This is a genomic window from Ruegeria sp. SCP10 (genome assembly GCF_040329495.1).
GTDB lineage: Bacteria > Pseudomonadota > Alphaproteobacteria > Rhodobacterales > Rhodobacteraceae > Ruegeria.
Genome location: NZ_JBDZYF010000001.1, coordinates 902,098 through 1,128,619 on the forward strand (window position 1 = coordinate 902,098; position 226,522 = coordinate 1,128,619).

Sequence of the window (226,522 nt, forward strand, 5' to 3'; positions counted from 1 at the left end):
TACCATTGTCCCACAGGATAATGGGCAGAGGCAGACCCAGCTCCACCGCAACGCCCAGTTCCTGCATCGTATAGTGGAACCCGTAGTCTCCGGCGATCACGGCTGTTGGTTTGCCTCGTCGCCCGATCGCCCCGCCGATCCCGGCGGGTAGAGCATAACCCAACGTGCCAAAGCCTGTGGGGTGGTGCCAATGGTGGGGATAGGCCATATCCCAGACTTCTTTCGCGACATAGGCGAACTGCGTCATGTCGGAATAGATCATCGTATCGGCAGGCATCGCGGCGCGCAGGGCGTCGATAACAGGCACGATGCCCGGCCGTTCGGCATCCACCTCTGCCCGCCAGCGGGCACGCGCTTCGGCAACCTCCTCCGCGGTCCAGCCCGTGGCAGGTTTGGCATCTTCGGTGACCGCCCATAGCACCCGTGCGAAACTTGCACTATCCGCCTGAATTTTGACGGCAGCCCGGTGATGATCCGAAAGCACCTCGGGGTCCAGATCAACGCGGATCAGGGTGGCTTTGTGCCCCAGTTCGCGCCGCCACAGATCGACCTCTCCCAGCTCTGCGCCAACCGCGACTACCAGATCAGCTGAAGCGATGACATCGGCGCTGCCGGGTCGGGGCAGCATCGCCCCGAAATCCAGCGGATAGTTCACCCCGGCCATCCCGCGTCCGGCATAGGTGGTGAAACAGGCCGCGCCCAACTGTGTCAGGATTTGCCGCCATTCGTTCGACCGGCAACCGCCCCCCAGAATGAACAACGGTCGTTTGGCAAGGTTCAGCAGAGAGACAACCGGCGCCACATCGGGCGGCTGTGCCTTGGTGCGCAACGCTGACTGGTTCGGAAACGGGGCTGGATCGGCATCTGCTTCCAACTTGGTAATCGGCACCTGAATATGCTTGGGCCGGGGGCGATTGAGCTCGAACTCCTCAAATGCGCGTTCCACCAACCCATAGGCTGCTAGCGCGGTATTGGCCTGTGCGGACCAGTCTGCGACAGTTCCCGCTGCAGCTTGCTGATCCTTCATCTGATGCAGTTGGCCGCGATACTCCTGCGTTTCGTCCAGACAGGATGAGAGAACCAGCATCGGCACTGAGTCGCTGTAGGCCTGCCCCATGGGCGTCATGATGTTGCATAGCCCCGGCCCCGTGATCACATAAGCCACACCCGGTGTACCGGTCGCACGGGCATATCCATCCGCCATGAACCCCGCCCCTTGTTCGTGCCGCGCCAGAATATGGGTTATCCCCGCCTCTTCGATACCGCGGTACAGTTCCTGATTGTGCACACCTGGAATGCCAAAGATCACATCGACGCCTCGATCCCTGAGCATATGCGAAAGTTGCGCGCCAAGGGGTCTTTTCATCAGCTTCTCCAGAATTGAACGGTAAAGATTGCATAGACGGCCAACAGCTCCAGCCGTCCCACGAGCATGCCGATGATCAACAACCACTTCGCCGTATCGTTCAGCCCGGAAAAGTTGCCTGCCGGCCCGATCTGATCACCTAGCCCCGGGCCAACATTGGCCAGTGCGGTGGCGGCCCCTGAAACCGAGGTGATGAAATCCAACCCAGTCAACGCAAGCGCCCAAGACAATACGCCCATAGACAGCACAAAGAACATGAAAAAGCTCATGACCGAGGTCAGAACATCCCGGCTGACAGGGCGGCCGTCATACAAGGGTACAAACACACCATGTGGTGATCGAATGCGCCGGATTTGCGTTTTGATCGACGCAAACAGCAGTTGATAGCGGAACACTTTGATCGAACAGGCGGTCGAGCCCGCGCAACCGCCAATCAGGCCGATCAAGAAAAACAACATGATCGCAAAGCTACCCCAGCTCATATAGTCGACACTGGCATAACCGGTGCCTGAAATGATCGAGGTGATGTTGAACAGGGATTCTCGGAAGGCCTGTTCCCAATGGTGTGGAAACACAGATGTCAGGAACACCGACATGACGACGACCAGAACCAATATCGTGGCTATGAATGCTCTGATTTGACTGTCACGCCACAGTGAAAACGTGTGCCCGTTGGCAAGTTGCACGTAGCGCACAAAAGGCAGTGCCGCCAAAATCATGAAAACCGATGCGGCATATTCCGACGGCCCTGTAAACGTCCCGAATGAGGCATCATAGTTCGAAAACCCGCCTGTCGAGATAGTCGTAAAAGCGTGCACCAGCGCATCGAAAAAACCCATGCCCAGTGCTGCGTAGACCAACATGCAGACAACCGTCAGGAATACGTAGATCAAGGATATCTGACCCGCAATCTCTTGCGCGCGTGGCAGGATTTTCCCCATGGTTTCAAACCCTTCCGAACGGAAAATCTGCATCCCGCCCACGCGTAGCTCGGGCAGGAACACCATGGCGACAACAATGATACCAATGCCGCCCAGCCACTGCAAAATGCCACGCCAAAGCAACAAACCTTGAGGCATATCATCCAGACCCGAAATGACGGTTGAACCAGTGGTGGTCAGCCCTGACATCGCCTCGAAATACGCATCGACAAAACGCAGTTCAGTTTCACCAAACAGAAACGGGATCGCCCCAAAGACCGGCAAGGCAACCCAGACGCCCGTGGTCAGCAAAAAGGTCTGCCGAATGGTCAGGCCCTCGCCCACCCCGTTCGAGCAGCTGATGGCCAGAACCGAACCTGCCAGCATGGTGATGATGGCGCTTTCCAGAAAGACATGCCATTCGCCGCGTCCTTCGATCAGGTCGGCAACCATAGGCGGCAGCATGGTCGCCCCAAGAATGGCGACCAGCAAGCCAATCACATATCCGACCGGGCGAAGATCCATCATGAGGCGCAGCGTTGGCGCGCCGACCCGACCGTGTCAAGCAGATGATCCGCGATTATTCGTCGGAACTCTGGGTTGCCTTGGGCATTGCAGGCGGTTTTGACGGCGCGCGTGTACGGCGGGCTTGAGGTTTCGGTGCTTCGGCCGCCTGCGCTGCTTTCACCGCAGTCGCCTGCCGCGGCTTGGACGCGGCTTTAGGGGCAGCTGCCGTTTTTGCAGGTGTTGCAGTGGCGTTTGCGACCGTGGGCTTAGGAGTAACCGGTTTTGAAGCCCGCGCTTTCGGCGCTGGTTTCGCCGCGACGGGTTTGGCAACGGCGGGCTTTGGCGGTGCAGCCTTTGTTACGGGCGCTGCAGGTTTGGGGACTGCAGCTTCAGCTTTGACAGGCGCTTTGGCTACGGCTGTAGGCATTGCCACCGGCTCGGATTTGACCACTGGCGTGGGCTTTGCTTCAGGTGCAGGTTTAGCTGCTGTGCGCGGTTTGGCCTTGAACTTCGCTGTTGTTGCTGCCGCTTTGGGCTTTGCTGTAGCAGTCGCCTTAGGCTTTGATGCAGCGGTTTTTTTTGCCGGGGTGGCTTTGGCGCGTTTTGCGACAGGTTTCTTGGGTGCAGGCGTTTTGGTTACGGGGGTCGACCCCAGTGCCGTCGTCTGCACTGCCTGAACCTGAGCCAATGGAAATTCCATTGCCGAGCGGGCAACGATTTGCATGATCTTGATTTGGCTCACCATGGCGTAACCAGCCACGCGAAATGCCGCTGCCTGAAACTCCAGCGGTTGGGTAATTGGATTCATTACATGTCTCTCCTGTAACAGCGAAGCAGTTTAAAATCTGAGGATGAGTGTCCCTGTCCGCCCAGATCATCTGGGCAGAGCTTTGGGTATTGCAGTCCAAGGCGTAGCACGTCTCGGTGTCCTTCCGGGGCAGCACGCAGGTCAAAGCCCGTCATGCGGCAGCTGCATTCCCTAACATTCTTACACTACAATATCGCGCAAGTGCAGCATTCTTGCTGCAATGCGGCGATAGAGCGCTGATACGGGTTCTTTGTGATGAAAATCCAGGCGCTTAGGCGCTGTCGTTACCCGACGTGGAAAAGGGTTGTGAACAATCTTGGGTCCAGACTGACCGACTCGAAGGTGGGCCCCTCGGTCAAAACCGAAACCGCGTCATGGCTGTGCAGACTTTCCTGATGGCTTGCGATCACACGGAAATCTCCGACATGATGGTCGGCCAACAGTTCGGCACAGAACAGCCGTGCCGCATCTTCAACAAAAATCGGATTGGCCGCGTTCAATTCGGCAAAGGCCTGTTCATCTTCACGTTTCACCATGACCTGCGTTTCTGTCGGCACGGCGCGGCGGCACAGTTCGATCAGGTCTTCGAACCACAGACAATCTGCATCGCAATCCACCACAACGGAAATCCGCGCGACCGAACGCTGAGAGTGCGGCGTTGCAAGCTGTCCCCGCTGCGACCGCGCATGCTCGCTCAGCTCCAGCGAACAGGGGCAAGTTGAAGAATAGACATAGTCCAGATGCATGATCTTTTGGCGCACGCCATTCTGTTCGACCAATTCCAGCGCAATATCGTAATACTGATAGCCTTCCAGCCCCGACCGCAGGCTTTCGACCTTCGCCGGATAGGAAAACCGCATCTGGATGCGGGCATCGAAACTGTCAAGATCGGTCAGATAATCGCTCAGCGCGGCCTCGATCACCTCGAAGCTGAACGTCCTTTCCGCATGTTTGTAGAAAGACCGCATGATCCGGGACATGTTGATGCCCTTCTTCTCGGCCTCAAGGCTTACGGTGCCTGTGATCGAGGTCTCAAGCGTCAGGTCATCGCCGCCCTTGCGATGAAATCGGATTGGCAGGCGGAAATTGGAAATCCCGACATGCTGGATCTGCTGCTTTGCACCACGGATCAAACTAGAGGGACCGTTTTGCAGATCGGGTAGCGAGGCGCGATAGGCGGCATCCACCGCAAATTCTTCGGGATATTCCCGCGCAAGCGCCGGATAGTTCTGTGCATTGAACCCTGGAATCAGCCGTGCCACGGCAGGATCAAGCTGCGAAATCTCAAGAGCTGACGCAGTCTCGGCCCATTTGCGCAGCAGCTTCAGGGCGGCGGCGGCCTCGTCACGGTCCGGAGTATCAATATCGCGCGGATGAACGTTCATTGGCTAAGGGTCCTCGATTGGTCATCCTTGATATAGATGACTGCAGTTCGTTTGCCAGTGTAGCGTTTTACGGACGCGATACCATTCCGGATTGAAATGAAATGAAAAATACCGGCGTTTTTAGGCCGATACCGACGGCGAGCACGGGATACGCCGCGTTTTTCCATGAAATTGGGGGCATTTTCGCCCCCAATCTACTCAGGTTTGTGACGCCTTCAAAGCGTTGCGGATATCCGTCAACAGGTCATCTGCGTCCTCAAGCCCCACCGAAAACCGGATCAAACCGGGGGTGATGCCCAGCTCATCCTTCTGCTCATCACTCAGGCGCTGATGTGTGGTCGTTGCCGGATGGGTGGCAATGGATTTCGCATCGCCCAGATTGTTCGAGATGACCGGAATCGCCATGGCATTGAGAAACTTGAACGCAGCGTCCTTGCCCCCTTTGATGTCCAGCGACAGAACGGTGCCGCCTTTTCCGCCCAGTTGCGACTGTACCAGAGCGTTTTGCGCGTGGGTTTTTAGCCCTGGATAAAGCGTCCGCTCCAAAGCAGGATGTCCTTCCAACGCTTCGGCGATGTGCTGGGCTGTGGCCGCTTGCGCGTTCACGCGCAACGCCATGGTTTCCAGACCTTTCAGCATGACCCAAGCATTGAATGGGCTCAACGCACCACCGGTGTGTTTCAGATAGGGTTCGACCGCGCCTCGAATAAAGTCCCGGGTGCCGATGATGACACCGCCCAAGGCGCGTCCCTGCCCGTCGATATGTTTGGTGGCCGAGTAGACGACCACATCCGCGCCCTGTTCAATCGCACGCGAAAATACGGGGGTGGAGAACACATTATCCACCACGACCAAGGCACCTGCCGCATGTGCCAGCTTGGCGACCGCCTCGATATCGATTACCTCAAGTGTCGGATTCGACATGGATTCGAAGAACACCGCCTTGGTGTCTGGCCGAATTGCTGCCTCCCACTGCTCTAGATCTGTGCCATCCACAAAAGTCACCTCAACCCCGAACCGGGTCAGGATGTTTTCAACGATATACAGACAGGACCCAAACAGCGCTTTGGCCGAAACGATATGGTCCCCGGCTTTCAGCATCGAGGTCAGCGCACCATTGACAGCAGCCATACCTGACGCGGTGGCAAAGGCATCCTCGGCCCCTTCCAGCGCGGCGATGCGCTGTTCGAACATGGACACAGTCGGGTTGCCGTAACGGGCATAGATAAACTCATCGGGGCCGCATTCCAGAAACCGGGCCTCGGCCTGCTCGGCACTGTCGTAGACAAAGCCCTGGGTCAGGAAGATCGCCTCGCTCACCTCATTATACTGACTGCGACGAATGCCGCCGTGGACGGCCTGAGTGCGTTTGTTCCAGCTCTCGCTCATGTCATTCCTTTCGGCCTCGACCCCCGAGGCGCATCAAAAAAACCCCAGACGCGGTCAAGCGAAAGGGGCCTTTCATCCTGACCTTTTAGCGGTGTTGTTTAGCGTGGCCCGCAATCCGGTAACAAATCGCCACGTGGTCTTGTTGCCCATACGCCGCAGTTGCGAATTCGTCAAGCCCGACACCTGCAACGTCACGGTTCTGTAATCGTTCATTCATGGAAGCGTCATAGCGTTATGACAAAGCGGCACCACAACATCTTGTGTGAGGCAGAGCATATGCCAATAGTCAGGATCAATGCTGTCAACGGACGTGCCGAATTGCACGGTAGTTCCCGCCCCTTGATCGGGGCACTGCAAGAGGTCCGGCAATCCGACGGACCGGTCATTATCATGACCCACGGGTATAAGTACCGGCCGGATGATGCCAATGCTTGCCCACACCGACATATTCTGTCGCTGCATCCCAAGGCGATGCCTTGGTACCGCCCCAGCTGGCCACAACATCTTGGCTTTGGCAGCGGATTTGAAGACGAAGGTCTGGCCATCGCTTTTGGCTGGGACGCGCGCGGCCCGCTCTGGTCGGCGCAGCGCCGCGCTGTTGAAGCAGGCAAGGTCCTGGCAGAGGTCATTCGTCACGTCCATCACTTGAATCCTCAGCGTCCGATCCATTTTATCGGCCACTCGATGGGTACCGAACTGGCGCTTGAGGCGCTTCATCACATTCCAACGGGCGCGCTCAGCCGGATCGTTTCCCTCACCGGGGCCGCCTATCAATCCCGCACAGCCGCGGCCCTGACAACGCCCGCCGGGCGCGCGGCTGAGTTCATCAACATCATCAGCCGCGAGAACGATCTATTTGACTTTCTTTATGAATCCTTCATCCAGCCGCCCTGTCGTGGGGATCTCAGTATTGGCGCGGGCCTGACGGCGCCAAACGCTGTTACATTGCAGATCGATTGCCCGGCTACGGTGGATCACCTTTCGGCGCTGATCTTCCCGCTCGCCGCGCCCGAGCGGCGCATCTGTCATTGGTCCAGTTACACACGCCCCGGCGTGCTACGCGTCTATAATGCCCTGCTGCGCGACACCGAGCGCTTGTGCCTAAATACGCTTAAGCGCGGTATCCCCGAAACACCGCACAAGCGTTGGTCACGGCTTTTTGCACTACCCCGTCCGCAGGCCCTCTTGCCGTTTGCTCAGAAAGCATCATGATCCCCTCAGCTTGAGGAGATATTATGATCGATCTGTATTTCTGGCCCACGCCAAATGGCTGGAAGGTATCCATCGCCTTGGAAGAGATGGAACTGCCTTACACCACTCATCTGATCAATATTGGCAAGGGCGATCAGTTTGATCCTGACTTTCTGAAGATTTCGCCCAACAATCGGATGCCTGCCATCGTTGACCCCGACGGCCCGGATGACGCACCCGTTTCCGTGTTCGAAAGCGGCGCGATCTTGATGTATCTGGCGCGCAAGACCGGGCGTTTCTATGGCGAATCCGAACGTGACCGTATCGCCATCGAAGAGTGGCTGATGTGGCAGATGGGCGGTGTAGGCCCGATGGCCGGACAAGCGCATCACTTCCTGAAATATGCCCCTCAGATGGACCCACCCCAAGACCTGCCCCATGCCAAGGATCGCTATCGCGCTGAGGTTGGGCGCCTTTACGGCGTGCTCGATCGAAGACTGGCCGAAAACGAATACGTCGCGGGCGATTTCTACTCAATCGCCGATATGGCGATCTGGGGTTGGGCCAGCCTTTGGGAGGGTCAGCAACAAGTCCTGGAAGACAAACCGCATTTCGCTAGATGGCTCGACACAGTCAGCGCCCGCCCTGCTGTACAAGCCGGGCGCGCCCTTCACGCAGAACTCAGAGGGGATCACCGGGACAAGACAGCACAAAGTGTTTTATTCAAGCGGTAGCAGCAACTAGGCTGTAGTTCTGATCAAACGGCCTCTTAGTTACCGAAATGGATTGCGCATGCGCCTTTTCGCACGAAACAAAACAGTTTGGGCGCTCTGCGTCCTTGGTGCCGCTTTGGCTGGCGCGGGCTATTTTTGGGTAAAGCCCATGCAAACCCGCGCTAACAACGAACTGTCTCTGGAATACATGACCTGGCCCGAAGTCCACGCCGCCCTAAACGCAGGCTACACGACCGTCATTATTCCAACCGGCGGGACCGAACAGAATGGCCCCCATGCGGCGCTTGGAAAACACAACTTCGTTGTCGCACATACCAGCCGGCAAATTGCCCAAGACCTTGGCAAAACCCTTGTCGCTCCGGTCATCAAATACGTCCCAGAAGGTGAGGTTAAGCCAAACCCGACGGGTCACATGCAATGGCCGGGAACGATATCTGTACCTGAACCTGTTTTCGAAGAGTTACTTGTCGCGACGATCCGCAGCTTGGCCACACACGGGTTCAATGAGATCCTGCTGATTGGAGACAGCGGAGGGAACCAGGCAGCGCAAGACCAGGCCGCTGCTTCGATGACCCTTGAGCTTGCGCCTGCCGGGGTCACGGTGCGGCATGTTTCTGACTACTACGCAGACAATGGCCAGGTCACTTACCTGCAAAACCAAGGCTTCAGTGCCGAACAAATCGGAAATCATGCCGCCCTGCGAGACACGTCAGAGCTTTTGTACGTCGAACCAGATGCGGCAGGTCGCACGGAAACACCGGTGCCTGCAGGCTGGAACACGGGCTTTGACGGGCGACCTGATCTTGCGACCCCGGAAATCGGCAAAGCGATGATCCAGCTCAAGATCGACGCCGCACTAGCCCAGATACGCCGTTTCAGGGAAGAAGAAACAGATTAAACCCGGTTATACCCTTTTGCAGATCAACGGCTACTGGCCGGAATATGTTCAGTTTTCTGTGCACAACCATGCAAATCGCTTCACAAGACATTCAACCCGATGTTGCCCATACGGACATCTCTAAAACCGCAAATAAATAGTGAATATCGATAGAGAAAGCCCAGACGCGGCGCGATGCGTCGCAATTGCCACTGGAAACGCTTAGCTCCCTTCACTAATGAAGAATTCGACACTTGCAGAAGGAAGACGCACGCAATGGCAAAGATCACCTATGTCGAGCATGGCGGTACCGAACACACAGTCGAGGTCGCCAACGGACTGACGGTCATGGAAGGGGCCCGTGACAACAATATCCCAGGCATCGAGGCCGATTGCGGCGGTGCGTGTGCCTGCTCAACCTGCCATGTCTACATCCACCCTGACTGGGTCGAGAAAATCCCCGCCAAGGATGATATGGAAGAAGACATGCTGGACTTCGCTTACGAGCCCGACCCGGCCCGTTCGCGCCTAACCTGCCAGATCAAGGTGACGGATGCACTGGATGGTCTGGTTGTACAAATGCCCGAAAAGCAGATCTGATGCCAACCAAAGCGCCGCGCCCGCCCGCTCGCCTCTGGCACTTTCGGGCCCGCGGCGCTCTGTCAGTGTGTTGCATGTGGCTTGCCGGAGCAAGCTTTGTAACCGCAGACAGAATAACCTCAGCCCAGTTTATAGAATCAACCACGCGCTATGGGCATGGTGTCTTGGGTGACAACATCGAATACGGCGCGCTAGAATTAAGCGTCAAAGGTGAAGATGGCACCAAGGTCACGACCATCACCCTGCCAGAAGATCGCGTTTTCGAAGACTTGGCGCCCAGGCTTTGGGACGTCGATTCCGATGGCGATGTCGAAGCTGTCGTCGTTGAGTCTCAAGACCAGCGCGGTGCTCAACTCGCAATCTACGATGCAACCGGAACAAAAATTGCCGCCACCCCGCATATCGGCACCCGCTTCCGTTGGCTCGCCCCAATCGGAGCTGCTGATCTGGATGGCGACGACCATGTCGAGATTGCCTATATCGACCGCCCTCACCTGGCAAAAACCCTGCGTATCTGGCGCTTCAAGGATGGTAAGCTGGCCGAGATCGCCGCAATCCCAGGCCTGACCAATCACAAGATCGGTGAGGATTTCATCTCGGGCGGCCTGCGCCTCTGCAACGGCCAGCCGGAGCTTATCGTTGTCAACGCCGATTGGTCCCGGATCATCAGCGTCACTTACTTAAACGACTGGACCAAAACCGATCTCGGCCCATTCAGCGGCCCTGATAGCCTGTCTCAAGCCCTAAACTGCTGATCCATCTTCATCTGGCCAAAAATATCCCGGGGAGCGCGAGGGGCTGGCCCCTCGCCCAGAAAACTGAGACGGGCGCAGCCCGGCAATCAGATCACAACGCCCGCCAGCCAATATCGCGGCGGTAGAACCCCTCCGGCCAGTCCACCCCATCCACCATCGCATAAGCCCGATCCCGCGCTTTGTGCAGCGTGTCCCCGCGGGCTGTGACGTTCAGCACCCGACCACCAAAAGCCTGCACCTGCCCCTCAACCGCTTTGGTACCTGCATGAAACACCATATTGCTGCTGTCTTCGGGCAGGTCATCCAAACCTTTGATGACCGTCCCTTTCTCATACGCCCCGGGATAGCCTTGCGCAGCCATGACCACGGTCATCGCATGGTCCTCAGCCCAATTCACCCGGGTCTCCTCCAGCCGCCCCTCGGCCGCTGCATGCATCAAATCCATAGCTTGCGCGCCCAGACGCATCATCAGCACCTGACATTCGGGGTCGCCGAACCGCACATTGTATTCCACCAAACGCGGCTGCCCATCCTTGATCATCAAACCGGCATAGAGCACCCCCTGAAACGGCATCCCGCGTCGCTTCATCTCGGCCATGGTCGGGCGGATGATTTCATCCATCGCACGGGCTTCGACCTCAGCGCTCAGAACCGGAGCGGGTGAATAGGCGCCCATGCCACCGGTGTTCAGCCCGGTATCGCCTTCGCCCACACGCTTGTGATCCTGTGCTGTGCCGATGGACAAGATGTTCTCTCCATCACACAGCACGAAGAGAGAAGCTTCCTCACCCTCCATGAATTCCTCGATCACAACTTCGGCCCCTGCACCCCCAAAGGCACCTCCGAACATGTCATCGATCGCCTCTAACGCTGTTTGCACGTCCATCGCAACGATCACGCCTTTGCCTGCAGCCAGACCGTCGGCCTTGACCACGATGGGTGCACCCTGCTCGCGGATATAGGCCTTGGCCGGTTCCACCTCGGTAAACCTAGCATAGGCCGCTGTCGGTGCTGCGGCTGCGTCACAAATCTCTTTGGTAAAGCTTTTTGAGGCCTCAAGTTGCGCCGCTGCGGCCGAGGGGCCAAAGACCAGCACGCCAGCCTCTCGCAACCGATCAGCAACGCCTGCAGCCAATGGCGCTTCGGGTCCGACGATGACAAAATCAATCGCGTTTTCCTCGGCGAAGCTGACCACTGCGCCACCATCCTCGATATCCAGCGCAGCACAATCGGCGATCTGAGCGATCCCGGCATTTCCCGGCGCAACGATCAAGCGGTCACATTTGGGATTCTGCATCACCGCCCAGGCCAGGCTGTGCTCGCGCCCGCCGCTGCCGAGAATAAGGATGTTCATGAAAGCTCTCCGATCTGCTTGGCCTTGCCTGCGCGGCGTTCTAAGCTGGGTGGGCATTTGACACAAGGCGCTGAAATGTCCGACCTGCTCGACGAGCCCATTCCTGGCCAAAACACTCCCGAATATTCGGTTTCCGAGCTCTCGGGAGAGGTAAAACGCACGCTCGAAGGGTCATTTGGGCGAATCCGCGTCCGCGGTGAGGTCGGGCGCGTGTTCAGAGCGCGCTCTGGGCATCTGTACTACGACATCAAGGATGATCGGAACGTGCTGGCCTGCACCACGTGGAAAGGTCAGATCTCAGGCTTGTCGGTTGTGCCCGAAGAAGGGCTGGAGGTTGTCGTGACCGGACGCCTGACGGCTTTTGGTGCGCAGTCCAAATACAACATGAACGTGGATGAGGTCGCCGTCGCGGGCCAAGGGGCTTTGATGGCGCTGCTGGAAAAACGCAAGAAGCAGCTCGAATCCGAGGGTCTGTTCGCGCCCGAGCGCAAAAAGCCCTTGCCCTATCTGCCGGAGATCATCGGTGTTGTGACCTCACCCTCTGGCGCGGTGATCCGTGATATCCTGCACCGACTGAGGGATCGCTTTCCCCGCAAGGTTCTGATCTGGCCGGTTGCGGTGCAGGGCACCAACTGCGCACCCGAAGTGACCCGCGCCATCGAAGGGTTCAACGCGCTCACACCCGGCGGTGCTTTGCCCCGCCCCGATTTGATTATCGTAGCGCGCGGTGGCGGGTCGATCGAAGATCTGTGGGGGTTCAATGAGGAAAGCGTGGCACGTGCCACTGCCGCCTCGAACATCCCGTTGATCTCGGCTGTGGGTCACGAAACGGATACAACGCTGATCGATTTTGTCTCGGACCGCCGGGCACCCACGCCGACTGCTGCCGCTGAGCTGGCTGTCCCTGTCCGGATGGAGCTGCTGGCTTGGACCAACGAGCAAGGCGCACGCCTGTCCCGTGCGGCCAGCGATGCGGTCCAGCGCCGCCGCCAGCGCTTGCGCGATGTGGCCCGCGCCCTACCGCGCCCGGATAGTTTGTTGAACACTCCCCGGCAGCGGCTTGATCTGATTGCAGAACGACTGACACCCGCTTTGACCCGGAGTGTACAAAACCGACGCCTGCAACTGGTTGAGATGTCGGCCCATCTGCGCCCCTCAACCTTGCGCGGCGTTGTCGGATCTCGGCAGGAAAGCCTGCGCAACCTGTCGTCGCGCCTATCCGTGCGTACGATCCAACGCGAAATCGAACAACAACGCCAAGCGATCAGCAGACTGGCAGAGCGGCTGAACGCGGTCCAGAGCGCTCGGCTGGATCGCTTGCGTCAACAGCTAGATGCCACTGACCGCCTACGCGAAACGCTTAGCTACAAAGCCACGCTGGAACGCGGCTATGCCGTTGTGCGGGCTGAGGGCGACGTGATCACCACCAAGTCACAAGCCGCCAAGCACCCTGTTCTGGAAATCGAGTTTGCCGACGGTCGCCTGACGACCGGAGGTTCTAGCAAGTCGCCCCCCAAAAAGGCTAAGACAGATGCTCCCGATCAGGGTTCTCTCTTCTAAACCATGCTGACGATCTGGGGCCGCAAAACATCATCGAATGTGCAAGCCCTGATGTGGTGTGTCGAAGAGTTGGGGCTGGAGTATATCCGCCATGATGTCGGCCATCACTTTGGCGGTTTGGACACGCAAGCCTTCGGCAAGCTGAACCCAAACCGCACCATCCCCGTCCTGCAGGATGGCGCTAACGCACCCTTATGGGAAACAGGGGCCATTTTACGCTATCTCGCCGATCGCTACGCACCCGACACGTTTTGGCCCAAAGACCCGCTTCAGCGCGCCGACGTGGACAAATGGGCCGAATGGGCGAAGATCAATGTTGCAATGGCCTTTACGGTCCCAGTGTTCTGGCAGGTAGTTCGAACCGCACCTGCCAATAGAGACAAGGTTAAGATCAGGAATGCCATTGAACATCTTGAAACAAAATTGGAAATTGCAGATCGATACTTAACGAAAGACACGTTTCTAACCGGATCCAACTTGACCCTGGCCGACATCCAGTTCGGCCACATCCTGTACCGATACTACGATATCGAGATTTCGCGCGCGCAGTTTCCAAATCTCAAACGCTACTATACTCAACTCACAGAAAGACCTGCATTCCGGCAACATGTTATGATCAGCTACGAAGACCTACGGGTGAGCTGAGATCAAACCCCAACCTCTGGCCCAAGGCAGATCATCTCTTCACCCAAATCTTCGGCCTCATATAGCTGCGTCGCCTGTGGGTCGCCTTCGAACTGGGCAACCAAGCCGCCGCCTAGCCGCGTGAAAACCCAGCATTGCGGATCTGACCTGTCTTCATAGACAAAACATATCTGATCTTCGCGCTGATACCACACACCTTCCTTGCAGTTGCCATCAAGGAATGACCAGATCACGCGACGATTGGGCAAATAGCGTTCTACCCCGTAAACCTCGCCGCTATAGCCGTAAAACAGGGTTTTTCCGCGCGTATAGTCATCAAATTCCGCCCCAGACAGCGCCGATTGCGCCCCCGCAGGATGGGCCGAAAACACAAGAAGAATCGCAAAGAACCTCAACATAGCGCCATAGTGTCAGATACACGCGATCAAAGCTATTCGCACTGCGCGTTCACATGCCTCCACGTCACCTGTTGTGCCAATTGCAGATTTCGAACGACAGTAAAGCCACGAGAGTGGGAGGAAACCAGAGTGAACAGTCTGATTTGGATCGCAGCCGCATGCGCCCTGACCTATCTGCCCCTGTCGCCACGCCCGGCCAGCACAGCACGCACTGCGCTCAAAACCGCCTCTGTCGCCCTACTGGCCCTGTTCGCGGCTCTCAGTGGCTCCGCGAGTCTGTTGATCCTTGCCTTGGCCCTATGTGCTATGGGGGACGCGCTACTTTCTCGCGAGTCCGAGACCAGCTTCATGGCGGGTATCGGCGCATTTGCGGCAGGCCACCTTGCCTATATCGCCCTGTTTCTGTCTCATCCAACCAGCAACGTGGCGCTCATCTTCGATCACCCCGGATACGTCTGGTCCCTCATCTTGCTGGGAATTGTCGCCGCCACCCTCCTGGCACCTCGTGCCGGAGACCTCAAGGTGGCGGTTCTGGCCTACATCCCGATCATCCTCGGCATGGGCATCACGGTTCTCGCTCTGCCCGATACAGGCGCCCTTCGTTGGGCCATGCCCGCTGCGATGGCCTTCATCGCCTCTGATCTGATCCTTGCAACTGAAAAGTTCCTACTACCTGCAAATCACCCGGCTCTGAGGATCACCCCCTATCTGATCTGGCCGCTCTATTGGGGCGCACAAGCCGGGTTCCTGATCGCCTTCACCTGACCCTTTGCAACTGCCGTAAATCCGCATTAGGTGGAAGGATCACCTGCGGAGACCAAAATGGCGTTTTTTTCAAAGCTCAAGGACAAGCTGTTCAAATCCTCCTCGCGCCTCGAAGAGGGGTTGGATGCGATTGTCGAGGATGGCGGCGAGGAATCCGCGCCCGACCCGGTGATCCCGCAGCCCGATCCCGAACCGCAACCCGTTCCAGAGGTACCCAGCCCGGCCCCCATCCCTGTGCGATCCGAGCCTCCTGCTCCTACACCCACAGACCCCACGCCTGAACCAACACCGCCAGAGGTCCCTGAGTCGAAAGGCCTGCTAGGCCGATTGTTCAGCCGCGGCGATGCCCAAACCGTTGTCCGCCGCACGTTGGACGATGACATGCTGGAACAGCTCGAAGAGCTGCTGATCGCCTCTGACATGGGCGTCGATACAGCCTTGCGCGTCACCGCCAACATGGCCGAGGGTCGCTTTGGCCGCAAACTCTCGGCCCTCGAAATCAAGCAGTTGCTGGCGCAAGAAGTCGCCCGCGTCATGGAGCCTGTGGCGCGCCCATTACCGATTTATCCCAAACGCCCGCAGGTGGTTCTGGTCGTCGGCGTCAACGGCTCAGGAAAAACCACAACCATCGGCAAACTTGCCAGCCAGTTCAAATCGGCAGGCAAGCAAGTTGTCATCGCCGCCGGCGACACCTTCCGCGCCGCCGCTGTTGAACAGCTCCAGGTCTGGGGCGAGCGCGCCGGTGTCCCGGTGCTAACCGCGCCAGAAGGCTCGGACCCCGCAAGCCTCGCCTTCGATGCCCTGACCAAAGCCCAGGAAGATGGTGCCGACCTGCTGATGATCGACACTGCAGGCCGCCTGCAAAACCGCGCCGACCTGATGGAGGAATTGGCCAAAATCGTCCGCGTCATTCGCAAGGTCGACGACACCGCCCCGCACAACACCCTGCTCGTGCTCGATGCCACCACGGGTCAGAACGCGCTCAGTCAGGTGGAAACCTTCCGCAATCTGGCCGATGTCTCGGGCCTTGTGATGACCAAACTAGACGGCACAGCCAAGGGCGGCGTTCTGGTGGCGCTTGCGGACAAGTTCGGCCTGCCGATCCACGCCATCGGCGTCGGTGAACAAATCGATGACCTCGCCCCCTTCGACCCCGAAGAATTCGCCGCCGCCTTGACCGGCCTGGATCAAAGATGATCCAAATCTTCATCTGGCCATAAATATCCTCCGGGGTCTGGGGGCAGACAGCCCCCAGCCTCTCCCCCCACCAAAAAGATCTGATACTTGAGCGACTGGCTGATCTCACTTGAAGGCACCGAAGCGGGCCACCAGCTTGCCCTTGGGCTGGCGCTCATGGCCGCTTTTTTGCACGCGGTCTTCGGGGCCCTTCAGAAGGGCCGCCATGACCCGTGGCTGTCTCGCGGGGCCATCGATGCCTGCTATTGCCTGATGGCCGCCCCTTTTGCATTCTTCATCGTACCCTGGCCAGAACCCTATATGTGGCCGATCTTTGCGGTCGTCTGGCTGATTCACATCGCCTACAAGACGCTGCAGGCGATGGCCTATACCAAAGGATCTTATACGGTCGTTTACCCCGTTGTGCGAGGCACCGGACCGCTGTTCACCGTGATCGGCGCCTATCTGTTGTTCGGCGAGACTTTCAGCGGCACTCAATGGTTTGGCGTCGCGGTTCTGCTGGCCGGGATATTCGGCCTCGCGCTCTACAACCTGCGCTTCCTTGAAACCAATCGTGAAACGCTCGGCATTGCGCTGGTGCTGGCCGTTACAACCGGGCTGTTTGTGGCACTCTATACGACCTATGACGCCTACGGCATACGCGCTACCGCCGACCCGTTCACCTTTCTGGCGTGGTTCTTCATGATCGATGGAGCTGCGATGCCGATCTACGCCTTCCTCAGATGGCGCGCCATGATCAACCGTCCTGCCATTGGCCCCCTTATGCTGCGTGGGCTTGCAGGCGGCATCATCGCGCCCATGTCCTTCGGGGCGATCATGTTGGCCACACGGCTCGACAAGGTGGGCGAAGCCGCCGTTCTGCGCGAGACCTCAACAGTCTTTGCGGCCCTGATCGGCTGGCTGGTTCTGAAAGAAACCGTTGGCCCCAGACGCATTGCCTTGATGGCATTGATTGCATTGGGCGCCGTAATCGTTGAAATGGGCGGGTAAGCAGCAGGAAGATACGATGACAGGCAAAAAAGACATCAACCCGTTTCTGAAGCAGGTACTCGAACTTGGCCCTCCGCTGGCCTTTTTTTTCATTTACCTCCGCCTGCGCGATGACAGCTTCCTGATCGGCGGCACAGAATATTCCGGCTTTATCGTCGCGACGATCATCTTTGTGCCCCTGATGCTGGCCGCCATGGGCATCCTATGGTTTCTGACCGGTAAACTCAGCAGATTGCAGATTTTTACCGCCTTCATGGTCATCTTCTTTGGCGGTCTGACCGCTTGGTTCAATGATGAGCGGTTCTTCAAGATGAAAACAACGCTGGTTTATGGCGTCTTCTCGACCATCCTGGGGATCGGCCTGCTGCAGAGGAAATCCTATCTGGCCTATGTGCTGGATGAAATGCTGCCCATGAAACACGAAGGCTGGATGATCCTGACCCGCAGGCTCTGTGCCTGTTTTGCGGTTCTGGCCATCGCCAATGAACTCGTCTGGCGTACCATGTCCACGGATTTGTGGGTGAAGATCGAAACCTTTGCCTTTCCGATTGCCTTGATGGCGTTTTTGATGCTGCAATTCAGCCTGCTACAAAACTATATGGAAGACCCGGATCAGCAATGAGCGCCAGCGCTGCGTTGATGCACCACCATCACACCGCGCGAGTGATCCGCTCGCTGCAAAAAAACTTGGCTTAAGCCCGAAGCTATGAAAGGTTAAAGCACCACTCATCACCTAAATCCGGAGTTCACCGCCCGTATGACGGCCTTTCCTTCTAGTGGCTTTCTATCCGAAGCCTCTGACGAGCTTCGAGAGATGCTCTCTGATCTTGCCTCTGAACTGACCCTTGAGCAGGGCGAAACCCTGTTTGAACAGGGTGATGAGGGCGACGCGCTCTACGCGATACTCTCAGGCACGCTCGAAGTGTCGTTTTTGGCCATGAGCGGGCGAAAGCTGACCCTAACCCTAATGCGCCCCGGCGAAGTGTTTGGCGAGATTGCCTTGTTTGACAGTGGCCCCCGCACAGCCACGGTCACCGCAGCCGAACCGTCGCGTGTTCTGCGCGTGCGCCGCCGTGATGCGATGGGCCAAATCCGCCAACATCCCGATCTTGCCGTTGATATGGTCCGTTTGGCAGGTTTACGCATGCGCTGGATGGACTCGCAGTTGAACGAGCAAGTCTTTTTGCCCATGCCAATCCGCCTGGCCCGTAAACTGCTTCATCTGTCCAATCTGCAAGACGACCCAACGGCACGAATCACGCTATCGCAAAGCGAATTGGCCGAATTTGTCGGCGCCACGCGCGAGGCGGTGTCTAAAACCATCTCAACCTGGAAGCGCGACAACGTGGTCGAAGCCTCTCGCGGAGGTTTGCTGATTCAGGATTTCGAAGCCCTGCGTGAACTGGCCGAATCCGATCTGATCTGACGATTTCGCAGTTTGATGTGATCTGGTTCACAGAAGAATAGGCCGAACCTGACCTAAGGTGAGCTTGTTACCGTAGGAGGTCAGAGAATCATCCCCGATATCTGTCCACTGATCTCTCCCTGTATCTGAGCCATATGTCGTCCCGACATATGGCTCATTTTCTTTGTGATCTCAGACCTTGCCCGCGCGTATCAGTACCTGCGATGCACGTGTTTGCCACGGACGACCATTCGGTTCTTTTGCTTTTCCCGCAGGAAGACAAACAGACCCGACCCTAGGATCAGGAGTATTCCAAAAACAACCGGCAAACCCGGTAGCTCGCCCCAGATCACCCAGCCCCAAAAGATCGCCAGCGGCAGGCCCACATATTCGAAAGGGGCCACGGTGGCCGCGTCCGCGATGCGATAAGCCTGCCCAAGGCAATACCCGATAAGAGCTGCGTTCAACCCCAAACCTGCGAACAACCAGAGGTCATGACCTTCGGGCCAGACCCAGGCGCGGAATAGGAACTGTAGGCTTTCATTCTCGACCCCCTCGGTAAATCGTCCATCTCCGGCGACGAGCCAGAAGACAATGCTGACAACAATAAAGGCAGATTGAATATAGACCGCCATGGCAGACGCCTTGGATTTGGCGCCCAGATATCGCGTCATGACGTTGTTCAGCGCATAGGTGAATGCGGCGGCAATGGGCAGGACATAAACCCACAGGCTGATCGCGCGCTCTGCCCCGCTTTCCCAGGGACGTGTCATGATGATCACGCCGGCAAACCCGACCAGTACCGCGCCAATGCGCATCGGTCCGACCTTTTCGCCCAGGATCGGGATACTGAGCAAGGTGATCATCAAAGGGGCCACGAAAAACACAGCCGTTGCCTCAGCCAGAGGCATAACAGCAAGCGCGGTGAAGAAGGTCAGGTTCGCGATCACCAGGAACGTCGCTCGAAGAACATGCAGGCCTGGCTGATCGGTTTTCAGGATATTCCATCCCCCCTCCAACTGAACCAGCGCGAGACTAAAGCCGATCCCAATCAGAGAACGTGTGAATACCATTTGGTGCAAGGGATACCCGCCCGACAGAAACTTGATCAACATATCGTTGAGGGAAATCCCCAGCATGCCGATCAGGATAAAGACGATAGCCAATGTAGGATTTTGTAAAATCTTGTTTTCCGACACAATATGCCCTTTCGTCCGGCCCCTAACACGGGTTTCGGATCAGGTCCGCTCTGTTTGCGACATGATGTTAGACATTGATTCCAACCCCGGTTCAGAGAGCCTGACCACCGCCTAGCAGGCAAAAAAGAGGCCCCGGATCGGAGCCTCTTAGATCATTGCTTGGAAGATCCAAACTGGTGTTATTCTTCCAGGCTGAGCGCAACAAACCGTGGGTCACCGCCACGACGCACCAGCAACAGCAGAGACTTGCGTCCGGCCACCTGGGCCTCTTCCATCCGGTCTTCCAAGTCTTCGATTGTGGCAACCTTCTGCTGGCCCGCTTCGGTGATCAAATCACCAGCCCGCAGCCCCTTGGCATAGGCTTCCGATGCCTGATCCACATCCGAAACCACCAGCCCTTCGGCATCTGCGTCCAGGCCCAGTTCTTCGCGCAGTGTGTCGTTGAGCGGTGAAATAGTCAGACCCAGAATATCCGTGTTTTCATCAGCAGGCGTGTCTTCGGCTTCTTCTTCGCCATTCTCAGCGCGCTCCGCATCTTCGCGGCGGCCCAGCGTGACCAAGACGGTCTGGGTGCTGCCATCGCGGCTGACCACGACGCGGACGGCTTTACCGACCGTTGTTTCACCTACCTGACGGACAAGGCCGCGCGTATCCGCGACATCGACGCCGTCAAAGCTGAGGATGACGTCACCCGCCAGCAGGCCAGCCTCTTTCGCGGGACCTTCAGGCACATCGCTAATCAGCGCACCACCGGGTTTTTCAAGGCCCATGGCTTCGGCCATGTCTTCGGTCACATCCTGAATACGGACGCCCAGCCAACCACGGCGGGTTTCCCCGAACTCACGCAGCTGATCGACAACTTTGACTACTACGTTCGAAGCCATCGAAAAGCCGATACCGATCGACCCACCATTGGGCGAAAGAATCGCGGTATTCACACCGATCACCTGGCCATCCATGTTGAACAGCGGACCGCCTGAGTTGCCCCGGTTGATCGCCGCATCGGTCTGGATGTAGTCATCATAGGATCCGCTCAGCGCTCGATTGCGCGCAGATACGATCCCGGCCGAGACCGAGAATCCCTGGCCCAGCGGATTGCCCATGGCAATCACCCAATCCCCAACCCGCGCAATATCGCTGTCACCGAATTGGACGTATTTCAGCGGGCCAGAAGCTTCGACCTTGAGCAGAGCAATGTCGGTCTTTTCGTCGGTGCCAATCACTTTGGCGGGCAGCTCTTTCTTGGGCTGACCATCGCCAGGGAAGAATTCGACAAGGATTTCGTCCGCTTCGGCAATGACGTGATTGTTAGTGACGATGAACCCATCTTCCGAGATCACAAACCCCGAGCCCAGCGCATTGCTGCGGCGCGGGACGTTTTCGCCATTGTCGCCGCGATCCTGGAACTCACGAAAGAAATCCTCGAACGGGGACCCTTCGGGAACAATGCCCTGCGGGCCGGTTTGACCTTCGATCAGGGTCGATGTGGTGATGTTCACCACAGCCGGGCTGATCTGCTCTGCCAGCGGTGCCAGGCTTTCGCCACGCGCATATGCCGCCACTGTCTGCGCAGCGATCAGAACCATTCCCGCAAATGCCAGCCACATCAGCCGCATGAAACCAAACCCTTCGTCCTGTCGGACGGACATACTGCGTGCTTGTGCCTGCACTTGGGAACTCCTTGTCGTCACTATCTGTAGACCGCCCTTAGGCCGCCCTCTTGGCAACCAATGTAGTCGGTTTGCTGCAACCCGCAACTCAGGATCGCGGGGAAATCACCAGCGCGTGAAGCCCTGACATCAAAAACCCAACTGATAGGCACCCCAAATCAGGACAAGCCCACTGACCACACAGAGCAATCCGGATAACCGTCGCGCCTGTTCTGGAAGGGACCGGAGTGCCTCTAGCATCCGTTCAATAAGCGAAGGGGCCAGCGCATAGGCCAGCCCCTCGACAATCAGTACCAGCCCGAGGGCCAGAAGGATCATACCCATTACTGGGTCGCCTGCCCTGTGGGCGATTTCAGGTAGTTGAAGAACTCGGAATCCGGGCTCAGCACCATCGAGCTGTTACCGCCGCCCAGCGCCCGTTCATAGGCCGAAAGCGAGCGGTAGAATTCAAAGAATTCCGGGTCTTTGCCAAAGGCTTCGGCGAAGATCGCGTTGCGCTCGGCGTCAGCCTCACCGCGAATGATCTCGGCCTCGCGGTTGGCATCTGAAACCAGTTCGACGACGGTTCGGTCGGCCTGCGCACGGACACGCTGCGCCGCTTCGTTACCACGGGCACGTTCGTCGGTTGCTTCGCGCTCCCGTTCGGCCTTCATCCGGTCGAATGTGGCCTCAAGGTTGGCCTGCGGCAGGTCGGTTGCTTTCAAGCGCACGTCGATCACGTTGACGCCCAGCGCCCGCGCCTCGGCAATGGCGCTGTTTCTAATACGCAGCATCAGGGCCGCCCGGTCCGAGCTCAGGATATCGCGCGAGGAGACCGAACCCAGAACTTCGCGCGTTTCGGCGCGCAGGATGCGATCCAGACGATCCTCGGCAACCGGGACGCCACCAACACCAACGGCTTGCCGGAACTGTTCCAGATCGGAAATCCGGTAACGGGCGAACGCATCAACAACCAGACGACGGTCGTCCAGAGGGGTGACCTCAAGCGGCTGTACATCAATCGAAAGGATACGGTCATCATAGCGGACAACCTCCTGTATCAGCGGGATTTTAAACGCCAGACCGGGCTCTTCTTTTACAGCGACAACCCGACCAAACTGCAGAACCAGCGCGCGTTCGCGTTCATCCACAATGAAGATCGAGGACAGGCCGACAACAGCCAGAATAGCAATGACGATCAGAATGATAGGTGATTTACGCATCAGTTGCTCTCCGCTGTGTTGCTACGGCGCAGTTCGTTCAGCGGCAGATACGGCACGACGCCCTGCCCTTGACCGGATGAGTTTTCGTCCAGGATGATCTTGTCGACATCACCCAGAACCTGCTCCATCCGCTCCAGATACAGGCGTTTGCGCGTCACGTCCGGCGCTTTGGTATATTCTTCCAGAACCGCGCTGAAACGGCTGGCTTCACCCTGCGCGCTGTTGATCTGCTGGGCGCGATAGGCTTCGGCTTCTTCCAGAACCTGCGCGGCTTCACCACGAGCTTCCGCCAGAACTCGGTTAGCATAAGCGTCGGCGACGTTTTGCAGCCGGTCACGCTCCTGCGCAGCGGCCTGAACGTCGCGGAACGCGGCGATCACGTCCTGCGGCGGGTCAGCCTTGTCAAAGTTCACACGGATGATGTTCACACCCGAATCGTAGCTGTCCATGGTGGACTGGATCAGTTCCTGCAAACGCTCGGCAATCACACCACGATCCCTGTTCAGGATCGGTGCCAGCTCGCTTTGTGCAATGATTTCGCGCATAGCTGATTCCGAGACCGCGCGGATTGTCTGACGCGGGTCACGGAGGTTGAACAGGAATTTGGCCGGGTCATTGATATTCCAAACGACCTGATAGTCGATATCGACCACGTTTTCATCGCCGGTCAGCATCAGACCATCATCACTGCCACGAGCACCGCCCATATCTTCGGTCTGTTCGCGAGTGACCGGGATGACCTCAGCGGTCACGACGGGCCATGGCGCGAAGTTCAAACCCGGGTTCCCAACAGCGGAAAACTCACCCAGAAACAGTTCTACAGACTGTTCTTCGGGTTTCACGGTATAAAAACTGGCAGCCGCCCAAAGGCCAATGGCAACCAAAGCGCCAATCGCCACAGTTCCTTTGGTAAACAACGGACCACCGCCGCCACCGCCTGAACCGTTTGCGCCGCGACCACCGCCGCCACGACCGCCCATCAGAACGCGCAGCTGTTCCTGGCCTTTCTTCATCAGCTCATCGATCTCGGGGATCTGCGGGCCGTCGCCTTCGGGAGGCTTACGCCCGTCCCCGTTGTTACCCCGATTTCCTCCACCACCTGAGGAGCCTCCGCCCCCCCAGGGGCCACCGCTGTTGCCCGCCATATTTTTCGATTCCTTCGTTTAGGCCCGTGTGATCACGGGGTCCCTTGTAACTTGTGTGCGCCCGGTTGCAAATCAAGCCGTGCGTACAGGTTGCCGCATTGTCACCAATTCCTCGGCCATCACCGGATGAACCGCAACCGTGCGGTCAAAATCTTCCTTGGTGGCGCCCATTTTCACGGCGATCCCGGCTAGCTGAATCATCTCACCCGCGCCGGGGGCCACGATATGACAGCCCAGCACCTTGCGCGACGCCTGGCTGACGATCAACTTCATCAGAACCCGCTGCGTGCCACCAGCGAACGCCTTCTGCATGGGTTTGAACGAGGTCGCATAAACCTCAATTGGTTCCTGAGCCGACGCTTCCTCCTCGCTTAGACCGACCGTTCCGAATTCAGGCTGCGTAAAGATCGCAGTGGGAATAAGGTCGTGATCCACCGGTGTCGGGTTACCCCTAAACACGGTTTCGACAAAGGCCATGCCCTCGCGGATGGCAACCGGGGTCAGGTTCATGCGGTCGGTCACGTCGCCAATCGCGTAGATCGAGGGAACACCGGTCTGGCTGTATTCATCCACGATGATCTCACCTTTGCGGCCGCGCTCGACACCTACGGCTTCCAGCCCCAGATTGTCCGCATTCGGCGCACGACCGGTGGCGTACATCACGACGTCAAACTGATCCTCAGTGCCATCCGTAGCCTTGACGCGGATTTTGTCGCCTTCTTTCGTCATCTCCAGCACATTCGTGCCCAGACGCACGTCGATGCCGTTCTGGCGCATTTCTTCGCAGATCAGGCCACGCGCTTCTTCGTCGAACCCGCGCAGAATTTGCGCCCCGCGATAGAACTGCGTGGTCTTGATCCCCAAACCATTCATGATCCCGGCGAACTCGCTGGCAATGTAGCCGCCACCGACGATCAGGATGCTTTCGGGCAGTTTCGGCAGATGGAAAATCTCGTTCGACGTGATCGCCAGATCCGAGCCCGGAAAATCAGGCACCACCGGGCGACCGCCCGTTGCAATCAGAATGTGCTTGGCGGTTTTGCGCGTTCCATCCGCCAGCTCAACCGTATGCGCGTCAACCACATGCGCGCGCTGATCAAAGCTTTCGACGCCGTTGTTCTTGAGAATGTTGCGGTAGATGCCTTCCAGGCGATCCAGTTCGGTAACCAGCTTGCCATGGAAGGTGTTCCATTCGAAGGCACCCGGCTGAATATCCCAGCCATAAGCCTGCGCATCCCCGACCATGCCCGAATATTCGCTGGCAAAGACCATCAGCTTTTTCGGTACACAGCCCCGGATCACGCAGGTTCCGCCATAGCGATCCTCTTCGGCCAGCGCCACCTTTGCCCCGGTTTCTCCTGCTGCCACGCGCGCCGCGCGCACCCCGCCAGAGCCGCCTCCGATGACAAACAGATCATAGTCAAAGCTCATGCCGGGTTCCTTCGTTCAGTCTTCAAAAAGTCTTTGGATATCTGGGCGCAAAAAGTCGACTGCCAACCCCTTGCCGCGCAAATCTCGGTTTTTTTGATTCATCGGGCCAAGTTTCGTAAGGGTTCGGATCAATCCGCCAGATCCGAAAACAGGTTCTCGCGCGCGCCACTCAACAACTGATCCATCTCGATCGTGCCTGCGTTGATGTCCCGCAGCTCAACCCGGCCATCTCCATGGCCAACGACGACCTTATCGCAGATATCGATAAACAGACCATTCTCGACAACACCGGGGACCTGATTGAGCACCAGCGCCATCTGGCGAGCATTGCCGATCCGCTGCAGGTGCAAATCCAGGACATGGTTGCCCTCATCGGTCACATAGGGGGCCTCTCCATTCATGCGCAGCGCACAGTTGGTGCCCAGCACATCCATCGTATCCAGAACCTCTTCGATCAGGGTGCGCGTGGTCTGCCAGCCAAATGGGATCACTTCGACCGGCAGGGGAAACGCACCGAGGGTTTCGACCTCTTTGCCTGCATCGGCAATCACCACCATTTGATCGCTGGCCGTTGCCACGATCTTTTCCTGAAGATGCGCCCCACCACCGCCTTTGATCAGGTTCAGATCACCGTCGAACTCATCTGCGCCATCAATCGTCAGATCCAGCCACCCGGCCTGATCCAACGAGACAACTTCGATCCCAACCTCACGTGCCAGTTGCGCCGTGCGGGTCGAGGTCGGAACACCCTTGATCCGCAAACCCTCCTGCGCCACCCGCTCGCCCAATCGACGCACCAGCCAGGCGGCGGTTGAACCGGTTCCCAATCCAACGCGCATTCCATCTTCGACCATTTCAGCGGCGCGCCTTGCCGCGACATATTTTGCGGTATCGATTGGCGACATCTCTGTGGTCATCGGCAGCTTTCCCGGAATGGTTTTTCTGAGTTATACGGAATGCAAAACGCAACGGCGAGACCCAATTCATGCAAGACCGCTATGAAAGTCGCTTAGACTACGCGTTTCCCATCGGATACGTCGCAATCATGCCTTCCCAATTTGACCTCGCATCATAAGTACGCGCCATGACACAGCCCTATCGCCTGCACTACGCCCCCGACAACGCCTCACTGGTGATCCGGTTGGTGTTGGAAGAGATGGGCTTGCCCTATGAAACCGTGCTGGTCGATCGCAGCCAGAACGAACAGGACAGCGCCGCCTATCGTGCGCTGAACCCAAACGGGTTGATACCGGTTCTGGAAACGCCGCAAGGGGCTATTTTCGAAACCGCCGCCATTCTGCTGTGGCTTGCCGATACCCACGCCCACCTTGCCCCAGCCGCCGATCATCCGGATCGCGCGGCATTTCTGAAATGGTTGTTTTTTGCGTCGAACACATTGCACGCTGATCTGCGCATTCTGTTCTATGCTGAGAAATACATCGACCCATCGCAGGCCGATGCCCTGCGTGCCGGGATGCGGCCTCGCTTGCGGATACATCTGCAAAAGCTGGATGCCGTCGCAAAAGAAGCCCCCGATTGGCTGAACGCAGATAAACCCTCGGTCCTGACATATTACGTGGGATGCATGATGCGCTGGCTGGCGCTTTATCCTACACAAGCGGATCGCAGCTGGTATCAACTGGCAGATACGCCCTATTTGCAGAGGATACTGATGCAGTTGGAATCGCGCCCTGCAACCCGCACCGCCATCGCCGCCGAAGGGCTTGGGGCTAATCCGTTTACCTCACCCACCTATGCCACTCCTCCAGAAGGCTCAGCTGTCTGACATGTTCCTCTCGGTTTTTGATATGTTCAAGGTGGGCATTGGCCCGTCTTCTTCGCACACGATGGGCCCGATGGTGGCTGCGGCGCGCTTTCTGGACATGATGCGCGCATCGCCATTTGAATTCTCCGGCCTGCGCGGGTCACTGCACGGGTCGCTGGCGTTTACCGGAGTTGGCCACGCCACGGACCGCGCCACCATTCTGGGTCTCGCAGGATTTGTGCCCGAGACCTACGACAATGAAAAAGCAGAAGCTGCGCTCACTTCAATTTCCGAAACCCATACGGTTTCGCCTGACGGCCTGCCGCCCCTGGCGTTCGACCCCAAGGCTGATCTGGTCTTTGACTATGACCACACCCTGCCCGGCCACGCCAATGGGATGATCCTGATGGCCACCGATGCGCAAGGCGACGTGATCTTGCGGCAGGTGTTTTACTCCATCGGCGGTGGCTTTGTTCTGACCGAAGAAGAATTGGCGGATGGCAAAGCCACGGACGAAGGTGCCCCGTCTGTTCCCTTCCCGTTTAAGTCCGCTGCAGAAATGCTGGAGATGTCAAAAACCAGCGGGAAATCCATCGCACAGATGAAGCGTGACAACGAGGTTGCACGCGGCTGCGCGGACAGTTTCGCCAAAGGGGCGGCCCGGCTATGGCAGGTCATGAACGATTGTATCGAACGCGGCCTGAAAACGGATGGCATATTGCCCGGAGGCCTGAAGGTGCGCAGACGTGCGAAGGGCATCTATGACGCTTTGATCGCTGAACGGGGCATGAACCTGACCGCACCGCACACGATAAATGACTGGATGAGCGTCTACGCCATGGCCGTCAACGAGGAGAACGCTGCTGGCGGCCAGGTTGTCACCTCGCCCACCAACGGCGCAGCGGGCGTATTACCTGCGGTCATACGCTACTATCTTGACCATGTGCCGGGCGCGTCGGAAGGCCAAATCGAGGATTTCCTTCTGACTGCCGCTGCGATCGGTGGATTGGTCAAGTTCAACGCCTCGATCTCGGGCGCAGAAGCGGGCTGTCAGGCCGAGGTCGGCAGCGCCTCCGCCATGGCCGCCGCCGGGCTATGCGCAGTGATGGGTGGCACACCCGAACAGGTAGAAAACGCGGCCGAGATCGCGTTGGAACATCATCTGGGCATGACCTGTGATCCCGTAGCAGGCCTCGTGCAGGTGCCGTGTATCGAACGGAACGGGTTGGGGGCAATCAAAGCGGTTTCGGCCGCCTCTCTGGCGCTACGCGGTGATGGGCAGCATTTTGTTCCGCTGGACTCGGTGATCGAAACGATGCGCCAGACCGGCCAGGACATGCACGAGAAGTATAAGGAAACATCGCTTGGCGGTCTGGCGGTCAACGTGCCAAACTGCTGAAGGACCATCGGAGATAGACCCATGCGCGGACATTGCCTGTGCGGCAAAATTAGCTACCACGTCGATCCTCCGGTTCTCTCCTGCGTCACTTGCCATTGCGACAGCTGCCGCCGTCAATGCGCCGCTCCGATGACCACCTATTTCGAGGTCCGTGACGGGCAATGGCGCTGGACCGGTGAAGAGCCCAAACGCTTCAACTCTTCTCCCGGGGTCGAGCGCAGCTTTTGCGCCCATTGCGGAACCCCAATCTCGTTTCGGTCAAACAAGATGTCAGACGTGCTGCATCTATATGTTGCAACCCTGGACAACCCCGAGGCATTGCAGCCGACCCTGCATGTCGCGCATGAGGAAAAGCTGAGCTGGCTCAAGCTTGGTGATGATCTCCCCACCTGCATCGAACCGGACTACACAAAAGTTCAACCTCTGCCCGACGCCTGAGAACAGCGCTTTTCACCGTGATCCGAAACGGTTAGCGTCGCGCCCATGACACAGGATCGTCCCGTTTTCGGCATTGTTCTGATGCTTGGTTTCTGCGTACTCGCACCGCTTGGCGATTCAATCGCCAAGCTGCTGGGCGAATCTACCCCGCTAGGGCTGCTGGTACTGGTCCGCTTTGCGATTCAAGCAGTGATCCTGATCCCGCTAGTGGCCGCAACGGGCCGACCCTGGCGCATGCGGGGGCGCGTTCTGCGTCTGACCGTGATCCGCACCGGTCTTCATATCATCGGTATCACAGCGATGTTCAGCGCGCTGCAATTCCTGCCACTGGCAGATGCGGTCGCCATTGCATTCGTGATGCCCTTTATCATGTTGCTGCTTGGAAAGTATGTGTTGAATGAAGAGGTCGGCCACCGGCGCCTGATCGCATGTGTTGTCGGATTTGCCGGCACTTTGCTGGTGATCCAGCCCAGTTTTGCCGAAGTAGGATTGCCTGCCCTGCTACCACTGATCGTTGCCGTGGTTTTTGCGCTGTTCATGCTGGTCACCAGACAGATCGCCAAGGAAACCGATCCGGTATCCTTGCAGGCGGTATCCGGAGTGATGGCCACGATCTTTCTGCTCCCTCTCATTCTGTGGGGAACCCAATCCGGAATCTGGGAGCTGTCTTTGATCATGCCTACCGGCAACGCGCACTGGCTTTTGCTGGCCATCGGTATTTTAGGAACCGTTGCCCATCTGTTGATGACATGGTCGCTGCGCTATGCGCCATCAGCGACGCTGGCCCCAATGCAATATTTGGAGATCCCGGTGGCAACCCTGTTTGGATGGCTGATCTTTCACGATCTGCCCAACGGGATCGCAGCGCTTGGCATCCTGATCACCATGGCCGCCGGGCTATATGTCATTCTGCGAGAGAGGGCCACCGCCCGGTCTGTCCCGACAGAAACGCCTGCATGACCTGATCCAATGCGTCGCGCGGCACCATGACCAGCAGCCCCGGCCCATCCAGATGTAGCTGAACCTGTGACACTGCCCTGTTCGAGGTTCCGACTTGTCCATCCGGTTCGAAAACCAATTTGTCGATGGACCATTCGAGCCCCTGACTTCGCCCCGTCACACGCCGCAGCGGAAACAAAGAGACGATATCGCCCGGTGCCAGGTCCAGAACAATCGATGGTGGTGCGTGAAACACCACCTCGTGCGCGCCCAACAAGATGCAGACAGAGTTGAGGCGCGTGACCAGAGTATTGAGCACCGCCAGTTGATGATCTAGTCGACCGCCCAGAAAACCAGCTCCAACGACAAGCGGGGCATCGATACTGCGCAGGGCCTTGTCAAAATCCGTGCTGTCTTGTTCATCGATCTGAAACAAACGGTCCTCAGCTATGCGACTGCGCGTCGCCGCATCCAATGAATCGAAGTCACCGATCACCGCCTCGGGAACAACACCCGAATCAACAAGAATCGATGCACCGCCATCCGCCGCAACCACTGAATTGACACGATTCAGCACCAAATTCAGGTCGGAAACCCCAATTGTCCCCCCTCCGACTAGGCCAATTGGGCCGTTTGAACGCACAATTGGCTTATTTTTTCTCAGATTGGTCATTTTTTCTGGGTTTGGACACATTGAGACCACAAATTGATAGGTTCATGTAGAGTTGTAGGCCAATGTGTGCGCTCGATTCTGAGTAAGTTGGCTTTGTTAGTTTGTAGAGGACGTGTGTCTGATGGTACAGAATAAGAAGGTGTTAACTGTTTCTTATGGGGCCTTTTCCTGCACATTAGAAGGGTTCGACAACTCGTTTGAAACACTCAAAGCCATTGCAGACTACTTCCGCGAAATCGCAGCAGATGATCGGTACTTCGGTTCTGAACCCCCTCGACTGGATGCTGAAATGCTGTCGCGCATTGCCCAGGGCGACAACGCCCAACACGTAGAGGCCCGGCAAGACGAATCCGGTCTGCTGCTGCGTGCGACAAAAACCGCGCCGGACACCGCGCCCGAGACTGCCACAAAGGATGCAGCCATGTCCTCGCACCGCCCGCCATCCCCTACGACCGTTGCCGCCCCCTCTTCGGTTGAACCTCCCGCGACTAACGCCGAGCCGCTGGCGGCTGACAGCATCTCAGCCAAACTGCAGCGTATTCGCGCGGTGGTCACGCATTCGAACACGGCTCCGATCACCGACGCGGAAGACGAGGATACATCGTTGCTTGGCGCAAACCCGGCCCCTATTGATGCGGTCGCCGCAGCGTTTGAAGCAGGCGCACTGAGCCAGGACGATATTGAGCCAGCTCGCGAAGCAGAGCAGCCAATAGCGAATGAAGACACTGTATCCGAGGCTTCCGAGCTTCTCGAAGATGAGGCGGCTGTGTATGTGCAGCCTGCCAGCAACTTAGCTTCGGAAACCGAAGAACCTGCCGAAGGTGACACAATCACTGATGATATCATGAACATCATGGGCGATCAGAATGCACCCGCACCAGCAGAAGACGCCATTGCCCAAGGTGTTCTGACCGCCGAGGATGAGAAAAACCTTCTGGATAATATCTCTAGCTTCGAGGCCGGGATGGCTGGCGGCACTGATGAAAAGCCTAACGATGAAAGCACCTTGGATCAGGACGTTCTTCGCCTGATGGAAAAAGCCGACCAGCAGATGGGTGACCCATCGGCCAGCGGTACGCGCGAAACCTATTCGCATCTGCGCAATGCTGTTGCGGCTGCCGAGGTTGATGGCAAGACCGACACTGCCTCGGCGGATCAGCCCTATCGCGGTGATCTGGCATCGGCTGTCAGCCCTCGCCGTCCTGAAATTCAGGTCACCAGCATGCGCCCCGAATCCGATGCGGCGGCGCCTTTGAAGCTTGTTGCTGAACAGCGCGTCGATCAGAGCGACGCGATTTCAGGCCCGATTGCCCCTCGCCGGGTCAAAACTGATCAAGAGGATAGCGCGGCAGAGGAAAGCGGGTTCGCCCAGTTCGCACAGGAACAAGGCGCACAGTCCTTGCTGGACCTGCTCGAAGCTGCGGCATCTTATCTGTCCTTCATCGAGGGTCAGGAACAGTTCTCGCGCCCACAACTGATGAACAAGGTCCGTTCGTTGAAACAGGATGAGTTCAATCGCGAAGAAAGCCTGCGCTCTTTCGGTCAGCTGCTGCGCGATGGTAAAATCCAGAAAGCCGGTGGCGGTCGGTTTGCCGCCTCGAACCTGATCGGGTTCCGCCCCGACAATGAACGCGCGGCAGGCTGATCAACCAACCATAGAAGCAAAGGGCCGAGACATGTCTCGGCCCTTTTTGTTTAGTCATCTTGCGTGTCTTCTTTGCCGACCCCTCGGAAGACAAATTTGAAGGGCAAGGCCCAGACGATGCCAAGGACGATGTAGACCAGCAGCTCGACCAGAATAGAGGGGCGATCCAGCCAGTTCACAACGGTCACCACCGCCACGATGTAAAGAGGCAACCCCACCAGTAGAATCACCAGAGACCAGCGGCGTCGGGCCGTGTAGCTGAGCCCGGTCTTTTTGTCGTCGCCCATCAATCTGCAAACGGGTCGGTCACCAGAATGGTGTCATCCCGCTCCGGGCTTGTGGACAGAAGGGCCACAGGGCATTCGATCAGTTCTTCAACGCGACGCACATATTTGATCGCATTGGCGGGCAAATCCGCCCAGCTGCGCGCACCTTCGGTGGATTCGCTCCATCCCGGCACTTCTTCGTAGATCGGTTTGCAGCGGGCCTGCTGATCGGCCGCAGTTGGCAGATAGTCCAGATGCTCACCGTCCAACTCATAGCCGGTGCAGATCTTCAGCGTCTCGAATCCGTCAAGAACATCCAGTTTGGTCAGCGAGATACCATTGACACCACTGGTGGCGCAGGTCTGACGTACCAAACAGGCGTCGAACCAACCGCAACGGCGCTTGCGGCCCGTGGTCGTTCCGAATTCATGGCCACGTTCACCCAAGCGTTGCCCATCCGCGTCTTCGAGCTCGGTCGGGAACGGGCCTTCGCCAACACGGGTGGTGTAGGCTTTGACAATCCCAAGCACAAAATCAATCGAGCCCGGCCCGATGCCCACACCCGTGGCCGCCTGCCCTGCGATCACATTCGATGAGGTCACAAACGGATAAGTCCCGAAATCAATATCCAACAACGCGCCTTGGGCGCCTTCGAACAGGATGCGCTTACCCGCTTTGCGCTTTTCGTTCAGAACTTTCCAGACCGGCGCTGCAAACGGCAGAATCTCCTGCGCGATCTCTTTCAGTTGCGAAATCAGCGCATCACGGTCGACGGGTTCGATGCCCAAGCCTTTGCGCAGCGGATCATGATGCTGCAACGCGCGATCTACGCGAGCCTCAAGCGTAGCTTCATCCGCTAGATCTGCAACGCGTACAGAACGCCGCCCGACCTTGTCTTCATACGCCGGGCCGATGCCGCGACCGGTGGTCCCGATCTTGGTGCCTTTGCTCGCCGCTTCTTCGCGCGCGCGGTCCAATTCACCGTGGATCGGCAGAATCAGAGGCGTATTCTCGGCGATCATCAGCGTTTCAGGCGTGATCTCAACGCCTTGCGCTCGGATTGTCCCGATTTCCTTGAGCAGGTGCCAGGGGTCCAGAACAACGCCATTGCCAATGACGCTCAGCTTACCGCCACGCACGACACCCGAAGGCAGAGCATGCAGTTTGTAGACCTCACCATCAATGACCAGAGTATGCCCGGCATTGTGCCCGCCCTGAAAACGCGCGATGACGTCCGCCCGTTCGCTGAGCCAATCGACAATCTTGCCTTTTCCTTCGTCACCCCACTGGGCGCCGACAACAACCACGTTGGCCATATCCGGTCCTTTTCGTGCTGAGTAATCAAACTCGGCTCGTATAGCTGGGCTCTGGCGGCAGGGAAACGGGTATTTCGCCGCAGACGGAAATCGCGCTGCCGCGCGATGCCTCCGGCGGGGATATTTTTAGCCAGATGAAGAGCCGATCCCCTGCTTCATCTGGCCAGAAATATCCCGGGGAGTCGCCCGGAACGGGCGATGGGGACAGCGCCCCCTTTTTAAAGTTGCCGCAAATGCACCGGCTGCCCATGGGGTGTGGTCAGATAGGCCCGTTCCCACTCTTGCTGAAGGGTTTGCACTACATCTGGCGTGGCCGCGCCGCGTTCTGCCAGCAGAGCTTCGAGTGTTTCAAGCCAGGCGTGAAAATAGTCATCTCCACCATCCAATTCGCGGCTCAGACCGTTGCGTTTCAGTGTATCCGAGAAGCGCCTGGCCCATTCGGGCCAGTCGAACCACCCGGTTTCGTTCAACGCCACGGTCACCGCAAAGACCTGTGCGTGCCACGGTTCGGCAAAGACCGGTTCAGGAGCAGTGACGTCCAGGCATGTGCTCATGCGGGCTCCAGATAGCTTTGCCAGAGGTCCAGCACCACGTCATCCCCAGGGTGTTCCGGATTCGCCCACAGTTCTGATGCGGGAAACAGAACGGCATAGAGCGGTTCTGGTGCCTCACCCAATCCATGGGCGTTGGAATCGGGCAGGACATGGGCCCCGTGCAGGCGTAGGATTCGCCCTCGTGCTCCTGATGCATAGGTAGGCAGACGGGTATGGCCACCCTCGAACAGACGATTGGCAGATGGGTGCGCTGTCGCCACCTGCTGACCCGGCTTAAAGCGCGCGGCAACGTTTGAGGGCCGATCTGCTGGCCCGCCTTTTGCTAGTGCAGCGGCGACAGCCTCGGCCCTGAGCGTCTTGTCCGCGAGCGGATGCGGCGCATCATCTCCGGCGCTCCGCAGATCATCCAGGCTCAGCACGCCTTGTTCAACCAACAGATCGGCCAGGCCGGATATCCATTTCTCATAGTAAGAAAACCGCGCGTAGTCCTTGGGCGAAAGCCGCTCACGCGCGTGGCGCGAGATATCTATGTTCCATTGCCCCAGAAACCCTGCCGCCAAAGTGACCGCCAGCGCCCGCGCGTGCCAATCTTCGGCAAATACCGGCGTGTCTTCACCGTCAGGCTGTACAGGGCCGTCGCCGAAGCGCCCGCCCATATCGTGAACGCGGGTCATGATGGCACCTTGGGCAACCCTGTGCCGATCATGCTGTCGCGTGTGACCAGCGCCGCCAGTTCCTGTTCGTCCAAACCATCCGAACCCTCGGGCTGCATGGGCAGCACGAGATAGCGAATCTCGGCGGTTGAATCCCAGACCCGCACTGCGGTGTCTTCAGGTAAGGCAACACCGAACTCAGCTAACACTTTGCGCGGTTCGCGAACAGCGCGGGCGCGATAGGCGTCGGATTTGTACCAACCCGGCGGAATGCCAAGCAGCGGCCATGGATAACAACTGCACAATGTGCACACGACCATGTTGTGCCGCTCGTGCGTATTTTCGACCACGACAATATGTTCGCCCTGCCGCCCGTAGTAACCGAGATCCGCAACGACCGACGTTGCATCCGCAAGAAGTGCTGTCTTGAATGCCGGGTCGCTCCAGGCTTTCGCCACAACATGCGCACCGTTCTGGGGCCCGATTTTATTCTGATATGTATCAATGATCTCATCCAGCGCGGCCGGATCTATCAGCCCCTTACGGGTCAGAATCGTTTCCAGCGCTTTAACGCGCAAAGCAGGTTCAGGCGGAAGCAAGGCATGCGGGTGGTCGGGATCGTCATGAGGCATAGGCCGCAGCCTGCGTCACGTATTGGCGTTCTGTCCAGTCCCTTTGCCGTGATATGGGACATCACGCGGGGTGATACGAACTCCTGACTTGCCCCCGCTGACAAACTTGCATAAGTACCACGCGATACACGCCACGCTGTTCGGGACCACCATGGAAAACGTCGTTCTCATCATCCATCTTCTTCTGGCTTTGGGCCTGATCGCCGTTGTGCTGATGCAGCGGTCCGAAGGCGGTGGCCTCGGGATGGGCGGCGGCGGTGGTGGCGCTATGACCGGGCGTGCAGCGGCGACAGCTCTGGGTAAACTAACTTGGATTTTGGCGGCCTGCTTTATCGTGACCTCGATCACGCTGACGATTCTGGCGGCGCAGAAGTCTTCGGGCAGCTCGGTGATTGACCGTTTGGGTGTTCCGGCACCGGCCGCGACCGAAGAAAGCACACCGGCGGTTCCGTCGGCGGACGACCTGCTGCCTCCGGCGCAGGGCGACAACGCACCGCTGATCCCGCAAGCCGACTGATACACAAAACCTAGAAATCTGAAAGAGAACTGCAACAGCATCTTGCGGTTCTCTTGCGCTATGGGCGCGAATCCTTTATATGTGAAGTCCCGTGATGCAGCGGTTTTTTCAAGCCGCCGGGCAGCTGATAATGACGTCTCACGGGAGCAGCCGAAAAACATGGCGCGATTTATTTTCATCACTGGTGGTGTGGTTTCATCCTTGGGCAAAGGGCTGGCTTCGGCGGCTTTGGGTGCTTTGTTGCAGGCTCGGGGATATTCGGTGCGTCTGCGGAAGCTTGACCCCTATCTGAACGTCGATCCGGGCACGATGTCGCCCTTTGAACATGGCGAAGTGTTTGTCACAGATGACGGGGCCGAAACCGATCTGGACCTCGGTCATTACGAACGCTTCACCGGTGTGGCTGCCCGCAAGACCGACTCGGTCAGCTCGGGGCGGATCTATTCCAACGTGCTGGAGAAAGAGCGCCGCGGCGATTACCTTGGCAAGACCATTCAGGTGATCCCCCACGTCACCAACGAGATTAAGGATTTCATCGCGATTGGCGAGGATGAGGTTGATTTCATGCTGTGTGAAATCGGCGGCACCGTAGGTGACATCGAAGGCCTGCCGTTCTTTGAAGCCATCCGTCAGTTCAGCCAGGATAAGCCGCGCGGCCAGTGTATTTTCATGCACCTTACATTGCTGCCCTATATCAAAGCGTCGGGTGAGTTGAAAACCAAACCAACCCAGCACTCGGTGAAAGAGCTGCGCTCAATCGGTCTGGCCCCCGACATTCTGGTTTGCCGATCCGAGGGGCCGATCCCGACCAAGGAACGCGAGAAACTGGCGCTGTTCTGTAACGTCCGCCCCGACAGCGTGATAGCGGCTCAGGACCTGTCCACAATCTACGACGCCCCGCTGGCGTATCACCGCGAAGGTCTGGATCAGGCAGTTCTGGACGCTTTCCAGATCAGCCCCGCCCCAAAACCGGACTTGGCAAAGTGGGAAGACGTCAGCGACCGCATCCACAACGCCGAAGGCGAAGTGAAGGTCGCCATCGTGGGCAAATACACCCAGTTGGAAGATGCCTATAAGTCGATTGCCGAGGCGCTGACCCATGGCGGCATGGCCAACCGGGTCAAGGTTAAGGTCGAGTGGGTGGACGCCGAGATTTTCGACACCGAAGACGCAGCCCCCCATCTGGAAGGCTTCCACGCGATCCTCGTGCCCGGCGGGTTTGGCGAGCGTGGCACTGAAGGCAAGATCAAGGCGGCGCAATATGCGCGCGAGCATAAAGTACCTTATCTGGGTATCTGCCTCGGCATGCAGATGGCGGTGATCGAAGCCGCGCGGAATGCAGCAGGCATCAAAGAGGCCGGTTCCGAAGAATTTGACCATGAGGCTGGCAAAAAGCGTTTTGAGCCGGTGGTTTATCACCTGAAAGAATGGGTTCAGGGCAACCACAAGGTGGAGCGCAAAGTCGGCGACGACAAAGGCGGCACCATGCGTTTGGGTGCCTACAATGCGGTTCTGGCCGAAGGCTCGAAAGTGGCCGAGGTTTACGGCGGCACTCAGATCGAGGAGCGCCATCGCCACCGCTATGAGGTGGACATCAAATATCGCAAACAGCTTGAAGGCGCGGGGCTGAACTTCTCGGGCATGTCGCCGGATGGGCGCCTGCCGGAGATCGTTGAGTGGTCGGATCACCCGTGGTTCATCGGGGTTCAGTATCACCCTGAACTAAAGTCCAAACCCTTCGATCCACATCCGCTGTTTCGAGACTTTGTGCGCGCGGCCAAGGACACCTCGCGTCTGGTCTGAGGCGGTCGCTGCAAAGTGATGTACCAACACAATTAAGCGCTTAGCTATTGCCCGGCATGGGGTTAACTGTTGAACAAGCTTCGACAGGAGAACCCCATGACCACCCAATCGCAACGCGCCGAAACCTTTACCAGCCTGCACCAAAAGGGTGATCCCGTCATCCTGTTCAACATCTGGGACGCTGGCAGTGCCGGTGCGGTGCGCGACGCCGGAGCGCAGGCGATAGCTACCGGCAGTGCTCCGGTCGCTATGGCGCGGGGCTATTCCGATGGGCAGGATTTCCCTATGGAAGCCGCCTTGGACAATGTCAGACGCATCGTCAAAGCGGTTGATCTACCCGTGACGCTGGATTTCGAATCTGGCTATGCTGTTGATCCGGAATCGATTTCCGACAACGTTGTCCGCGCGCTGGACTGCGGCGTGGTCGGATTCAACTTCGAGGATCAGATCATTGGCGGAGATGGTCTTTACCCTATTGCGGATCAAACCTCTCGGGTCGAAGCGGTGCGCAAAGCCTGCGACAGGGCTGGTATTCCGGCCTATATCAACGCCCGCACCGATATATTCCTGAAAGCCACGGCTGACACTCATGACGCAGCCATGCTTGACGATGCGATTGCACGTGCCGCCGCGTATCAATCCGCAGGGGCAAGCGGCTTCTTTGCCCCCGGCCTGAAGGATGAGGCGATGATCGGTCAACTTTGCGAAGCAACCGACCTGCCCGTCAACATCATCGCCCTGCCCGGCACGCCGGACACCCCGCGCCTTGCAGAGCTTGGGGTCGCGCGGGTCAGCTATGGGCCCGTGCCCTACCGGCAGATGATTGCGTGGCTCACAGAACAGGCGCGCGCAGCAATCAACTACAGCTGATACCCTGGCGGATCGGGATTGCTATTTTCGTCAATTCTAAGCACCTTGCCCAGGAAACTGGGTAGGAGGCTGTGATGAGCAAAGGCTATTGGGTGGCCCATGTCGATGTGGACGACATGGAGAGGTACAAAGACTATATCGCAGCCAATGGTGAGGCATTCGCCGCCTTTGGTGCTCGCTTTCTGGTGCGCGGTGGCACGCGAGAGCTTAAGGAAGGCGCCGCGCGTGCCCGCACAGTGGTAATCGAATTTCCCAGCTACGAAGACGCGCTGGCCTGCTATGAAAGTGAGGGCTATCAATACGCCAAAAGCCTGCGTGATCCGGTATCGAACGGCGATCTTGTAATCATTCAGGGCTATGACGGGTAGTCGTAGCTTGGCGCGCCACAAAATATGGGATAATCTGCCCTTATGTTGAAGAAGTTCTTTCAGGCGTTTCGACCGCCACAGACCGAGCATTTGCCCGATCCTGACGCTGAACTGGCGTTGGGAGCTTTGATGGTCCGCGTGGCTCAGGCGGACCGGGACTATAAGCTGGAAGAAATCAGCCTAATCGACCGGATACTGGCACGCCTGTACGAACATAATGCTATTGAGGCCGCCAAAGTGCGCGCCACCTGCGAGAAACTACATGCCGCCGCACCAGAAACGGATACGTTTGGCAAGCTGATCCGAGAAACCACCGATCTTCAGGAACGACTTGCCGCGCTGGACGCGTTGTGGGAGGTCGTGCTGGCCGATGGCGACTCGGATGAGGGTGAGATCAAGATCGTCGAGGAGGCCCGCGCCGCGATGGGCCTCAGCTTCAATGACAGCAAGGCAGCACGCGAACGGGTGCAAAGCCGCTTGGAAGCCAGCTAACCCGCGTCTATATCTGTGTCATGTTTAGTGATTTTCTGTCCCGGCTGACACAGCCCGCTCCCGATCCGCTTCCCGATGATGACGCGCGCCTGGCGCTGACCGCCTTGCTGGTGCGCATCGCCCGGTCCGACAATGACTATGCCGATTCCGAGATGGCGCGTATCGATAAGATATCGACCCAACGCTATGGTCTGTCTCCGTTCGAAGCAGCCGGACTGCGCGCACGTGCTGAAGATCTCGAGGCCGAGGCCCCCGATACCGTCCGCTTTACGCGCGCCATTAAAGAGGCCGTTGCCTACGAGGATCGGCTGGCCGTCGTACAAGCCATGTGGTCGGTCGCCTTGGCTGATGGGCAGCGGACAGGCGAAGAAGATTCCCTGCTGCGCCTTGTGGTTAGCTTGCTGGGCGTTAGCGATGTGGATTCGGCGCTCGCCCGGCAAAAGGCTGCACAATCGTGACAGCGATGCTGGGCATGTATGATATGCCCGCCCTGCAGGCCGCCAATGATCGCTTCTGGTCACTGATCCGCACCCATCTTGGATTTGGCCCGGCGCAACTGGATCGGCATCGAGATGTTTGGGAGATCTGGCAAGACCCTGATCTGGTATTCGCCCAGACCTGCGGCATGCCCTACCGCACCCGCCTTCATGGCCACGTTCGACTGGTCGGAACACCAGACTATCGATTACCGGGGTGTCCGGCTGGTCACTATTGCTCGGTCTTTGTGGCGCGATGCGACGATCCACGCGAGCTTGCCGACCTAGCAATGGGACGGTTCGCCTATAACGAGGCGCTGTCGCAATCTGGTTGGGCTGCGCCGATCACACATCTGGACAATTTGGGTTTGAAACCCACCGATCTTATCCAAACCGGCGGGCACGCCCTGTCCGCCCAGGCCGTTGCCGACCACGACGCAGATATTGCCGCTTTGGATGCACTGACATGGGCGATTTTGAAGGAGCATACGGGTCTGGGCCGCTACCTGCGCGACGTTGCCCGCACATCGCCAACCCCCGCGCTGCCCTACATCACTTCGCAAACCCAGGACCCGGATCAGATTGCAGATGCCGTTCATGCGGCCATCGCCGCTCTTTCTGAAGAAGACAAGCGCCTCCTTCACATCCGTGGGTTGATCAATATTCCTGCCGAAGAATATCTGGCCGTTCCTACCCCTCCTCCACCTGGAGCCTGATTGCACAGTCTCTACTCATTTTGACAATAACCTCTGGTCAATTCGGCAGATTCGAGCCCTGAATCTGTGATTTGCGCATTGCATTGTGCCGGATTTTCCGTCCTATTAGCGCATCAATACCAGCAACAACGGGATCCTTCGTGTCAGACCCATCAGCCGTCATCGAGATCAAGAACCTTCACAAAAGCTTCGGCAATCTCGAGGTGCTCAAGGGTGTCGACATCACCGCAAGGCGCGGGGATGTGGTGTCGCTCATCGGGTCATCCGGATCGGGCAAATCAACCCTGCTGCGTTGCTGCAACCTATTGGAAGACAGCCAGCAGGGCGAGATCCTATTCAAAGGCGAACCCGTGCAATGGGCTGGCAAGGGCCATGCCCGCCACCCCGCAGATCCCAAGCAGGTTCTGCGCATTCGGACCAACCTGTCTATGGTGTTCCAGCAATTCAACCTTTGGGCACATATGACCATCTTGCAGAATGTCATGGAAGCTCCGGTCACTGTATTGGGCCGCGACAAGGCCGAAGTGGAAGACAGCGCCCGCAGGTATCTTGATAAGGTTGGCATTGGCGACAAATGCGACGTCTACCCCGCGCAACTGTCTGGTGGTCAGCAACAGCGCGCCGCCATAGCGCGTGGATTGTGCATGGAACCCGAGGCATTGCTGTTTGACGAACCGACCTCGGCCCTGGATCCCGAACTGGAACAGGAAGTGATCAAAGTGATCAAGGACCTGGCCGCAGAAGGCCGGACCATGATCATTGTAACCCATGACATGCAGATGGCCGCCGATATCTCAAGCCATGTCGTATTCCTGCATCAAGGCCTGATCGAAGAAGAGGGCACGCCCGAAGACATCTTTACCGCCCCTGAGTCCGAACGACTTCGGGGTTTCCTGTCCGCCACCAAAGCGGCATAATTTCAAAGAACAGAACCAAACTGGGGAGTAACCAATGAAAAACTTGATTCTGACCACTGCAGCGCTGGCTTTGACCGCCGGCATGGCCATGGCCGATACCGTGCGCATGGGCACCGAGGGCGCCTACCCTCCGTATAATTTCATCAACGATGCCGGTGAGATCGACGGGTTCGAGCGGGACGTAGGCGACGAGCTGTGCAAACGTGCCGGGCTGGAATGCGAATGGGTTAAGAACGACTGGGATTCGATCATCCCGAACCTGGTATCGGGTAACTACGACACCATCATCGCGGGCATGTCGATCACCGACGAACGTGATGAAGTCATCGACTTTACACAGGACTATTATCCACCAACCGCGTCGGCTTATGTCGCGACCTCTGACGCAGCCGATGTGACCGGCGGTGTCGTTGCTGCGCAAACCGCCACCATTCAGGCAGGCCACGTCGCCGAAACCGGCGCGACTCTGGTTGAATTCGCGACCCCGGAAGAAACCATCGCAGCCGTCCGCAACGGCGAAGCCGATGCTGTTCTGGCCGACCGCGACTATCTGGTGCCGCTGGTCGAAGAATCGGGCGGTGAGCTGGTCTTTGTCGGCGATCCGGTTCCGCTGGGCGGTGGCGTCGGCATGGGCCTGCGTGAAAGCGATGGCGAGTTGCGCGGCAAGTTCGACGAAGCCATCACGTCGATGAAAGCTGACGGCACGCTTAACGAGATGCTGATCAAGTGGTTCGGTGAAGGCACCGCCACATACGGCGCTGACGGTTCGGTCGTCACCAACTGATACTGACCTGTCCCGGCCCGGCGTCCTTGCGCCGGGCCCTTTCCGGCCTTGCCGGACCAGACGTTCGAAAGACGCCTTATGTTCTCCTACTGCGCTGATCCTGACACGCTGGGCACGTTCCGCTGGTTCTCGTGCTATCTGACCAATGGCGTCCACTGGTCGTTCTACCTATCTTTCATCAAGGTTCTGGCCCTGCTGGCCGTGACCGCGCCCGTCGCGCTCGGCTTTGGCTTTGCAGGCGCGATGGCCGCACGGTCGCACTTTCCGCCCCTTAGTTGGCTAGGCAAGGCTTATATCGCGATTGTACGCGGCGTGCCCGACATTGCCTTTTTCCTGTTCTTCGTCATCGCTCTGGATCAGGGGTTTGAATGGATCCGCCACAAGATCCTCTGCCCCGACTGGACAGATCCGATCCGTCAGGGCAACGATTTTCTGGTGTGTCAGGCCGCCAAGCTGCCGCTTGGGACCTCGCCAGAATGGGTGCACGAGACCTACGGCTTTTTCCTTGCAGTGATCACATTCTCTATCGTGTTTGGCGCTTTCGCTGCCAATGTCCTGTTCGGCGGAATGCGCGCCGTGCCACATGCCCAGCTGGAAACGGCCGAGGCCTATGGCATGACCCGTAGCCAGACCTTTTGGCGCATCCTTGTGCCGCAAATGTGGGTTTACGCCCTGCCTGGCCTGTCAAACCTCTGGATGGTTCTGATCAAGGCCACGCCACTGCTGTTCCTGCTGGGTGTTGAAGACATCGTCTATTGGGCCCGCGAACTTGGCGGCACCAAGACATCGCGCTTCACCGACTACCCTCATGGCGACTGGCGCATGTGGTACTTTCTGGCCCTGCTGGTCTTTTACCTCGGCATGACCCGTGTGTCTGAGATCGGGCTGGAGAAACTGATGCGCCGCTTGTCGCACGGTCAGGCCACTTCGGGCGGAGAGCTTCTGCGCAAGGAGACCACGGCATGAGCTGCTTGCAAACCATTCAGGATTACGGCCTGCGGTCTCTGGGCTATGGCGAACGGCTTCTGCCCAAAACTGATTTTACCCTGTGCGAGCATTTCACGCTGATCGGCTCGGGCATGATCTGGAATATCTATTTCGGCATTATGGCAATGGTCACGGGTTTCTTTCTGGCCACCGCATTGGCGGTTGGAAAAGCATCGCCCAACAAATGGCTGCGCAAACCGTCCGAGTGGTTCATCTTTTTGTTCCGGGGCTCGCCGCTCTTCATCCAATTCTTCTTCGCGTATTTCTTCTTCCTGTCGCTCAAGAAACCCTATCCGATGTTCGACGCGTTCACCTCGGCCTGGCTGGGGGCGCTGATCGTATTGTTCCTGAACACCTCCGCCTATTCGGGTGAGATCTTCTATGGAGCGCTGCGCTCGATCCCCAAGGGCGATCTTGAGGCTGCCGATGCCTATGGCATGTCCGGCTGGGCGCGGTTCCGCCGCATCGTCTGGCCGACCATGTTGCGGTTGGCCTGGCCCGCCTACACAAACGAAGCGATCTTTGTGTTCCAGTCCACAACACTGGTCTTTTTCTCGGCCTTCCCGGCCTGGCAGCAACGCGGAGACGCCTTGTACTATGCCAGCTATTTTGCCGATAAAACCTTCAACCCGTTTGTGCCCTACCCGATTTTGGCCTTTTATTTCATCCTGTTGACCCTTGTTATCGTGTGGGTCTTTGGACAGATGAACAAGCGCCTGAATCGCCATTTGCCCGCCGCAAGACAAAGCAAGATGAAATTCAGACTGAACCTTGCCCGCTGATCCCGCGCGCGACGTTCAGCAGATCAAACAGGTTTCATCACGCCACAATTGCGCACCTATTCGCTTGCTATGTTGGGGATTTGGTACCGCCTCCCTGGCTTGAACAGGGGACCTCTGGATCCACAATCCAGCGCTCTAACCAACTGAGCTAAGGCGGCACTCGTGAAGGGCGATGTACCGAACGCGTCCGGGGATTGCAAGAGGATTAAAGCTGAATTTTCCAGCTTTGTTCGACAAGATCGACCCCAAAAGAATGCACCGGTTTGCTGCCCGTAAGCTGCCATCCATTGGCCCGATACAACGCACAAGCCGCGCGGTGGCTTTCATGGGTCCATAGCTGCATTTGCTGGTATCCGGCCTGCCTGGCAAAGCCCATACAGGTCTCCAGAAGCCGCTTGCCCAACCCTAGCCCGCGTGCCTCGGGCACCAGCAGGAACAGCCGCAGTTTCGCAGTCTGTGCGTCCAGCCTGACACAGAAGATACTGCCCAGCCTTTCACCTGCGCGCTCAGCGATCCAGCCGCATTCGCAGGATGGATCATGATCTGCAATGAACTCTCGAAGGATGCCTGCCACCAACGGAGCAAAACTGTCGTCGAACCCTTCATCACGTGCATAAAGCGTGCCGTGCCGTTCGACCAGCCAGGGCGCATCATCGGCCTGAAACGATCTGAGAACTACTTCTTTCATACCCTATCTGACCGCAAAGGCGGCTTGATTCTCAACCCTTTGCGCGCTAGCACAAACGCTCAGTCCCGGAGGCGAGTATGGGTATCAATACCGAACGCGACATTCAGGCCAACCTGCAGATCGGTCCAACCGATCACGGTATGGTGCGTCTGTTCATCGAGGCTGATGGCCTCGAAGTCCCTATGGATTTCGACCCGGAAGAAGCCGAAGAAATCGCCGAAGAAATTCGCGCCGCAGCACAAGCCGCCCGCGCCGTCGGTGACTGAGCCCTTTTTAAAGTCGCGGATCACGCAGCATGTGCAGACGCCGTGCCGCATCGGTTGCAAATTTCTGGATCATCTTCTTACGCCGCGCCGGGGCCAGTTTGTCCTCGGGCGCCATTCGAATGATCTCGGCATCGTAGGCGTCGGCAATGATCAGACCGGTTTCCTGCGGCAGTAACTCGGTCGGGAAATCGGTATCGACAGCCCAAAAGAATCGATCACACCACTCCAGATACCCCTGCCACTTCGCGTCTGACTGATAATCGGCGCGGCTGGACTTGCACTCGATCACCCAGAGCTCACCTTTGGGGCCAAGTCCCATAACATCAACCCGCAAGCCACGGGCTGGCACAAATTCCTCAACAGAAACAAACCCATGCGCCGTAAGGTGCCGCGCGACGCCGCGTGCGAGTTTCTGTCCGGGTTGCAAATCCAAGGTCATGAGAAAAATGTGAACAATCAGTGAACAAATGTAAAGCACAGATCCGGGCTTGACATGATACCTTTTGGTATTCAATTAATACGATACCGAAAGGTACCATTTATGAGGCTACCATGGAGAACTTAACTCAAAACGCGTTTCGTGCGCTGGCCGATCCAACCCGTCGAGACATTGTCAAATTGCTAGCGTCTGAAGACATGACAATCGGTCAGCTGACCGACCGGTTCGACATGACCCGGGCCGCCGTCAAGAAGCACCTGACGGTCCTGTCCGATGGCGGGCTGATCACAGTGGAAGCCCGCGGCCGGGAACGCATCAACCGAATAGAACCACTGGGCATGGCGCCTGTGCTGGACTGGTTCAGATATTTTGACCAGTTCTGGGATGATCGCCTTAGCTCTCTTAAAGAAGCAATTGAAAGGAAAGACAAATGAGTAATGCTGTGTTGCAAAAAACCATTTTCCTGCGGGCCGAGCCAGACACGGTCTGGGCCTACCTGACCGAGCCCAAGCGGCTTGCCGAATGGTTTCACAAACCCGAACGAAAACTGGCCAAAGGCCAGAAGCTGGAGATGTTCGGAACCACCAGCGGCGATTTGCTGATCTGGGGTGAAGTCCGGGAAGCGCGCGCGCCAGAATATCTGGAATACACGTTCACCGTCAAACCGATGGGCGACGCTGTCAGCGTAGTCAAATGGACCCTGACACCCGTTGCGGGCGGCACACGGCTGAGCCTGCTACATGAAGGCCTGCCCCAAACCGCCGAGGCCTTTGGCCTGATCCTGGCGCTGGACAATGGCTGGGACGAGCATTTCGGAAAGATGCGCGCTGCCCTGCACGAACCGGTCGACGCCTGATCTGTCCACAAACCCCTTGTACGAACCCGCCCGACGCCCTAACTAAGCGCTTGGCGGGTTCTGCCCTTCTTGTGACTGGTAGCATTCTGGTGGCCTTAAGCAATTCCGAGGGGGCTGGCTCTGTTCAGGTCCTGGCCTGATTACCTGGCGCCCACCTGTACATACAGGTCCTCGGGAATCAAACCGCACGGTTGACTGGTGGTCCCGCCGCATCCTCAAGTTGGTTCAGAGGACCACCAACCTCGGTCTCGGTGCGCCTGGATGTCATGCAGATCAAATAAGTCCGCCTGATAATCCAACTCTTCCAAACGCACTGCTGGCGCAGTGGACAAGCCTTCCAGTTGAACCTAAGCGCCCTTTCCCTGGCTCCTAGGAACATTCATGCAAACTGGTTCAAAGCTATCCTTCGATGAGAGAAAACAATTCGATTGGATCAGCAAGGCCACGAACTTCGTGAGCCCCACACGGCAAAAACAGATCAGGCGACGCGCTAGCAATCGCTGATGTTACCAGCACTCCATGGCCGATGGATTTGGTTAGACCTTCTATGCGACTGGCGACGTTCACTGCGCCCCCGAGAACCGTAAAATCAAGTCTTCCAGGACTGCCGATATTGCCATAGCTGACTTGCCCAACATTGATCCCGATCCCTACATCCAAAGACGGCTTTTGCGCCTCATCACGCCGACGGTTGAGGGTCGTCAAACCGGCCAATACACTTTGCGCGGCACGCGCAGCCTGTCGGCACCGGTCGGCGTGATCAGCCTTAGCTGCTATGGTGAAGATCGACAGAATTCCGTCACCCATAAACTTGAGAACATCGCCGCCGTTCTCTTCTACAGATTGCACAACCAGATCAAAGTAACCGCTCAGCGCGTCAAAGACATCTGCCTCGGGTGCGGCTTCTGAAAGGGCCGTGAAACCTCGCAAATCAGAAAACATGACGACTGCATCAACTGTCGTACGTTCGCCCCGCTTGATCCGCCCATTCCAAACCGCATCAGAGGGCCCATCACCAAGATAAGTTCGTAGCAGCCCCTTGGCTGACTTGCGCATTGTGACAGGTTCCAAAGCAGACGACAGAGCAGGCAGTGCTGCCTCAATCAATTCCAGATGTCGCGATGAAAAACCGTCGGGGTCCCGCGTAACAAATGTACAGCCGTGCAAAGATCCATCGCCATAATACATCAAGGTGGCATAGTAGTCTGTGCCACCCAACTCAGCGAATTCAAGATACGATGAATGCTCAGTCTGTGGATCAAGTTGTCGCAGGCTTTTGTGAAGCGGTTTTCTGTGCTCCAGAATGTACTCAAATGAGCTGCCAACATACCCTTCTGTCAACATCGTTTCATGAGTCACGTCGTAGCTGTCGGTCCCGTCAGGCGTCCAAACGACCCCCCATGCAATGAGTAACGGATTGGCGAAACGCTGACCGATATTGACTCGCCAGAGCGGAACGCCTTCCTCAATCAAAGATGAGCAGAAATGAGAGACCACTTTCACGGGGTCGCCAGAGCGGCGTCCTTCGGTAATCATCCAGTCGGTTAGTTGTGCTACTGAAGCCATGACATCAAACTAGTCGCTTGAACAAGATGATCAAAGTTCCTTCCTTTTCGCAGGTTATTCAAAGCGCGATATTGAAGGAGTATGTTCAAACCAAAGCCCAGATACGCCATTCTGAATATCCGCGATAGGCTAAGATCAACCGCATACAAACGTGACAGCGGTTGCATCTGCTTTGAAGCAGCAACAGTCAATTTCGGTGCAACGATCTCGCGATATACCAAAAAGCCAATGAGACGCTCGGGGTGGTACAGCCCGGCATCAAAATTAGCGTGAAACACGCGCCTCTTGCTTGATCGCAACTGGTTTCAAGTCTTGTAAAACCGGTGTGCCCCCGCGCGGACCTTTGGGTTTTTCGGCCATGCTCATGATCTTGTAGCCAAACTGGACCCCGGCAAAGACGATCCCGTTCATGAACCAGATCATCAGCAACGCGATCAGGCCGACATCCGAGCCGATCATCAGGCTGCGCAGATTGGCCACGTTGAAGACCAGCAACACCCCGACAAACACCGCCGAGACTACAAATCCCCAAACAACCTGCGTGATATAGAGACGGATCAATTTAGGCATGGCAGACCTCCTTGCGCTATGGACGTGAGTCTAGCGCCTGTGAGGCTGCGGTAAAGGCGTCAGAACGCCTCGGGCTGGGCCTCGCGCGCCATGTGATCCAACACGGCGTTGACGAATTTGGGCTCTTTGCCTTCCGGGAAAAAAGCGCGCGCCACGTCCACGAATTCGGTGATGACCACTTTGGGCGGCGTGTCGCTTTGGGTCAGCTCGGCCCCGGCGGCACGGAACAGCGCCCGCAAGGTCGGGTCAATCCGCGCAATCGGCCATTTCGCAACCAAGGCACGGTCCGTCATCTGATCAATTGGCGCTTGATAGTTCACCGCATTGTCGACCAGCGACCGGAAGACGCTGATATCGCCGTCCAGCATTTCCTCGCCTTCATAGACGGCACCAAACCGGTGATCCAGAAACTCATTCACGACAGCTTCGGTCGTCTGTCCTGACTGCTCCATCTGGAACAGCGCCTGCACGGCATAAAGCCGGGCGGCGGATTTCATCAGGCGTTTCTGGTTGGCCGGTTTCGGCGCGTCTGTCTGGGTCATGCTGTCGTGGGTCCGTTGCTATCGCCCGCCACAAGGATGGACTCGGACGGCGGCTTGAAACCCACGCCCTTTTTGGAAGAGCCCCACTTACGGCTGAGTGCGATCAGATGCAAGGCCGCAGCCGCCGCGCCGCCGCCTTTATTCATCTTTTCGGGATTGGCCCGCACCTCGGCTTGCTCGTTGTTCTCGACCGTCAGGATACCGTTGCCGATCAGCAGGCCCTGAAGACCCATCAACTGAATGGCGCGACTGGAGTCGTTGCAGACGGTTTCATAATGCGTGGTCTCGCCTCGAATGACGCAACCCAGCGCAACATAGCCATCGAAATTGCACTGGCGATCAGCCATAGCGATGGCCGTGGGTATTTCCAGCGCACCGGGAACCTCGACAACCTCGCAGGTTCCGCCAGCCGCTTCGATTTCGGCCTTAGCACCTGCAATCAGGTTGTCGGCGATAGCGCGATAGAACGGGGCCGCCACGATCAGCAGTTTCACCGGTTTATCGAATGTGGGTGTCGGCAGAACGCCATGTTCGTCTTGAGCAGCCATGATCAGTCTTCCTTCAGGATCGAGCGGGTACCGACGATGGACAAGCCAAACGCGTCGAGCCCCAGATATACGGTTTCAGGTGAATCTGTCAGAAGAACCAATTCCTGAACGCCCAGTTTGGATAGGATCTGAGAACCGAGACCCGTTTGCTTGATGGTGCGTGGACCTTCATCCTCAACCGCATAGAGCGAATTGCGCGGCTGGCGGAACAGGCAGACGACGCCCCGACCCTCTTCCGCAATCTTCTCCATCGCGCGTGGCAATTCGCGCGAAGATTTGGGGCCGAGGCCCAGAATATCCGGTGCTTCGTGCAGGGCGTGAGTGCGGGTCAGAACCGGCTCTGGCGTGGTGATGTCACCCTTGATCATGACGACATGCTCGATGCCGTGCAGCTGATCGGTGAACAGGCGCATTTCCCATTCGCCACCATATTCCGAAGTGACGGTCTCGCGTGAGGTTTCGACCACGAGGTTATCGTTGCGCGAGCGGTACGCAATCAGGTCGCTGATCGTACCGATCTTCATGTCGTGCTCTTGCGCGAATTCGACCAGATCCGGCAGACGCGCCATGGTTCCATCGGCCTTCATGATCTCACAGATTACACCCGATGGGTTCAACCCCGCCAGACGCGAGATATCCACTGCAGCCTCGGTATGGCCCGCGCGCACCAGCACCCCGCCGCGCTTGGCCCGCAGCGGGAAGATGTGGCCGGGGGTGGCAATATGGGCCATCGTATTCTGTTCGTTGATCGCGGTGGCCACGGTCAGCGCCCTGTCTGCGGCAGAGATACCCGTCGAAACCCCCTCGCGCGCTTCAATCGATACAGTGAACGCCGTTTCGTGACGCGATGAATTGTTGACCGCCATCATCGGCAAGCCCAGATTGTCGATCCGTTCCGCCGTCATTGGCAGACAGATCAGCCCGCGCCCATGGGTGGCCATGAAGTTGATCGCTTCGGCATCGGCGAATTCAGCGGCAATCACCAGATCGCCTTCGTTTTCGCGATCCTCGTGATCGACCAGAATATACATCCGGCCTTTGCGCGCCTCTTCGATGATCTCTTCAATCGGGCTGATCGCGTCGCGCAGCTGGGCCTCGACCGGGCCCGGGGTTTCAAAGCTCATGGGGCAGCCTTTCACAAGAGCATTTCTGCAACGCGGGATAGACCACACCGCGCCCAAAGGCCAGAGCGCAAACGGCGTGCGCGGGTCAGGACGCGACGTATATTTGCCTCAGGACATCTCGGCCAGGCGCGCGACATAGCGGGCCAGCGTGTCGATCTCAAGGTTGACCTGATCCCCAACGGTGACATCACCCCAGGTGGTCACTTCTTTGGTATGGGGGATAAAGTTGATGCCGAAATCGCACCCTTCGACATCGTTCACCGTCAAGGATGTGCCGTTCAGCGCAACCGATCCTTTGGGGGCGATGAAACGCGCCAATGCCTTGGGCACGCGCAGAGTCACACGCGTGCTGTCGCCCTCGTCCTTAACAGCCACAACCTCGGCCACGCCATCCACATGGCCCGAGACGATATGCCCGCCCAATTCGTCGCCAACCTTCAGGGCGCGTTCCAGATTGACACGTTTGCCGGGTGTCCAACTGTCCAGATTGGTCTTCGAAACCGTCTCGGCACTGACCTGAACGTCATACCAGTTATCGCCCAGCGCAATCACTGTCAGGCAGACACCGTCGCTGGCAATCGAAGCACCGATATCAATGCCATCGGTCTCATAGGCTGTCTGAATGCGCGCCCGCAGATCGCCTTGCTGCTCTAACTCAGTAACGGTGCCGATATCCGTGACGATCCCCGTAAACATTCTGTTAACCCTCGATCCCTAACCTGATCCTGACTTCTCTGGCTGAGGTACGACCTTCACCGCGCGTGGGCAAGGACCGGCAGCTAAATTAAGGCATAAATGAGTAAAAAACTGAGACAATCAGGCATAGTTTCGCCCAGAAGATTGGATAAGATGACGAGGATGACCCACTCTGCCACCCCATCAAGCGATCGCGTCTTTCTGTTCCTACAGGGGCCACATGGCCCATTCTTCAGCGCGCTGGGGCGTATGCTGCAAGAGGCCGGCGCGCAGGTCTGGCGGGTCGGGTTCAATGCCGGGGATCGGGCGTTCTGGTCTGACACATCCACCTATATTCCGTTTCGCGACAAGCCAGAACTTTGGCCTGAAACGCTGATCGATCTGATCATCCGCAAGGACGTAACCGATATCGTTCTGTACGGTGACACACGCCCGGTTCATGCCCGCGCCGTTGAAATCGCGCGATCCCGTGGCATAACGATCCATGTCTTCGAGGAAGGGTATCTGCGGCCCTGGTGGGTGACTTATGAGCGTTGGGGGACCAACGGAAACTCTCAACTGATGTCACTGGATGTCACAGATATGCATCAGGCGCTCGAGCAGTCTGATACGGCATCTCCGCCTCCGCCCTCGCATTGGGGGGATATGCGCCAGCACATCTTTTATGGCGCGCTATACCATTGGTTCGTTCTGTTCATGAACCGCCGCTACCGCAACTTCCGCCCGCATCGCGATCTTTCGGTCGCGAAGGAATTCAAACTGTATTTCAAGCGCTTAGCCCTGATGCCGTTTCACCGACTCCAGCGCGGCTGGTCCACTTTGCGGGTACGCCGCGGCGCGTTCCCATACCATTTGGTACTGCTTCAACTGGGTCACGACAGCTCGGTCCAATCGCATTCCGACTACAATAGTATGAGCGCGTTTCTGGAACAGATGGTCGAAGGTTTCGCCAAAGGCGCGCCGGGCCATCACCGGTTGGTGATCAAGGAACACCCGCTGGAAAACCACCGCGAACCGCTGCGCCGTAGGGTCCGCGATCTGTGCCGCAAGTACGGGATCGAGGGTCGCGTTCATTATGTCCCCGGTGGCAAACTGGCCAAACTGCTGGATGAGGCGAACTCGGCTGTCACCATCAATTCAACCGCAGGTCAGCAGGTACTGTGGCGGGGCATTCCGCTGCGGATTTTCGGCAGATCAGTGTACGATAAGCCCGAATTTGTCTCTCAGCAGCCGATTGACGAGTTTTTTACCGACCCCGAAATGCCGGATGCAAAAGCCTATCGCATCTACCGTCAGTTCCTTCTTGAAACCAGCCAAGTTCCCGGAGGATTTTATTCGCGACGGGGTCGCCGACAATTGCTGCGACGCGCGGCAGATATGGTCCTGCGTGCCCATGATCCCTATCAGGCGGTGTTGAAAAACAACGAGGCACGCACGCCACAGTTGCGACTTGTCGAATGAAATAAGGCATCCTCTTCTGGATGTTGCTGCCCAATCGGGGTAGTTTGCCCCCAACAAAAAAGAAGTTTGAGGATCAGAGGCAGTGCAGCGCTTTCCTACCCGAGCACGACGGGGAGTTACCCTTTTGGCTCTTTGCGGCCTGATTGCCGCATGCCAGCTTCCCAAATCCGGACCGAATAAATCAGAGATTTTGGCCGGATCGGTCGAAAATGGTGGCAACGCCTTTGTGGTCGAAGTCGATGACCGCGTCACCAAGGCCACGTCCAGCATCCCGCAATTTGGGTTTTCCTCATCCTTCCGCAGCGCATCGAGTGTTGCGGCAGATACCGTACGCCCCGGTGACGTTCTGGGCCTGACGGTTTGGGAAAACGTGGATGATGGCTTGCTGTCGGGCGAAACCGGCGCCGCCACCGCCTTGGAAGAAGTGCAGGTCGACAGTGATGGGTTCATTTTCGTCCCTTATGCCGGGCGCTTACGCGCGGCGGGCAATACGCCTGAACAATTGCGTGTGCTGATCACAAACGAGCTGAAAGAACAGACCCCTGATCCACAAGTCGAAGTGCGGCGCGTTGCCGGTGACGGTTCGACGGTGTCGCTGACTGGCACGATCGGCGCGCCCGGTATTTACCCGATCGAACGTCCGACCCGCACCTTGCTGGGTATGTTGTCCCAGGCGGGGGGAGTAGCCGTAGGATCGGACATCGCACTGGTGACCCTGATCCGAGGAGACCTGAAAGGCACTGTATGGTACGAAGACCTGTTCAAAAATCCCAATCTGGATGTCGCCCTGCGCGGTGGTGACCGCATCCTGGTTGAGGCTGACAGCCGCTCTTACATCGCGCTGGGTGCGACGGGTGGGCAATCGCGGATTGCGTTTGACAGTCAGGATCTATCGGCGCTGGAAGCGCTGGCGCAGGTGGGTGGTTTGCAAGGTCTCTCCTCGGACCCGACAGGGATTTTCATCCTTCGGAAAGAAGGTCAGGACATCGCCCGCAACGTAACAGGTCGTGCGGAATTGCAAGGGGATCAGCGCATGATCTACCTGCTGAATCTAACCGCACCCAACGGTTTGTTCATCGCCCGTGACTTTGTCATCCGCGATGATGACACGATCTACGTGACCGAAGCCCCCTATGCACAGTGGAGCAAGTCGATCTCGCTTATCGCGGGTGGCCTGACACCGGTCGCAAACGTCGCTACACTGACCGGAAACTAACCCGTGTACCCAGAAACGGACACCGCAGCCGGGGCAAATCGCACCCGGCTGTTTGTGTATAATGGGGGGTTTCTGACCAACCGTCGCATACGGCGCATCCTGTCGCTTGCCGACTATGACATTCGCCTGGGCCTGCCCAAACAGGGCGATACCGTTGGGGTCTGGGGCAACAGCCCAACCGCCCATCGCGGCCTGAGCATGGCCGAAAAATACGGCACCCCGATCCTGAGGGTCGAAGACGCGTTTCTACGCTCTCTCCATCCCGGGCGCGCGGGCGAGGCACCTTTGGGGTTACTACTGGATCAAACCGGCCTGCATTTCGACCCGTCCGCCCCATCGGACCTTGAAACGCTGCTGACGACACATCCGCTGGACGATACGGCGCTGCTAAACCGCGCACGCGGTGCAATTGCGCGGATAAAGGACCTGCATCTCAGCAAGTACTCGGCTTTTGACACTGACATCACACCGCCTGATCCCGGATATGTTCTGGTCGTTGACCAAACGCAGGGTGATGCCGCCGTTACGGCGAGCGGAGGCGACTATGCCCGGTTCCGCGAAATGCTTGTGATCGCGCAGGAGGAGAACCCGGGCGCGCGCATCCTGATCAAGGCCCATCCTGAGACCCAAGCGGGCCATCGTCCGGGATACTTCAGCGATCAGGACCTCTCCGATCGTGTCTCGTTCTTGCACGATGCGCTCAGCCCGTGGCCCGTGTTGGATGGTGCGGTTGGGGTTTACACGCTGTCCTCGCAACTCGGGTTCGAGGCAATCCTGGCCGGTCACAAACCCCGAGTTTTCGGGCAGCCCTTTTATGCCGGCTGGGGTTTGACCCAAGATGAGGTGCCGATCCCGCGCCGATCCCGGAACCTAACGCGCGCGCAACTATTTGCAGCGGCCATGCTGCTGTATCCCAAGTGGTACGACCTTTATCGGGATAGGTTGTGCGAGTTGGAAACTGTTCTGGACACGCTGGAGGCCACGACCCGCGCCTGGCGTCAGGATCGGTTTGGCTGGACAGCTTCGGGCATGCGGCTTTGGAAGCGCAAGCATTTGCAGCAGATGTTCGGCAGACATCGCAAGCTTCAATTCAAAACCACTATGCCCACCGCCCCTGATCGACCGCATATGGTCTGGGCCAGTCAATCGCGAGATGCCGAAGGGGTCATTCGTGTCGAAGACGGTTTTCTGCGTTCACGCGGGTTGGGCGCAGAGCTGATCCCCCCCCTGTCGCTGGTGACCGATGATCTGGGAATTTACTATGACCCCACGCGTCCGAGCCGTTTGGAAGAACTGATTGCCCAACGCGAGACATTACGCCCGGATCAGGAGCTGCGAGCAGAGCATTTGGTGGCGCAGTTGCTCTCGGGTGGTCTCAGCAAATACAACATCGGACAACCTGTTCCGACTTTGCCCGAGGGGTATCGCATTCTGGTGCCTGGACAGGTGGAGGATGACGCCTCAATCCTATTGGGCACCAGCAACATTCGCACCAATCTTGAACTGCTGCGCGCCGCGAGGGAGGCGCACCCGGACGCCATCTTAATCTACAAACCCCACCCGGACGTTCAGGCGGGGCTGCGAGAGGGAAGGATCGAGGCTGAAGGTCTGGCCGATCTGGTTCTGGGCGATTGCGATCCGGCCTCGCTGCTGCCACATGTGCAAGAGGTCTGGACCATGACCTCGCTGCTGGGGTTCGAGGCCCTGCTGCGTGGGGTCAAGGTCACGACCTTGGGTGCACCGTTTTATGCCGGATGGGGTCTGACCCATGATTTGGGCACAGTTCCTGCGCGTCGCGGTGCACGGTCAACGTTGATGGGTTTGGTCCACGCCACACTCATCGACTATCCGCGCTATATGGACCCGCTGACGGGTGAACCCTGCCCTGTCGAAGTCGCGGTTGAGCGTCTGGCAAACGGAGTTCCGGGAAAAACAGGCCCGCTGAACCGCATGCTTTCAAAGCTGCAGGGTGTTTTTGCCACGCATGCGCGCTTGTGGCGCTGAGTCACTGTGTGGATCGTCGCCAGCGGTGCAGGATATCCGGACCAATCGTGCGCGTTTCGATCAGTTCAAACCGTGGCGCGGCCTCAAGTGTCTCAAGACCCAATCGGCCGACCGCAGCAAGCCCTTCGGCGCCAATGCTTAGACCTGCGGTGAAACCGACCAGTTCATCCACCATATCCGCCTCAAGCAGTGACGCGGCAAGGGCCGCACCGCCCTCGCAGAACACCCGCGTTAGACCGGCCTGACCCAATTGCTGTAACATATCTGTGGCATCGATATGGTGATCCCGCAGCGCGCAAGGGATCAGCCGGGCGCCCAGTCCTTCCCACGTGCGAGCGCGATCCGGATCGGGGCTTGGACCATGGCATATCCAGACGGGAATATCCTTAGCCGTGCGTGCCAATTGCCCCATCAGGGGTAAATCCAGATGGCGCGATACGACAATCCGTGCAGGCTTATGTAAGACGCCCAAATCCCGCACGGTCAGCGAGGGGTCATCCGCACGCGCCGTCCCTGCGCCAACCATCACCGCATCATGGCGCGCGCGCATCGCGTGTACAGCGCGGCGGGCGGTTGAGCCAGTGATCCACTGGCTATGGCCGGTTTGCGTTGCAATCCGCCCATCAAAGCTGCTGGCCAGTTTCAGGGTAACAAAGGGACGGCTTTGTTCCGTTTTCAGAAAAAAACCGGCCAAATCCTGCGCGGCCTGATCGGCCAAAACACCTATATCGACCTCGATCCCGGCCTCACGCATCATCGCGAAACCTTGCCCTGACACGCGCGGATCGCTGTCCTCAAGCGCGGCCACGACGCGCGACACCCCGGCCTCGATCAAAGCAGTCGCGCAAGGAGGGGTTTTGCCATAATGGGCGCAGGGTTCCAGCGTCACATAGGCCGTGGCGCCCTTGGCCGCCGCCCCCGCCTGTGCCAATGCAACAGGTTCGGCGTGGGGGCGCCCACCCGGTTGGGTCCAGCCCCGCCCGACAATGCGCCCTTCGCGCACGATAACGCACCCGACAGCCGGGTTGGGCCAGCATGACCCCTGGCCGCGCTGCCCCAGTGACAAGGCCAGCGCCATAAATCGCTTATCTGTTTCGCTCACTCGTCCGTCGGAGGTTGCGGCGGGCGCAACTCGTGGACAAACTCCTCGAAATCATCGGCCGCCTGGAAATTCTTGTACACGCTTGCAAAGCGAACATAGGCAACGGTGTCGATCCGCGCCAGAGCTTCCATGACGATCTCGCCGATTTTGTTGGACGGAATATCGGTGTCGCCCATGCTTTCCAGCCGGCGTACGATGCCCGAGATCATCTGATCTATCCGTTCGGGATCAACGGGCCGTTTCTGCATCGAGATCCGGATCGAACGCTCCAGCTTGTCGCGGTCGAAATCTTCGCGCTTTCCGTTGGTCTTGATCACAACCAGATCGCGCAGTTGCACGCGTTCGTAGGTGGTAAACCGGCCCCCGCAGGCCGGGCAAAACCGGCGTCGGCGGATCGCAACGTGATCCTCTGCCGGGCGTGAATCTTTCACCTGAGTGTCGATATTTCCGCAAAACGGGCAGCGCATCCGCCGTCTCCTCGTCCCTTGTTCGGCCTCTTTTGTAAGCACTTCGGCTTACTTATCCACAACTATAGGGCAGCCGCTAGGATTTGGGTAGTCGGAATTTTCAACCCCTAGATAAAGGGTTACCCAAGATGCGCTGCGACCAAGCGACGATGCGGTGCAGAGCGGTGTTCGAACAAGTAAATCCCCTGCCATGTCCCAAGACACATGCGACCCTCTGAGACCGGGATCGACAATGAGACGGGCATAAGTGCGGATTTGATATGCGCGGGCATGTCATCTGGCCCTTCATAAGTATGGCGCAGATAGGACATCGCCGGATGATCCGATGGTGGCACCAGCCTTTCGAAAAAAGCTTTCAGATCGGTCTGAACCTCGGGGTCAGCGTTTTCCTGTATCAGCAGCGAACATGAAGTATGGCGCACGAACAGTGTCAGAACGCCATCCTTCAAAGATGGGCCAAGCCAGCGATGCACATCATTGGTGAATTCATAAAGCCCTGATCCTTGGGTTTGGATCTTGAATTCAGTCTGCATCTCTTCTGGTTCCCGCCTTACTATCTAAAGAACGGGCGGATATCGCATTTCGCATTTGCCCCTTGGACGGACATGCTGGAACCTGCTGCAAAGCTTGATAAGACAAAACTGGGTTGTACTGGGGTCTCTGACGGCTCTTTGATCGTAAACTGAACGGCTGTCTTGCGCCCTGTCGTTACGCTGGGACCATACCCGCGCAGAACATAGATGCGGTCTTGCCAGCCCAAGCCAAGCTTTCGGCGTGCAAAATCTGCCGCTGCGCACCAATAACCATCTGTGAATTGTTGAGCGCGCGGTATGACTTCGAAATCGGTGCTGTTGATCGGCTCGGTCCGATACCCGTTCGGCGCCGCACTTGTCTCTGCCGCCAAGCCAAGGGTTGCAGCCACCGACAGTGCACATAAAATCGTCTGTTTCATCGTTTTATCTTTTCGTTGTTGCCTATGGGCTTAAGATAGGCCTCGGCGGGCCAATAGCTGCTGGGTTCACGATCAATTTAGTCGATTTCATCTGCGTCGTGAACAGGCGTCAGCCAGCCGTGATAGTGGATTAGCAGCCCAAGAAACGGGGCCTCAGCGGACACATCAAAGACGTACCTTCCCCGATCATCCTGCATCTCGAACGTCGACGAGCGCGGCAAAAGAATGGTCGGTACGGTTAGCCTCAACAAAGTCAAACGTTGGATGTCGATCTGCAACTTGCCCTCTACAATCAAGGGTTTCAGCCAGATGGACACAAGGCCGAACCTCTCTCGCACGCACCCCGTCTTAGGGTCGTAGCACAGGCGAGAGCGCGTGACATGGCCCGCAAAATCGCGAATCCAAAGCCAATATTGGCCATCATGTACCACCGTCACCCGAACCGGTACGTCATGCCCGGCCCGAGGAAACCCGGCAAGGTTCAGCAAAATGCCCACTAAACGCCCCTGTCCCCGCTGGACATCGCAGCGCCCCTCATAAACGCCCGGGTCGCTGTGCAAGATCTCCACTGCTTGTGGCAGGTCTGATTGCGGCGGCAACGCCTGCAGAAACGGGTCCATTCGCGTCAGAACCCCTGCGCCGCAAAACGCGACCGAACCTCTGCATCCGGGATCATGCAGATGTCTGCCCGTCCAAAGATGGCATAGCGATTGCGCGCGATGGCGTGATAGAGCGGGTCTTTGACGAAGCGCGGCAAGTAACGGCAGAGCGACAGGGCGCGCCAAGGCCCCGATAGCTGCGCCATCGCCGCGGCAAACGCATCCAGGCGCTGATGCACCTTTTGGTTCACGATCACCAGATTGGTCTCGAAATCCTGTGTCGGCAGAGCAAGCTGTCGGTACAGCCTTTGCCCCAAGGGTGATTGCGCCGTCGCAAACTGAAACACCTCCGCCCGGTCATGCCGCAGCATGAACCGAAAGAAACTGGAACACAAAACGCATTCCCCATCGAAAACGATCAGGTTTCCAACATCCCATTCATTTGAAATTTCAGACCCTTGCATAGGATGGTTACTCTCAGTCGAACCGCGCAAGGTAACGGTGTCATGCATCTTGGTGGTGAGCAATGCGACATGAAAGAAAACCGGACGTTTCCGCCCGGACGCAACTGCCGGATAAAGAAAAAAGGCGCCGTATGCTCGGCGCCTTTGACTTTATTGATCCAGGAATGATCGCAGTTTTCGCGACCGGCTGGGATGTTTCAGTTTTCGCAGCGCCTTCGCCTCGATCTGACGGATACGTTCGCGCGTAACGCTGAACTGCTGACCCACCTCTTCCAGAGTGTGGTCTGTGTTCATCCCGATGCCAAAGCGCATCCGCAGAACGCGCTCTTCACGCGGAGTGAGCGAGGCCAGAACCCGAGTAGTCGTTTCCTTGAGGTTTTCCTGAATGGCGCTGTCCAGTGGCAGCACGGCATTCTTGTCCTCGATGAAATCGCCCAGCTGGCTGTCTTCCTCGTCGCCAATTGGCGTTTCAAGGCTGATCGGTTCCTTGGCGATTTTCATCACCTTGCGCACTTTCTCAAGCGGCATTTGCAGCTTCTCGGCCAGCTCTTCCGGCGTCGGCTCGCGGCCGATTTCGTGCAGCATTTGTCGGCCGGTCCGGACCAGCTTGTTGATCGTTTCGATCATGTGAACCGGAATACGGATGGTCCGCGCCTGGTCCGCGATCGAGCGTGTGATCGCCTGACGAATCCACCAGGTCGCATAGGTCGAGAACTTATAGCCCCGGCGGTATTCGAACTTGTCCACCGCCTTCATCAGGCCGATGTTACCTTCCTGAATAAGATCAAGGAATTGCAGGCCGCGGTTCGTGTACTTTTTGGCAATCGAGATGACCAAACGCAGGTTGGCTTCGACCATTTCCTTCTTGGCCTGCCGCGCCTCTTTCTCGCCTTTTTGAACCTGCTGCACGATGCGGCGGAATTCAGAGATATCCAGACCAACATATTGACCGACCTGAGCCATGTCGTTGCGCAGTTCTTCAACCTTGTCAGTCGAGCGTTCGATGAACATCTGCCAACCCCGACCCGGCTTTTCGGCCATATCGGTCAGCCAATTCGGATCCAGTTCACGCCCACGATAGGCGTCGATGAACTCACGACGGTTGATCCGGGCCTGGTCGGCCAGTTTCACCATAGAACTGTCCAGCGACATGACGCGGCGGTTGATGCCATACAACTGGTCGATCAGCGCTTCGATCCGGTTGTTGTGCAGGTGAAGACCGTTCACCAGCTCAACAATCTCGGCGCGCAGCTTTTGATAGGTCTCTTCGTCCTTCGCACTGAACGTGCCATCTTCGTTCAGAGTGGCCGAAATCCGGCTATCCTGCATCTCACTCAGCTGAGCGAAATCGGTAGAAATCCGCTCTAATGTGGTCAGAACCTGATCCTTCAGCGCGGCTTCCATCGCGGCCAGCGACATGTTGGCCTGATCGTCTTCGTCATCGTCATCATCACTGGCGATTGGGTTGCCGTCCGCGTCCAGCTCCGGGCCCGTATCTTCTTTTGGCTTGGCAGACTGTACCGCAGAGGTGTCAACGACGGGTTCCTCAACGTCGCCGTCCTCGTCCATCTGGTTGCCAAAGGTGGTTTCCAGATCGATAACATCGCGCAACAAAATGTCTTCAGACAGAAGTTCGTCATGCCAGATTGTGATCGCCTGGAAGGTCAGAGGGCTTTCGCACAGACCCGCGATCATGGTGTTCCGACCGGCCTCGATCCGCTTGGCGATGGCAATCTCGCCCTCGCGGCTCAGCAACTCGACGCTGCCCATCTCGCGCAAGTACATGCGCACGGGGTCGTCGGTACGGTCCAGCTTTTCGGTGGCAGCACCGGCCAGCGCGACCTCACGGTTGCTTTCCGTGGTGGTCAGTTCGGTCGAGCCTTTGTTCTCTTCTTCTTCGGCTTCTTCATCTTCGATGATGTTGATGCCCATCTCGGACAGCATCGACATCACGTCTTCGATCTGTTCCGAGCTGACCTGATCAGGCGGCAGAACCTGATTGAGCTGGTCGTAGGTGATATAACCTTTCTCGCGGGCCTCGGCGATCATCTTCTTGACCTGGGCCTGGCTCATGTCCAGCGAGATTTCCTGTTCCTGCTCGTCGGATTTGCGGTCTTCGTTCGTATCCTTGGCGGCCATTCAATGCTCCTGCAGGGATGGGTGATTCGTTTGAACCGAATCATTAGCGCGTGAAAGTGATTCGGCCACCCGTTTACCCGTTTTTCTTTTCCAGTGCTTTATGAAAACATCACTTTATCGACGTTTCCGCTCGAATTTGATCCCGGACATGATTGTTTCAAACGCGTCTTTCTCGTCACGATTGATTCGCGCGCCATTGTCGGCGATGTCGAAAAGGGCTTTGTCCTCGTTTTGGCTGCGGCTTGCGCGGTTACGCTCTTCGGCGGCCTGACCCACCCGATACGTCAATGACTCGTCAGCCAAGTCGGACATCTCCTCGGTCGCTTCAGCAATCTCAGCATCCAACCCCCGGAGCGCTTTGATCTTTGCGAGTTCTTCGGCCAGCGTCATCTGGGCCTTTTCAACGTCGCCTGGTTTGAACACACAGGGGATCACAGCGACATGGCGAAGGCCCAGAAGGTTTTCAAGGGGCTCAGGCCCCAAAGTTTCGACGATGTGGTCTTTCAGGTTGTCCGGGTCGTTGATTGCATGGCGCAGAATGACCTGGCGCAGCGCCGCGTGATCCGGGTCATGGCACTCCATGTCTTCCAGCTGCGTTTCAAACTGAACCACGACCTGTGGATTTAGAACAGCGATCGCTAGTATCGCCGCTTCGCGCAGGTGGATATCGGCATTGTCTGAGGACGCAAGGAACGACGATCTTGCACCCGCTGAAGCAGGCTGTTTCGGCGGTTGCCATTTGCCGCGCGGTTGCCAGGTCCGGCTTTGCGTCTGACGCTGCGGGCGGAACAGTTGCCAACGCAGGTCCTTGATTTCCTGCCCGTAGTGAGAGCGGATCGATGGATCGCGGATCAGTTTGATCTTGTCACGCAGCACCTTGTCCAATGCGGCCTTGCGCTCCGGGCTGTCAAAGACCTTCCCTTCTGTCTCACGCTGCCACAGCAGCTTGACCGTCGGAATGGCGCAATCCAGCACCTTTTGCACGGCGCTGGCCCCTTCGGCGCGCAACAGATCGTCTGGGTCTTTGCCCTCGGGCATCAGCGCAAAGCGCAGGGATTTCCCGGCCTCCAGCAAAGGAAGGGCCAAATCAATTGCCCGCATCGCGGCACGCAGGCCCGCCGTATCCCCATCCAACGCGATGATCGGTTCGTCGGAAATGCGCCAGAGAAGCTGCAATTGATGTTCGGTTATCGCGGTTCCCAGCGGAGCCACAGACGCGCCGAACCCGGCCTCAGCCAGCGCAATCACATCCATGTAGCCTTCGGCCACAATCAAAGATTGCCCCTTGCCCGCCGCTTGCCGCGCAGGGCCGTGGTTGTAGAGGCTGCGGCCTTTGTCGAACAACGCAGTCTCGGGCGAATTCAGATACTTCGCGTTGTCATTCGGGTCCATCGCCCGCCCGCCAAAAGCGATACACCGCCCTCGCGGGTCGCGGATCGGATACATGATGCGGTTTCGGAATGTATCATAGGGCTTTTTGCCCTTGTTCGACGGCTTGGCGAGCCCAGAGTCCAGGATCAAGTCCTCGGCTACGTTCTTTCCCCGCAGGTGATCCCACAGCGCTTGCCAGCCGTCAGGAGCGAACCCAATCTCCCACCGGTCCAACGCCTGTGCATCCAGCCCGCGACCGGACAAGTAATCGCGTGCCGCGCCACCTGCTCCGGTCTTCAGCTGTAAACGGAAGAACTGCACCGCCTGCTCCATCACCTCGGCCAGTTCTGCGCGGCGATCCTGCTTTTCCTGCGCTTTTGGATCGCGCTCGGGCATGGGCATCCCGGCCTCTTGCGCCAGTATTTCAACCGCTTCGATAAAGGATACGTTTTCAGTTTCCCTTACAAAGGTGATGGCGTCACCTTTGGCATGGCAACCAAAGCAGTAGTAGTACCCTTTCTGATCATCCACATGGAATGAGGCGGTTTTTTCATGATGGAACGGGCATGGCGCCCACATATCCCCTTTGCCCTGATTGGACTTGCGCTGATCCCACATGACCTTGCGCCCGACGACCTGAGACAGGCTGAGCCGGGTGCGCAATTCATCCAGAAATCCGGGGGGCAAAGACATCTATCAAACCTGCCAGAAATGAAAACGCGCGCCAAGGGGATGGCGCGCTTTTCCACAGCGAAATGATCCGGCTGTGGATTATTGCTGCAGACAGAGCTCCAGCCAGGCCGCACCAAGGTCTTTTTTGCGAACATCGCGCATCTTCTGTTCATACACCCACGGCGTAATCAATGGGACGGCTGCATTGTAGTTTTCGGGCCAAGTGGGGCTGCTATCGGCGACCGCTTGTGGTACGTCTCGCTCTTTCACCCGATCAATCCGCGCTTGCTGGATCGCGGCCACTACGTCCGCCTGATACTGGCAGCTTTGTTCCTTGGTTTCTGCCGCAGCCAGAGGTGTGGCAAGAACGGCGGCAGCGATGGCGATACGCAACATTGGGGTCTCCGGGGAATCGTTGAATTGGACGCAGCTTAACCGGCCTTCATCGGACCTGCCATTGCCCATTTCGGGCAGACAGGAATGGATGGGGCGAAACACCCGCCCCATCCAAATCGTATCAGAGACCCTTGGCCCTATAGCTGCTAGCCACGCGGTCAATCGCAACGATATAGGCGGCAGTTCGCAGATCCTCGACATCATCGCGGCTATGCCAGACTTCACGCATCGACTGGTAGGCAATCCGCATGGTGTCATCCAGGCCAGACCGGACCAGCTCCAGTTCATCCGCCCCTTTGAGATATTTGGTTTTGAAGTCCGGAGACATCGTCCAGGCGTCACCAAGATAGCGGTCCAGCCGCTCCAGCTCGCTGACGATCAGCTCATGCCGCGCTTCTTCCTGACGGCGTTGCATCCGACCAAAGCGAATATGGCTGAGGTTCTTGACCCACTCAAAATACGACACTGTCACACCACCGGCATTGGCATACATATCCGGAATGATCACCGTGCCCTTCTTGCGCAGGATCTCATCTGCACCAGCGGTCACGGGGCCATTCGCGGCCTCAATGATCAGCGGGGCCTTGATACGTTCAGCATTCTCAAGATTGATCACGCCTTCCAAAGCCGCCGGAACGAGGATGTCACATTCCGCTTCCAGTACGTCACCACCCTCGGCCGAGTGCGTCGCATCAGGATAGTCTTTCACACCGCCGTGCTTGATGATCCACTGGCGCACCGCTTCGACATCAATGCCGTCGGGATTGTAGAGCGCGCCATCCCATTCGATGATACCCACAATGGTCGAGCCGTCTTCTTCGCTCAGGAATTTAGCGGCGTGATAACCCACATTGCCCAGCCCCTGTACCACAACGCGCTTGCCGTCCAGCTTACCGGACAGGCCCGCCTTGGCTACGTCTTCGGGATGACGGAAGAATTCACGCAACGCATATTGGATACCGCGCCCAGTGGCTTCGACACGCCCGGCGATCCCGCCAGCGTTCAAGGGCTTGCCTGTCACACAGGCCCGCGCATTGATATCGGTCGTGTTCATCCGCGCATATTGGTCGGCCATCCACGCCATCTCACGCTCGCCTGTGCCCATGTCGGGTGCGGGTACGTTCTGAGAGGGGTTGATCAGGTCACGCTTGGCCAGTTCATAGGCGAAACGACGGGTGATTTGTTCCAGCTCATGCTCTTCGTATTTTCTCGGATCGATGCAAAGCCCACCTTTCGAACCACCAAACGGCGTTTCGACCAGCGCGCATTTATACGTCATCAGCGCCGCCAGCGCTTCGACCTCGTCCTGGTTCACCGCCAAAGCATAGCGAATACCGCCTTTCACTGGCTCCATATGCTCGGAATGAACCGAGCGATAGCCTGTGAAGGTATGGATGTCGCCCCGTAGGCGCACACCAAAGCGAACTGTGTAGGTGGCGTTACAGACCCGTATCTTCTCTTCCAGCCCCGGGGGCAAATCCATCAGGGACGCCGCCCTGTTGAACATCAGATCAACACTTTCACGAAAGCTGGGTTCTTTGATACCGGTCATAAAATCCTCCATACCGGGAACTGACAAACGTCATGACGTTTTGTCGCACCACTTGCAGCGGGCTGCAATCTTCAAGTGCACCTTTTTTCATCACTTTATGAACGCAGGATTACCGAGCCCGCCCCTGAGTCGGCCGGTTAAGACTTTTGGCCAAATTGTCCACATGGACGAAACAAAGCCTCACGACACCCCAAAACTGAGGCCGATTTTCATTCAATAATAGCATCATAGTGACGAAGGTGCCCAAATCTCGCCACGTTCCACGTCTAAAAATTTAAAGTTGGGAACGACTGGAATCAGTGTGCCTGACCGGTAGAGGAACGCGGTATGAAGATATTTAAAGCGAAGTCGATTCTGGGAAAATCAAAGCGAGCGGACGCGTGTCGTTTGCCGTCGCACAGTTTCGTCCGATCCGAAGATGGCACGATGACCATCTTTACCTTGGGCCTAATTATGGTCGTTTTTGCGGTCGGTGGTTTCGCGGTGGATATCCAGCGCTTTGATCATGAACGTGCACGACTACAATATTCCCTAGACCGTGCGGTGCTTGCGGCCACCGATCTTCGGCAGGATCTTTGTCCGACCGTCGTTATCAAAGACTATCTCGAGAAAGAGAACCTGGGCCAATATCTGATCGAGGACGAAATTATTATTGAACCTGCCAATCTGTGTGGTTCGAGTGCCGTGACCATCGAAGGTTTCCGCCGTGTGCAGGCGCGTGCGGAAATGGACGTGGCGATGCACTTCATGCAGTGGTGGGATGTAGACTACATCACGACCTCTGTATTCAGCGCGGCTGAAGAAGCCCTGGGCAATGTCGAAATCTCGATGGTTCTTGACGTTTCGGGCTCGATGAACAGCAACAGCCGACTGACGACCCTAAAGCTTGCCGCGCAGGAATTCGTGCAGGAAATGGTCGACAAATCCGAAGACGGCAAAATGTCGATCTCGATCGTCCCTTATGCGACCCAGGTTGCCCTGCCCGACTCGATGATGGACTATATCAGCACGTCTGGTGTGAACCCGCACGCGAACTGCATCAACTTTACCAGCAGCCAGTTCCAGGACGGCGAATTTGATCTGAACCTTGTCTATGATCGCACGCTGCACTTCACACCATGGTACACCTATGATCAGCGTTCAAAAGAGGGCGAAGTGCTGGTGTATAACGAAATCTGTGAGACCGATGAGAACCGTCAAGCAATGGTTTTCCAGAAAGACGCCGATCTTCTGAAAAACAAAATCGCGTCGTTCGAGGCGGCGGGCAACACATCGATTGACCTGGGCGTCAAGTGGGGCATGGCCTTGCTTGATGACAGTATGCAGCCCGTGATCGCCCAGATGGCAGCCGCGGGTGACGTACCAGCCGAGTTCGCCACGCGTCCAGACAACCCGCGCAGCGGCGACACGCTAAAAGTCATGATCCTGATGACAGATGGTGCGAACACAACTCAATATCTGACTAACTATCCTTATCGCGATGGGAAATCAGGCGTCTGGTGGAACGAAGGCCTTAAGGACTATGTATCCTACGCTGAGCTCGACGAAAACGATGAGATTACGATCGAGTTTGGCACCAACTATATCTGGCGCAATGTAGACATGATTGAATGGGATGAAGTGAAACGCTTCTACTGGGCCAGAGATCGGCTGCAACCCAGCGGTTATGGCAATACCATTGTTAACAATGCTACCCTTGAATATGAAAATGTAGATAGCGTGGAGGCGGCCGAGGCAGTTAATCCGGAAGGTAGCTACGTGCGTGGATTCATCCAATATCGCTGCCTTTCGATCTCCTCTTCCGGCGATTGCGTTAACTTTGACCGGGATACAAAGCAGGTCAAAACCTATCACGATCTGGATGTAGAGCCTTCGAAGCACCTAACTTGGCCTGATCTCTGGGAGCAGACCTCACGCCGTAAACTACGTGAGTATTTCCGCAACTATTATGGCTATAGCTGGGGAACCAATTTTTACAATGATGCTGTCTCTTCCAATGGCCGCAGTATTAAAGACCCGCGCGTAAGATCGATGTGCGACTATGCAAAAGATCAAATGGGTGTCGTGATCTTTACGATCTCTTTGGAGGCGCCATCCGCAGGCCGCGCTATCATGCAACACTGCAAAACAGCTGATGCGACTTACTACGAAGCTAACCCAGATGATCTGCCTGATGTCTTTGCTTCGATCACAGCCAGCATCCGGAATCTAAGGCTAACCCAATGATTAGGCGTCTGACCCAAAAACTGCGCCAGTTTCGCCGCAATGAAGATGGCATGGCCACGATCGAGTTCGTATTCTGGTTCCCCATCTTCATGATCACAACCTATTCAGGCGTCGAAATCGGCATCGTGGCTTACAACCACGCAAACCTCGAACGCGCCTTGGATGAAACCATCCAGGATGTGCGCATGAACCGCATCGAGGTTTATGACCAAACCCCTGGCGCGCAGTGGACACATACTCTGTTGAAGCAAATCGTTTGTGATAAGGCCGGAGCCATCCCGAAATGCTTTGACAATCTGGCCATCGAAATGACCTCGATCGATCCCTTCGCAGCTAACACGGTTCTAAACGGGAGCTTTCAACAGCCCTATTGCGTTGACACCCCCGAAGACATTCGTGGCGGCGACGATGATGAGCCGTTTTTTGATCTAGGTACGTCAGACAAGTTGATGATCATTCGAGCTTGCGCCGAAATCGATCCGCTGTTTTTCGGGACTACTTTAGGTCGCTTGACCCGATTTGATCCTATTGATGATCAGTATGAACTGCACGTAGCAACGGTGTTTGTCCATGAACCGTTTTAACATATCCCTGCCCCGTACCACCATCAACTGGCTTGGTCGCTTTTGGCGTAAGGAAGACGGTGTGGTCAGCATCGAAGCTGTCATGGTCTTCCCACTTCTGTTCTGGTCGATGTGGACCTCCTACACATACTTCGACAGCTACAGGCAAAGCGCCATAAATCTTAAGGCCGCTTACGCGGTTGCGGATATTATTTCTCGTGAACACACGTCGATGTCGAAGCAATACATCACAAATATGTACGAGCTTCAAAAATTCCTTATCTCGGACCGTTCAGCGGTGTCGATGCGGATCTCCCTGGTCAAGTATGAGGCGGATAATGATCGTCATGTTGTAGAATGGACCTGCCCGCGCGGAGAGAGCTTTGAGAAACTGGACAATGCAACACTGTTTACCGAATACAAGGACAGAATTCCCGTGATGGCTGACGGAGCGGTGATGATCCTTGTTGAAACAAAAGACTGGTACACGCGCCCGTTCAAGATCGGCTATGGGGATCATTCCTTTGCGATCAACAAGTTCATGTTCACACAGCCGCGCGGGCTCACCAATCTTAAGGTGGTCAATCCCGACGACTGCTAAGCCTCATCCCTTTCAAGTAACAGGGCCGAAAGTATCTCTGACATGAACTTGGCCTCAGAGGCGGCGGTCATGCCACCTACGCCAACGCGGCGTCCGAGGCGCCACCAAAGTCCCGGCGCCCAGCTGTTCGAGGTTTTTGCCCGCGTACGCACCAGAAACCCGTTCGAGGGTTTGAATGCGAACACGCCCCGGTCGACAGCCTCAATCTCATCGACAAGCGCAATCAGACGCCCTGCCCCGGTGCGCAGTTCTGTGCGCGTCAGCTCGATCCGGTCTTGGGTCGCCTGCCAGACACTAAAGGCCAGCCATAGCGCCGCCCCACCGACAACAATCAAGAACACCTGCCAGACCAGCTCGGGCGGCGTGGACAGCGCGACATACAGAACCAAAACGCCAACCGTGCCAAGCATAAGAACCCCGATCCAACGTCTTGGCGCTGAGGCCTCAATTGTGGCCAGTACTTCGTCCTGCATTCTTGTCTCCTGTCAGCCTGGGCCTTCGTTTATCTGCTTTCTTCGCTGAACAACAGGGGCTGAAACCTCTGAACAAATTTGCACAAAGCCGGTGAATCCATGCGAATTGACCGCAACCAAGCGGAGGTTACATGCTGGGCAAAGGAATAGGAGGCACCCATGTCCCTGAGACCCACATTGGAAACCCGCAAAGCCATGCCAACAATGGAGGGCGCTGGCGTCAAACTGCACCGCGCGTTCGGCTTTCAGGACCCGTCCGAGCTGGATCCGTTTCTGTTGTTTGATGACTTCCGCAACGAACGCCCACAGGATTACCAAGCCGGATTTCCCTGGCATCCTCACCGCGGGATCGAAACCATCACCTATGTGCTGGCCGGAACGGTCGAACATTCGGACTCGTTGGGCAATAGCGGCACGCTAGGCGCAGGCGATGTGCAGTGGATGACCGCCGGGTCCGGTATTCTGCATCAGGAGATGCCACACGGAAACAGCACAGGCCAGATGCACGGTTTCCAGCTTTGGGGGAACCTGCCCTCGGCCCAGAAAATGACCGCGCCGCGCTATCAGGACGTGCAAAGCAGGGATATCCCCGAGATCATTGACGATGACGGCACAATTGTACGCGTGATCGTGGGAGATTTCTGGGGCAAAACCGGGCCGGTGGATGGCATCGCGGCGGACCCTCAGTATCTGGACATCCAGATACCGGCCGGCGTCAAGAAGACCTTTCGCATCGACACCTATCGCCGCGCTTTTGCCTATGTGTTTCACGGACAAGCTGCCTTTGCCGATGCCTCACAGCCAACTGGCGTGTTGCTAGAGAAAGAGGTCGCCGGGGAAGAGGTGAACATCCGCGACATGTCCGGGGATCGTACGCTGGTGCGCTTTGGCACAGGAGACGAAGTCACAGTTCAGGCCGGGCCCGAGGGTGTGCGTTTTCTGCTGATCTCAGGCGCGCCTATTGATGAGCCAGTCGCCTGGCATGGGCCCATTGTGATGAACACGCGGGCCGAGCTGGAACAGGCGTTCAAGGAGCTGCGAAACGGAACTTTCATTCGTCCGGCGCATTGATCAATGGGGCGGCCTGATCTCCGTCAGGCCGTCACTGCACGGCGCACCATGTCCCAATAGGCCTGCTCGACCTCATCAAGCGACAAGCGCCCACCAGCGCGATACCACGTCATCACGCCGTTTAGCATCGCGATAACAGCGAGTGTGGCGATCTTGGTATCCGCAATGGCAAAACGCCCGGACCGCTGCCCATCACGCAGGATCTTTTCCACCGCGTTCTCATAGCTTCGGCGCAAATCCTCAATCTCTGCAAAATTCTCAGGGGTCAGGTTGCGCAACTCCATATAGGCAATAAAGACCTCATCCGGGCGCTCCAGGTGGAAACGGATGTGGAAGCCGACAAAGCCGCGCAATGCCTCTTGCGGATCAGAGGATGAATTCAACGCGGCATAGGCCTGTAACAGGTCCTGCATATGCTCGCGCATCAAACGAAACAGCAGGCTCTGCTTATCCGGCGTATAGTTATACAGCGCCCCGGCCTGCACGCCGACCTCTTTGGCGATCTGGCGCATCGACACCGCCGCATAGCCGTGGCGGGCAAAAAGCCTGAGCGCCGCGCTGCGAATACGCGGGCCTGTGATGTCGGAGTGAGAACCCTGGGTACGTGCCATGAGATATACCGTATCTGAACAAATGTTCAGATAGAAGCCCGCTTGAACCAATGCGTTAAAACGTGCATCACAGGATCACACTGTGACCGCGCGAGAGCCCATGCCAACCAAAGCCCTGCCCCTGCTGATCCTGACGCTGACCCTGACGGGCTGCGCGGATATTCCTGAGTTGGACGGCTCTGAGTCGCGTTCGGTGCAAAAGGCCGCTTATCCGCCCCTGATCCCACTGCAGGACTCGCTTGGTACGCCAATTGATCCGGCCAGCGAAGCCAACGAGGTCGAGGAAGACCTAAACGCACGCGCCGAAGCGCTCAGGAAAAAGGCCGAGGCGCTTCAAAACGCGCCAACCAACTGATACCCGAGGCCGTGGTGCCGCCGTGACGGATTGCACCCTCGGCCCGAACCCGCTAAGGCAGCGCTGACCGGATGAACGTCCGGTTTCAGAATAGATCGAGCGGAAAGGAACCCACGGAATGACACAGGCGCTGCGGCTTGGAATTGCGGGTTTGGGAACAGTTGGTGTGGGTGTCGTCAAGATCATCCGCCGCCATGCCGATCTGCTTGAGGCACGCACGGGACGTCGGATCGAAATCGTGGCTGTGGCCGCACGCGACCCGAACAAAGACCGTGGTGTGAACCTGTCCGACTATGCATGGGAGACCGATCCGGTCGCCTTGGCCCAGCGCGATGATATTGATGTCTATGTCGAGCTGATGGGCGGCGAAAACGGTCCGGCAAAAGCGTCGGTCGAGGCCGCTTTGGCCAGCGGCAAAGACGTCGCCACCGCAAACAAAGCCCTGCTGGCCATTCATGGTCAGGCGCTTGCCGAACAGGCCGAAGCTGCGGGCCGAGTGATCCGTTTTGAAGCGGCTGTTGCAGGTGGAATTCCCGTCATCAAATCCCTGACCGAGGGGCTGGCGGGCAATGAGATCACCCGCGTTATGGGCGTCATGAACGGCACCTGCAACTATATCCTGACTCGGATGCAGTCTCAGCGGCAGGGCTATAACACGCTGTTCGATGAATGTGCCGAACTGGGATATCTTGAGGCCGATCCGAACCTGGATGTGGGCGGCATCGATGCGGCGCATAAACTGGCGCTGCTGTCGTCAATTGCGTTTGGCACCAAACCGAATTTCGACGGGATCGAGATTGAAGGTATTCAACAGATCAGCCTGGATGACATAGATCAGGCGCATGACATGGGCTTTCGCATCAAACTGCTGGGGGTGGCGCAACGCACCGCGCGCGGTCTTGAACAGCGGATGCAGCCCTGCCTGGTCCCCAGCGACTCGCCGCTAGGGCAGCTGGAAGGCGGTACCAATATGGTTGTAATCGAAGGCGACGCAGTGGATCAGGTTGTCCTGCGCGGCCCCGGTGCCGGCGAAGGCCCAACCGCCAGCGCGGTGATGGGCGATGTCTGCGATCTGGCACGCGGCCTTCAGATTTCGACCTTTGGCCGACCCGCAAGCTCGCTTGAGGCCGCAACCCCGGCCGTCACCGGCCTGCCCGCGCCCTATTATCTGCGTCTGGCCCTGCTGGACAAACCCGGTGCGCTGGCCAAGATTGCCGCCATTCTGGGCGATGCGGGCGTCTCGATCGACCGGATGCGCCAGTATGGGCACAGTGAAAGCACCGCACCGGTTCTGATCGTAACGCATAAGACAACGCGGGCGACATTGGACGTGGCCCTGGATGGGTTCCGGGCAACCGATGTTGTTGCGGACGAGCCCGTCGCGCTGCGGATCGAACAGGTCTGACCCCTTGCAGCCTGCGCCTTGTGCAGGCTATGCCAGACGTAACGTCATTGCCGACCAAAGGAATACATCGCATGAACGCTGCCAAAACCGATTTTAACGACCGCCTGCTGTCATTGGGGCTTGCGCGTGTCGCAGAACAGGCAGCGCTTGCCTCGGCCTCGCTGGTGGGGCGCGGAGACGAGAAAGCCGCAGATCAGGCCGCCGTCAATGCGATGCGTGAACAGCTGAACTTGCTGGATATCGCAGGTGTCGTCGTTATTGGCGAAGGTGAGCGTGATGAGGCTCCGATGCTGTATATCGGTGAAGAAGTTGGCACCGGAAATGGCCCCGGCGTTGATATCGCACTGGACCCGCTGGAAGGCACCACTCTGACCGCCAAGGACATGCCCAACGCGCTAACCGTCATCGCCATGGGCCCGCGCGGGTCGATGCTGCACGCACCCGACGTCTATATGGACAAGCTGGCCGTGGGTCCTGGCTATGACGAAGGCGTAGTCTCGCTGGACATGTCCCCGCGTGAGCGCGTGGAAGCCCTAGCCAAAGCCAAAAACTGTGAGCCCGCAGACATCACTGTCTGTATTCTGGAACGTCCGCGCCACGAGGCGATGATTGCCGAGGTCCGTGAAACCGGCGCTTCGATCCGCCTGATCACCGATGGCGATGTGGCCGGCGTGATGCATTGCGCCGAAAGCGAGACCACAGGGATCGACATGTATATGGGTCAAGGTGGCGCGCCCGAAGGTGTATTGGCCGCGGCCGCACTGAAATGTATGGGCGGTCAGATCTTTGGTCGTTTGTTGTTCCGCAACGACGACGAACGCGGTCGCGCCGCAAAGGCAGGCATCGCTGACCTAGACCGCATCTACACCCGCGACGAGATGGTGACAGCGGATGTGATCTTTGCAGCGACTGGCGTGACCGGCGGATCGCTTCTGCCGCGTATCAAGCGCGAGCCAGGCTGGCTTGAGACAACAACCTTGCTGATGCGATCCAAAACCGGATCAGTGCGCCGCATGTCATACCGCACACCGATGTGGTCGCACGCCGACGCCTAAGCGGCTTGCGCCGCCACCTTCGGCAAGAGTATTTGTAAAGAGATTAAGAGGCCGGATCCATGTGGGTCCGGCCTTGGCATATGAGGGGCAGGATGAGCTTTCTAGCCGTTGAGAAGTCATTGACAGGTCGGCGATGGGTGGGCCCCTCGCCCGAGGTTGAGCGCGCGACTGAAATGCTGGTGCAGCAGGCCGACTTGCCGCGCGCAGTCTGCCAGGTTCTGGCACGACGCGGCGTGCCTCCGATGGAAGCAGCAGGGTTTCTGGAACCAAAGCTGAAGGAGCTGTTGCCTGACCCGCGCAGCCTGAAAGACATGGAAGTCGCGGCGACGCGCTTTCTCACTGCGGTGTGCGAAAGGCAGCGTATCGCGGTTTTCGCAGATTATGACGTAGACGGTGGCAGTTCAGCGGCTTTGCTTTTGGTCTGGCTGCGTCAGATGGGGTTGCAAGCGACGCTTTATGTGCCGGACCGGATCGACGAAGGATACGGACCGAATGTGCCTGCCATGCGGGAGCTGGCGGCAGCACATGACCTGATCATCTGTGTCGACTGCGGCACCCTCAGCCACGAACCCATTGCAGCAGCCAAGGGTGCGGATGTGATCGTGCTGGATCACCATCTGGGCGCGGAAACGCTGCCGGATTGCGTCGCCGTCGTGAACCCGAACCGGCAGGATGAAAGCGGTGATCTGGGCTATCTCTGTGCGGCTGGGGTAGTCTTTTTGATGCTGGTCGAGGCCGGGCGGCAAATGCGCAAAGCAGGCGCCACCGGGCCGGATCTGGTCTCTCTGCTCGATCTGGTCGCGCTGGCCACGGTGGCCGATGTCGCCCCGCTGATCGAAGCCAATCGCGCGCTGGTACGGCAGGGGCTGAAGGTGATGGCCGGTCGGCAACGGCCTGGCCTAGTGGCCTTATCCGATGTGGCCCGGATGGATTCGGCCCCGAACAGTTATCATCTTGGGTTTCTGCTGGGCCCTCGGGTCAATGCCGGGGGGCGCATCGGTCAGGCCGATCTGGGTGCGCGGCTGCTCAGCACCGACTCGACGTCCGAGGCCGAAGCACTAGCCCAACGGTTGGACGCGCTAAACACAGAGCGGCGCGACATCGAAAACGCCGTGCGCGCGGCCGCTTTGCAACAGGCTGAGGATCGGGGTCTGGATGTACCCCTCGTCTGGGCGGCTGGCGAAGACTGGCATCCCGGCGTGGTCGGCATTGTCGCCTCGCGCCTGAAAGAAGCGGCGAACCGGCCAGCTATAGTGATCGGATTTGACGGTGATGAAGGCAAGGGTTCGGGCCGGTCAGTCTCGGGCGTTGATCTGGGGGCTTCCATCCAGCGTCTAGCAACCGAAGGGCTATTGATCAAAGGTGGTGGGCACAAGATGGCCGCAGGTCTAACCGTGATGCGGGATCAGTTGGAGCCTGCAATGGCGCGCCTGTCGGAGTTGCTGGAAAAGCAAGGTGCGGGGCAAGGTGGACCGGCGGACGTGCGGTTGGACGGAGCGCTTATGCCCGGCGCGGCAACAGTGGAATTAATCGAACAGATTGAAAAGGCAGGCCCTTTTGGGGCCAGCGCCCCTGCCCCACGTTATGCTCTGCCCGATCTGCAGGTGCGGTTTGCCAAGCGCGTAGGCGAGACGCATCTGAAACTGTCTCTGTCTGATGGAATGGGCGGCGGGCTGGATGCCATTGCCTTTGGCGCCTTCGACGGGCCGCTTGGGGAACGGCTGTCAAATCATGGCGGTGCACGGTTTCACTTTGCTGGTCGGCTTGAGGTGAACACTTGGGGCGGACGGCAAAATGTACAGCTTCGGCTTGAGGACGCAGCCGAAGCCAACTGATAAGGATTTTGTCTGCCCTTTCAGCCGTTCAAAAACTTTCACATCCCTGCATTTTTCGGCTTGCGGGGGTCGGGGTGAAACCGTAAAAGGCCCTCCACAAGCCAGCGTGGCCCGTTCGTCTATCGGTTAGGACGCCAGGTTTTCAACCTGGAAAGAGGGGTTCGATTCCCCTACGGGCTACCAACTTGAATTTTTACCTATTTCCCAATGGGTTAGCAGTGGCTAACCTAGGGATTTCGTAGGTTAGCCAGCGTGGCCCGTTCGTCTATCGGTTAGGACGCCAGGTTTTCAACCTGGAAAGAGGGGTTCGATTCCCCTACGGGCTACCATTTTTTTATTTAGTATCAATAGCTTAACATAAGAACTTTCCTGAGCGCGATTTCAGAATAATTATGCCTTGATGGTGCAGCCTAGAGGAAATACCGTCCTACTTGTCAGCCGTGTATCTGGTTCAAAAGACCTGTATTCACGCAGGGAACCCTCGGTGTTAGCTTATCAGGCCTCCACCGAGGGTTCTTCAAATTTCCATGGAACTAGTCTTTCGTTCAGTTCATCAAGCTGAACAACTTGGTGGAAGATCACCGCAGTTGTCACTGCATCAATGCCAACGTTTGAACTTCAAACCTCTGCATAAGAGGTTAGCCAAACAATTGTATTCCCCAAGGCACCACTAGGTGCAATAAGGGCACGGTTAGCCAACATAAGTAGTTGTTTTTGCTGACAATCCGTATGTTCCCTACGGGCTACCACTTGGTGAAACTTCTTTGACCTAGGTTCAGCATCTTGCCACGCAGGCTAACCCGCCGAAGCAACCTGTAGCTTGATCCCCCATTTCGCGATCTGGTCAGCAAATGCCTGCTTCGGAGCGCTGTCCGTGACCAACATATGAACCATCCGTGGGTCTGGCCCAACATAAGGCGCGGACGCATCGAATTTGTGCTGATCCGCTGCCATCACAACGTGATCGGTATGATTGGCAACTGTGAACGCTAAATCAGCCTCAGCCGCGCTTTGGTACAAAAACCCTTTGCTGTCCGAGATCGCATCGGTGCTGAGGACCGCCAAATCGAATGCGTAACGCTGCACCTGCTTGTGCGCGACATGCCCGAACGTGCCGCGTTCATCGCTTTGCATCTCACCGCCTAACAGATGCGCCCGGTTGCCGTTGACCCCAACCAATGTAAGCGCCACGACGATTGAATTGGTGACGATGGTTAGGTTTTGGGCCTGGCGCAATTCTTCCGCGACAAAAGCGGTCGTTGATCCGACATCCAGGAAGACGGTCATTTGATTCTCGACCATGGTCGCAACATGCCGAGCAATCGCGCGTTTTTCATCGGCGTGCTGCGAAATACGACGAAAGAAACCCGGATCGCCCTGCGCACCTGCCAAAAACACGCCGCCATGGACCCGCTCGACAGTACCAGCCTTTGACAGGGCTTTGATCGTACGGCGCACGGTCTCTTCCGAGACGTCCAGCATTGTGGCCAGTTCAGTGTTTCGGGCGGTGCCACCAAGACGCTTCAACGCCTCAAGCAATTCAAGTTCCCGATGGGTGTTGAGTGCGTGTTTTTTCACATTCCGCTCCGAAGAATCGAACTGGCGCACAAACTACAAATCAGGGTTGGTAAATCCAGCATTTTGGCTTTTTTGATCATTCTAGGCTCAAGCCTTGGTTGTTTTGGCAACAGCAGGATCAACGAGGGTCGTGGTTGATAGCGTGCACCAATCCTGCTGAGTAGTATCGTATGATTGCGTCTCCATTGCCAGCTCATCGGAAACCAGATGCAAAGTATTTTGATTTATAATCAATTATTTATCGACGTCTCTCAACCACCCCAATCCCATAATTCTTCACATCTCGGAATGCCCGAAGGACAATTACTAAAAATTTAGTTTGACACATACGCAAGAAATCGCTGATGCTTCCCCTCATCCGGTTTGCGCCGGACGCAACCAAAATCTTTGGGAGGAGACAGATGCGGAGACATCTACTTTCCGCAGTGGCGGCGGCTGCCGTCATTGCGGGGCACGGTTCTGCTTGGGCCGACGAAGCCGCAGCACAACGTTGGATTGACGACGAATTCCAGCCATCGACCTTGTCGAAAGACGAGCAGATGGCCGAGATGCAGTGGTTCATCGAAGCTGCACAACCCTATGCGGGCATGGAGATTAACGTCCTGTCCGAAGGCATCCCCACCCACTCGTATGAATCCGAGGTTCTGACCAAGGCGTTCGAGGAAATCACCGGAATCAAGGTCAACCACCAGATCCTGGGTGAAGGTGAAGTGGTGCAGGCCGTTCAGACCCAGATGCAAACGGGTCGGAACCTGTATGACGGCTATGTCAACGACAGTGACCTGATTGGCACCCACTCGCGCCTGCAGCTGGCCTACCCGCTGACAGACATGATGGGCGGTGGCTGGGCGGCGACAACCTCGCCGACGCTGGATCTGGATGACTTCATGGGCATTCAGTTCACCACCGGTCCGGACGGCAAGCTATATCAGCTGCCCGACCAGCAGTTCGCGAACCTCTACTGGTTCCGCAAGGACTGGTTCGATGACGAAGCCAACAAGGCCGCGTTCAAAGAGAAATACGGCTATGATCTGGGTGTTCCGGTCAACTGGTCCGCTTACGAGGACATCGCCGAGTTCTTTACGAATGACGTCAAGGAAGTCGATGGTGTGACAATCTATGGTCATATGGATTACGGCAAGCGTGCGCCTGACTTGGGTTGGCGTATGACCGACGCCTGGCTGTCGATGGCCGGTGCTGGTGACGTGGGTGAGCCGAATGGTGTACCCGTTGATGAATGGGGCATCCGCATGGAAGCGGGCACCTGTAACCCTGTTGGGGCCTCCGTCTCGCGCGGTGGCGCGGCCAACGGTCCGGCTGCGGTCTATGCGATCCGCAAGTGGGATGAATGGCTGCGGGCCTACGCGCCTCCGGGTGCGGCGTCTTATGACTTCTACCAGTCGCTGCCGGCACTTAGCCAAGGCAACGTGGCCCAGCAGATATTCTGGTACACCGCCTTTACCGCCGACATGGTGAAGCCGAAGTCCGAAGGCAATAACACTGTCGACGACGAAGGCACGCCGCTATGGCGCATGGCGCCCAGCCCGCACGGCCCCTATTGGGAAGAAGGCCAGAAGGTTGGTTATCAGGACGTGGGTTCCTGGACCTTCCTGAAGTCGACCCCCGAGGATCGTGCTCAGGCAGCTTGGCTCTATGCCCAGTTCGTGACCTCCAAGACTGTCGATGTGAAGAAGTCCCATGTGGGTCTGACTTTCATCCGCGACAGCTCGGTCAATCACGAGTCGTTCACTGAACGTGCACCCAAGCTGGGTGGTCTGGTCGAGTTCTATCGCTCGCCTGACCGTGTGGCATGGTCGCCGACCGGCATCAACGTTCCGGACTATCCGAAGCTGGCCCAAATCTGGTGGCAGCAGATCGGTGACGTGAACTCGGGCGCCTTCACCCCGCAAGAGGCGATGGATCGTCTGGCCGAAGAGATGGACATCACCATGTCCCGGATGCAGGCTGCAGATGAGGCCGCCAACGTCTATGGCGGTTGTGGTCCACGCCTGAACGAACCGCAGGATGCGGCCTTCTGGCTGGAAAAGCCGGGCTCGCCCAAGGCCAAGCTTGAGAACGAAAAGCCGCAAGGCCAGACCGTCAACTATGACGAACTGGTTCAGCGCTGGCAGTCTCAGTAAGCTCGAAAGAACTGGGGGTGCCGTTTTCGGCACCTCCTTCCCAAGACCAGTGCGTGCACTGAAGGACCGGAATCCACGGACATGATCGAACTACAAGACGCCACCAAACGGGTTGGCAACACCATCCATATCAAGCCCACGACCCTGACGTTGCGCACCGGCCATTTCAATGTGCTTTTGGGGGCGACCGGATCGGGCAAGACCTCTCTGATCAAGATGATGGCCGGGTTGGACCCGATTGCCTCGGGCAAGGTCCTCATGGATGGGCAGGACGTCACTAAGCTGAACACACAAAAACGGCAGATCAGCTTGGTTCACCAGTTCTTCGTGAACTACCCGCACATGACCGTTTTTGACAACATCGCCTCGCCTTTGCGCGTGGCTGGCATGGCGAAATCCGAAATCGAAGGCCGCGTGGAAGAGGCTGCTGACCTCTTGCAACTGCGCCCGATGCTGCACCGCCGCCCGCATGAGCTGTCGGGTGGCCAACAACAACGGACCGCCCTGGCGCGTGCGATTGCGAAAGAGAGCCGGGCTGTGTTCCTGGATGAACCACTGGCAAATCTGGACTACAAGCTGCGTGAGGAATTGCGTGAACAGCTTCCTGACCTGTTTGCAGGACGCGGTGCCGTTGTCGTCTACGCGACCTCGGAACCCGAAGAAGCCCTGCTTTTGGGCGGTTACACGGCTTTGATGGAAGACGGTCGCGTCACGCAATTCGGTCCGACCGCAGACATCTATCGCAATCCCGAAAACATCGCGGCCGCCCGCGTTTTCTCGGACCCGCCGATCAATGTTGCCCGCATCACCGTATCAGGTGCGCAGGCGCAATTGGCAGGCGGCGGAGGCTGGAAGGTCTCGGACATGGCCGACGGAGACTACATGGTCGCCGTGCGCCCACATCGTGTGACACCGTTCCGCACATCGGATGCTGATGTGGAACTGACGGGCCGAGTGATCGTGACAGAACTGTCGGGTTCCGACTCCAGCGCGCATTTCCGGCATGGATCGGATGACTGGGTGTCCTTGGCAGCAGGGGTGCACCCCTATGAGGTCGGCGAAGATCACAGTTTCTACATGAACCCGGCCCATTGCCGGTATTTCGGCCAAGACGGCCAAAGGGTGGCCTGACATGGCACAGATCAAGCTTTCCAACCTGCGACACAGCTATATGCCATCGCCGAAAGGCCCCGAGGATTATGCGCTGAAAGAGATTGACGTGACCTGGCGTGATGGCGGTGCCTATGCTCTGCTTGGGCCGTCGGGCTGCGGCAAGTCCACCTTGCTAAACATCATCTCGGGTCTGCTGACCCCGTCTGAGGGACAGATTCTGTTTGATGGTCAGGATGTTACAGCCCTACCACCAGATCAGCGCAACATCGCGCAGGTGTTCCAGTTCCCGGTGATCTACGACACGATGACCGTGGGCGAAAACCTGGCCTTTCCGCTGAAAAACCGGGGCGTGGACGCAGCGACGATCAAACGCCGCGTCGATGAGATAGCCGAGATGTTGGACGTCACGGATATGCTGGGCACTCGTGCCGCCGGATTGAGCCCGGATAATAAGCAGAAGATTTCGATGGGCCGCGGTCTGGTCCGCGATCACGTCAACGCGGTGATGTTTGACGAGCCGCTGACCGTGATCGACCCGCATCTGAAATGGAAACTGCGGTCGAAACTAAAAGAACTGCACCAGCGCGTAAAGGCCACGATGATCTATGTGACCCACGACCAGACCGAAGCGCTGACCTTTGCCGATGAGGTCGTAGTGATGCAGGAAGGCGAAGTGGTTCAGATCGGTACCCCGGTTGAGCTGTTCGAACGCCCTCAGCACACTTTTGTCGGTCATTTCATCGGTTCCCCCGGCATGAACGTCCTCCCCTGCGAGGCCAAAGGCGACCGCGCCCTGTTCGAAGGCCACGAGGTCATGCTGGAAGGCCCAACCCACGGAGACGGTGGCCGAACTGATCTGGGCATCCGCCCGGAATATGTGGGCTTCGGCGACACCGGTATTCCTGCGCAGGTCACCAAAGTGTCCGATATCGGCCGCCACTACGTGGTCAGCGCCATGGTCGGCGACACCGCCCTTAAAGCCGTGACCGAACATAATGCACCCAATCCGGGCTCACAGGTCTTCCTGCAATTCAAACCAGAACAATCCCGCGTTTACCGCGACGGCTGGATCGCAACCGAGGAGCGCAGCTGATGAGAACGGAAAACCAAAAAGCTTGGTTCTTTGTCCTGCCGGTGCTGGCACTGGTCGCGTTCAACGCGCTGGTGCCGATGATGACGGTGGTCAACTACTCGGTGCAGGAAACCTTCGGCAACAACCAGTTTTTCTGGGAAGGTCTGGGCTGGTTCGAGCAAATCCTGCGCTCGGACCGTTTCCAAGCGGCCCTTGGTCGGCAGTTCCTCTTTACCTTCCTGATCCTGCTGATCGAGGTGCCCTTGGGCATCATCGTCGCTCTGTCGATGCCGCGCAAAGGGTTCTGGGTGCCGGTCTGCCTGGTTCTGATGGCCCTGCCGATGCTCATCCCTTGGAACGTGGTGGGCTCAATGTGGAACATCTTCACCCTGCCCAAGATCGGCCTGCTGGGATACTTCCTGAATGACGTGCTGGGCATCAACTATGACATGACCCAGCAGCCACTTTCGGCATGGATCACGGTCGTTGTGATGGATGTTTGGCACTGGACCTCGCTGGTCGTGTTGCTGTGCTATGCGGGCCTCGTATCTATCCCGGACGCTTACTATCAAGCGGCCAAGATCGACGGGGCCAGCCCTTGGTCGGTGTTCCGTTACATCCAACTGCCAAAGATGAAAACGGTTCTGACCATCGCGGTGCTGCTGCGGTTCATGGACAGTTTCAACATCTATACCGAGCCTTTCGTTCTAACAGGCGGTGGCCCCGGCAACTCAACCACTTTGCTGTCGATCGACCTTGTGAAGATCGCCCTGGGACAGTTCGATCTCGGCCCCGCAGCCGCGATGAGTCTGATCTACTTCGCTATCACGCTGCTGGTCAGCTGGGTCTTCTACACACTGATGACAAAGGATGACGCGCAATGAAGAAGCGGTCCCTGATCCCGATCCTCTATATCGCGTTTCTGATGCTGCCGATCTATTGGCTTGTGGCGATGTCCTTCAAAACCACGAACGAGATCCTGTCGGGCTTTTCCCTGTTTCCCCAGACCTTTACGCTGGAAAACTACATCACCATCTTCACCGATCCGACATGGTACTGGGGCTACATCAACTCGATCATCTACGTGACGATCAACACGGTGTTGTCGGTCTGTGTGGCCCTGCCCGCGGCCTACGCCTTCTCGCGCTATCGGTTCCTGGGCGACAAGCAGTTGTTCTTCTGGCTGCTGACCAACCGAATGGCCCCGGCGGCAGTCTTTGCGCTGCCCTTCTTCCAGCTTTATTCGTCGATCCACCTGTTCGACACTTATCTGGCAGTGGCGCTGGCGCATACGCTGTTCAACGTGCCACTGGCGGTGTGGATTTTGGAGGGGTTCATGCGCGGCATCCCCAAGGAGCTGGACGAGACGGCCTATGTCGACGGCTATTCCTTCCCGCGCTTCTTCGTGACGATCTTTTTGCCGAACATCAAAGCGGGCGTGGGCGTCGCAGCCTTCTTCTGCTTCATGTTCTCGTGGGTGGAAATGCTGCTCGCCAAAACCCTGACTGCGGTCGAGGCAAAACCCATCGCTGCCGTGATGACCCGCACCGCCTCCAGCGCGGGGTATGAGTTGGGTCTGTTGGCAGCCGCCGGAACCCTGACCATCATCCCCGGTGCCATCGTCATCTGGTTTGTCCGCAACTACATCGCGCGTGGTTTCGCGATGGGACGTGTGTGAGGTTCGATATGCGCAAACTTCTTCTTGCCCTCCCCTTCCTCCCAACTATCGCCGTCGCCCAGCAAGCTGGCTGGGGCAGCGTCGGCCAGCAAGAGGAAAAAGGCTTCTCTTGGACCGACCCTCTGTGGCCCGATTTCTGGATGGCGTGGACGCCAGCGACTTTGGCCCTGTTCGTCGGCATCTTTTCGGCCATCGCGCTGATCGGCCTGCTCGAAGGGTTCAAGTACCGCGACGGGATCGAACGGCGTGGCGTGTTGGGCCTGACAACCACGCTGGGCGATAGGCTGTTTATCACGCTATTAGGTTCGGCCTATATCTTCCTTGCCTGGCTCGGGCTGGTTGGTCAGCCCGTCTGGACCCCGCTTTTCCTCTCCATCGGCTGGGGCATCTTCGTCTTCTGGAAAGTTTAAGCTTTGCGAAACAGCGAAAGGATGCTTGTCTGACAGGCAGACCAAACATGACGACACCGAGATCAATGCGTAAGAAAAAGACGACAAACCTGCTGACCGAAGTTGAACTGGAGTTCATGAACGAGCTCTGGGCGCTTGGGCAAGGTTCGGTGCGTGATGTTTTAGGTCGCCTGCCCCCAGAACGGAATCTGGCCTATACATCAGGCGCCACGATCCTGCGCATTCTTGACGAAAAGGGATTTGTCGAAAGTCGCAAGGATGGCAAGACGCTGATCTATCGGCCACTTCTGGACAAGGACAGGTATCAGGCACGCTCACTTCAGAACCTGTCGCGGACGTTGTTTGACAACACGCCCGCCTCTCTGGTCGCCCGCTTGGTGGACGATGAAGGTCTGAGCGAAACCGATCTGGAGGAGATTCGAGCACTGGTAGAGAGGAGACTGCAACATGACCGCGGTTAAACCGGTACTCGACGCTTATCTAGAAATGAATATCGTTTTGGGCCTGTCCGCTGTGATCTGGGTGATCGCACGCGCTGCTTTGGCCCGCACATCGCTGCGCGGCGGCTATATCGCTCAGCTGCGCGCGTTCAAGGTGTTGTGTCTCTGCGTTCTGGCCAGCCCGCTGCTGGCGCTTGGTGTGTCCGCCATGGCCAGCCTCATCTGGCCGGATCGGGCTGTAGCACTTGGTGATATTGCAGTAGCTGCCTATCTGCGTGGCGAGATTGCAATGCCCGCCACCCAATTTGAAGCGTTGCTGAACACCCGCGAGCGTTGGTTGGATCAGGTCCTGTCCGGTCAATCGACCGCCATCACCATTATGTTGTCCGTATTGGCCTGTGTAGCAGTTGTGCTGGCGCTGCGTGTCACGCGTGACGCGCTTGCCATTCGCGCCACGGTCGGGACCAGCTTTCTCTGGCGGCAGTCAAACAAGGTTGATATCCGCCTGTCTGATCGTATCACCGTTCCGTTCGCTGTGCGCGGCCTGCGCCGTCGTCACGTGGTGCTTCCCAGCCATCTACTGGATACCCCCCGCGAGCTACGCTTTGCGTTGGCACACGAATTTCAGCACATCCGCGCGGGAGATGTAGAGTGGGAGCTTGGGTTCGAACTGCTGCGTCCGCTTCTGTTCTGGAACCCGGCCTATCTGGTCCTGAAATACCAGTTTGATCGCCTGCGCGAGCTGGCCTGTGATCAGTCCGTGGTCGCACGCAAACGGATCGACTCGCGCGAATACACCACCTGTTTGCTGGACTATTGCGCCCGCACCGTGTCAGTCGGCCACCCACGTGTCCTGAACGTTGCGCTGGTCAGCGGCGGCAAAGCCAAACATGTGTTACGTCAGAGGGTTCTGGCCCTGACCGAAGCGCCGCAGATCGTGCCCCCCCTGCCCGTGTTCTTTCTGGGTCTGACGCTGATCTTTGCCAGCCTGCTGGCCGTCGGCTCTGCCTCTGTTCAGCAAAGACACGACTGGAGCCATGATCGGCTGATGCTGTCGACCGTTGTGAACCTTGAGCGGCTCGAAGCGCGCAATCAGGGGAACTGAGGCAGCTACCAACCCCGCCGACCAAACAGCGAATGGATGCGGTTTTGATCCGCGAAGGGCTCAGCCGTTTGTGTCCGCTGCAGGCCGGACACCACGCGCATGACCAGACCCCAGCTGATCACAGCGAAAATGACACCACCGAATGCTTGGCCCAGCAGAACACCAGATGCCCCGGCAAGGCTTGACCCGATCGTCGCGAATATCCAGGTGCCTACCGTGTGGCGACCCCAGTTGATCCAGGTTGAATAGACCGGATGCCCCAGATTGTTGAAACTGGCGTTTGCGACAAAGATGACACCGTTGAAAAACGACGCCAGCGCCAATGGTCCGCAGAACAGGTAAATCAGGGTGCGGGTTTCGCCTTGGGCTGCAAATAGATCTGCGATCGGCGCGCGCAGCAAGAACAGGATCGCAGCCATACCAAGAACATAAATTGCAGTGAATTTGATGCCCGCCAGATAAGCTGTGCGAACACGGTCGAATTTCTCGGCCCCGTAATTTTGTCCGATAATGGGACCAATGGCGCCCGACAGCGCAAAAATCACCGAAAACGCCACGGGTAACAAACGCCCGATCACTGCCATACCGGCGACAGCGTCTGTTCCGTATTGGGCAATCTCGCGCACGACGATGGCGTTGCCGATGGGTGTGGCCACATTGGTCAACACCGCCGGGATCGCAATGGCCCGAACAGGCCGGATATCCTGTACCACTTGTCTCATTGAGGGGCGCGCAAAGGCCTGATGCACGCGCAAGGCAGGCCACAGGGCGGCGGCCAGCATACAAACGCGCGCGATCACGGATGCAATCGCCGCTCCATCGAGCCCGAGCCCGACCCCGAAAATCAGGATCGGGTCAAGAACCGCGTTCACCACGCCACCATAGATGGTCGCCATCATGGACCGGCGCGCATCCCCATGAGCCCGCAGAACCGCCATGGATGCCATCGCAATCGACATCACCCACATCGTAGGCAAAATGATCGAGACATAGCGGGTTGCCAGCCTTAGAACCTCCCCTTCGGCTCCAAGCAAAGATAGCAAAAAGCTGATGTTTAACAGCACTAAAGTGGAGACTATTAATCCCAAGATCAGACCAATCACAGCCACACTGGATGCATAGTTGCGGGCTTGTTCAGGCTGGCCAGCGCCAAGCTCTCTCGCGACAAGAGCGCCTGCTGAAATCGACAGCCCGATATTGATCGCGTTGGTAAAAAACAGCAGCGTACCGGCATACCCCACCGCCGCAGCCAAGGCGTCATTTCCCAGCATTGAAATGAAGACCATGTCGACGAAATCAACGGCGAAAATGGCCATCAATCCGATACTGGTGGTGAGCGACATGCGCGTCACGTGGCGCATCAGACTACCGTTCAGAAATATCGCCTCACGTACAGAAGTCTCGGCCAAGGTCCCGTCCTGTTATTGCGGTTTTGTAATCGTGTTCCGAAACACCCGCGATGTGAAACACATATTCCAATCCGAACCCTCTGTGTAAGGTTTTTACGCCAGCGTGTGGCGCGCGAGTGATTTCCACCCAGTCCATCCCACCCATTGGTCCAGGATCGCAGCCGTCGATCTCAATTTGTTTACAATTTGTTATGGGATTTCTGACTGGCCCACACAGTTTTTTAGGAGTGCCGCCTATTATTCGCCTTAAACAAGCTGTAAGCGTGGCGCTGCTTGGTCGCTTTTGGATGTCATCCCGCAACATCTTAGAGAGCCAAACAATGACAAAGTTTTACCCAGTGGATGAGTTTCAGGTTTAGTCATGGCGAACTATTCATATATCGGCTACGCGCCGGGTGTCATTTCAGTAAATTTTTTCGGCCAGGATACTATCACCTTATCCGCAAGCTATGACCCGGCGACGGATCGCAGGGTCTTTGATGTCGAGGACGCGGCAGGTGGCACCATTTTGAACGGGGGCAACCCGCTGCCTGACACGGGAACCGTGTTTAACGGCGACAGGTTCAGCAACGAAAACGGGGATGACGCGACGCAAACAGGCGTTGTTACCAATCTGGACGGGTCGACCACCTTTGCCAGCGGCGACATCTATCTCGAGGAATCCTATATCCTGACCGTGCCCGGTGGCGGCAACATCACGGTCTATGCCGTTGAAGTCGAGGGCACCCTGGTCGGATACATCACGTCTGAGCCACTGGACCCGGGCGTGACCTACAACATTCAGGTCGTCAATGTCACGCCAACAAACGCGCCTGATACGACCGATCCAACCTCAATTATCGATGTGCCCTGTTTTGCCGCTGGCACTCTGATTGCAACGCCGTCGGGGCTGAAACCGATCGACTCCCTAAGTGCTGGTGATTTGGTTTGCACGGCTGATCACGGGGATCAGATCATTCGCTGGATTGGGTCAACTCAACTGGATCGGGCAGCGCTGGCGGCTAAACCCAAGCTCAAACCGATACGGATTGAGGCTGGTGCTTTGGGCCGAGGGTTGCCATGCCGAGACCTCTTGGTGTCGCCTCAACACAGAATGCTGGTGCGTTCGCCCATTGCCACCCGGATGTTCGATGCCACAGAGGTTCTGGTGCCCGCTCATATGCTGACCGACCTGCCGGGTATCAACCGTGAAGACAACGCTCAGTCGGTAACTTACTACCACATGCTATTTGACCGCCATGAGGTTGTGTTTGCTGAAGGAGCTCCTTCAGAAAGCCTGTTTACGGGCCCACAGGCCATGGACAGCTTACCCCAAGCCGCACGCGCCGAGATTCTTGAGTTATTCCCCGACCTTAGGCTACCCGGGTATGTGGCACGATCCGCGCGACACATTCCATCCAAAGGTCGTAAAGTTCGCAATATGGTGCAGCGACACCTTAAGAATGACCGCCCTTTGATCTAAGGCTGACCGGCGTTCTGACCTGCCGCTTGTGCGATCTGAGCGGCACCGATCTGGGCCATGGCAATGCTCATCTCATCGCTGAGAACCTGCCACAGCTGGTGCAGCCCCTCTTCGCCCCCCGCTGCAATGGCGAATTGCAGGATCCGGCCGAAGAAAGTGAAGTTCGCGCCTGTGAGAAGGGCTTTCAAAGCATCCTCGCCGGAACGTAGGCCGCTATCATAGAACAGCGGAAATGTTTCTCCGACTGCGGCGCGGATTTCGGGCAGGATGGAAAATGGGGCCGGTGCGCTTTCAAGTTGCCGGGCGCCGTGGCTGGAGACCTGAATGGCATCCACCCCGACAGCCTTGAGCGCAACCGCGTCGTCGACATCCAATACACCTTTGACCACCAGATGCCCCGACCACCGATCCCGAAGGCTTGCCAGCGTGTCCCAATCTGCTTTGGCGCGGCTTTCGGTTCGGTCAAACTCGTACCCGTCCATCAGGAAATTGGCCATTTGCGGCTTACCGTGCACCAGGGTCGACAAGGACCAGCGCGGATGCAGCGCGAAGTCCAGAAACTGACGGGGACCCAACCGGAACGGCATGCGGAACCCGTGCCGCAATTCGCGTGGTCTGCGCCCAACCTCGGGGACATCGACAGTCAGAACAAGGGTGTCGTATCCCGCAGCCTTGGCCCGATCCACAAGCTTAGTGGTTCCTGATCCATCCCCGCTGAAATACAGCTGAAACCAGGCATTGCCCTCGGACACCTCCAGCATCTTTTCCATCGCGGTGGAGGCCACAGTCGATACGCCCAACGGTACCGAATAGCGCGCAGACAGACGCGCCAGCATCAGATCAGCCCCCGGGCCTGACAGGTTGCACATTCCCATGGGCGCAATGCCAAATGGACGTTGTGCGGATTTGCCAAAGACAGAGCTTGCCAATGAGCGCTCACTCACATCCCGCAGTATACGCGGACGCAGGGTCATCGCATCCAGGGCGGCTCGATTGCGCGTGGCCCCGACCTCAGCCCCCGCAGCACCATCGATATAGTCGAACACCATCCAAGGCAAACGCCGCCGCGCAAGGCGGCGGGCGTCTTCGGCTGAATGAATGTCGCTTGCGGCCATCAGGCCTCGACAGCTTTCATAAAGCGGTCACGGATCACCACCGGGTCCATCGTGATAACCGGCATCTTGGCGTTGCCGCTTTCACATTTGCTGACGATAATGGTCATCTGTTTGCTATCCAGCGCCTCTTGCAGCACGCGACCCGTATCCTCGGCGGCACATTCGACTACCCGCTCACACCCCGCAGCCTGCGCCATTTTCGTCAGAGAGGTTTTCTGACCCGCATAGGTTGGCTGGTCCCCGGTTGAGCCGTAGGAGCCGTTGTCGACGATCAGCAAGATATAGTTATCCGCCACGTTGTTGGCGATGGTCGGAAGCGTACCCAGATTGGTCAGGATCGAGCCATCCCCATCAATCACGATCACCGGTTTAGGCTGCACCAAAGCCAGACCCAGACCAATGGATGAAGCCAAACCCATAGTGCCCAGCATGTAGAAATTCGTCGGCTGGTCATCGATGGCGTGCAGTTCCTGGCTGGGAATGCCAATGTTGCAGACCACAAGTTGGTCGCGCAGGATCGGGGCGATTTCTTTCAGAATCTCAGAACGGATCATTGGTCGCCATAGCCTCCCCAAAAGTTCGCATCGGTCAGAATGGCAACCGGTTTGTTGCACATGAATGTGTATTTCAGGATCATATCGAGTTCTTCGACATCAGATTGATTGTGGAAGTGGTAGGTCGGGATGTTCATCTGTGCCAACAACGCCTTGGTATGCACAGCCATTTCGACCTGACAGGCCACCGGTTCACGCAATTCCCCACGATACGAGATCAGCATGGGCAGCGGCATCCGGTAATATTGGATCAGCGTCGCCAGCGTGTTGATCGTCACACCAATGGCCGTGTTCTGCATGATAATGGCAGGGCGTTTCCCGCCCATCCAGGCACCTGCGCACAGGCCCATGCCTTCGTCTTCCTTGTTTGACGGGATATGGAATATGCCCTCGCGCTGGTCGATTTCTTCTATCACTCCGGCCAGTTGCTTGCAGGGGACGGTCGTCACGAACGAGATGTCGTTCGCCACCAGATCGTCAGTGATCTTCTTGTCTATGTTCATGGTCCAGCTTTTGGTCCTGTTTAGGGCGCGGTATGCGCGATTGATGATATTTAGGTTCTGCGATGCACATGCACTGCACAGTGCGCGTGGCGAACGACGCGCGAGGCAGTCGATCCCAGAAAATAGTCGCTCAGGTCCGGCTTGTGCGAGCCGATCACGATGCAATCGATACCGTTGCTGTCGGCATAGTCGATGATGGTGCGTGCCGTGTGTCCTTTGACAATCTCGGCAGTCACACCATCTAGCCCTTCGACCTTTTCCAGCAACTGTCGGCGGGCACGCTCGAACCCTTCGGCGACCAGTGTTTTGTCCAGATAGGCGCTGACCGAGCCCTGAGGCATCTCATAGACATGCAAGGCAACGATCTCGGCCCCATCTTCGGACAGGGCGTGGGCAACCTCCAGCGTGTGCTGCGAGATGCCGTGATCCAGCGCCATCGGAACAAGAACTTTCTTATACATATCAATCTCCTTTTCAGCCCGGTCTATTCCCACGGGTCCAGGATAATCTTTGGCGCGGTAACCACGCCAGAGCGCAGGTCGCGAAACGCCTGCGCCCCTTCGGACAGAGGGCGCGCTTCGGTCCAGTCCAGGGCACCCAAACGCCCATCGAATATGGCCTGGGCCGTTTGGCGGAAATCTTCGGCGGTGTAGGTATACGTGCCGATAAAGGTTATTTCCTGCAAGGTCATGCGACGGATATCCAGCCCGCCTGTATCCTCACCCAAGCCGACATGCGCAATCACCCCACCGGGTTCTGCACAGGCCGACGCCGTCGCGCGCGTCGCTGCATAACCGACCGCATCAATCACAATCGGATAGGGTCCCGCGGCTTCATCTAGGACGCGAAATCCTAACCCTTGCAAGAATGTGCGTCGTCCAGAGTTTGGCTCGACCAGCGTCACATCCTCAATGCCCATCGCTCTCAATGCCAATGCCGCAGCCAGACCAATGGCACCGCCGCCCAAAACCAATGCGCGTTTTTCGCTGGTCGGATGGAACGCTTCAATGGCCAGTCGAACGGTGTGCCAGCTGACGGCCAAGGGTTCGGCCAAGGCGGCTTTGTCCAATGGCACACCATCTGGCACTTCAACCAGATTGCGGTCGGGCATCGACACATATTGCGCAAAGGCCCCTTCGCGTGGAGGCATCGAGATGATCTGGCGGTGCGGGCAAAGGTTTTCCCGGCCCGAGGTGCAAGCCGGACACAGCCCGCAGGACACCAGCGGGTTGATCGTCACGCGCGTACCATCACGCGGGCCGCCGATTATCACACCTGCCGCCTCGTGGCCGAGGATCAGCGGTGCCGGACGCCGGGCATCATGCCCCAGATAGGCATGCATATCCGAGCCGCAGATGCCAACCGCCTGGACACGGATCAGATGCTCGTCCCTGCCGGGTACAGCGTCGGGCATATCCCGATACGCAACCTCTTCGACCCCCTCATACACAAGCGCTTTCATTTCGCGGTGAATCCCCCATCGACCATGAGGACCTGCCCAGTGACATAATCCGAGGCTTTCGAGCACAAAAACAGGATCGGCCCGTCCATATCTTCCATCCGGCCGTTGCGTTGAATACAGGTCTGCGCGGCGTTTCGGGCGGCACGATCCGGGTCGTCAAACACAGCCTGCGTCAGCTCAGTCGGGAAGAACCCCGGACCAATGGCGTTGGCGGTTATGCCGTGGGGCGACCATGCCTCGGCCATCGCGCGGGTCAATTGCCCAATCCCGGCTTTGGTCGCGCCATAGGCGATGCCGCCCGGAAAGGCGCGTGTGGTTTGCAGCGAGGCAAAATTCACAATCCGGCCCCAGCCTTTTTCCTTCATCGCGGGCACCATTGCCTGACTCAGGAAGAACGGCGCGCTCAGGTTCAGGGCCAATGTCGCATCCCACCCCTGCCCCGTCACGTCGTCCGCCGCCTCGCGCGTGTTCACCCCAGCAGCGTGAACGATGATGTCAGGCGGGCCAAAATGAGAAGAGACCTCTGACACCAGCGCTCCCACATTCTCACGATCCGCAACATCCCCTGCCACAGCGGCCGCATTTGCACCGATGTCATCGCACAGTTGCGACAAAGCATCGGCCCGGCGTGCAACGCCAACGACTCTGGCCCCAGCCTGCGCCAAGACCAAAGCCACCCGTCGCCCAAGCCCCGAGCTTGCGCCGGTGACGCAGGCTACGCGCCCTGTCAGATCAAAGAGCGCGCGTGGGTCATCCATCTGCGGTCAGGTCGAATTGCTCATCCGGAAAATACTTGGCAAGCCGGACATCTGCGGCGCGCGCATGACCCTCCATCCCTTCCAGACGCGAAATGCGGGCGGTAGCGACTGCGATGGGCTTAGACCCTTCACGCGTTGCCCGCTGCCATGTCACGATTTTCATGTATTTATGAACACTCAGGCCACCGGTATAGCTGGCCGCGCCAGAGGTGGGCAGAACGTGGTTCGTGCCGGTGGCTTTGTCACCATAGGACACCGTGGTTTCCTCGCCCAGAAACAGCGAGCCATAGCAGGTCAGCCGGTTCAGCCACCAATCCAAATCCTCAGCCTGAACGGTCAGGTGTTCAGGCGCATAGTCGTCGGAACAGGCGGCCATTTCTTCACGATCCGCACAGACGATCACCTCGGCATAGTCGCGCCACGCAGCCGTAGCGTTTTCGCGGTTAAGTTCGGGCAGGTCCTCAATCAGCGCGGGCACAAGCTCCATCACTTTTTCTGCCAACTCCCGATCATCGGTCACCAGCCAGACAGGCGAGTTATACCCGTGCTCCGCCTGACTGACCAAATCAGTCGCAACCACATGCGCATCTGCGCTGCCATCGGCCAGGATCAAGCTGTCCGTAGGTCCCGCGATCATGTCGATACCGACCTTGCCGTAGAGAATACGCTTTGCCTCGGCCACGAACTGGTTGCCAGGCCCGACAAGGATATTCGCGCGTGGCAATCCGAACAGGCCATAGGTCATGGCGGCCACGCCTTGTACACCACCCATCGCCAAGATGCTGTCCGCCCCGCAGATATGCGCGGCGTAGACGATCGCAGGTGCGACGCCCTCACCCGGACGGGGAGGAGAGCATGCTGTGATATGGCGACACCCTGCTACTTTGGCTGTGGTTACCGTCATAATCGCACTGGCGATATGGCTGTAGCGTCCGCCAGGCACATAGCACCCTGCCGCATCGACAGGGATCGCCTTTTGCCCCGCGACAACGCCGGGCACAATCTCGGTCTGCACATCCGACACGGTGGCTTTTTGCGTTTCGGCAAAGCGGCGCACGTTGTCATGGGCAAATCGGATATCGGCCTTCAGTTTCTCGGGCACCAAGGCGATGGCCGCGTCGATCTCGTCCTGAGTCATCAGGACATTGCCTTCGAACTTGTCGAATTTAGCGGCATATTCCAGCGCTTTGGCGTCACCCCCCGACTCGATATCGGACAGGATGGTTTTGACCGTATCGTGCACCTCGGACGCATGAGATTGCGCCGTCAGGGTTGCCTTTTTCAGATAGTCACGCGGCATATTCAGCAAATCCTATTGGTAGATTTCAGGGAGCAATGTGGTTGAAACTGCGGGTACATACGCGATCAACAGAACCACAATCAGCATGGTCAAGACAAAGGGAACGGCGCGGGCTGCGATTTTTAGGATTGATTCTCCGGTTATCCCGGAAACAACAAACAGGTTCAGGCCCAGCGGCGGGGTGATGAAGCCCACGCCCAGGGCTGTGATCATCATGATGCAGAACTGAATCTCGTTCATGCCGATATTGTCGGCCAAAGGTTTCAGGATCGGTGCAAGGATCACGATGTTCGGCGTTGTTTCCATCACACAGCCTGCCGCGATCAGGATTCCGATCATCAGCAAGATCAGCAAGTACGGGTCATCGGTCAGATTGGTAACAGATGTCACAAATCCCTGCGGCACACCCATGATCGCCAGCGCCTCGGCCAATGGGGCCGAAAAGGCGATGATCGGCAGAATCACCCCGTTGACCTTGGCCGAGCTGACCAGCATTGACGGGAAATCGGCCAGTGTCAGCGTGCGCAGGATGAAGCCCATGATGATGGTAACGACAACGGCGGTCGCACCGGCTTCGGTGGGGGTCAGACGGCCCGAGAAGATGCCGTAGAAGATGATGCCCGGCACGATGAAGGCGTACCAGCCGGATTTCAGCGCCTTGCCCAGATTGGCCAGCCACTCACCCATGGTCATCATACCGCCGCCCTCATAGGCATAAAGGCGGTTCATGATGATGTTGGTGATCAGGATCGAGACCAGAATGGCCAGACCGGGGATCAGCGCGGCCAGGAACAGGGTCGAGGCAGATATACCCAGCACAAGCCCGATGATGATGTAGGCAATCGAGGGCGGGATCAGGATGCCGGTACAGGCCCCCGCCGCAACCAATGCACAGGCATAGGGGCGCGGATAGCCGCTCTCGACCAGACGGTTGATCGTCATGCGCCCAACTGCGGCAGCACCCGCCGCGTCGGACCCGGAAATGGCCGCGAACATGCCGCAAACAAGCACGGTGGCCGAGCCAAAGCCACCCTTGGCGAAACAGGTCAGCGCTTCGGCCACATCCAGGAATTTTCGGGACAATCCAGTGCGAACCAGTACGTCACCCGTCAGGATGAACAAGGGCACAGCAGTCAGGGCAAAAGCATCAATGCCGGTGAACAGGCTTTCGCCCACAAGGCTCAACGGCAGGTCGCCGGACATGACAAGCATCAGGATCGCTGCTGACCCGATCGCCGCCCAGACGGGCACGGCCATGGCGATCAGACCCACGAACAGGATCACGGGCAGATAAAAATCCCAGCCCAATTCGACCGTTTGATTGAGGGTATTCCAAAGCATCTCAGATCTCCTCAGTCAAACAGCTTGTCGCCTTCGAAGACGGGCGTGCCGTCGCGAAGGGATTTCAGGTCGCGCATCAGGGATTGGATTAGGCGCCAGATCATCAGCGCAAATCCGGTTGGCACCGCCATCAGAAACCAGACTTTCGATATCCGCAGCCCATCGGTGACCGAGCCGAACTTGGCCGAGACATGCACCGCCTCGTAAGACCAGTAGAGCGCGATGATCGCCACAACGAACATCACCAGATCGCCGAAGATATACAGCAGAGCCTTGGGGCGCGGCCTGAGGTAATGCATGATCACATCAATACGGATATGCGCGCGTTCCTTCACTGCGGCGGCGGCTCCGATCCATGCGAGGTAAATAAAGGAATACCGTACGATCTCTTCGCCCCAGATCGAGGAATAGGCGAAAATCTCGCGTCGCAGCACCTCGATTGCCATGGTGATGACCAGCATCACGTAAAACACCAGCAGCAGCCAGCGCTCGGCATCCCGGTCTATTTTCTGAAGTACAGTCATGTCCGGTTCCAATTCTTGGCAGCACTTCAGAATGCGGTCACGATAACCGCTTCAACATGCTGCTTATTGTGGAGTAAACGGGTACGCCACTGCGCACCCGCCTAGATCGCTTTAGGCGTCGTGGACGTAGTATTTGCCCTGCGTACCGGCTGCTTCGACCAGTTTCTCGAAGTTATCCATCGATCCGGCCAGCTCGGTCTTGAACGGATCCCAGTCAGCGTTCTGATAGCCGCCTGCGTCCTGCCATTCAGCCAGTTGATCGTCGCTGAGCGAGTGGAACTGGACGCCCGCCTTGTTCAGCTCGGCCATGGCATAGGCGCGCGCTGAAGGAACCTTGGACAGGTTCTGGTGGCTGGTCATTTCCGAGCCCCACATGATGCCTTCCTGCACATCGGCGGGCATCGAGTTGAACCATTCCAGGTTACAGGAATAGACCTGACTGTCCGGAACTGCCTGCGTAAAGGTCACATGGCTCAGGATGTCCTTGAAGCCGAACACAAACAGCGCACCCACCGACGGGTCAAGCGCATCGGCAACGCCCTGCTTGATGGCCGAGGGGGTCTCGCCCCAGGCAACAGGCGTCGGGTTGGCACCGACCATACGGTAATACTGCTGCAGCATTTTCGAGCCCGGTACGCGGAACTTGATCCCGCTCATATCGCCCGGCGTGATGACGGCATCGCCGCCTTGACGCACTGCCACCACGCGGGGATCGATCACGACATAGAACAGCGCCTTGAAGCCTGCGGCCTCGACCTTGGGATGCACCTCATTCTTCCAAGTGTCAGAATGTACCAGATTGGTGAAACGCTGGTTCGACCCGCATAGATATGGCATGTTGATCAGGTCGACGGTCGAGGCAAAGGGCGCAAAGTTCGACAGCGAATGCTGCGCGGCCTGAATGGTTCCGCCCTGCACTTTCTGTACAAGTGAGCCACCCGCACCCAACTGACCGCCCGGCGCTAGTTTCACATACACCTTGCCGTTGGTTGCGTTCTGGATGTTTTCTTTCAGGTCCAACTGCATGATCGGGTAGCTACGTGACGCTCCCAGCACATAGGCGGTTGCGACGGTCATCACATGATCGGCCGCCTTTTCACGCTCGCTTTCTTCCTTGGCGGTTTGTGCTGCGGCCTCGGATGACCAAAGTACACCACCAGCGCCCGCGACTAGGGCGGCTGTGAATGCGCCACTGGCGCTCAGTTTCAGGAAATTGCGGCGCTCCGCGGACGCCAGTTCGTTTTTGTCGTTGTGCATTAAGTGCCCTCCCAAGCAGAAAATTCAGCCGCCGTTTTCGGTATCGCGGTCGGCCTCTTTTTTCAAAATTGCGACAACGAACAGGATCGACGCCGCGAACAGGACCAACATTTCTCCGACATCTCCGAAAACTGCAGCATTTGCGAAGGCCCCCAAGGCAACGTTCGCAAAATAGATGGCGAACACGACGATCGAGGCTGCAAGAAACATTTCCGGGACTCCCTATAGAATCGGTCCATCTTCATTTGTAAGCGCTTACATCATAAATGCAAGCGCTTACATTGATGCTTCCCCCAGACCCACGAACAGGATAAAGTTCAAAGAAATCGAAGCATGAGTTTGAAAATGCCAAAACCCTGGTCAGCACCTACCCTGGATGACGTCGCCAAAAAGGCAGGTGTGTCTACGGCGACAGTGTCCCGGTGTTTGAATGACCCGAAGCGCGTGGTCGAGGCGACGCGCACCCGGGTGATGGCTGCGGTTTCAGAACTGGGGTACACTCCCAATTTTGCGGCGCGGGTCATGGCCGCGAAGCGATCCTTCACCATCGGCGCGATCATCCCAACGATGGAAAACGCCATCTTTGCCAGAGGGTTACAGGCCTTTCAGGAAGAGATTCACAACCAGGGCTATACCCTACTGGTGTCCAGCTCAGCCTATCAACCCGAGGCCGAAGAAGAACAGATCCGCACCCTGGTCGCACGTGGAGCAGACGGGCTGTTGTTGATCGGTCATGACCGCGATCCGCGTATCTTTGATTATCTGGATCGGCAGAAAATCCCGGTTGTTGTGGCCTGGTCTTTTGCCCCAAATCAAAGTGCTCCGTCGGTCGGGTTTGACAACCGCCAGGCGATGCAGGCGCTGGCCGAACAGGTGATGAAACTTGGGCATACGCGCCTTGCGGCGATATCTGCGCTGACGCAAGGTAATGACCGCGCGCGGTTCCGGATCGAGGGGATAAGGGACGCAATGCGGGCAAATGGCCTGCCAGAGACATCGCTAAACGTAATCGAAACGACCTACGAGATCGAGAATGGAGCGGCCGCTTTCGAGCAGCTGATGTCCCTGCCCCAGCGCCCGACCGCCGTTCTTTGCGGCAACGACGTTTTGGCCGTCGGCGCGGTACGTCAGGCGGAAAAGATGGGCATCTCGATCCCGGATGAAGTCTCGATCACCGGGTTCGATGACATCGAATTGGCGCGGATCATACGCCCCTCGCTGACAACCGTGCATGTACCCCATCGTGAAATGGGCCGCAAAGCCGCCGTCGAGCTGATTGATATGATCGAAACAGGTTCAACCGGCCAGTCGCTGCGGTTGGAAACCAATGTGATCAACCGCGAGTCCTTGGGTCCTGTCGCCTGACTATTTACCCATGATCGACTTGCGGCGTGCCTGCATGCGCTCATTCGCCTCAACCGTGCCGTCATGGAACGAGCCGAACCACTTGTCCCACGGCATCTCGAGCGAGCCATAGTTACATTCAAAATACCGGTGGTGCATTTGGTGGTGGAACGTGCCCAAGGCCAGCCTGTTCTTGTCTTTGATCACCAACCCCTGAAAGCCCGTATGCGTCGTCACCGCCGTCAGCGTGTAGTATTGCAGGTGAAAGATGATGTGCAGCGGGTGCGCTCCGACCACAAAGTGGATCAGGACCGAACCAAGGTAGATCGCATGTTCCGCCGGATGCATCGACAGTCCGGACCACGGCCCCACATTGATGTTCCTGTGGTGGACCGCATGAATGTGTTTGTACAGAAACGGGAGGTGGATCAGCCTGTGAATCCAATAGAAATAGAAGCTTTCCCAAAGCGGTATCAGCAGGAAGATCGCCACAAACCAGATCGGATTCGCACCCCATGTCACCAAAGGGGCGTAGCCATTTGCCAGCGACCAAAACATCAACACTTCGTAAGCCGACCAGAAAAACACTCCTGACCCTAACGTCCAGAACATGTTGTCGCGCACCTGCCCGCCGAGGGTAAATTGCTTGCCCTTCAGCATCAAAGGCCGAGGATCATATTTTAGCCGGTCCCCCTGCGCCGAATACTTGTAGAACCACAAATGCAGCAGCCCCGCGATGCAAAAGATGAGAACCAGATTTCGAATATAAATCTGCGCGATCCACCCGACCTCTAGCTGCGCCGCCTCCTCTAAGCTGGGACTGAGCCACAGGTAGCAGGCACAGGAGATTGCAAGGATGATGAGCTTCTCAGAGATCAGCAGCCAGGATTCCCAAACCCAGCGCAGCATAGAAAGCGGTCTGAGTGGCCACCTGAAAAAGGGAGAAACCTGTATTGGAGCCTCTGGGATATGGTTCCAGCCTTTTAACTTCGGTTCAGACATCTTCGCGATCCCGCTGCGTACGCGTGTCAGTCTGGCACGAACCGAGCGGTGGACAAAGGGATTGTTCTGTTCTGCGCCTGCTCTTGCTACGCGGATTCGAGCGGCAAAACGCGAAAGTCCTGTTCGATCCAGCGATATCTGGTGCAGATCGGGTCACAATAGTTTTGCTTGATCAGTTTACTCAGCACGCGGTGTATCAGCATCGACGTTGAGGACGGATAGACTTCGGTCGTGAACAAAGACACGGTGCGCGCAAAGTTTCTGCCAGGAAAGGGCTGCACGTTGATGTTGTCGTGAAACCGGCGCGCACGTCGAAAGCTGGCGGCGGTGGTCACCGCCCATCCACTGCCTTCGGCGACCAGCCCGGCGATGGACTGGTTGCACTCTAGCTCGAACCGATTGGGCAGATTGATTTTGCTGCGCGTCAGCTGAATTTCGATCTGCTTTCCGATCGTGTAGTCGCGGGAATACCGCAAGAACGGCAAATCAGCATCCGGTTTCAGAACGTCTTCTACCGTGCCGGAATAGGTCTTGGGCAGGATGACCAGGAACGGGTCGCGCAGCAGCGGGTATTCGATCAGCCCCTCTGTGCGGCCCGGGGGGCGTGTGGCAACACCGGCATCCAACTTATGCTCCTGCAACTTAACAATGATTTCATGGCTCGGACGGGTGAAATGCCGAAAGTTACACCGGGGAAGCGTCTGCGCCAGATAGCGGAACAGTTCCGGCGCGACCTGGTTGTCAAAATCATCAACGAGGGCCAATCGCAGAGATGTGGCGTGCAACCAGTTCCCAGACCGGATTTCCGCCTCACCCCGTTTCAGCACGGTTAGCCCCTCACGCACATATCGTGCGAACACCTCGCCTGCAGGGGTCAGGCCCATCGGGCGGCGCCCGTGATCAACCAGATCAATACCCAGCGCGGTTTCCAGACTGCGCAGATGGTTCGAAACGGTACTGATCGACAACCCCGTTTCAGACGCTGTTTGCTGGATGGATCCGGACTTGGCGATCAACTGGAACACCTCTAGCCAGCGCAAACTTAGCGATTTCGACATCCGCGCGTCTCCTCCCGTCTCTCTGTTTCGGAAAAACCGAAACAGAGAATCGCAGAGACAGCAATGCGGAAGTTGAATTTGAGGCCAAGAAGGCGGCTTAAATAGCCAAATTGCGCAGTTTAGTGCCTAGCTCTGCATTCGCTCAAACTGTGAGTCATAGGGTGATGGCGCGATGATCATTGCCTCAACTCGCGTTCCACACATGTCGATTTCATGTTTGGTGCCGATGTCGGCGCAATCGGGCTCGACAAAGGCGTAGGCCAGGTTCAACCCTGTCCGATGCCCCCATTCGCCCGACGTCACCGTCCCGACCACACGCCCCTCTTGCATCACGGAGGCCCCGCCATGTGCTGGCGCTTGGTCGGTTTGCACAGAAAGCGTCACGAGGCATTTGGACGGCCCTTTCTCGCGCCGTTCCACCAAGGCCTCTCGCCCGATAAAATCACCTTTCTGAGGTTTCACAAACCGGGCCAAACCGGTCTCATAAGGATCGAATTCGGTGATCAGATCGGCTTTCCAATGCAGAAAGCCTTTCTCCATTCGCATCGACTCGACCGCGCGCGCGCCAAACAGGCGCATATCAAACACGCACCCAGCCTGGCGCAAAGCTAAGTATGCGGCATAGAGCGATGAATTGGGTACATGGATTTCATAGGCAAGCTCGCCCGAAAAACTCAAGTTCATCACCGTCGCAGGTGCAATACCGACAAAACACTCCCGCACGCTGAGCCATGGAAACGCGTCTGCGGACCAATCACCACGGGCACATCCGGCCAAGACTGCGCGAGCATTGGGGCCTGCCAAAACAAGGATCGTCTGGTCGTTGGTTAGGCTTCTGAGACACACATCCTCGTCCGCGCGCAGATGCTGGTCGAGCCAATCCATGTCATGATATTCGCTGGCCGCCGCCGAGCCGTACCAGACCCGCGCAGGGCCGCGATCACTGGCGGGCAAGTTCGCAACCGTCGCCTCAGCTTTGATCATTCCGTGATGGTTCAGCAAGTATCCCAGCCCCACCCGGCCTTCGCGTTTCGTCACCGTGCCGCAGAACACGCGGTCCAGAAAGGCATGGCGGTCCGATCCGGTGATCTCGATCCGGTTGAACCCATTCACCTCCGCCAACCCGACATTGGTTTGCACGTTCTGGACTTCGGATGCGACGATGTCGAAGCTTTCGTCAAAGTCGAAACCGAGGGTCGGTTCGAACTCGGGATGGGGTTTGATATAGTCGACGCGTTCCCACCCATTCACCACAGTGAATTCCGCCCCTTCGGCAGCCAAAACCGGGGTTAAAGGCGTGGTTTTGGCCGGACGTCCCGCAGGGCGATGTTCGTGTGGAAAATGAAATCGGAATTCGTTCTGATAATCCTCAATGGCTTTCAGCGCCGTAAGCTCTACGTTGGCATGACCGGTGAAGCGCCGCGGGTCGAGACACCAGGTGTCATAACAGGCCTCGCCATGCACGATCTGTTGAGCCAACAGCCAGCCGTGCCCGCCCCCTTCGCCCAGGCCAGCGCGTAGGCCGATAATACAAAATGCGTTGCGCTTGCCGGGTATCGGCCCAACCAAAGGCGCGCCGTCGATCGTGTAGGTGATCGGACCATTGACGACGGTGTGTATACCAACCTCCATCAAGGCGGGCATCCGCGCAAAGGCCCCTTCCAGAACGTCCGTTACGCGGTCCAGATCATCTGGGCACAAGGCGTTGACGAAATTTGGATCAATCCCGTCCATGCCCCAGGTTTTGCAATCTTGTTCGTAGAACCCAACCAGCAAGCCGTTCTTTTCCTGACGGCAATAGTAGTCGCTGATCGGGCATCTGAGCAGCGGCATCCGATGGCCTGCGTCACGAATGGCTGCGATCTCTTCTGTCAGAAAGTACTGATGCTCCATCGATGCGACCGGGTGCTGAACCCCCATCATCGCGCCGACTTCATTCACGCGATAGCCGCAGGCATTCACGACGATGTCGCAGTCGATATCGCCATGTTCGGTCTGCACGGTCCAGGTGTCATCACTGTGCTGGACCAGCCCTGTCACCGGTGTATTGCGATAGACCTCGGCCCCTGCCTTGCGGGCACGCCGCGCCAGAGCCTGACACAGTTGCGCCGGATCAATATCGCCATCCAGCGGATCCCACAGCCCTCCGACCAGATTGTCGGTCGAAATCAAAGGATGCCTGCGGGCGCATTCCTCAGCGTCGATCACCTCGAAATGCACATCCATCCCCCGCGCCATCGACGTGAAATGGCGATAGCCTTGCATCTGCGCTTCGGTATTGGCCAGCCGAATGCCCCCATCGGCGTGGTGGTAGTTGATCGGATAATCCGGATCGTCGGCCAATTCCTTGTACAAACGGATCGAGTGGGATTTTAGCCCAACCATCGTCTGATTCATGCCGAAATTCGTCACTTGTGCGGCGGAATGCCATGTGGTGCCCGATGTCAGCTCATTCCGTTCAACCAGAACCACATCGCTCCAGCCTTCTTGCGTCAGATGGTACAAGGTGGAACATCCGGCGATCCCCCCTCCGATCACAACGACCTTTGTGCGTGACTTCATCGCGCGCTCCCTCCTGCGTCTTTCAGATGGTGGCGACAAACCCGGCCCGTCAGCAACGCGGGTTTTGCGAGTTTGAAAAAATCGAAACTGCAGTTTTAGATTTCAAAAGGCTGATTTCTGGTTTTGCGGGTAGCCATCTCTGAGTTTTACGGTGATCCCAGATAAGACGGAGGAGCGCCCTGCGCATGGCATCGGACGGAAACAGAAGAAGCGGCCGCAAGGCCCGCCATGCGCAACGGGCCGCCAAACCCGAGGTTGATCCCTGTGCACCGGGACAGGTCGGCGGGTTCTACAAACCGCTGACCGAAGCTGAGGTTTCCCGAATCTACGATACCGCGCTTCGCCTGTTGGAAACGCTCGGTATGGGTGAAGTTCCGGATCGGCTGCGCAGGAATCTACTAGCGGCGGGCGCGTTGGAGGCTGAACAAGACCGCGTTTTGCTTCCGCGCGGCATGGTCGAAAACGCAATCAGCACAGCCGCCAAAACCTTCACCCTGCACGGCCGAGACGCGGCGCGATCCATCGAAGTGGGTGGCGATCGGGTGTTTTTCGGAACCGGAGGCGCCGCGGTTCAGACACTGGATCTTGAGAGCGGCGTGTACCGCCCCTCAACCCTCGCCGATCTGCATGATTTCACGCGGCTGCAGGACACGCTGGCCAACGTCAGTTGGTTCACCCGCTGTTGCGTCGCGACAGACGTACCCGATGTTTTGGATCTGGACGTAAACACCGCCTATGCGCTTGTCAAAAACACCACGAAACCTGTCGCGACCTCGTTCACTCTGGCAGAACATGTGGCCCCGATTGTCTCGCTCTTGGACATTGCCGCGGGTGGCCCCGGCGCGTTTTCCGAACGTCCGTTCCTGAAGGCGCATATCAGCCCGGTAATATCCCCGTTGCGATACGGCGAAGATGCGGTGGACGTTGTCTATGAATGCGTCCGTCACAAGATCCCGATGTCCTGCATCACAGCCGCGCAGGCCGGGGCGACGGCACCGGCGACACTGGCCGGGTTTCTAGCGCAATCGCTGGCTGAGACACTGGCCAGTCTGGTGATGGTCAACACGATCCAACCCGGCTTTCCGATGGTGTTTTCCAACTGGCCTTTCATCGTTGATCTACGCACAGGGGCGTTTGCGGGCGGCAGTGGGGAAACCGCCATCCTGAACGCCGCCTCGGCCCAGATCATCAACTGGCTGGGCCTGCCCTCGGGAGTCGCAGCTTCGATGACCGACGCCAAGGCGATTGACGCGCAATATGGGGTTGAGAAGGGCATGACCTCGTTGGCTGCTGCTCTGGCCGGTGGAAACCTGATCTATGAAAGCTCGGGCATGACCGCGTCGTTGCTGGGTGCGAGTTTTGAAGCCTTTGTGCTGGACAACGAAATGCACTCTCACACGTACCGCGCGTTGCGGGGGATTGAAGTGACCGAAGGAAACCTGGGCTTCGAGGCGATCTGCCAGTCGGTTCTGGGCGATGGTCACTTTCTCGGCAGTTCTCATACCTATGAAGCCATGGAGCGGGATTATTTCTACCCCGCCCTTGCCGACCGGACCGAGCCGCGCACATGGCAAGAGGACGGAGCGAAGGACGCCTGGACCAATGCCCGCGAACAGGCGATCGAAACCCTGCAAACACACCACCCGGCCTATCTGACATCAGAGCAGGATGAAGAGATTCGCAAGCGGTTCCGCATTCTCTACTGACCCCAAACTATCGATTGGCGACACGCCGCCAGCCGGTTAGGGTCGCACGACGATTAGGAGCAAGGGGTCACCATGGCAGACGCGTTTTTTCAACCGGTATCAGCGATGGAGCTTGCGCGATTTGCAGGTGTTCCAACCTTCATGCGCCTGCCGAACCTGACACCCGAGCATGAGCGATACAAAGACGTCGATCTGGCGCTGGTCGGCATCCCATGGGATGGCGGCACGACAAACCGGCCTGGCGCGCGGCATGGCCCCCGGCAATTGCGCGACTTTTCTACCATGATCCGCGCCATGAACCCGGTGACCGGTGTTAGCCCGTTTTCCTTGGTGAATTGCGCCGATCTGGGGGATGTTGCACCCAATCCGGTGGACATTGACGACACTCTGGATCGCGTGACCAGCTTCTACGGTCGTCTGGTGTCAGATGGCATCACCCCGCTCACCGCTGGCGGGGATCACCTGACCACCCTGCCCGTCCTGCGGGCTTTGGCAGCGTCCGGCCCGCTGGGTCTGATCCAGTTCGACAGCCATACCGATCTGTTCGACACTTATTTCGGCGGCCACAAGTTCACGCACGGCACCCCGTTCCGTCGCGCGGTCGAAGAGGGTTTGGTCGATCCCAAACGCTTTGTTCAGGTCGGCATTCGGGGCACCGCCTACAATACCGAGGATATCGAATGGGGCGAGGCGCAAGGCATTCGTATTATCCGCATCGAGGAACTGTTCGACCGCGGCATCGACGATGTCATGGCCGAGGTCCGACAGATTGTCGGCACAGCCCCGACCTATTGCACCTATGACATCGACTTTGTCGACCCAACCTACGCCCCCGGCACAGGCACGCCTGAAATCGGTGGACCCAACAGTTTTCAGGCGCAACAGGTCATTCGGCAGATGTCCGGCGTGAACCTTGTGGGCGCGGATTTGGTCGAAGTCGCCCCCCCGTTCGATCCAAACGGGGGCACGGCATGGCTTGGTATTTCACTGATGTTCGAACTGCTCTGTGTGCTGGCGCAGGCCGTGGATGCGCGGCGCTAGCTGACGTTTTCGGCAATCATCGAGATCATCTCGAACATCACCGCAGCCGCTGTCAGCGCGGTAATGTTGTTCGGGCTGTCCTTGGTGGGCATCATACAGACCACATCCCCGCCGATAATGTTCAAGCCGTGCGCCGCATGTAGGAGGCCCACCGCCTCATCAATATCGAATCCCTTCTCGCCGGGTTCCAGATTGGACACCGCAGGCGCAACGGTCGGGTCGAGGCAATCCAGATCGAAGGTGATATAGACCGGACGGTCGCCCAGCACTTCGCGCGTTTGCGCTACGACGTCGGCAAGACCCCGCTGGCGAAACTCGCGCATTGTCACGATGTTGTAGCCGTAGTCATAAGACGGTTGCAGCCAGTCCAGACTGCGCGGATGCCCCCGCAAGCCAATCTGCATGGATCGGCTTGGATCAACCTGGCCCTGATCGGCCAGATACGCGCCCCAATGCGCAGCCGATTTCTTGGCGCCCAGAAAGTGATCCACCTTGGTAAACACATCCGTGTGGGCGTCGAGATGCAGGAAACTTACCGGCTCGCCTCCCGCTAGCTTGCCACAGCCCAGCGCCTGAACGATGCCGCCAGTGATCGAGTGATCGCCGCCAATCGAAACCGGGCGCGCACCGGCTGCGTCAATATCTTTGTAGAATTTGGTGATCTGCTCGATACAGGCTTCGTTATCATTGGCGCGCGGAAACGGCACATCGCCCACGTCTGCGATTTTCACACTGGTCCACGGGTCGATCTGAAACAGCGAATGAACCCGGCGCTGCACAGCTGAGACATGGCGCAGCGCGCGCGGGCCCAGATGCTGATCCCGTTCGGTGGTGCCATTGCCGGTGGAATGCGGCACACCCGCCAGGGCTATATCCTGACCCTCGGGGCCGATATTGGGACAGCGAAACAGTGTTGGCACGCCCCACCAATACAGGTTGTCCATCATGGATTGTTCGTAACGATCCACCATTTCGCTCTCCCTCACAGAAAAACGCCCCCGGCGGGAACCGGGGGCGCGCATGTTCAGATTTTCTCGTCTTCTCGCCGGAAGGCCCCTTGCACGATCCGGTCGATGACCATCGCGCAGAATAGGATGGCAAAGCCGCCCAGCAGACCTGGACCCTTGGCCGCGTATTGCAGCGCCTCAAGGATTTCCTTGCCCAGACCACCGCCGCCAATCAGCGAGATAATCACCACCATCGACAGGCACATCAGGATGGTCTGGTTCACCCCTGTCATGATCGAGGGCAAGGCCAACGGTATCTCCACATCCTTCAGCAGTTGCCATTTCGAGGCACCGAAGGCGACCGCAGCCTCTTTGATACTGTCTGGCACCCCTCGCATCCCCAGCGCGGTCAGTCGAATGACCGGCGGCATACCAAAGATGATGGTGGCCAGAATGCCCGGCGGGTTACCCGTGCCGAAGAAAGCGATAATCGGGATCAGGTAGACGAACGCGGGGAGGGTCTGCATCAGGTCCAACACCGGCTCGGCTGCGCGATAGGCGCGCTTCGATTTGCCGAACCAAATGCCCAGCGGAATGCCGAACACGACGCACAGGATCACCGCTGCACCCACCAGAGCAACCGTCTCCATCGCCACATCCCAGTATCCCAGCAGTGCGATATACGCCAACGACGCCGCGGTGAAGATCGCAACCCGAGGACCAGCCGCGCGCCACGCGGTCACGCAAATGACCAGCATGACCACCGGCCAGGGTGATCCGATCAGCGCAATGGTCAGCGCATCCAGAACCGAGCGAACACCCGCTACGATCCCATCAAACACATCGCCCCCGGCGGCAGCCGCAGCATCAATCCGCGCCTCCATCCAGTTGGCAAGCGCTGAGAACAAGGTGCCTCCGCCCTCGCCGAGGAACACAGCGGACACTTCCTTTTCTGGGAAGGCATCCAGCAATGGCAGCGATGCATTTACAGTGAATTTGTAAACGATCAGCGGGCCGATCGCGGCGATCAGGATCGCTCCCATCACGATGTTTCGGGTCGAGCGCCCGCTTTCAACGCTGTCAGGGTTGATCCGCCAGTTGGAATACTGCTTCTCGTAAATACGATCCGCGTAGAACCCCTGCACCAGCTTGAACACCAATAGCATCAGCAAACCGGTCAGCAGGATACCTGTGGCCTCGGACTGCGCGGCCAATGCGCGTTCAAGGCTGGTATCCGCCGCTTTCTGGATGTTCTCAGCCAGTTTGGTGAACCGGTCGATATCCGCCTGCTCGGTCGCGGCGGCGGCCCGACTAAGCAGCTCATCCGCGCGTTCCTGCTGGCGCGCGGCCCGGTCAGCGAAATCTGCACCCGGATTGCCCCAGGCGCCGCGCCCGATCTGCACCCAGGCGATGATTTCGAGGATCAGAAAGGTCCAGAACATACCCCAGATTGCCCGCGAGGCCGACCAGAATGGCCCTAGAACGGCAGCCCAAAGGTTGAACGTATTCGGGACAGGGCTGGTTGCGTCATGGATCTTGTGAAACGCATTAACGTAGTAGTCGCCGTTCGGCCCTGCGAATTCGTGGATCGATTGATCCAGCGTCTCGCGGTCGACTTCGATATCCGAGGCGGCGGTGACTTTCATTTCCATGGCTGCATCAGTCATTTTTGCCCCCCTGAATTCCGCGCAGCAGACGCGGTTTGGTTACAACACCCACGTCTGCACCTGCATCTGTGATGACCACTGGCATCTCCGTGTTGACGGCCAGATCAATCAGTTGATCGAGATCTGCGCCCTCATCCGCGCGGGGCGCACCATCCAGCGATCCCGAATAGCTGGCAACTGGCTCCATGATCGAATGTGCCTTGACGAGTTTCAGTTTCGAGATGCCTTGCACGAACTCGCGCACATAATCGTCAGCCGGGTTCATAACAATATCTTCCGGAGTGCCGATCTGAACGATGACACCATCCTTCATGATGGCGATCCTGTGTCCGATGCGAATGGCCTCGTCCAGGTCATGCGTGATGAACAACGTTGTCTTCTTCAACTGCGCGACAAGCGCCTTGAACTGATCTTGCAATTGCAACCGAATGAGCGGGTCGAGGGCCGAGAACGGCTCGTCCATCAGTAGAATTTCAGGGTCCGAGGCAAGCGCCCGTGCGATCCCCACACGCTGTTGCATCCCGCCTGACAATTCTTTGGGCAGGCGGTCTTCGTACCCAGTCAAATCCACAAGGCCCAGCGCGTGATCGGATACCGCCCAGCGCTTGGATTTTGAGACTTTGCGGATTTCCAGCGGATAGGCGACGTTGTCGCGTACCGACCGGTGCGGCATCAGCGCCATGTGTTGAAACACCATCCCGATTTGTTGCGCCCTGATGCGGCGCAATTCGTTCTCGGAAATGGCGGAAACATCCTTACCCAAAATTTCGATCTTGCCCGCCGTGGGCTCGATCAGGCGATTCACATGCCGGACCAGAGTGGATTTGCCTGAGCCAGACAGACCCATGATACAAAATATCTCACCGCGCGAGACCTCGAAACTGGCATCCTGCACACCAACAACACAGCCATATTGTTCCAGAACCTGAGCCTTGGTCAGCCCTTCTTTCAGAACGGCATCCATGGCCTCGGCAGCGCGATTGCCGAAGATTTTCCAGACATTTTCAAGTTTTACGACAGATTCGTCCATTTGCCCCCCATGAAGGCGTCGTTGCGCCAGGCAGATAGGAAACGGGCCGCTGCGATTTTTCGCAACGGCCCGGATATGTATGGCTTAGTTGGTCAACCAGCCGATCACAGTGTCTTCGTTATCTGACACCCATTGGCGCGCGAAATCCGCGGCCTCGACGTTGTCTACAGCCAGCGCCTTACCCATCGCGCTCAGGTCATCGCCCTGCATCTGGTAGTTGGCAAACAGAGCCGCAACTTCGGGATAGGCCTCTTCCAGTTCCTTGGCATAGTGCAGGTGCAGGGTCGCACCATTCCAGGCCGAGGACGCCTCAGACTTAGCCAGCCAATCGGGATCATCCGTGGGCTGCACGATGGTCCAGGTTGCCGGATCATGCGGCGGCTCTTCCAGCACAGTCAGCTCTTGCGTCACAAAGATATAGTGCGGGCTGTAGCAGAAGCCGATCCAGGGATCGCCCGCCTTGGTGGCGTTGGCGAGGTTTGCATAGGCGATTGTCTCTTCATACTCAGTCAGATCAAAGATCTGATCGTAACCATACGATTTTGCACGGATTTTCTCGACCACAGTTGAGGCCCAGCCAGGTGCTCCAATCCACACTTCTGGGGTTCCGTTCCCATCAGTGTCAAAAATGGCCATTTTGTCCGGATCGCTCAGATCATCGATTGATTTGATGTCATGCTGTTCGGCAATGTACGTCGGGACACACATGCCCTGCTCGGCCTGAACCGGGTTCTGGTTCATAACGACCGTGCCGTTATCCTTTACGTAAGTGTCGTGCAGGTTTTGCTGGTTTGGCATCCAAACCTCGGGGTGGACATGCATGGACCCACTGTCCATCGCCTCAAACACGATCGGGTTCGTTCCGTTCTGAAGCTCGACATCCAGCCCCAGGTTTTCTTCGATCACAACCTCAAGGATATGCGCCGTCGCGTTGACCGAGGCCCAGTTTGGAACGCCGATCACAATGTCGGCCGCAAATGCGGGCAAAGCGACCACTGCAGATGCGCCACCCAGTAGCATCGAAAATTTGTTCATCAGGTCTCTCCATGTTGGACATGTAGCGCGCAGTCTTCCGGTGCGTCCCGGCGCGCGCGCTTATTCTATTGACAACATGTGCGTTCTCAGTTTGTTAGCGTTTGATTGTGAGCAAAACACATGTTCCAAAAGACAAACATGCGAAGCTATCGCGCTTCAAGGTCGACATAGCCGGAATCGGCAAGATTCTACTTTATCCAAACAGACCTATGATTTTTCCGAAATACATGTACGGCTTCGCCCGACGAACGGGCAAAGGACCTGTTCGGTGCCAGCAATACCCGCCTAGCAGCACCCGCACTTGCATGCAGCGACATAGCTGTCGCAATGGTTCGGCAAGACAGCAACAGCAACCAAAACAGGGCGCGAGATACAGCCATCCGCACTGACCCGGGCATATGCCACCTCGCATCGATCGACATCCAGATGTCTTTCCTTGGTCTTGTCGCCTCGCCCCGCCGCCGCGGATCCAGAGCCACCGTTTTTGTGGAAGGCAGCGCAATCGACATTGACCACCAACTGCACCACGTTTTCTTCGCAGGGGCCCAATTCGAACTTTGTGTCAGACAGGGCGGCCGTCCACCCCAAATCGTGCCCACTGGCGGTGGTGAAACTGCTTAGCGATAGCGCCACCTCGCGCGTGCGGCGTGTATCATTGGCGAAAGTCAGAGAAATCACCCGGCGTTCCGAACAGCGGGCTTCGATCAGCACATCACCTTCACAAATGCAACAATCGCAACAACTGTCGTAAGACTTTGTATCGCAGTCGCAGCCGCAATCTTTTTCATTGCAAGCGCCCGAATACCTTCCATCTGGCACGCGGTAGACCCCCTGAGTATAGGCCTGTATCTGAATATACCCTTCCCGCAGATTGCCCAGATAGTCATCCAAATCCATCATCCGCATGCCGCGAGTCTGATAGCAGTACCCGTAGAAGACTTCGGGCTTTTTATCGTACCCGCCAGAATGTCGTGTGATCGTCCTTTGCATGGTCTTGCCTCCTTATTCCGGGCGCTGCGTTCAAACCGCCAAGATGTGTACTGTCACGGTTTCAGACGAAACCCGGATCATCGCCGTGGCATCGACGCCTTTTGGAATAGTACCCGGTATCGTGAATTCCCATATTTGCGACACAGTCCCGCCCGCGCCAACGGTCACAGCATCGTTCTTGACCTTCAGCGGCGTGAAACTTTCCAACTCGGCATCATAGCTCAACGACATCGCGCGCATCACGTCGTCCAATGTCCGCTCCGTATCGCGCAGTTTCTTGAGCATCTCGCGCTGCGCCCGACAATGCAGCAGGTCCAGATCCAGTTGGATCGCGCCGATTGCGGGGACATCGATCGGAACGTTGCCGTGATTTCGGAACACCATCAGTTTTTTGATCTTGGCCCCCGGTTTGCCGACCAGAAACACCTCATCCGGTGTGATTTCAAAATCGACAACCTCGGTAACAATCACCTCGACCGGATGGTTGGTGCCATCAACCGGCAGGGACATCTTATAGACCCCCGGCGGGGTTGATGGGTGAAGCGCTGCAGTGATCGGAACAGTTTTACTGGCACCAGCACGCAGTTTGACCCGTGGCAAATCTGCCGAGAGCAGTGGCTGAGCCTTTGCGCCGCGCGTCTTGGGCTTAACCTCTGTCAGCTTCAAATCCCGTAGGGCTTTGCGTTCGGCACCTGTGTTCGACAACGCCAAGGTACCGTGCAACGCACCAGGCGCGCCCGTCAGAACAAGCGGCTCTAGAAGTGAGACATCAGGGGTCTTTTTCTTTGCAGCCGTCGCCATCTCGCATCCCTATTTGATGTGGATTTTCACGCCGCCCGAAGATGGGCTCGGTTTGGCCGCAGCTGCGCCACCCGAAGGGGCCGCGCTTTGCGCCGGAAATTGTACCGAGGGGCGGAAGGACAGTTCTTCGTAGACCTGTTTGCTTTCGCCGCTATAGGTCACGCCGTAATACTCGACGCCCATATAGGTCACTCCGATATGGTGGTGATAGGGCTGCCGGATGATGCCGGTCGGCAGTTTGCCGTAGTTGACGGTCGTGCACAGATCCAACGCTACGGGTTTCAGATCAACCGATAGCGGCTTGATCTCAAGCGTCAGGTCTGTGGTGTTCTCACTGACGATCGGTTCCGAGATTTTAAGGTCCTGAACGCTCTCCGTCTTGATCGGATCGCCGCCTTCCAACTTCGTCTCGGTCCGGATTGGGCGTTGCCCCCCGTTTAGCGTGACACCGATATCATCCAAACCATTGATCGTGACATCTGCGTCAGTGTCAGAGTCAATGTTAATGGGTCCGTTGTTGACATTTACGGTGCTTCTGCCACCGCCACCTTTGCCGCCGCCTGGCATAGTCACCTCCAAATCCATTCTGGTGCGGGCTGCACCTGAGTAAGCGTTTGGCACGAAAACTGTGCAAAAAGTTTCGCTAGGGTAGCATATTTTGCCCTCCAATTCACGCCAGAACCTGGACGGGACAAGGCGGGCCGCGCCAAAACGCTGATTTCATGCTATGATCGGGCCAGATCAGTGGTTGGGTGCGCGCTGCGCATATGGGTATCACCAGAGGTGACAGACGCTGTGAGTGTAGAAATCGCATTGACTCCGCAGAACCCTACCCATGCCGGGCTGTCGGGTCGGTTGGTCTGTTTCCCGCATGCAGGAGGCGCGGCTGAGCGCTTTCACGACTGGATAAGCGGATTTGCGCCGGTTCTGGATGTGCGAGCTGTCACCCTGCCGGGGCGTGGGCGGCTGATGGATCAATCGCCCGTTGAGAGCTGGCCGGACCTGATCGAGTCGATTGTAACGCGTCTTCAGCCTTTGGCTGACCGACCTTTTGCCATCTTCGGCCATAGTTTCGGTGCCCGTCTGGCCTATGAGGTCACGCGCGCTTTGGCAGATGACGAGCAGGCTCCCAATCTGTTGATCGTCGCGGGGCCTGCGCCGCAGATGGCACAACGCGACCGCAAGATATCTGGTCTGCCTCGGCCCGCGTTTCTGGCCGAGATCGAAGCCATCAATGGTACGCCGCCCGAAGTTCTAGCCAATACCGATCTGATGGATCGCATGCTGCCCGCCTTGCGCGCCGATTTTGCGCTGCTCGAAACCTATGAGGCTGACCGCGCCAGCAAGCATTCTCCGCTGCCCTGCCCGATCCTGGCTGTCGGATCGGATAATGATCCACAGGTGCCATTCCACAGCATTCTGGGTTGGCGACACCGTACGCGCAGCCGTTTTGAATGCCGCCTGTTTGCGGGCGATCACTTCTTTCCTTTTACCAACCCGGATTTCGCCGACACGCTTTTCGACTATGTTGATGATGCCTTGAATGAACACACAAAGGACCTCCATCGCGCCGGATGAGGCGTCGATTGCCATTATCGGCATGCAGGGCCGCTTTCCCGGCGCGGCCAGTGTCGATGAGTTATGGCAGAACCTGCTGGCGGGGCACGAGGCGGTCACGACTCTGACACCCGAGCAGATGGAAGGCGCGCAGGTTCCGAAAGATCTGCATGAGCTTCCTAACTACGTCAACAAGGCCACCCTGCTGGATGACGTCGACAAGTTCGATGCCGAATTCTTCGGGTTCAGCCCTCGTGATGCAGAACTGACCGACCCGCAGCACCGCCTGTTTCTGGAATGCGCTTGGCACGCGCTTGAGGATGCGGGCTATGTGCCCGACCGGTACAAAGGAGACGTAGGTGTCTTTGGCGGCTGTGAACTGTCCGGCTACCTGTATCTGATCAACCGCAATCTTGACCGCCTGGGCTTTCTGGACGGCATGCAGTTGATGATCACCAACGACAAGGACTACATGGCCACGCAGGTGGCCTATAAGCTGAACCTGACCGGTCCTGCGATCACGGTTCAAACCTCTTGTTCGACATCCCTTGTTGCAACCTGTCTGGCCTGTCAGAGCCTGCTTGAAGAAAGCTGTGACATTGCCCTTGCGGGCGGCGTCACGGTCAAGGTTCCACAGCGGCGCGGCTACCTGTTCGCCGCAGGTGGCATCCTGTCCCCGGACGGTCAGTGTCGCCCGTTCGATGCGGCGGCGCAGGGCACGATTGTTGGCAGCGGCGTGGGTCTGGTTGTCCTCAAAAGGCTGGATAAGGCGCTGCGCGACGGCGACCGCATTCGCGCCGTGATCCGAGGCTTTGGCCACAATAACGACGGGTCCAACAAGGTCAGCTATGCTGCGCCCAGCGCCGAAGGTCAGGCGCGCGCGATTGAGACCGCGTTCGAGATGGCGGGAATCCCGCCCCGCTCGGTCGGCTATATCGAAGCGCATGGAACCGCGACCATGCTGGGCGACCCGATCGAGGTCGCGGCACTATCGCGCGTATTCCGCAAATCGACCGAGGATACGCAGTTCTGCGCCATCGGTTCGGTCAAAGCCAATGTGGGCCACCTGAGTTGCGCCGCAGGCGTCACGGGGCTGATCAAAGCCGCCCTGGTAACCGAGACCGGCACAATTCCCCCGAACCCTCATTTCAACGTGCCCGCCCCGGGCATCGACTTCCCCACCAGCCCGTTCTACGTCAACCGTGACGCGACCAAGGTGACGGCAAGTGACGGTCCGCGACGCGCCGGTGTCAGTTCATTCGGTGTTGGTGGGACCAACGCGCATATCCTGCTTGAGGAGCCTCCAAAACAAGCACCTTCAGGGCCGGGCCGTGCGCAGCATCTGATCGTTATGTCCGCACGCAATGAGGCTGCGCTGGACCGGTTGGCCCTTTCCCATGCACGTCGTGTCATGACTGCCACGCCGTCTGAACTCGCCGACATTGCTTTCACAACAAAAACCTCCCGCACGCGATTTGCGCATCGGCGCTACGTGCGCTTAGACGCTGACAACCCCGCAGGCAGCGCGTTGGCCTTGCTGGCGCATAACAGCGACAAAGTGCGCACCATCGAAGCCAGTGGCGAAGATCGGCCCGTCATTTTCATGTTCTCGGGCCAAGGTGCGCAATATCCGGATATGGGCAGGGGTCTCTATCGATCAGAGCCCGTCTTCAGCAAGGCCTTTGACCGGTGCTGCCGCGCCTTTCGTGATGGCAGCGGGTTAGACCTGAAACCGATAGTTTTTCCCAAGAAGATGGATCGTGAACGCGCGGCTGAGAAACTCAAACAGACGCAGTTCACACAGCCCGCACTGTTTGCTGTCGAATATGCCTTGGCGCAGCTGTGGATGTCGTGGGGCGTACGACCCAGAGCCATGATCGGGCATAGCATTGGCGAATATGTTGCGGCCGCGATGGCGGGAGTGATGACACTTAAGGACGCCGCAAAACTGGTGGCGCAGCGCGGGGCGCTCATGGCCTCATGTAAACCGGGCTCGATGCTCGCTGTTCCGAAAGAGGAAGCCTATCTGCGCCCGCTGCTGCCGGATGACATCGCGATTGCCGCTGTGAACGCCCCAGGAATGACAGTTGTGGCCGGACCAAGCCCGGCGATCAAACGGCTGGCAAAGCGGCTGGAAAACCAGAAGATCAAAGCCACGCTCCTGCGCACCTCGCACGCCTTCCATTCGGCGATGATGGATCCAATTTTGGACGACTTCATTAATGTATTTCAGGGCATTCAGCTGCGCGCACCGCAGATCGACATCTATTCGAACCTCACCGGCAGCGTCCTGACCAAAACCGCCGCAACCGATCCGGCTTACTGGGCGATGCATCTGCGCAGTGCGGTGCGGTTTGCCGATTGCGTCAAAGCTGGGCTGGATCTGCCCGATGCGATTTTCCTTGAGGTTGGCCCCGGACGATCGCTGACCAATCTTGCCGGGCTGCAACTGAGTGGAAGCGGCTCGGTCGCCCTGCCCTCGATGGACAGCAAGTCCGGCCCGCAGGTTGAGGCTGATTTGGCGACCGATACGCTGGGCCAGCTTTGGGCGCATGGAGCCGAGATCGATTGGCATCGATACTATGCCGAGGAGGTGAGACGCAAAGTACCGGTGCCCATCTACCCGTTTGAGCGGGATAGCTATTGGGTCGGAGGCGCCGAAGATCCCAGCGTGGACGCCGCAGCAACACGCAAGGCGATGGTCGATTGGGGATATGTGCCAAAGTGGAAAGACGCCCCGATTACGGACACCAATGACCTGCCCGCAAACGCGCGCGTTCTGATTTTCAGTGACAAGAGCCCAGCAGCCCGAGTATTGCAAAAAACGCTTAGGGACAAGGGCGTCGCAGTAACCACCATCACGGCCTCATCACGTTTCATGCGCCGCAAGGATGGCGCATTCTCGGTCGATCCAACCGTTTCAGAGCATTTCGCCCGTCTCGCCAGCGCGCTGCGAGACGATGACACCCCAATTTCGCATATCGTTTACCTGTGGCCACTCGCGCTTGGGGACGCCGAGGCCAACGTGATTGCGATGCAGAACGCGGCCATGGCTATCACCAAAGCCAACGGGCTTGCCAAGGTTCGGATGATCTCAATCACGGCACAGGCGCAGCCCTCCCGTACCGACGCGACGAAGGGGGTGGAAACCTCGGCCACGCTTGCACTGGCAAAGGTGCTGGGACAGGAGGTTCCCTCATTGCGCGTCACTTCGTTCGACATAGCGGAAAGCGACCGGGCCAAGTCCTCTGCTGTACGCCTGGCAGGCTGGATTATAAACGAGCTGCAAGCGCAACAGTTTGTTCCTTCGGTTGCTTACATCGACGGGAAACGGCATCGCCTCAGCTATCAGGCGCAACCACTTGAGCCCGTCGAAACATCCACTTTTTTCAAGCCCGGAAGCGTTTATGTCATCACTGGCGGTTTAGGCAATATCGGGCTGGCGATGGCTGATATGTTGGCGGAGCGCTACAAGGCCAAGCTGGTACTTCTGTCTCGCTCGGGTGCGCCTGCAAAATCCGAGTGGAAGGCGCTGGCCGCTGGTCCCAACGAGTTCGATAAAACGACGATACTGGCGCGCAGGTTGCTGGATTTGGATCGAAAGACAGATCTCTTAGTTCTGCAGACCGACGTCTGTAACGCAAACGCCCTGCAGGTGGCCTTGTCGGAAGCCACTAAAGCCTTCGGCCCCATAAACGGCGTCTTTCACATGGCTGGAAATGTCGGCGGCGGGTTTGGCAAACTCAGCGATCTGACGACCGAAGACCTGAGCAGCCAGATCGCCCCAAAGATCAACGGTGCCCGCGCGCTTGCACATGTATTGCGGGGTCATACCCCGGATTTTGTCCTGCTGGGCTCATCCCTGTCGGCTGTTCTGGGTGGGTTGAACCTTGGTTACTACGCGGCGGCAAACCAGATGCTGGACACATTTGCCGCGTCGCAGCCGACACCAACGCGCTGGATCAGCGTGAACTGGGATCAATGGGCCTTTGCCGATCAGACGCATGGGGAAGATGCAATCTCTCCCGCAGATGGGGTTGAGGCGCTGAACCGCTTATCTGCGTTGGATACCGATCAGATCGCCATATCGATCACACCGCTGAACACTCGGCTTGCGGAATGGGTCGAGTTCACCGCCACCCCCAAAGCCACAGAGGCCACACTAACTGGCCACAGCCGCCCCAACCTGAGCAATCCGTTCGAAGCGCCGAAAACCGACATGGAAACCATCCTCGCCGGGATTTGGGAAGACCTGCTGGGCCTTTCCCCGGTTGGCATAAACGACAAGTTTTTTGAGCTGGGCGGGCATTCCCTGCTGGCCATCGAAATGACCATGCGGATCGAAGAGAGGTTTGGCTACAACCCCGAGGTTGGCCAGATCTTCGACACTCCGACCATTGCGGGGCTTGCCCCGATTATCGAGGCCAATATGGGGGCATCTGCTGATGAGCAGGTCACCGCTAAGGCCGCACCACCACCGCCGCCAGAGCCAGACCTGAACCTGGAAGGCGCGAAGAAGAGCTTTCAGGACATGTATGATGGTGTCACCAAGCAGTTGGACAACTCAGGCTTCGGAACCTTCGCGCATTTTCTGAACTATGGCTACACACCAAACGGAGCGCCCGAGGCGTCTGATGTTCCCCTGAGCGATAAGATGATGAACCGGAATTCGGTCAAACTGGCGCTTGAGGTTATCGGGGCCCACCCAATCGATGGGTCGACGGTTCTGGATGTGGGCTGCGGGCGTGGCGGGACAGCCCGCACACTGGTTGAATTCTTCGATCCCGCCGCTGTCACAGGGTTGGACCTGTCCGGCGCGGCAATCGAGTTTTGCCGCAAGACGCATACAGATCCGCGTTTGAATTTCGTTCAGGGTGATGCAGAAAACCTACCGTTCGACGACGCGCAATTCGACGCGGTAACCAATATCGAAAGCTCACACACCTACCCCGCGATACAGCGTTTCTATGCCTCGGTCATGCGGGTCCTCAAACCCGGCGGGGCGTTTCTGTACACCGACCTTCTGCCTTTGGGAAAGCTCAACCAATGTCTCGAACTGTTGAAGGACCTCGGTTTTAAGCTCGAAGACGAGCGCGACATCACGCAGAACGTGCTGCTGTCCTGCGATGAAATCGCGGCCTCGCGTCTGGGCGCGTTCGGAGGCGATCAGGAGATGAGCAATTTCTTGGCAGCCCCTGGATCAGCGGTCTACGAGTCCATGAAGTCCGGTGAATGGAGCTATCGGATATGGCGATTGAAACGTCCGATCAACTGATATCAATTTCCAGCGTTATTAATTGATTACGCGCCTGTCCTAATCCAACGATGACCAGCGCTGTCGAATAACAATGCCCGGCGCGGTACAGATCAGCGTCGACAGGCACCATCACCTTGACCAGTTGCTTTTGACCCGGTGCCAAATTGATCAGGTCCGGGATCACATCAATCATGGCCCCTTCTATCGCAACGCCATCTTCATCCAGAATCGGCGTGGTCGACACGCGCGGGCTGACGCTAACCGCCGTGCTGTTCTCGACCTCAAAACTGGCTGAAAGCGTGCTGCCCGCAGACCCGGACAATGTGATTGCTGCGGCCTGCGGGGCCGTCGCCCCTTCGGCTGCGTATCCGTTCACGCCTCGGCTGTTGAGAAACTGAAACAGCTCATCCGTATAGCGCTTCGACAACACCTGAGCTGATGCCGCATAACGGATTGCAAGCTGCAAACCTTCCTGTGCGATCTCGGCCCCGCGCGTCTCGGTGAACTCTTTGTACAGATCGGCCATTTCCGGCACATAGCCCTGTTCAGTCAGGTGCTGATACTGGGTCCCGGCATCCGTGTATTGTTGCGTGAAGGCCGTGTAGATGGACTGCAACTGGCGATAGCTTTCCTCCATCGCGGCCTGCAATTCGGCCTGTTTGCTAAGGCCATGGGGCGTGCCTTGCCCGCCCGTAGAGCTGACCCCATCCTCATATCCCGCCTGAACGGGTTTAACGGGCTCTGGCTGCGGCTTAGACGCTGCTGGTTTCGCCTTGGGGCGCGCGCGTTTTGCGGGTTGCTTGCGGGTTGCCTTAGCCATCTCAGCCCCTTTTGTGCTGCGGTTTCGCTTCGGTCATTCTTGTCGCCAGTCTACACCAAACTCTTGAGTTCTGCCAATTTCTCTTCGCTTTGTCGATGAATTGCGGCCTGATACCAAGTGCCCAGCAAGGCGATATACCCCGCCAAATTCGTCGATGTCACAGCACCCGCCGCATTCATAGGTCCGCGCAAACCCCGTTCAACGGCAAGCCTGCCATACAGGTCGATTACCTGCTGAATCATGGTCGGTGCAGCATAGGCCAGCGACAAGTGTTCCGGCTCCCAGACCGTATTGAAGTAGAGTACCGCCCCCAGATCGTCGGCAAAAGCTATCAGGTCTGCCAATTCCTGCCAGTTCACCGTCATGATGCAAGCCGAAATGCCGAATGGGCGGTCATGGTACTGCGAATACTCGGCCAGCCAACGCGTGTTCTTAATCACTTCTTCAAAATCCGCGTTGCGGCGGATCGAGCAATAGGTTTCACGCCGGACACTATCGAGCGATATGCCGATATGCACATTGCCCCGCTCAAGCACAGACAAGGCCTGATCCGGCAGCAGGCTTGCATTGGTCTGAATTGTAATCTCACACTCCGGGTTTGAGGTAATCAACTTCTCCCAGATTTGATAATAAAGCCGCATCACAAAGGGCTCGCCACCATAGAAGGTTGTGCCTTCAAGATGCGGAATAAAATCTTCTAATTCCTCAACAAATTCGCCCCCATAGGCCTGCGGCATCGCCGGGCGCAACTCGCGGTAGCGCCGGATACGCGAAGACAGTTCCCCGTTGCACATGATGCATTCCAGATTGCACGCATTGTGGAGCTCGAACGAAAACGAGGTCGGGTGATCGGGGTCAACGCTCCAGCGATCGAAATGCTGTGCGACGACAGCGCCGTAGTTCCCGGTTTCAATCTGCGACCCGCATCCATTGCACCCGCCACCCAGATCACCTTGCGCCACGCGCTGGCACAGGGTTTGCCTTGGACGTCCTTGCCAGATTTCGCGGATGGATTGATCCGGATATCGGCCCAGCGGTTCACGATTGTAACAACAGCTTGAAACCTTACCTTCGGTCCCGAAATACAGGCTCGTCGACGGGCTGTAGCATAACAAAGGCCGGGGTCCGGCGCGGCGCTGTTGGTTGTAGTGAAAGTTCTGAACTGGGTTAATCATGGCCCCACCAAAACATCTCTTGCGCCTGATCTTATCACATCCCGTGCCTCGATTGGCTAAAAACCGCCATCCAGCACAGTTTGGCCGGGCAACTCGGATGCGGGCATCCCGCGGCCAGCATCCATCCCCCGTGAAACCAGCCTCATTCCATGCTATGCTCTGTTTTTTAGAGAATTTTCACGCAAAGGGGCGCCCTCGTGTCCGAACGTCGCGTAGAACTGCATTACTTTTCGATCGTCGCGCTGCCGATTTGCGTGTTTCTGATCCATGAGTTGATCCAGACTCACATGCTGCCAAAAGACCTAGACTTATCCGTTGGCATTCTAATCGCGGATCAGGATTGGTTGGAAACCGTTGGCCGTTACCGGTTCCTTGCGGCGTCATGGTTCTTTGTCGCGCTGGCTATTCTTCCGGTCGCCGTCCTTGTACGCAATCTGAGGCGACCGACGGAACGCGCTACCAGACTGGCCGCAATTCTGACGGTTGTAACGGTTTTCTGCCTTGCGATGATCCCGGTCATTCAGCAGCACATGACTAACACGCCCCCGCAGATTTATGGGCAAGTCGGAAAAGAGCTATTTGAGATGGCTCTGTCCAAAGGCACGTTGCCGGGCTGCGATGGCCCTGATGACCTTTGGGCGCTGGGCACCTGCGGAGATATCCCCGTATTCTCACTCTTTCGGCGGGTGATGGATATTGTCACCGCACTGGCTGGTCTGGCCGTAGGCGCGCTGATTGCCGGGATGATCTTGTGCCTGTCATCTGGCGGCGGTGACGATCTCGAAGATACGGCCGCCAGCCTGGCCCGCAGCATCCGCCAGATGAAACAACAGCTGTATCTGTCCAGTCTGATCCTGACCTTTGGGATGTTCTTTGCGTCAAGCTGGATGTACTGGCCCCTACCCGTCATTGCAGAGGCCGAAAAGGCCGCATTTAGCTCTTTGGTTACAGCATCGGCTTTGTTCACCGGAACCTATTTCTGTCTGCTGATGCTCAGCTTCTATCTGCCGGTGGCACTGATCCTGGATGGTCGGGTAACACAACTGGCCATTGCTGCCCGGCAGATAGACGAAGCAGAGGACGACTTCGATGTCGATGGCTGGCGATCCACACACGGTCTGTCAGATGGGCCCGGCGATTTCATGCGTGCAGGCATCGCGCTGGCCGCACCGATCCTTGCGGCTTTTGCCGGAGGAATCTCCCCCCTCAGCCTTTGAGGTTTAAAAGTGCACAGAGCGGTTGACCCAAAACCCTGCTGGCTGCAGGCTTTGAAAGCCGACGCTTGACGCCACTGCCAATCAGGATCTCCGCAAACTATGAAATTGCTTCGCTACGGCCCAAAGGGCGCAGAAAAACCGGGGATGCTGGATGACGGCGGTGCCGTTCGGGACCTGTCGGGCGTGGTCGGTGATATCACGGGTGAGATGCTGAACGATGCCTCCCTCGACCGGGTGCGCGCGCTTGACGTATCAACTCTGCCCGTTGTTACCAGCAATCCGCGCATTGGGGCCTGCGTCGGCCAGGTTGGCAAATTCATTTGCATCGGCCTGAACTATGCCGATCACGCGGCGGAAAGCGGGATGGATTTGCCCGCCGAACCGGTGATCTTTTTCAAAGCGACCTCGGCCATCTCAGGGCCCAATGACTCGGTCGAGATACCACGCAGCTCGACCAAAACCGATTGGGAAGTCGAACTGGGCGTCGTGATCGGTAAGGAAGCCAAGTATGTCTCGGAGGCTGATGCATTAGACTATCTTGCCGGATATTGCGTGGTCAACGACGTGTCCGAACGTGATTTTCAGCTGCACCGCTCGGGCCAATGGACCAAAGGCAAATCAGCCGACAGCTTCGGCCCAATCGGCCCATGGCTGGTTACCCGGGATGAGGTTCCAGACCCGCAAAACCTGTCGATCTATCTTGAGGTGAACGGCCATCGACATCAGGATGGTTCAACCCGAACGATGCATTTTGGCGTGGCTGCTGTGGTATCTCACCTGTCTCAGTTCATGTCGTTACAACCGGGTGACGTGATTTCAACCGGCACACCCCCCGGCGTTGGCATGGGCCAAAATCCTCCCGTCTACATGAAACCCGGAGACATCCTTGAACTTGGTATCGAAGGCTTAGGTGTTCAGCGACAGATGGTGGTGGCGGGTTGAGGCGTCATTGATCCCAATGGATACAAAGCACCGAACACTGCGGGGGTTAACCTGTAGTTTACCATAAGTAACCTAAAACATGACTAACAAATACCACATTTACTATGAAGGTTTTAGAACAAGATAGTGATGTTCAAAGGTTAGCTTGTTATGGATGGTTCGACGCTTGGCGATCCCGCTCTGGTCCAGTTTTCAGGTGTTTTGAAATGGTTTGCTGCCAAACACGGATACGGATTTGTCACCTGCGACGAAACGGGCAAAGATGCACTGCTCCATCAGAATACGCTCAACGAGTTTGGCCAAACATCCATAGCACCCGGATGTGAAATCAAAGCGCTCACGCGCCGCACATCCAAGGGCGCACAAATCGTCGAGATCCTGGAGCTGCAGGCTGAACCGGTGCCAGATTTTCTGCCTGAAGGGACCAGCGAACAGGAAGGTAGAACTTACCTGCCCGCACGGGTCAAATGGTTCTGCGAGAAAAAGCAATACGGGTTCGTAAATGTGTTTGATGACCCACGCGATTGTTTTTTACACTTGAACACTCTGGCAAAAACAGGACTTGGGATGGTGAATGTCGGCGAAGCGCTTGGCGTGGAACTGGATGACGGCCCAGACGGCAGAGTTGTCGTCTCCGTTAAGTCCTGGAGCTAAGCTGCGCATCAAAAGAAGCAGCCGCAGAGTCAGGCAGTCTCGAACCCCAGTTGTCTAGAATGTAGTGAGCGTCCTTGTCATTGCAGTCATGGTGCAAAGATGGGAAAGGTGCGTCGACACAGCGAGCGTAGTTGTATCCGGTAGAGTCAGAACTCGCTTCATTTTACGCATCCCTTAAACTAATCAACTCAGGGCCATGCGGAATTCACGCAGTTTCAACTCTCGGCTCGGATCAGATGACCGGAAATCGTATTGGTTGCCAGAACCGTTCTTGGAGAGATTGGATTGCAAGGGCCAGGTGGCGGGGAGACAGGGATTCGAACCCTGGGAACGCTCTCACGTTCAACGGTTTTCAAGACCGCCGCATTCGACCACTCTGCCACCTCCCCGTCGGAGGCCCGGTCTAAGCCCAACTGAGATCATAGGCAAGCCGAAATCGGGAAAACTTGCTCAACCCTGTGCAGCAGCCTTTCCTTGGCCCTTCAGCCACGTTATGATCTGGCCTTAAGATCGCAGCAGACTGGCGCTCAGAACCGGTCATTCGGCGGGGCTGGAAAAAAAACGAAGCCCTTTCAGGCAAGGGAACAAAAGATGAAGCGAGCGACACAGACACGCGCAAATCCGCGAGGACTGGCTGTACTAGCTGTGACTTTGACAGTTTTGTCCGGGTGTGACGACGTTCTTCAATCTCAGGACGGCTCTGCGAAACCCAAGAACGAAGGCGCGGACAATTCGACAATCGAACTGGTACCTCAGGTCACTAACAGTTCGCAGCGCGACGTTGAGGCACCGGATGTGTTTTCGGTAACCGAAGCTGGGCTTTGGGATGGGCGGCCTTCGCTGGGCGGCATCTGGGTGGCGCATCCTGATGTTAACCAACCAGAACGCGTTTTGATCAAGAACACCGCGAACAACAAAAGCGTCACGGGCGCCCTGTTCCGGCGTCAGGCGAACTTGCCGGGGCCTGCCTTGCAGGTTTCCTCTGCCGCTGCGGAAAAACTCGGAATGCTGGCCGGTGCGCCAACACGGGTGAGCGTTGTAGCCCTGCGCCGGGAAGAACCCAAAGAAGAACCACCCGCTGAGGAACAGACGCCCGAAGCCGAGGCTCCGAAAGAAGAAACCGAAGTTGCAGCCGCTGCGCCTGAAGCAGAGGCAGAGGCTGCTCCATCGGAAAAGCCTGCCAAGCGCAAGTGGTGGCAAAAGAAAGAACCGGCTGCTGCCGCAGGCGCGGCGGGCGCTGCTGCCGCGGCGGCTGGCCCGGCGGCCAATGAAGGGGCTGCGGAAGCTGCAGTAGACAGCGCCTCAGCCACTGGGGCCGCCGCACCGGGACTCTCTGACGCCCCCGTCGCCGCCCCAACTGAAAAACCAGCCAAGCGCAAGTGGTGGCAGAAAAAGCAACCCGAAGAGATAACGGCCACGCCGCTGGACCCGATTGAAGGGGCCGCCGCCGCGATTGACGCGGCCGAGGCCACTCCGGCAGCGGCCGCAGCTGCCGCCCCTGCTGCATCGAACTTGACAAAGCCCTATGTTCAGATCGGCACGTTCAGTGTTGAAGCCAATGCAAACACAGCCGCAGAAAAAATCCGTAAGAATGGTATGGCTGCCGAGGTCCGTGCGCTTGAGGCTGAAGACAAAACCGTCTGGCGCGTTCTGGTCGGCCCTGCTGCAACACGCGCCGATCGCAAAGCGATTCAGACCGATGTCAAAGACCTGGGCTTTACCGACGCATTCACCGTGTCCAACTGATAACAGGAGGCGCCCCGTGCTATCCGCAATTCGCACATCCGTACTAACCCTCGGGATGGCTGTCCTGGCCTTGCCCGCACACGCGTTTGATACCACGGCGCGGGCCGCCTATGTGATCGATCAGTCGACCGGAACTGTACTGCTGTCGAAAGACGCCGATCAACCGCTGCCGCCTGCGTCGATGTCGAAGCTCATGACGCTCTATGTCGCGTTCGAGGCGTTACGCGATGGGCGTTTGACCTTGCAGGAAACTCTGCCCGTATCTGAACACGCGATGAGCTATGGCGGCTCGACCATGTTCCTGAACACGCAAGATCGTGTAACGGTCGAGGACCTGTTGCGCGGTATTATCGTTCTGTCGGGCAACGATGCCTGCGTAGTGATCGCCGAAGCGCTGAGCCCCGATGGAACCGAGGCGGGATTCGCCCGTTACATGACCCAACGCGGCAAACAGATGGGCATGGACAATTCCAACTTTGCCAATTCAAACGGCTGGCCCGCCGCAGGGCATATGATGTCGGTGCATGATCTGGCGGTTCTTGCGGATCGATTGATCAGCGACTTCCCGGAATACTACCCGCTATTTGCAGAAGAAGAGTTCGAATTTGACGGGCGCGCACCGTCGAACAAACGCAATCGGAACCCTCTGCTGCGGCTGGACATCGGGGCCGATGGGCTCAAAACCGGCCACACGCAAGAAGCGGGATATGGCCTGGTCGGATCGGCCAAACAAGGTGACCGCCGGGTGATCTTCGTCCTGTCCGGTCTCGATAGCACCGCACAGCGGGCAGAGGAGGCTGAGGCCGTGGTTAACTGGTCATTTCGAAATTTTGTCGAGAGGACAGTTGCCACCGAAGAAACGCCGATAGCCGAAGCCAAACTGTGGATGGGTGAGAAAAAGACCGTTGGACTTGTTCCTGAAGGCGATCTGAACGTGCTTTTCCCGGTTTTGGGTACTCAGAACGTTCAGGCTGAGGTCGTCTATGAAGGCCCGATCAATGCCCCAGTTGCCAAAGGTGAACAACTGGCTGAGCTGGTGATCAAACCCGAAGGCCTACCCGAAATACGCCGCCCTCTGGTTGCGGCCGAGGATGTGCCTCTGGGCGGATTCATGGTCCGCATGATGACCGTGGGCGGTATTGTTCTGAAAGACGTGATCAATAACCCGCTGGAGTCGATGTGACGAAACGTGGGTTATTCCTGACCTTTGAAGGCATTGACGGATCAGGTAAATCAACTCAGGCCCGGATGTTGGCCGAGTTTCTGCGCGAGACGGGCCACCAGGTTATTCTGACGCGCGAACCTGGGGGATCGCCCGGAGCTGAGGAAATCCGCAGGCTGGTGCTGGAAGGCGACCCGGATCGTTGGTCGGCTGAAACCGAAATTCTGCTGTTCACCGCCGCCCGCCGCGACCACCTGGAACGCACCATCGAACCAGCGCTGGCCGATGGCAAGGTGGTGATCTGCGACCGTTTTGCCGACAGCACCCGCATGTATCAGGGCCTCTCGCGCGGTGATCTGAGGGGCATTGTCGACCAGTTGCACAGTCTCATGATCGGGCGCGAACCCGACATGACCCTGCTGGTCGATATGGACCCGGAAACCGGCCTGTCCCGCGCCAAAGGCCGCCAGGGCACCGAGGAACGGTTTGAAGATTTTGGCCCTGCCCTACAAAAACAGATGCGCGCCGGATTTCTGGCTTTGGCCGATGAGTTTTCCGAAAGGTTTCGCGTCGTCGATGGCAATCGCGACATGGACAGCGTTGCGCAAGATGTGAGAGACATCGTCCAGGCAGCTTTGCGATAGACGATGAGCGACGACACCCCAACCTCAGATCAGGCCCCCGGCGCGCCACATCCGCGTGAAACCTCGCGCCTTTTCGGACAAGACGCGGCGGAACAGGCGTTTCTGACTGCCTACACCTCGGACCGGTTGCACCACGGCTGGCTTCTGACCGGCCCGCGCGGCGTTGGAAAGGCTACACTGGCGTGGCGGATTGCGCGGTTTCTTCTGGCAACGCCTCCGGCAGAGGACGGTGGGCTATTCGGTGCGCCTCCACTCCCTGAAACACTGGATATTGATCCGGACCATCCGGTCTCGCACCGCATTATGGCGGGTGCGGAACCTGGTTTGGCGGCCATCACACGCTCGCTGAACGATCAGGGACGGTTACGTGGTGAAATTGTCGTGGATGACATCCGCAAACTGGGCAAGTTTTTCGGCCTGTCCTCGGCAGATGGAGGGCGGCGCGTCGTCATTGTCGATTCAGCGGATGAGATGAATGTCAGCGCCGCAAATGCGCTGCTGAAGATGCTGGAAGAGCCACCCGCGCGGACCACGTTGCTGCTGATCTCGCACCAGCCTTCGCGCCTGTTGCCGACGATACGGTCGCGTTGTCGAACCTTGCGCCTCTCACCGCTGGGGCCCGAGGACATGCAGGACGCTTTGACCCAAACCGGGGCGGAACCGCCATCGCAGGCGGATCATCTGGCCGCACTGGCCGCCGGATCGGTCGGCGATGCGGTGCGTCTGATCAATCTGGGCGGATTGGACCTGTATGCAGAACTGATCGCCATTCTGGGCACCCTGCCCCGCATGGATCGCCAACGCGCTTTGAAACTGGCCGAAGCGGCCGCCCAGCGCGGCGCGGCAGAGCGGTTCGAATTGTTGTTAACGCTGATCGACGTCGCCCTGTCTCGCCTCGCCCTGACCGGGGCAACCGGTGCGCCGCCCGCGCCAGAAGCGGCTCCAAACGAGGCCGAAACGCTTGCCCGCCTGTCGGCCTCACCCCATCAGGCTCGCCGCTGGGCCGAGATCGCCGCGACAATCACAGCCCGCGCACGTCATGGTCAGGCGGTGAACCTTGACCCTGCCGCTTTGGTCCTAGATACGGTGTTCAAGATACAGGAAACCGCCGGTCAGAGCAGATGAGCGATACGCCCGAAATCACCGACAGCCATTGCCATCTGGACTTCCCCGATTTCGAAGGGCAGCTGGACCAGATCATCGCCAAAGCCGCCGATGCGGGGGTAACCCGGATGGTCACCATCTGTACCCGCCTGCGCAATGAATCCAACGTCCGCGCCATAGCCGAGGCCCACGCTCCGGTCTTCTACGCCGCAGGCACTCACCCGATGAGCGCTGCAGACGAGCCGATGGCAACGGTCGATGAACTGGTCGCGCTTGCACAGCACCCGAAATTCGTAGGCATCGGCGAATCTGGACTGGATTACCACTACACCGCCGACAGCGCCGAGGTGCAGAAGCAATCGCTGCGCATTCATATCGAGGCTGCCCAGCGCACGGGCCTGCCGCTGATCATCCACGCCCGCGCCGCCGATGATGACATGGCCCGCATCCTGACCGAGGAACACCGCAACGCGCCCTATTCCTGTGTCATGCATTGCTTTTCGTCCTCGGCTGAACTGGCCCGCGCCGCTTTGGATTTGGGATTCTACCTGTCCATGTCCGGCATCGCAGCCTTCCCCAAAAGTCAGGAGCTGCGCGATATCTTCGCCGCCGCCCCGCTGGATCGCATTCTGGTCGAAACCGACGCGCCCTATCTGGCCCCGCCACCCTATCGCGGGAAGCGCAACGAACCCGCCTATACCGCGCACACCGCCCGCAAAGGGGCCGAGGTGTTCGGCATAGACTACGCCGCATTCGCAGCACAAACTCAGTTGAACTTCGACCGCCTGTTTTCCAAGGTCGGCCAGTATAAGGCCGCTGCATGAGCCTGTTACGCTGCACCATTCTGGGCTGCGGATCTTCGGGCGGCGTGCCGCGCCTGGGCGGGCAATGGGGCGATTGCGACCCTGCAAACCCGCGCAACATCCGCCGCCGCTGCTCTCTGCTGGTAGAACGGGACGGGCCGGATGGCACCACTTCGGTCCTGATCGACACCACACCGGATATGCGCAGCCAGTTGCTGGACACGGGAACCGGGCGGTTGGACGGGGTCGTCTATACCCACTCGCACGCGGATCACATGCATGGGATCGACGATCTGAGAATGATCGTCTTCAACATGCGAACCCGCGTTCCAGTCTGGGCGGATGGCGATACGCAAAACGCACTGCTGGGTCGGTTTGGGTATGCGTTCATCCAGCCCGAAGGCTCACCCTATCCGCCGATCCTCGATCTGAAATCCATTGACGGCGCTTTCGAAGTCGACGGCCCCGGCGGCCCGATCCCGTTTGAGCCATTCAAGGTGAACCACGGCTCGATCGACTCGCTGGGCTTTCGGATGGGTAACCTCGCCTACCTACCGGATGTCGCGGAAATCTACGACGACGCATGGCCAAAGATGGAGGGGCTGGATTGCCTTATCATCGACGCCCTGCGCCGGTCACCTCACCCAACACATGCGCATCTTGAAAAGACACTGGGTTGGATCGAGCGGCTAAGCCCGAAACACGCGGTTCTGACCAATATGCATATCGATCTGGATTATGCGACGGTCGAGGCCGAGACACCTGACCATATCACCCCCGCCTATGACGGGATGGTGATCGAACAGGCGCTGTAAGCCCCTGTTCTGCGCAAGCCAGATATCGCTAGACTGTGGGGCGATATGCTTCAAAGCCTGATCGACGTCATCCTTCCGGTCTTTCTGGTCATCGGCGCAGGCTATGCAGCGACACGGTCTGGCTATTTTAAAGAAGTCCATGTCGACGGTTTGATGAAGTTTACGCAGGGGTTTGCCATCCCCTGCCTGCTATTTCTGGCCATTGCGCATCTGGACCTGAGCGCCAGTTTCGACCCCCGCCTGCTGATCAGCTTCTACTCTGCTGCCGCGCTATGCTTTACCGCCGGGCTCTTCGGCGCACGGTTGATCTTTGGGCGTGATTGGGAGGATTGCGTTGCCATCGGCTTCTGCTGCCTGTTCTCGAATTCGGTCCTGTTGGGCCTGCCCATCACGGAACGCGCCTACGGGCCTGACAATCTGACCGGGAACTACGCCATCATCGCCTTCCACTCGCCCTTTTGTTACGGCGTCGGCATCACGGTGATGGAAATTGTTCGAAATCGCGGTCATGGCGGCATACGCATGGCGCGTTCGGTTTTGTCTGCGATGTTCAAGAATGCCCTGATTCTGGGGATCGCACTTGGGTTTGTCGTGAACCTGTCGGGTCTTGTCATACCTCGGGTGGTCGATGAGGCGCTTGGCCTTGTGACCCGTGCGGCCCTACCCGGCGCCTTGTTTGCGCTGGGGGGCGTGCTGGTTAAGTACAAACCCGAGGGCGATTTAAGGACGATTGCTTACGTTTGTGGCATTTCCCTTATACTGCATCCTAGTCTGGTTTGGATCTTTGGCGCGTCCACAGGCCTGCCACAGGACCTGTTTCGCTCTGGCGTGTTAAACGCAGCGATGGCGCCCGGCTTTAATGCCTATATCTTTGCCAATATGTATGGCCGGGCAAAGCGGGTCGCCGCGTCATCTGTGCTGATCGGAACTGCGGCGTCCATCCTGACCGTCTGGCTTTGGCTGACCCTTTTGGGATAATCCCCGCCTTGACTTACACGTCCGGCGCGACACCTAACGGGCAAACAGAAGGAATCACATATGCCGCAGGCCATTATCGTTGCCCATGGTCAACCCTCGGACCCAGATCCGGCAGAGACATCGCTCGCCCGATTTGCGGCTCAGGTCGATGCTCTGACCCAGGATGTCTCGGTGCATTCGGCCACCTTGGCAGCCCCTGGCCGGCTTGAGGCGGTGATGGACGACCTGCCATCTGATGCGGTGATCTATCCTTTGTTCATGGCCAAAGGCTGGTTTGTGACCAGTGCCTTGCCCAAACGCGTCGGCAACCGTGGGCTTCGGATTCTGGACCCGCTTGGCGTCGATCCGGAGTTGCCAACTTTGGTGTGCACCGCCCTGCGAGAGGCTTTGACGTCAAAGGACTGGGTCACCGAAGACACTGATCTGGTGATCGCCGCCCATGGATCGGGGCGCAGCCGCAATCCATCTGCCGTGACATTGGAGTTCTCCGAAACCTTGGGCGGACTGCTGCCCTTCAAGACCCTGAATGTCGGGTTTGTCGAAGAACCCCCATCCATCGCAGATGCGGCAAGCGGTGCCGGTGCGCAGTCTCTTTGTCTGCCCTTCTTCGCCTGCACCGGAGGCCATGTGCTGGAAGATGTTCCACAAGAATTGGAACGCGCCGGGTTTCAGGGAACTGTTCTTCCCGTGGTTGGAGAGCTTCCGCCCATCCAACACCAGATCGCCCGCAAGCTCGACGCGGCCTTTGCGGCGGTTTAGCGCAGATCAGGTCCGCGCTTGCGACAAGCTGGAATACAACCGATGGCGCGACCGCCCTTCTCGCTTGGCTTGATACAGGGCCAGATCGGCGGCGTGCAGAATATCGGCCGCCTTTACCGTTTCGAACTGCGTCGACAGCGCGGTTCCGATGCTCACGGATATGCGGCAAGGCTGCTGTTCGAACATCATCGGTTCATTCAGTCGCTTGATCAGGCGGTCGGCAATTGATGACAGAATGTCTTCTCGGGTCAGGTCCTTGAAGATAATGACGAACTCGTCGCCGCCAACCCGCGCTACCATATCGTTCGACCGTGTTTCCTCGACCATAATCCGGGCGGCCTGTTGCAGCACAAAATCCCCGGCTGCGTGCCCCAAGCGGTCGTTGACGGATTTGAAGAAATCCAGATCCAGATGCATCAGCGCAAATGTTGTAGTGGCCGCGCTGAGCTGAGCCAACATGTGATCCATCGCGCGGCGGTTCTTCAGGCCAGTCAATGTATCGGTGTACGCCTGCTCTTCAGCGGCAAGCATCGCCCCCTGCAGCCGCAGGTTCAGCGAGCGCGACGCCTCCATCGCGGCAGATTTCGCCTCGACCAGATAGAGCAGTTCGATCGCCAGATCGGTGCCCGAGAAATCGGCACTGGTCAGGGCATAATCTCGCACCGCATCCAGAATTGAAATCCCGAAAGACAGATTGATCACTGCCCCGCCGCCATCCGGCAATGGGGCGACCAGGCCCTTCAAGGTGGTGCGTGGCTCATCATGGAACTTCAGATGCAGCTTTGCACCGGCCATGGACATCAGCGCCGGAGTGGTCGTGACGGTCCGTGGTCGGATCAACTGGAACACATCCAGAAAGCTCTTGCCGATCAAGGGTGTATCTGGTCGCAGCTTTTGCAATGTCGGTCCGACCTTCTGGATAAGACCTTTGTCATCCAGCAGCATGAACATCGGGCAAAGGGTTTCCAGCAGTTGAGCCAGATCCTGAGTCTTGGTCATTCGTTTCGCGCCCCCAAATCAAAGTGACGCCCTTCGGCAAAAGCGGTCTCGACCAACATGATGGATATGACCTCAGCTCTGTCCTTTTGACCATCCTCCGACAGCATCACCAAAGCGCCATAGTCATCCGCCATCGCCCGCAGTACTCCAACCATGACACTGGCATAGCCCGGTAGTCCGGGATGGCAGAGCAGTTGATATTCAGTCACCGAAAGCTCTCGCAACTCCAGCGCGGGCAGGGTCAGGTCTGAGACGGCCAAGCGGACGCGATCAGGCAGATCATCCAGCGAGTGTAGGAATTCGACATAGCTGACACCGCCAAACCGCAACAGGCGCCGCAGCCCTTCCATATTGGGATGCGAGACCAGATAGGTCCCGACATCTTCGAGTATTTCGGATTGCGGGCGGCCAAGTTCAGCGCTTAACGCATCCAGAACCCTGAACAACACATCGTCTTCATAGGTCAGCATGGCCTCAAACTCGACAAAGCCCAGTCGTGCAGCCTCGGTCACGCGCAGCCAGCACGATTGACCATAAGTCGCGCAAACAAAAGACTGGATCGCCCGATTTATCAGACCATGCATAAGATGCCCCATTTGGTTCCATCTCACTTTGGTCGGATAAATCTTAACAATTACCCAAAATCCACCGCTGTTTGCGGAAAATGCAACCGAGTATCAAAGCGATAGTTTTGGGGTCAGAAATCAGTCGGCGCCCCGCCTTCGGCCTTACGACGGGTAACAAAATCGGCCAGTTCGTCCCGAATGCCATCGTCCAAAGCCGGGGGTTCAAAGCTGGTAATGATCTCTTTGAACATGTGATGCGCACGCTCAGCAGTCCAGATACCTCCGGCAACCTCCCAACCTTCATAGTTTTTCCAATCGCTCAGGAAGGGCTGATAGAACGCCGTAGTATAACGGTCCTGGGTGTGCTGAATGCCGAAGAAGTGGCCATCATTTCCCACCGAACGAATTGCGTCCAGCGCAATTTCATCCGGGCCCGTGGCCACAAGCTGGGGGTCCATATAGCGTTGAATTTGTTGTAGAACCTCACAATCCATGATGAATTTTTCCGGGCTTGCGATCAGCCCCCCTTCCAGCCAACCTGCCGCGTGATAGACCATATTCGTACCCGACTGCACAGCTGCCCAGAGGGAATTCGACGTCTCCCAAACCGACTGCCCGTCCGGGACGTTGGCAGCGCATACCCCCGAAGATCGCATCGGCAGATCGTAATACCGGGCCATCTGCCCCGTCATCTGGGTTGAACGGATGTACTCCGGCGTACCAAAGGCAGGCGCACCTGTTTTCATGTCAACATTTGAGGTGAAAGTTCCAATGGCACAGGGCGTGCCGGGGCGCACATATTGGAACAGCGCAATTGCGCACAGGGCTTCTGCCAGCGACTGAGCTACAGCGCCCGCCATCGTGACCGGTGCCATTGCACCGGCCAATGTGAACGGCGTCACGACAATCGCCTGACCGCGCCGCGCCAGACGCAGGCACCCGTCAATCATCGGATAGTCATGCTTCAACGGTGAGGTCGAGTTGATGTTGGTATACATCCGCGGGGTCGCCTCGAACTCCTCGTGGCTCAACCCACCCGCGATCCGCACCATCTCCATCACGTCTTCGACCCGCTCTTTGCCCAGCGAATAGGCGTGCATCGCCTTGTCTGTCAGCGTCAGCTTGTCATAGAGCACGTCCAGGTGCCGAACGCTGGCATGCAGATCGACCGGCTCAACCGGATACCCGCCGGCAAAGTGGATACAGTTGAAATACTGGGTCAATTTCAGCAGGTTTCGGCACATCTCGCGATTGCCTGGAACCTTCTTGCCGATCTCCATATCCCAGTAGTTCGGAGGGGACGATACATTGCCAAACAGAAGGTTCTTGCCACCAATTTGAATCGTATGGTCCGGGTTTCTGGGCGTGATCGAGAACTGGCTGGGGGCTTTGGCGATCATCTCCATCACGAAGTCGCGGCCCATGCGCACATTGTCACCCTCAATGGTGCACCCGGCTTCACGCAAGATGCCGATGGCCTCATCATTGTAGAACTCGATCCCGATCTCTTCGAGGATGCGCATCGCGCCATCATGGATCGCGTCCACGCCCTCTGGACCCAAAGGTTCGGTCGGGCGGTCGATATTAACCGGCGGATTCCATGGCATCTGATCAATCACAGCACTACCACGACGAGCCGCTGCACCTGCGCGACCTCCACCACGACGTCTGCGGGTATCGGTATCGGCCATAGTCCTCTCCTGCCTTGCTTGTTTCTAAGCAAGCCTTGAAGACTGCATCTCAGCCGTTCTATCTGCGACAGAAGTTGTCGGTTTTTAATCCCGATGTGCCGAATTTCTAATCGGTGTTGTCAGTTTCTTTCCAACCAGGCCGGGATATGCCCGATATCCGGCAAGACGACATCCGCCATCGGGGCCAATGCCTCGGTCTTGGCAACCCCCGTCAGCACACCGATCGTGACCATACCAGCGGCGCGCCCGGCCTGCAGATCATGCAGGCTGTCCCCCACCATGGCGATACGCGACGGATCGATCCCTATATGCGCTGCAAAGGCCAGCAGCTGACCGGGTCCGGGCTTGTAGCCATGGCCGCTGTCATAGCCCGCAATAAAGTCAAAATGATCCTGAATTCCGACAGACGCCAGATGCTGCATGGCCGGATGTTCGCTGTCATTCGTGGCCACCCCAAGTTTTAGACCCGATTGTCTTAGGCCTTCGAGAAACGGCTTAAGCGGCACGGCTGGCGCTTGCGTGGCAGCGGCGGCTTCGACATTCATAGTGTCAATAAGCTCGGTCAGCGTGAAGCCTTCGACATGTGGCAGCATGAATTCCGCAATCTCTTCAACGGTTGAGGCGATCACGATGCTGTCTTCAACATATCGATCCTGTGCAAGGTCGTAGCCTATCACATCCCCCAGCGCAGCCGCCCGCGTTTCATCATTGTTGGTCAGGCGCATCACAAGGGATCGCCCAAACGCGCCCCAAGTGTTAGCGAAATCGAAAAGAGTACCGTCTTTGTCGAAGACAATAGCGTCAATTGGCATCAGATGCTCCTGCAGAGATGGGATCAAGTCCAGTGGATTTCGCCACCCGAAAGCGCGGCGCGCGCCTGAGCTGGATGGTCATAGGGAATGGAATGCGCGTCACAAAACGCCACGATCCACGAATCATCCATGAGCAGGAAATCCAGCACTGACGTTAGAAAGGCCGGATCGCCCGCACTGGCGCGTAAATCCTCGGATGCAGCGCCGGTTGAGCCTAAAAAGACCGGCAAAAGCTCCTCATTTCCGACCAGCCACCCCAAGGCGGTTAGGGCCAGAGTTTCGGCGGAATCGGCGGAAAGTGACATGAACAGGCCCTGAAAACGATCTTGGAAAGGGTTTGTTAACCAGACTCATAAACACTTTGTTGACGCATGCAATCAATGGGTGAGCAACAATGTCCGTGCAGGGAACCATCCTTGTCCTCGACGGGGTATCAACCAACCGCATCATGCTGAAGGTTCAGCTGACGGCGGCCTGGTACCATGTGGTACAAGGGGAGCGGCTCAAGGGCCTTGAGGCGCTCTTGCGGCGGACACGGCCTGATCTGTTGCTGACAGCGCAATCCCTGCCAGATGGGACGGCGGCAGATGTGAAGAAACTGATCCTGAGCGAACCCGACCTGGGCGATGTACCGGTGATTGCCCTTGCCCCGCAGAATGACAAGGCCGCCCGCCTGCGCGCGCTAGAGGACGGTCTTGATGACGTCATGACCCATCCTTTCAAGGATACGTTGCTGCTGGCCCGCGTTCGAAGCCTGCTGCGCGCGCGCGCGGACACGCAGGATCTATGTGTCAATCACGGGACGCAAAGCATTGGATTTGCAGAAGAAACGAGCGCCTTCCCCACACCGTTCAAACCAGCGCGTGTAGACATCCTGTCCCTGTCGCCTCGGACCGGCGCTTCTTGGTGTAAAGACCTTGCAGATAAGTCACCGCATTCCGTTGCCTGGCACACGCAATCAAGTTTGCAGACGCTTTTGTCCGGCCCCCCGTCCGACGCGATTGTCATCGAACTGGATACCAGCCCATCGGGGTTGAACATCCTGGCTGATCTCAGGTCACGCGGTGCAACGCGTCATACGGTTCTGATCGGGGTTCTGACCGACAAGAACGCTGCCATGGCATCCGAGGCCTTGGATCGGGGAGCAGATGCAGTTTGCCTCGGGGGTTACTGCGCGCAGGAGATCCAGTTGCGGCTGGCCAATCAACTGGCGCGTAAAACCCGTATCGACAAGATGCGCGCTTCATTGAAACGCGGCATCGCGGATTCATGGATCGATCCTCTGACCGGCTTGCACAACCGCCGCTATGGAATGCACGCGATGGCACAAATGGCGCGTCAGTCTTCCAAATCCGGACGCGGGTTTGTCGTGATGCTGGCCGATCTTGACCATTTCAAAGCAATCAATGACCGTTATGGGCATGCCAGCGGCGATCTGGTGCTGAAACAAGCGGCCGAGCGTATGCAACACGTGCTAGGAGACGCAGGCTTTGTCGCCCGTATCGGCGGTGAGGAATTCATGATCGGCGCATCAAACATGTCGCGCGCCCGCGCGCTGAAGCTTGCCGAAGCGTTGTGCGACAGTATCTGCGATCAACCCTTTCACTTGTCTGATCATAAGCCCCCCGTCTCTGTTACGATCAGCATTGGCCTGAAGTACGCCTTGCCTTCGGACCTGTCGGCAGAGGAACAATGCGAACCTGTAAACGGGTTACTGAAATCTGCGGACAAAGCGCTTTATGCTGCAAAGAAAGCCGGGCGCAATCAGGTCCGGATCAGGCAAAGCGCAGCCTAATCTCAGCCTCTATCCTTTTTTCCCTTGTGGCCACGTGAGACCACCTCTTGCAGGCGATCGGCGTATTTCTGTCGCTCGGCATCTGACATCGCGGTTACGCGTGCCAGCCAGCGAGTTTTCAGCTCGTCCTGAATCTCAACCATCGAGCGGGTCTGCTGCTGCAGTAGAACCTCAACCGCAGCCGGGTCAAACGGAACAGCCCGCAAAGCTTGCGACATGGCGGCGAAATCCTCGGCCCGCTCCTTGGCCCCCTTTCTGTGCAGCGCAGACAATTCCCGCCACATGGCATTGCGCTCGCCTTTCGGCAACGCGCGATACAAGGCAGGCCCGAAGCCAGGCGGCGCCTTGGCGTGATCGCTTCCTTTCAGGCGCCAAGCAGTCCCTGCGGCCATTCCAATGACCAAAAAATTCAAGGCCAGCGAGATGACCAGAACAATCGGCATCCAACGCCGCTTCGGTTTGGTTTCCGCGCTCATTCCGCAGCCTCCAGAAAACTTGTGTCAAATCCCAGATCCGAAACCAGATAGGCCGTATCCTGCCCCCCAACAAAGCTGGCCGGATCAGGCAGAAATGCAGGCGCTGAAAATCCGATCCAAACCCCGGCAGCACTTGCAGCGACCAAGCCACCCAAACCCTGCCAGCCTCCAAGCTGACCCGTGATGCGAGACCAGAGGCCTTGCGTCGGTGGTTTCGATAGACGTTCCAGCCGAACCGCCTCGGCGTCAGTCTGTATCCGTACGACCAGATCATCCGGCAACGCATCCCGGCGCTGTCGGGCCTCGGCGAACAGGTGATCCAATTCCATATCCTTATCAGCCATTCTTGTACCCCAGTTCATCCCGTCGTTCGGCCAGAAGTGCGGCCAGACTGCGTTTTCCCCGCGCGGTCAGACTTTCAACCGCTTCTACCGAAATCTCCATGATCCCGGCAATCTCGGGGTTGGACAATTCCTCGATATGGCGCAGCACAACCGCTTGCCGCTGCCGATCCGGTAACATGTCTAGAGCCGCTTGCAGCGCGTCCTTTCGCGCAGCGTCCTGCATTTGCTCGACGACACCGGCGCTGTCATCCTCGGGCTCGGACACATCTGACAACGGCTCGGGCCGTTTCTTGCGCCGTAGATCCGTGCACAGGTTCAGCGTCACCCGATAGAGCCATGTTGAAACCTTGGCCTGACCAGGAACCCAATCGGGTGCCATCTGCCACAGGCGCATCATCGCGTCCTGGGTGACATCTTCAGCCTCGGCCCGGTTTCCCAAAACACGCAGTGCCACCGAATAGCAGCGCGGGCCAAGACGGTCGGTTAAAATCCGTGCCGCACCCGCATCGCCATCAGCAAAGCGCCTTAGCAACGCATCGTCGCCAAGTTCGGTTGCGGCGGAGGTGCCACCGCAACCGGTCTGTGAGTGGGAGGTCAGATCCTCCATCCCGCATCAGCTATCGTCGGCGTCCGCATTCTGGCGCTTTTTGTGTCGGCCCATTTTGTCTTTTGCATCAGCAAATTCCTGTTCCGAGATGCCGCCGCTGTCATCGGCATCAATCCGATCAAACATCTTGTCAGCCCGGCGAGGTTTGGGCAACTCATCATCGCTCAGAAAACCATCCCCGTTTGCGTCATGCTTTTCGAACATCTTGGTCACTCGATCGCTGGACCTCTGCTGCGCTGCGGCCTGCATTTCATCCACGCTCAACTGACCATCGCCATCGGTATCAGCGGTTGCAAACCGTGCGTTGCGATGGGCCGTCATTTCATCTTTGGTGATCTGACCATCCCCATTTGCGTCCAGTTCTTGGAACGAAGCTGGCTGGCGATCTTTGGGACCGGCTGCCAAAACGGATGTGCCTGTGATTGCAACCGCGGCAAGAATGATCCCCGAAATAAATGTTGAGTTCTTCATAGGTCTTTCCCCTTTTTGAAGCGGCCTCATCACCGCTGCTCATACCTATTCAAACGCACCCCGCGGGCATTTCCGTCGCCTGGATCGCATATTTTTTGCGCGGGCCCAAAAAATCACATCGGCACAAAGCGACGCACCCCCCTTTTAACTCGTAACATTCGGGCGCAATATCTGCGAAAGCCGAACGCATGAGTATTGCTATGGACCAGACAATCGACAAATCGACTGAAACCGCAGATGAGCGCGAGACTTGGCCCGCGCTGGTCAAAGGATTTCGCTGCAAATGCCCCAAATGCGGTGAAGGCAAGCTGCTGCACAGCTATTTGAAGGTGAACGACCATTGTCCGAATTGCGGGCAAGAGCTGTTTCATCACCGCGCCGATGACGGCCCTGCCTATCTGACGATTTTGCTGGTCGGGCACCTTCTGGCGCCTGTTCTGCATGTCTCGTATGTGCATTGGCGACCGGATCCCTGGACCATGGCGATCAGCCTCTCGATCGCTTGTGTGGCCTTGTCTTTGTACCTGCTGCCCCGGCTGAAAGGCGCCGTCGTGGCCTATCAATGGGCACGTCGTATGAACGGGTTTGAAAAGGCTTGATGACGCCTGCCACCGGAACCAACCACGCATGAGCATCGATAAGACCGCGATACGAGACGCCGCAACGGTCATCGTGTTGCGTGACAGGCTGTCTGATCCGTCGATCCTGATGGGGCAGCGCGGCAAGAATGCCGTCTTCATGCCGAACAAATTCGTGTTTCCGGGCGGTGCGGTTGATCCAGCGGACGCCGACATCGCGCTTGCAGATGCCCTGCCTGCGCTCTGCCATGATCGCCTGGCAGAGCATTCGGAACCCGGTCTGCAAACGGCACTGGCCGCTGCAGCGATCCGCGAGCTGTGGGAGGAAACCGGGTTGATCTTGGGTCAGCCCGGCAATTGGCAAGGAGACGTACCCGCAGACTGGTCCGGCTTTGCCAGGTCAGGTTTCCTGCCATCGGCCAATGCATTGCAGTTTGTGTTTCGCGCCGTCACCCCACCGGGTCGACCCCGCAGGTTCGATGCGCGGTTCTTTCTGGTGGATGCAGATCAGATTCAAGGAGATCTGGATGATTTCAGCCGTGCATCGGATGAGCTTTCGCATCTGCAATGGGTCAAACTGAACCGCGCCCGCGATCTGGACCTGCCCTTCATCACCGAGGTCGTGCTGGCCGAAATCGAAACCCGTGTCGCGGACCCTAGCCCGCCCGCATCGGTGCCGTTCTACAGCAACAATGACGAGGCGAGCCTGTTTTTCCGCCTTAGGGGCGTTCCAATGCCGGATGTCGACTGACGCCCGGCTTACTTCATCCGGCTGATCACTACTGTCACTTCCGGCTTCTTGCCGATCTCCGTTTTTGCCGTCTGGCGCACGATCCGGCGCATCGCTTCTTCGAGCTTGTCGTCGTCTCGCAGCGTCTTGGCCTCGGCCCGCATCAGGAACTGGTTCAGGTCTTCTTCCAACACTTCAACCAGCGCCGCACGTGATGTTCCGGTCTCGGGCAGACCCATCGTGTCGCACCAAGGCTCACCCAGCGGTTCATCCTCTTCATCCAGAATAACGGTCACGGTCACATGTCCATTCAGCGCCATACGGATACGGTCACGCACGATCCCATCCAACGCGCCGATCTTGACGGTACCGTCCAGATAAGTGCGTCCGGTTTCGACATAGTCCACTACTTTGGGCGCGTTGCCAGTCAGGTCGAGCATGGTGCCATTCACAGCAAGAACACCCGTCCGTCCGCCAGCTTCAGCCAGCTTGGCATGTTCACGCAGATGGCGGTGTTCCCCATGCATCGGAACCACGAATTGTGGATCAACCAACGCATGCACTTTCTCAAGATCAGGCCGGTTTGCATGGCCCGAGACGTGATAAAGCCCCGAGCTGTCATCCACTACATCGACGCCCTTTTCGCTGAGCTGGTTCATGATGAAAATCACGCCACGCTCATTGCCGGGGATGGTCTTGGATGAAAACAGGAATAAATCACCCTCTTTCAACTCGATCCCACGATATTTGCCGCGTGCCAGCTGCGCACTGGCAGCGCGGCGCTCGCCCTGGCTGCCAGTTACAATCAACATGAGGTTCTGACGTGGCAGTTCCACTGCTTCCTCGGCGCTGATCACCTTAGGAAAGTCTGACAGTATGCCGGTTTCTGTCGCCGCTTCGATCATCCGACGCATGGCGCGGCCCAGCAAAACAACCGACCGGCCAGCCCGTTGCCCGGCCTCGGCCAGTGTCTTCACCCGCGCCACGTTCGACGCGAAAGTGGTTGCGACGACCATGCTTTCGGCGCTTTCGACCAGCTTGGTGATCTCAGGCCCGACTTCGGACTCGGAACGACCGGGATGAGACGAGAACACATTGGTGCTGTCACAGACCAGCGCCTTCACGCCCGATTTAGCAACCTCGGCCCAGAGATCGGGATCAAACGGTTCGCCCACCACTGGATTTGTGTCCAGTTTGAAATCACCCGAATGCACGATCCGACCTGCAGGCGTATCAATCACCAGTGCAGCGCTTTCGGGGATCGAATGTGATACAGGTAGAAAGCCAACCGTGAACGGGCCAACCGAGACCTGTTCGGGCCAGGCCGAAGCCGTATGCACGGCATCTTCGGGGTGACCATGTTCTTCCATCTTGCGACGGGCGATATTGGCGGTAAAGGCGCGCGCATAGACCGGTGCCCCCAGCGCCTCATAGCAATGCGCAACCGCCCCCACGTGATCCTCATGCGCGTGGGTCACGAACACGGCCTCAAGCCGGTCGGCGCGTTCATGCAGCCACGAGATATCGGCGTGGATCAGATCTACCCCAGGCGTGGTGTCCATATCCGGAAACGTCACGCCCAGATCGACCAGAATCAGACGTTCCTTGCCCGGCTCGCCATAGCCATACACATAGGCGTTCATCCCAATTTCACCGGCCCCGCCTAGCGGCAGGTAGATCAGTCTTTCGCTGCTCATGTTGAGCCATTTTCCTTGTTATAGCGATGGATCACGGTCAGGCCGTGCATCGTCAGATCATCTTCGATTGCGTCGAACCCCACGTCGGCCTGATCGAACAAGGGTGCAAGCCCTCCAGTTCCAACGACTTTCATCGGCATTCCATATTCGGTCTTGATGCGGGCAATCAGCCCTTCGATCAGACCGGAATATCCCCAATACACGCCCGATTGGATACAGCCAACCGTATTCGTACCAATGACCTTGTCCGGGCGCGTGATGTCGATATGCGGCAGCGCTGCGGCGCCCTGGTGCAGGGCCTCAAGGCTGAGGTTCACACCCGGTGCAATGATACCACCGACATAAGCGCCATCTGCGGCCACAACATCGAAATTGGTTGCGGTGCCGAAATCCACGACGACCACATTGCCGCCATGGCGGTCAAACGCACCAACGGCGTTGGCCAAACGGTCCGGCCCCGGAACAGTGCCTTCGTCAATGCGCGGAGGCACCGGCAGCACGCAATCGGGTTTCCCCACAACCAGCGGACGACAACCAAAGAACCGATCCGCAAAGATACGCAAGTTGAAGACAACACGCGGCACGGTCGAGGCGATGATGACGTCACTGATCTCGGCCTCGATCCCATAGTGTTTCACCAGCGTCGAGTACCAGGTGAAATAGGCGTCAGCGGTGCGCGAATGATGGGTCGATGTGCGCAGGGTACACAGGAACTTTTCGCCGTCCCAAATCGAGAACACAGTGTTCGTATTGCCGCAGTCGATGGCCAGAAGCATCTGAGCCCCCTTCAGAAAAACACATCGGCCGCAGGAATGCCAATGCGGCCTTTCGCGGTGTTTAGGACAAGGTTGCCCCCCGCGTCTACCGTTTCAAAGGTTCCCACGGTTTCGGACGTCGCAGTACGGGCCGTGATGACCTCACCCAAGCGGGCCGCGCGCGCCAGCCATGCGGTGCGGATCGGCTCGAACCCATAGGACATAAATTGCGCCTCGAACCGCGCAAATGCGGCGGCGAGTTCGGTCAGGAAATCCTCGGGCGAGACCTGTGCCCCGGTCTCTGACAAGAGCGAGACAGGGCGCACCGCGCCGGGCTCGACCATATCCGCACCCGGAGCGTCCATCAGGTTCACGCCGATCCCGATCGATAGATGCCCGACATTGCGCCCCTGCCCCGTACTTTCCAGCAGGATACCGGCCAGTTTGCCACCGTTCAGCAACACGTCATTGGGCCATTTCAACGCCAGTCCTTCTGCACGACCTGTCACCGCAACACAGGCATCAAACAGTGCCAGCGCAGCCACAAAGCTCCGCAGTGCGGCCTGTTCAGGATCGCCACTGGGACGCATCAGCAGCGTCGCTGCCAGATTGCCTTTCGGGTGCGTCCAAGCCCGGCCTCGCCTGCCACGCGCGGCGGTCTGGTTATGTGCCATGATCCACACAGGCCCCTGAGCTTGCGGCATCAGACGGATCGCTTCGTTCAGGGTACTGTCGACCTCTTGCACAACATGCAGGCCGTATCCGTCAGGCCAACTGCTCATGTCAAAAAGGCCCGGTCGTGCGACCGAGCCATTTCATACTTAAGCAGAGTAGATCAGTTGACAAGCGTCGCCGCAGCGGCAGCCGCTGCACCCTCAACCCCGAACTGGTAGAATACGCCCACCAGCATCAAAGCGGCCGAGCCCATCAGCGCCACCCATAAAACAGGTGTCGAACGCGTCTCGATCGGTTCTTCGTTTTCCGCACCGAAATACATGTAGAACACGATCCGCAGATAGTAGAACGCCCCGATGACCGAGGCGATGGCCGAGACGATGACAAGCCCGGTTAGACCCGCGCTGACACCCGCTTGCCAAACGCCGAACTTGGCGAAGAAGCCTAGCATCGGCGGCACGCCGGCAAGGCTGAACATCAAGATCAGAACCGCTAGCGCCTTGCCGGGCTCGCGTTTGGAGTACTGGCGCAGTGCATCGATATCGGTGACCGGTTTTCCGTCGCGTTCCATCATCAGGATGAAGGCAAAGGTACCGATATTCATCGTCACGTAGATGGCCAGATACATCAGCATGGCTTTGATACCCAGCTCGGTCCCTGCGGCCAGACCGATCAGCGCGTAACCCATATGAGCAATCGATGAAAACGCCATCAGGCGTTTGATGTCGCGCTGACCAATGGCAGCGACTGCACCCAGCAGCATCGACAGAACCGATAGCAGCACGATCACCTGCTGCCAATCCTTCACGATGCCACCAAAGGCGTCATGCAACAGCCGCGCAAACAGCGCCATGGCGGCCACTTTGGGCGCGGTGGCGAAAAAAGCTGTTATCGGGGTCGGAGAGCCCTCGTACACATCCGGGGTCCACATATGGAACGGCACGGCAGAGACTTTGAAGGCCAGCCCCGAGATCAGGAAGATCAGACCGAACAGCAAACCGATTGAGACCTCTCCGGCCTGCACGGTGGTGATGATGCCAGAGAACAAGGTTGTCCCGGTGAAACCATAAACCAGCGACGCCCCATACAGCAGCAGACCTGAACTGAGCGCGCCCAGGACGAAATATTTCAAACCCGCCTCGGTCGATTTCGCGCTGTCGCGGCGCAGCGCGGCCACGACGTAGAGCGCCAACGATTGCAGCTCCAGCCCCATATACAGTGACATCAGATCGCCTGCGCTGACCATCATCATCATGCCAACAGCAGCCAATGCGACCAGCAGCGGGTATTCGAACCGCAACAGATCGCGGCGCGCCATATAGTCCTGACTCATGACCAAAACAGCGGCGGCAGAGAGCAAGACTGCAACCTTGGCAAAGCGCGAGAACCCATCGTCAATGAACATGCCGTTGAAGGCGACGTTGGTTCCGTCCCCATTGGTGGCAATCCAGAAGGACAGCAGCGCCATCAGTCCCGCCGTTGTCCAGACCAGCACCGGGGCCAACCCGTCTTTCGTTGTGTAGACGGCTCCGATCAGAGCCACCATCGCATACACGGCCAGAACGATCTCTGGCAGGATTATTGTCAGATCAGCTTGGATCATGTCTCCAAAGCTCCCTTAGTGCGAGGCGGCCGACTGGGTCGCGGCCTCTGCCGCGGCCAGAGCCGTGTCATAGTTCAAAATCAGTGCAGCCGTCGAGTTCCCGATCACATCGGTTACCAGCGACGGGTAGACGCCCAGCAGGATGGTCATGATGATCAGCGGCGCAAAAATCAGCCGCTCGCGCGAGCTCATGTCCGTCATCGCCTTCAGGCTTTCCTTGATCAGATCACCAAACACAACCCGGCGGTACAGCCACAGCGCATAACCGGCTGAAAAGATCACCCCGGTCGCCGCCACTGCGGTCACCCAGGTGTTAACCTGAAAGGCGCCCATCAGGGTCAGAAATTCGCCGATGAAGCCCGATGTACCCGGCAAACCGACATTGGCCATAGTGAACAGCATGAAGACCAACGCATATGCGGGCATACGGATCACCAAGCCCCCGTAGGCCTCGATATCACGGGTGTGCATCCGGTCATAGATCACGCCGACACACAGGAAGAGCGCTGCTGAGATGAACCCGTGGCTGAGCATCTGGAAGATCGCACCATCGATACCCTGTTGGTTCGCAGCAAAGATACCCATGGTCACAAAGCCCATATGCGCGACCGAGGAATAGGCGATTAGCTTCTTCATATCCTCCTGCACCAACGCCACAAGCGAGGTGTAGACGACAGCGATGGCTGACATCCACAGCACCAGATCGGTCATCACTGCTGAGCCCACAGGGAACATCGGCAGGCTGAACCGCAGAAAGCCATAGCCACCCATCTTCAGCAGGATCGCCGCAAGTACCACCGAGCCAGCGGTCGGGGCTTGAACGTGTGCATCCGGCAGCCAGGTGTGCACCGGCCACATCGGCATTTTCACAGCGAACGAGGCGAAGAACGCCAAGAACATCAGCGTCTGCATCCCGCCGACGATATAGATGCCCAGCACGCTAAACCCTTCGGACGAGAACTGATGGCTCATCAGCGCTTCGATATCCGTGGTGCCCGCGTCGGCATACATCGCGACCATCGCCACCAGCATCAGCACCGAGCCGAGGAAGGTATAAAGGAAGAACTTGAAGCTGGCGTAGATACGGTTCGCTCCGCCCCAAATGCCGATGATCAGGAACATCGGGATCAGACCGGCCTCGAAGAAGAGGTAGAACAGCACCAGATCCAGTGCCATGAACACGCCCAGCATCAGTGTTTCCAGCAGCAGGAAAGCGACCATGTATTCCTTGACGCGGTCGGTTACGTTCCAGCTGGCCAGAATGGTCAGCGGCATGATGAAGGTGGTCAACAGCACGAACAGAACGCTGATGCCATCCACGCCCATCTTGTATTTCAGACCCATCAGCCACTCACCCTCTTCCACCATCTGGAAGCCGGTATTCGAGGGGTCGAAACCCGTGTAGATGCCGATGGATACGAGGAAGGTTACCGTGGTCGCCAGCAGGGCGATCCACTTGGCATTCCGCTGTGCCGCCGCATCATCGCCATGCAGAAACAACGCCAGAATGCCTGCTGCAATCGCCGGGATGAAGGTAACAATGGAAAGGATATTGTCCATTACTGCGCCCCTCCGCCAATCGACATCCAGGTCACAAGGGCCGCGATGCCCAGCACCATCCAGAAGGCATAGGTAAAGATGTACCCAGTCTGCGCCTTGCCTGCGAGGCGGGTGAAGAAGGGAACGATGCCCATTGCTACTCCGTTCAGGAAACCATCGATTGTGTTGCCGTCACCGCGTTTCCACAGGAAGCGACCGATGGCGATGGTGGGTTTGACGAAGATCGCGTCATAGATTTCGTCAAAGTACCATTTGTTCAGCAGGAACAGGTAGAGCGGACGCTGGTTGGCGGCCAAACGGGCCGGCAGATTGCCTTTGTGTAACCGAACTTCGAACCCGGCGAAGTAGACCTTGCCATCGCTGACGTAGAACAGCCAAGCCACGACAAAACCCAACAGCATCGCCACAAAAGGCGAGACTTTGACCCATTTTGGCACCGCATGCGCATCGTCCAGCACCGTGTTGTCGGGCGCGATGTACAAAGCGCCCTCACCCGGCTCACCCGCAAACACATAATGATGCTCGCCATGATCGTCTTTCTCGCCATGACCCGCATCGTCGCCATGTGAGTCATCAGCATGTGCATCGTCGGCGTGACCCTCGCCTGCATGGGCATCGCCATGCGCACCACCATGCTCTGAGGCCTCAGCCACCGGAATGCCGTAGAACTTGCCCACCTTGTCGGTATGGCCGAAGAAATTATTGTACCAGAGCATCCCGGCAAAAACCGCGCCCAGCGATAGAACGCCCAGAGGCACCAGCATCACCATCGGGCTCTCATGAGCGTGATCATGCGTATGCTTGTCCCCGCGCGGTTCGCCATAGAAGGTCAGGAAGATCAGCCGCCAGCTGTAGAACGAGGTAAAGACAGCGGCAATCACCAGCATCCAGAAGGCGTATCCTGTACCACCCGCAAACGCGCTCTCGATGATGGCGTCTTTGGACAAGAACCCGGCGAAACCGAACGTGGTAAGCGGGACCCCCACACCGGTGATGGCCAGCGTTCCGATCATCATCGCCCAGAACGTATAGGGGATTTTCTTACGCAATCCGCCGTATTCGGTCATCTCTTGCTCATGATGCATCGCATGGATCACCGAACCTGCCCCGAGGAACAGCAGCGCCTTGAAGAATGCGTGGGTCAGCAGGTGGAACATCGCCGCCGAGTACATACCGACACCCGCAGCAACGAACATATAGCCCAGCTGAGAACAGGTTGAGTACGCGATGACGCGCTTGATGTCCGTCTGCACCAGCCCCACGGTCGCCGCAAAAAACGCGGTCGAGGCGCCAAGGAAAGTGATGAACCCGGTTGCACCCGGTGCGAACTCCATCAGCGGCGACATGCGGCAAACCAGGAAGACACCCGCTGTCACCATGGTCGCAGCGTGGATCAGAGCCGACACAGGCGTCGGGCCTTCCATCGCGTCCGGCAACCAGGTGTGCAGGATCAATTGCGCTGACTTGCCCATCGCGCCGATGAACAGCAGCACGCAGATCACCTCGATAGCGTTCCACTCACCCCAGAGGAAGGTCAGTTGCGTCTCGGCCAGTGTCGGGGCCGAGGCGAAAACATCCGAGAAATTGATACTATCGGTCAGGAAGAAGATCGCGAAGATCCCCAGCGCAAAGCCGAAATCGCCAACCCGGTTAACGATAAACGCCTTCATCGCTGCCGCATTGGCGCTGGATTTGCGGTAATAGAACCCGATCAACAGGTAGGACGCGACACCCACGCCTTCCCAGCCAAAGAACATCTGAACCAGGTTATCGGCTGTCACCAGCATCAGCATCGCGAAGGTGAAGAAGGACAGATAGGCAAAGAAGCGCGGCTTATAGCTCTCGCCCTCGCGCCATTGCGGGTCGTGATCCATGTAGCCAAAGGAATACAGATGCACCAGCGCGGAAACGGTCGTCACCACGATCAGCATAATTGCGGTCAGGCGGTCCAGACGAATGGCCCAGCTTGTCGACAGCGAGCCACTTTCGATCCAGCGCAGGATTTCGATCTGTTGGGTCTGGCCATCGAAGGACAGGAACACGATCCAAGACAGCAGGCAGGCGAGGAACAGCAGGCCCGTGGCGGTCCACATGGCGGCCTTCTCGCCAATGAACTTCCAACCGAACCCGCAGAGCAGTGCGCCCACCAAAGGGGCAAAGAGGATGGTGGTTTCCATAGTTCTCTTAGCCCTTCATCATATTGACGTCTTCAACCGCGATGGTGCCACGGTTGCGGAAGAAGCAGACCAGAATGGCCAGACCAATCGCCGCCTCAGCCGCAGCCACGGTCAGCACGAACAGCGTAAACACCTGCCCGACCAGATCACCGAGGAAGCTGGAGAACGCCACGAGGTTGATATTCACCGCCAGCAGCATCAACTCGATGCTCATCAGCAGGATGATGACGTTCTTGCGGTTCAGGAAGAGACCGAAGATGCCGATGACGAACAGCGTCGCCGCGACCGTAAGATAGTGTTCAAGTCCGATCATCTTCTCATAGTCCCTCGAATTTTTGTTTCCCGTTGCGAAGTTCCGGGAATGCCGCAGCACAGGCGCAGTTTTCTGCAGTTTCCATAGTCTCGTCGACCCTGAAGGCTTTGTTCACAAAAGTTCTTTTCAGGGAAACCCATGTCCGGCTGGCCTTGTCATTGACCAATAGGCGCAGCGTTCGTTCGGCTTCATCCCGTCGGTCCAACAGGGTATTGTCCAGTTCCCTATTGAGTTGCGTTGCAATGGTAAGTGTCTGCCCAGTCTGGCATGCAGAGACAATAAGACTTTCAGTTTCGGTACACCCAGTCTCGTCCCAACAGAAGAGACCACCGTGGTTGAATGCGACCACACCATCACCGACAACTTGATGACCGGTTTCACCAAAATGATGGCCATCGAACAAACGCGCACAGTCGTTCAGCTGAACCGCAAAACCCGTTTGCGGCAGAAACGCAAGAAGGGAGATTTGGAGAATTTTAACTCTCAAAACCACCCCTCCGGCTTCACTTCCTTCACACCCCAAACCGCAGGGCCAGGAAAACCCGGCCCATTCGGGTGGCCCGGTAGTGTTCCATTTGTTGCGACGACAGCAACGAGAACGAGCGTTAGGACAACCAAACGCATCACAACCCCTGCCCCGGTTTCACGTCCTTTAATTCCATCGCCTTGGCCGGGTCGCGCATCATCTGGCCGATGATGTCCTGACGCTTGATGTCCTGACGATGGCGCAGGGTCAGAACGATGGCGCCGATCATGGCCACCAGCAGGATCAGACCCGCCAGCTGGAACAGAAGGAAGTATTGATCATAAAGGATGACACCCAGTGCCTCGGTGTTGTGACGATCCGCCGGAACCGGCTGGGCCAGATTGGCCGCCGCACCCTGCGCGCTGTCCCATGCGCCAAAGGCCATGACGAACTGCATCAGGATGACCAAACCGATCAGCAAGGCCAGTGGCATATAGCGCGCCATCTCGGCCTTGAGCTCGGCAAAGTCCACGTCCAGCATCATCACCACGAACAGGAACAGCACCGCAACCGCGCCGACATAGACGATGATCAGTAGCATCGCCACGAACTCGGCCCCCAGCAGCACGAACAGCCCGGCCGAGGACAGGAAGGACAGGATCAGCCACAACACCGAGTGCACCGGCTGGCGGCTGATCACCGTGAACAGACCGCCGGTGATGGCACTGATGGCAAACAGGTAGAAGGCAAAGACAGTCATTGATCCTCTTCCTCGTTATCGCCCAGGACCTCTTGCGCCAGATCCAGCGCGCGGGTCATGGCCGGGATGCCGGCAAAGACCGACATCTGACCGATCGTTTCCACGATCTCTTGTTTCTTGGCACCCGCTTCCAGCGCGTGGCGCACGGTTTGGCGCACCGCCGAATCCGCCTGCGCGCCCTGACAGGTCAGTCCGGCCAGCGTCAGCAGTAGGCGGGTCTTGGCATCCAGCCCGTCTTTGTTGACGGTGTTGCCGAACATCATCTCCATGACCTCTTTCGGCATCGTCGGCCACAGCGCCTCGAACCCTTTGGGCGAGAAGCTTTCCATCGCCGGGTTCATCGCCTTGGCCATGTCCTGAGCCTGTTTCATCATCAGCTCGAACGGATTTGTCGGGCTGTCATTCATCTGTACGGCGCGTCCATTTCCAGATTGCGGGCGATCTCGGCTTCCCAGCGTTCGCCGTTATCCAGCAGCTTTTCCTTGTCGTAAAACAACTCTTCTCGTGTCTCGGTCGCAAACTCGAAGTTTGGGCCTTCGACAATGGCATCGACCGGGCAGGCCTCCTGGCAGAAGCCGCAATAGATGCACTTGGTCATGTCGATGTCATAGCGCGTGGTGCGGCGGCTGCCGTCTTCTCGCGGTTCGGCATCAATGGTGATGGCCTGCGCGGGGCAGATCGCCTCGCAGAGTTTGCACGCGATGCAGCGTTCCTCACCGTTGGGATAACGACGCAGGGCGTGTTCACCCCGGAAGCGTGGGGACAGGGGGCCCTTTTCGTGTGGGTAGTTCACGGTGGCCTTAGGTGCGAAGAAGTACTTCATGCCCAGTTTGAAGCCGACCCAAAAGTCTTGCAGCAGAAAGTACTTGGCAGCGCGGGTATAGTCGATTTGGGTCATTCGGTTACCTCATCAACACTTGTCGAGTGATCTTCTTGAGTCCGGATGTCAGCGCATTTCGCCGAGATCGTATACACAACTCCAGACACTCCAATCGTATTCAGAACCACGCTGTCTTGGTCATTCGCGCAACGTTCCACTAACATTTCGCGGACCTCCTGCGACAAACCACTTTGACAGTTCCAAAAGCGTTCGTAGTCGTCGTAGCGGAATGGCGGCTCACAATCCATGTCATCCCCCCACGCTCCAACGCGCGAACGCGCCCCAGAACCAGTCGAACCTCGCCGCGAAGGCAACAAACACCACCCAGACCAGCGAGAACGGCAGGAACACTTTCCAGCCCAGCCGCATCAGTTGGTCATAGCGGTAGCGCGGCGTGATTGCCTTGATCATCGCGAAGAGGAAGAAGAAGAACGCCATCTTGGCGACCATCCATAGCACACCGTCTGGCAGGCCTGGGATCGGCGACAGCCAGCCACCGAAGAACAGCAGAGTGGTCAGGGCGCACATCAGGAAGATGGCGATGTACTCACCCGCCATGAACAGCAGGAAGGGCGTGGCCGAATATTCGACCTGATAGCCTGCGACCAGCTCGGACTCCGCCTCGGGCAAGTCGAAGGGCGGACGGTTTGTCTCGGCCAGCGCCGAGATGAAGAACAGGAAGACCATTGGGAAATGCGGCAGCCAGTACCAGCTGAAGAACCCGAAGGACCCATCCTGTGCACGCACGATGTCGCCAAAGTTCATCGACCCGGTCGAGATTATGATGCCGATAATGATCAGGCCAATAGAGACTTCATAGGAAATCATCTGCGCGGCTGACCGCAGCGACCCAAGGAACGGGTACTTTGAGTTCGACGCCCAACCACCCATAATCACGCCATAAACCTCTAACGAGGAGACAGCGAAGACATATAGAATGGCGACGTTGATATCCGACAGGACCCAGCCATCGTTGAATGGGATCACCGCCCAGGCGATCATGGCCAATACGAAGGATGTCAGAGGTGCAAGGATAAAAACCGAGCGATCCGCACCCGCCGGGATGACAACCTCTTTGACCACATATTTCAGCGCATCTGCCACCGTTTGCAAAAGGCCGTAAGCGCCCACAACGTTGGGGCCTCGGCGCATTTGGACGGCGGCCCAGATCTTGCGGTCGCCATAGACAAGGAACAATAGCGAGATCATCACAAAGGCCACAACCGCAAGCACTTGGGCAAGGATGATCAGGGCGATGCCGCCCGGGGTGTTAAAGAAATCAGCCATTGGTCCTCACACCGTGGGTCTTCGGGGATATGTCAGAGGTTCGGATCATTCTGCGGCGATCCTATCGGTTTTCAGGGCTTTGGCTTGCGCCGAAAGCTCGGCCATCAGTTGCGAGGCGCGGGCAATCGGGTTGGTCAGGTAGAAATCCTTAACCGCATTGCGGAACGTCGCGTCGCCCAATGCACCAGCTTCCAGCGGCTGCACCTCATTTTCGATCACCTCGTCGATGCGGGCCAGATGCGGTACCGCCTCAATCAACGCTGTGCGCAGCTGCGCCAGCGAGTCATAGGGCAGCGTCGCACCCAATTCTGCGGAAAGGGCCCGCAGGATAGCCCAGTTTTCTTTGGCCTCGCCCGGTGCAAACCCGGCGCGCATCGCGAGTTGCGGGCGGCCTTCGGTGTTTACGAACAGACCGTTTTCTTCGGTATAGGCCGCGCCCGGCAGGATCAAATCGGCACGATGTGCGCCCCGATCGCCGTGGCTGCCTTGATAGATGACGAAGGCCCCATCATCGATTTCGACCTCATCCGCGCCGAGGTTATAGATCACCTCTGCTCCGTCAATTGCCGCCTCAAGCCCGCCTTCCGTCACAGCACCTACGTCCATTGCTCCGACACGACCCGCAGCAGTATGCAGGACCATCAGTTTACCGTTGGTCCGGGCCGCTGCCTCCATGGCATGCCCCAGCACCGCTGCACCATCTGCTTCACGCAAAGCGCCCATTCCGACGATGATCACCGAGGGCTTTTCCAGAATATCGTCGAACTCGTGCTTTTGAAGATCAATCAATGCATCGCGCCCGTCACCCATCTGGAAGACGTCATAGGTCAGATCAGCCTTAGGTCCGATATTGGCGATCTTGGCCCCGTTCAGCCACGCCTTTCGGATCCGTGCATTCAAAACCGGCGCCTCGTCACGCGGGTTGGTTCCAATCAGAAGGATGTATTTTGCGTCATCGACATCTTCGATTGACGCCGTCCCGACATATCCCGAGCGGTTTCCGGCAGGCAAACGCGCATTGTCCACGCGGCATTCAATGTTGCCGTCCAGACCTTCGACTAGCTGCTTGAGCGCAAAGGCAGCTTCAACCGGCACAAGATCACCCACTAAGGCCGCAACTTTCTTGCCCTTCAACGCCTCAGCCGCCTTGTTCAGCGCCTGGGGCCACGATGCAGGCCGCAGCTTGCCGTTTTCACGGATATAGGGCGTATCCAGACGCTGACGGCGCAGGCCATCCCAGACAAAACGGGTCTTGTCACTGATCCATTCCTCGTTCACGCCATCATGGTTCCGCGGCAAGAAACGCATAACTTCACGCCCCTTAGTGTCCACGCGAATGTTCGAACCCAAAGCGTCCATCACATCGATGCTCTCGGTCTTGGTCAGTTCCCAAGGACGGGCGGTGAAGGCGTAAGGCTTCGAGGTCAGTGCCCCAACCGGGCAAAGATCGATGATATTGCCCTGAAGGTTCGATTGCAGCGTCTGGTTCAGATACGAGGTAATTTCGGCATCTTCCCCGCGCCCGGTCTGACCCATCTGGGTGATCCCGGCAACCTCGGTGGTGAAGCGCACGCAGCGGGTGCAGCTGATACAGCGGGTCATCGCGGTGCCAACCAGCGGCCCCAGATCCAAATCATCCACCGCACGCTTCGCTTCCTTGAAACGCGACCCCGAAACGCCGTAGGCCATGGCCTGATCCTGCAGGTCGCACTCACCGCCTTGGTCGCAGATCGGGCAGTCCAGAGGGTGGTTGATCAGCAAAAACTCCATTACCCCTTCGCGGGCCTTCTTGACCATGGGCGAGTTCGTCTTGACCTGCGGCGCCTGACCTTCCGGACCGGGGCGCAGATCGCGCACCTGCATCGCGCAAGAGGCCGCAGGTTTCGGCGGTCCGCCCACGACCTCGACCAGACACATCCGGCAGTTTCCGGCAATCGACAGACGCTCGTGATAGCAAAAGCGCGGCACCTCGACCCCGGCTTGTTCACAAGCCTGGATCAGGGTCATCGCGCCATCGACTTCGATTTCCTGGCCGTCGATATTGATCTTGCGGAGGTCAGACATTGTGACGTTACCCTTTTAGGAATGTGCCAATGGCAGAGCCTTTGGCGATCTCGCGACGGCCCGCCGAACACATGGTTTCAGGCACACCGATGACGATCCCGTTGCTTTGGATGTACCGGATTGCATCGTCTTGAATCCGTTTCCGAGGCAGATTTTGTTCAAGATATTTAAAGTCGCTTTCCTGATACCCTTTGGCCTCAAGATCGTCAGCCACCGCTTTCATGCTGCTCGCGATCTGTGGCCGGTTCATCGACAATGAAGGGCATCCGATTGAAATTTGTTCGGCCATCGCATTGGCAAAAGCAACATTGTACAGGTTGTCCGGCATTTCGGTGCGGAACGGCGCACGTGCAGCCGCCACTTCGGGTGACTCGCTGGTAGTGGTCTGACACCCCGCTACAACAAGCAGAATCAATCCGCCAAGAAGAGTTTTTTGCGCTGCCCTAAACCGCATCATCAATTCGACCTCAGATAGACGCCGATGGCGCTGTTTCTTTGAATTTCGGACTTACCCAGTGCGCAAAATGAGTTCGGTGCGTCATAAGACACGCCGTTTTGCGCCAGATAAGCCTCACCCTTGGCGCGCATCCGGTCTTTTTCAGCATCCGATTCCACATAGGCGCGGATTTCCTTGTCGGAATATCCCAGCTTATGGGCTTTGGACCGCAGCCCCCACATTACGTTGATCGCTTTAAGGCGCCGGCCACTAATCGAGGGGCAATATTCAGAAATCTCATTGGCGATGGCGATATAGTATAGCTCGTTGTCGATCTCTTGAACGTCGCGCAGCGGCGGTTTTGCCTCGGCCGCAACTGGCAATGTCAACAAAACGGCAAGGCTTAGGGATTTTGCTACAGACATGTTCTTTCCTTTTGTTTTGGGTTCCCCAAAACAAAGGCCTGACGGTCTGCTATGCGATAGCAAACACGCTTTCACGCTCTGATATGCAAAAACACAGATCATGGTCGCTGACACGTTCCTGCAAAAGACAGTTTGTCGTCGCTGATCTGAAGCTGATCCGGCTCGGTATCAGGCCCGACCTTCCATTCGATACGGGAGGAGCCGAATTGCTCGATACAGTACTTCGTGCCCTCATAGCGCCCGGCTTCACGCGCGCCGTTCAGGGACTGCGAGACGCCGTTCACGACAACAGTAAAATCAGTCGGGGCCTTTTTCTTGTCCACAGGCCTAGCCTTGGCACGGAAGAAGTTGCCTTCGAACTGAACCCGGTCACTTGATTTTGTGATCGTACCACAGGCCGACACAAGCGCTACGGCTGTAATAGCAACGCACGTACCTGAACGAATGCGCCCAACCGTCGACCAGTTCACTTTACCTTTGCTCCTCATCAAAACGCCGCCACCAAAGCCATGACCCCAATCACAAACATGCAGGCCCAGCTCAGCACATAAAAGACCGAACGGATGCCTGAATTTGGCTTGCCCGTTCCGCGAATATGGACCACCAGCATCGCCAACCGCGCAACCAGTGCCACCGAAGCCAACAGGTTCACCCAAAACGGGCTCGCGCCCAGCAAAATCGCGGCAATTGTTACCGCGACGAAAGCCGGCAGCGTTTCTGTTCCATTCAGATAGGCCCGATTCAAACGATAAGCACGGTCGGCATAGTCCTGATCAGGCGTCGCACCCGGTGCCAACCCTTTGCTCTGTTTGGCCATCGCCGTGAGGGGCGACAACAACAATACGACCAGCGTGAAAATCACAACCGAAGCAACAGCATGAGAATAATCTGTGAATAGGTCCATGTTTCCTACTCCGCTGCAATCGCGCTTGAACGACCCGATTTCTGGGCCTTGATGCGATCTTCGATCTCGTCCCGGAAATTGCGGATCAGGCCCTGGATCGGCCAGGCCGCCGCATCGCCAAGGGCGCAGATCGTGTGGCCTTCGACCTGTTTGGTCACGTCAAACAGCATGTCGATCTCTTCCAACTCGGCCTCACCGCGCACCAAACGATCCATCACGCGCATCATCCAGCCGGTGCCTTCGCGGCAGGGCGTACACTGGCCGCAGCTTTCATGCTTATAGAACTTGGACAGACGCCAGATCGCCTTGATGATGTCGGTGGACTTGTCCATCACGATCACCGCCGCCGTGCCCAGGCCCGAGCCCAGATCGTTACGCAGATAGTCGAAATCCATGATCGCATCGCGCATGTTTTCACCGCGCACACAAGGCACCGAGGAACCACCGGGGATCACCGCCAGTAGATTATCCCAACCGCCACGAATGCCACCGCAATGGGTTTCGATCAATTCCTCAAAGGAAATCGACATCGCCTCTTCGACAACGCAGGGGTTGTTCACATGGCCCGAGATCGCAAACAGCTTGGTGCCCGCATTGTTCTGACGACCGAAGCCCGCGAACCAATCGGCGCCGCGACGCAGAATGGTCGGCACAACAGCGATGGATTCCACATTGTTCACTGTGGTCGGGCAACCGTAAAGCCCCGCCCCCGCCGGGAACGGAGGTTTCATACGCGGCATGCCCTTCTTGCCCTCAAGGCTTTCGATCAGGGCTGTTTCCTCACCGCAGATATAAGCCCCGGCCCCGTGATGCAGGAAGAGATCGAATTCCCAGCCCGAACCAGCGGCATTCCTGCCCAGCAGGCCGGCGTCATAGGCTTCGTCAATCGCGGCTTGCAACGCCTCACGCTCGCGGATGTATTCGCCGCGCAGGTAGATGTAGCAGGTATGTGCGTTCATCGCGAAAGAGGCGATCAGACAGCCTTCGATCAACGTATGCGGATCGTGGCGCATGATCTCGCGGTCCTTGCAAGTGCCGGGCTCGGATTCATCTGCGTTCACAACCAGATAGGCCGGACGTCCGTCGCTTTCCTTGGGCATGAAGGACCATTTCAGACCGGTGGGGAAACCCGCGCCACCGCGACCGCGCAAGCCGGAATCCTTCATCGTCTGGATGATCCAGTCGCGCCCCTTTTCGATCAATCCAGCCGTGCCATCCCAATGCCCGCGAACTTGCGCACCGCGCAGCGTACGCTCATGCATCCCGTAGATGTTGGTAAAGATCCGGTCCTGATCCTTCAGCATCGCGTGTTACCTTCGGCTTTCCTGACGCATGCGCCAGAGTTGAAATATGTTGACGCCCGCATAGATGAACCCGGCCAGAGCGGCGAGATCAAAAAACAATGCATGGCGCGTGGTCAGCCCCAAAGCGGGACCGATGAACAGGTTCATGGCAAGCCAGATCGCCATCGTCACGGCAATGACGATGCCAATATGTCGACCCTTGCGGGCCATGGCCTGTTCCTTATCCGTGTCCATCTCAGTCTTCGTAAATACCGTCTTTCTTGGCGCGCTTGGCAAACTCGGTCTCTTCCCCCGCCGCCAGCTTGGCCGCCTGTGCGATCCAACCGTCGCGTTCGATCCGACCTTTGAATTTCAACCGTGTATCGACCCAAGCCACATGCTCGGGCGTCCAGGCTGCGATCTGGTCGAAATGATAAAAACCCAGCTCATTAAGCGTCTGCTCCAACTTGGGGCCGACGCCTTTCAGCAGTTTCAGATCATCGGGTTTGCCATCCCGCGCGGCGGTCAGTGTTTCTGGCTGAGCTTCCTTGGCGGCCTTCGCCTCCTCCGCCTGTTTCACGGCAGGTTTGGCCGGTTTCGGCGCTTTGGGCGGTTTCGGGGCCGATTTGGTCGCCGCGGCCTTGCCATCCTTGCCCAGCCAAGGGGTCAGGATCGGAACCTCAGTCCCGTCGATGCGCTTGACCGTGTCGCCCAGATCGGTGGCCAAGGCCACGCTGGCATTATGCTTTGGCTTTCCGGCGTCGTGTTCGGTCAGGCTGGTCAATCCGTCCAGCGGTTCCGCTGCATAGCGCCCGTTTTGCGGGCCCGGCGTAGGCACCTTGCCCGCCGCCAGGTCGTCGATGATCTTGCCAAAGCTCTCAGCCGTCAGGTCTTCGTAATAGTCCTTGCCGATCTGCGCCATCGGAGCGTTCGCGCAGGACCCCAGGCATTCGACCTCTTCCCAGCTCAGCTTACCATCGCCAGACAACTCATGCGGCTTGGCCGCGATTTTATCCTTGCAGACCGCAATCAGATCCTCGGCCCCACAAATCATGCAAGAGGTCGTGCCGCAAACCTGAATATGCGCCACAGACCCAACCGGCTGCAGTTGGAACATGAAGTAGAACGAGGCGACCTCAAGCACGCGGATATAGGCCATGCCCAGCAGGTCGGCGACGGATTCAATCGCCGGGCGGGTCAGCCACCCCTCCTGCTCTTGCGCGCGCCACAGCAGAGGGATCACCGCGCTGGCCTGACGGCCTTCGGGGTACTTGGTAACCTGCGCTTCGGCCCATTGCTGGTTGGCAGCGGTGAAGGCAAAACTTTCGGGTTGTTCGGGATGAAGACGGCGGAGCATTATTCAGTCGGCCCCTCAATTTCAATTTTTGCGTTGCGAGTTGAGTTCAGTGCGCATTCCGTGCCCAGATTGTGTGGAGCAACACCCTTGACCGAAATGCTGACAGTATACTCATAATCAGACAGCGCCTGAGCAAGAGAGCGTTCCGCATAACTCAGATGGCTTTTGCAGAACTCAGTTTTCGCTTCTGGTGAATCCGGATCATACAACACGGCAAAGTCTTGGTCAGTATACCCTTCCAAGAGCTGTTGAATGTAAATAGCCCCTTCCGAAACGCCCTTCGCTTTACCATCTGCCGAAAGCACCCAACCGTTCTGAGCAACAGCAGCGCTGACCATTGATAAGAACGCAACTGAAAACAACAAAAACCTCACCGGTCAATCTCCCCAAACACAACGTCCATGGTCCCAATGATGGCGGCGACGTCGGCCAGTTGGTGGCCTACGGCGACGTGGTCCATGGCTTGCAGGTGCAGGAAGCCGGGCGCGCGCAGTTTGGCCCTGTAAGGCTTGTTGGTGCCGTCGGCAACTAGATAGACGCCGAACTCACCCTTGGGAGCTTCGACAGCGGCATAAACTTCGCCAGCGGGGACGTGGAAACCTTCGGTGTAGAGCTTGAAGTGATGGATCAGGCTTTCCATCGAGGTTTTCATGTCCGACCGTGTCGGCGGGGTGATCTTGCCACGGGCCAGAACGTCGCCTGGGCATTCGCGGATCTTGGCGATGGCCTGACGGATGATCAGCAGCGACTGGCGCATCTCTTCCATGCGGCAGAGATAACGGTCATAGCAGTCGCCATTCTTACCGACGGGGATCTGAAATTCGAACTCGTCATAGCATTCATAAGGCTGCGCGCGGCGCAGGTCCCATGCGAGGCCCGAGCCACGGACCATCACGCCAGAGAAACCGTATTTCTGAATATCATCCTCGGTCACCACGCCGATATCTGCGTTGCGCTGTTTGAAGATACGGTTTTCGGTCAGCAGCCCGTCAATGTCGTCCAGAACGGCAGGGAACTCGTGGCTCCACGCCTCAATATCGTCCAGCAGTTCGGGCGGCAGGTCCTGGTGGACACCGCCGGGGCGGAAATAGGCGGCGTGCAGGCGGGCACCACAGGCACGCTCGTAGAACACCATCAGTTTTTCGCGCTCTTCAAAACCCCACAGAGGCGGGGTCAAAGCGCCAACGTCCATCGCCTGCGTCGTCACATTCAGCAGGTGGTTCAGGATGCGCCCGATCTCGGAATACAGCACCCGGATCAGAGAGCCCCGGCGCGGAACTTCAACACCGGTCAATTTCTCAATCGCCAGACACCAGGCATGTTCCTGGTTCATCGGTGCCACGTAATCCAGTCGGTCGAAATACGGCAGGTTCTGCAGATACGTCCGGCTTTCCATCAGCTTTTCGGTACCACGGTGCAGCAGGCCGATATGCGGATCGCAACGCTCCACAATCTCGCCGTCCAGCTCAAGCACCAAGCGCAAAACGCCGTGCGCCGCAGGGTGTTGTGGGCCGAAGTTGATGTTGAAGTTGCGAATCTTCTGCTCGCCGCTCAGCGCATCCGCGCTGCCGTCATCATATCTTGAGCCGTCCATCAACGCCTCCGTCTTTTCTTTGCCTCAGCCCGAACCCGGACCTTTTTTGCCTCAACGGCTTTGGCTGCAGCACCGGCCAGCAAAACACCCAGCGCGCCCAATGTGATCAGTTCGCCAAACATCGTCAGCATCTTAACGGCGCTCCATTTCCTGTAGCTTGATCCCGACCCACCAGAGCAGGGCAATCGTGCCAAAAGGGACCAGACACAGCAGGCACCAGACCTTGTTGATCCCGAAGAACGGCAAAATCTTTACCATCGGGATGATGGTCAGCGCGGAAAGGATCAGCCACCAGATACCCCCCATCACTCGGCCTCCTGCTTCTCATCCCCCGGCAGGATGTAGTTCGCACCTTCCCACGGGGACATGAAATCAAACTGACGGTACTCCTGCACGAGGCTTACGGGCTCGTAGACCACTCGCTTTTGCGCCTCGTCATAGCGCACTTCTGTATAGCCCGTGGTCGGGAAATCCTTGCGCAGCGGATAGCCCCGGAAGCCATAATCGGTCAGGATTCGCCGCAGGTCCGGATGGCCTGAAAACAGGATACCGAACATGTCGAACACCTCACGCTCAAACCAATTGGCCGAGGGGTGTACGTCAACGATCGAGGGCACCATGTCTTCTTCACGGATCGAGACCCGCAGACGGATGCGCTGGTTCTGGTACATCGACAAGAAGTGGTACACCACGTCGAACCGTTTAGCCCGCTCTGGGTAGTCCACGCCGGTGATATCCACCAAGGTCGAGAACTGACAGGACCGGTCGCTTTTCAGGAATTCAATGAATTCGACAAGGTTCGACAGCGCAACATCGACGTTCAATTCCCCGTGGGTCACGTCCCAGGACAGAACACAATCCGAGCGTTTCAGTTCAAGCTGTGTGCCGAGTTCTTTGAGTGCTTCGCTCATCTGCCCCTCCCTCAGCGTACAATCGTGCCGGTGCGGCGGATCTTACGTTGCAGTTGCATCAGACCATAGAGCAGCGCCTCGGCGGTCGGAGGGCAGCCGGGTACGTAGATGTCCACCGGGACGATCCGGTCACAGCCGCGCACGACCGAATAGGAATAGTGGTAGTAGCCACCACCATTCGCGCAGGAGCCCATCGAGATCACATAGCGCGGTTCGGGCATCTGATCGTAAACCTTGCGCAACGCCGGGGCCATCTTGTTGGTCAGGGTACCAGCCACGATCATCACGTCCGACTGACGTGGGGACGCGCGGGGCGCGATGCCGAACCGTTCCGCGTCATAGCGCGGCATCGAGGTGTGCATCATTTCGACCGCGCAACAGGCCAGACCAAAGGTCATCCAATGTAAGCTGCCAGTGCGCGCCCAGTTGATGATGTCCTCGGTCGAAGTCAGCAGGAACCCTTTGTCCTGAAGCTCGGCGTTCAGGGCCTGGGTGGCGACTTCTTTGTCGACGCCAGCGGTGTTTGCACCCGTCATCACTCCCATTCCAGCGCCCCTTTCTTCCATTCATAGGCAAAGCCAATGGTTAGAACGCCCAGGAACACCATCATGGACCAAAAACCCACATCGCTGATGTCCTTGAAGCCGACGGCCCATGGGAACAGGAAAGCGATTTCCAGATCGAAGATGATGAAGAGAATCGCAACCAGGTAGAATCGGACATCAAATTTCATCCGCGCGTCATCAAATGCGTTGAAGCCGCATTCATATGCGCTGACTTTTTCCGGATCGGGGTTGCGGACGGCCAGAACGACAGCCGCCAGAATCAGCACTATTCCAAGGCCCACGGCCACGGCCAGAAACACCAGGATCGGGAGATATTCCCGCAACAGCTCTTCCAAGAGTAGCTCCTTTCCTGCGCGATCCATATTGAGCGCGCGGTCAATTGGCGAGTTGACTGGACATTCTCTATCTCTGCGGGGTCAGAGGGTCAACCGATCACAAGCGCGCAGGGCATCAACCTTGGGGTTGACCATCCTGAAATTTCGCATGTCATTCTGCACAGCGCCGCATTCCGTCTCAGAATTAAACGTCGTTGATCCACTTGGGCTTACGTTTCTCAAAGAAAGCGTTAATACCTTCGTGCGCTTCTTCTGTTTCCCAGCGAGAAACCAGCGCATTGATCGTATGGTCAATCACCTGATCGTCAATCTTAGGCCCAAGATCCTGAACCAGCGCCTTGGCCGAGGCAACCGCCCCCGGTGCGCAGTTCAGATAGGGAAGAACTTCGTCCTCGATGGCCTGATCCAACCCGTCTACCGCAACCGTTTTGGCCAAAAGCCCAAGCTTCACGGCCTCGGCCGTATCAAACAGACGCGCTGACATGAAAACCCGGCGGGCCTTGGCCGCCCCCATACGTGCGATCACATAGGGCCCAATCGTCGCCGGGATCAGGCCCAGCTTTGTCTCGGTCAGACCCATTTTCAGGGTTTCAACACCAACCGCCACATCACAGACAGCAGCTAGCCCCACGCCACCGCCGAACGCATTGCCTTGCAACGCTCCGATCAGGGGTTTCGGCATCGTGTTGAGCGCTTGCAGCATTTCCGCAAGCTTGCGTGCTTCGATGAAACGCGTTGCCGGATCGGCTGCCATCTGATCTTGCATCCAACCCAGATCCCCTCCGGCGCAAAAGGATTTACCAGCGCCTGTCAGCACGACGACCCGAACGAAAGGGTCTTGTCCCAAATCCTGCGCCGCGCGCGTCAGTTCGGCGATCATCGTGGCCGACATCGCGTTGTGTTTTTCCGGGCGGTTTAGGCACAGGGTCGCAACGCCGCGTGCATCTGTGACGACAGAGATCGTTTCGTACATTTTAGCCCCTCATGGCGCGCGCCATTTGCGCGGCTTGATCCAACACTTTGGCATCCAAGCCGGTGGCATATCCCAACCGTTCCAGATGCGCCGCAACGGCTTCGGTCGCGACATTGCCCGCTGCACCGGGGGCGTAGGGGCAGCCACCAAGGCCACCAACGGCGGCATCGAATACACGGACGCCCAGTGAAAGCGAGGCATCTATATTGTCCAACGCCCTGCCATTCGTGTCGTGAAAATGACCGGCCAGCCGGGTCACGGGAACACGCTCTCGCACCGCCATCAGCATCCGTGCGATCTTGTCCGGCGTCCCCTGCCCGATCGTATCGCCCAAAGACACCTCATAGCAGCCATGTGAGAACAAAAGATCCGCAACCTCGGCCACCTTTTCGGGCGGTGTCGGCCCATCATACGGGCAGTCGGTCACGCAAGAGACATAGCCACGCACTGGCAGGTCGATGTGCCGCGCGGCGTCCAGGATCGGCGTGAACCGTTCAATCGACTCGGCAATGGTGGCGTTGATATTGGCTTTCGAAAATCCCTCGGAAGCCGAGGCAAAAACCGCGATCTCATCCGCTTTGGCTGCCAATGCATCTTCATACCCCCGCATATTGGGGGTCAGCGCCGCATATCGCACGTCCTTTGCGCGCGTTATTCCGGCCAGAACCTCGGCGCTGCCTGACATCTGGGGAACCCATTTGGGTGAAACAAAGCTGGCCACTTCGATCCGGTTGAACCCGGCATCCGACAGGCAATCGACAAGCGCAATCTTCTCGGCCACCGGAATGTCGCGCGTTTCATTCTGCAACCCGTCCCGAGGCCCGACTTCAAAAATTTCTACCCGTTCGCCCATGCCTCATCTCCCTTTGGTGTCCAAAATGATCGTGACACATGCCCAGACTTTCGAACAGCCTAGCTATCTTCCAACCGGACCAGCGCAGCCCCTGCTTCCACCTGCGCGCCTTCTTCGGCCAGAACCTCTGCGACAACACCATCCCGAGCAGCAAGCAGGGAATGTTCCATCTTCATCGCCTCCAGCACCGCCAAGCGGTCGCCTTCCTTGACCGACTGACCGGCCACTGCAAAGACCGCTTTGACAAGCCCAGGCATCGGCGCCTCGATCAGGTTGGTATCCCCAGCCGCGCTGGCCACGCGATCCAACGGATCGACCATGTCAAAACCTAGACCATAATCCTCGAAAACCGTGATCCGGGGACCAGTGATCGCGACATTGGGCATCGGTTTTCCGTTGATCAGCCAGCGCCCGTCCTGGCGTTGAGCCGTGACGACCGTCTCGCCCACCTGCCATTCCTGTCCCTCGGCGCTGATGACTTGAACATCAAGCTCGATGCGATCCTCACCGGATATCAACTGAACCGCCCGATGCAGAGGCGCCCAAAGCGAGAAACCAGCGTCTGCCCGCAGGTCCACCAAGTTCGAAGCCCGCATGGCTGCCGCCACAAGGGTTTCAGGCCGTGGCGGTACCGCCCGCACCAATTCGTCAAGGTCGCGCCCGATCAGCCCCGTATCGACATCGCCCGAGGCAAAGCCAGTATGCCGGGTCAAGGCCCCCAGGAATGATAGGTTGGTAACCGTTCCGGCGACCTCAGTCCCTTGCAACGCGCGGTGCAACTGTTCAAGTGCGACCGCCCGCGTTGGCCCATGCACAATCACCTTTGCGATCATCGGGTCATACCAGGGGCTGATCGTGTCCCCTGCCCGCACGCCGCTATCCGCCCGGCACCCCTGCGGAAAACACAGATGGGTCAGGGTACCTGTTGCTGGCAGGAATCCCTTGGGTACATCTTCGGCATAGAGCCGCGCCTCGAACGCGTGGCCGTTGATTGACAGTTCATTTTGCTGTTTCGGCAAGCTCTCACCCGCTGCCACACGCAACTGCCATTCGACCAGATCGACGCCCGTGATCGCCTCGGTCACCGGGTGTTCAACCTGTAGGCGCGTGTTCATTTCCATGAACCAAAACCGATCCGGGCGCAGTCCCTCGGACGCGTCGACGATGAACTCAACCGTCCCCGCCCCTTTGTAGCCAATCGCCTCAGCCGCGCGGACACCTGCCTGTCCCATGGCGTCGCGCATTTCAGTGGTCATGCCAGGGGCCGGAGCCTCTTCGATCACCTTCTGATGGCGTCGCTGCAACGAGCAGTCGCGTTCGAAAAGATGCACCGCATGGGTGCCGTCCCCGAATACCTGCACTTCGATATGGCGGGGCTTGGCGACAAATTTCTCGACCAGCACCGCATCATTGCCAAAGGCAGTCTTGGCCTCACCGCGCGCGCTGTCCAAAGCGGCCGAGAACTCCTCGGGCGTCTCGACCAGCCGCATCCCCTTGCCGCCGCCGCCTGCCACGGCCTTGATCAATACAGGATAGCCGATGGTTTCCGCCGCTACGGCCAGATGCTCGGGGTCCTGATTGTCCCCATGATAGCCCGGAACAACAGGCACGCCCGCCTGTTCCATCAGAACCTTCGCTGCGTCTTTGAGGCCCATCTTCCGGATCGCATCTGCCGATGGTCCGATGAACGTCAAGCCCGCAGCCTCAACCGCATCCACGAATTCCGGGTTTTCGGATAGAAACCCATAGCCCGGATGGATCGCCTGCGCGCCGGTATCCAGCGCCGCCTGAATGATCACATCACCCTTCAGATAACTCTCAGCCGGGGCCGCGCCGCCGATATTAACCGCTTCATCCGCCATCTGCACATGCTTGGCCGAGGCATCCGCATCGGAATAAACAGCAACACAGGACACACCCATTTTCTGAGCCGTCTCCATAACTCTGCAAGCAATCTCGCCACGGTTGGCAATCAGGATTTTATTGAACATTGGTAACCCCTTGCAATCCGGTTCTCCTCTCCGCAGGGTCCAGACCATGAGCAATGACATCTATGACCCCAACTTTGTGGCAGGCGTGTTCGACAGGTGCTCGGATTCCTACCGAAATTGGAGCGCAGTCGCGTCCTTCGGCCTGGTTCGCGCATGGCGCAGAGCATGTGTGAAAGGGCTGACCCTGCCCAAGGACACGCAAGCGTCCGGAGTCGATCTCATGGCCGGCACCGGAGAAGCTTGGCCTCATCTGCTTGCCGAGTTTCCTAGAATCGCGAACGTTACCGCGGTCGACATAAGCCCGGGGATGCACAAGCATGCTATGAGCCGTTTGCACAAAAGCCGCGATGACCGCATCACCCACCTCTGTGCCAATATGTTGACGACAGACCTTCCAACCGCCTCGGCGGATTTTGCGATTTCTACCTTTGGATTGAAAACCTTTAACGCTCAGCAGCATCAGGTTTTCGCCGATCAGCTTTGCCGTATTCTCAAGCCCGGCGCTCCGTTTTCGTTGATCGAAGCAACGGACCCTGTGGATTGGTTTTTGCGGCCTGTTTACCGTTTCTATCTTGACGGAGTGCTTCCGCAAGTTGAGCGTTTCTTTCTGAATGGTGCACAAGACTTTACCATGATCGGTGAATATACACGGAATTTCGGAAAAGGTGAGACCGTTTTGACAGCCCTTAAATCCGCAGGGCTGAACGTCGAAACGACATACTATGTTAGTGGCAGCGCTGTTCGGTTTTCTGGAACCAAACCAAACTGAGCGGCGCGTTTCCGTAAACATCCCCATCTACCGCTTGCCCGCCAGATCTTCGACAAGACGAAATCGCTCGCAGACCAACTCCATCTCAGGATCGAACCCGCCATTGCGCTCGAAATAGCGGCGGTGATCATCGCGCCACCCCGCAAGCGTTTCATTCTCGCCCTCGGCCAGCGCGAAACCTTCTGTCACATCGCAATAGCGACAGACCGTAACCTCTACCGTTTCGATCACCAGCGCCGGGCGATCATCCCAGTTCAGAGCAATATCGCGCCGCCCGACCACGGGCATGTCGAGAGAGCCTTCGGGATAGTTTCGCAATGCATCGCAGGTCGCCGTTTTCTTTCCAGCACGCACAAGGGCCAGCAGCTCGTCACACAGCGCCGCGTTGTCCCCAAACTTGAAGGTCTGTGCGCCTGGGTAGCGGTTTTTTAGCTGTTCCAGATCGGTCATCTTACATCCTGAACACGCCGAAACGTGTCTCCTCAATCGGGGCATTCAACGCAGCGCTGAGCGACAAGGCCAAAACATCACGGCTTTTGCGCGGATCAATGATGCCGTCATCCCAGAGCCGAGCCGAGGCGTAGAGCGGGTGCGACTGTTCCTCGAACATCTGCAGTGTCGGGCGTTTGAAATCGGCTTCTTCCTCGGCGGACCACGTGCCGCCCTGCCGTTCGATCCCGTCGCGTTTGACGGTGGCCAGAACACCCGCCGCCTGCTCGCCACCCATCACGGAAATCCGCGAGTTCGGCCAAGTCCACAAGAACCGAGGCTGATAGGCACGACCGGCCATGCCGTAGTTTCCGGCCCCGAAGGACCCTCCGACAAGCATCGTGATCTTAGGCACCGAGGTTGTCGCCACCGCCGTCACCATCTTGGCCCCATGCCGCGCGATGCCTTCGTTCTCGTATTTACGGCCGACCATAAAGCCGGTGATGTTCTGCAGGAACACCAGCGGGGTTTTGCGTTGCGAGCACAGCTCGACAAAATGAGCGCCCTTCTGTGCGGCTTCGGAAAACAGCACGCCATTATTGGCGATAATCCCGACCGGGCAGCCTTTGACATGGGCAAAGCCGGTCACCAGCGTTTCCCCGAACCGCGGCTTGAACTCATCGAAGCGAGAGCCATCGACCAGCCGCGCGATCACCTCCCGGATATCATAAGGCGTGCGCAGATCCGCCGGAACCACGCCGAGGATTTCCTCGGGGTCATAGGCAGGGTCTTCGGGGCTGGCCCAATCCACCGTCTGCGGTTTGCGCAGGTTCAACGAGCCGACAGCCCGTCGCGCCAAAGCCAGAGCGTGGGCGTCATCCTCGGCGAGATAGTCTGCCACGCCGGACAGGCGGGTATGCACGTCACCGCCGCCCAGATCTTCGGCACTGACGACCTCGCCGGTCGCTGCTTTCACCAGAGGCGGACCGGCCAAGAAGATCGTGCCTTGTTCTTTCACAATGATGGTCACGTCCGACATTGCGGGTACATAGGCCCCACCAGCCGTACAGGACCCCATCACCACAGCGATCTGAGCGATCCCCTTCGCGCTCATCCGCGCTTGGTTATAAAAGATACGGCCAAAGTGATCGCGGTCGGGGAAGACCTCATCCTGATTTGGCAGGTTCGCACCGCCGCTGTCGACCAGATAGATGCAGGGCAGATGGTTTTCCTCAGCGATCTCCTGCGCGCGCAGGTGTTTCTTCACCGACATCGGATAATAGGTGCCGCCCTTCACCGTGGCGTCGTTGCACACGACCATGACCTCGAGCCCCTGCACCCGACCGATCCCTGCGATCACCCCGGCACAAGGCGCGGCATCACCATACATCCCATGCGCCGCCGTCGCGCCGATTTCAAGAAACGGAGAGCCCGGGTCGAGCAGGTTCGCCACCCGTCGCCGCGGCAGCATTTTGCCCCGCGATTCATGCCGCGCGCGGGATTTCTCGCCCCCACCCATGCGAGCCGCTTCGGCAGCGGCAGAGATTTGCGCCAGCGCATCGAGATGGGCAGTGCGGTTTGCCTTGAAGCCCTCAGAGGTGGGTATGGCTTTGGATGTGAGTTTCATGACTATGGCACCTGTTTTTCTTCTTCGCGTTCATTCGCGCGTTGGAGAATTCTCAGTGCAAGCCAGCCAGCCAACGCGTCCGCATAGCCACAAGCGTCCTGCTCAGAGACGCCTTCGATCTGAATATCTTCACAATCAGTCATCGCTGGTGCGAATTGTGCCAATATTTCATTGTCGAATATTCTCTTTGCATCTCTTATTACGTCCTGCGCGGTAGGAGGATCTTCGTAGCCAAGACGGGCTTCTTCTGGGATTTCAGGCCACTCCGAAATCGTTTCGTTGCGCATCCACTTTGACACCACCAGAACGCATCTTTCGGCCTCAGCATCTGGGTCCGCCAACTCACACATCCTGTGACTTTGACTGATACACTCCACATCCATAGGAAGCGAATAGTCGACATTTGGAACCAGATCAGTGCAAGCTCGCAAAAATGCGACTGTATCATACCTTTCAGGATCGGCTGCCATAGTTTGTGTTGCAATGCTAATTGCACCCAGCGAAGACGCTAGAATTAAGAGGCTTCTCAATTCGAATATCACCTGTTCAACTCCTCTGCCGCCCATGCCTTCAAGTCCTTGCGGATCACCTTGCCCGTAACCGTCATCGGCAACTCCTCCAAAAACGCCACCTCACGCGGGTAGGAATATTGCGCCAGTCGGGCCTTGACCCAATCCTGCAACTCCACCTCTGACACGTCCGCTCCCGGTTTCAACACCACATAGGCCTTCACGATCTCGGTCCGCAGCTTGTCGGGCTTGCCGACTACGCCCACTGTCGCCACTGCCGGGTGGGTCAGCAGGCAATCCTCGATCTCAGCCGGGCCGATGCGGTAGCCAGCGGAAGTGATCACGTCATCCTCACGTCCCACAAAGCGCAGGTAGCCACACTCCCACACGCCGCGGTCGCCGGTGATCAGCCAATCGCCGCGGAACTTTTCAGCGGTGGCCTCGGGGTGGTTCCAGTATTCCAGCAGCATCGAGGCCGAGCCGCGCCGGATGGCCACGTCGCCTTCCTCGGAGGTCGGGTTGCCATCCTCGTCGATCACCGCCACCTCATACCCCGGCACCGGTTTACCAATACAGCTGGGGCGCACCGGGAAGTCGTCAGCGCAGGACGACACCACCATGTTGCACTCGGTCTGGCCGTAAAATTCATTGATCGTCAATCCGAACGCCTGTTGCCCCCAAGCTAGCATCTCGGCGCCCAGAGGCTCACCCCCTGAAGCGACCGAGCGCAAGCCGGGGATGCTCTGATCCGCCGCTTTCAGCATCCGCAGCGCGGTCGGAGGGAAGAACACGTTTTGCACCCCACCCTGCGCGATGACATCAGCACAAGCCTCAGCCGAGAACTTATCCAGCCGTGCCGCAACTACTGGGACGCCCAGCGCCAATCCCGGCATCAGCACATCGAACAACCCACCAATCCAGGCCCAATCGGCAGGGGTCCACAAGCAGTCCCCGTCGCGCAGGTGATTGTGGCTGATTGAAACGCCGGGCAGATGGCCCGTCAGCACCCGATGCCCGTGCAGCGCGCCCTTGGGGTTGCCGGTTGTACCCGACGTATAGATCAGCACCGCCGGATCATCCGGCCCAGTCTCGGCAAAGGGAAGTGGAGCGCCGGGCACCCCTACCTCGGATGCGATCAGAGGCTTTGCGATCCTTTCAAGCAGCCCGGCACCCTCGACATCGGTCAGCACAACACTTGCACCCGCATCACTGACACGAGACCGCAAAGCCTCCTGTTTGAACAGCTTGAACAGGGGAACCGAGATCGCGCCCATCTTCCAGATCGCCAGATGTGCGGCGGCGCACCATGGGGATTGGCTGAGCAGGACCCCGATCCGGTCACCTGGCTGCACCTGCTGCTGTAAGGCACGGGCGATCCCGTCGGTCATATGATGCAGCTGTTCATAGGTCACACGCTGTTCGGAGGGGCCAGTCAGATCAATCACGGCCACACGATCATCGGGATGATCCAGACACTGGCGCGCCATGTTCAACCGGTCGGGCAGATCCCAGCCACCCTCTGGGCGCAAACCAGGTATGCGCGTAGGGTCAAGCATCTGCTAGGCCTCTTGTTTCATTGAATTTTCCCGCTGGACACAGGCAACCAGAACCAAGCGAAACTTGATACAGATCAGAGCGCGGATGGGCCTTTGCCGCCACACAAGGGACATCAACAAAACCAAAGGCAAGATCATGATGAAAACGCTCGCCGCTTTGACATTCTCGACCGCACTGGCCGCTTTGGCCGTGCCTGCATTTGCCCAATCGCAGGGTGACTGGACCCTTGGCGTAGGTGTGGGATATCTGGACCCGAAATCCGACAACGGAACACTTGCAGGGCTTAGCGCAGATATCGACGCGGATACCCGCCCGATCTTCACCGCCGAATACTTTATCCGCGACAATTTGGGGATCGAGCTTTTGGCTGCAACGCCCTTCAGCCACGACATAACTCTGGGAGGCAGCACCGACGCAGGCAGCGTCAAGCACCTGCCCCCGACCCTGTCGCTCAACTATCACTTCCCGACCAATAGCGCCTGGAAGCCCTATGTCGGGGCCGGTCTGAACTACACGATCTTCTTCGACGAAAGCTCTCCGCTGGGTGATCTCAAAGTCGACAACTCGTTCGGGGTCGCGCTGCAGGCCGGGCTGGACTATCAGGTCACCCAAAACGGTGCAGTCCGACTGAATCTGCGCTGGTTCGACATCGACTCGGACGTGACCTTGGATGGCGCCGATATCGGCACCGCCGAAATCGATCCCTGGCTGGTCGGTGTGTCCTACGTCCATCGGTTCTGATCCAATCCAAAGCGCCCCGCCGACCCAAAACCAGCGGGGCGTTTTCTTCACTGCATCTCACTCATCAGCTCGCGGCCAATCAGCATCCGGCGAATTTCGCTGGTGCCTGCACCGATCTCCATAAGTTTGGCATCTCGGAAAATCCGGCTGACCGGCGCGTCCGACAGGAACCCGGCCCCGCCCATCGCCTGAACCGCCTGATGCGCCTGCGTCATCGCCGCCTCTGAGGCATAGAGACAGCACGCTGCTGCATCCTGCCGCGTCACATCCCCACGATCGCAGGCCTTTGCGACCTCATAGACATAAGCCCGGGCAGAATTCATCGCGGTATACATATCCGCGATCTTGCCCTGCATCAGCTGGAAGCTGCCAATGGGTTTGCCGAACTGTTTGCGTTCGGCCAGATAGGGCATGATCTCATCAAGACAGGCCGCCATGATCCCGGTTCCGATCCCGGCCAGAACGACACGTTCGTAGTCGAGCCCAGACATCAGAACGGCAACGCCCTTGCCTTCTTCGCCCAGAACATTTTCGAACGGCACTTCGACATCTTCAAAGATCAGTTCCGCTGTATTGGACCCGCGCATTCCAAGCTTGTCGAAATGCGGTGAGGTCGAGAAGCCCTTCATCTCTTTTTCGATCAGAAACGCGGTGATCCCTTTAGAGCCCGCCTCTGGGTCTGTCTTGGCGTAGACGACCAGCGTATCCGCATCCGGCCCGTTGGTGATCCAGTATTTGTTGCCATTCAGCCGGTAATGATCGTTGCGTTTTTCCGCGCGCAGCTTCATCGACACGACGTCCGATCCGGCCGAAGCCTCGGACATCGCCAATGCACCCACATGCGCGCCAGAAATCAGGCGCGGCAGGTAGTTTTGCTTTTGCTCCTCATTGCCGTTCAGCTTGATCTGATTCACACACAGGTTCGAGTGCGCACCATATGAGAGCGAAACCGAGGCCGAGGCACGCGCCACTTCCTCGACCGCAATTGTATGAGCCAGATAGGACATTCCGGCCCCGCCATATTCCTCGGGCACAGTCACGCCCAGAAGGCCAAGCTCTCCCATCTCCGCCCATAGCTCATTGGGAAAAGCATTAGATGCGTCGATCTCGGCGGCCATCGGCTTGACCCGTTCCTGCGCCCAGCGATGCACCATCTCGCGCAGCGCGTTTACATCCTCGCCGAGATCAAAAGTCATTTCCGCCTGGAACATTTGGTCTGCCTTTGCGCTATACGTCAGTAATTGAACATGTGTTCATTTATAGCGAGGCGAAGAGTGTCTGTCCAGTTGGAATGCGGTCTAGTGGTTCACGAACTCACCCAAGCTGATCCGCCCATCACCATCTGTATCTATTTGCTCCAAAATCTCAGAAGCGCGGGCGGCGCTGTGCATACCAATGGCCGCTCTGCATTCCGCGCTGACTTTGGCTTCGTCTTCACGAAAGCCGAACTCCAACTCTGCCAAGGTCACAAATCCGTCCTCGTTGGTATCGGCGGATGTGAAATCGTCAGCCCGGTAGCGTTCATTTGCCGCTACGACTTCAGACAAGGTGATGCGGCCATCGTTGTCAGCATCTGAGAAGCCAATTGCATCATCTGCCAGTTCTTCCGGCGACATTGACCAAACTTTCGCCAATTCGGTTCCATCACAATCGCTAGGCAAGTTCACCTGCTCGGCCTGCTGCGTCATGTAACTCAGCATTTCGATCCGATCGACAAATCCATCGCCGTTGGTATCCTTGGCACGAAAATTGCCAGCGAAATCGGTTTTTGCAGATGCTCCAGACATCGATACAGCGGCTAAGATAGCGATCGTCAGAATTACTGGAGACGCCGCAACTACAGTCTTTTTCATGGTTGAAACCTCCTTCGAGTTTGAATGAGGCACTCCATCTTCAGCGATCAAGCGGCGCAAAGCCGCGCTCATGCTTTCCCCGCGCGCAGCAACCCGTGCGGCGAACGCGTTTTTTTCCGACAGGCTTAGCCTGACTTCCAGAGATTCAGATTTTTTCTCTTTGGTCATGGTTCCGCAATCATATCTGATGGTGTGCCCGCTCAAAGAAGCAAAGACACCTCAATTTGCCAGCATGATAACGTCCGTACGCAAGCGAAATCGTGTCCGGACAACGGATTTTGCTGTTTCAGGCCGTCGCCAGATTGTGAATCCGCGCGACTTCTTCCCGAATTATCCGAGCGATCAGATCACAGTCCTGCAAAGAAAACGTAAGCGGGACACGCATATCCAAAATACCCGTAAGGATACGATCCGATCCCGGCATACGTTCGCTTTCGACATAGCGCCAGCTGTCATAGCGAGAGGTAAAGCCTGTCGGTTCGGCCCCACCAAACCATTTCAACTCGACCCCCCGTTTTGCGCACCGACCAATAACCTCGGTGATCCGATCGGGAACCCAGTCCAGAAGCAGGAACTGGATCGACGAACCGACATAGGTTTCTTCCTCTGGCCGGTCCACAATTGTCAGCCCCGGCGTTCCGCGCAAGCCAGCCTCGATGGTCCGGTATCTTTCGTTCCACCGACCAACCTGCCGGTCCAGATCGCGCAACTGCGGACGTAGGATCGCGGCGCGCAGATTATCCATTCGACCCGAGACATTGGGGGTGGTGTATTTGACGCGCTCGAAAACCTCGGGTGATGGTGCGGCCAGATGACGTTCATAGAGCATGTAAGAGCCCGACAGCATCGTGGCCTTGGCCGCAAGCTCCTCATCATCGGTGATCAGCAGGCCGCCTTCGCCGGAATTGACATGCTTGTAGGTCTGGCAGGAATAGCAGCCGATTGCCCCCTGCCGACCGGACAATTGCCCCCTCCAAGCTGCGCCCATCGTGTGTGCGCAGTCTTCGATCACAACCACACCTGCCGCATCACAAAGTTGCATCAACCGATCCATGTCGCATAGGTGACCGCGCATATGGCTGAGCATCAGAACCCGCGTCTGATCCAGCTTGGTCTCAAGATCGTCCAGATCAATCGTCAGATTTTCCGAGACGCCTACAAACACAGGTTTAGCCCCAACAGATGCAATCGACCCCGGCACCGGTGCAAGGGTAAAGGCATTCGTCAAAACCGGGTCACCCGGCTGAACACCCACCGCGCGCAAGGCAGTCGCCAAAGCGTAACCGCCTGAGGACACCGCCAGACAGTATTTCGCCCCCATCTGGGCGGCAAATTCCTGTTCCAACAATGCGGTCTCGCCCAGCTCACCCGGTGCGACGTTATAGCGATGCAGACGCCCATGGCGCAGGACGGCCAGCGCGGCCTCGATCGCCTCGTCGGGGATCGGTTCTTGCTGGGTGAAACTGCCAGTGAATGTCTCAGTCATGGCTCAGTTCTGGGGCTCTATCCGCGTCGGGTCAAGAGATCATGCCGCCGCACCGATCAGATCGGTCACAACACCCGGCAGATCGTCAAAATGATGCAGCAAAGCCTCGGGCTGCAACGCGGCCATATCGTCCCCCGAAGGACCGAAGGTAACCAACACAGATGGCACGCCTGCGGCCTTGGCTGTGTTGCGGTCAGTATCAGAGTCCCCGATCAGAACGCACAGGTCGGGATGACCACCTGCCCGCCGCGCCGCCTCGCGCAGGGGTTCAGGGTCAGGTTTGCGCACCGGCAGTGTGTCGGCCCCCACCAGCGCGGCGAACTGATCCCGAACACCCATCTGTGACAAAAGCTGATGTGCCAAGGCCTCAGGCTTGTTGGTGCAAATGCCAACGCCGTAACCGGTGGCCTTAAGGGCGTCGACTGCTTCCAGCGCGCCCGGGTAGAACCGCGTGTGCGTGTCGATATCGCTGGAATAGGCCTCAAGCAACACGGGATAATAAGCGTTTACGGTTGCCTCATCATAGGCTCCGACCCGTTTCAAGCCGTGCGTCAGCATCATCCGACCACCACGCACCGCAATGCCCGCATCCTGTCCCTGAACCAGTACATCCCCATGCCCCATCGCGCGAAAACAATGGTTTGCGGCGGCCAGCAAATCACCGGATGTATCCGCCAAAGTCCCATCCAGATCGAAGATGACCGTGCGCATCGCGCCTCCTTGCTCGGCAGTTTTCCGCCATGTCATGTTGCAATCGGCAATCTTGTTTGATGGCCGAACGGCTTGCGCCTTTGCCCTCAGCGGATAAAACGGTCGGCAAGAAAACACAAAGAGAAAACGATTTCATGACCATTGCCCTTGTCATCCTTGCCGCCGGAAAAGGCACCCGGATGAATTCGGATATTCCAAAGGTACTGCATCCCATCGCCCAGGTTCCGATGCTGATCCACGCCATGCGCGCCGGATCGGTGCTGTCGCCCGAGCGCACTGTGATCGTCACAGGGCATGGCGCGGAGGCCGTTGCCAAGGTCGCGCAGGCCGAGGATGAAACGGCGCAGATCGCAGTGCAGGAAGAACAACTGGGCACTGCGCATGCCGTGGCGCAAGCGCGAGATGCGTTGCAGGGGTTCGAGGGCGATGTGGTTGTTCTTTATGGCGACACGCCGTTTTTGCAGCCCGACACGCTGGAACGCATGATCGAGGCACGTGCGCAGAATGATCTGGTGATCCTGGGCTTTGAGGCCGCCAATCCGGCTCGCTACGGGCGTTTGGTCATGAATGGTGAAACGCTGGAGCGGATTGTCGAATTCAAGGAAGCCTCAGATAAAGAACGGGCGACAACCTTCTGTAATTCAGGACTTTTAGCGTGCAACTCAGAAACACTTTTGTCGCTGATTGATGCGGTGGGTAATGACAACGCCGCGGGCGAGTACTACCTGACGGATGTGGTCGAAATCGCTCGCAGCCGTGGTCTGAGCGTAACCGCCGTAGCTTGTGACGAAGCCCAGACACTGGGTGTGAATTCTCGCGCTGATCTGGCTGCGGCGGATGCTGTGTTTCAGACGCAGGCGCGCGCCGAATTGCTGGATCTGGGCGTGACTCTGATGGCGCCGGAAACGGTTTATCTGGCCGCCGATACGGTCATTGGGCGCGATACGGTAATCGAACCCAACGTGGTCTTTGGCCCCGGCGTGACCGTAGAAAGCGGCGCGACGATCCGAGCTTATTCGCATTTGGAAGGCTGCCATGTCAGCCGAGGCTCCGTCGTCGGCCCCTATGCCCGCCTGCGCCCCGGTGCGGAACTCGCAGAAAACGCGAAGATCGGCAACTTTGTCGAGATCAAGAACGCTGAGATTGCCGAAGGCGCGAAGGTCAATCACCTTAGTTATGTCGGTGATGCTGTAGTTGGTGTCGCAACGAATATCGGCGCGGGCACGATCACTTGCAACTATGACGGCGTGATGAAGCACAAAACCACGATTGGTCAGAATGTCTTTATCGGTTCGAACACCATGCTGGTTGCTCCCGTTACCGTGGGCGACGGGGCGATGACGGCGACCGGTACAGTGGTGACCAAAGATGTTGAAGCTGATGCCTTGGCCGTTGCGCGGGCCAAGCAGGAAAACAAACCCGGCTATGCGCGTAAATTATTTGATATGTTAAAGGCGAAAAAGGCTCGCCGCGATAAAGAGGCCTGAGTTTATGTGTGGAATTGTAGGTGTTCTGGGGCAGCATGAGGTCGCCCCTATTTTGGTTGAAGCGCTGAAACGGCTGGAATATCGCGGCTATGACAGCGCCGGTATTGCCACTGTGAATGACGGAGCGTTGGGGCGTCGCCGGGCGGTAGGCAAGCTGGTCAACCTGAGTGACCTGCTGGTCCACGATCCACTGCCCGGCAAGTCCGGGATCGGCCATACCCGCTGGGCTACCCATGGCGCGCCATCGGTCAACAACGCCCACCCGCACAAGGCCGGTCCGGTCGCCGTTGTACACAACGGCATCGTCGAAAACTACCGCGAACTGCGCGCCGAACTGGCCGAAAACGGGATCGGATTTGAGACCGAGACCGACACCGAGACCGTGGCCCTGATGGCCGAACACTTGCTGAATTCAGGCCTGTCTCCGGTCGAAGCGGCGTTCAAGACCATCGATCAGTTGGAAGGTGCATTTGCGCTGGCCTTTCTGTTTGACGGCCAGGATGACCTGATTGTCGCAGCGCGCAAGGGCTCACCCTTGGCCATCGGGCATGGAGATGGAGAGATGTTTGTGGGGTCCGACGCCATCGCATTGGCCCCTCTGACAAACAAGATCACCTATCTTGAGGAAGGCGACCGCGCGGTGTTAACCCGCACCTCGCTTGAAATCCGCAATGAGGCCGGTGAATTGGCCAATCGGGAAATGCGCAAGATCAAGCTAGATCATGCGCGGGCCGATAAGGGCGAGCACAAACATTTCATGGCCAAGGAAATCGCCGAACAGCCCGTTGTCGTGGCTGAGGCGATCCGGTCTTACCTGCCAACAGGCGGTGACCGGGTGGTTTTGCCAGATATCGATCTGGATTTCACAAAGCTGGATCGCCTGACCATGGTGGCCTGTGGAACCGCGTTTTACGCCTGCCTCACAGCGAAGTACTGGTTCGAACAACTGGCCAAAATGCCGGTCGAGGTCGATATCGCCAGCGAATTCCGCTATCGCGAACCCCCGATCAGCGAGCGCACCCTGGCGCTGTTCGTGAGCCAGTCGGGCGAAACCGCCGATACGCTGGCTGCACTGCGCTATTGCGAAGGTAAGGCTGACAAGATCGTCTCTGTTGTTAACGTCCCCGAAAGCTCGATCGCACGGGAAAGCGATGTGGCACTGCCCATCCACGCAGGTATCGAGATCGGTGTCGCCTCGACCAAGGCCTTCACCTGCCAGCTCAGCGTCTTGCTGATGCTGGCGCTCAAAGCAGCCGCCGACCTTGGCACCCTGACCGATGAGGAACTGGCCGATCACGCCGCCGCCTTGCGTGGGCTGCCCTCGGTTCTGAACTCGGCGCTGGATCAAAATCGCGCCATCCGCAAATCCGCCCAGCGATTGTCCGAGGCGCGCGATGTCCTGTTCTTGGGGCGCGGCCTGATGTACCCGCTGGCGATGGAAGGCGCGCTAAAGCTGAAGGAAATCAGCTATATCCACGCCGAAGGGTATGCATCAGGTGAGCTGAAACACGGCCCCATCGCGCTGATCGACAAGCATATGCCGGTCGTGGTGATGGCACCGAAAGATACCGTGTTCGACAAGACCGTGTCCAATATGCAAGAGGTCATGGCGCGCAAGGGAAAGGTCATTCTGGTCTCAGACGATGATGGCATCGCCGAGGCCGAGGACGGGGTTTGGAGCACGATCCGAATGCCGCATATCCACCCCAGCCTTGCCCCGATCCTGTATTCTGTCCCCGCACAGCTGCTGGCCTATCACACGGCGGTGGCCAAGGGCACGGATGTGGATCAGCCGCGCAATCTGGCAAAGTCAGTGACGGTGGAATAGGCGGGAATATGGTTCAGCAGGACGCAATTGCGCAAGTGATGTCCCTGATGAGTGCTTCGCGCGCAGAGTACGAGCGTTATCTGGCACAAGGCAAAACCTTTGGTCCTGCGCGGGCGTTGCGCGCGACCAACCAACAGGTGCTGGATTTCATCGAAGGCACTCCATTCAAAGCCGCCCCTGAACTGATGTCGGCGCTGGAAGACCTTCAAGAGCATTTGCGGGATTGGGCCCGAATCTGGGATCAAGAGGCCAAATTGCGCGCCCCGGCAGATGAGGACGAATTCATATTCACAGGGTACAAAACCTATCCCAGACATCTGGATGCCCTGCTCGCAGAACGGCGCTCAATCTCCTGAGTGCTGGACGGCCCATCCGTACGCGCTTAGGTTTGCCGCAACCCCTTACCCGGAGCGCATCATGGCCAAGCAATTCCCGCAACTCGATCCGCCGCATCAGGCCTTTATCGAAGATCAGCACATGTTCTTTGTCGGAACCGCTGGGTCTGAGGGGCGAGTCAATATCTCGCCCAAGGGGATGGATTCCCTGCGCGTTCTGGACCCCAACCGGATCATCTGGATGAACATGACCGGCAGCGGCAATGAAACGGCGGGGCATCTGCTGGACGTCAATCGCATGACCCTGATGTGGTGTTCCTTCACCACCCGCCCTTTGATCCTGCGCGCCTATGGTACCGCCAGAACTTTCCACATAGGCGATGAAGGTTGGGATGAGTTGGCCCGGCATTTCCCCACCCATCGCAGCGCCCGCCAGATTTATGACCTGAACATTGATATGGTTCAAACCTCCTGTGGCTACGCGGTGCCCTTCATGGAATACACTTCGGAACGCGACACCATGCAGAAATGGGTTGATGGCAAGTCTGATGACGACATCCGCGCCTATTGGGCGGACAAGAACCAACAGACGATCGACGGCAAACCCACAGGAGTCCCCGTCTGAGATGCCAATACTTGATCCCTATCTGGCCCAGATCAAAGCCCATGCCGATCCTGAACGCGGTGCCCAGATGGCAGCCTATCACAAGGCGGACCGCCCCTATCTGGGCGTCGCAAACCCCGTTCTGAATGATCTGACAAGGGCTTGGCGGCAAGAGCTGGATGTACCCCAGCGCGTACAGTTGGCGGATGAGCTGTGGCAGTTCAATACTCACGAAACCCGTCTCGCCGCCTCAAAGCTCCTCACCCAGGCGCGTATCAGACCGGATGACGCCGTCTGGGAGCTGCTGCAAAGCTGGCTGCCGGATTTCGATGCATGGGCCGTGGCCGATCATGCGGCTATGGCTATGCAAAAACGGCTGACGGCCGAGCCCACCCGGCTGGATAAGGTCGAGATTTGGACAACATCAGATCACATGTGGACGCGCCGCGCCGCTTTGGTGGCCACCCTGCCCTGGACCAAGCAAAACCACCCCAAACCTGATGATCTGGACCGCCGGGATCGCATACTGCGCTGGGCTGTAAGCTATGTGCCAGATCGCGACTGGTTCATCCAGAAAGCCATCGCCTGGTGGCTGCGTGAACTGTCAAAACACGATGCCCCGCGCGTTGTCGCGTTTCTGAAGCAACATGGCCCGGCGATGAAACCCTTTGCGCGGCGGGAAGCCGGGAAGTACGTGAAAGATCAGTTGGCGTAGACGTCAACCTCAACCAGCGCATCCAAAGGCACCAGAAGTGTACGCATCGCGTCCAGTGACAACTGGCTGCCGCCCCCTTCGGGCCCCCGCGACGGTATAAGTGTGATATATGCCTGCGCCCCGGTTCGGGGCACAACCACACGCGCAGTGACTTCGGTGTCCACAAGCGACGTTTGCATCCAGCGACCGGGTGTTGAGGGGTCCCCAAGAACAGCGGTGGTGGATTTGGCACCGACCCAGTTTGGTCGCGTCGTGACCGGCTCAGTTTCGGGTGCGGCCTCAGCCGCTTCGGGTTCTGCATTGGCCTCTGTCTCGGGCGCGGCCTCGCTGCGCCCAAACACACGATCCGTCGTCGTCCGCACTGTTTCGCAGCCAGCAAGCAGAACACACAGGAAAACAAGAACGTACTTCATGCACAACACCTACAGCCCTCAAACAATCTGTTCCAGCCCAAAGCGCGTTAGCCCCTTGCCGTGAAGGGGATACCAAATTACCTATATCGCATGACTGCTCCGCTGATAGATCCCTTCGCACGTGCCATCACGTATCTCCGCGTCTCGGTAACGGACCGCTGCGATTTCCGCTGCGTCTACTGCATGTCCGAGAACATGACCTTTCTGCCGAAGAAAGATCTTCTGACCCTGGAAGAGTTGGACAGAATGTGTTCGACCTTTGTGAATCTGGGCGTTCAAAAGCTGCGGATCACCGGGGGTGAACCTCTGGTGCGTCGCAACATCATGAGTTTCTTCCACTCCATGACGCGGCATCTGGACAGCGGCGCGCTGAAGGAACTGACGCTCACAACCAATGGCTCGCAACTTCATCGGTTTGCCGATGATCTTTATGCCGCCGGAGTGCGGCGTGTTAACGTCTCTCTGGATACACTGGATGAAGACAAGTTCGCCAAAGTCACCCGTTGGGGCCGCCTGAAACAGGTGTTAAACGGGATTGATGCGGCGCAAAAGGCCGGTTTGCGGGTGAAGATCAACGCGGTTGCTTTGAAGGGTTTCAACGAACCCGAACTGCCCCGCATCACCGAATGGTGTGCCGAACGCGATATGGACCTGACCTGGATCGAGGTGATGCCCATGGGCGATATCGGCAACGAGGATCGTCTGGATCAGTACTGGTCGCTGAAGGACGTGCGCAAGGAATACGAAAACCACTATGCGGTCACCGATCTGGCCGAACGCACCGGTGGACCCGCGCGTTATGTAAGGTTGGAAGAAACTGGGCAGAAGATTGGGTTCATCACGCCCCTGTCCCATAATTTCTGCGAAAGCTGCAACCGGGTGCGCCTGACCTGCACGGGTGAGCTTTATATGTGCCTCGGCCAGGAAGACATGGCCGACCTGCGCGCCCCGCTGCGTGACCACCCTGACAGCGAAGCGCCTTTGGAGCATGCGATCCGCGCCGCCATCAACCTGAAACCCAAAGGCCATGATTTCGACTATTCCCGCCAAGCCGTTGATGGCCAGATGACGCGTCATATGAGCCATACGGGCGGCTAGGATGCCCGACCATCGCCCCGGTCGGCCGACGCTGCTGTATCATCTCTACTGCGGAATCATTGCTGTCGCAGCGCCCTTGTTGTGGCGCACCGTGCGCCGCAAACTTGAAGCTGCAGGTGTTCCAAACAAAAGACAGCAGGAACGGCTGGGTCATGCGAGCCTACCGCGACCCTCTGGCCGGCTGATCTGGTTTCACGCGGCCAGCGTTGGCGAAAGCCTGTCGGTCCTCAGCCTGATCAGACGGATAGGCAAGCTTTTGCCCGATGCCGAGTTTCTGATTACATCCGGCACGCCCACATCTGCCGCGCTAATTGAGAAACGCCTGCCCCCCCGGACACGGCATCAATACCCGCCTCTGGATACGCATGGCCCTGTAATGCGCTTTCTCTCACACTGGAAACCCGATGCGGGCGTGTTTGTCGAAAGCGAAATCTGGCCTCAGCTGATCGTCGAAAGCGCCAGGGCCGGCGTGCCACTGGCCCTGCTGAACGCCCGTCTTTCGCAGAAATCAGTCGAGGGTTGGAAAAAGCGGCCCAAAACTGCGCGTTTCATATTGGACAGTTTTTGTCTCTTCCTGACCCAGAATGACCGAACCGCAGCCAATCTGATCGAGATGGGTGCCAAACCCGAGGACGTGAAACCCGGCACCAACCTCAAAGCCATGGCCGATCCGTTGGACATCGACGAACAGGCGCTGTCCGACATCCGCACGCGAATCGCAGGCCGCCCTGTCTGGATCGCCAGTTCTACCCATGAAGGCGAAGAGGAAACCGTGTTCGCAGCGCATAAAACTCTGCTTGAACGCTGGCCCGATTTGCTCCTGCTTCTGATCCCGCGCCATCCGGAACGCCGCGACGACATCGCCGCGCTTCTAAAACAGGCCGATCTCACAGCCGCATTCCGCGCCAAAGGTGAAGCGATTAGCGACCAAACTCAAATCTATGTCGCCGACACGCTAGGTGAAACCGGCACGTGGTACGCGCTTTGCCCCATCGTGTTCCTTGGCGGGTCGTTGAAAGAGATCGGCGGCCACAATCCATTCGAACCCACCCAAGCCGGGGCCGCGGTCCTCACCGGCCCGGGCTATTTCAACTTCGCCGAAACCTTTGCCCCCCTGGTCGAGAGCGGAGGCGCAATCGAAGTCCAAACCGCCCAAGACCTCTCCGATGCTGTTGCAACCTGGCTATCCGACGACGGCGCCCTGACCACCGCGCGCAGCGCTGCCCAAACCTGCGTCAGCACTCAAAAAGACGCGCTGAACCAGGTCGCAGAAACGCTCTGCACGCACCTGAATCTTACCCCAAAGGCGCAGGATCCCTCTTCATCTGGCTAAAAATATCCCGGGGGTGTGGGGGCAGAGCCCCCACCATCGCCATCAGGCCGCCGGCATCCGCTGCTCGACAATCTCAGCCCACCAGCTGCACCCGGCGGGAATGGCCTCGTCGTTAAAATTGTATTCCGGATGATGCACCATGGCCGTGTCGCCATTGCCCACCAGAATATAAGCACCCGGGCGTTCCTCAAGCATGAAGGCAAAATCCTCACCCCCCATCACCAAAGGTGCATCTTCACAGTCACCGGACACAGACCGGGCCACATCTGCAGCAAAGGCGGTCTGCTCGTCACTGTTCACCATGACCGGGTAGCCGCGGATATAGGTCACGTCCGCGGTGCCGCCGAACGTCGCCGCCACGCCGTTGCAAATCTCGTTGATCCGCTTTTCGGCCAGATCGCGCATCTCTTTGCTCATCGTGCGCACAGTGCCTTTGATCTGCACCGTCTGCGGGATCACGTTGAACGCCTTCGACGATGTCTCGAACGAGGTCACCGACACCACCACCTGATCAATCGGGTCCGCATTGCGCGAGGCAATGGTCTGCAACGCCAGCACCGCCTGCGCCGTCATCACGGTTGTATCCACCGTCTCTTGCGGTTTCGCCGCATGGCCGCCGCGCCCTTCAAAGGTGATGTCGAACTGATCGGTGGCAGCAAAGAACGAGCCCGGACGGATCGCGAAGCTGCCAACCGGTTTACCCGGCCAGTTGTGCATTCCATAGACTTCCTGAATGTTCCAGCGGTCCATCATACCGTCTTCGCACATCTCGCGACCACCGCCACCTCCCTCTTCAGCGGGCTGGAAGATTACGACAACGGTGCCGTCGAAGTTCCGCGTTTCCGACAGATACTTCGCAGCCCCCAACAACATCGCCGTATGGCCATCATGCCCACAAGCATGCATGGCCCCATCTGTTTTTGAGGCATAGTCCAGACCTGTCGCCTCGTGGATTGGCAACGCATCCATATCCGCGCGCAGGCCAATGACCTTGCCTTTGCTGTCAGACTTGCCCTTGATCACACCCACGACGCCGGTGCGGCCAATTCCGGTGACCACCTCATCACAGCCGAACTCTTTCAGCTTCTCCGCAACCATTGCGCTGGTACGATGCGTTTCGAACAGAATTTCGGGGTTCTCGTGCAAATCCCGTCGCCATTCGGTGATTTCGGCCTGCAATTCGGCAAAGCGGTTCTTAACTGGCATCTCTTCTCTCTCCTATTTCAAGCCGCCGGCATCCGGCGCTCGACCATTTCGGCAAACCACGAGCATCCGATTGGAATAATCTCGTCGTTGAAATTGTATTCGGGGTGGTGCAGCCCGGCGCTGTCGCCGTTGCCCAGAATGATGAAGGCCCCAGGACGTTCTTCCAGCATGAACGAGAAATCCTCGCCCCCCATCACCATAGGAGCCACGCCGCAGCTGCCACCAACGGCAATCGCGGCCTCTTCGGCGTAGCCGGTTTGTTCTTCGGCGTTGATCGTGACCGGAACGCCTTTGTTGTAGGTCACGGTCGCGGTGCCGCCCATCGTTGCTGCGATGCCGGTGGCAACTTCGGTCAGCCGCTTTTCAATCATGGCGCGCATCTCACTGGAATGGGTGCGCACCGTTCCCCGCACGCGAGCCGATTGCGGGATCACGTTGAACGCCTTCGATGATGTCTCAACTGAGGTCACAGACAAAACACTCTGTTCAATCGGGTCCGCGTTGCGCGCGACAACCGTTTGCAGCGCCACGATCAGCTGAGACAGCATTACCGTAGTATCCACCGTCTCCTGCGGTTTGGCCGCATGCCCGCCATGACCTTCCAAATGAATGTCAAACTCGTCCGCCGCCGCCAGCAACGGGCCCGAGCGGATGGCAAATTGGCCGGTGGGCAGGCCCGGCACATTGTGCATCGCATAGACTTCCTGAATGCCAAACCGGTCCATTAGCCCGTCCTGACACATGGCCTCGGCCCCATTGCCACCCTCTTCGGCAGGTTGGAAAATCACAACCGCAGTGCCGTCGAAATTGCGTGTTTCGGCCAGGTATTTCGCAGCCCCAAGAACCATCGCTGTATGACCATCATGCCCGCAGGCATGCATCGCATCAGGCGTTTTCGAGGCATAGTCGAGCCCGGTCTGCTCCTGCATGGGCAGCGCATCCATGTCCGCCCGCAACCCAATGGCCCGACCTAGCGTATCGGTTTTACCTTTGATCACGCCAACCACACCGGTACGACCAATGCCGGTGACCACCTCGTCACAACCGAATTCTTTCAGCTTGTCAGCCACCAACGCACTGGTGCGGTGGGTGTCGTAGAGGATTTCGGGGTGTTCATGAATGTCACGCCGCCAACCGGTGATCTCTTCATGCAGCTCTGCAAGGCGGTTTCTGATCGGCATGGCATTCTCCCTATGTTAGGCGATGGGCAATCGTCGTTCCACAAGCTCGGCAAACCAGCTGCAGCCGGCGGGAATCGCGTCGTCATCGAAATTGTATTCCGGGTGGTGGCACATGGCCGTATCCCCGTTTCCAACAAAGATGTAGGCTCCGGGCCGTTCTTCAAGCATGTAGGCGAAATCTTCTGACGGCATGATGGGATCGGTGCTGTCATTCACCTTGCCCGCCACAGCGGCGGCAGCTTCGGCGGCGTATCCTGTTTCCGCCTCGGAATTCACCGTCACCGGATACCCAGGCGTCCATGTTACCTGTGCGGTCGCACCAAAGGCCGAGGCCGTGTCTTCGGCAATCCGGCGCACACGTTCCTCGGCGATGGCGCGATATTCGGGGTCAAGCGTTCGTACCGTGCCCTTTAGCCTGACCGTATGTGCAATCACGTTCGAGGCCACGCTGTCCGTCTCGAACGTGCCAACCGTCAGGACCACCCGCTTGATCGGATCGACAGTTCGCGCCACAACCGACTGCAAAGACACAACAATATGCGAAGCAACGAGCGTTGTATCGACGGCTTCATGCGGGGCTGCAGCATGTCCACCTTTCCCCGTCACAACGATCTCAAACTCATCGGACGACGCGAGCAACGCACCGGGCCGGATCGCGAACTCGCCCACTGGAAGGCCGGGCATATTGTGCATGCCATAGACCTCGTGAATGCCCCAACGGTCCATCAAACCGTCCTGACACATGGCCAACCCCCCGGCCCCGCCTTCTTCGGCCGGTTGAAAAATCAGCACCACAGTGCCATCAAAGTTCCGCGTCTCTGCCAGATATTGCGCCGCCCCCAGCAGCATCGAGGTATGGCCGTCATGCCCACAGGCGTGCATCTTTCCGGAGACGGTCGAGGCGTAGTCCAATCCCGTCGCCTCTTCGATCGGCAAGGCATCCATATCTGCGCGCAGCCCGATCACGCGACCTTTGGTATCCGTGCGGCCCTTGATCACAGCAACAACACCGGTTTTGCCGATGCCGGGCGTGATATCATCGACGCCAAACTCTTTCAGGCGGTCGATCACAAAACCCGCAGTCTCGTGGACGTCATACATCAGTTCGGGATGCATATGCAGATGGCGGCGCCATTTGGTGATCTCATCCTGCATCTCGGCAAGTCTGTTTTTTACCGGCATCGGATGCCTCCTTTCAAAGGGCTGGTCAGCCTGAAAGTTTATCGACCAGCCGCTGCATGAACGCGTGCCCTGCTTCGAACTGCGCGACCGAGATAAACTCGTTCGGTTGATGCGCCTGTGCGATGTCGCCAGGGCCACAGATAACCGCCGAATAGCCTGCTTCCTGAAACTGACCCGCTTCGGTGCCGTAGCTGACCACGTGGCTGGCATTGTCACCGGTCAGAGCGCGCACCAGAGCTTCAGCCTCACCATCCTGCTCGGGCACCAGACCGGGGATCGAGAAGTTCTCGGAAATCTCAATACGGGCCTCGGGATGTACGACCTGCATCCGCGTCTCAACCGCGCGCACCTGCTGGAAATACGCATCTCGCCAGTCGGCCTTGGCCTCATCCGGGACTGTGCGGAAATCCAGCATGAAATGGCAATCCTTGGCCGTGATGTTGTGAGCAGTACCGCCTTCGATCATACCCACATGAACGGTGGTCCACGGTGGATCAAACACCGCTGCCGTGTCACTTGGCGTCGCGGCCCGGTTGCGGGCGTTCTGTTCATTGGCCCAGTTGATCAGAGGCGCAGCCTCCATGATCGCATTGACGCCTGTATGCATGATCGAGCTATGGACCTCGAACCCGATCATATGCGTGTCATAACCAAAGCCGCCCTTGTGACCCGTGACAGCCTGCATCACCGATGGCTCACCGACAATTACAGCCGACCCTTTGGGCAGAACTTTCTGCATCGCCTCAATCATGGGCGGTGCTCCGGTGCAACCGACCTCTTCATCAAAGCTCAGCGCCAATTGCAGCGGGCGTTTTAGATCGGCATATTGAGCCTCGACCAGGGCCCAGATGGCCAGCGCGTCAAATCCCTTCATATCGCAGGTGCCGCGGCCAAAATATTTGCCGTCTTTCTCAGTCACAACAAACGGGTCGGTATCCCAGGGTTGCCCGTCGACTGGCACCACATCTGTGTGGCCAGAAAGGACGACCGCGCCTTCCTCCCAAGGACCCACATGCGCGAAGATCGCTGCCTTGTGCGGTTGGTTCGGGTCAGGCCAGCGATGCGCCTTGATCCCGTGCTCGCCCAGATATCCTTCGACCCAATCGACCAGCGGCAGGTTGCTTTCGCGGCTTACAGTTGGAAACGAGATCAGCTTGGTCATGATCTCAAGCGGCGTCAGACGCTGTGCCATGTGGGTCAGTATCCGCCATCCGTGGTCAGGATAAAGTGCCCGGGTTCGACCTCGCGATACGCAGACGGTTCCGGCTTGTAGTCAATCGGATGAATGGGCGACGGGATCGGTTTGAAATTCAAGTCTTTTTCCGATTTTCGCTGATTTGGATCAGCAATCGGCACAGCCTTCATCAGCGCCTGTGTATAGGGGTGCTGCGGGTTTTCGAATACACGCGCGCGCGGTCCAAGTTCCACGATGCGCCCCAGATACATAACGCCCACATAGTGGCTGACACGCTCGACCACGGCCATGTCGTGGCTGATGAACAGGTAGGACAGGCCAAGTTCAGATTGCAGCTCCATCATCAGGTTCAGAACCTGAGCCTGCACAGATACATCCAGCGCCGAAACCGCCTCATCCGCGATGATCAGTTTGGGGTTCAGGGCCAGTGCACGGGCGATGGCAATCCGCTGACGTTGACCGCCTGACATCTCGTGCGGGAAGCGACGCATGAAGCTGCGAGGCAATTGTACCTTGTCGAACAGTTGCGCGACCCGGTCCTGCAATTCCGACCCTGAGGCGACGCCGTAGTTGCGCATCGGCTCGGCCACCTGATCGACCAGTTGCATCTGCGGATTGAGCGAGGCAAATGGGTCCTGAAAGATCATCTGCATATCCAGCCGTGCCTTGCGTAGGCCGGACGGATCCAGTTTCATAATGTCGACGCCGTCCAGATTGATCTCGCCCGCCATAGGCTCGACCAGCCGCAGGATCGAGCGTCCAGCCGAGGATTTTCCACACCCCGATTCGCCCACAAGGCTCAGCGTTTGTCCCCTGTTGAGGGTAAAGGACACATCTTCGACCGCATGAACGTTCGAGATAGTACGACGTAGCAAGCCACCTTTGACCGGGAACCGCGTTGTCAGATTGTTGACGGTCAGCAGAACCTCTTCGGTGCCCGGAATGGGGGCGATGTTCTGCCCTTCGACCCCCAGCAGTTTCATGGGTTCAGGCGCGGATTTGCCGCGCATCTCACCCAGCTTCGGCACCGCCGCCAGCAGCGCTTTGGTGTAGTCATGCTGCGGGTTCTCGAAGATTTCTTTTACGGTGCCCTCTTCAACCTTGTTTCCGCGGAACATGACGACAACCCGATCGGCCATCTGCGCCACCACGGCCATGTCATGGGTGATGAACATCACCGCCGTACCTGTTTCCCGCTTCAACCGGTCCATCAATGCCAGAATCTCGGCCTGAATGGTCACATCCAACGCGGTCGTGGGTTCGTCCGCGATGAGCAAACGTGGCTCGCACGCCATCGCCATCGCAATCACAACACGCTGTCGCATGCCACCCGACAATTCATGGGGGTACTGTTTCAAACGACGCTCAGGTTCAGGGATTCGAACCTGACGCAGCAGCTCAAGCGCGCGCTCCTCGGCCTGCGCCTTGGACATTTCTTTGTGGATGCGCAGCCCTTCGGTCAGCTGGCGTCCGACCGTGAAAACCGGGTTCAGCGCTGTCATCGGCTCCTGAAAGATCATCCCGATCTCATTGCCGCGAATCTGTTTCATCAGATCCTGATCGGCGTTTGATAGGTCCATCTCTTCGCCGTCGCGGCGGTCAAACAGTAGCTCTCCACCCGCGATTTCACCGCCACCAAACTCAACCAGACGCATCAAAGACAGTGAGGAAACCGATTTCCCTGAGCCAGATTCGCCAACGATACAAACGGTTTCGCCAGGATTTACTTCGAACGAGACATCCTCGACACCCACCACGGGGCCATCTTTCGTTTGAAACTCGACCCGCAGTTTTTTGATCTGTGCAATAGGTTGATCCAGCACGCACGCGCTCCTGTTGGTAGTCTTTTTTTGTTCGGATGCCCGACGCTAAGGCGGCAAGGCAGGAAAAGTCAAACCCGTTGCCATTTTTCCCGACGGCAACCCTTGCTTTTTTCCAGAGTTCTGTTTCGATACCTCGCGTAACCGTGATGGGGAGATCATGGATTCCGTGGATCTTAGCAGATTTTGCGGCAACAATTCAGACCCTTACCCAAAGCGGCAACGCCAAATCCGCAGGCCTTGCGGAGATAATCGAGACACGGAAGTGTCCTTTTCGGGAGTTTATTATGAAGATCAAAACCCTTTTGCTTGGTGCGATCGCAAGCACGGCGATGGCCCCGATGGCCTTGGCCGAGCGTGGATCGGACGGCAATGTCAGCATCATTTATTGGCAGGCTCCGTCGATCCTGAACCCCTTCTTGTCGGGCGGAACCAAGGACGTTGAATCCGCATCGCTGGTGATCGAACCGCTCGCGCGTTATGACCAGGACGGCAACATGGTGCCCTATCTGGCGTCAGAGATCCCGACCGTTGAAAACGGTGGCGTCAGCGAGGACCTGACTTCGATCACTTGGAAAATTGCGCCGGGAATCACCTGGTCGGACGGCTCGGCGTTTACCTCGGCAGATGTGGTCTTTACCGCGAATTACTGCATGGACCCCGATGGCGGCTGCGCGCAGGTCACCAAGTTTGAAGGCGTCACCAACGTCGAAGCGGTGGATGATCTGACCGTCAAGGTCACCTTCGACAAGCCAACCCCGTTCCCCTATGGCCCGTTTGTGGGTGGCGAAAGCCCGATCATTCAAGCCGCTCAGTTCGCGGACTGCATGGGCGCGAAGGCCCCCGAATGCACCGAACAGAACTTTAACCCCATCGGCACTGGCCCGTTTGTTGTCACCGAATTCAAGCCGAATGACGTGATCACCTTCAAGGCGAACGACAACTATCGTGATCCGGCGAAACCTGCCTTTGCGACGGTCACCTTCAAGGGTGGCGGCGATGCAACGGCGGCTGGTCGTGCTGTTATGGAAACCGGCGAGTTTGACTATGCCTGGAACCTGCAACTGGCGCCCGAAGTGATCGCGCAGATGCAAGAAGGCGGCAAAGGAACCCCGGTTGCGGGCTTCGGTCCTCTGGTCGAGCGCATCATGCTGAACCAGACCAACCCGTCGCCTGACCTGCCGGAAGGCGAGCGGTCGACAGCAACGCATCCGCACCCGTTCCTTCAGGACCCGGCCGTCTACAAAGCCATGTCCATGGCCATCGACCGCCCGCTACTGGTTGAGATCGGCTATGGCCAGGCAGGTAAAGTGACCTGTAACTGGGTTCCGGCCCCGGCTGCGTTCAACTCGACCTCGATGACCTGCGATACGCAGGATATCGCGGGCGCAAACGCCCTGCTGGACGAGGCAGGCATCGTTGACACCAATGGCGACGGCGTCCGTGAAAAAGACGGTGTTCCGCTGAAAGTTGTCTATCAAACGTCTACCAACGCCGTCCGTCAAGACTTCCAGGCGTTGATCAAGGAATGGTGGAGCCAAATCGGTATCGAAACCGAGCTGCGCAACATCAACGCGTCGGTCTTCTTCGGTGGTGACCCGGGCTCGCCCGACACATTCCAGAAGTTCTATGCCGACGTTGAAATGTACGCCAACACCTTCAACGGCACCGACCCTCAGTCCTATCTGGGCAACGGTCTATGCGACAAGGCTCCTCGTCCCGACACCCAGTGGCAGGGTGAAAACATCAGCCGCTTCTGCAACGAAGAGTTCGATAAGTTGCACGCACAGCTGGCCGAAACTGCCGGTCTGGAAAAGCGCGCCGAGATCGCGAAACAGCTGAACGACATCATAGTTGAAAACGGCGGTATGATCCCGCTGGTGCACCGTGGTCGTCTGTCGGCGCATGCAAACACCCTGGGTGGCGTTGTCCTGAATGTTTGGGACAGCGAGCTTTGGAATATCGCTGACTGGTACCGCAAGACCGGTTCCTAAGCGTTAGCCTTGCAAAGCCGCGCCCCGATCTTCGGGGCGCGGTCCTTTGCACACCACCCCAACAAGAAGACGCATATAAAGGCGCCTCTTAATGCTTAATTTTACCATCAGACGACTGATATTGGCGGTGCCTACACTGCTGTTCATCAGCCTCGTCATCTTCCTGCTCCTCGAACTCGCACCTGGCGATCCGATGGCACAGGTTCCGCTCACCGTTCCCCCCGAAGTCAAAGAGAAGATGCGCGAAGCGCTTGGCCTCGGCCAGCCGATGCATATCCGGTTCTGGAAATGGATCGTGCAGTTCTTCTGGATCGAACCGCAGGTTCTGATCGACTCGATGTTTGGCACCACCTTTTCCGAAGGTGATCTACGTGTGATTTCCTGGCAGACCCGCTCGCCGGTCATGGACATCGTCGTTCAGCGTATCCCCCAGACCCTGTGGGTTGTCGGCACCGCCTATGTGGTTGCGATCCTGATCGCCCTGCCCATCGGCATCTATTCGGCCTACCGCCAGTATTCCTGGTTCGACCAAATGGGCACCTTCGTGTCGATGGTCGGCTTCTCGGTACCGCCCTTCTTCTCGGGCGTTCTGGTGATCGTGATCTTCTCAGTCCAGCTGGGCTGGTTCCCTTCGATCTATGACACCACGCTGGTGGTCGACAGTTGGGACAGCTTTGTCGTGCAACTCAAGCAAATGATCATGCCAGTCATGGTTCTGGCGCTTCAGATCACCGCACAGCTCAGCCGGTTTATGCGCGCTTCGATGCTGGACAACCTCAATCAGGATTACGTTCGCACCGCCCGCGCCAAGGGTCTCAGCGAATACACCGTTGTCATGGTCCACGTCCTGCGCAACTCGATGATCCCTGTGGTCACAGTGATCGCGCTGGGTATCCCGGCCATCTTTGGCGGCGCCATCATCACCGAACAGGTTTTCAAGGTGAATGGCATCGGCCAGTTGCTGATCGGGGCCATTCAGGCCAATGACCTGCCGATGGTTCAAACCCTGACCTTCATCTTTGCCGTCCTGATCGTACTGTTCAACCTGATTGCAGACGTGCTCTACGGCATTCTGGACCCGAGGATTCGCTATGACTGATCATGATCGTACGGATACGCTGGTCCCGGATGAAGGTATTGCGCCGGCCTCCACCGCCCTGCCAACTGCAGGCGTGATGGACGACCTGTCCACCCCTCCCCGCAGCCAGTGGCGCGATGTGTGGGATCAGTTCAAGACACACAAAGGCGCGATGATCGGGGCAGTCCTGTTCATCTTCATCGTCGCTGCAGTGTATCTGGGCCCGTATCTCTGGACCATCGACCCAACGCAGATCGACATCCGGTCGCGTAATCAGGGGCCAAGCTGGGCGCACCCGTTTGGCACCGACCAGTTGGGGCGTGATATTTTGGCGCGGATGATGTCCGGCGGACAGACCTCGGTTTCGGTGGGTATCACCGCGATGCTACTGGCGCTGTTCCTGGGCTCGTTCATCGGCGTGGTCGCCGGGTTCTTCAAGCGGCTCGACGGGCCGCTGATGCGCCTAACCGATCTGTTTCTGGCCCTACCTCTACTGCCCCTGCTGCTGGTCATGATGCTGCTGTTCCGCGAGCCCTTGTCTGCGGCCTTCGGGCTGGAACGCGGGATTTTCATCCTGATCGTCTGCGCCATCGGCATCACCTCGTGGATGCCGACAGCCCGGATCGTTCGGGGCGATGTTTTGGCCATCAAGGAACGAGAGTTCGTTCTGGCAGCCCGATCCATCGGCACCAGCAACAGCCAGATCATCACGCGGCACATCCTGCCGAACGTGCTGTCTCCGATCATGGTGTCGGCGACATTGGGGATTGCCACGGCGATCATCACTGAAAGCGCGCTGTCCTTCCTGGGCTTGGGCTTCCCGCCCGACTTCCCGACCTGGGGCCGCTTGCTGTTTGATGGCGTTGACTATCTACAACAATACCCCGAGCGCGTGTTCTGGCCCGGCCTGGCGATCTCACTGACCGTTCTCAGCGTAAACTATCTGGGCGACGGCCTGCGCGATGCGCTGGATCCGCGTATTCGCGGACGCTAAGCAAACTCAGTCGGCGCGCTTAAGCGCGCCGGCACACACGACGATCAGAACGGCAAGCGGCAATAAGACACCAAAGGCCATTCTCAGCGTCAGCAACTCTGCCAAAAATCCAATCAAAGGCGGGCCAATCAGCAGACCGCCATAGCCAAGCGTCGCCACGCTTGCGATAGCCTGCCCCGGAGGTATCTGCGGATCGTTGGCGGCCCGGCTGAACGCCAATGGCATAATCACCGCATAGCCCACGCCCATCAGCGTAAAGCCCACCAAAGCCAGCGGAGCAACCCCGGCCGAGACAACACAAAACGCGCCCATAGCGGCAAACATCCCGCCGCCCCGTGCCGCAGAAACCGGCCCGACCCGGGCAATCACCACCCCCCCCCGCAAGACGACATACCACCATCGCGACCGAGAACACGGCATAACCCAAGGTCGCTACGCTTTCGGCAGCGCCGGTAACGTCGCGCAAGAATATCGCGCTCCAATCCGCGACGGCCCCTTCGCCCAGCGCACCGCACAGGGCCGTGAACCCTACCAGAATCAGCGCACCGGACGGGAACGCAAAAACCGACCCCTGCGACTGCACCGAACGCCGAGAAGTCCATTGCACCCAGGACAGCGCCAAAGCCAGAGCCACAACCAAACCGCCCGCCGCCAGGAAGTGTTGCAACACGCTCATCTGCATCTGAACAGCCGCATACCCGCTGATCGCACCCAGCCCTGCCCCAAGGCTCCACATCGCGTGGAATGATGACATCAACGGTTTCTCATAGGCGCTTTCAACTTCGGCGGCCCAGGCATTCATGGCCACATCCATCGACCCGTGAAACGCCCCGAAGACAAACAGAAAGACAGCAAGCAGGGTGAAACTGTCAGCCAGCCCCAACAGCACCAGAGATCCGGTATAGAGAACCGCGATAACCCGCGTGATTGCAACGGCGCCAAACCGGTCGGTCAATCGTCCGGTAATGGGAAAGGAGCACACCGCGCCCGCTGCCATGAACAGCAGGCCATAGCCCAACGCCTCATGGCTCAGCTGCAGATGATCCCGAACCGCCGGAATGCGCGAGGCCCAGATACCGAACAACGCACCGTTGAGGATGAACATCGCTGTCACAGCCCGCCATGCTGAAACGACATTGATCACAGGGATGCTCCGATTATGTGACTATCGCTGCCGGTCACTAGTACCAAGCTTGCCCTGCTGTGCAAGTGACGTCATTCCAACCGCTTGCGAATTCTGTGGACGGCCGCCCAGACCATCAAAATGACCGGCAGCGTAATCAAGGCGGTTAATGTACCCTTACTCAACCCAGTCGACGTGAGCGGATACAGCATGTAGCTGACCAGCGACACGGCATAGTAGCTGATGGCCACGACCGAAAGCCCCTCAACCGTGTGCTGTAGGCGCAAGGCCAGGTCCGCACGCTTGTCCATGCTTTCCAACAAAGCTTGGTTCTGCGCACTGCGTTCCACATCAACCCGTGTACGCAGCAAATCCCCGGCGCGGATTGCTCTGTCTGAAAGGGTTTGCAGGCGTTTTTCTGTAGATTTCACGGTGCGCATGGCCGGGTCATAGCGGCGCATCATGAAATCGGCAAAGCTCTGACGGCCCATGAACCGTTCTTCCCGCAACACGGCAATGCGCTGATTGACAATGGCCTCATAGGCACCCGTCGCCCCAAAGCGAAAGGCGCAGCGGGCGGACAGGGTTTCCAACTCAGTCGATATGCGCAGCAGATCAGGTAACAGATCGTCAGGGTGGTTTTCTCCATCCGTCATCTCGCCCATCAACGCGGTCAGTTTCTGGTCTAGTTCACCAATGCGCGGGGTCAGGTCTTTGACCCGGGCAAAGCCCAGCATGGACATCGCCTTGTACGTCTCAATCTCGCACAGGCGTTGAATGATGCGCCCAATCCGACGCTGACCGGTGTCTTCAGAGACGAACAACGCAAAGCGCATATGACCCGCGGGATCGATGCGGAAATCACTGGCACAGATGGCGGCATCATCCAGAACGCATGAAACGGCTAGGCTTTCGGGTTCGAACCAGTCGGGCAAAAGGGCACGGACCGCATCTTGATCTGGCCGCCGCACCACACGCATCAGGATCGATGTGATGCTTTTGCCCGGGCTGGCCATGACCCAATCCGCTGGGAACACCTCAAAATCAGCTGGGTCAAAAGCCCGGACGCTCACATTCTGCGAGATTGCGGTATAGGTCACAAACTCGGTATGCTGTTCCCATTTCAACCAATGGCGCCCGATCTGACCCGCGTAGTGCGTGGCGTCTGGCTGGGGACGAGACGCACCATAACGCGTCAGCAACTCCGTCAGATGAGCGATATCCGCCTGACGCTCCCCTTCTATCGCCGCCGCCGGTTTCTTGATTGCTAGAAACGCAACTGTGCACGGCACCTCGGCGCTCGGAAAAGGCCTCGCGTGCAGTTCATTGGCCAGCGCATAGCGCAAGGGATGATCATCAATCGGCGTCATTTTTGGCTCCGTCTTACCGGGGGCACTATACGACACAGCCGAAATACATCAATTCTCTTTTTATTTCATATACTTACAGGAATGCAACGGTATACAAACCCGCTATCTCATTGATTTGGCTGCCACAGCTCGATCGGATTGCCTTCCGGATCATGAATGCGGGCGAACTTGCCAACCTCGCTGTCCCAGTCGGGGTGGGTCTCAACCTTGATCCCCGCGGCCTCAAGCTGTGCGGTCATCGCCGCAAGATCATCCACGCGAAAATTGATCATCCATTGCTGCTCAGCCTTTCCGAAATACTCGGTGTCCTGCGCGAAGGGGGCAAAGACCGTGTAGCCCTCGCGCTGTTTCCAGGCCACTGGATCATAGTGATTGACCCCAAGATGGGTCGCGTACCAGTCCCGCAAAGCGTCAGGATCCCGGGCCCGAAAGAAAACCCCGCCAATACCGTTCACTTTCTGCATAGCTACCTCCTGTCACCGTGCTCCGGCTCAGAATAGCACATTCCACAGGCTTCATCTGGCCACAAATATCCTGGGGGTTTGGGGGCAAGCCCCCAACTCTACCCAAAAAAGAAAAGGGCGCCCGCAGGCGCCCTTTGCAATTTGCTAGCAACAGTTGATCAGTCGATCATCGGCAGCAGCTTGTCCAGCGACTGCTTGGCATCGCCATAGAACATGCGCGTGTTCTCTTTGAAGAACAGCGGGTTTTCGATGCCCGAATAGCCGGTGCCCTGACCGCGCTTCGACACAAAGACCTGCTTGGCCTTCCAGCACTCCAGCACCGGCATACCGGCGATGGGGCTGTTGGGATCCTCCTGCGCCGCAGGGTTCACGATGTCATTCGAGCCGATGACGATGGCCACATCCGTGTCCGGGAAATCGTCATTGATCTCATCCATCTCCAGCACGATGTCATACGGCACTTTCGCCTCGGCCAGCAGCACGTTCATGTGGCCCGGCAGACGTCCGGCAACGGGGTGGATCGCAAAACGCACCTCTTTGCCCTTGGCGCGCAGCTTGCGGACCAGCTCGGACACCGACTGCTGTGCCTGAGCAACAGCCATGCCGTAACCCGGGATGATGACAATGCTGTCCGCATCGTTCAGCGCAGCGGCCACGCCGTCCGCCTCAATCGCGATCTGTTCGCCTTCGACAGCCATCTGCTCACCCTGCGGGCCACCGAATCCGCCCAGGATCACGCTGACAAAATGGCGGTTCATCGCCTTGCACATGATGTAGGACAGGATCGCACCCGACGAGCCGACAAGAGCGCCGACAACAATCAGCAGATCGTTGCCAAGGCTGAAGCCAATCGCGGCTGCCGCCCAACCCGAATACGAGTTCAGCATCGACACGACCACCGGCATGTCGGCACCACCTATGCCCATGATCAGGTGATAGCCAATGAACAGCGCCGCCAGCGTCATCAGGAATAGCGGGAAAAATCCACCCGAGCTGGTATACCAGATCAGACAAATCAGCGAGAGACCCGCAGCCGCCGCGTTCAGCATATGACCACCAGGCAGCTTGGTCGCCGCCGAGGTCACTTTGCCCGCCAGCTTGCCATAGGCCACGACCGAGCCGGTAAAGGTGATTGCACCGATGAAGATGCCCAGGAACAGTTCAACATGCAGGATCGCCAGTTCCGCCGGGGTCTTCTTGGCGATCAGCTTGGCAAAAGCGCCGAGGTCGGACAGGTCCGCCTGGCTGGCACTATCCGCAATCGCCATGACCTGCGCCACGTTGCCGATCTCAAAATGCGCGTTAAAGCCCACGAACACGGCCGCCAGACCAACCAGCGAGTGCATTGCGGCCACCAGCTGAGGCATCTCGGTCATCTGGACGCGCTGCGCCACGTATTGACCGATAAGACCGCCGCCGATGATCAGCAGAATGGACAGCAGCCACAGACCCGAACCCGGACCGACCAGCGTGGCGAAAACCGCCAGCGCCATACCAACGATACCGTACCAGACCGCACGCTTGGCGCTTTCCTGGTTCGACAGACCACCCAGCGAAAGGATGAATAGAACAGCCGCAACAACATAGGCGGCAGTAGTGAAGCCAAATTCCATGTGCCCGGCCTCCTTAAGATTTCTGGAACATGGCGAGCATGCGCCGGGTTACGAGGAAGCCGCCGAAGATGTTGATCCCGGCCATGAACACGGACAGCGCCGCCAGCAGAAGGACCAGGAAAGACCCGGACCCAATCTGCATCAACGCCCCAACGATAATGATCGACGAGATCGCGTTGGTGATCGCCATCAGCGGTGTGTGCAAGGAATGCGCGACGCCCCAGATCACCTGGAAGCCCACGAAAATGGCCAGCACAAAGACGATGAAGTGCTGCATGAAGCTGGCCGGAGCAATCAGCCCTACCAGCAGCATCAGCGCGCCGCCAACACCCAGCAGAGTGAACTGCTGCTTAGTCTGCGCTTTGAAGGCCGCAACCTCCTGCGCCTTTTTCTCTTCCGGCGTCAGTTCCTTGACCTCCGGCTTTTTCTGCGCCGCAATCGCCTGCACCTTGGGTGGTGGTGGCGGGAAGGTGATGTCGCCTTCAAATGTCACGGTCGCACCGCGGATCACGTCATCTTCCATGTCGTGATTGATCTGGCCGTCCTTTTCAGGCGTCAGGTCGGTCATCATGTGACGGATATTAGTGGCGTAAAGCGACGAGGATTGCGCCGCCATCCGGCTGGGGAAGTCGGTATAGCCGATGATGGTCACGCCATTGTCGGTCACGATCTTCTCATCCGCGACCGTCAGCTTACAGTTGCCGCCCTTTTCCGCCGCCAAATCCACGATGACCGAGCCCGGCTTCATCGCTTCAACCATATCCTTGGTCCAAAGCTCGGGCGCTTCGCGGTTCGGGATCAGCGCGGTGGTGATCACGATGTCCATCTCGGGCGCCAACTCACGGAACTTGGCCAGCTGCGCCTCGCGGAATTCATCCGACTGAACCGAGGCATAGCCGCCTGTGGCCGCGCCGTCCTGCTGGTCTTCTTCAAAGTCCAGATAGACGAATTCGGCCCCCATGGATTCGACCTGTTCGGCCACTTCGGGGCGCACGTCGAACGCATAGGTAATAGCTCCCAGCGAGGTCGAAGTTCCGATCGCCGCCAGACCGGCAACACCAGCCCCAACGATCAGCACCTTGGCAGGCGGCACCTTACCCGCCGCTGTCACCTGACCGGTAAAGAAACGGCCGAAGTTGTTACCGGCCTCGATCACCGCACGATAGCCCGCGATATTCGCCATCGAAGACAGCGCATCCATCTTCTGCGCGCGTGAAATACGCGGCACCATCTCCATGGCGATAACATTCGCGCCTTTGGATTTGGCCAGTTCCATCCCCTCTTCATTGCCCGCGGGGTTGAAGAACGAGATCAGCGTTTTGCCTTTGGTCAGACGCTTCATCTCGGTGTCTGTCGGGATGCGCACCTTGGCGACAATATCCGCCGCTTTCCATAGTGCTGCCGCGGTTTTTACGACCTCAACACCCGCAGCCTCATACGTCGCATCCGAAAACCCGGCCGCCGCACCGGCCCCTTTTTCGATCAGGCACTCATAGCCCAGTTTCTGCAACTGCACGGCCGAGTCTGGCGTCATTGCCACTCGGTTCTCGCCATCCAGTATTTCTTTTGGTGTGCCTATTTTCACTGGCAGTCCCCCTCGCTTCTAAGGCCGGTCAGGTCCTCGGGTATGGATTGTTAAGAAAAGATGTATCTTGCGCAATTTTATTTCGCAAGCGCAGCATCCATTACGTTGTGTCATTCGGTTGATCTGGCTACACCCACCGTCTTGTTTTTTGTTCGTAGCGGGCGAAATCCGCGCGGAAGGTGCGGCGCATGCGGTCCTCCTCGGGCAGGATGAAACGACGTTCAAGCACCCAGACGAAGATCGGCACCAGAGCCAGTGACAGAACGGCGTCAAAGCGCAGAACCAAGCCCGCCAGGATCAAAACATCTCCCAGGTAGATCGGATTCCGGCTGCGTTTGTAGATGCCGGATTGCACGATTGCACTGGGTGTTTCATGCGGGATGACTGTCGTCTTATGGCGTCGGAATTCGGCAACGGCCAATACGGCCAGAAGAATGCCACCCCCGATCAGCACGCCGCTGAGAAGATCGGTCAACCCACCGTCAAGGGACAGGCCAAATCCCAAATAGCGTCCCTGCAACCAGGCAAGCAGGGCAAAGCCCACGAGCCAGACAGGGGGAAGGTCGATCCAGCGCATCGTCAATCCTCGGGGCTGACGTCACGTAAGGGCACGTGTCGTTTCTGGGCGCTGTCCTACCGCTTTGGGACCGAAATAGCAAAACCCCAGTTGTCGCATCAATGGACAGCAGAGACGGGATGTTTTACGCCCTAGGGGCAATGCTATCCAAATAAACAAAAAACGGGCCGCCATGACTGATTTCGCGACGACCAAAGACATGTTCATTTTGCCCGAGGGGATGATCTACCTCGACGGAAACTCTCTGGGCCCGGTTCCGAAGGCAGCGGCGGATCACGTGCATCAGATGATGACCGACGAATGGGGGCAAATGCTGATCACGGGCTGGAACAAAGCCGGTTGGATGGGTATGCCCGCGGCGTTGGGCGACCGGATTGGCAAACTGATCGGAGCGGAACCGGGCAGTGTTGTCGTGGGCGACACGTTATCGATCAAAGTCTATCAAGCGGTTGCATCCGCTCTGGAGCTAAACCCGGATCGCAAGGTTGTGCTGTCAGACAATGGCAACTTCCCAACCGATCTTTACATGGTTGACGGGCTTTTGCGTTCGCTCGGCGATGACTATGAATTGCGCGTGGTCGACCCTGAACAGGTGACTGATGCCCTGACGGATGAGATCGCCGTTCTGATGCTGACTGAGGTCGATTACCGGACCGGGCGCATGCATGAGATGAAAACCCTGACCGAATTGGCGCACTCCTTGGGCGTGGTGGCCGTTTGGGATCTGGCCCATTCGGCTGGGGCGATTCCTGTAGATCTGACGATCTGCAATGCCGATTTTGCAGTGGGCTGTACCTACAAATACCTTAATGGCGGGCCCGGTGCTCCGGCCTTTGTCTATGTCGCCCCTCGATTGGCGGAGCGGGTGCGCCCAGCGCTGTCTGGTTGGCTGGGGCACGAGGATCCGTTCGCTTTCGATCTCGACTATCGCCCCGGCGCGGGGATCGAACGGATGCGGGTCGGAACCCCTCCGGTCATTCAGATGGCCTCACTTTCGGTGGCCATGGATGTCTGGGATATGGCAGATATGGCCGATGTCCGTGTCAAATCCATCGAATTGACTGAGCTATTCATTCAACGGGTCGAGGCCACCTGCCCTGACCTAACCCTTGCAAGCCCACGTGATCCTTTGCAGCGGGGCAGTCAGGTCTCATTCCGATTTGCCGAAGGCTATGCCGCGATGCAGGCGCTGATCGCGCGCGGTGTGATCGGAGATTTCCGGGCACCGGACATCATGCGCTTTGGCTTTACCCCGCTATACATCGACGAAACGGATGTGGAGCAAGCGGTTGATATTCTGGCCGATATCATGCGCAACAGGCAGTGGGATCGACCCGAATACAAAATCCGTCAGCGGGTTACCTGACCTCAAGCCCCGCGCCGATCATAGCGGCCAACTGCCGGGTGCGCTGTTCGAATTCTTCGGCGCTGGAAGCGGTCAGCTTGATCCCTTTCAGGCTGGCCGTAATCGTCTTTGCAGTGTCGTGGGGCGTGTCGAACACACGGGCGCGCCCTTTGGCCTGCATATCGGTCAGCCAGTCGGCAAACAGCAAAGTCAGTTCTGCCTCACCCTGTTCGACGATATCGGTGGACATGGATTTGGTCGTATCCAGCATCTCGACCCCATGGGGTGAAGCCAGTATCGCGGCCATTCCCTCCATTTGCGCCTGAATCGCTGCGTTCAACACCTGCGAGATCGATCCTGCGTTCTTCAAAGCAGCGGCTACGGCATTTGCCTTGTCAGCATAGTGCAGCCTGGTTAGTTCGCGAACGATCGCCTCTTTGTTCTTATAGTGCAGATACACGGCAGGCCGGGACATACCTGCACCTTTCGCAATGTCATCCATCGATGTCTTGCGGAACCCGTATTTTGAAAAAGCCTGAAAAGCCGAAGCCAGAATGGCCTTTTGCCGTATGTCGTCGCTCGTATCCTTCATTCCAGAAGCTCTGACAGTTTTCGTATATTTTGTCAATTGACATACTGACACTTTTCACCAATTATGTCAGATGCTACCACAGCTAACGAGAGGCGCGCCATGGCGACCACCCTTAAGATCAACGGAACCGCACATCAGGTGGATCTGCCTGATGATGTCCCCCTGCTATGGGTACTGCGCGATGAGGTCGGCCTAACCGGCACCAAATTCGGTTGTGGCGTTGCAGCCTGCGGGGCCTGTACTGTACATATCGATGGTGAGGCCGTGCGGTCCTGTCAGGTGGCACTTTCGGATGTCTGGGGTGACGTGACGACGATTGAAGGCATCGGAACGCCTGCGGCCATGTCAGCACTCCAACAAGCCTGGGTCGACTATCAGGTGGCGCAATGCGGCTATTGCCAGTCCGGTCAAATCATGCAGGCCGCAGCTTTGCTGGCCGAAAACCCCGCGCCCTCAGATGCCGATATCGATGACGCGATGCAGGGCAACCTGTGCCGCTGCGGCACTTATCCCCGGATACGTGCAGCAATTCACGACGCCGCTGGCAAACTGAAGGAGGCGTAAGAGATGGGCAAAGTTGGAAAAATCCTGCGCCGTACCTTCCTGATCGGGTCTGCCGCGATCGTTGGCGGCGTGGCTTTCGGTGCGTATTACGTCAGCCGCCCCGCGACGAACCCGCTGAAACCCGGCGAGGGTGAGGCTGCACTGAACCCGTTTATTCTGATCGATCAGAACGGTGTGACGCTATTCGCACCCCGCGCTGAAATGGGACAGGGTGTACAAACCACATGGGCCGCGTTGATTGCCGAGGAACTGGACGTTGACCTTGATCAGGTCACCGTTCTGCACGGGCCTGCTGCTGCGGCCTACTACAACTCGGCCCTGATTGGCGAGAGCCTGCCCAACAAGGGCTACGACATCCCGGATATCCAGTACAATTTGGCTGAAGCACTAGGGGTGTTGGGGCGTACGCTCAGCCTTCAGGTCACCGGTGGTTCGACTTCGATGAAGGACGGGTATGAACGCATGCGTCAGGCCGGGGCTTCGGCGCGCGAAACCCTAAAACGCGCTGCTGCCGACCGGCTGGGCGTTGACCCAGCAGAGTTGCAGACCGTGTCTGGCCATGTAATCGCCCCCAATGGTGACAAAATCCCTTACACCGATTTGGCCGTTGATGTCGCCGATCTTGAGCCGGTCGAGGTTCCCCTGCGCGATCCCTCCGAATGGCGCTATCTGGGGCAGTCCCAGCCGCGGCTGGATATGGTGGAGAAGGCGACGGGAACGGCGGAGTTTGGCGTCGATGTCCGCTTGCCGGGTATGAAATTCGCAGCCTTGCGCATGAACCCTAAGCTGGGTGGCGCGATGAACGGATATGACGACAGTGCCGCAACCTCAATGCCGGGGGTCGAGAAGGTGGTCGATCTGGGCACCGGTGTCGCGGTCATCGCCAACAACACATGGCTTGCCCAACAGGCGGTTGACGCCATTGATGTGGATTGGGGCGACGCCCCCTACCCACCCGAAACCGATCAGGTCTTTGCCGAGATCGCCAAGGCGTTCGATGACGCCCCGAACTCGACGATGCGCGACGATGGCGATGTCAGCGTTTTGCCCGAGGGCGCAACAGAGATCACAGCCGAATATCAGCTGCCCTATCTGGCCCATGCAACGATGGAGCCGATGAACGCCACCGCGCTTTACACCGGAAACGCACTGGAACTGTGGTGCGGCAACCAGGCCCCCACCCTGATCCAGTTCCGCGTTGCCAACACAGCCGGGTTGGAGACCGAAGCCGTGCAAATTCATACCACCTATCTGGGTGGCGGCTTTGGCCGGCGTGGTGAGCTGGATTTTGGTGACATCGCCACCAAAGTCGCCATGGCGATGCCGGGCACTCCGGTCCAAACCACCTGGAGCCGTGAAGAAGACATGCGCCACGACTACTACCGCCCCGGTGCCATCGCCCGGATGCGGGGCGCGGTTCAGGATGGCAAAGCGGTTTTGATTGAAGGGGCTGTCGCCTCACAGTCCTGCACGCAACAGGCTGTTCAGCGGTATACCGGCTTACCTGGCGCTGGCCCTGACAAGGTATTGGTCGAAGGTTTCTTCAACCAGCCCTATGGCGTCCCGAACTATCGCATGAGCGGACATATCGCCAATCTCGATATCCCTGTCGGGTTCTGGCGTTCGGTCGGCAACAGCCATAACGGGTTCTTTCATGAGACCTTCATGGATGAACTGGCCCATGCTGCAGGCCGTGATCCGCTGGAATTCAGACTGGAACTGATGCAAGACGAGCACGCCCCATCCGCAGGATGCCTCGAAGCGGTCCGCGATATGTCGGGCTGGACGGGCCAGACACCCAAAGGTATCGGGCGCGGTGTGGCCTTCACCTACAGCTTCGGCACCCCTGTTGCGCAAGTCATCGAAGTGGTGGATGAAGACGGCACGATCCGTATCAACAAGGCGTGGATCGCCTGTGACATGGGGCTGGCTCTGGACCCCGACAATGTCAAAGCCCAGATGTTCGGCGGCATGATGTATGGCCTGTCAGCGGCCTGCTACGGCGAGATTACCTTTGCCGACGGCGAAGTGGAGCAGTACAACTTCCCCGACTATGACGCGATCCGCATGCACACTGCGCCACAGGTTGAGGTGCGCGTGCTGGAAACCAACCGCCATATGGGCGGCGCGGGTGAGCCCGGCACACCGCCATCCATGCCCGCGCTTGGCAACGCATTGTTCGACCTGACCGGGGAACGAGCGCGCAGCCTGCCTTTGATTAATCAGTTCGATCTGTTGATCTGATGATATTGAGGCGGTCCGGCACCCATCGCCGGGCCGCTGCCAATTTCACGCCAATCTCTGCATCTGTTGCAGCGCGGTTCCTGAAGCCCAGTTCCGCACAGCGGCCCCAAACGCTTCAAACAGCGGACGAGACACCGGATCATTGATCGCATCCCATTCCGGGTGCCACTGAACCGAGAGGGTAAAACCGGGCGCGTCTTTGACATAGATCGCCTCGGGCGTACCATCCGGCGCATGGCCGTCGATCACCACCCGCTCACCAATCCGCTTGATACCTTGACCGTGCAATGTGTTCGTCATCACCTCGGTCGCACCGAAAACATCGTGAAACACACCGTTTTCCGACAGGGTCACGATATGGCGCAGTGCGAATTTTTCCTCAAGCGTTCCATCTGGTGGCATCCGGTGGTTCATCCGACCCGGCAGGTCCCGGATTTCGGGATAAAGCGTGCCGCCCATGGCCACGTTCACCTCTTGAAACCCGCGGCAGATCCCCAGAAAGGGCTGGCCACGTTCGACACAGGCGCGCACCAAAGGCAGCGTGATTGCATCCCGCGCCCGGTCGAAATCGCCATGCGCATCTGTGGCTGCTTCACCATATTCCTCGGGGTGTACGTTGGGGCGACCACCCGTCAGCAGGAACCCGTCGCAGACCTCAAGTAATTCATCAACCGAAACATACCGCGGATCAGCTGGTATCAGCAGCGGCAGACAGCCCGACACATTGGCCACGGCATCCGAATTCATCGTCCCACCCGCATGTGTGGGATATTGATCATTCATCAGATAAGAATTGCCGATAATACCAACAACGGGTCGCACCATTCCAATGTCCTTGCTTTTGCATTGATTGGAACTGACGCTATCGACACAAAGCAGCCCGTGCAACAGAGCACAGGCTGCATAACAGCGCAAAGCAATGTTCAATTGCGCACACGCCTATTAACTGGACTCTGCCGGGTCAGATTTCGCCCGTCAGCCCAGCTGCTTCGATACCCGCCATGCCTGCGACGGCATCATTGTCAGAGGTATCGCCTGTCACACCAACCGCACCGATCACGGTACCTTTGCGGTCGCGCAGCAAAATGCCACCCGGCACTGGCACGACCTGTCCGCCATACACGCCGTTCACCGCGGCCATAAAATAGGCCTGCGCTTCAGCCCGCTGCATCTGCGCCGTGCCTGCCATGCCCAGCATGACCGCACCATAGGCCTTGCCCTGCGCAATGGCGAACCGGCCAGGGGCGGCACCGTCTTCACGCTCAAACGCGATAACATGACCGCCGGCATCCAGAACCACAACCGACAGTGGTTTTAGTTCCATTTCCCGCCCTTTTTCCATCGCTTTACGTATAATGGTCCGCGCCTTGCGCAAAGAAATACCCATACCTGATCCCTTCATCTGGCCAAAAATATCCTCGGGGGAGCGCGAGGGGACAGACAGCCCCCTCGTTCCCGCAACTACCACTCAATCCTGACTGGCTTTGAATTCCAACCGCCGCGCATGCAGGACCGGTTCGGTGTAGCCTGACGGTTGAACCCGGCCCTTGAAGACCAGATCGCAAGCAGCCTGAAAAGCCACACCGTCAAATCCCGGCGCCATCGGAACATAGTTTGAATCGCTCGCATTCTGCCGATCCACCACAGCCGCCATTTTCTGCATCGCGGCCATCACTTGTGCCTCGCTCACCACATCATGATGCAGCCAGTTCGCCAAGGCTTGGGATGAGATACGGCAGGTCGCGCGATCCTCCATCAACCCGACATCATGGATGTCCGGCACTTTCGAACAGCCAACACCCTGATCGACCCATCGCACCACATAGCCAAGGATACCCTGCGCGTTATTTTCGATCTCACGGGTGATTTCCTCATCGCTCAGGTTGCGACCATCCAATAATGGAACCGTCAGCAGATCATCCAAAGTGCCGCGCGCGCCGCCCGCCGCAATTTCATCCTGCCGGGCCAGCACATCCACCTTGTGGTAATGCGTTGCATGCAGAGTTGCCGCTGTAGGAGATGGAACCCAGGCGCAGGTTGCGCCAGATTGCGGGTGGCCGATCTTGGCTTCCAGCATCTCTCCCATCCGGTCGGGCATCGCCCACATACCTTTGCCGATCTGCGCCTTGCCCTTGAGACCGCAGGCCAGACCGATATCAACATTGCGATCCTCATATGAGGCAATCCACGGCGTGGTTTTGATGTCCCCCTTGGGCAGCATCGGACCCGCTTCCATCGAGGTATGAATCTCATCCCCGGTACGATCCAGGAACCCGGTATTGATAAACGCCACGCGCGATTTCGCGGCGCGGATGCACTCGGTCAGGTTTGCCGAGGTGCGGCGTTCCTCGTCCATGATGCCCAGTTTCACGGTGTCGCGCGGCAGTCCCAGAACGTCTTCGACCATGTCGAAAATCTCAACAGCGAACGCGACTTCTTCGGGGCCATGCATCTTGGGTTTGACCACATAAACGGACCCTTCGACCGAGTTCCCACCGTCACGCTTCAGGTCATGCATTGCGATCAGCGTGGTGCACAGCGCATCCATCAGCCCCTCACCGATCTCATTGCCTTCAGCGTCCAATACGGCCGGGTTGGTCATCAGGTGGCCCACGTTCCGCACCAGCATCAGCGACCGGCCCTTTAGCGACGCCCGACCGCCGTCAGCAGCGGTGTATTCCACATCATCAGCAAGCTTACGGGTGAAGGTTTTGCCGCCCTTCGTGATCTCTTCGGTCAGGTCGCCCTTCATTAAGCCCAGCCAGTTGCCGTAGGCGACAACCTTATCTTCGGCATCCACGCAGGCGACCGAATCTTCGCAATCCATGATGGTCGAAAGAGCCGATTCCAAGCGCATATCGGCAATGCCCGCAGGATCGCTTGCCCCAATGGTGCTGGACTGGTCGATCATGATCTGAATATGCAAACCATTGTTTTTTAACAATACGAACGCAGGTTTTTTTGTATCCCCGCCGAAACCGGCAAACTGTGCAGGATTGGCCAGCGCAGGCGTCAACGCGCCGTCATCGATGGTCAGCCCCGCGACATCAGCCCATGATCCTTCGGCAAGCGGCGCAACCTCATCCAGAAACGCTTTGGCCCATGCGATGACACGCGCCCCGCGCTTTTCGTCATAGCCCCCACCCACAGGGAGGTCGCCCATTGCGTCTGTCCCGTAGAGTGCATCATACAGGCTGCCCCAGCGGGCGTTTGCCGCGTTCAAAGCAAAGCGGGCATTGGTAATTGGCACAACCAGTTGCGGGCCAGGGGTCAGCGCGATTTCGGGGTCCACATTTGCCGTTTCGATCTGAAACGCGTCGCCCTCATCGACCAGATACCCGATCTCTTTCAAGAACGCCTGATAGGCGGAGGGATCCATGGATTGCGATTTTTCTGCAAGGTGCCAGCCATCAATACGGCTTTGAATGTCCGCGCGTTTGGTCAGAAGCGCGCGGTTCTTGGGCCCCAGTTCTTGAACCATGCGAGCAAGACCAGCCCAGAAATGCTCGGACGACACACCCGTCCCCGGCAGAGCCTGTGTCTCGATAAAATCAGTCAGTATCGGATCTACCTGCAACCCGCTCAGGGTCTGTCTGCCACGCATATGTTGCCCTCCCGCGTTTGTGTGCCGATGTATGCCAAACTGACTTAGGCCGAATGTTTCCGATAGGCAACTTTTGTCGAAGGTTTCCCATCGCACAGTTTTGCCTAAAGCTGTTTCAAAAGCGGCAAGGCAATCGCGCAGGCTGGTTGCAGCCCCGGATCGAAGCTCCTAACGTCGCGAAAAACCCAAAACCGATGCGAGGCCTCGGATGCGCGACGAAACCGGCAAAACGATCTATCTGAAAGACTACACACCCTTTGGGTTCCTGGTGGACAGCGTTCATCTGACCTTCGATCTTGCACCGCATGCAACACGGGTGACATCGCGCATCGCGTTTCGTCCTAACCCTGACGCCTCGGACCGCCGCTTCTTTTTGCATGGGGAAGAGTTAAAGCTGATACGTGCGTCCATTGATGGCACAGAAGTGAACCCTGCAGTGACCGAGCAAGGTTTGACTGTCGATGTCCCCGATACTCCATTTATCTGGGAAGCCGAGGTTGAAATCGACCCGGATAACAACACCGCGCTTGAAGGGCTCTATATGTCGAACGGCATGTACTGCACCCAATGCGAGGCCGAGGGGTTTCGCAAAATCACCTTTTATCCCGACCGCCCCGATGTGATGTCCACTTTCACGGTACGGATCAACGGCGACCTTCCTGTTCTGCTGTCTAATGGCAACCCGTCGGGCAAAGGTGAAGGTTGGGCTGAGTGGACCGATCCGTGGCCCAAGCCTGCCTATCTGTTCGCGCTGGTCGCGGGCGACCTGATCGCCCATCCCGGTCAATTCACCACCATGTCCGGCCGCGAGGTGGAACTGAACCTCTGGGTCCGCCCCGGTGACGAAGGCAAATGCGCCTTCGGGATGGAGGCGCTAAAAAAGTCCATGAAATGGGATGAAGACGTCTATGGCCGTGAATACGATCTGGACGTGTTCAACATCGTCGCCGTGGATGATTTCAACATGGGCGCGATGGAGAACAAGGGGCTGAACATCTTCAACTCTTCCGCTGTTCTGGCCAGCCCCGAAACCTCGACCGATCTGAATTTCGAACGGATCGAGGCCATCATCGCGCATGAGTATTTCCACAATTGGACTGGCAATCGCATCACCTGCCGCGACTGGTTCCAACTGTGCCTGAAAGAAGGTCTGACGGTGTTCCGCGATGCGCAGTTCACCTCCGACATGCGCTCAGCTCCGGTGAAACGCATTCACGACGCCATCGACCTGCGAGCACGCCAGTTCCCCGAAGATAATGGGCCGCTGTCGCACCCGGTGCGACCGGAAAGCTTTCAGGAAATCAACAACTTCTACACCTCAACAGTCTATGAAAAAGGCGCTGAGGTCATTGGCATGCTGAAACGGCTGGTAGGCGATGATGCCTATGCCAAAGCGCTAGACCTCTACTTTGACCGCCATGACGGGCAGGCTTGCACGATCGAGGATTGGCTACAAGTGTTCGAAGACACAACTGGCCGCGACCTCAGCCAGTTCAAACGCTGGTACAGCCAATCCGGCACGCCAAAGGTTTCGGTCGCCGAAGACTGGAACGATGGGACTTATACTCTGATGCTGAGCCAGCGCACAGAGCCGACCCCAGGACAGGATGAGAAGCTACCTAAGGTTATCCCCGTCGCGGTCGGCCTGCTTGGTCCAAACGGGGACGAAGTGCGCGCCACCGAAGTGCTGGAACTGACCAAAACCGAGCAGAGCTTTACCTTCTCCGGTCTCACGGCCAAGCCGGTACCGTCGATCCTGAGGGACTTCTCGGCGCCTGTGATCCTTGAACACGATCACACCAACGCAGATCGTGCCTTCTTGCTGGCCCATGACACCGACCCATTCAACCGCTGGCAAGCCGGGCGTTCGCTTGCCGAAGATACGCTACTGCGCATGATTACAGAGGATGCAACACCAGGATCCGACTACCTGGACGGGTTGCTAGCCGTGCTTCGCGATGGGGATTTAGACCCCGCCTACCGAGCGCTGATGCTGTGGCTGCCTACGCAATCTGAACTGGCAGGGATGCTGGCCGAGCGGGGCACCACGCCCGACCCGATGGCGATCTGGACCGCAGGTGAAACTTTACGGCAGGCGATAGCGCAACACACCCAGGACCTCCTACCCCGCTTGCACAGCGAAGCGCTGGTGGACGCGCCCTATGCGCCGGATGCTGAACAATCCGGCAAGCGCGCACTGGGCGGCGCGGCACTGGCTTTGACCACCCGTCTTGATGGAGGCGCACTGGCGGCTGAATCCTACGCGAAGTCGGATAACATGACCTTGCAACTCTCGGCCCTGTCCTGCCTTCTGCGCGCCCGGAAAGGCGAGGCGGAATTGGCCGGATTCTATGATCAATGGCAGCATGATCGGCTGGTCATTGACAAATGGTTCGGTTTGCAAGTGGCAATGGCCGCGCCCGGAGTCACGGCGGATGTCGCACAGAAGCTAACGGAACATGCTGACTTCAATTGGAAAAACCCCAATCGATTCCGCGCTGTGATGGGTGGTTTGGCGATGAATCATGCAGGCTTTCATCAGCTTGATGGCGCAGGGTATCAACTACTGACCGATTGGTTGATCAAACTGGATCCCGTGAACCCGCAAACCACAGCGCGCATGTGTTCGGCCTTCCAAACCTGGAGGCGGTATGATGCGGGCCGACAGAACCTGATCCAGGCGCAACTGACCCGCATTTCCGAAACACCAAACCTGTCGCGCGACACGACCGAAATGATCTCGCGCATACTGGGCGCATGACGACCTACACCTTTACGCGGCGCAATCGAAATCCTCGAACCGTCTTTATTCTGATCGGCATCTACGCGGCTTTGCTTGCGCTGATTATTCTCTTTGACGCTGTATGGTGGCTGATGGCTTTGCTTGCTTTGACCACCCTGCCCGCGATATGGGATGTTTTACACGACAGCAACGCAGGAATTCAATTCGATCAAGATGCGTTGCGCTGGTTTTCCGGCAAACGGCAGGGCCAGATCGCTTTGGAAGAGGTTGATTTCTTTCGATTTGATACGCGCTGGGATTTCTCGGTCCGCGTCTCACTGGTGCTGAAATCGGAAAAACGCATCCGCCTGCCCGATGAGTCGTTGCCGCCGCATCAAGAGTTTGAAAACGTTGTCACCCAAGCCGGTTTCCGCGTTGAGCGCCATCATTTCTCTGTTTTCTGAAACGATCCACGCAGCCGAGTGCGATTACACAGGATTCATGGAAGGTAACGCGCATTTAACTTGAAATCGTCGGGTTTTCCGGCCAGCCTACCTTGCAGTTACCAGTTTTTAAGTTCTCGAGTTCCACTATGTTCCGCATTGCACGGGCATTCTCTGCCCGATTTTCACCTCACAAACCTCAGGCCGCACCTGATTTCTGTCCGGCTAATTCTGCTTTAGCCGCAGCTTTACCCGAACAGGGTCAGTTGAACATTCCTGTTGCCAAGCTTGACCCCAAGGATCTTGTGGGCCGTGAGATGATCGAACGCGGGCGTCATCTGGCGCGTCAGGATCGGTGGGATGAATTGTCCGCAGAAATGCACGCTGCGGATCAGACAGGCGCGACGGCACCGGATGGGATGCCGATTGCCGATTTGTTGGGTTTTGGCGCCCGGTCAGACGTGGTTTTGGCGGCGGAACATGCCTTGTCAGATGGCAAAGCCGTATCCGATTACGATCTGCTGGGCGGAATTTCGGAACTTGAGACCGAGATGCGCGATCATCCGGGTGATCCAATGATCGCTGCAATCGTCGCGCTGGCACATATCGATATCGCGTGGGCTTGGCGAGGCAACTCGGCGGATGCGACTTTGCCCGCGCTGCACAGTTCGCGTTGCGCGGCCCATTTCGACCGCGCCGGGCAAATCCTGCCGGACTGCACGGCTGCCGCACCCGATAGCCCGCTCATCGCTGCGGCGAACTGTGCGTTGCTGGCCGGTCAACGCAAGGAGACCGCTCGGGTCGCCGAGAAGTATGAGCGCCTAATTGGCCTCGACCCGAAAAACCAGCGCCATATGCGCGCGATGGGCAGCCATCTGCTGCCTCGCTGGTTCGGCAGCTATGAGGAGCTTGAACTACAAGCCCTACGCAACGCGGCTAGAACACAAGACACATGGGGCGCAGGCGGTTACACATGGGTCCAGTTCGACGCCATCGCGATGGACGCCGAAGCTTGCGCGCGGGTGGATGTCGAGTATTTCCTTGAAGGCCTGCGCGATGTTCTGCGGCTGCACCCCGGTCAGCAAATGGTCAATATGCTGTCCGCTTATTGCGCGATCACGGTGCAAAATGGGGTGGGCTTGAACGAAAAGGCCGATCAGGTCCGCAGCCAGATGCGCGAGACCGCCAATTGGCTGATCCGCGACCATCTGACCGAACTGCATCCGCTGATTTGGGCCCATGCAACTGCGGGCTTCAACAACTCAGTGCGTATCAATTCACCCGAGCGATTTGCAGCACGTGGACAGCGCGATGCGCTGCGTACGATCGGCGATTTCTTCCGGGATGAGTTGGGCAGCGGCAAGGATGTGACCTTTACACCCACCGGTCTGCAATTCTCGCAGCACTGAATCGCGCCTTTCCCCCTTGCCCCTAGGCCCCGCCGGGCCTAATACGCAGGCTTAAACTTCTGCGGAAATGAGGCGCGACATGCTCGACCTGACATACGAAATGCCCACACCCAAAACCATTGCCGGGGCCAAGCACGATTGGGAGCTGGTGATCGGGATGGAGGTGCACGCTCAGGTCTCGTCCAATGCGAAACTGTTCTCGGGCGCGTCGACCCAATTCGGGGCCGAGCCGAACTCGAACGTGGCCTTTGTGGATGCGGCGATGCCGGGTATGCTGCCTGTGATCAACGAATATTGTGTGGAACAGGCCGTGCGCACGGGTCTGGGTCTGAAGGCGGATATCAACCTGAAATCGGCTTTTGACCGCAAGAACTATTTCTACCCCGACCTGCCGCAGGGCTACCAGATTTCCCAACTCTACCACCCCATCGTGGGCGAAGGCGAAGTGCTGGTCGAAATGGGTGACGGCACCGCGCGCATGGTCCGCATCGAACGTATCCACATGGAGCAGGACGCGGGCAAGTCGATCCACGACATGGACCCGCATATGTCCTTTGTCGACCTGAACCGGACCGGCGTCTGCCTGATGGAGATCGTCTCGCGCCCCGACATCCGTGGCCCCGAAGAGGCCGCCGCGTATATCGCCAAGCTGCGCCAGATCATGCGGTATCTGGGCACCTGTGATGGCAACATGCAAAACGGCAACCTGCGGGCGGACGTGAACGTCTCGATCTGTTTGCCGGGGGCTTATGAGAAGTATCAGGAAACGCAGGACTTCTCGCATCTGGGCACGCGCTGCGAGATCAAGAACATGAACTCGATGCGCTTCATCCAGCAGGCGATTGAGGTCGAGGCCCGCCGTCAGATCGCAATCGTCGAAGGCGGTGGCACCGTCGATCAAGAAACCCGCCTGTACGATCCTGACAAGGGTGAGACCCGCTCGATGCGGTCCAAGGAAGAAGCGCATGACTACCGCTATTTCCCGGACCCCGACCTGCTGCCTTTGGAGATCGAGCAGGCGTGGGTCGACGATATCGCCGCCAAGCTACCTGAGCTACCCGACGAAAAAAAGGCGCGGTTCATCGAAGCGTTCGGTCTGACCGACTATGACGCTTCGGTTCTGACCGCCGAAGTCGAAAGCGCCGCTTATTTCGAAGAGGTCGCAAAAGGCCGCAACGGCAAGCTGGCCGCGAACTGGGTCATCAACGAACTGTTTGGCCGCCTCAAGAAAGAAGACCACGACATCACCGTCTCGCCCGTATCTCCGGCGCAGTTGGGTGGGATCATCGATCTGATTTCCTCGGATGCCATCTCGGGCAAGATCGCCAAGGATCTGTTCGAGATCGTCTACACCGAAGGTGGTGACCCGGCGCAGATCGTGGAAGAGCGCGGCATGAAGCAGGTGACCGACACCGGCGCCATCGAGGCCGCTTTGGACGAGATCATCGCCGCCAACCCGGCGCAGGTCGAAAAGGCCAAAGTAAACCCGAAACTGGCAGGCTGGTTTGTCGGTCAGGTGATGAAAGCCACCGGCGGCAAGGCCAACCCCAAGGCTGTCAACGAGCTGGTTGCCCAAAAGCTGGCCTCGTAAGCCCGTTTTTCAAAGTTATGAGACGGAGTCAGGCCATCCGCTTGACTCCGTTTTCTTTTGCGCCCTTTCTTCCGCGCAGGAGAGGTGCCATGACCAGAAAATTCGATCAGGAACTTGAAGACCGTCTGATGCGCTATGCGGCTATCGACAGCCAAAGCGATGAGACATCACCTTCGACCCCAAGTACGCCCATTCAGTTCGACATGCTGAACCTGCTGCAGCAGGAGCTGACGGAAATAGGCGCGCAGGATGTCGAGATAACCGGCGACAGCGTTGTTGTGGCGACCATTCCTGGCACCGCCGAAGGGCCGACCGTGGGTTTCCTCGCCCATGTCGACACTGCCCCGCAATTCAACGCAACCGGCGTCAAACCGCGCGTCATCAAAGGCTATAACGGCGGTGAGATTACCTTTCCCGATGATCCCGATCTGGTTCTGTCCCCGGAAGAACATCCTTATCTGGCCGAAAAGATAGGCCATGATCTGATCACCGCTTCGGGCACGACCTTGCTCGGCGCCGATGACAAGGCGGGCGTGTCAATCCTGATGACCATGGCGCGGCACCTGATTGAAAATCCAGACATTCCGCACGGTCCCATCCGCATTGCTTTCACGCCGGACGAAGAAATCGGACGCGGCGTGACCGAGCAACTGCCCAAGGACCTCAAGGCCGATTTCGCCTATACACTGGACGGGCAAGAGGTGGGCGAGATCGAATATGAAAGCTTCTCGGCCGACCGTGCGGTGATCAAGATCACCGGCGTGTCGATCCACCCGGGGCTGGCTAAGGAAAAGATGGTCAATGCCACCCATCTGGCCGCAAAGATCGTACAGACCCTGCCGCAGGCCACACTGACCCCCGAAGTCACCGATGGGCGCGAAGGGTTCATCCATGTCACCGACATGAATGGCGGCTCGTCCGAGATGGAGATCAAGCTGATCCTGCGGGATTTCGAGATGGAGGGTCTTGAGGCACAGCGCGATCTGGTGCGCAAGGTCTGCGACGCTGTTCAGGCATCCGAACCTCGCGCGACCATCACCTGCGACATCAGCCATCAATACCGCAACATGCGCTATTGGCTGGAAAAGGACATGACACCCGTTGATCTGGCCCGCGCAGCCTGCCGGGAACTGGGGATCGAGCCGCTCTCGGTTCCGATCCGCGGCGGCACCGATGGCTCACGCCTGACCGAGTTCGGCACACCCTGCCCCAACCTGTTCACGGGCATGCAGTGCATTCACGGACCGTTGGAGTGGATTTCGGTGCAAGACATGGCGCTGGCGACGGAGCTTTGCCTGTCAGTTGTGACCAAAGCGGCACAGACCAGCGGTAACATGCGGAGCTAAATCTCGCCGATCCTGCAGCGGTACTTTCGCCCGTGGATCAGCATGTTAAGTTGGCGCGAATATGGTTTAGGAACAGTTGATGCAGCGCTACGAATACAAGGTCATCCCCGCCCCGCAAAAAGGTGTCAAAGCCAAGGGCGTGAAAACGACCGAGGGCCGCTTTGCCGCCTCGGTCGAGCAGGTGTTGAACCAGATGGGCCAGGACGGCTGGGAATACCAGCGCGCTGAACTGCTGCCCAGCGAGGAACGCTCGGGCCTGACGGGGTCGACAACGAACTGGCGCAATGTGCTGGTGTTTAGGCGCACGGTGGCACAAGACGCGCCAGACGTCGAGACGGCACCCGTGGTTGCAGCCCCAACCCCCAGCGAAACCCCAGAAGGCGTCCCTTTGGCGCAGCCGGTGCCCGGGCCGGATGCGGTTCAAGCCCCGGAACCGATTTCAGCTGAAGCAGATGAGCCTCCACTGACGTTGAAGCCCAGTGAAAAAGACAGTGAAGACACCAAGTAACGCCCGTTAGGGTCGAAAGGCTCTGTGGGTGTGGTTTTGATGGCACGGATTTAACCGACGGGATTGAGGTGGTCATCCGTTTAAGGGTTCTAGTCGTATCGTTCTGAGATACCTTCTTTGCATCGATTGGGAACCCCGCCGCGATGAAACCTTGCACCGTTTGTCTTCACTTAATCACCGCCATCGCCTGTCAGGTTGCACTGCCCGTCGCTGCACAACAACCGCTGGGTTGGGTCAGCCAGATCGACGGGCTTGTAGTATATCAGAGCAGCGCAGATTTGGATCAGGGTGGGGACTTTAGTGCGACGCGCTCGTTCCTGCGGGCCACAGGATTGTATAATTTCGACAGCGAAACATCGCTCGGTTTTTCGCTCAGCTACGGTCAGATAGACTATGATTTCAGCGCGGCCGGTAACCAGCCTTGGAACGATATTCGCGACATCCGAATTTCAGTTCCGCTTCGTTTTCAGGCCGGGCAACGAACCAGTGTGTTCATATCTCCCCAGGTCAGATGGGACTATCAAAGCGGTGCGGAGTTGTCTGATGGCCGTACCTATGGCGTTTTTGCAGGTATTGCGTGGAGCGTGAGCGAAAGCCTGACCATCGGCCCCGCTCTAGGGGCCTTCACACAACTAGAAGATAGCGGCGTGGAAGTCTTTCCGGCACTGTTGGTCGACTGGGACATCAATGATCGCTGGAATCTGAACACTGGATCAGGAATTGGTGCCACGCGCGGGCCCGGGTTGACTCTCAGCTATGCGATGAATGGCGATTTCAGCCTCTCGCTTTCCGCCCGGTCCGAGAAAATCCGCTTTCGGTTGGACGACAGCGGGCTAGCGCCCAACGGGATTGGTGAAGATCAGAGCATCCCGGTCGTCGCATCTCTAAACTACACGCCAAATCCCGGTCTGTCGGTTACCGTTTTTGCAGGGGCCGAATTCGATGGTCGACTGACACTAGAGGACGAAACCAGCACTGAGATCAGCCGCCAAAGCTATGACACAGCCCCGCTGGTCGGCCTTGCCTTTCGGTTGCGGTTTTAAACGCATTCAGACGTCGATATCCAACGCCAGTGCGTGGATGCGTGGCACGACGTCTCCCAACACCTTGTGCACGGCCCGATGGCGCGCGACGCGCGATTGACCCTCGAATACGGCGGCGCGGATGCGGACGTTGAAATGGCTCTCGCCGCCTTCCTGAAAGCCTGCATGGCCGCGATGGCTTTCGCTGTCGTCGATCACCTCTAACTCTCGCGGGTCAAAGGCGGCTTGAAGGCGGGTTCGGATGTCCTCGGTTATGCTCAATTTTGTGCTCAGCGGCAAAAAACTTGCCGCCCCCCTCTTCTACTTTCGGCAGCTTAGACTAAACTGCTGCCTCCGAGTCGAAAAGATGCGTTCGTGAGGATAAAGCATGGCGAAATCAGACCCCTTTGGATTCGATATGTCCGTTTCCAGCGCCAAGAAAAAGAACCCGCGCGGGCGTCGGGGCATGTCGGGCGCATCTGAAACCTCGGTGCGAATCTGTGACCATCCCGGATGTCAGGAGCCCGGAAAGTATCGCGCACCCAAGGCCCCGGATGTGCTGGATGATTTCTACTGGTTCTGCCAACAACATGTGCGTGAATATAACCAGAAATGGAACTTCTTCGATGGCACGACCGAGGCCGAGTTGAATGCTCAGCGTTCGAAAGACAAGGTATGGGAGCGTGAGACCAAACCCATGGGCGACCCTGAAGCGCGCGCATGGGCCCGTCTGGGCATTGAGGATCCGCATCAGGTTCTGGGCGCAAATAGCACCCAGAACAAAGGCCGCACGTCAGGTGGTGGTGGTCGTCGTCTTCCCCCGACCGAACGTCGCGCCATTGAGATTCTTGAAGCCAATGACAGCTGGTCCAAAGCCGAAGTGCGCAAAGCCTATAAAAAGCTGATCAAGGTTCTGCACCCTGACATGAATGGCGGCGACCGGTCACAAGAGGAACAACTGCAAGAGGTGGTCTGGGCCTGGGATCAGATCAAGGACAGCCGGAACTTTAAGTAGCTTGGGGCTGAAGACTAGTCCTTTATCGCAAGCTCTAAGATATTGAGCAGGCTGGCCGCACCTTCGGCCAGATTCATCCCAAGCTCTGCTTTGTCAGCCGGGGACAAGTTTGACCACAGGCGGCCCGAGTGTTCGCCTTTCAAAATCACCGCATCCGCGCGACCGGTTTCAACATCCAGTGTCATGCTGAGGTCTTCGGTTTCCATCTGCAACGCAGGCGCCCCGTGGGTCAAATGGCGCAAGGCGGCCTTTCGCTCGGATTGCAGCTCTGCAATGCGCTGTTCGCGTTCCGCCTGATGTAGCGTGGCTGCTTTGTCCATGTCTTTGCGCCAGGCACGCATCGCAGCAAGCACTGCGCCCCCTGCCGTAAGCGGCAACAATGGTGGGCACAGGACCCCAACCACAACACCCAACCCGACCCCGGCCCCGACGCCATGTTTCAGAGCTCGCCCCCCTGCATTTAACCGCATGGATATCGGAGTCAAAACGGTGTCAGACAGTGCACCAGACACGGTTTTCTGCAAATTCTCGAACAATGCCGGAGCAGACGCGGCGCGCGACAGTGTACCTGAAACACCGCTCTGAAGGCCGCTAACCAGATTAGGCATTGCAGTTGCATGCGATTTCGCACCCTGCCAGGCGGAGTCCGAAGCCGAAGCAAGGCCGTTGAACGCGCGCGTAAGGCGCGACGGCTTTTGATAGGGTTCGTCTGGGATTGCCGCGTATTGGGCAAGCACCTCAAGCTCGGTTTTAGCATCCATCAATTTGGATTGTTCCATGCGTCGTCTAGCCACTTTGGCCAACTGCGCAGCTCGATGAACCGAAATCAGAATCTGGTGTTTTTCATCATCCGATATAGACACCATCTGATCCATATCATCGAATATCGACATGATGGCGAGGAAGCTTGGTACATGAACGATATGGAACGCCCTGTTTTGCCGCCATTTGGCAGGCTCGGCTCTTAGAGCTTTGTCTATGTAGACCAGATCATTCTTTAAGGTTCCAATAGCGCGTCCGAAATCCCGATCAGCGGATTCGCGTCTTTCAACGAGTTTGACTAGAGCATCAATATTGCTCAGTTTTTCATCATCAACATCAATCATTTCCAAACTAGAACACGCTCTGCATAATCGACTTTTTATTGGTCGCAATTCTACCGACAGATGCATCGGGTTTCGAGTTATTTTCTGTCAGAAACGAACTTTCGCGCGCTTTTCATGACTCTCAAAATAACCGAGGCGTCGCGCTGAACCGTTAACCGGCTCTGGGGTCCTCAACCTGTTACAAAGCCTTGCTACGGCCTGTCCCTATGGGCTGCGCACTGTGCCCATATCCGAACATGACCTTTGACAACGGAATTCGATATGGAACCCCTCATCTATCACGTTCATACGATTGCTCTTTGTGTTGCTCTGGGCTCGGCCCTGTTGCTGAGCGGATATCTTTCTCTGAATCTGCGCCTGCCGCAGCTTGGCCTTTGGCCCAGCGCAAACGGATGGCGGCACCACACGGCTTTTGGCCTTTTTCGGTTGTTCTGCGGTGCAACCGTTGTGTTTGCCCTGTCCGAAGTGTGGGTGAATGGCTGGGGCCATTGGAGCCGCTATGTGCTGGGCCTGCCGATCATGGTGATGTCCTTTGGCATCACGCTTTGGGGCTATCGGTTCTTGGGGCTCGATAACACCTATTGCGAAAGTGATGGGCTGGTAACCGGCGGCATGTATGCCTATTCGCGCAACCCGCAATACGTCACCTCGGTTCTGGCAACGATTGGCCTGGGTATCGCTAGCGGGTCGTGGCTGACCCTTGGTCTGGCCGCTATTCTGTTCGTCATCTACTTTCTGTTCGTTCTGAACGAAGAACGCTGGCTGCTGCAGGGTTATGGCCGCGCATTCCGCGACTACATGCATCAGACCCCGCGTTTCGTTGATGAACGCAGCCTGATCCGAATGCGTGACGCCATTCTGGATTAAGCGTCGTTCTGCCCGCCATAAGGCCAGTTTGAAAGAAAGATCCTGTCAGCCATTTCATCACGCGGCTTTCCCTTGCCCTTGTCTGCAATATGTTGCACCACACACGGGTTCAAACCCGGTGAACGGGCCAAAGGATAAGGACAAAGCGCATGGCTGACGGATCGATCGACATCAACGCAAAACCAACCGAAGAGATTTCGGTTCGTGAAGTGTTCGGAGTTGACAGCGACATGGCGGTCAAGGGTTTTGCGGAAGCAAGTGACCGTGTACCGGTCATCGACCCAACCTATAAGTTCGACCCGGAAACCACGCTGGCGATCCTGGCGGGCTTTGCTCATAACCGCCGCGTGATGATCCAGGGCTACCACGGCACGGGTAAGTCGACCCATATCGAACAGGTTGCCGCCCGCCTGAACTGGCCCGCCGTGCGTGTGAACTTGGACAGCCACATCAGCCGGATCGATCTGATCGGTAAGGATGCGATCAAACTGCGCGACGGCAAGCAGGTCACCGAGTTCCACGAAGGCATCCTGCCCTGGGCGCTGCGCAACCCCGTTGCCATCGTGTTCGACGAATACGACGCGGGCCGGGCCGACGTGATGTTTGTGATCCAACGCGTGCTGGAGCATGACGGCAAGCTGACCTTGCTGGACCAAAACGAAATCATCACACCGAACCCGAATTTCCGCCTGTTTGCCACCGCAAACACCGTGGGTCTGGGCGACACCACCGGCCTCTATCACGGCACGCAGCAGATCAACCAGGCTCAGATGGACCGCTGGTCTCTTGTCTCGACGCTGAACTACCTCAGCCATGATGCGGAAACGATGATCGTGCTGTCCAAAGCGCCGCTGTATAATACGGCTGAGGGGCGTAAGACCGTCAGCCAGATGGTCACCGTTGCCGATCTGACCCGGACCGCTTTCATGAACGGCGATCTGTCCACCGTTATGAGCCCCCGGACGGTGATCAACTGGGCCCAAAACGCCGAGATTTTCCGCAACATCGGCTACGCCTTCCGTCTGTCCTTCCTGAATAAATGCGACGAGCTGGAACGCCAGACCGTGGCCGAGTTCTATCAGCGCTGCTTCGACGAGGAACTGCCGGAAAGCGCAGCGAGCGCCAGCGTGGGGTGACGGGGGACCGCCATGCATATCGGATTGATTGGCGGGATCGGTGTTGCTGCAACGGTGGTTTACTATCAGCGGCTGAGTGCGGCGATGGCGGCGCGTGGACAGCCGATGGAACTGACCATCGTACATGCGGATGTGCAGGAATTGATCCGCAACAATCTGGCGGACAAACGGGATGCACAGGCGCGGGTCTACGCAGGGCTCATTGATCGCCTTAAAGCGGCAGGTGCGGATTGTGCAGCAATCACGTCGCTAGGTGGGCACTTCTGCTATGATGAGACCTTGCCGTTGTCTCCGTTGCCCCTTGTTTCGGCTGTAAAGCCTCTTGATGCGTATTTCGCCTCACAGGGGTTTGGCACTGTAGGGTTGCTGGGAACGCGTGTTGTGATGCGGACCAAACTGTATGGTCAGCTTGGGCAAACCCGGGCGGTTGCGTTGGAAGATGAGATCGAGGTGTTGGGACAAACCTATCAGGATATGGCGGTCGCCGGGGTTTGTTCCGATCAGGATCGCGCTCTGTTTCTGGACGCAGGTCGCCGTATGGTGGATGATTTGAATGCCGACGCCATCGTTTTGGCCGGGACAGATCTGAACCTTGCCTTTGACGGGCTAGATCCCGGCTATAGAGTTGTTGATGCGCTGGATGTCCACGTGGACGTGCTGGCGTGTCTGGCAAGTGATGAAATGACGCTTGAAGAAGCAGGGGCGGACAGATGAGTAAACCAAACGACAATCCTGCTGATCCGTTCAAGAAGGCTCTGGCCGAGGCCACCAAGGTGATGGCCGACGATCCTGATTTGTCGGTAAGCTATACGGTCGACCCGTCTGGCCTATCGGGTGAATCGATGCGTCTGCCTCAGGTCAGCCGTCGGATGACCCGCGAAGAGGTTCTGCTGGCGCGTGGCACTGCGGATGCTCTGGCCTTGCAACGTCGCTATCACGATGACGCGACCCATGCGCGCTATGCCCCTCCGGGCGATATGGCGCGGGACCTCTATGAAGCGATGGAAACCGCGCGGTGCGAAGCGATGGGCGCGCGGGATATGCCCGGCACTGCGTCGAATATCGACGTCAAGATTGGCCATGAAGCACTGCGGCGCGGATATGATCAGTGCAAACAACCGGCCGAGGCGCCTTTGTCCGTGGCAGCGGGCTATCTGATCCGGCATCTGGCCACCGGGCGCGATCTGCCGCCTGCGGCTGAGAATGTCATGAACCTGTGGCGCGGGTTTATCGAGGAACAGGCGGGCGGAACGCTGGAAAACCTCGACGAGATCCTCTCGGATCAGGCCGAGTTCGCCAAATTCACCCGTCAAGTGATCAAGGATCTGGGCTATGGTGATCAGTTGGGGGACGACCCCGACGAGCTGGACGACGAACAGGAAGATCAGGCCGAGGAAGACGCCGAAGAACAGCCCGATCCGGACAGCACCGGGCAGGATGATCAGGACGAGCAAGATGCTGACGCCACGCCCGAGCAGACGCAGGAAGAACAGCAGGACCAGTCTCAGGCACAGGTCTCGATGGATGAGATGGCCGACGAAGAGATGTCGGATGAGGCCGAGATGCCAGATGGCGAGGCCCCGCTGGAGCCGCCTGCCCCTCCACCCGCTTCCGAGGCTGACCCGGACTACAAAGTTTACCTGAACACTCATGACGAAGAGATCGCCGCCGAGGATCTGGCAGAACCAGCCGAACTGGAACGGCTGCGTGCTTATCTAGATCAGCAATTGGACCAGTTGAAAGGCGCAGTTAGCCGTCTGGCCAATAAGCTGCAGCGCCGCCTGCAGGCGCAACAGAACCGGTCGTGGGAGTTTGACCGCGAAGAGGGTATTCTGGATGCAGGCCGACTAGCCCGTGTGGTTGCAAACCCGACCACCCCGCTAAGCTTCAAGGTCGAAAAAGACACCGAGTTCCGGGATACGGTGGTGACCCTTCTGTTGGACAACTCTGGTTCAATGCGCGGACGCCCAATCTCAATCGCGGCGGTTTGTGCGGATGTTCTGGCCCGAACGCTAGAGCGCTGCAATGTGAAGGTCGAAATTCTGGGCTTTACCACACGGGCGTGGAAAGGCGGACAGGCGCGCGAGGCATGGCTGAACGATGGCCGCCCACAGCAACCCGGTCGTCTGAACGACCTGCGTCACATCATCTACAAAGGGGCCGATGCGCCCTGGCGGCACGCACGGGCCAATCTGGGTCTGATGATGAAAGAGGGCTTGCTGAAGGAAAACATCGACGGTGAGGCACTGGAATGGGCGCATCGCCGCATGCTGGCGCGGCGCGAGCAGCGCAAGATCCTGATGGTGATCTCGGATGGTGCGCCGGTCGACGATTCAACGCTCAGTGTGAACCCGGCGAATTATCTGGAGAAACACCTGCGCGATGTGATCGCCATGGTCGAAAAGCGCAAGATGGTCGAATTGCTGGCCATCGGGATCGGCCATGATGTGACCCGCTACTACGACCGCGCGGTGACCATTACAGATGTCGAGCAATTGGCCGGTGCGATGACCGAACAGCTGGCGGCGCTGTTTGACAGCGACCCCCGCGCCCGTGCCCGGGTGATGGGGATGAAGAAGGCAAGCTAGGCTTGCTGCGCCCGAAGGGTCCAGAGGCCTGATAAGAACGCGAAGATGCTCTGTGGGAACGGTCGGCGCGACCTCTTGGTGCGGGCAGCGTCGTTGCGCATCTGGTAGCGTGTCGGGTGGTGCTTCAGAAGCGCTGTGTCAAAGGGTGGCAACATGTTGAAATCTCCTGATGTTGATTGTCATTTTGCCACTCAGCTAAGC

Annotated in this window: 227 protein-coding genes, 4 tRNA genes and 1 riboswitch (1 of these 232 cut by a window edge); of the genes, 100 read left to right on the forward strand and 131 right to left on the reverse strand. The window is 57.8% G+C overall.

The window, feature by feature from the left end; translation table 11 throughout:
* Positions 1–1,366, reverse strand: partial view of a 5-guanidino-2-oxopentanoate decarboxylase gene (locus ABLN87_RS04580; RefSeq protein WP_353007914.1) — the 5' portion only. The gene continues 209 nt to the left of window position 1, outside the view; the window shows 1,366 of its 1,575 coding nt (coding positions 1–1,366); the start codon lies at positions 1,364–1,366; the stop codon falls past the left edge of the window.
* Positions 1,366–2,814, reverse strand: coding sequence for a TrkH family potassium uptake protein (locus ABLN87_RS04585; protein ID WP_353007915.1), 1,449 nt, complete (start codon positions 2,812–2,814; stop codon positions 1,366–1,368). The genes ABLN87_RS04580 and ABLN87_RS04585 overlap by 1 nt, the downstream gene beginning before the upstream one ends.
* A gap of 224 nt (positions 2,815–3,038) precedes the next feature.
* Between ABLN87_RS04585 and ABLN87_RS04590 the strand changes: the two genes are divergently transcribed.
* Positions 3,039–3,470 (forward strand): hypothetical protein, encoded by a 432-nt coding sequence (locus ABLN87_RS04590; RefSeq protein WP_353007916.1) that lies wholly within the window; start codon positions 3,039–3,041, stop codon positions 3,468–3,470.
* A gap of 415 nt (positions 3,471–3,885) precedes the next feature.
* On the opposite strand, the gene folE2 is transcribed toward ABLN87_RS04590, so the two are convergent.
* Together folE2 and metZ are read right to left on the reverse strand one after the other, a co-directional pair.
* A complete protein-coding gene (gene folE2, locus ABLN87_RS04595; RefSeq protein WP_353007918.1) occupies positions 3,886–4,986 on the reverse strand; it encodes a GTP cyclohydrolase FolE2 in 1,101 nt (366 codons plus the stop codon).
* Between the two features lie 198 nt (positions 4,987–5,184).
* Positions 5,185–6,375, reverse strand: a complete 1,191-nt coding sequence (gene metZ / locus ABLN87_RS04600) for an O-succinylhomoserine sulfhydrylase (protein WP_353007920.1) — start codon at positions 6,373–6,375, stop codon at positions 5,185–5,187.
* Between the two features lie 65 nt (positions 6,376–6,440).
* Positions 6,441–6,518, reverse strand: a riboswitch (SAM riboswitch).
* Positions 6,519–6,651: 133 nt separating this feature from the next.
* Between metZ and ABLN87_RS04605 the strand changes: the two genes are divergently transcribed.
* The 5 genes from ABLN87_RS04605 to ABLN87_RS04625 all read left to right on the forward strand — a co-directional run bounded on the left by ABLN87_RS04605 (position 6,652) and on the right by ABLN87_RS04625 (position 10,532).
* Positions 6,652–7,587 (forward strand): alpha/beta hydrolase, encoded by a 936-nt coding sequence (locus ABLN87_RS04605; RefSeq protein ID WP_353007921.1) that lies wholly within the window; start codon positions 6,652–6,654, stop codon positions 7,585–7,587.
* Positions 7,588–7,610: 23 nt separating this feature from the next.
* Positions 7,611–8,300, forward strand: coding sequence for a glutathione S-transferase N-terminal domain-containing protein (locus tag ABLN87_RS04610; RefSeq protein WP_353007923.1), 690 nt, complete (start codon positions 7,611–7,613; stop codon positions 8,298–8,300).
* Between the two features lie 148 nt (positions 8,301–8,448).
* Positions 8,449–9,198, forward strand: a complete 750-nt coding sequence (locus tag ABLN87_RS04615) for a creatininase family protein (RefSeq protein WP_353007925.1) — start codon at positions 8,449–8,451, stop codon at positions 9,196–9,198.
* Between the two features lie 255 nt (positions 9,199–9,453).
* Positions 9,454–9,777 (forward strand): 2Fe-2S iron-sulfur cluster-binding protein, encoded by a 324-nt coding sequence (locus tag ABLN87_RS04620; protein ID WP_039534845.1) that lies wholly within the window; start codon positions 9,454–9,456, stop codon positions 9,775–9,777.
* Positions 9,778–9,941: 164 nt separating this feature from the next.
* A complete protein-coding gene (locus tag ABLN87_RS04625) occupies positions 9,942–10,532 on the forward strand; it encodes an FG-GAP repeat domain-containing protein (RefSeq protein ID WP_353007926.1) in 591 nt (196 codons plus the stop codon).
* Positions 10,533–10,623: 91 nt separating this feature from the next.
* On the opposite strand, the gene purD is transcribed toward ABLN87_RS04625, so the two are convergent.
* Complete coding sequence (purD, locus tag ABLN87_RS04630) at positions 10,624–11,886, reverse strand: phosphoribosylamine--glycine ligase (RefSeq protein WP_353007928.1); 1,263 nt, start codon at positions 11,884–11,886, stop codon at positions 10,624–10,626.
* Between the two features lie 75 nt (positions 11,887–11,961).
* Between purD and xseA the strand changes: the two genes are divergently transcribed.
* Positions 11,962–13,446 carry an exodeoxyribonuclease VII large subunit gene (gene xseA / locus ABLN87_RS04635; RefSeq protein WP_353007929.1) on the forward strand — a complete coding sequence of 495 codons (1,485 nt, stop codon included), beginning with the start codon at positions 11,962–11,964 and terminating at the stop codon, positions 13,444–13,446.
* Between the two features lie 3 nt (positions 13,447–13,449).
* Positions 13,450–14,091 (forward strand): glutathione S-transferase family protein, encoded by a 642-nt coding sequence (locus tag ABLN87_RS04640; RefSeq protein ID WP_353007931.1) that lies wholly within the window; start codon positions 13,450–13,452, stop codon positions 14,089–14,091.
* 2 nt (positions 14,092–14,093) lie between these two features.
* Here the strand turns inward: ABLN87_RS04640 and ABLN87_RS04645 are convergent, their stop codons facing one another.
* Positions 14,094–14,489 (reverse strand): hypothetical protein, encoded by a 396-nt coding sequence (locus ABLN87_RS04645; RefSeq protein ID WP_353007933.1) that lies wholly within the window; start codon positions 14,487–14,489, stop codon positions 14,094–14,096.
* Between the two features lie 129 nt (positions 14,490–14,618).
* Between ABLN87_RS04645 and ABLN87_RS04650 the strand changes: the two genes are divergently transcribed.
* The 5 genes from ABLN87_RS04650 to ABLN87_RS04670 all read left to right on the forward strand — a co-directional run bounded on the left by ABLN87_RS04650 (position 14,619) and on the right by ABLN87_RS04670 (position 18,867).
* A complete protein-coding gene (locus tag ABLN87_RS04650) occupies positions 14,619–15,254 on the forward strand; it encodes a lysoplasmalogenase (protein WP_353007934.1) in 636 nt (211 codons plus the stop codon).
* Positions 15,255–15,311: 57 nt separating this feature from the next.
* Complete coding sequence (gene ftsY / locus ABLN87_RS04655) at positions 15,312–16,451, forward strand: signal recognition particle-docking protein FtsY (RefSeq protein WP_353007936.1); 1,140 nt, start codon at positions 15,312–15,314, stop codon at positions 16,449–16,451.
* A gap of 87 nt (positions 16,452–16,538) precedes the next feature.
* A complete protein-coding gene (locus tag ABLN87_RS04660) occupies positions 16,539–17,441 on the forward strand; it encodes an EamA family transporter (RefSeq protein WP_353007938.1) in 903 nt (300 codons plus the stop codon).
* A 16-nt stretch (positions 17,442–17,457) separates the two neighbouring features.
* Positions 17,458–18,063 (forward strand): inner membrane-spanning protein YciB, encoded by a 606-nt coding sequence (locus ABLN87_RS04665; protein ID WP_353007940.1) that lies wholly within the window; start codon positions 17,458–17,460, stop codon positions 18,061–18,063.
* Positions 18,064–18,198: 135 nt separating this feature from the next.
* Complete coding sequence (locus ABLN87_RS04670; protein WP_170532565.1) at positions 18,199–18,867, forward strand: Crp/Fnr family transcriptional regulator; 669 nt, start codon at positions 18,199–18,201, stop codon at positions 18,865–18,867.
* A gap of 191 nt (positions 18,868–19,058) precedes the next feature.
* Here ABLN87_RS04670 and ABLN87_RS04675 read toward each other — a convergent pair whose 3' ends face one another.
* The 7 genes from ABLN87_RS04675 to rpiA all read right to left on the reverse strand — a co-directional run bounded on the left by ABLN87_RS04675 (position 19,059) and on the right by rpiA (position 26,410).
* Entirely contained in the window at positions 19,059–20,012 is a 954-nt protein-coding gene (locus ABLN87_RS04675; RefSeq protein ID WP_353007941.1) for a DMT family transporter, read from the reverse strand.
* 212 nt (positions 20,013–20,224) lie between these two features.
* Complete coding sequence (locus ABLN87_RS04680) at positions 20,225–21,715, reverse strand: Do family serine endopeptidase (RefSeq protein ID WP_417750376.1); 1,491 nt, start codon at positions 21,713–21,715, stop codon at positions 20,225–20,227.
* 129 nt (positions 21,716–21,844) lie between these two features.
* A complete protein-coding gene (locus ABLN87_RS04685; RefSeq protein ID WP_353007942.1) occupies positions 21,845–22,039 on the reverse strand; it encodes a DUF2065 domain-containing protein in 195 nt (64 codons plus the stop codon).
* Positions 22,039–22,917, reverse strand: a complete 879-nt coding sequence (gene hflC, locus ABLN87_RS04690) for a protease modulator HflC (protein ID WP_353007943.1) — start codon at positions 22,915–22,917, stop codon at positions 22,039–22,041. Before hflC ends, ABLN87_RS04685 begins: the two co-directional genes overlap by 1 nt.
* A complete protein-coding gene (gene hflK, locus ABLN87_RS04695) occupies positions 22,917–24,062 on the reverse strand; it encodes an FtsH protease activity modulator HflK (RefSeq protein ID WP_353007944.1) in 1,146 nt (381 codons plus the stop codon). The genes hflC and hflK overlap by 1 nt, the downstream gene beginning before the upstream one ends.
* Positions 24,063–24,134: 72 nt before the next feature.
* Complete coding sequence (gor, locus tag ABLN87_RS04700) at positions 24,135–25,493, reverse strand: glutathione-disulfide reductase (RefSeq protein WP_353007946.1); 1,359 nt, start codon at positions 25,491–25,493, stop codon at positions 24,135–24,137.
* 128 nt (positions 25,494–25,621) lie between these two features.
* The gene (gene rpiA / locus ABLN87_RS04705; RefSeq protein ID WP_353007947.1) at positions 25,622–26,410 is read right to left on the reverse strand and encodes a ribose-5-phosphate isomerase RpiA; all 789 of its coding nucleotides are present in this window, start codon (positions 26,408–26,410) and stop codon (positions 25,622–25,624) included.
* A gap of 167 nt (positions 26,411–26,577) precedes the next feature.
* Between rpiA and ABLN87_RS04710 the strand changes: the two genes are divergently transcribed.
* Genes ABLN87_RS04710 through ABLN87_RS04725 form a run of 4 tightly spaced genes read left to right on the forward strand, consistent with a single transcriptional unit; the run spans position 26,578 to position 30,055 of the window.
* Entirely contained in the window at positions 26,578–27,279 is a 702-nt protein-coding gene (locus ABLN87_RS04710; protein ID WP_353007949.1) for a glutathione S-transferase family protein, read from the forward strand.
* A gap of 1 nt (position 27,280) precedes the next feature.
* The gene (locus ABLN87_RS04715) at positions 27,281–28,657 is read left to right on the forward strand and encodes an L-serine ammonia-lyase (protein ID WP_353007951.1); all 1,377 of its coding nucleotides are present in this window, start codon (positions 27,281–27,283) and stop codon (positions 28,655–28,657) included.
* A gap of 21 nt (positions 28,658–28,678) precedes the next feature.
* Positions 28,679–29,095 (forward strand): GFA family protein, encoded by a 417-nt coding sequence (locus tag ABLN87_RS04720; protein WP_353007953.1) that lies wholly within the window; start codon positions 28,679–28,681, stop codon positions 29,093–29,095.
* Positions 29,096–29,140: 45 nt separating this feature from the next.
* Positions 29,141–30,055 (forward strand): DMT family transporter, encoded by a 915-nt coding sequence (locus tag ABLN87_RS04725; RefSeq protein WP_353007954.1) that lies wholly within the window; start codon positions 29,141–29,143, stop codon positions 30,053–30,055.
* Here the strand turns inward: ABLN87_RS04725 and ABLN87_RS04730 are convergent.
* Entirely contained in the window at positions 30,000–30,611 is a 612-nt protein-coding gene (locus ABLN87_RS04730; protein WP_353007955.1) for a thiamine diphosphokinase, read from the reverse strand. The genes ABLN87_RS04725 and ABLN87_RS04730 overlap by 56 nt on opposite strands.
* A gap of 217 nt (positions 30,612–30,828) precedes the next feature.
* Here ABLN87_RS04730 and ABLN87_RS04735 point away from each other — a divergent pair, with 217 nt between their 5' ends.
* Complete coding sequence (locus tag ABLN87_RS04735; protein ID WP_353007956.1) at positions 30,829–32,352, forward strand: hypothetical protein; 1,524 nt, start codon at positions 30,829–30,831, stop codon at positions 32,350–32,352.
* Positions 32,353–32,402: 50 nt separating this feature from the next.
* Here ABLN87_RS04735 and ABLN87_RS04740 read toward each other — a convergent pair whose 3' ends face one another.
* The 5 genes from ABLN87_RS04740 to nthA form a co-directional block, all read right to left on the reverse strand.
* A complete protein-coding gene (locus ABLN87_RS04740; protein ID WP_353007957.1) occupies positions 32,403–32,639 on the reverse strand; it encodes a DUF2842 domain-containing protein in 237 nt (78 codons plus the stop codon).
* Positions 32,639–33,934, reverse strand: a complete 1,296-nt coding sequence (locus ABLN87_RS04745) for an adenylosuccinate synthase (RefSeq protein WP_353007958.1) — start codon at positions 33,932–33,934, stop codon at positions 32,639–32,641. Before ABLN87_RS04745 ends, ABLN87_RS04740 begins: the two co-directional genes overlap by 1 nt.
* 218 nt (positions 33,935–34,152) lie before the next feature.
* Positions 34,153–34,488 carry a nitrile hydratase accessory protein gene (locus ABLN87_RS04750; protein WP_353007960.1) on the reverse strand — a complete coding sequence of 112 codons (336 nt, stop codon included), beginning with the start codon at positions 34,486–34,488 and terminating at the stop codon, positions 34,153–34,155.
* On the reverse strand, positions 34,485–35,162 hold the full coding sequence (nthB, locus tag ABLN87_RS04755) for a nitrile hydratase subunit beta (RefSeq protein WP_353007962.1): 678 nt from the start codon (positions 35,160–35,162) through the stop codon (positions 34,485–34,487). The genes ABLN87_RS04750 and nthB overlap by 4 nt, the downstream gene beginning before the upstream one ends.
* Positions 35,159–35,773, reverse strand: a complete 615-nt coding sequence (gene nthA / locus ABLN87_RS04760; RefSeq protein ID WP_353007964.1) for a nitrile hydratase subunit alpha — start codon at positions 35,771–35,773, stop codon at positions 35,159–35,161. Before nthA ends, nthB begins: the two co-directional genes overlap by 4 nt.
* Positions 35,774–35,924: 151 nt before the next feature.
* Here nthA and secG point away from each other — a divergent pair, with 151 nt between their 5' ends.
* From secG to ABLN87_RS04815, 11 genes are all read left to right on the forward strand, one after another.
* A complete protein-coding gene (secG, locus tag ABLN87_RS04765) occupies positions 35,925–36,290 on the forward strand; it encodes a preprotein translocase subunit SecG (protein WP_170533101.1) in 366 nt (121 codons plus the stop codon).
* Between the two features lie 159 nt (positions 36,291–36,449).
* Positions 36,450–38,093 (forward strand): CTP synthase, encoded by a 1,644-nt coding sequence (locus ABLN87_RS04770; protein WP_170532529.1) that lies wholly within the window; start codon positions 36,450–36,452, stop codon positions 38,091–38,093.
* A 96-nt stretch (positions 38,094–38,189) separates the two neighbouring features.
* Positions 38,190–38,963 (forward strand): isocitrate lyase/PEP mutase family protein, encoded by a 774-nt coding sequence (locus ABLN87_RS04775; protein WP_353007965.1) that lies wholly within the window; start codon positions 38,190–38,192, stop codon positions 38,961–38,963.
* Between the two features lie 74 nt (positions 38,964–39,037).
* Positions 39,038–39,331: a DUF1330 domain-containing protein gene (locus ABLN87_RS04780; protein WP_353007966.1), complete on the forward strand. Its 294-nt coding sequence runs from the start codon at positions 39,038–39,040 to the stop codon at positions 39,329–39,331.
* A gap of 42 nt (positions 39,332–39,373) precedes the next feature.
* Positions 39,374–39,823 (forward strand): TerB family tellurite resistance protein, encoded by a 450-nt coding sequence (locus tag ABLN87_RS04785; protein ID WP_170532523.1) that lies wholly within the window; start codon positions 39,374–39,376, stop codon positions 39,821–39,823.
* A gap of 20 nt (positions 39,824–39,843) precedes the next feature.
* Positions 39,844–40,281, forward strand: coding sequence for a TerB family tellurite resistance protein (locus tag ABLN87_RS04790; protein WP_353007967.1), 438 nt, complete (start codon positions 39,844–39,846; stop codon positions 40,279–40,281).
* 5 nt (positions 40,282–40,286) lie between these two features.
* On the forward strand, positions 40,287–41,015 hold the full coding sequence (locus tag ABLN87_RS04795) for a phosphate/phosphite/phosphonate ABC transporter substrate-binding protein (protein WP_353008385.1): 729 nt from the start codon (positions 40,287–40,289) through the stop codon (positions 41,013–41,015).
* 140 nt (positions 41,016–41,155) lie between these two features.
* Positions 41,156–41,932: an ABC transporter ATP-binding protein gene (locus ABLN87_RS04800; protein WP_353007968.1), complete on the forward strand. Its 777-nt coding sequence runs from the start codon at positions 41,156–41,158 to the stop codon at positions 41,930–41,932.
* Between the two features lie 34 nt (positions 41,933–41,966).
* Positions 41,967–42,716 carry a transporter substrate-binding domain-containing protein gene (locus ABLN87_RS04805; RefSeq protein ID WP_170532516.1) on the forward strand — a complete coding sequence of 250 codons (750 nt, stop codon included), beginning with the start codon at positions 41,967–41,969 and terminating at the stop codon, positions 42,714–42,716.
* 78 nt (positions 42,717–42,794) lie between these two features.
* The gene (locus tag ABLN87_RS04810; protein ID WP_353007969.1) at positions 42,795–43,682 is read left to right on the forward strand and encodes an ABC transporter permease; all 888 of its coding nucleotides are present in this window, start codon (positions 42,795–42,797) and stop codon (positions 43,680–43,682) included.
* Positions 43,679–44,485 carry an ABC transporter permease gene (locus ABLN87_RS04815; protein WP_353007970.1) on the forward strand — a complete coding sequence of 269 codons (807 nt, stop codon included), beginning with the start codon at positions 43,679–43,681 and terminating at the stop codon, positions 44,483–44,485. Before ABLN87_RS04810 ends, ABLN87_RS04815 begins: the two co-directional genes overlap by 4 nt.
* An 81-nt stretch (positions 44,486–44,566) precedes the next feature.
* Here the strand turns inward: ABLN87_RS04815 and ABLN87_RS04820 are convergent.
* Together ABLN87_RS04820 and ABLN87_RS04825 are read right to left on the reverse strand one after the other, a co-directional pair.
* Positions 44,567–44,643, reverse strand: a tRNA-His gene (locus tag ABLN87_RS04820).
* 47 nt (positions 44,644–44,690) lie between these two features.
* Positions 44,691–45,173, reverse strand: a complete 483-nt coding sequence (locus tag ABLN87_RS04825) for a GNAT family N-acetyltransferase (protein WP_353007972.1) — start codon at positions 45,171–45,173, stop codon at positions 44,691–44,693.
* Between the two features lie 77 nt (positions 45,174–45,250).
* On the opposite strand from ABLN87_RS04825, the gene ABLN87_RS04830 reads away from it, so the two are divergent.
* Complete coding sequence (locus ABLN87_RS04830; RefSeq protein WP_353007974.1) at positions 45,251–45,439, forward strand: DUF6324 family protein; 189 nt, start codon at positions 45,251–45,253, stop codon at positions 45,437–45,439.
* A gap of 7 nt (positions 45,440–45,446) precedes the next feature.
* Here ABLN87_RS04830 and ABLN87_RS04835 read toward each other — a convergent pair whose 3' ends face one another.
* Positions 45,447–45,878 carry an MmcB family DNA repair protein gene (locus ABLN87_RS04835; RefSeq protein ID WP_170532506.1) on the reverse strand — a complete coding sequence of 144 codons (432 nt, stop codon included), beginning with the start codon at positions 45,876–45,878 and terminating at the stop codon, positions 45,447–45,449.
* Between the two features lie 113 nt (positions 45,879–45,991).
* Here ABLN87_RS04835 and ABLN87_RS04840 point away from each other — a divergent pair, with 113 nt between their 5' ends.
* A complete protein-coding gene (locus ABLN87_RS04840; RefSeq protein WP_353007976.1) occupies positions 45,992–46,312 on the forward strand; it encodes an ArsR/SmtB family transcription factor in 321 nt (106 codons plus the stop codon).
* Complete coding sequence (locus tag ABLN87_RS04845; protein ID WP_353007977.1) at positions 46,309–46,734, forward strand: SRPBCC family protein; 426 nt, start codon at positions 46,309–46,311, stop codon at positions 46,732–46,734. The genes ABLN87_RS04840 and ABLN87_RS04845 overlap by 4 nt, the downstream gene beginning before the upstream one ends.
* A gap of 399 nt (positions 46,735–47,133) precedes the next feature.
* Here ABLN87_RS04845 and ABLN87_RS04850 read toward each other — a convergent pair whose 3' ends face one another.
* The 6 genes from ABLN87_RS04850 to ABLN87_RS04875 form a co-directional block, all read right to left on the reverse strand.
* Positions 47,134–48,300: an adenylate/guanylate cyclase domain-containing protein gene (locus ABLN87_RS04850; protein WP_353007979.1), complete on the reverse strand. Its 1,167-nt coding sequence runs from the start codon at positions 48,298–48,300 to the stop codon at positions 47,134–47,136.
* Positions 48,301–48,564: 264 nt separating this feature from the next.
* Positions 48,565–48,870, reverse strand: coding sequence for a hypothetical protein (locus ABLN87_RS04855; protein ID WP_353007981.1), 306 nt, complete (start codon positions 48,868–48,870; stop codon positions 48,565–48,567).
* 59 nt (positions 48,871–48,929) lie between these two features.
* The gene (gene nusB, locus ABLN87_RS04860) at positions 48,930–49,412 is read right to left on the reverse strand and encodes a transcription antitermination factor NusB (RefSeq protein WP_171089254.1); all 483 of its coding nucleotides are present in this window, start codon (positions 49,410–49,412) and stop codon (positions 48,930–48,932) included.
* Positions 49,409–49,960, reverse strand: coding sequence for a 6,7-dimethyl-8-ribityllumazine synthase (locus tag ABLN87_RS04865; RefSeq protein ID WP_353007982.1), 552 nt, complete (start codon positions 49,958–49,960; stop codon positions 49,409–49,411). Before ABLN87_RS04865 ends, nusB begins: the two co-directional genes overlap by 4 nt.
* 2 nt (positions 49,961–49,962) lie before the next feature.
* Complete coding sequence (gene ribB, locus ABLN87_RS04870; RefSeq protein WP_353007983.1) at positions 49,963–51,084, reverse strand: 3,4-dihydroxy-2-butanone-4-phosphate synthase; 1,122 nt, start codon at positions 51,082–51,084, stop codon at positions 49,963–49,965.
* Between the two features lie 108 nt (positions 51,085–51,192).
* Positions 51,193–51,780 (reverse strand): riboflavin synthase, encoded by a 588-nt coding sequence (locus ABLN87_RS04875; RefSeq protein ID WP_353007984.1) that lies wholly within the window; start codon positions 51,778–51,780, stop codon positions 51,193–51,195.
* A gap of 162 nt (positions 51,781–51,942) precedes the next feature.
* Here ABLN87_RS04875 and ABLN87_RS04880 point away from each other — a divergent pair, with 162 nt between their 5' ends.
* From ABLN87_RS04880 to ABLN87_RS04890, 3 genes are all read left to right on the forward strand, one after another.
* The gene (locus ABLN87_RS04880) at positions 51,943–53,241 is read left to right on the forward strand and encodes a capsule biosynthesis protein (RefSeq protein WP_353007985.1); all 1,299 of its coding nucleotides are present in this window, start codon (positions 51,943–51,945) and stop codon (positions 53,239–53,241) included.
* An 82-nt stretch (positions 53,242–53,323) separates the two neighbouring features.
* Complete coding sequence (locus ABLN87_RS04885; protein WP_353007986.1) at positions 53,324–54,457, forward strand: polysaccharide biosynthesis/export family protein; 1,134 nt, start codon at positions 53,324–53,326, stop codon at positions 54,455–54,457.
* Between the two features lie 3 nt (positions 54,458–54,460).
* Complete coding sequence (locus tag ABLN87_RS04890) at positions 54,461–56,461, forward strand: capsular polysaccharide biosynthesis protein (RefSeq protein WP_353007987.1); 2,001 nt, start codon at positions 54,461–54,463, stop codon at positions 56,459–56,461.
* 1 nt (position 56,462) lies between these two features.
* On the opposite strand, the gene ribD is transcribed toward ABLN87_RS04890, so the two are convergent.
* The 10 genes from ribD to ABLN87_RS04940 form a co-directional block, all read right to left on the reverse strand.
* Positions 56,463–57,563 carry a bifunctional diaminohydroxyphosphoribosylaminopyrimidine deaminase/5-amino-6-(5-phosphoribosylamino)uracil reductase RibD gene (ribD, locus tag ABLN87_RS04895; protein WP_353007988.1) on the reverse strand — a complete coding sequence of 367 codons (1,101 nt, stop codon included), beginning with the start codon at positions 57,561–57,563 and terminating at the stop codon, positions 56,463–56,465.
* Complete coding sequence (gene nrdR / locus ABLN87_RS04900) at positions 57,560–58,030, reverse strand: transcriptional regulator NrdR (protein WP_050602693.1); 471 nt, start codon at positions 58,028–58,030, stop codon at positions 57,560–57,562. The genes ribD and nrdR overlap by 4 nt, the downstream gene beginning before the upstream one ends.
* Before the next feature lie 119 nt (positions 58,031–58,149).
* On the reverse strand, positions 58,150–58,563 hold the full coding sequence (locus ABLN87_RS04905; RefSeq protein ID WP_353007990.1) for a secondary thiamine-phosphate synthase enzyme YjbQ: 414 nt from the start codon (positions 58,561–58,563) through the stop codon (positions 58,150–58,152).
* A gap of 20 nt (positions 58,564–58,583) precedes the next feature.
* Positions 58,584–58,982, reverse strand: a complete 399-nt coding sequence (locus ABLN87_RS04910) for a hypothetical protein (protein WP_353007992.1) — start codon at positions 58,980–58,982, stop codon at positions 58,584–58,586.
* 77 nt (positions 58,983–59,059) lie between these two features.
* Positions 59,060–59,602 carry a DUF4166 domain-containing protein gene (locus ABLN87_RS04915; RefSeq protein WP_353007993.1) on the reverse strand — a complete coding sequence of 181 codons (543 nt, stop codon included), beginning with the start codon at positions 59,600–59,602 and terminating at the stop codon, positions 59,060–59,062.
* A gap of 5 nt (positions 59,603–59,607) precedes the next feature.
* Complete coding sequence (locus tag ABLN87_RS04920) at positions 59,608–60,045, reverse strand: thiol-disulfide oxidoreductase DCC family protein (RefSeq protein WP_353007995.1); 438 nt, start codon at positions 60,043–60,045, stop codon at positions 59,608–59,610.
* 150 nt (positions 60,046–60,195) lie between these two features.
* Positions 60,196–62,184, reverse strand: a complete 1,989-nt coding sequence (gene rpoD / locus ABLN87_RS04925; protein ID WP_353007997.1) for an RNA polymerase sigma factor RpoD — start codon at positions 62,182–62,184, stop codon at positions 60,196–60,198.
* A gap of 114 nt (positions 62,185–62,298) precedes the next feature.
* Positions 62,299–64,248 (reverse strand): DNA primase, encoded by a 1,950-nt coding sequence (gene dnaG / locus ABLN87_RS04930; protein ID WP_353007998.1) that lies wholly within the window; start codon positions 64,246–64,248, stop codon positions 62,299–62,301.
* Between the two features lie 78 nt (positions 64,249–64,326).
* Positions 64,327–64,623, reverse strand: coding sequence for a hypothetical protein (locus ABLN87_RS04935; RefSeq protein ID WP_353007999.1), 297 nt, complete (start codon positions 64,621–64,623; stop codon positions 64,327–64,329).
* Positions 64,624–64,744: 121 nt separating this feature from the next.
* The gene (locus ABLN87_RS04940) at positions 64,745–66,175 is read right to left on the reverse strand and encodes a Glu/Leu/Phe/Val family dehydrogenase (protein WP_353008001.1); all 1,431 of its coding nucleotides are present in this window, start codon (positions 66,173–66,175) and stop codon (positions 64,745–64,747) included.
* Between the two features lie 426 nt (positions 66,176–66,601).
* Here ABLN87_RS04940 and ABLN87_RS04945 point away from each other — a divergent pair, with 426 nt between their 5' ends.
* The 3 genes from ABLN87_RS04945 to ABLN87_RS04955 are packed head-to-tail and all read left to right on the forward strand — an operon-like array spanning position 66,602 to position 69,565.
* The gene (locus ABLN87_RS04945; RefSeq protein ID WP_353008003.1) at positions 66,602–68,401 is read left to right on the forward strand and encodes a Tad domain-containing protein; all 1,800 of its coding nucleotides are present in this window, start codon (positions 66,602–66,604) and stop codon (positions 68,399–68,401) included.
* Complete coding sequence (locus ABLN87_RS04950; protein ID WP_353008004.1) at positions 68,398–68,985, forward strand: TadE/TadG family type IV pilus assembly protein; 588 nt, start codon at positions 68,398–68,400, stop codon at positions 68,983–68,985. The genes ABLN87_RS04945 and ABLN87_RS04950 overlap by 4 nt, the downstream gene beginning before the upstream one ends.
* Positions 68,972–69,565 (forward strand): TadE/TadG family type IV pilus assembly protein, encoded by a 594-nt coding sequence (locus tag ABLN87_RS04955; protein WP_353008006.1) that lies wholly within the window; start codon positions 68,972–68,974, stop codon positions 69,563–69,565. The genes ABLN87_RS04950 and ABLN87_RS04955 overlap by 14 nt, the downstream gene beginning before the upstream one ends.
* Here ABLN87_RS04955 and ABLN87_RS04960 read toward each other — a convergent pair.
* Positions 69,562–70,038 carry a hypothetical protein gene (locus ABLN87_RS04960; protein ID WP_353008007.1) on the reverse strand — a complete coding sequence of 159 codons (477 nt, stop codon included), beginning with the start codon at positions 70,036–70,038 and terminating at the stop codon, positions 69,562–69,564. The genes ABLN87_RS04955 and ABLN87_RS04960 overlap by 4 nt on opposite strands.
* A gap of 159 nt (positions 70,039–70,197) precedes the next feature.
* On the opposite strand from ABLN87_RS04960, the gene ABLN87_RS04965 reads away from it, so the two are divergent.
* Complete coding sequence (locus tag ABLN87_RS04965; RefSeq protein WP_353008008.1) at positions 70,198–71,109, forward strand: pirin family protein; 912 nt, start codon at positions 70,198–70,200, stop codon at positions 71,107–71,109.
* Positions 71,110–71,132: 23 nt separating this feature from the next.
* Here the strand turns inward: ABLN87_RS04965 and ABLN87_RS04970 are convergent, their stop codons facing one another.
* Positions 71,133–71,720: a TetR/AcrR family transcriptional regulator gene (locus tag ABLN87_RS04970; protein ID WP_353008009.1), complete on the reverse strand. Its 588-nt coding sequence runs from the start codon at positions 71,718–71,720 to the stop codon at positions 71,133–71,135.
* Between the two features lie 82 nt (positions 71,721–71,802).
* Here ABLN87_RS04970 and ABLN87_RS04975 point away from each other — a divergent pair, with 82 nt between their 5' ends.
* The 6 genes from ABLN87_RS04975 to ABLN87_RS05000 all read left to right on the forward strand — a co-directional run bounded on the left by ABLN87_RS04975 (position 71,803) and on the right by ABLN87_RS05000 (position 76,699).
* Positions 71,803–72,075 carry a hypothetical protein gene (locus tag ABLN87_RS04975; RefSeq protein ID WP_353008010.1) on the forward strand — a complete coding sequence of 91 codons (273 nt, stop codon included), beginning with the start codon at positions 71,803–71,805 and terminating at the stop codon, positions 72,073–72,075.
* Between the two features lie 118 nt (positions 72,076–72,193).
* A complete protein-coding gene (locus tag ABLN87_RS04980) occupies positions 72,194–73,480 on the forward strand; it encodes a homoserine dehydrogenase (protein WP_353008012.1) in 1,287 nt (428 codons plus the stop codon).
* Between the two features lie 71 nt (positions 73,481–73,551).
* Positions 73,552–74,535, forward strand: coding sequence for a class II fructose-bisphosphatase (gene glpX / locus ABLN87_RS04985; RefSeq protein WP_353008014.1), 984 nt, complete (start codon positions 73,552–73,554; stop codon positions 74,533–74,535).
* Between the two features lie 92 nt (positions 74,536–74,627).
* Positions 74,628–76,370: a single-stranded-DNA-specific exonuclease RecJ gene (gene recJ, locus ABLN87_RS04990; protein ID WP_353008015.1), complete on the forward strand. Its 1,743-nt coding sequence runs from the start codon at positions 74,628–74,630 to the stop codon at positions 76,368–76,370.
* A 108-nt stretch (positions 76,371–76,478) separates the two neighbouring features.
* A tRNA-Glu gene (locus ABLN87_RS04995) sits at positions 76,479–76,553 on the forward strand.
* A gap of 71 nt (positions 76,554–76,624) precedes the next feature.
* Positions 76,625–76,699: transfer RNA gene (locus ABLN87_RS05000), tRNA-Glu, on the forward strand.
* A gap of 466 nt (positions 76,700–77,165) precedes the next feature.
* On the opposite strand, the gene ABLN87_RS05005 is transcribed toward ABLN87_RS05000, so the two are convergent.
* Positions 77,166–77,948, reverse strand: a complete 783-nt coding sequence (locus ABLN87_RS05005; protein ID WP_353008017.1) for a DeoR/GlpR family DNA-binding transcription regulator — start codon at positions 77,946–77,948, stop codon at positions 77,166–77,168.
* 401 nt (positions 77,949–78,349) lie between these two features.
* Here ABLN87_RS05005 and ABLN87_RS05010 point away from each other — a divergent pair, with 401 nt between their 5' ends.
* The 8 genes from ABLN87_RS05010 (at position 78,350) to ABLN87_RS05045 (ending at position 85,907) form a co-directional block, all read left to right on the forward strand.
* A complete protein-coding gene (locus tag ABLN87_RS05010; protein WP_353008019.1) occupies positions 78,350–80,089 on the forward strand; it encodes an ABC transporter substrate-binding protein in 1,740 nt (579 codons plus the stop codon).
* An 81-nt stretch (positions 80,090–80,170) separates the two neighbouring features.
* Positions 80,171–81,220, forward strand: a complete 1,050-nt coding sequence (locus ABLN87_RS05015) for an ABC transporter ATP-binding protein (RefSeq protein ID WP_353008020.1) — start codon at positions 80,171–80,173, stop codon at positions 81,218–81,220.
* Position 81,221: 1 nt separating this feature from the next.
* The gene (locus ABLN87_RS05020; protein ID WP_353008021.1) at positions 81,222–82,295 is read left to right on the forward strand and encodes an ABC transporter ATP-binding protein; all 1,074 of its coding nucleotides are present in this window, start codon (positions 81,222–81,224) and stop codon (positions 82,293–82,295) included.
* Positions 82,295–83,158, forward strand: coding sequence for a carbohydrate ABC transporter permease (locus ABLN87_RS05025; RefSeq protein ID WP_085807799.1), 864 nt, complete (start codon positions 82,295–82,297; stop codon positions 83,156–83,158). Before ABLN87_RS05020 ends, ABLN87_RS05025 begins: the two co-directional genes overlap by 1 nt.
* Positions 83,155–83,952, forward strand: a complete 798-nt coding sequence (locus ABLN87_RS05030; protein ID WP_058280831.1) for a carbohydrate ABC transporter permease — start codon at positions 83,155–83,157, stop codon at positions 83,950–83,952. Before ABLN87_RS05025 ends, ABLN87_RS05030 begins: the two co-directional genes overlap by 4 nt.
* Before the next feature lie 8 nt (positions 83,953–83,960).
* The gene (locus tag ABLN87_RS05035) at positions 83,961–84,362 is read left to right on the forward strand and encodes a DUF2160 domain-containing protein (RefSeq protein WP_353008023.1); all 402 of its coding nucleotides are present in this window, start codon (positions 83,961–83,963) and stop codon (positions 84,360–84,362) included.
* A 65-nt stretch (positions 84,363–84,427) separates the two neighbouring features.
* Positions 84,428–84,823, forward strand: coding sequence for a BlaI/MecI/CopY family transcriptional regulator (locus ABLN87_RS05040; protein WP_170533094.1), 396 nt, complete (start codon positions 84,428–84,430; stop codon positions 84,821–84,823).
* A complete protein-coding gene (locus ABLN87_RS05045; protein WP_353008024.1) occupies positions 84,810–85,907 on the forward strand; it encodes a M56 family metallopeptidase in 1,098 nt (365 codons plus the stop codon). Before ABLN87_RS05040 ends, ABLN87_RS05045 begins: the two co-directional genes overlap by 14 nt.
* 5 nt (positions 85,908–85,912) lie before the next feature.
* Here ABLN87_RS05045 and ABLN87_RS05050 read toward each other — a convergent pair whose 3' ends face one another.
* The gene (locus tag ABLN87_RS05050; RefSeq protein WP_353008025.1) at positions 85,913–87,316 is read right to left on the reverse strand and encodes an MATE family efflux transporter; all 1,404 of its coding nucleotides are present in this window, start codon (positions 87,314–87,316) and stop codon (positions 85,913–85,915) included.
* A gap of 361 nt (positions 87,317–87,677) precedes the next feature.
* Here ABLN87_RS05050 and ABLN87_RS05055 point away from each other — a divergent pair, with 361 nt between their 5' ends.
* Positions 87,678–88,778 carry a Hint domain-containing protein gene (locus ABLN87_RS05055; RefSeq protein ID WP_353008026.1) on the forward strand — a complete coding sequence of 367 codons (1,101 nt, stop codon included), beginning with the start codon at positions 87,678–87,680 and terminating at the stop codon, positions 88,776–88,778.
* Here ABLN87_RS05055 and ABLN87_RS05060 read toward each other — a convergent pair.
* The 11 genes from ABLN87_RS05060 to ABLN87_RS05110 form a co-directional block, all read right to left on the reverse strand.
* Positions 88,775–89,893, reverse strand: coding sequence for an alpha-hydroxy acid oxidase (locus ABLN87_RS05060; RefSeq protein ID WP_353008027.1), 1,119 nt, complete (start codon positions 89,891–89,893; stop codon positions 88,775–88,777). The two genes, ABLN87_RS05055 and ABLN87_RS05060, sit on opposite strands and share 4 nt — an antisense overlap.
* On the reverse strand, positions 89,893–90,447 hold the full coding sequence (gene comE, locus ABLN87_RS05065; protein WP_353008028.1) for a sulfopyruvate decarboxylase subunit beta: 555 nt from the start codon (positions 90,445–90,447) through the stop codon (positions 89,893–89,895). The genes ABLN87_RS05060 and comE overlap by 1 nt, the downstream gene beginning before the upstream one ends.
* Positions 90,444–90,950 carry a sulfopyruvate decarboxylase subunit alpha gene (comD, locus tag ABLN87_RS05070; protein WP_353008029.1) on the reverse strand — a complete coding sequence of 169 codons (507 nt, stop codon included), beginning with the start codon at positions 90,948–90,950 and terminating at the stop codon, positions 90,444–90,446. Before comD ends, comE begins: the two co-directional genes overlap by 4 nt.
* Before the next feature lie 50 nt (positions 90,951–91,000).
* Positions 91,001–91,411, reverse strand: a complete 411-nt coding sequence (locus ABLN87_RS05075; protein WP_353008030.1) for a universal stress protein — start codon at positions 91,409–91,411, stop codon at positions 91,001–91,003.
* Positions 91,412–91,434: 23 nt separating this feature from the next.
* A complete protein-coding gene (locus ABLN87_RS05080) occupies positions 91,435–92,412 on the reverse strand; it encodes an alcohol dehydrogenase catalytic domain-containing protein (RefSeq protein WP_353008032.1) in 978 nt (325 codons plus the stop codon).
* Positions 92,409–93,170 carry an SDR family NAD(P)-dependent oxidoreductase gene (locus ABLN87_RS05085; protein ID WP_353008033.1) on the reverse strand — a complete coding sequence of 254 codons (762 nt, stop codon included), beginning with the start codon at positions 93,168–93,170 and terminating at the stop codon, positions 92,409–92,411. The genes ABLN87_RS05080 and ABLN87_RS05085 overlap by 4 nt, the downstream gene beginning before the upstream one ends.
* On the reverse strand, positions 93,163–94,470 hold the full coding sequence (gene hisD, locus ABLN87_RS05090) for a histidinol dehydrogenase (RefSeq protein WP_353008035.1): 1,308 nt from the start codon (positions 94,468–94,470) through the stop codon (positions 93,163–93,165). Before hisD ends, ABLN87_RS05085 begins: the two co-directional genes overlap by 8 nt.
* Before the next feature lie 12 nt (positions 94,471–94,482).
* Positions 94,483–95,811 carry a TRAP transporter large permease gene (locus ABLN87_RS05095; protein WP_170532424.1) on the reverse strand — a complete coding sequence of 443 codons (1,329 nt, stop codon included), beginning with the start codon at positions 95,809–95,811 and terminating at the stop codon, positions 94,483–94,485.
* Positions 95,812–95,822: 11 nt separating this feature from the next.
* Positions 95,823–96,335, reverse strand: coding sequence for a TRAP transporter small permease (locus ABLN87_RS05100; protein WP_353008036.1), 513 nt, complete (start codon positions 96,333–96,335; stop codon positions 95,823–95,825).
* A 111-nt stretch (positions 96,336–96,446) separates the two neighbouring features.
* Entirely contained in the window at positions 96,447–97,592 is a 1,146-nt protein-coding gene (locus ABLN87_RS05105) for a TRAP transporter substrate-binding protein (protein WP_353008037.1), read from the reverse strand.
* Positions 97,593–97,616: 24 nt separating this feature from the next.
* Positions 97,617–97,802, reverse strand: a complete 186-nt coding sequence (locus ABLN87_RS05110) for a hypothetical protein (RefSeq protein WP_353008038.1) — start codon at positions 97,800–97,802, stop codon at positions 97,617–97,619.
* A gap of 135 nt (positions 97,803–97,937) precedes the next feature.
* Here ABLN87_RS05110 and ABLN87_RS05115 point away from each other — a divergent pair, with 135 nt between their 5' ends.
* On the forward strand, positions 97,938–98,957 hold the full coding sequence (locus ABLN87_RS05115; RefSeq protein ID WP_353008387.1) for a LacI family DNA-binding transcriptional regulator: 1,020 nt from the start codon (positions 97,938–97,940) through the stop codon (positions 98,955–98,957).
* On the opposite strand, the gene ABLN87_RS05120 is transcribed toward ABLN87_RS05115, so the two are convergent.
* The 3 genes from ABLN87_RS05120 to ABLN87_RS05130 all read right to left on the reverse strand — a co-directional run bounded on the left by ABLN87_RS05120 (position 98,958) and on the right by ABLN87_RS05130 (position 103,558).
* Positions 98,958–99,938 carry a sterol desaturase family protein gene (locus ABLN87_RS05120; protein WP_353008039.1) on the reverse strand — a complete coding sequence of 327 codons (981 nt, stop codon included), beginning with the start codon at positions 99,936–99,938 and terminating at the stop codon, positions 98,958–98,960. It lies immediately after the preceding gene.
* Between the two features lie 86 nt (positions 99,939–100,024).
* A complete protein-coding gene (locus ABLN87_RS05125; protein ID WP_353008041.1) occupies positions 100,025–100,996 on the reverse strand; it encodes a LysR family transcriptional regulator in 972 nt (323 codons plus the stop codon).
* A 126-nt stretch (positions 100,997–101,122) separates the two neighbouring features.
* On the reverse strand, positions 101,123–103,558 hold the full coding sequence (locus tag ABLN87_RS05130) for a GcvT family protein (protein ID WP_353008042.1): 2,436 nt from the start codon (positions 103,556–103,558) through the stop codon (positions 101,123–101,125).
* A 185-nt stretch (positions 103,559–103,743) separates the two neighbouring features.
* On the opposite strand from ABLN87_RS05130, the gene ABLN87_RS05135 reads away from it, so the two are divergent.
* Both ABLN87_RS05135 and speB read left to right on the forward strand, forming a co-directional pair.
* Positions 103,744–105,264 (forward strand): trimethylamine methyltransferase family protein, encoded by a 1,521-nt coding sequence (locus tag ABLN87_RS05135; protein ID WP_353008044.1) that lies wholly within the window; start codon positions 103,744–103,746, stop codon positions 105,262–105,264.
* Between the two features lie 72 nt (positions 105,265–105,336).
* The gene (gene speB, locus ABLN87_RS05140) at positions 105,337–106,305 is read left to right on the forward strand and encodes an agmatinase (protein WP_353008046.1); all 969 of its coding nucleotides are present in this window, start codon (positions 105,337–105,339) and stop codon (positions 106,303–106,305) included.
* On the opposite strand, the gene ABLN87_RS05145 is transcribed toward speB, so the two are convergent.
* The 7 genes from ABLN87_RS05145 to ABLN87_RS05175 form a co-directional block, all read right to left on the reverse strand.
* Complete coding sequence (locus tag ABLN87_RS05145; RefSeq protein ID WP_353008048.1) at positions 106,302–107,276, reverse strand: arginase family protein; 975 nt, start codon at positions 107,274–107,276, stop codon at positions 106,302–106,304. The two genes, speB and ABLN87_RS05145, sit on opposite strands and share 4 nt — an antisense overlap.
* A gap of 53 nt (positions 107,277–107,329) precedes the next feature.
* Positions 107,330–108,919 carry an ABC transporter permease gene (locus ABLN87_RS05150; protein WP_353008049.1) on the reverse strand — a complete coding sequence of 530 codons (1,590 nt, stop codon included), beginning with the start codon at positions 108,917–108,919 and terminating at the stop codon, positions 107,330–107,332.
* On the reverse strand, positions 108,912–109,949 hold the full coding sequence (locus tag ABLN87_RS05155; protein ID WP_353008051.1) for a quaternary amine ABC transporter ATP-binding protein: 1,038 nt from the start codon (positions 109,947–109,949) through the stop codon (positions 108,912–108,914). Before ABLN87_RS05155 ends, ABLN87_RS05150 begins: the two co-directional genes overlap by 8 nt.
* An 84-nt stretch (positions 109,950–110,033) precedes the next feature.
* The gene (locus ABLN87_RS05160) at positions 110,034–110,984 is read right to left on the reverse strand and encodes a glycine betaine ABC transporter substrate-binding protein (protein WP_170532402.1); all 951 of its coding nucleotides are present in this window, start codon (positions 110,982–110,984) and stop codon (positions 110,034–110,036) included.
* Between the two features lie 285 nt (positions 110,985–111,269).
* The gene (locus ABLN87_RS05165) at positions 111,270–111,974 is read right to left on the reverse strand and encodes a hypothetical protein (RefSeq protein WP_353008053.1); all 705 of its coding nucleotides are present in this window, start codon (positions 111,972–111,974) and stop codon (positions 111,270–111,272) included.
* A 30-nt stretch (positions 111,975–112,004) separates the two neighbouring features.
* Positions 112,005–112,775 carry a hypothetical protein gene (locus tag ABLN87_RS05170; protein ID WP_353008055.1) on the reverse strand — a complete coding sequence of 257 codons (771 nt, stop codon included), beginning with the start codon at positions 112,773–112,775 and terminating at the stop codon, positions 112,005–112,007.
* Positions 112,776–112,784: 9 nt separating this feature from the next.
* Positions 112,785–113,342 (reverse strand): hypothetical protein, encoded by a 558-nt coding sequence (locus ABLN87_RS05175; RefSeq protein WP_353008057.1) that lies wholly within the window; start codon positions 113,340–113,342, stop codon positions 112,785–112,787.
* A 228-nt stretch (positions 113,343–113,570) separates the two neighbouring features.
* Between ABLN87_RS05175 and ABLN87_RS05180 the strand changes: the two genes are divergently transcribed.
* Together ABLN87_RS05180 and ABLN87_RS05185 are read left to right on the forward strand one after the other, a co-directional pair.
* Positions 113,571–114,353 carry a thioesterase II family protein gene (locus tag ABLN87_RS05180; RefSeq protein WP_353008059.1) on the forward strand — a complete coding sequence of 261 codons (783 nt, stop codon included), beginning with the start codon at positions 113,571–113,573 and terminating at the stop codon, positions 114,351–114,353.
* Entirely contained in the window at positions 114,319–119,607 is a 5,289-nt protein-coding gene (locus ABLN87_RS05185) for a beta-ketoacyl synthase N-terminal-like domain-containing protein (RefSeq protein ID WP_353008061.1), read from the forward strand. The genes ABLN87_RS05180 and ABLN87_RS05185 overlap by 35 nt, the downstream gene beginning before the upstream one ends.
* Here ABLN87_RS05185 and ABLN87_RS05190 read toward each other — a convergent pair.
* Together ABLN87_RS05190 and ABLN87_RS05195 are read right to left on the reverse strand one after the other, a co-directional pair.
* Positions 119,600–120,409, reverse strand: a complete 810-nt coding sequence (locus tag ABLN87_RS05190) for a hypothetical protein (protein ID WP_353008063.1) — start codon at positions 120,407–120,409, stop codon at positions 119,600–119,602. The two genes, ABLN87_RS05185 and ABLN87_RS05190, sit on opposite strands and share 8 nt — an antisense overlap.
* A gap of 50 nt (positions 120,410–120,459) precedes the next feature.
* Entirely contained in the window at positions 120,460–121,584 is a 1,125-nt protein-coding gene (locus ABLN87_RS05195; RefSeq protein ID WP_353008064.1) for a radical SAM protein, read from the reverse strand.
* A gap of 197 nt (positions 121,585–121,781) precedes the next feature.
* Between ABLN87_RS05195 and ABLN87_RS05200 the strand changes: the two genes are divergently transcribed.
* The 3 genes from ABLN87_RS05200 (at position 121,782) to ABLN87_RS05210 (ending at position 124,397) form a co-directional block, all read left to right on the forward strand.
* Entirely contained in the window at positions 121,782–122,801 is a 1,020-nt protein-coding gene (locus ABLN87_RS05200) for a hypothetical protein (protein WP_353008066.1), read from the forward strand.
* 99 nt (positions 122,802–122,900) lie between these two features.
* Positions 122,901–123,743 carry a fumarylacetoacetate hydrolase family protein gene (locus tag ABLN87_RS05205; protein ID WP_353008067.1) on the forward strand — a complete coding sequence of 281 codons (843 nt, stop codon included), beginning with the start codon at positions 122,901–122,903 and terminating at the stop codon, positions 123,741–123,743.
* A 150-nt stretch (positions 123,744–123,893) separates the two neighbouring features.
* Positions 123,894–124,397, forward strand: a complete 504-nt coding sequence (locus ABLN87_RS05210) for a cold shock domain-containing protein (protein WP_353008068.1) — start codon at positions 123,894–123,896, stop codon at positions 124,395–124,397.
* A 299-nt stretch (positions 124,398–124,696) separates the two neighbouring features.
* Here ABLN87_RS05210 and ABLN87_RS05215 read toward each other — a convergent pair.
* A tRNA-Ser gene (locus ABLN87_RS05215) sits at positions 124,697–124,786 on the reverse strand.
* Between the two features lie 202 nt (positions 124,787–124,988).
* Here ABLN87_RS05215 and ABLN87_RS05220 point away from each other — a divergent pair.
* The 8 genes from ABLN87_RS05220 to ABLN87_RS05255 are packed head-to-tail and all read left to right on the forward strand — an operon-like array spanning position 124,989 to position 132,408.
* Positions 124,989–126,143: an SPOR domain-containing protein gene (locus tag ABLN87_RS05220; RefSeq protein WP_353008069.1), complete on the forward strand. Its 1,155-nt coding sequence runs from the start codon at positions 124,989–124,991 to the stop codon at positions 126,141–126,143.
* A gap of 55 nt (positions 126,144–126,198) precedes the next feature.
* Positions 126,199–127,326 carry a D-alanyl-D-alanine carboxypeptidase family protein gene (locus ABLN87_RS05225; RefSeq protein WP_417750381.1) on the forward strand — a complete coding sequence of 376 codons (1,128 nt, stop codon included), beginning with the start codon at positions 126,199–126,201 and terminating at the stop codon, positions 127,324–127,326.
* Entirely contained in the window at positions 127,323–127,949 is a 627-nt protein-coding gene (tmk, locus tag ABLN87_RS05230; RefSeq protein WP_353008072.1) for a dTMP kinase, read from the forward strand. The genes ABLN87_RS05225 and tmk overlap by 4 nt, the downstream gene beginning before the upstream one ends.
* A gap of 3 nt (positions 127,950–127,952) precedes the next feature.
* Entirely contained in the window at positions 127,953–129,074 is a 1,122-nt protein-coding gene (locus ABLN87_RS05235) for a DNA polymerase III subunit delta' (RefSeq protein WP_353008073.1), read from the forward strand.
* Positions 129,071–129,877 carry a TatD family hydrolase gene (locus ABLN87_RS05240; RefSeq protein WP_353008075.1) on the forward strand — a complete coding sequence of 269 codons (807 nt, stop codon included), beginning with the start codon at positions 129,071–129,073 and terminating at the stop codon, positions 129,875–129,877. Before ABLN87_RS05235 ends, ABLN87_RS05240 begins: the two co-directional genes overlap by 4 nt.
* A complete protein-coding gene (locus ABLN87_RS05245; RefSeq protein ID WP_353008077.1) occupies positions 129,874–130,671 on the forward strand; it encodes an MBL fold metallo-hydrolase in 798 nt (265 codons plus the stop codon). The genes ABLN87_RS05240 and ABLN87_RS05245 overlap by 4 nt, the downstream gene beginning before the upstream one ends.
* A gap of 45 nt (positions 130,672–130,716) precedes the next feature.
* A complete protein-coding gene (locus ABLN87_RS05250) occupies positions 130,717–131,649 on the forward strand; it encodes an AEC family transporter (protein WP_353008079.1) in 933 nt (310 codons plus the stop codon).
* Positions 131,650–131,709: 60 nt separating this feature from the next.
* The gene (locus ABLN87_RS05255; RefSeq protein ID WP_353008081.1) at positions 131,710–132,408 is read left to right on the forward strand and encodes a sirohydrochlorin chelatase; all 699 of its coding nucleotides are present in this window, start codon (positions 131,710–131,712) and stop codon (positions 132,406–132,408) included.
* 6 nt (positions 132,409–132,414) lie between these two features.
* On the opposite strand, the gene ABLN87_RS05260 is transcribed toward ABLN87_RS05255, so the two are convergent.
* From ABLN87_RS05260 to ABLN87_RS05280, 5 genes are all read right to left on the reverse strand, one after another.
* A complete protein-coding gene (locus ABLN87_RS05260; protein WP_353008083.1) occupies positions 132,415–133,407 on the reverse strand; it encodes a GGDEF domain-containing protein in 993 nt (330 codons plus the stop codon).
* Positions 133,404–133,991 carry a heme NO-binding domain-containing protein gene (locus tag ABLN87_RS05265; protein WP_353008084.1) on the reverse strand — a complete coding sequence of 196 codons (588 nt, stop codon included), beginning with the start codon at positions 133,989–133,991 and terminating at the stop codon, positions 133,404–133,406. Before ABLN87_RS05265 ends, ABLN87_RS05260 begins: the two co-directional genes overlap by 4 nt.
* A 113-nt stretch (positions 133,992–134,104) precedes the next feature.
* Positions 134,105–135,664 carry a trimethylamine methyltransferase family protein gene (locus ABLN87_RS05270; protein ID WP_353008086.1) on the reverse strand — a complete coding sequence of 520 codons (1,560 nt, stop codon included), beginning with the start codon at positions 135,662–135,664 and terminating at the stop codon, positions 134,105–134,107.
* Between the two features lie 119 nt (positions 135,665–135,783).
* Entirely contained in the window at positions 135,784–136,476 is a 693-nt protein-coding gene (locus ABLN87_RS05275) for an HAD family hydrolase (RefSeq protein ID WP_353008087.1), read from the reverse strand.
* Between the two features lie 23 nt (positions 136,477–136,499).
* A complete protein-coding gene (locus ABLN87_RS05280) occupies positions 136,500–136,781 on the reverse strand; it encodes a DUF3572 domain-containing protein (protein WP_353008088.1) in 282 nt (93 codons plus the stop codon).
* A gap of 89 nt (positions 136,782–136,870) precedes the next feature.
* On the opposite strand from ABLN87_RS05280, the gene ABLN87_RS05285 reads away from it, so the two are divergent.
* On the forward strand, positions 136,871–138,271 hold the full coding sequence (locus ABLN87_RS05285; protein ID WP_353008090.1) for a diguanylate cyclase: 1,401 nt from the start codon (positions 136,871–136,873) through the stop codon (positions 138,269–138,271).
* A gap of 2 nt (positions 138,272–138,273) precedes the next feature.
* Here the strand turns inward: ABLN87_RS05285 and ABLN87_RS05290 are convergent, their stop codons facing one another.
* The 4 genes from ABLN87_RS05290 to ABLN87_RS05305 are packed head-to-tail and all read right to left on the reverse strand — an operon-like array spanning position 138,274 to position 140,169.
* A complete protein-coding gene (locus ABLN87_RS05290) occupies positions 138,274–138,747 on the reverse strand; it encodes a periplasmic heavy metal sensor (protein WP_353008092.1) in 474 nt (157 codons plus the stop codon).
* A complete protein-coding gene (locus tag ABLN87_RS05295) occupies positions 138,744–139,091 on the reverse strand; it encodes a hypothetical protein (RefSeq protein WP_353008094.1) in 348 nt (115 codons plus the stop codon). The genes ABLN87_RS05290 and ABLN87_RS05295 overlap by 4 nt, the downstream gene beginning before the upstream one ends.
* Positions 139,084–139,698: an RNA polymerase sigma factor gene (locus ABLN87_RS05300; protein WP_353008096.1), complete on the reverse strand. Its 615-nt coding sequence runs from the start codon at positions 139,696–139,698 to the stop codon at positions 139,084–139,086. The genes ABLN87_RS05295 and ABLN87_RS05300 overlap by 8 nt, the downstream gene beginning before the upstream one ends.
* 6 nt (positions 139,699–139,704) lie before the next feature.
* Complete coding sequence (locus tag ABLN87_RS05305; RefSeq protein WP_353008098.1) at positions 139,705–140,169, reverse strand: EF-hand domain-containing protein; 465 nt, start codon at positions 140,167–140,169, stop codon at positions 139,705–139,707.
* Between the two features lie 200 nt (positions 140,170–140,369).
* Here ABLN87_RS05305 and ABLN87_RS05310 point away from each other — a divergent pair, with 200 nt between their 5' ends.
* Positions 140,370–140,768, forward strand: a complete 399-nt coding sequence (locus tag ABLN87_RS05310) for a DUF983 domain-containing protein (RefSeq protein ID WP_353008099.1) — start codon at positions 140,370–140,372, stop codon at positions 140,766–140,768.
* 28 nt (positions 140,769–140,796) lie between these two features.
* Positions 140,797–141,498, forward strand: a complete 702-nt coding sequence (locus tag ABLN87_RS05315) for an NUDIX hydrolase (protein WP_353008101.1) — start codon at positions 140,797–140,799, stop codon at positions 141,496–141,498.
* A gap of 8 nt (positions 141,499–141,506) precedes the next feature.
* Here ABLN87_RS05315 and ABLN87_RS05320 read toward each other — a convergent pair whose 3' ends face one another.
* The 30 genes from ABLN87_RS05320 to ABLN87_RS05465 all read right to left on the reverse strand — a co-directional run bounded on the left by ABLN87_RS05320 (position 141,507) and on the right by ABLN87_RS05465 (position 167,342).
* On the reverse strand, positions 141,507–143,174 hold the full coding sequence (locus ABLN87_RS05320; protein WP_353008103.1) for a ribonuclease J: 1,668 nt from the start codon (positions 143,172–143,174) through the stop codon (positions 141,507–141,509).
* The gene (locus ABLN87_RS05325; protein ID WP_353008104.1) at positions 143,171–143,950 is read right to left on the reverse strand and encodes a type III pantothenate kinase; all 780 of its coding nucleotides are present in this window, start codon (positions 143,948–143,950) and stop codon (positions 143,171–143,173) included. Before ABLN87_RS05325 ends, ABLN87_RS05320 begins: the two co-directional genes overlap by 4 nt.
* Positions 143,951–143,961: 11 nt before the next feature.
* On the reverse strand, positions 143,962–144,711 hold the full coding sequence (locus tag ABLN87_RS05330) for a biotin--[acetyl-CoA-carboxylase] ligase (RefSeq protein WP_353008105.1): 750 nt from the start codon (positions 144,709–144,711) through the stop codon (positions 143,962–143,964).
* Positions 144,712–144,764: 53 nt separating this feature from the next.
* Positions 144,765–146,207: an NADH-quinone oxidoreductase subunit NuoN gene (gene nuoN / locus ABLN87_RS05335; protein ID WP_353008107.1), complete on the reverse strand. Its 1,443-nt coding sequence runs from the start codon at positions 146,205–146,207 to the stop codon at positions 144,765–144,767.
* 15 nt (positions 146,208–146,222) lie between these two features.
* A complete protein-coding gene (locus tag ABLN87_RS05340; RefSeq protein ID WP_353008109.1) occupies positions 146,223–147,767 on the reverse strand; it encodes an NADH-quinone oxidoreductase subunit M in 1,545 nt (514 codons plus the stop codon).
* Positions 147,767–149,944: an NADH-quinone oxidoreductase subunit L gene (gene nuoL / locus ABLN87_RS05345; RefSeq protein WP_353008111.1), complete on the reverse strand. Its 2,178-nt coding sequence runs from the start codon at positions 149,942–149,944 to the stop codon at positions 147,767–147,769. Before nuoL ends, ABLN87_RS05340 begins: the two co-directional genes overlap by 1 nt.
* 7 nt (positions 149,945–149,951) lie before the next feature.
* The gene (nuoK, locus tag ABLN87_RS05350) at positions 149,952–150,257 is read right to left on the reverse strand and encodes an NADH-quinone oxidoreductase subunit NuoK (protein WP_005984024.1); all 306 of its coding nucleotides are present in this window, start codon (positions 150,255–150,257) and stop codon (positions 149,952–149,954) included.
* A 4-nt stretch (positions 150,258–150,261) separates the two neighbouring features.
* The gene (locus ABLN87_RS05355; RefSeq protein ID WP_353008113.1) at positions 150,262–150,744 is read right to left on the reverse strand and encodes a hypothetical protein; all 483 of its coding nucleotides are present in this window, start codon (positions 150,742–150,744) and stop codon (positions 150,262–150,264) included.
* A gap of 136 nt (positions 150,745–150,880) precedes the next feature.
* Positions 150,881–151,483 carry an NADH-quinone oxidoreductase subunit J gene (locus tag ABLN87_RS05360; RefSeq protein ID WP_152458578.1) on the reverse strand — a complete coding sequence of 201 codons (603 nt, stop codon included), beginning with the start codon at positions 151,481–151,483 and terminating at the stop codon, positions 150,881–150,883.
* Complete coding sequence (locus tag ABLN87_RS05365; protein ID WP_353008115.1) at positions 151,480–151,890, reverse strand: carboxymuconolactone decarboxylase family protein; 411 nt, start codon at positions 151,888–151,890, stop codon at positions 151,480–151,482. The genes ABLN87_RS05360 and ABLN87_RS05365 overlap by 4 nt, the downstream gene beginning before the upstream one ends.
* Positions 151,887–152,381, reverse strand: a complete 495-nt coding sequence (gene nuoI / locus ABLN87_RS05370) for an NADH-quinone oxidoreductase subunit NuoI (RefSeq protein ID WP_353008116.1) — start codon at positions 152,379–152,381, stop codon at positions 151,887–151,889. Before nuoI ends, ABLN87_RS05365 begins: the two co-directional genes overlap by 4 nt.
* A 231-nt stretch (positions 152,382–152,612) precedes the next feature.
* Positions 152,613–153,650: an NADH-quinone oxidoreductase subunit NuoH gene (gene nuoH, locus ABLN87_RS05375; RefSeq protein ID WP_353008117.1), complete on the reverse strand. Its 1,038-nt coding sequence runs from the start codon at positions 153,648–153,650 to the stop codon at positions 152,613–152,615.
* Between the two features lie 45 nt (positions 153,651–153,695).
* On the reverse strand, positions 153,696–155,714 hold the full coding sequence (nuoG, locus tag ABLN87_RS05380; protein ID WP_353008119.1) for an NADH-quinone oxidoreductase subunit NuoG: 2,019 nt from the start codon (positions 155,712–155,714) through the stop codon (positions 153,696–153,698).
* Between the two features lie 7 nt (positions 155,715–155,721).
* Positions 155,722–156,171 (reverse strand): DUF5333 family protein, encoded by a 450-nt coding sequence (locus tag ABLN87_RS05385; protein WP_353008120.1) that lies wholly within the window; start codon positions 156,169–156,171, stop codon positions 155,722–155,724.
* Positions 156,171–156,575: a DUF5333 domain-containing protein gene (locus ABLN87_RS05390; protein WP_353008122.1), complete on the reverse strand. Its 405-nt coding sequence runs from the start codon at positions 156,573–156,575 to the stop codon at positions 156,171–156,173. The genes ABLN87_RS05385 and ABLN87_RS05390 overlap by 1 nt, the downstream gene beginning before the upstream one ends.
* Positions 156,576–156,673: 98 nt before the next feature.
* The gene (locus tag ABLN87_RS05395; protein ID WP_353008124.1) at positions 156,674–157,045 is read right to left on the reverse strand and encodes a hypothetical protein; all 372 of its coding nucleotides are present in this window, start codon (positions 157,043–157,045) and stop codon (positions 156,674–156,676) included.
* Positions 157,046–157,062: 17 nt separating this feature from the next.
* A complete protein-coding gene (locus ABLN87_RS05400; protein ID WP_353008126.1) occupies positions 157,063–157,479 on the reverse strand; it encodes an MAPEG family protein in 417 nt (138 codons plus the stop codon).
* 5 nt (positions 157,480–157,484) lie between these two features.
* Positions 157,485–158,783, reverse strand: coding sequence for an NADH-quinone oxidoreductase subunit NuoF (nuoF, locus tag ABLN87_RS05405; protein ID WP_353008127.1), 1,299 nt, complete (start codon positions 158,781–158,783; stop codon positions 157,485–157,487).
* Positions 158,784–158,789: 6 nt separating this feature from the next.
* Positions 158,790–159,017: a DUF5337 domain-containing protein gene (locus ABLN87_RS05410; protein WP_353008128.1), complete on the reverse strand. Its 228-nt coding sequence runs from the start codon at positions 159,015–159,017 to the stop codon at positions 158,790–158,792.
* A 1-nt stretch (position 159,018) separates the two neighbouring features.
* Positions 159,019–160,119 carry an NADH-quinone oxidoreductase subunit NuoE gene (nuoE, locus tag ABLN87_RS05415; RefSeq protein WP_353008129.1) on the reverse strand — a complete coding sequence of 367 codons (1,101 nt, stop codon included), beginning with the start codon at positions 160,117–160,119 and terminating at the stop codon, positions 159,019–159,021.
* Positions 160,119–160,493, reverse strand: coding sequence for a hypothetical protein (locus ABLN87_RS05420; protein WP_353008130.1), 375 nt, complete (start codon positions 160,491–160,493; stop codon positions 160,119–160,121). The genes nuoE and ABLN87_RS05420 overlap by 1 nt, the downstream gene beginning before the upstream one ends.
* Entirely contained in the window at positions 160,490–161,713 is a 1,224-nt protein-coding gene (locus tag ABLN87_RS05425) for an NADH-quinone oxidoreductase subunit D (protein WP_353008132.1), read from the reverse strand. Before ABLN87_RS05425 ends, ABLN87_RS05420 begins: the two co-directional genes overlap by 4 nt.
* Positions 161,713–161,844: a hypothetical protein gene (locus ABLN87_RS05430; RefSeq protein ID WP_353008134.1), complete on the reverse strand. Its 132-nt coding sequence runs from the start codon at positions 161,842–161,844 to the stop codon at positions 161,713–161,715. The genes ABLN87_RS05425 and ABLN87_RS05430 overlap by 1 nt, the downstream gene beginning before the upstream one ends.
* 1 nt (position 161,845) lies before the next feature.
* Positions 161,846–162,019: a hypothetical protein gene (locus tag ABLN87_RS05435; protein ID WP_170532285.1), complete on the reverse strand. Its 174-nt coding sequence runs from the start codon at positions 162,017–162,019 to the stop codon at positions 161,846–161,848.
* Positions 162,019–162,624, reverse strand: coding sequence for an NADH-quinone oxidoreductase subunit C (locus ABLN87_RS05440; protein ID WP_353008136.1), 606 nt, complete (start codon positions 162,622–162,624; stop codon positions 162,019–162,021). Before ABLN87_RS05440 ends, ABLN87_RS05435 begins: the two co-directional genes overlap by 1 nt.
* 11 nt (positions 162,625–162,635) lie before the next feature.
* Positions 162,636–163,169: a NuoB/complex I 20 kDa subunit family protein gene (locus ABLN87_RS05445; RefSeq protein ID WP_037307875.1), complete on the reverse strand. Its 534-nt coding sequence runs from the start codon at positions 163,167–163,169 to the stop codon at positions 162,636–162,638.
* Positions 163,160–163,525: an NADH-quinone oxidoreductase subunit A gene (locus ABLN87_RS05450; RefSeq protein WP_170532281.1), complete on the reverse strand. Its 366-nt coding sequence runs from the start codon at positions 163,523–163,525 to the stop codon at positions 163,160–163,162. Before ABLN87_RS05450 ends, ABLN87_RS05445 begins: the two co-directional genes overlap by 10 nt.
* Before the next feature lie 184 nt (positions 163,526–163,709).
* On the reverse strand, positions 163,710–164,498 hold the full coding sequence (locus ABLN87_RS05455) for a crotonase/enoyl-CoA hydratase family protein (RefSeq protein WP_353008137.1): 789 nt from the start codon (positions 164,496–164,498) through the stop codon (positions 163,710–163,712).
* 1 nt (position 164,499) lies between these two features.
* A complete protein-coding gene (locus tag ABLN87_RS05460; protein ID WP_353008139.1) occupies positions 164,500–165,351 on the reverse strand; it encodes a hydroxymethylglutaryl-CoA lyase in 852 nt (283 codons plus the stop codon).
* 59 nt (positions 165,352–165,410) lie between these two features.
* Positions 165,411–167,342, reverse strand: coding sequence for an acetyl/propionyl/methylcrotonyl-CoA carboxylase subunit alpha (locus ABLN87_RS05465; RefSeq protein ID WP_353008140.1), 1,932 nt, complete (start codon positions 167,340–167,342; stop codon positions 165,411–165,413).
* 46 nt (positions 167,343–167,388) lie between these two features.
* Between ABLN87_RS05465 and ABLN87_RS05470 the strand changes: the two genes are divergently transcribed.
* Complete coding sequence (locus ABLN87_RS05470) at positions 167,389–168,111, forward strand: class I SAM-dependent methyltransferase (protein WP_353008142.1); 723 nt, start codon at positions 167,389–167,391, stop codon at positions 168,109–168,111.
* A 27-nt stretch (positions 168,112–168,138) separates the two neighbouring features.
* On the opposite strand, the gene ABLN87_RS05475 is transcribed toward ABLN87_RS05470, so the two are convergent.
* The 4 genes from ABLN87_RS05475 to ABLN87_RS05490 are packed head-to-tail and all read right to left on the reverse strand — an operon-like array spanning position 168,139 to position 172,232.
* Positions 168,139–168,561 carry an ASCH domain-containing protein gene (locus tag ABLN87_RS05475; RefSeq protein ID WP_353008143.1) on the reverse strand — a complete coding sequence of 141 codons (423 nt, stop codon included), beginning with the start codon at positions 168,559–168,561 and terminating at the stop codon, positions 168,139–168,141.
* A gap of 1 nt (position 168,562) precedes the next feature.
* Positions 168,563–170,167: a carboxyl transferase domain-containing protein gene (locus tag ABLN87_RS05480; protein ID WP_353008144.1), complete on the reverse strand. Its 1,605-nt coding sequence runs from the start codon at positions 170,165–170,167 to the stop codon at positions 168,563–168,565.
* Positions 170,168–170,169: 2 nt separating this feature from the next.
* On the reverse strand, positions 170,170–170,733 hold the full coding sequence (locus ABLN87_RS05485) for a hypothetical protein (protein ID WP_353008146.1): 564 nt from the start codon (positions 170,731–170,733) through the stop codon (positions 170,170–170,172).
* Positions 170,706–172,232: an AMP-binding protein gene (locus ABLN87_RS05490; RefSeq protein ID WP_353008147.1), complete on the reverse strand. Its 1,527-nt coding sequence runs from the start codon at positions 172,230–172,232 to the stop codon at positions 170,706–170,708. The genes ABLN87_RS05485 and ABLN87_RS05490 overlap by 28 nt, the downstream gene beginning before the upstream one ends.
* 136 nt (positions 172,233–172,368) lie before the next feature.
* Here ABLN87_RS05490 and ABLN87_RS05495 point away from each other — a divergent pair, with 136 nt between their 5' ends.
* Entirely contained in the window at positions 172,369–172,974 is a 606-nt protein-coding gene (locus tag ABLN87_RS05495) for an OmpW/AlkL family protein (protein ID WP_353008149.1), read from the forward strand.
* 47 nt (positions 172,975–173,021) lie between these two features.
* Here ABLN87_RS05495 and ABLN87_RS05500 read toward each other — a convergent pair whose 3' ends face one another.
* From ABLN87_RS05500 to ABLN87_RS05515, 4 genes are all read right to left on the reverse strand, one after another.
* On the reverse strand, positions 173,022–174,185 hold the full coding sequence (locus ABLN87_RS05500) for an isovaleryl-CoA dehydrogenase (protein WP_353008150.1): 1,164 nt from the start codon (positions 174,183–174,185) through the stop codon (positions 173,022–173,024).
* An 87-nt stretch (positions 174,186–174,272) separates the two neighbouring features.
* Positions 174,273–174,899, reverse strand: coding sequence for an EF-hand domain-containing protein (locus tag ABLN87_RS05505; RefSeq protein WP_353008151.1), 627 nt, complete (start codon positions 174,897–174,899; stop codon positions 174,273–174,275).
* A gap of 214 nt (positions 174,900–175,113) precedes the next feature.
* Positions 175,114–176,313 (reverse strand): DegT/DnrJ/EryC1/StrS family aminotransferase, encoded by a 1,200-nt coding sequence (locus ABLN87_RS05510; protein WP_353008152.1) that lies wholly within the window; start codon positions 176,311–176,313, stop codon positions 175,114–175,116.
* 39 nt (positions 176,314–176,352) lie between these two features.
* Positions 176,353–177,024 carry an HAD-IA family hydrolase gene (locus tag ABLN87_RS05515; RefSeq protein ID WP_353008154.1) on the reverse strand — a complete coding sequence of 224 codons (672 nt, stop codon included), beginning with the start codon at positions 177,022–177,024 and terminating at the stop codon, positions 176,353–176,355.
* Positions 177,025–177,158: 134 nt separating this feature from the next.
* Here ABLN87_RS05515 and glmU point away from each other — a divergent pair, with 134 nt between their 5' ends.
* The 5 genes from glmU (at position 177,159) to ABLN87_RS05540 (ending at position 181,993) form a co-directional block, all read left to right on the forward strand.
* A complete protein-coding gene (gene glmU / locus ABLN87_RS05520; RefSeq protein ID WP_353008155.1) occupies positions 177,159–178,511 on the forward strand; it encodes a bifunctional UDP-N-acetylglucosamine diphosphorylase/glucosamine-1-phosphate N-acetyltransferase GlmU in 1,353 nt (450 codons plus the stop codon).
* Between the two features lie 4 nt (positions 178,512–178,515).
* On the forward strand, positions 178,516–180,339 hold the full coding sequence (gene glmS / locus ABLN87_RS05525; protein ID WP_353008156.1) for a glutamine--fructose-6-phosphate transaminase (isomerizing): 1,824 nt from the start codon (positions 178,516–178,518) through the stop codon (positions 180,337–180,339).
* A gap of 8 nt (positions 180,340–180,347) precedes the next feature.
* On the forward strand, positions 180,348–180,695 hold the full coding sequence (locus ABLN87_RS05530) for a hypothetical protein (RefSeq protein ID WP_353008157.1): 348 nt from the start codon (positions 180,348–180,350) through the stop codon (positions 180,693–180,695).
* Positions 180,696–180,756: 61 nt separating this feature from the next.
* Positions 180,757–181,299 (forward strand): pyridoxamine 5'-phosphate oxidase family protein, encoded by a 543-nt coding sequence (locus ABLN87_RS05535; protein WP_353008158.1) that lies wholly within the window; start codon positions 180,757–180,759, stop codon positions 181,297–181,299.
* Position 181,300: 1 nt separating this feature from the next.
* Complete coding sequence (locus tag ABLN87_RS05540) at positions 181,301–181,993, forward strand: DNA alkylation repair protein (RefSeq protein WP_353008159.1); 693 nt, start codon at positions 181,301–181,303, stop codon at positions 181,991–181,993.
* Here the strand turns inward: ABLN87_RS05540 and ABLN87_RS05545 are convergent.
* Positions 181,981–182,406, reverse strand: a complete 426-nt coding sequence (locus ABLN87_RS05545) for a hypothetical protein (RefSeq protein ID WP_353008160.1) — start codon at positions 182,404–182,406, stop codon at positions 181,981–181,983. The two genes, ABLN87_RS05540 and ABLN87_RS05545, sit on opposite strands and share 13 nt — an antisense overlap.
* 90 nt (positions 182,407–182,496) lie before the next feature.
* Between ABLN87_RS05545 and moaA the strand changes: the two genes are divergently transcribed.
* Both moaA and ABLN87_RS05555 read left to right on the forward strand, forming a co-directional pair.
* Entirely contained in the window at positions 182,497–183,504 is a 1,008-nt protein-coding gene (gene moaA, locus ABLN87_RS05550) for a GTP 3',8-cyclase MoaA (protein ID WP_353008162.1), read from the forward strand.
* 1 nt (position 183,505) lies between these two features.
* Positions 183,506–184,837, forward strand: coding sequence for a 3-deoxy-D-manno-octulosonic acid transferase (locus ABLN87_RS05555; RefSeq protein WP_353008163.1), 1,332 nt, complete (start codon positions 183,506–183,508; stop codon positions 184,835–184,837).
* Between the two features lie 42 nt (positions 184,838–184,879).
* Here the strand turns inward: ABLN87_RS05555 and ABLN87_RS05560 are convergent, their stop codons facing one another.
* Genes ABLN87_RS05560 through ABLN87_RS05580 form a run of 5 tightly spaced genes read right to left on the reverse strand, consistent with a single transcriptional unit; the run spans position 184,880 to position 191,424 of the window.
* Complete coding sequence (locus ABLN87_RS05560) at positions 184,880–186,043, reverse strand: M20 aminoacylase family protein (protein ID WP_353008165.1); 1,164 nt, start codon at positions 186,041–186,043, stop codon at positions 184,880–184,882.
* 17 nt (positions 186,044–186,060) lie between these two features.
* Positions 186,061–187,224, reverse strand: a complete 1,164-nt coding sequence (locus tag ABLN87_RS05565) for a M20 aminoacylase family protein (protein WP_353008166.1) — start codon at positions 187,222–187,224, stop codon at positions 186,061–186,063.
* A 15-nt stretch (positions 187,225–187,239) separates the two neighbouring features.
* Positions 187,240–188,406, reverse strand: a complete 1,167-nt coding sequence (locus ABLN87_RS05570; protein WP_353008167.1) for a M20 aminoacylase family protein — start codon at positions 188,404–188,406, stop codon at positions 187,240–187,242.
* A gap of 25 nt (positions 188,407–188,431) precedes the next feature.
* Positions 188,432–189,598, reverse strand: coding sequence for an acetylornithine deacetylase (gene argE / locus ABLN87_RS05575; RefSeq protein WP_353008168.1), 1,167 nt, complete (start codon positions 189,596–189,598; stop codon positions 188,432–188,434).
* Between the two features lie 5 nt (positions 189,599–189,603).
* On the reverse strand, positions 189,604–191,424 hold the full coding sequence (locus ABLN87_RS05580; RefSeq protein ID WP_353008169.1) for an ABC transporter ATP-binding protein: 1,821 nt from the start codon (positions 191,422–191,424) through the stop codon (positions 189,604–189,606).
* A gap of 284 nt (positions 191,425–191,708) precedes the next feature.
* On the opposite strand from ABLN87_RS05580, the gene ABLN87_RS05585 reads away from it, so the two are divergent.
* The 3 genes from ABLN87_RS05585 (at position 191,709) to ABLN87_RS05595 (ending at position 195,487) form a co-directional block, all read left to right on the forward strand.
* Positions 191,709–193,415, forward strand: coding sequence for a peptide ABC transporter substrate-binding protein (locus tag ABLN87_RS05585; RefSeq protein ID WP_353008170.1), 1,707 nt, complete (start codon positions 191,709–191,711; stop codon positions 193,413–193,415).
* Positions 193,416–193,506: 91 nt separating this feature from the next.
* Positions 193,507–194,514, forward strand: a complete 1,008-nt coding sequence (locus ABLN87_RS05590; protein WP_353008172.1) for an ABC transporter permease — start codon at positions 193,507–193,509, stop codon at positions 194,512–194,514.
* Complete coding sequence (locus tag ABLN87_RS05595; RefSeq protein ID WP_353008173.1) at positions 194,507–195,487, forward strand: ABC transporter permease; 981 nt, start codon at positions 194,507–194,509, stop codon at positions 195,485–195,487. Before ABLN87_RS05590 ends, ABLN87_RS05595 begins: the two co-directional genes overlap by 8 nt.
* A gap of 19 nt (positions 195,488–195,506) precedes the next feature.
* Here the strand turns inward: ABLN87_RS05595 and ABLN87_RS05600 are convergent, their stop codons facing one another.
* The 6 genes from ABLN87_RS05600 to ABLN87_RS05625 form a co-directional block, all read right to left on the reverse strand.
* Complete coding sequence (locus ABLN87_RS05600) at positions 195,507–196,631, reverse strand: MFS transporter (RefSeq protein WP_353008175.1); 1,125 nt, start codon at positions 196,629–196,631, stop codon at positions 195,507–195,509.
* A gap of 71 nt (positions 196,632–196,702) precedes the next feature.
* Positions 196,703–197,980, reverse strand: coding sequence for a DUF3422 family protein (locus tag ABLN87_RS05605; protein WP_353008177.1), 1,278 nt, complete (start codon positions 197,978–197,980; stop codon positions 196,703–196,705).
* A 107-nt stretch (positions 197,981–198,087) separates the two neighbouring features.
* A complete protein-coding gene (locus tag ABLN87_RS05610) occupies positions 198,088–198,444 on the reverse strand; it encodes a VOC family protein (protein WP_353008179.1) in 357 nt (118 codons plus the stop codon).
* A gap of 158 nt (positions 198,445–198,602) precedes the next feature.
* Positions 198,603–200,057: an NAD(P)(+) transhydrogenase (Re/Si-specific) subunit beta gene (locus ABLN87_RS05615; protein ID WP_353008181.1), complete on the reverse strand. Its 1,455-nt coding sequence runs from the start codon at positions 200,055–200,057 to the stop codon at positions 198,603–198,605.
* Between the two features lie 13 nt (positions 200,058–200,070).
* Complete coding sequence (locus ABLN87_RS05620) at positions 200,071–201,642, reverse strand: Re/Si-specific NAD(P)(+) transhydrogenase subunit alpha (RefSeq protein ID WP_353008183.1); 1,572 nt, start codon at positions 201,640–201,642, stop codon at positions 200,071–200,073.
* A 127-nt stretch (positions 201,643–201,769) separates the two neighbouring features.
* Positions 201,770–202,219 carry a methyltransferase family protein gene (locus ABLN87_RS05625; RefSeq protein ID WP_353008184.1) on the reverse strand — a complete coding sequence of 150 codons (450 nt, stop codon included), beginning with the start codon at positions 202,217–202,219 and terminating at the stop codon, positions 201,770–201,772.
* 172 nt (positions 202,220–202,391) lie between these two features.
* Between ABLN87_RS05625 and kynU the strand changes: the two genes are divergently transcribed.
* Entirely contained in the window at positions 202,392–203,585 is a 1,194-nt protein-coding gene (gene kynU, locus ABLN87_RS05630) for a kynureninase (protein ID WP_353008186.1), read from the forward strand.
* Here kynU and ABLN87_RS05635 read toward each other — a convergent pair.
* Entirely contained in the window at positions 203,578–204,156 is a 579-nt protein-coding gene (locus tag ABLN87_RS05635) for a TetR/AcrR family transcriptional regulator (protein ID WP_353008187.1), read from the reverse strand. The two genes, kynU and ABLN87_RS05635, sit on opposite strands and share 8 nt — an antisense overlap.
* 99 nt (positions 204,157–204,255) lie before the next feature.
* Between ABLN87_RS05635 and ABLN87_RS05640 the strand changes: the two genes are divergently transcribed.
* Both ABLN87_RS05640 and ABLN87_RS05645 read left to right on the forward strand, forming a co-directional pair.
* Positions 204,256–204,720, forward strand: a complete 465-nt coding sequence (locus ABLN87_RS05640) for a (2Fe-2S)-binding protein (protein WP_353008188.1) — start codon at positions 204,256–204,258, stop codon at positions 204,718–204,720.
* 3 nt (positions 204,721–204,723) lie between these two features.
* Entirely contained in the window at positions 204,724–206,964 is a 2,241-nt protein-coding gene (locus ABLN87_RS05645) for a xanthine dehydrogenase family protein molybdopterin-binding subunit (RefSeq protein ID WP_353008189.1), read from the forward strand.
* A 45-nt stretch (positions 206,965–207,009) separates the two neighbouring features.
* On the opposite strand, the gene ABLN87_RS05650 is transcribed toward ABLN87_RS05645, so the two are convergent.
* The 3 genes from ABLN87_RS05650 to ABLN87_RS05660 form a co-directional block, all read right to left on the reverse strand.
* Positions 207,010–207,789, reverse strand: a complete 780-nt coding sequence (locus tag ABLN87_RS05650) for a gamma-glutamyl-gamma-aminobutyrate hydrolase family protein (protein WP_353008190.1) — start codon at positions 207,787–207,789, stop codon at positions 207,010–207,012.
* Between the two features lie 136 nt (positions 207,790–207,925).
* A complete protein-coding gene (locus ABLN87_RS05655) occupies positions 207,926–208,351 on the reverse strand; it encodes a GlcG/HbpS family heme-binding protein (protein WP_353008388.1) in 426 nt (141 codons plus the stop codon).
* 81 nt (positions 208,352–208,432) lie between these two features.
* A complete protein-coding gene (locus ABLN87_RS05660; protein WP_353008192.1) occupies positions 208,433–210,568 on the reverse strand; it encodes a malate synthase G in 2,136 nt (711 codons plus the stop codon).
* A 208-nt stretch (positions 210,569–210,776) separates the two neighbouring features.
* Between ABLN87_RS05660 and pepN the strand changes: the two genes are divergently transcribed.
* The 7 genes from pepN (at position 210,777) to ABLN87_RS05695 (ending at position 219,630) form a co-directional block, all read left to right on the forward strand.
* Entirely contained in the window at positions 210,777–213,329 is a 2,553-nt protein-coding gene (gene pepN / locus ABLN87_RS05665; protein WP_353008193.1) for an aminopeptidase N, read from the forward strand.
* The gene (locus ABLN87_RS05670) at positions 213,326–213,754 is read left to right on the forward strand and encodes a hypothetical protein (RefSeq protein WP_353008195.1); all 429 of its coding nucleotides are present in this window, start codon (positions 213,326–213,328) and stop codon (positions 213,752–213,754) included. The genes pepN and ABLN87_RS05670 overlap by 4 nt, the downstream gene beginning before the upstream one ends.
* A gap of 128 nt (positions 213,755–213,882) precedes the next feature.
* Entirely contained in the window at positions 213,883–215,142 is a 1,260-nt protein-coding gene (locus tag ABLN87_RS05675) for a hypothetical protein (protein WP_353008197.1), read from the forward strand.
* Positions 215,143–215,221: 79 nt separating this feature from the next.
* On the forward strand, positions 215,222–216,733 hold the full coding sequence (gene gatB / locus ABLN87_RS05680) for an Asp-tRNA(Asn)/Glu-tRNA(Gln) amidotransferase subunit GatB (protein ID WP_353008198.1): 1,512 nt from the start codon (positions 215,222–215,224) through the stop codon (positions 216,731–216,733).
* An 89-nt stretch (positions 216,734–216,822) separates the two neighbouring features.
* Entirely contained in the window at positions 216,823–218,079 is a 1,257-nt protein-coding gene (gene pepT / locus ABLN87_RS05685) for a peptidase T (protein ID WP_353008199.1), read from the forward strand.
* Positions 218,080–218,158: 79 nt separating this feature from the next.
* A complete protein-coding gene (locus ABLN87_RS05690) occupies positions 218,159–218,587 on the forward strand; it encodes a DUF4177 domain-containing protein (RefSeq protein ID WP_353008200.1) in 429 nt (142 codons plus the stop codon).
* 143 nt (positions 218,588–218,730) lie between these two features.
* Entirely contained in the window at positions 218,731–219,630 is a 900-nt protein-coding gene (locus tag ABLN87_RS05695; protein ID WP_353008202.1) for a hypothetical protein, read from the forward strand.
* A 6-nt stretch (positions 219,631–219,636) separates the two neighbouring features.
* Here ABLN87_RS05695 and ABLN87_RS05700 read toward each other — a convergent pair whose 3' ends face one another.
* Positions 219,637–219,891 (reverse strand): BolA family protein, encoded by a 255-nt coding sequence (locus ABLN87_RS05700; RefSeq protein WP_353008203.1) that lies wholly within the window; start codon positions 219,889–219,891, stop codon positions 219,637–219,639.
* Positions 219,892–219,997: 106 nt separating this feature from the next.
* Here ABLN87_RS05700 and ABLN87_RS05705 point away from each other — a divergent pair, with 106 nt between their 5' ends.
* Positions 219,998–220,624, forward strand: a complete 627-nt coding sequence (locus ABLN87_RS05705; RefSeq protein ID WP_170532183.1) for a J domain-containing protein — start codon at positions 219,998–220,000, stop codon at positions 220,622–220,624.
* 14 nt (positions 220,625–220,638) lie between these two features.
* Here the strand turns inward: ABLN87_RS05705 and ABLN87_RS05710 are convergent, their stop codons facing one another.
* Positions 220,639–221,730 carry a hypothetical protein gene (locus ABLN87_RS05710; protein WP_353008204.1) on the reverse strand — a complete coding sequence of 364 codons (1,092 nt, stop codon included), beginning with the start codon at positions 221,728–221,730 and terminating at the stop codon, positions 220,639–220,641.
* A gap of 261 nt (positions 221,731–221,991) precedes the next feature.
* Here ABLN87_RS05710 and ABLN87_RS05715 point away from each other — a divergent pair, with 261 nt between their 5' ends.
* The 4 genes from ABLN87_RS05715 to cobT all read left to right on the forward strand — a co-directional run bounded on the left by ABLN87_RS05715 (position 221,992) and on the right by cobT (position 226,321).
* A complete protein-coding gene (locus tag ABLN87_RS05715) occupies positions 221,992–222,597 on the forward strand; it encodes a methyltransferase family protein (RefSeq protein WP_353008206.1) in 606 nt (201 codons plus the stop codon).
* 149 nt (positions 222,598–222,746) lie between these two features.
* On the forward strand, positions 222,747–223,733 hold the full coding sequence (cobS, locus tag ABLN87_RS05720) for a cobaltochelatase subunit CobS (RefSeq protein ID WP_353008207.1): 987 nt from the start codon (positions 222,747–222,749) through the stop codon (positions 223,731–223,733).
* A gap of 12 nt (positions 223,734–223,745) precedes the next feature.
* Positions 223,746–224,447, forward strand: a complete 702-nt coding sequence (locus tag ABLN87_RS05725) for an aspartate/glutamate racemase family protein (protein ID WP_353008208.1) — start codon at positions 223,746–223,748, stop codon at positions 224,445–224,447.
* Positions 224,444–226,321, forward strand: coding sequence for a cobaltochelatase subunit CobT (cobT, locus tag ABLN87_RS05730; protein WP_353008209.1), 1,878 nt, complete (start codon positions 224,444–224,446; stop codon positions 226,319–226,321). The genes ABLN87_RS05725 and cobT overlap by 4 nt, the downstream gene beginning before the upstream one ends.
* The last annotated feature ends 201 nt before the right edge of the window (positions 226,322–226,522 follow it).

What these genes read in the sequence shown, in the direction of transcription:
- ABLN87_RS05615 (WP_353008181.1), bottom strand. Translation starts at nt 200,057, where the DNA reads ATGGAATTTGGCTTCACTACTGCCGCCTATGTTGTTGCGGCTGTTCTA.
- ABLN87_RS05125 (WP_353008041.1), bottom strand. Translation starts at nt 100,996, where the DNA reads ATGTCGAAATCGCTAAGTTTGCGCTGGCTAGAGGTGTTCCAGTTGATC.
- ABLN87_RS05565 (WP_353008166.1), bottom strand. Translation starts at nt 187,224, where the DNA reads ATGCCGATCAGAAACCGCCTTGCAGAGCTGCATGAAGAGATCACCGGT.
- ABLN87_RS04720 (WP_353007953.1), top strand. Translation starts at nt 28,679, where the DNA reads ATGCGCGGACATTGCCTGTGCGGCAAAATTAGCTACCACGTCGATCCT.
- gatB (WP_353008198.1), top strand. Translation starts at nt 215,222, where the DNA reads ATGCTCGACCTGACATACGAAATGCCCACACCCAAAACCATTGCCGGG.
- ABLN87_RS04815 (WP_353007970.1), top strand. Translation starts at nt 43,679, where the DNA reads ATGAGCTGCTTGCAAACCATTCAGGATTACGGCCTGCGGTCTCTGGGC.
- ABLN87_RS05275 (WP_353008087.1), bottom strand. Translation starts at nt 136,476, where the DNA reads ATGCCAATTGACGCTATTGTCTTCGACAAAGACGGTACTCTTTTCGAT.
- ABLN87_RS04810 (WP_353007969.1), top strand. Translation starts at nt 42,795, where the DNA reads ATGTTCTCCTACTGCGCTGATCCTGACACGCTGGGCACGTTCCGCTGG.
- ABLN87_RS05465 (WP_353008140.1), bottom strand. Translation starts at nt 167,342, where the DNA reads ATGTTCAATAAAATCCTGATTGCCAACCGTGGCGAGATTGCTTGCAGA.
- ABLN87_RS05650 (WP_353008190.1), bottom strand. Translation starts at nt 207,789, where the DNA reads ATGGTGCGACCCGTTGTTGGTATTATCGGCAATTCTTATCTGATGAAT.
- ABLN87_RS05110 (WP_353008038.1), bottom strand. Translation starts at nt 97,802, where the DNA reads ATGTTTCTTGCAGCCTCGATCGTCGTGTTCGCCATCTATTTTGCGAAC.
- nuoG (WP_353008119.1), bottom strand. Translation starts at nt 155,714, where the DNA reads ATGTCTGACCTCCGCAAGATCAATATCGACGGCCAGGAAATCGAAGTC.
- ABLN87_RS04745 (WP_353007958.1), bottom strand. Translation starts at nt 33,934, where the DNA reads ATGGCCAACGTGGTTGTTGTCGGCGCCCAGTGGGGTGACGAAGGAAAA.
- ABLN87_RS04845 (WP_353007977.1), top strand. Translation starts at nt 46,309, where the DNA reads ATGAGTAATGCTGTGTTGCAAAAAACCATTTTCCTGCGGGCCGAGCCA.
- ABLN87_RS04735 (WP_353007956.1), top strand. Translation starts at nt 30,829, where the DNA reads ATGGTACAGAATAAGAAGGTGTTAACTGTTTCTTATGGGGCCTTTTCC.
- ABLN87_RS05435 (WP_170532285.1), bottom strand. Translation starts at nt 162,019, where the DNA reads ATGGGGGGTATCTGGTGGCTGATCCTTTCCGCGCTGACCATCATCCCG.
- ABLN87_RS04770 (WP_170532529.1), top strand. Translation starts at nt 36,450, where the DNA reads ATGGCGCGATTTATTTTCATCACTGGTGGTGTGGTTTCATCCTTGGGC.
- ABLN87_RS04880 (WP_353007985.1), top strand. Translation starts at nt 51,943, where the DNA reads ATGACCCACTCTGCCACCCCATCAAGCGATCGCGTCTTTCTGTTCCTA.
- nusB (WP_171089254.1), bottom strand. Translation starts at nt 49,412, where the DNA reads ATGACCCAGACAGACGCGCCGAAACCGGCCAACCAGAAACGCCTGATG.
- ABLN87_RS05250 (WP_353008079.1), top strand. Translation starts at nt 130,717, where the DNA reads ATGCTTCAAAGCCTGATCGACGTCATCCTTCCGGTCTTTCTGGTCATC.
- kynU (WP_353008186.1), top strand. Translation starts at nt 202,392, where the DNA reads ATGACTGATTTCGCGACGACCAAAGACATGTTCATTTTGCCCGAGGGG.
- ABLN87_RS05165 (WP_353008053.1), bottom strand. Translation starts at nt 111,974, where the DNA reads ATGCAAAGGACGATCACACGACATTCTGGCGGGTACGATAAAAAGCCC.
- purD (WP_353007928.1), bottom strand. Translation starts at nt 11,886, where the DNA reads ATGAACATCCTTATTCTCGGCAGCGGCGGGCGCGAGCACAGCCTGGCC.
- ABLN87_RS04830 (WP_353007974.1), top strand. Translation starts at nt 45,251, where the DNA reads ATGGGTATCAATACCGAACGCGACATTCAGGCCAACCTGCAGATCGGT.
- ABLN87_RS05220 (WP_353008069.1), top strand. Translation starts at nt 124,989, where the DNA reads ATGAAGCGAGCGACACAGACACGCGCAAATCCGCGAGGACTGGCTGTA.
- ABLN87_RS05135 (WP_353008044.1), top strand. Translation starts at nt 103,744, where the DNA reads ATGGCATCGGACGGAAACAGAAGAAGCGGCCGCAAGGCCCGCCATGCG.
- ABLN87_RS05295 (WP_353008094.1), bottom strand. Translation starts at nt 139,091, where the DNA reads ATGGCTGATAAGGATATGGAATTGGATCACCTGTTCGCCGAGGCCCGA.
- ABLN87_RS04855 (WP_353007981.1), bottom strand. Translation starts at nt 48,870, where the DNA reads ATGCCTAAATTGATCCGTCTCTATATCACGCAGGTTGTTTGGGGATTT.
- ABLN87_RS05425 (WP_353008132.1), bottom strand. Translation starts at nt 161,713, where the DNA reads ATGGACGGCTCAAGATATGATGACGGCAGCGCGGATGCGCTGAGCGGC.
- ABLN87_RS05225 (WP_417750381.1), top strand. Translation starts at nt 126,199, where the DNA reads ATGGCTGTCCTGGCCTTGCCCGCACACGCGTTTGATACCACGGCGCGG.
- ABLN87_RS05605 (WP_353008177.1), bottom strand. Translation starts at nt 197,980, where the DNA reads ATGACGCCGATTGATGATCATCCCTTGCGCTATGCGCTGGCCAATGAA.
- glpX (WP_353008014.1), top strand. Translation starts at nt 73,552, where the DNA reads ATGAACGCTGCCAAAACCGATTTTAACGACCGCCTGCTGTCATTGGGG.
- ABLN87_RS04605 (WP_353007921.1), top strand. Translation starts at nt 6,652, where the DNA reads ATGCCAATAGTCAGGATCAATGCTGTCAACGGACGTGCCGAATTGCAC.
- ABLN87_RS05245 (WP_353008077.1), top strand. Translation starts at nt 129,874, where the DNA reads ATGAGCCTGTTACGCTGCACCATTCTGGGCTGCGGATCTTCGGGCGGC.
- ABLN87_RS05030 (WP_058280831.1), top strand. Translation starts at nt 83,155, where the DNA reads ATGAAGAAGCGGTCCCTGATCCCGATCCTCTATATCGCGTTTCTGATG.
- ABLN87_RS05640 (WP_353008188.1), top strand. Translation starts at nt 204,256, where the DNA reads ATGGCGACCACCCTTAAGATCAACGGAACCGCACATCAGGTGGATCTG.
- rpoD (WP_353007997.1), bottom strand. Translation starts at nt 62,184, where the DNA reads ATGGCCGCCAAGGATACGAACGAAGACCGCAAATCCGACGAGCAGGAA.
- ABLN87_RS04585 (WP_353007915.1), bottom strand. Translation starts at nt 2,814, where the DNA reads ATGATGGATCTTCGCCCGGTCGGATATGTGATTGGCTTGCTGGTCGCC.
- ABLN87_RS04785 (WP_170532523.1), top strand. Translation starts at nt 39,374, where the DNA reads ATGTTGAAGAAGTTCTTTCAGGCGTTTCGACCGCCACAGACCGAGCAT.
- ABLN87_RS04825 (WP_353007972.1), bottom strand. Translation starts at nt 45,173, where the DNA reads ATGAAAGAAGTAGTTCTCAGATCGTTTCAGGCCGATGATGCGCCCTGG.
- ABLN87_RS05025 (WP_085807799.1), top strand. Translation starts at nt 82,295, where the DNA reads ATGAGAACGGAAAACCAAAAAGCTTGGTTCTTTGTCCTGCCGGTGCTG.
- ABLN87_RS05260 (WP_353008083.1), bottom strand. Translation starts at nt 133,407, where the DNA reads ATGACCAAGACTCAGGATCTGGCTCAACTGCTGGAAACCCTTTGCCCG.
- ABLN87_RS05645 (WP_353008189.1), top strand. Translation starts at nt 204,724, where the DNA reads ATGGGCAAAGTTGGAAAAATCCTGCGCCGTACCTTCCTGATCGGGTCT.
- ABLN87_RS05400 (WP_353008126.1), bottom strand. Translation starts at nt 157,479, where the DNA reads ATGGACCTATTCACAGATTATTCTCATGCTGTTGCTTCGGTTGTGATT.
- recJ (WP_353008015.1), top strand. Translation starts at nt 74,628, where the DNA reads ATGAGCTTTCTAGCCGTTGAGAAGTCATTGACAGGTCGGCGATGGGTG.
- ABLN87_RS05635 (WP_353008187.1), bottom strand. Translation starts at nt 204,156, where the DNA reads ATGAAGGATACGAGCGACGACATACGGCAAAAGGCCATTCTGGCTTCG.
- ABLN87_RS04965 (WP_353008008.1), top strand. Translation starts at nt 70,198, where the DNA reads ATGTCCCTGAGACCCACATTGGAAACCCGCAAAGCCATGCCAACAATG.
- ABLN87_RS05695 (WP_353008202.1), top strand. Translation starts at nt 218,731, where the DNA reads ATGAAACCTTGCACCGTTTGTCTTCACTTAATCACCGCCATCGCCTGT.
- ABLN87_RS04790 (WP_353007967.1), top strand. Translation starts at nt 39,844, where the DNA reads ATGTTTAGTGATTTTCTGTCCCGGCTGACACAGCCCGCTCCCGATCCG.
- ABLN87_RS05310 (WP_353008099.1), top strand. Translation starts at nt 140,370, where the DNA reads ATGGACCAGACAATCGACAAATCGACTGAAACCGCAGATGAGCGCGAG.
- ABLN87_RS05010 (WP_353008019.1), top strand. Translation starts at nt 78,350, where the DNA reads ATGCGGAGACATCTACTTTCCGCAGTGGCGGCGGCTGCCGTCATTGCG.
- glmS (WP_353008156.1), top strand. Translation starts at nt 178,516, where the DNA reads ATGTGTGGAATTGTAGGTGTTCTGGGGCAGCATGAGGTCGCCCCTATT.
- ABLN87_RS05255 (WP_353008081.1), top strand. Translation starts at nt 131,710, where the DNA reads ATGCCGCAGGCCATTATCGTTGCCCATGGTCAACCCTCGGACCCAGAT.
- ABLN87_RS05670 (WP_353008195.1), top strand. Translation starts at nt 213,326, where the DNA reads ATGACGACCTACACCTTTACGCGGCGCAATCGAAATCCTCGAACCGTC.
- metZ (WP_353007920.1), bottom strand. Translation starts at nt 6,375, where the DNA reads ATGAGCGAGAGCTGGAACAAACGCACTCAGGCCGTCCACGGCGGCATT.
- ABLN87_RS04955 (WP_353008006.1), top strand. Translation starts at nt 68,972, where the DNA reads ATGAACCGTTTTAACATATCCCTGCCCCGTACCACCATCAACTGGCTT.
- rpiA (WP_353007947.1), bottom strand. Translation starts at nt 26,410, where the DNA reads ATGACCACAGAGATGTCGCCAATCGATACCGCAAAATATGTCGCGGCA.
- ABLN87_RS04750 (WP_353007960.1), bottom strand. Translation starts at nt 34,488, where the DNA reads ATGAGCACATGCCTGGACGTCACTGCTCCTGAACCGGTCTTTGCCGAA.
- ABLN87_RS04740 (WP_353007957.1), bottom strand. Translation starts at nt 32,639, where the DNA reads ATGGGCGACGACAAAAAGACCGGGCTCAGCTACACGGCCCGACGCCGC.
- ABLN87_RS04910 (WP_353007992.1), bottom strand. Translation starts at nt 58,982, where the DNA reads ATGAAACAGACGATTTTATGTGCACTGTCGGTGGCTGCAACCCTTGGC.
- ABLN87_RS05540 (WP_353008159.1), top strand. Translation starts at nt 181,301, where the DNA reads ATGCCAATACTTGATCCCTATCTGGCCCAGATCAAAGCCCATGCCGAT.
- ABLN87_RS04645 (WP_353007933.1), bottom strand. Translation starts at nt 14,489, where the DNA reads ATGTTGAGGTTCTTTGCGATTCTTCTTGTGTTTTCGGCCCATCCTGCG.
- ABLN87_RS05100 (WP_353008036.1), bottom strand. Translation starts at nt 96,335, where the DNA reads ATGACTGTACTTCAGAAAATAGACCGGGATGCCGAGCGCTGGCTGCTG.
- ABLN87_RS05145 (WP_353008048.1), bottom strand. Translation starts at nt 107,276, where the DNA reads ATGGTGGATCGTTACGAACAATCCATGATGGACAACCTGTATTGGTGG.
- ABLN87_RS05155 (WP_353008051.1), bottom strand. Translation starts at nt 109,949, where the DNA reads ATGGACGAATCTGTCGTAAAACTTGAAAATGTCTGGAAAATCTTCGGC.
- ABLN87_RS04905 (WP_353007990.1), bottom strand. Translation starts at nt 58,563, where the DNA reads ATGCAGACTGAATTCAAGATCCAAACCCAAGGATCAGGGCTTTATGAA.
- ABLN87_RS05515 (WP_353008154.1), bottom strand. Translation starts at nt 177,024, where the DNA reads ATGCGCACGGTCATCTTCGATCTGGATGGGACTTTGGCGGATACATCC.
- ABLN87_RS05610 (WP_353008179.1), bottom strand. Translation starts at nt 198,444, where the DNA reads ATGCAGAAAGTGAACGGTATTGGCGGGGTTTTCTTTCGGGCCCGGGAT.
- ABLN87_RS05305 (WP_353008098.1), bottom strand. Translation starts at nt 140,169, where the DNA reads ATGAAGAACTCAACATTTATTTCGGGGATCATTCTTGCCGCGGTTGCA.
- nuoK (WP_005984024.1), bottom strand. Translation starts at nt 150,257, where the DNA reads ATGATCGGACTTGAACACTATCTTACGGTCGCGGCGACGCTGTTCGTC.
- ABLN87_RS05485 (WP_353008146.1), bottom strand. Translation starts at nt 170,733, where the DNA reads ATGGGCGGCAGAGGAGTTGAACAGGTGATATTCGAATTGAGAAGCCTC.
- nuoH (WP_353008117.1), bottom strand. Translation starts at nt 153,650, where the DNA reads ATGGCTGATTTCTTTAACACCCCGGGCGGCATCGCCCTGATCATCCTT.
- ABLN87_RS05475 (WP_353008143.1), bottom strand. Translation starts at nt 168,561, where the DNA reads ATGACCGATCTGGAACAGCTAAAAAACCGCTACCCAGGCGCACAGACC.
- nrdR (WP_050602693.1), bottom strand. Translation starts at nt 58,030, where the DNA reads ATGCGCTGCCCGTTTTGCGGAAATATCGACACTCAGGTGAAAGATTCA.
- ABLN87_RS05470 (WP_353008142.1), top strand. Translation starts at nt 167,389, where the DNA reads ATGAGCAATGACATCTATGACCCCAACTTTGTGGCAGGCGTGTTCGAC.
- ABLN87_RS05710 (WP_353008204.1), bottom strand. Translation starts at nt 221,730, where the DNA reads ATGATTGATGTTGATGATGAAAAACTGAGCAATATTGATGCTCTAGTC.
- ABLN87_RS05060 (WP_353008027.1), bottom strand. Translation starts at nt 89,893, where the DNA reads ATGGCCGCAAGCGACATTCATTCAGCCGAAGACGCCCGCCGCCTTGCG.
- ABLN87_RS05585 (WP_353008170.1), top strand. Translation starts at nt 191,709, where the DNA reads ATGAAGATCAAAACCCTTTTGCTTGGTGCGATCGCAAGCACGGCGATG.
- ABLN87_RS05505 (WP_353008151.1), bottom strand. Translation starts at nt 174,899, where the DNA reads ATGAGCGCGGCTTTGCGCCGCTTGATCGCTGAAGATGGAGTGCCTCAT.
- ABLN87_RS05625 (WP_353008184.1), bottom strand. Translation starts at nt 202,219, where the DNA reads ATGCGCTGGATCGACCTTCCCCCTGTCTGGCTCGTGGGCTTTGCCCTG.
- secG (WP_170533101.1), top strand. Translation starts at nt 35,925, where the DNA reads ATGGAAAACGTCGTTCTCATCATCCATCTTCTTCTGGCTTTGGGCCTG.
- ribB (WP_353007983.1), bottom strand. Translation starts at nt 51,084, where the DNA reads ATGAGCTTTGAAACCCCGGGCCCGGTCGAGGCCCAGCTGCGCGACGCG.
- gor (WP_353007946.1), bottom strand. Translation starts at nt 25,493, where the DNA reads ATGAGCTTTGACTATGATCTGTTTGTCATCGGAGGCGGCTCTGGCGGG.
- ABLN87_RS05545 (WP_353008160.1), bottom strand. Translation starts at nt 182,406, where the DNA reads ATGAAGTACGTTCTTGTTTTCCTGTGTGTTCTGCTTGCTGGCTGCGAA.
- ABLN87_RS04935 (WP_353007999.1), bottom strand. Translation starts at nt 64,623, where the DNA reads ATGTTGCGTATCGCCATCGCTGCCGCCGTTCTTGCCACACCTCTGGCT.
- ABLN87_RS05530 (WP_353008157.1), top strand. Translation starts at nt 180,348, where the DNA reads ATGGTTCAGCAGGACGCAATTGCGCAAGTGATGTCCCTGATGAGTGCT.
- moaA (WP_353008162.1), top strand. Translation starts at nt 182,497, where the DNA reads ATGACTGCTCCGCTGATAGATCCCTTCGCACGTGCCATCACGTATCTC.
- ABLN87_RS04980 (WP_353008012.1), top strand. Translation starts at nt 72,194, where the DNA reads ATGACACAGGCGCTGCGGCTTGGAATTGCGGGTTTGGGAACAGTTGGT.
- ABLN87_RS05340 (WP_353008109.1), bottom strand. Translation starts at nt 147,767, where the DNA reads ATGGACAATATCCTTTCCATTGTTACCTTCATCCCGGCGATTGCAGCA.
- xseA (WP_353007929.1), top strand. Translation starts at nt 11,962, where the DNA reads ATGTCCGACCTGCTCGACGAGCCCATTCCTGGCCAAAACACTCCCGAA.
- ABLN87_RS04960 (WP_353008007.1), bottom strand. Translation starts at nt 70,038, where the DNA reads ATGCAGGACGAAGTACTGGCCACAATTGAGGCCTCAGCGCCAAGACGT.
- ABLN87_RS04640 (WP_353007931.1), top strand. Translation starts at nt 13,450, where the DNA reads ATGCTGACGATCTGGGGCCGCAAAACATCATCGAATGTGCAAGCCCTG.
- hflC (WP_353007943.1), bottom strand. Translation starts at nt 22,917, where the DNA reads ATGCGTAAATCACCTATCATTCTGATCGTCATTGCTATTCTGGCTGTT.
- ABLN87_RS04670 (WP_170532565.1), top strand. Translation starts at nt 18,199, where the DNA reads ATGACGGCCTTTCCTTCTAGTGGCTTTCTATCCGAAGCCTCTGACGAG.
- ABLN87_RS05085 (WP_353008033.1), bottom strand. Translation starts at nt 93,170, where the DNA reads ATGGATGACCCACGCGCGCTCTTTGATCTGACAGGGCGCGTAGCCTGC.
- ABLN87_RS05210 (WP_353008068.1), top strand. Translation starts at nt 123,894, where the DNA reads ATGGATGGTTCGACGCTTGGCGATCCCGCTCTGGTCCAGTTTTCAGGT.
- ABLN87_RS05725 (WP_353008208.1), top strand. Translation starts at nt 223,746, where the DNA reads ATGCATATCGGATTGATTGGCGGGATCGGTGTTGCTGCAACGGTGGTT.
- ABLN87_RS05240 (WP_353008075.1), top strand. Translation starts at nt 129,071, where the DNA reads ATGAGCGATACGCCCGAAATCACCGACAGCCATTGCCATCTGGACTTC.
- ABLN87_RS05570 (WP_353008167.1), bottom strand. Translation starts at nt 188,406, where the DNA reads ATGCCGGTAAAAAACAGACTTGCCGAGATGCAGGATGAGATCACCAAA.
- ABLN87_RS05655 (WP_353008388.1), bottom strand. Translation starts at nt 208,351, where the DNA reads ATGGGTATTTCTTTGCGCAAGGCGCGGACCATTATACGTAAAGCGATG.
- ABLN87_RS05560 (WP_353008165.1), bottom strand. Translation starts at nt 186,043, where the DNA reads ATGCCAGTTAAGAACCGCTTTGCCGAATTGCAGGCCGAAATCACCGAA.
- comD (WP_353008029.1), bottom strand. Translation starts at nt 90,950, where the DNA reads ATGAACATAGACAAGAAGATCACTGACGATCTGGTGGCGAACGACATC.
- ABLN87_RS04665 (WP_353007940.1), top strand. Translation starts at nt 17,458, where the DNA reads ATGACAGGCAAAAAAGACATCAACCCGTTTCTGAAGCAGGTACTCGAA.
- ABLN87_RS05080 (WP_353008032.1), bottom strand. Translation starts at nt 92,412, where the DNA reads ATGAAAGCGCTTGTGTATGAGGGGGTCGAAGAGGTTGCGTATCGGGAT.
- ABLN87_RS05360 (WP_152458578.1), bottom strand. Translation starts at nt 151,483, where the DNA reads ATGACTGTCTTTGCCTTCTACCTGTTTGCCATCAGTGCCATCACCGGC.
- ABLN87_RS04620 (WP_039534845.1), top strand. Translation starts at nt 9,454, where the DNA reads ATGGCAAAGATCACCTATGTCGAGCATGGCGGTACCGAACACACAGTC.
- ABLN87_RS05235 (WP_353008073.1), top strand. Translation starts at nt 127,953, where the DNA reads ATGAGCGACGACACCCCAACCTCAGATCAGGCCCCCGGCGCGCCACAT.
- ABLN87_RS05035 (WP_353008023.1), top strand. Translation starts at nt 83,961, where the DNA reads ATGCGCAAACTTCTTCTTGCCCTCCCCTTCCTCCCAACTATCGCCGTC.
- ABLN87_RS05590 (WP_353008172.1), top strand. Translation starts at nt 193,507, where the DNA reads ATGCTTAATTTTACCATCAGACGACTGATATTGGCGGTGCCTACACTG.
- ABLN87_RS05460 (WP_353008139.1), bottom strand. Translation starts at nt 165,351, where the DNA reads ATGGGCGAACGGGTAGAAATTTTTGAAGTCGGGCCTCGGGACGGGTTG.
- ABLN87_RS04795 (WP_353008385.1), top strand. Translation starts at nt 40,287, where the DNA reads ATGCTGGGCATGTATGATATGCCCGCCCTGCAGGCCGCCAATGATCGC.
- ABLN87_RS04950 (WP_353008004.1), top strand. Translation starts at nt 68,398, where the DNA reads ATGATTAGGCGTCTGACCCAAAAACTGCGCCAGTTTCGCCGCAATGAA.
- ABLN87_RS04945 (WP_353008003.1), top strand. Translation starts at nt 66,602, where the DNA reads ATGACCATCTTTACCTTGGGCCTAATTATGGTCGTTTTTGCGGTCGGT.
- ABLN87_RS05285 (WP_353008090.1), top strand. Translation starts at nt 136,871, where the DNA reads ATGTCCGTGCAGGGAACCATCCTTGTCCTCGACGGGGTATCAACCAAC.
- ABLN87_RS04805 (WP_170532516.1), top strand. Translation starts at nt 41,967, where the DNA reads ATGAAAAACTTGATTCTGACCACTGCAGCGCTGGCTTTGACCGCCGGC.
- ABLN87_RS05555 (WP_353008163.1), top strand. Translation starts at nt 183,506, where the DNA reads ATGCCCGACCATCGCCCCGGTCGGCCGACGCTGCTGTATCATCTCTAC.
- ABLN87_RS05175 (WP_353008057.1), bottom strand. Translation starts at nt 113,342, where the DNA reads ATGCCAGGCGGCGGCAAAGGTGGCGGTGGCAGAAGCACCGTAAATGTC.
- ABLN87_RS05205 (WP_353008067.1), top strand. Translation starts at nt 122,901, where the DNA reads ATGAAATTGCTTCGCTACGGCCCAAAGGGCGCAGAAAAACCGGGGATG.
- ABLN87_RS05690 (WP_353008200.1), top strand. Translation starts at nt 218,159, where the DNA reads ATGCAGCGCTACGAATACAAGGTCATCCCCGCCCCGCAAAAAGGTGTC.
- cobS (WP_353008207.1), top strand. Translation starts at nt 222,747, where the DNA reads ATGGCTGACGGATCGATCGACATCAACGCAAAACCAACCGAAGAGATT.
- hisD (WP_353008035.1), bottom strand. Translation starts at nt 94,470, where the DNA reads ATGCCGCGTGACTATCTGAAAAAGGCAACCCTGACGGCGCAATCTCAT.
- nuoE (WP_353008129.1), bottom strand. Translation starts at nt 160,119, where the DNA reads ATGCTCCGCCGTCTTCATCCCGAACAACCCGAAAGTTTTGCCTTCACC.
- ABLN87_RS04610 (WP_353007923.1), top strand. Translation starts at nt 7,611, where the DNA reads ATGATCGATCTGTATTTCTGGCCCACGCCAAATGGCTGGAAGGTATCC.
- ABLN87_RS05270 (WP_353008086.1), bottom strand. Translation starts at nt 135,664, where the DNA reads ATGGCCGATACCGATACCCGCAGACGTCGTGGTGGAGGTCGCGCAGGT.
- ABLN87_RS05095 (WP_170532424.1), bottom strand. Translation starts at nt 95,811, where the DNA reads ATGCTTTGGAATACCCTCAATCAAACGGTCGAATTGGGCTGGGATTTT.
- ABLN87_RS04875 (WP_353007984.1), bottom strand. Translation starts at nt 51,780, where the DNA reads ATGTTTACGGGGATCGTCACGGATATCGGCACCGTTACTGAGTTAGAG.
- ABLN87_RS05290 (WP_353008092.1), bottom strand. Translation starts at nt 138,747, where the DNA reads ATGAGCGCGGAAACCAAACCGAAGCGGCGTTGGATGCCGATTGTTCTG.
- ABLN87_RS05105 (WP_353008037.1), bottom strand. Translation starts at nt 97,592, where the DNA reads ATGCACAACGACAAAAACGAACTGGCGTCCGCGGAGCGCCGCAATTTC.
- ABLN87_RS05320 (WP_353008103.1), bottom strand. Translation starts at nt 143,174, where the DNA reads ATGAGCAGCGAAAGACTGATCTACCTGCCGCTAGGCGGGGCCGGTGAA.
- ABLN87_RS05115 (WP_353008387.1), top strand. Translation starts at nt 97,938, where the DNA reads ATGCCAAAACCCTGGTCAGCACCTACCCTGGATGACGTCGCCAAAAAG.
- ABLN87_RS05500 (WP_353008150.1), bottom strand. Translation starts at nt 174,185, where the DNA reads ATGTTCCAGGCGGAAATGACTTTTGATCTCGGCGAGGATGTAAACGCG.
- ABLN87_RS04970 (WP_353008009.1), bottom strand. Translation starts at nt 71,720, where the DNA reads ATGGCACGTACCCAGGGTTCTCACTCCGACATCACAGGCCCGCGTATT.
- glmU (WP_353008155.1), top strand. Translation starts at nt 177,159, where the DNA reads ATGACCATTGCCCTTGTCATCCTTGCCGCCGGAAAAGGCACCCGGATG.
- ABLN87_RS04715 (WP_353007951.1), top strand. Translation starts at nt 27,281, where the DNA reads ATGTTCCTCTCGGTTTTTGATATGTTCAAGGTGGGCATTGGCCCGTCT.
- pepT (WP_353008199.1), top strand. Translation starts at nt 216,823, where the DNA reads ATGACCAGAAAATTCGATCAGGAACTTGAAGACCGTCTGATGCGCTAT.
- ABLN87_RS05495 (WP_353008149.1), top strand. Translation starts at nt 172,369, where the DNA reads ATGATGAAAACGCTCGCCGCTTTGACATTCTCGACCGCACTGGCCGCT.
- ABLN87_RS04920 (WP_353007995.1), bottom strand. Translation starts at nt 60,045, where the DNA reads ATGCAAGGGTCTGAAATTTCAAATGAATGGGATGTTGGAAACCTGATC.
- argE (WP_353008168.1), bottom strand. Translation starts at nt 189,598, where the DNA reads ATGGCACAGCGTCTGACGCCGCTTGAGATCATGACCAAGCTGATCTCG.
- ABLN87_RS04685 (WP_353007942.1), bottom strand. Translation starts at nt 22,039, where the DNA reads ATGGGTATGATCCTTCTGGCCCTCGGGCTGGTACTGATTGTCGAGGGG.
- folE2 (WP_353007918.1), bottom strand. Translation starts at nt 4,986, where the DNA reads ATGAACGTTCATCCGCGCGATATTGATACTCCGGACCGTGACGAGGCC.
- nuoF (WP_353008127.1), bottom strand. Translation starts at nt 158,783, where the DNA reads ATGCTGAAGGATCAGGACCGGATCTTTACCAACATCTACGGGATGCAT.
- ABLN87_RS05455 (WP_353008137.1), bottom strand. Translation starts at nt 164,498, where the DNA reads ATGTACGAAACGATCTCTGTCGTCACAGATGCACGCGGCGTTGCGACC.
- ABLN87_RS05675 (WP_353008197.1), top strand. Translation starts at nt 213,883, where the DNA reads ATGTTCCGCATTGCACGGGCATTCTCTGCCCGATTTTCACCTCACAAA.
- speB (WP_353008046.1), top strand. Translation starts at nt 105,337, where the DNA reads ATGGCAGACGCGTTTTTTCAACCGGTATCAGCGATGGAGCTTGCGCGA.
- ABLN87_RS04865 (WP_353007982.1), bottom strand. Translation starts at nt 49,960, where the DNA reads ATGGCTGCTCAAGACGAACATGGCGTTCTGCCGACACCCACATTCGAT.
- pepN (WP_353008193.1), top strand. Translation starts at nt 210,777, where the DNA reads ATGCGCGACGAAACCGGCAAAACGATCTATCTGAAAGACTACACACCC.
- ABLN87_RS05445 (WP_037307875.1), bottom strand. Translation starts at nt 163,169, where the DNA reads ATGGGAGTGATGACGGGTGCAAACACCGCTGGCGTCGACAAAGAAGTC.
- ABLN87_RS05015 (WP_353008020.1), top strand. Translation starts at nt 80,171, where the DNA reads ATGATCGAACTACAAGACGCCACCAAACGGGTTGGCAACACCATCCAT.
- comE (WP_353008028.1), bottom strand. Translation starts at nt 90,447, where the DNA reads ATGATCCGTTCTGAGATTCTGAAAGAAATCGCCCCGATCCTGCGCGAC.
- ABLN87_RS05280 (WP_353008088.1), bottom strand. Translation starts at nt 136,781, where the DNA reads ATGTCACTTTCCGCCGATTCCGCCGAAACTCTGGCCCTAACCGCCTTG.
- ABLN87_RS05160 (WP_170532402.1), bottom strand. Translation starts at nt 110,984, where the DNA reads ATGAACAAATTTTCGATGCTACTGGGTGGCGCATCTGCAGTGGTCGCT.
- ABLN87_RS05385 (WP_353008120.1), bottom strand. Translation starts at nt 156,171, where the DNA reads ATGATGCGGTTTAGGGCAGCGCAAAAAACTCTTCTTGGCGGATTGATT.
- ABLN87_RS05705 (WP_170532183.1), top strand. Translation starts at nt 219,998, where the DNA reads ATGGCGAAATCAGACCCCTTTGGATTCGATATGTCCGTTTCCAGCGCC.
- ABLN87_RS05430 (WP_353008134.1), bottom strand. Translation starts at nt 161,844, where the DNA reads ATGCTGACGATGTTTGGCGAACTGATCACATTGGGCGCGCTGGGTGTT.
- ABLN87_RS05045 (WP_353008024.1), top strand. Translation starts at nt 84,810, where the DNA reads ATGACCGCGGTTAAACCGGTACTCGACGCTTATCTAGAAATGAATATC.
- ABLN87_RS05715 (WP_353008206.1), top strand. Translation starts at nt 221,992, where the DNA reads ATGGAACCCCTCATCTATCACGTTCATACGATTGCTCTTTGTGTTGCT.
- ftsY (WP_353007936.1), top strand. Translation starts at nt 15,312, where the DNA reads ATGGCGTTTTTTTCAAAGCTCAAGGACAAGCTGTTCAAATCCTCCTCG.
- nuoN (WP_353008107.1), bottom strand. Translation starts at nt 146,207, where the DNA reads ATGATCCAAGCTGATCTGACAATAATCCTGCCAGAGATCGTTCTGGCC.
- nuoL (WP_353008111.1), bottom strand. Translation starts at nt 149,944, where the DNA reads ATGGAAACCACCATCCTCTTTGCCCCTTTGGTGGGCGCACTGCTCTGC.
- ABLN87_RS04850 (WP_353007979.1), bottom strand. Translation starts at nt 48,300, where the DNA reads ATGGCTTCAGTAGCACAACTAACCGACTGGATGATTACCGAAGGACGC.
- dnaG (WP_353007998.1), bottom strand. Translation starts at nt 64,248, where the DNA reads ATGTCTTTGCCCCCCGGATTTCTGGATGAATTGCGCACCCGGCTCAGC.
- ABLN87_RS05130 (WP_353008042.1), bottom strand. Translation starts at nt 103,558, where the DNA reads ATGAAGTCACGCACAAAGGTCGTTGTGATCGGAGGGGGGATCGCCGGA.
- ABLN87_RS05660 (WP_353008192.1), bottom strand. Translation starts at nt 210,568, where the DNA reads ATGCGTGGCAGACAGACCCTGAGCGGGTTGCAGGTAGATCCGATACTG.
- ABLN87_RS05185 (WP_353008061.1), top strand. Translation starts at nt 114,319, where the DNA reads ATGAACACACAAAGGACCTCCATCGCGCCGGATGAGGCGTCGATTGCC.
- ABLN87_RS05535 (WP_353008158.1), top strand. Translation starts at nt 180,757, where the DNA reads ATGGCCAAGCAATTCCCGCAACTCGATCCGCCGCATCAGGCCTTTATC.
- nthB (WP_353007962.1), bottom strand. Translation starts at nt 35,162, where the DNA reads ATGACCCGCGTTCACGATATGGGCGGGCGCTTCGGCGACGGCCCTGTA.
- ABLN87_RS05480 (WP_353008144.1), bottom strand. Translation starts at nt 170,167, where the DNA reads ATGAAACTCACATCCAAAGCCATACCCACCTCTGAGGGCTTCAAGGCA.
- ABLN87_RS05195 (WP_353008064.1), bottom strand. Translation starts at nt 121,584, where the DNA reads ATGATTAACCCAGTTCAGAACTTTCACTACAACCAACAGCGCCGCGCC.
- ABLN87_RS04725 (WP_353007954.1), top strand. Translation starts at nt 29,141, where the DNA reads ATGACACAGGATCGTCCCGTTTTCGGCATTGTTCTGATGCTTGGTTTC.
- ABLN87_RS05055 (WP_353008026.1), top strand. Translation starts at nt 87,678, where the DNA reads ATGGCGAACTATTCATATATCGGCTACGCGCCGGGTGTCATTTCAGTA.
- ABLN87_RS05020 (WP_353008021.1), top strand. Translation starts at nt 81,222, where the DNA reads ATGGCACAGATCAAGCTTTCCAACCTGCGACACAGCTATATGCCATCG.
- ABLN87_RS05365 (WP_353008115.1), bottom strand. Translation starts at nt 151,890, where the DNA reads ATGAATGACAGCCCGACAAATCCGTTCGAGCTGATGATGAAACAGGCT.
- hflK (WP_353007944.1), bottom strand. Translation starts at nt 24,062, where the DNA reads ATGGCGGGCAACAGCGGTGGCCCCTGGGGGGGCGGAGGCTCCTCAGGT.
- nthA (WP_353007964.1), bottom strand. Translation starts at nt 35,773, where the DNA reads ATGCCTCATGACGATCCCGACCACCCGCATGCCTTGCTTCCGCCTGAA.
- ABLN87_RS05170 (WP_353008055.1), bottom strand. Translation starts at nt 112,775, where the DNA reads ATGGCGACGGCTGCAAAGAAAAAGACCCCTGATGTCTCACTTCTAGAG.
- ABLN87_RS05150 (WP_353008049.1), bottom strand. Translation starts at nt 108,919, where the DNA reads ATGACTGATGCAGCCATGGAAATGAAAGTCACCGCCGCCTCGGATATC.
- ABLN87_RS04940 (WP_353008001.1), bottom strand. Translation starts at nt 66,175, where the DNA reads ATGACCGGTATCAAAGAACCCAGCTTTCGTGAAAGTGTTGATCTGATG.
- ABLN87_RS04780 (WP_353007966.1), top strand. Translation starts at nt 39,038, where the DNA reads ATGAGCAAAGGCTATTGGGTGGCCCATGTCGATGTGGACGACATGGAG.
- ABLN87_RS05075 (WP_353008030.1), bottom strand. Translation starts at nt 91,411, where the DNA reads ATGTATAAGAAAGTTCTTGTTCCGATGGCGCTGGATCACGGCATCTCG.
- ABLN87_RS05595 (WP_353008173.1), top strand. Translation starts at nt 194,507, where the DNA reads ATGACTGATCATGATCGTACGGATACGCTGGTCCCGGATGAAGGTATT.
- ABLN87_RS04775 (WP_353007965.1), top strand. Translation starts at nt 38,190, where the DNA reads ATGACCACCCAATCGCAACGCGCCGAAACCTTTACCAGCCTGCACCAA.
- ABLN87_RS04835 (WP_170532506.1), bottom strand. Translation starts at nt 45,878, where the DNA reads ATGACCTTGGATTTGCAACCCGGACAGAAACTCGCACGCGGCGTCGCG.
- ABLN87_RS05265 (WP_353008084.1), bottom strand. Translation starts at nt 133,991, where the DNA reads ATGCATGGTCTGATAAATCGGGCGATCCAGTCTTTTGTTTGCGCGACT.
- ABLN87_RS04710 (WP_353007949.1), top strand. Translation starts at nt 26,578, where the DNA reads ATGACACAGCCCTATCGCCTGCACTACGCCCCCGACAACGCCTCACTG.
- ABLN87_RS05315 (WP_353008101.1), top strand. Translation starts at nt 140,797, where the DNA reads ATGAGCATCGATAAGACCGCGATACGAGACGCCGCAACGGTCATCGTG.
- ABLN87_RS05040 (WP_170533094.1), top strand. Translation starts at nt 84,428, where the DNA reads ATGCGTAAGAAAAAGACGACAAACCTGCTGACCGAAGTTGAACTGGAG.
- ABLN87_RS05330 (WP_353008105.1), bottom strand. Translation starts at nt 144,711, where the DNA reads ATGAGCAGTTGGCCTGACGGATACGGCCTGCATGTTGTGCAAGAGGTC.
- ABLN87_RS05390 (WP_353008122.1), bottom strand. Translation starts at nt 156,575, where the DNA reads ATGTCTGTAGCAAAATCCCTAAGCCTTGCCGTTTTGTTGACATTGCCA.
- ABLN87_RS04615 (WP_353007925.1), top strand. Translation starts at nt 8,449, where the DNA reads ATGCAAACCCGCGCTAACAACGAACTGTCTCTGGAATACATGACCTGG.
- cobT (WP_353008209.1), top strand. Translation starts at nt 224,444, where the DNA reads ATGAGTAAACCAAACGACAATCCTGCTGATCCGTTCAAGAAGGCTCTG.
- ABLN87_RS05190 (WP_353008063.1), bottom strand. Translation starts at nt 120,409, where the DNA reads ATGGCTAAGGCAACCCGCAAGCAACCCGCAAAACGCGCGCGCCCCAAG.
- ABLN87_RS05325 (WP_353008104.1), bottom strand. Translation starts at nt 143,950, where the DNA reads ATGCTTCTGGCCATCGACTGCGGCAATACGAACACTGTGTTCTCGATT.
- ABLN87_RS05120 (WP_353008039.1), bottom strand. Translation starts at nt 99,938, where the DNA reads ATGTCTGAACCGAAGTTAAAAGGCTGGAACCATATCCCAGAGGCTCCA.
- ABLN87_RS05440 (WP_353008136.1), bottom strand. Translation starts at nt 162,624, where the DNA reads ATGAGCGAAGCACTCAAAGAACTCGGCACACAGCTTGAACTGAAACGC.
- ABLN87_RS04840 (WP_353007976.1), top strand. Translation starts at nt 45,992, where the DNA reads ATGGAGAACTTAACTCAAAACGCGTTTCGTGCGCTGGCCGATCCAACC.
- ABLN87_RS04915 (WP_353007993.1), bottom strand. Translation starts at nt 59,602, where the DNA reads ATGGACCCGTTTCTGCAGGCGTTGCCGCCGCAATCAGACCTGCCACAA.
- nuoI (WP_353008116.1), bottom strand. Translation starts at nt 152,381, where the DNA reads ATGACCCAAATCGACTATACCCGCGCTGCCAAGTACTTTCTGCTGCAA.
- ABLN87_RS05510 (WP_353008152.1), bottom strand. Translation starts at nt 176,313, where the DNA reads ATGACTGAGACATTCACTGGCAGTTTCACCCAGCAAGAACCGATCCCC.
- ABLN87_RS05490 (WP_353008147.1), bottom strand. Translation starts at nt 172,232, where the DNA reads ATGCTTGACCCTACGCGCATACCTGGTTTGCGCCCAGAGGGTGGCTGG.
- ABLN87_RS05410 (WP_353008128.1), bottom strand. Translation starts at nt 159,017, where the DNA reads ATGGACACGGATAAGGAACAGGCCATGGCCCGCAAGGGTCGACATATT.
- ABLN87_RS05300 (WP_353008096.1), bottom strand. Translation starts at nt 139,698, where the DNA reads ATGGAGGATCTGACCTCCCACTCACAGACCGGTTGCGGTGGCACCTCC.